This window comes from Mycolicibacterium sichuanense (genome assembly GCF_033741125.1).
Lineage (GTDB): Bacteria > Actinomycetota > Actinomycetes > Mycobacteriales > Mycobacteriaceae > Mycobacterium.
In genome coordinates this window covers 229263-456255 of record NZ_JAWQPU010000002.1, presented here as the reverse complement: position 1 = coordinate 456255, position 226993 = coordinate 229263, and the positions used below count along the sequence as shown (strand labels likewise).

223 protein-coding genes, 5 tRNA genes, 1 other RNA gene and 3 pseudogenes (2 of these 232 only partly in view) are annotated in these 226993 nt (G+C 68.5%); 121 read left to right on the top strand and 111 right to left on the bottom strand.

Annotated elements, in window-relative coordinates; genetic code table 11:
- The 5 genes from SBI80_RS09085 to SBI80_RS09065 form a co-directional block, all read left to right on the top strand.
- Window positions 1–351, top strand: partial view of an FMN-binding glutamate synthase family protein gene (locus SBI80_RS09085; RefSeq protein WP_318974129.1) — the end only. 999 nt of this gene lie to the left of the window's left edge; the window shows 351 of its 1350 coding nt (coding positions 1000–1350); its start codon lies beyond the left edge, outside the window; it ends in the stop codon at window positions 349–351.
- 88 nt (window positions 352–439) lie between these two features.
- Complete coding sequence (locus SBI80_RS09080) at window positions 440–1636, top strand: NAD(P)/FAD-dependent oxidoreductase (RefSeq protein ID WP_318974128.1); 1197 nt, start codon at window positions 440–442, stop codon at window positions 1634–1636.
- A gap of 29 nt (window positions 1637–1665) precedes the next feature.
- The gene (locus SBI80_RS09075) at window positions 1666–2313 is read left to right on the top strand and encodes a type II toxin-antitoxin system RelB family anti-toxin (protein WP_318974127.1); all 648 of its coding nucleotides are present in this window, start codon (window positions 1666–1668) and stop codon (window positions 2311–2313) included.
- A gap of 121 nt (window positions 2314–2434) precedes the next feature.
- Window positions 2435–4291 carry a 2-isopropylmalate synthase gene (gene leuA / locus SBI80_RS09070; protein WP_318974126.1) on the top strand — a complete coding sequence of 619 codons (1857 nt, stop codon included), beginning with the start codon at window positions 2435–2437 and terminating at the stop codon, window positions 4289–4291.
- Between the two features lie 53 nt (window positions 4292–4344).
- The gene (locus tag SBI80_RS09065) at window positions 4345–4728 is read left to right on the top strand and encodes an SHOCT domain-containing protein (protein ID WP_318974125.1); all 384 of its coding nucleotides are present in this window, start codon (window positions 4345–4347) and stop codon (window positions 4726–4728) included.
- On the opposite strand, the gene SBI80_RS09060 is transcribed toward SBI80_RS09065, so the two are convergent.
- Together SBI80_RS09060 and SBI80_RS09055 are read right to left on the bottom strand one after the other, a co-directional pair.
- Window positions 4725–5783 carry an isopenicillin N synthase family dioxygenase gene (locus SBI80_RS09060; RefSeq protein ID WP_318974124.1) on the bottom strand — a complete coding sequence of 353 codons (1059 nt, stop codon included), beginning with the start codon at window positions 5781–5783 and terminating at the stop codon, window positions 4725–4727. The two genes, SBI80_RS09065 and SBI80_RS09060, sit on opposite strands and share 4 nt — an antisense overlap.
- A gap of 69 nt (window positions 5784–5852) precedes the next feature.
- Window positions 5853–6842 (bottom strand): DEDDh family exonuclease, encoded by a 990-nt coding sequence (locus tag SBI80_RS09055; RefSeq protein ID WP_318974123.1) that lies wholly within the window; start codon window positions 6840–6842, stop codon window positions 5853–5855.
- Window positions 6843–6939: 97 nt separating this feature from the next.
- Here SBI80_RS09055 and SBI80_RS09050 point away from each other — a divergent pair, with 97 nt between their 5' ends.
- Together SBI80_RS09050 and SBI80_RS09045 are read left to right on the top strand one after the other, a co-directional pair.
- On the top strand, window positions 6940–8166 hold the full coding sequence (locus SBI80_RS09050; RefSeq protein WP_318974122.1) for a Mur ligase family protein: 1227 nt from the start codon (window positions 6940–6942) through the stop codon (window positions 8164–8166).
- Complete coding sequence (locus tag SBI80_RS09045; protein ID WP_318974121.1) at window positions 8159–8875, top strand: type 1 glutamine amidotransferase; 717 nt, start codon at window positions 8159–8161, stop codon at window positions 8873–8875. Before SBI80_RS09050 ends, SBI80_RS09045 begins: the two co-directional genes overlap by 8 nt.
- On the opposite strand, the gene SBI80_RS09040 is transcribed toward SBI80_RS09045, so the two are convergent.
- From SBI80_RS09040 to SBI80_RS09025, 4 genes are all read right to left on the bottom strand, one after another.
- Window positions 8872–9432, bottom strand: coding sequence for a putative endonuclease domain-containing protein (locus tag SBI80_RS09040; RefSeq protein ID WP_318974120.1), 561 nt, complete (start codon window positions 9430–9432; stop codon window positions 8872–8874). The genes SBI80_RS09045 and SBI80_RS09040 overlap by 4 nt on opposite strands.
- Window positions 9433–9533: 101 nt before the next feature.
- Window positions 9534–9932 (bottom strand): hypothetical protein, encoded by a 399-nt coding sequence (locus tag SBI80_RS09035; RefSeq protein ID WP_318974119.1) that lies wholly within the window; start codon window positions 9930–9932, stop codon window positions 9534–9536.
- Window positions 9933–9945: 13 nt separating this feature from the next.
- Window positions 9946–10557 carry a recombination mediator RecR gene (gene recR / locus SBI80_RS09030; RefSeq protein WP_318974118.1) on the bottom strand — a complete coding sequence of 204 codons (612 nt, stop codon included), beginning with the start codon at window positions 10555–10557 and terminating at the stop codon, window positions 9946–9948.
- A gap of 1 nt (window position 10558) precedes the next feature.
- Window positions 10559–10891, bottom strand: coding sequence for a YbaB/EbfC family nucleoid-associated protein (locus tag SBI80_RS09025; protein ID WP_318974117.1), 333 nt, complete (start codon window positions 10889–10891; stop codon window positions 10559–10561).
- A 110-nt stretch (window positions 10892–11001) separates the two neighbouring features.
- Here SBI80_RS09025 and SBI80_RS09020 point away from each other — a divergent pair, with 110 nt between their 5' ends.
- The gene (locus SBI80_RS09020) at window positions 11002–11766 is read left to right on the top strand and encodes an Rv3717 family N-acetylmuramoyl-L-alanine amidase (RefSeq protein WP_318974116.1); all 765 of its coding nucleotides are present in this window, start codon (window positions 11002–11004) and stop codon (window positions 11764–11766) included.
- Window positions 11767–11771: 5 nt separating this feature from the next.
- Here the strand turns inward: SBI80_RS09020 and SBI80_RS09015 are convergent, their stop codons facing one another.
- Window positions 11772–12212: an SRPBCC family protein gene (locus tag SBI80_RS09015; protein WP_318974115.1), complete on the bottom strand. Its 441-nt coding sequence runs from the start codon at window positions 12210–12212 to the stop codon at window positions 11772–11774.
- A gap of 89 nt (window positions 12213–12301) precedes the next feature.
- On the opposite strand from SBI80_RS09015, the gene SBI80_RS09010 reads away from it, so the two are divergent.
- Entirely contained in the window at window positions 12302–13681 is a 1380-nt protein-coding gene (locus tag SBI80_RS09010; protein WP_318974114.1) for an FAD-binding oxidoreductase, read from the top strand.
- A gap of 28 nt (window positions 13682–13709) precedes the next feature.
- A complete protein-coding gene (locus tag SBI80_RS09005) occupies window positions 13710–15023 on the top strand; it encodes a class I SAM-dependent methyltransferase (RefSeq protein ID WP_318974113.1) in 1314 nt (437 codons plus the stop codon).
- Here SBI80_RS09005 and SBI80_RS09000 read toward each other — a convergent pair.
- The 3 genes from SBI80_RS09000 to ffs form a co-directional block, all read right to left on the bottom strand.
- Entirely contained in the window at window positions 15020–16930 is a 1911-nt protein-coding gene (locus SBI80_RS09000) for a DNA polymerase III subunits gamma/tau (protein ID WP_318974112.1), read from the bottom strand. The genes SBI80_RS09005 and SBI80_RS09000 overlap by 4 nt on opposite strands.
- Window positions 16931–16968: 38 nt before the next feature.
- Window positions 16969–18246, bottom strand: a complete 1278-nt coding sequence (locus SBI80_RS08995; protein ID WP_318974111.1) for an aspartate aminotransferase type Ic — start codon at window positions 18244–18246, stop codon at window positions 16969–16971.
- Between the two features lie 40 nt (window positions 18247–18286).
- An RNA gene (gene ffs, locus SBI80_RS08990) (signal recognition particle sRNA small type) lies at window positions 18287–18381 on the bottom strand.
- 104 nt (window positions 18382–18485) lie between these two features.
- Between ffs and SBI80_RS08985 the strand changes: the two genes are divergently transcribed.
- From SBI80_RS08985 to SBI80_RS08965, 5 genes are all read left to right on the top strand, one after another.
- A tRNA-Ser gene (locus SBI80_RS08985) sits at window positions 18486–18571 on the top strand.
- A gap of 75 nt (window positions 18572–18646) precedes the next feature.
- Window positions 18647–19537, top strand: a complete 891-nt coding sequence (lucA, locus tag SBI80_RS08980; RefSeq protein WP_318974110.1) for a lipid uptake coordinator LucA — start codon at window positions 18647–18649, stop codon at window positions 19535–19537.
- Between the two features lie 86 nt (window positions 19538–19623).
- A complete protein-coding gene (locus SBI80_RS08975) occupies window positions 19624–20646 on the top strand; it encodes a S1C family serine protease (protein WP_318974109.1) in 1023 nt (340 codons plus the stop codon).
- Between the two features lie 317 nt (window positions 20647–20963).
- Window positions 20964–21248 carry a hypothetical protein gene (locus SBI80_RS08970; RefSeq protein WP_318974108.1) on the top strand — a complete coding sequence of 95 codons (285 nt, stop codon included), beginning with the start codon at window positions 20964–20966 and terminating at the stop codon, window positions 21246–21248.
- A gap of 67 nt (window positions 21249–21315) precedes the next feature.
- On the top strand, window positions 21316–21588 hold the full coding sequence (locus SBI80_RS08965; RefSeq protein ID WP_318974107.1) for a DUF3761 domain-containing protein: 273 nt from the start codon (window positions 21316–21318) through the stop codon (window positions 21586–21588).
- Window positions 21589–21598: 10 nt separating this feature from the next.
- On the opposite strand, the gene ligD is transcribed toward SBI80_RS08965, so the two are convergent.
- Together ligD and SBI80_RS08955 are read right to left on the bottom strand one after the other, a co-directional pair.
- Window positions 21599–22648, bottom strand: a complete 1050-nt coding sequence (ligD, locus tag SBI80_RS08960) for a non-homologous end-joining DNA ligase (protein WP_318974106.1) — start codon at window positions 22646–22648, stop codon at window positions 21599–21601.
- Window position 22649: 1 nt separating this feature from the next.
- Window positions 22650–23768: an ATP-dependent DNA ligase gene (locus SBI80_RS08955; protein WP_318974388.1), complete on the bottom strand. Its 1119-nt coding sequence runs from the start codon at window positions 23766–23768 to the stop codon at window positions 22650–22652.
- Between SBI80_RS08955 and SBI80_RS08950 the strand changes: the two genes are divergently transcribed.
- The 4 genes from SBI80_RS08950 (at window position 23656) to SBI80_RS08935 (ending at window position 29158) form a co-directional block, all read left to right on the top strand.
- A complete protein-coding gene (locus tag SBI80_RS08950) occupies window positions 23656–24819 on the top strand; it encodes a tyrosine-type recombinase/integrase (RefSeq protein WP_318974387.1) in 1164 nt (387 codons plus the stop codon). The two genes, SBI80_RS08955 and SBI80_RS08950, sit on opposite strands and share 113 nt — an antisense overlap.
- A gap of 308 nt (window positions 24820–25127) precedes the next feature.
- On the top strand, window positions 25128–27338 hold the full coding sequence (locus tag SBI80_RS08945; protein ID WP_318974105.1) for a tyrosine-type recombinase/integrase: 2211 nt from the start codon (window positions 25128–25130) through the stop codon (window positions 27336–27338).
- Window positions 27339–27342: 4 nt separating this feature from the next.
- Window positions 27343–28410 carry an ATP-dependent DNA ligase gene (locus SBI80_RS08940; protein ID WP_318974104.1) on the top strand — a complete coding sequence of 356 codons (1068 nt, stop codon included), beginning with the start codon at window positions 27343–27345 and terminating at the stop codon, window positions 28408–28410.
- A gap of 187 nt (window positions 28411–28597) precedes the next feature.
- A complete protein-coding gene (locus tag SBI80_RS08935; protein WP_318974103.1) occupies window positions 28598–29158 on the top strand; it encodes a rhodanese-like domain-containing protein in 561 nt (186 codons plus the stop codon).
- A gap of 276 nt (window positions 29159–29434) precedes the next feature.
- On the opposite strand, the gene SBI80_RS08930 is transcribed toward SBI80_RS08935, so the two are convergent.
- The 9 genes from SBI80_RS08930 to SBI80_RS08890 all read right to left on the bottom strand — a co-directional run bounded on the left by SBI80_RS08930 (window position 29435) and on the right by SBI80_RS08890 (window position 37812).
- Window positions 29435–29704: a metal-sensitive transcriptional regulator gene (locus SBI80_RS08930; RefSeq protein WP_318974102.1), complete on the bottom strand. Its 270-nt coding sequence runs from the start codon at window positions 29702–29704 to the stop codon at window positions 29435–29437.
- A gap of 99 nt (window positions 29705–29803) precedes the next feature.
- Window positions 29804–30670: a prolipoprotein diacylglyceryl transferase gene (lgt, locus tag SBI80_RS08925; protein ID WP_318974101.1), complete on the bottom strand. Its 867-nt coding sequence runs from the start codon at window positions 30668–30670 to the stop codon at window positions 29804–29806.
- A gap of 255 nt (window positions 30671–30925) precedes the next feature.
- Window positions 30926–32152, bottom strand: coding sequence for a chloride channel protein (locus tag SBI80_RS08920; RefSeq protein ID WP_318974100.1), 1227 nt, complete (start codon window positions 32150–32152; stop codon window positions 30926–30928).
- Window positions 32153–32234: 82 nt separating this feature from the next.
- Complete coding sequence (locus SBI80_RS08915; RefSeq protein ID WP_318974099.1) at window positions 32235–32717, bottom strand: hypothetical protein; 483 nt, start codon at window positions 32715–32717, stop codon at window positions 32235–32237.
- Window positions 32714–33076: a DsrE family protein gene (locus SBI80_RS08910; protein WP_318974098.1), complete on the bottom strand. Its 363-nt coding sequence runs from the start codon at window positions 33074–33076 to the stop codon at window positions 32714–32716. The genes SBI80_RS08915 and SBI80_RS08910 overlap by 4 nt, the downstream gene beginning before the upstream one ends.
- Before the next feature lie 75 nt (window positions 33077–33151).
- Window positions 33152–34420, bottom strand: coding sequence for a L,D-transpeptidase (locus SBI80_RS08905; protein WP_318974097.1), 1269 nt, complete (start codon window positions 34418–34420; stop codon window positions 33152–33154).
- On the bottom strand, window positions 34420–35187 hold the full coding sequence (locus SBI80_RS08900; RefSeq protein ID WP_318974096.1) for a class I SAM-dependent methyltransferase: 768 nt from the start codon (window positions 35185–35187) through the stop codon (window positions 34420–34422). Before SBI80_RS08900 ends, SBI80_RS08905 begins: the two co-directional genes overlap by 1 nt.
- Before the next feature lie 7 nt (window positions 35188–35194).
- Window positions 35195–36397 carry an NAD(P)/FAD-dependent oxidoreductase gene (locus SBI80_RS08895; protein WP_318974095.1) on the bottom strand — a complete coding sequence of 401 codons (1203 nt, stop codon included), beginning with the start codon at window positions 36395–36397 and terminating at the stop codon, window positions 35195–35197.
- 41 nt (window positions 36398–36438) lie between these two features.
- Window positions 36439–37812, bottom strand: a complete 1374-nt coding sequence (locus SBI80_RS08890) for an MBL fold metallo-hydrolase (protein WP_318974094.1) — start codon at window positions 37810–37812, stop codon at window positions 36439–36441.
- A gap of 130 nt (window positions 37813–37942) precedes the next feature.
- Between SBI80_RS08890 and SBI80_RS08885 the strand changes: the two genes are divergently transcribed.
- The 6 genes from SBI80_RS08885 to SBI80_RS08860 are packed head-to-tail and all read left to right on the top strand — an operon-like array spanning window position 37943 to window position 42866.
- On the top strand, window positions 37943–38728 hold the full coding sequence (locus SBI80_RS08885) for a GntR family transcriptional regulator (protein WP_318974093.1): 786 nt from the start codon (window positions 37943–37945) through the stop codon (window positions 38726–38728).
- Window positions 38729–38756: 28 nt separating this feature from the next.
- Window positions 38757–39095 carry a rhodanese-like domain-containing protein gene (locus SBI80_RS08880; protein ID WP_318974092.1) on the top strand — a complete coding sequence of 113 codons (339 nt, stop codon included), beginning with the start codon at window positions 38757–38759 and terminating at the stop codon, window positions 39093–39095.
- Between the two features lies 1 nt (window position 39096).
- A complete protein-coding gene (locus tag SBI80_RS08875) occupies window positions 39097–39945 on the top strand; it encodes a sulfite exporter TauE/SafE family protein (protein ID WP_318974091.1) in 849 nt (282 codons plus the stop codon).
- A gap of 50 nt (window positions 39946–39995) precedes the next feature.
- Entirely contained in the window at window positions 39996–41081 is a 1086-nt protein-coding gene (locus tag SBI80_RS08870; RefSeq protein ID WP_318974090.1) for a sulfite oxidase, read from the top strand.
- 28 nt (window positions 41082–41109) lie between these two features.
- Window positions 41110–41910 (top strand): DsbA family protein, encoded by an 801-nt coding sequence (locus SBI80_RS08865; protein WP_318974089.1) that lies wholly within the window; start codon window positions 41110–41112, stop codon window positions 41908–41910.
- Window positions 41907–42866 carry a cytochrome c biogenesis CcdA family protein gene (locus SBI80_RS08860; protein ID WP_318974088.1) on the top strand — a complete coding sequence of 320 codons (960 nt, stop codon included), beginning with the start codon at window positions 41907–41909 and terminating at the stop codon, window positions 42864–42866. The genes SBI80_RS08865 and SBI80_RS08860 overlap by 4 nt, the downstream gene beginning before the upstream one ends.
- A 468-nt stretch (window positions 42867–43334) precedes the next feature.
- On the opposite strand, the pseudogene SBI80_RS08855 reads toward SBI80_RS08860, so the two are convergent.
- Window positions 43335–43451 (bottom strand): annotated as a pseudogene (locus tag SBI80_RS08855) (ATP-dependent DNA ligase); the annotation flags it as partial.
- A 460-nt stretch (window positions 43452–43911) separates the two neighbouring features.
- On the opposite strand from SBI80_RS08855, the gene SBI80_RS08850 reads away from it, so the two are divergent.
- A complete protein-coding gene (locus SBI80_RS08850) occupies window positions 43912–45174 on the top strand; it encodes an APC family permease (RefSeq protein ID WP_318974087.1) in 1263 nt (420 codons plus the stop codon).
- A gap of 31 nt (window positions 45175–45205) precedes the next feature.
- On the opposite strand, the gene SBI80_RS08845 is transcribed toward SBI80_RS08850, so the two are convergent.
- On the bottom strand, window positions 45206–45505 hold the full coding sequence (locus SBI80_RS08845; protein ID WP_318974086.1) for an Rv3488 family transcriptional regulator: 300 nt from the start codon (window positions 45503–45505) through the stop codon (window positions 45206–45208).
- Between the two features lie 170 nt (window positions 45506–45675).
- Between SBI80_RS08845 and SBI80_RS08840 the strand changes: the two genes are divergently transcribed.
- Window positions 45676–46743: an ATP-dependent DNA ligase gene (locus SBI80_RS08840; protein WP_318974085.1), complete on the top strand. Its 1068-nt coding sequence runs from the start codon at window positions 45676–45678 to the stop codon at window positions 46741–46743.
- A 53-nt stretch (window positions 46744–46796) separates the two neighbouring features.
- Window positions 46797–47207 (top strand): MmpS family transport accessory protein, encoded by a 411-nt coding sequence (locus tag SBI80_RS08835; RefSeq protein ID WP_318974084.1) that lies wholly within the window; start codon window positions 46797–46799, stop codon window positions 47205–47207.
- Here SBI80_RS08835 and SBI80_RS08830 read toward each other — a convergent pair.
- The 4 genes from SBI80_RS08830 to SBI80_RS08815 all read right to left on the bottom strand — a co-directional run bounded on the left by SBI80_RS08830 (window position 47204) and on the right by SBI80_RS08815 (window position 53141).
- Complete coding sequence (locus tag SBI80_RS08830) at window positions 47204–48916, bottom strand: diol dehydratase reactivase ATPase-like domain-containing protein (protein WP_318974083.1); 1713 nt, start codon at window positions 48914–48916, stop codon at window positions 47204–47206. The two genes, SBI80_RS08835 and SBI80_RS08830, sit on opposite strands and share 4 nt — an antisense overlap.
- Window positions 48913–49248 (bottom strand): diol dehydratase small subunit, encoded by a 336-nt coding sequence (locus SBI80_RS08825; protein ID WP_318974082.1) that lies wholly within the window; start codon window positions 49246–49248, stop codon window positions 48913–48915. The genes SBI80_RS08830 and SBI80_RS08825 overlap by 4 nt, the downstream gene beginning before the upstream one ends.
- Entirely contained in the window at window positions 49245–51473 is a 2229-nt protein-coding gene (locus SBI80_RS08820) for a propanediol/glycerol family dehydratase large subunit (protein ID WP_318974386.1), read from the bottom strand. Before SBI80_RS08820 ends, SBI80_RS08825 begins: the two co-directional genes overlap by 4 nt.
- A 135-nt stretch (window positions 51474–51608) precedes the next feature.
- A complete protein-coding gene (locus SBI80_RS08815) occupies window positions 51609–53141 on the bottom strand; it encodes an APC family permease (protein ID WP_318974081.1) in 1533 nt (510 codons plus the stop codon).
- Window positions 53142–53345: 204 nt separating this feature from the next.
- On the opposite strand from SBI80_RS08815, the gene SBI80_RS08810 reads away from it, so the two are divergent.
- From SBI80_RS08810 to SBI80_RS08770, 9 genes and pseudogenes are all read left to right on the top strand, one after another.
- On the top strand, window positions 53346–54617 hold the full coding sequence (locus SBI80_RS08810; protein ID WP_318974080.1) for a class-III pyridoxal-phosphate-dependent aminotransferase: 1272 nt from the start codon (window positions 53346–53348) through the stop codon (window positions 54615–54617).
- Between the two features lie 5 nt (window positions 54618–54622).
- On the top strand, window positions 54623–55666 hold the full coding sequence (locus tag SBI80_RS08805; RefSeq protein WP_318974079.1) for a phosphotransferase enzyme family protein: 1044 nt from the start codon (window positions 54623–54625) through the stop codon (window positions 55664–55666).
- 24 nt (window positions 55667–55690) lie between these two features.
- Window positions 55691–56470, top strand: a complete 780-nt coding sequence (gene fabG / locus SBI80_RS08800; RefSeq protein WP_318974078.1) for a 3-oxoacyl-ACP reductase FabG — start codon at window positions 55691–55693, stop codon at window positions 56468–56470.
- Between the two features lie 44 nt (window positions 56471–56514).
- Entirely contained in the window at window positions 56515–57297 is a 783-nt protein-coding gene (locus SBI80_RS08795) for a GntR family transcriptional regulator (protein ID WP_318974077.1), read from the top strand.
- Between the two features lie 29 nt (window positions 57298–57326).
- Window positions 57327–58199, top strand: coding sequence for a tRNA glutamyl-Q(34) synthetase GluQRS (gene gluQRS, locus SBI80_RS08790; protein WP_318974076.1), 873 nt, complete (start codon window positions 57327–57329; stop codon window positions 58197–58199).
- Window positions 58200–58267: 68 nt separating this feature from the next.
- Window positions 58268–59002 (top strand): annotated as a pseudogene (locus SBI80_RS08785) (transporter substrate-binding domain-containing protein); the annotation flags it as partial.
- A 45-nt stretch (window positions 59003–59047) separates the two neighbouring features.
- The gene (locus SBI80_RS08780; protein WP_413232690.1) at window positions 59048–60454 is read left to right on the top strand and encodes an ABC transporter permease subunit; all 1407 of its coding nucleotides are present in this window, start codon (window positions 59048–59050) and stop codon (window positions 60452–60454) included.
- Window positions 60451–61242: an amino acid ABC transporter ATP-binding protein gene (locus SBI80_RS08775; protein WP_318974075.1), complete on the top strand. Its 792-nt coding sequence runs from the start codon at window positions 60451–60453 to the stop codon at window positions 61240–61242. Before SBI80_RS08780 ends, SBI80_RS08775 begins: the two co-directional genes overlap by 4 nt.
- 33 nt (window positions 61243–61275) lie before the next feature.
- Complete coding sequence (locus SBI80_RS08770) at window positions 61276–62646, top strand: flavin monoamine oxidase family protein (RefSeq protein WP_318974074.1); 1371 nt, start codon at window positions 61276–61278, stop codon at window positions 62644–62646.
- 10 nt (window positions 62647–62656) lie between these two features.
- Here the strand turns inward: SBI80_RS08770 and SBI80_RS08765 are convergent, their stop codons facing one another.
- Genes SBI80_RS08765 through SBI80_RS08750 form a run of 4 tightly spaced genes read right to left on the bottom strand, consistent with a single transcriptional unit; the run spans window position 62657 to window position 67004 of the window.
- Window positions 62657–64036: an NAD-dependent succinate-semialdehyde dehydrogenase gene (locus SBI80_RS08765; protein ID WP_318974073.1), complete on the bottom strand. Its 1380-nt coding sequence runs from the start codon at window positions 64034–64036 to the stop codon at window positions 62657–62659.
- Window positions 64037–64081: 45 nt separating this feature from the next.
- Window positions 64082–65467 (bottom strand): NAD(P)/FAD-dependent oxidoreductase, encoded by a 1386-nt coding sequence (locus SBI80_RS08760; protein WP_318974072.1) that lies wholly within the window; start codon window positions 65465–65467, stop codon window positions 64082–64084.
- Between the two features lie 17 nt (window positions 65468–65484).
- A complete protein-coding gene (locus SBI80_RS08755) occupies window positions 65485–66387 on the bottom strand; it encodes an SMP-30/gluconolactonase/LRE family protein (protein WP_318974071.1) in 903 nt (300 codons plus the stop codon).
- A 32-nt stretch (window positions 66388–66419) separates the two neighbouring features.
- Window positions 66420–67004: a helix-turn-helix domain-containing protein gene (locus SBI80_RS08750; RefSeq protein ID WP_318974070.1), complete on the bottom strand. Its 585-nt coding sequence runs from the start codon at window positions 67002–67004 to the stop codon at window positions 66420–66422.
- An 83-nt stretch (window positions 67005–67087) separates the two neighbouring features.
- Between SBI80_RS08750 and SBI80_RS08745 the strand changes: the two genes are divergently transcribed.
- Window positions 67088–68566, top strand: a complete 1479-nt coding sequence (locus tag SBI80_RS08745) for an APC family permease (protein ID WP_318974069.1) — start codon at window positions 67088–67090, stop codon at window positions 68564–68566.
- A 28-nt stretch (window positions 68567–68594) separates the two neighbouring features.
- On the opposite strand, the gene SBI80_RS08740 is transcribed toward SBI80_RS08745, so the two are convergent.
- The 3 genes and pseudogenes from SBI80_RS08740 to SBI80_RS08730 all read right to left on the bottom strand — a co-directional run.
- A complete protein-coding gene (locus tag SBI80_RS08740) occupies window positions 68595–69821 on the bottom strand; it encodes a cytochrome P450 (RefSeq protein ID WP_318974068.1) in 1227 nt (408 codons plus the stop codon).
- Between the two features lie 19 nt (window positions 69822–69840).
- On the bottom strand, window positions 69841–71088 hold the full coding sequence (gene tgt / locus SBI80_RS08735) for a tRNA guanosine(34) transglycosylase Tgt (RefSeq protein WP_318974067.1): 1248 nt from the start codon (window positions 71086–71088) through the stop codon (window positions 69841–69843).
- A gap of 66 nt (window positions 71089–71154) precedes the next feature.
- Window positions 71155–71292 (bottom strand): annotated as a pseudogene (locus SBI80_RS08730) (haloalkane dehalogenase); the annotation flags it as partial.
- Between the two features lie 139 nt (window positions 71293–71431).
- On the opposite strand from SBI80_RS08730, the gene SBI80_RS08725 reads away from it, so the two are divergent.
- From SBI80_RS08725 to SBI80_RS08705, 5 genes are all read left to right on the top strand, one after another.
- Complete coding sequence (locus SBI80_RS08725) at window positions 71432–71941, top strand: lipoprotein LpqH (protein WP_318974384.1); 510 nt, start codon at window positions 71432–71434, stop codon at window positions 71939–71941.
- A gap of 131 nt (window positions 71942–72072) precedes the next feature.
- A complete protein-coding gene (locus tag SBI80_RS08720) occupies window positions 72073–73503 on the top strand; it encodes a PE-PPE domain-containing protein (RefSeq protein ID WP_318974066.1) in 1431 nt (476 codons plus the stop codon).
- Window positions 73504–73513: 10 nt separating this feature from the next.
- Window positions 73514–73954 (top strand): GNAT family N-acetyltransferase, encoded by a 441-nt coding sequence (locus SBI80_RS08715; RefSeq protein ID WP_318974065.1) that lies wholly within the window; start codon window positions 73514–73516, stop codon window positions 73952–73954.
- Between the two features lie 79 nt (window positions 73955–74033).
- On the top strand, window positions 74034–74687 hold the full coding sequence (locus SBI80_RS08710) for a TetR/AcrR family transcriptional regulator (protein WP_318974064.1): 654 nt from the start codon (window positions 74034–74036) through the stop codon (window positions 74685–74687).
- Complete coding sequence (locus tag SBI80_RS08705; protein WP_318974063.1) at window positions 74672–75337, top strand: enoyl-CoA hydratase-related protein; 666 nt, start codon at window positions 74672–74674, stop codon at window positions 75335–75337. The genes SBI80_RS08710 and SBI80_RS08705 overlap by 16 nt, the downstream gene beginning before the upstream one ends.
- A 5-nt stretch (window positions 75338–75342) precedes the next feature.
- Here SBI80_RS08705 and SBI80_RS08700 read toward each other — a convergent pair whose 3' ends face one another.
- The 3 genes from SBI80_RS08700 to SBI80_RS08690 all read right to left on the bottom strand — a co-directional run bounded on the left by SBI80_RS08700 (window position 75343) and on the right by SBI80_RS08690 (window position 76648).
- Window positions 75343–75633, bottom strand: coding sequence for a hypothetical protein (locus SBI80_RS08700; protein ID WP_318974062.1), 291 nt, complete (start codon window positions 75631–75633; stop codon window positions 75343–75345).
- A gap of 126 nt (window positions 75634–75759) precedes the next feature.
- Complete coding sequence (locus SBI80_RS08695; protein ID WP_318974061.1) at window positions 75760–75975, bottom strand: DUF3072 domain-containing protein; 216 nt, start codon at window positions 75973–75975, stop codon at window positions 75760–75762.
- 49 nt (window positions 75976–76024) lie between these two features.
- Window positions 76025–76648: a PAS and ANTAR domain-containing protein gene (locus tag SBI80_RS08690; protein WP_318974383.1), complete on the bottom strand. Its 624-nt coding sequence runs from the start codon at window positions 76646–76648 to the stop codon at window positions 76025–76027.
- A 305-nt stretch (window positions 76649–76953) separates the two neighbouring features.
- On the opposite strand from SBI80_RS08690, the gene SBI80_RS08685 reads away from it, so the two are divergent.
- Window positions 76954–77169 (top strand): CDGSH iron-sulfur domain-containing protein, encoded by a 216-nt coding sequence (locus SBI80_RS08685; protein ID WP_318974382.1) that lies wholly within the window; start codon window positions 76954–76956, stop codon window positions 77167–77169.
- Here SBI80_RS08685 and SBI80_RS08680 read toward each other — a convergent pair.
- Window positions 77149–78057, bottom strand: coding sequence for an iron-containing redox enzyme family protein (locus SBI80_RS08680; protein WP_318974060.1), 909 nt, complete (start codon window positions 78055–78057; stop codon window positions 77149–77151). The genes SBI80_RS08685 and SBI80_RS08680 overlap by 21 nt on opposite strands.
- 168 nt (window positions 78058–78225) lie before the next feature.
- Here SBI80_RS08680 and SBI80_RS08675 point away from each other — a divergent pair, with 168 nt between their 5' ends.
- Both SBI80_RS08675 and SBI80_RS08670 read left to right on the top strand, forming a co-directional pair.
- Window positions 78226–79188: a ferritin-like domain-containing protein gene (locus tag SBI80_RS08675; RefSeq protein WP_318974059.1), complete on the top strand. Its 963-nt coding sequence runs from the start codon at window positions 78226–78228 to the stop codon at window positions 79186–79188.
- A gap of 145 nt (window positions 79189–79333) precedes the next feature.
- On the top strand, window positions 79334–79717 hold the full coding sequence (locus tag SBI80_RS08670) for a hypothetical protein (protein WP_318974058.1): 384 nt from the start codon (window positions 79334–79336) through the stop codon (window positions 79715–79717).
- Here SBI80_RS08670 and SBI80_RS08665 read toward each other — a convergent pair.
- The 7 genes from SBI80_RS08665 to SBI80_RS08635 all read right to left on the bottom strand — a co-directional run bounded on the left by SBI80_RS08665 (window position 79714) and on the right by SBI80_RS08635 (window position 84450).
- Window positions 79714–80382 carry a hypothetical protein gene (locus tag SBI80_RS08665; RefSeq protein ID WP_318974057.1) on the bottom strand — a complete coding sequence of 223 codons (669 nt, stop codon included), beginning with the start codon at window positions 80380–80382 and terminating at the stop codon, window positions 79714–79716. The two genes, SBI80_RS08670 and SBI80_RS08665, sit on opposite strands and share 4 nt — an antisense overlap.
- Before the next feature lie 29 nt (window positions 80383–80411).
- Window positions 80412–81122, bottom strand: coding sequence for an MspA family porin (locus SBI80_RS08660; protein ID WP_318974056.1), 711 nt, complete (start codon window positions 81120–81122; stop codon window positions 80412–80414).
- 32 nt (window positions 81123–81154) lie between these two features.
- Window positions 81155–81832 carry an MspA family porin gene (locus SBI80_RS08655; RefSeq protein ID WP_318974055.1) on the bottom strand — a complete coding sequence of 226 codons (678 nt, stop codon included), beginning with the start codon at window positions 81830–81832 and terminating at the stop codon, window positions 81155–81157.
- A 108-nt stretch (window positions 81833–81940) separates the two neighbouring features.
- The gene (locus SBI80_RS08650; protein WP_318974054.1) at window positions 81941–82033 is read right to left on the bottom strand and encodes an Ms4533A family Cys-rich leader peptide; all 93 of its coding nucleotides are present in this window, start codon (window positions 82031–82033) and stop codon (window positions 81941–81943) included.
- A 268-nt stretch (window positions 82034–82301) separates the two neighbouring features.
- Window positions 82302–82943 carry a hypothetical protein gene (locus SBI80_RS08645; RefSeq protein WP_318974381.1) on the bottom strand — a complete coding sequence of 214 codons (642 nt, stop codon included), beginning with the start codon at window positions 82941–82943 and terminating at the stop codon, window positions 82302–82304.
- Window positions 82944–83039: 96 nt separating this feature from the next.
- Window positions 83040–83732, bottom strand: coding sequence for an MspA family porin (locus SBI80_RS08640; RefSeq protein WP_318974053.1), 693 nt, complete (start codon window positions 83730–83732; stop codon window positions 83040–83042).
- 37 nt (window positions 83733–83769) lie between these two features.
- The gene (locus SBI80_RS08635) at window positions 83770–84450 is read right to left on the bottom strand and encodes an MspA family porin (RefSeq protein WP_318974052.1); all 681 of its coding nucleotides are present in this window, start codon (window positions 84448–84450) and stop codon (window positions 83770–83772) included.
- 396 nt (window positions 84451–84846) lie between these two features.
- Here SBI80_RS08635 and SBI80_RS08630 point away from each other — a divergent pair, with 396 nt between their 5' ends.
- The 4 genes from SBI80_RS08630 (at window position 84847) to SBI80_RS08615 (ending at window position 88323) form a co-directional block, all read left to right on the top strand.
- Window positions 84847–85377, top strand: a complete 531-nt coding sequence (locus SBI80_RS08630) for an Rv2240c family protein (RefSeq protein ID WP_318974051.1) — start codon at window positions 84847–84849, stop codon at window positions 85375–85377.
- Between the two features lie 3 nt (window positions 85378–85380).
- Window positions 85381–86061, top strand: coding sequence for a sensor domain-containing protein (locus SBI80_RS08625; protein WP_318974050.1), 681 nt, complete (start codon window positions 85381–85383; stop codon window positions 86059–86061).
- Window positions 86062–86222: 161 nt separating this feature from the next.
- Window positions 86223–87497 (top strand): 3-oxoacyl-ACP synthase KasB, encoded by a 1275-nt coding sequence (kasB, locus tag SBI80_RS08620; RefSeq protein WP_318974049.1) that lies wholly within the window; start codon window positions 86223–86225, stop codon window positions 87495–87497.
- 22 nt (window positions 87498–87519) lie between these two features.
- Window positions 87520–88323 carry an SDR family oxidoreductase gene (locus SBI80_RS08615; protein ID WP_318974048.1) on the top strand — a complete coding sequence of 268 codons (804 nt, stop codon included), beginning with the start codon at window positions 87520–87522 and terminating at the stop codon, window positions 88321–88323.
- On the opposite strand, the gene SBI80_RS08610 is transcribed toward SBI80_RS08615, so the two are convergent.
- Window positions 88320–88688, bottom strand: coding sequence for a DUF1622 domain-containing protein (locus tag SBI80_RS08610; protein ID WP_318974047.1), 369 nt, complete (start codon window positions 88686–88688; stop codon window positions 88320–88322). The genes SBI80_RS08615 and SBI80_RS08610 overlap by 4 nt on opposite strands.
- A gap of 61 nt (window positions 88689–88749) precedes the next feature.
- Here SBI80_RS08610 and SBI80_RS08605 point away from each other — a divergent pair, with 61 nt between their 5' ends.
- Window positions 88750–89712, top strand: coding sequence for a DNA polymerase domain-containing protein (locus SBI80_RS08605; RefSeq protein ID WP_318974380.1), 963 nt, complete (start codon window positions 88750–88752; stop codon window positions 89710–89712).
- Here the strand turns inward: SBI80_RS08605 and SBI80_RS08600 are convergent, their stop codons facing one another.
- Window positions 89713–91110, bottom strand: coding sequence for an NAD-dependent succinate-semialdehyde dehydrogenase (locus SBI80_RS08600; RefSeq protein WP_318974046.1), 1398 nt, complete (start codon window positions 91108–91110; stop codon window positions 89713–89715).
- 207 nt (window positions 91111–91317) lie between these two features.
- Between SBI80_RS08600 and SBI80_RS08595 the strand changes: the two genes are divergently transcribed.
- Entirely contained in the window at window positions 91318–91641 is a 324-nt protein-coding gene (locus SBI80_RS08595) for a hypothetical protein (RefSeq protein ID WP_318974045.1), read from the top strand.
- Between the two features lie 95 nt (window positions 91642–91736).
- Here the strand turns inward: SBI80_RS08595 and SBI80_RS08590 are convergent, their stop codons facing one another.
- Window positions 91737–92993, bottom strand: coding sequence for a multidrug effflux MFS transporter (locus tag SBI80_RS08590; protein WP_318974044.1), 1257 nt, complete (start codon window positions 92991–92993; stop codon window positions 91737–91739).
- 69 nt (window positions 92994–93062) lie between these two features.
- On the opposite strand from SBI80_RS08590, the gene SBI80_RS08585 reads away from it, so the two are divergent.
- Window positions 93063–93521, top strand: coding sequence for a MarR family winged helix-turn-helix transcriptional regulator (locus tag SBI80_RS08585; protein WP_318974043.1), 459 nt, complete (start codon window positions 93063–93065; stop codon window positions 93519–93521).
- A gap of 11 nt (window positions 93522–93532) precedes the next feature.
- Here SBI80_RS08585 and SBI80_RS08580 read toward each other — a convergent pair whose 3' ends face one another.
- The 3 genes from SBI80_RS08580 to SBI80_RS08570 are packed head-to-tail and all read right to left on the bottom strand — an operon-like array spanning window position 93533 to window position 97108.
- Window positions 93533–95665: a xanthine dehydrogenase family protein molybdopterin-binding subunit gene (locus SBI80_RS08580; RefSeq protein WP_318974042.1), complete on the bottom strand. Its 2133-nt coding sequence runs from the start codon at window positions 95663–95665 to the stop codon at window positions 93533–93535.
- A complete protein-coding gene (locus SBI80_RS08575) occupies window positions 95662–96153 on the bottom strand; it encodes a (2Fe-2S)-binding protein (protein WP_318974041.1) in 492 nt (163 codons plus the stop codon). Before SBI80_RS08575 ends, SBI80_RS08580 begins: the two co-directional genes overlap by 4 nt.
- A gap of 31 nt (window positions 96154–96184) precedes the next feature.
- Complete coding sequence (locus tag SBI80_RS08570) at window positions 96185–97108, bottom strand: LysR family transcriptional regulator (RefSeq protein WP_318974040.1); 924 nt, start codon at window positions 97106–97108, stop codon at window positions 96185–96187.
- 109 nt (window positions 97109–97217) lie between these two features.
- On the opposite strand from SBI80_RS08570, the gene SBI80_RS08565 reads away from it, so the two are divergent.
- Window positions 97218–98426 carry an MFS transporter gene (locus SBI80_RS08565; protein ID WP_318974039.1) on the top strand — a complete coding sequence of 403 codons (1209 nt, stop codon included), beginning with the start codon at window positions 97218–97220 and terminating at the stop codon, window positions 98424–98426.
- A 4-nt stretch (window positions 98427–98430) separates the two neighbouring features.
- Window positions 98431–99507 (top strand): threonine aldolase family protein, encoded by a 1077-nt coding sequence (locus SBI80_RS08560; protein ID WP_318974038.1) that lies wholly within the window; start codon window positions 98431–98433, stop codon window positions 99505–99507.
- Between the two features lie 26 nt (window positions 99508–99533).
- On the opposite strand, the gene SBI80_RS08555 is transcribed toward SBI80_RS08560, so the two are convergent.
- Together SBI80_RS08555 and SBI80_RS08550 are read right to left on the bottom strand one after the other, a co-directional pair.
- Window positions 99534–100688 (bottom strand): sensor histidine kinase, encoded by a 1155-nt coding sequence (locus SBI80_RS08555; RefSeq protein WP_318974037.1) that lies wholly within the window; start codon window positions 100686–100688, stop codon window positions 99534–99536.
- Window positions 100688–101413 (bottom strand): response regulator, encoded by a 726-nt coding sequence (locus tag SBI80_RS08550; RefSeq protein ID WP_318974036.1) that lies wholly within the window; start codon window positions 101411–101413, stop codon window positions 100688–100690. The genes SBI80_RS08555 and SBI80_RS08550 overlap by 1 nt, the downstream gene beginning before the upstream one ends.
- Before the next feature lie 139 nt (window positions 101414–101552).
- Here SBI80_RS08550 and SBI80_RS08545 point away from each other — a divergent pair, with 139 nt between their 5' ends.
- From SBI80_RS08545 to SBI80_RS08535, 3 genes are read left to right on the top strand one after another with little or no spacing between them, the layout of a single operon-like run.
- Window positions 101553–101762 (top strand): hypothetical protein, encoded by a 210-nt coding sequence (locus SBI80_RS08545; protein ID WP_318974035.1) that lies wholly within the window; start codon window positions 101553–101555, stop codon window positions 101760–101762.
- Window positions 101763–101788: 26 nt separating this feature from the next.
- Entirely contained in the window at window positions 101789–102862 is a 1074-nt protein-coding gene (locus SBI80_RS08540) for a catalase family peroxidase (RefSeq protein WP_318974034.1), read from the top strand.
- Complete coding sequence (locus SBI80_RS08535) at window positions 102852–103427, top strand: cytochrome b (protein WP_318974033.1); 576 nt, start codon at window positions 102852–102854, stop codon at window positions 103425–103427. The genes SBI80_RS08540 and SBI80_RS08535 overlap by 11 nt, the downstream gene beginning before the upstream one ends.
- Window positions 103428–103442: 15 nt before the next feature.
- Here the strand turns inward: SBI80_RS08535 and SBI80_RS08530 are convergent.
- The 3 genes from SBI80_RS08530 to SBI80_RS08520 all read right to left on the bottom strand — a co-directional run bounded on the left by SBI80_RS08530 (window position 103443) and on the right by SBI80_RS08520 (window position 104602).
- Window positions 103443–103533, bottom strand: a tRNA-Ser gene (locus SBI80_RS08530).
- 91 nt (window positions 103534–103624) lie between these two features.
- A complete protein-coding gene (locus SBI80_RS08525; RefSeq protein ID WP_318974032.1) occupies window positions 103625–104080 on the bottom strand; it encodes a nucleoside deaminase in 456 nt (151 codons plus the stop codon).
- A gap of 3 nt (window positions 104081–104083) precedes the next feature.
- Window positions 104084–104602 carry a tRNA adenosine deaminase-associated protein gene (locus SBI80_RS08520; RefSeq protein ID WP_318974031.1) on the bottom strand — a complete coding sequence of 173 codons (519 nt, stop codon included), beginning with the start codon at window positions 104600–104602 and terminating at the stop codon, window positions 104084–104086.
- A gap of 94 nt (window positions 104603–104696) precedes the next feature.
- On the opposite strand from SBI80_RS08520, the gene SBI80_RS08515 reads away from it, so the two are divergent.
- Entirely contained in the window at window positions 104697–105641 is a 945-nt protein-coding gene (locus tag SBI80_RS08515; protein WP_318974379.1) for a prephenate dehydrogenase, read from the top strand.
- On the opposite strand, the gene SBI80_RS08510 is transcribed toward SBI80_RS08515, so the two are convergent.
- Genes SBI80_RS08510 through SBI80_RS08490 form a run of 5 tightly spaced genes read right to left on the bottom strand, consistent with a single transcriptional unit; the run spans window position 105604 to window position 109727 of the window.
- Entirely contained in the window at window positions 105604–106209 is a 606-nt protein-coding gene (locus tag SBI80_RS08510; protein ID WP_318974030.1) for a putative glycolipid-binding domain-containing protein, read from the bottom strand. The two genes, SBI80_RS08515 and SBI80_RS08510, sit on opposite strands and share 38 nt — an antisense overlap.
- A complete protein-coding gene (locus tag SBI80_RS08505) occupies window positions 106206–107003 on the bottom strand; it encodes an ABC transporter permease (protein ID WP_318974029.1) in 798 nt (265 codons plus the stop codon). Before SBI80_RS08505 ends, SBI80_RS08510 begins: the two co-directional genes overlap by 4 nt.
- Window positions 107000–107659 (bottom strand): ABC transporter permease, encoded by a 660-nt coding sequence (locus tag SBI80_RS08500; RefSeq protein WP_318974028.1) that lies wholly within the window; start codon window positions 107657–107659, stop codon window positions 107000–107002. Before SBI80_RS08500 ends, SBI80_RS08505 begins: the two co-directional genes overlap by 4 nt.
- A gap of 3 nt (window positions 107660–107662) precedes the next feature.
- Complete coding sequence (locus SBI80_RS08495) at window positions 107663–108760, bottom strand: ABC transporter ATP-binding protein (RefSeq protein ID WP_318974027.1); 1098 nt, start codon at window positions 108758–108760, stop codon at window positions 107663–107665.
- 49 nt (window positions 108761–108809) lie between these two features.
- Entirely contained in the window at window positions 108810–109727 is a 918-nt protein-coding gene (locus SBI80_RS08490; protein ID WP_318974378.1) for an ABC transporter substrate-binding protein, read from the bottom strand.
- A 186-nt stretch (window positions 109728–109913) separates the two neighbouring features.
- Here SBI80_RS08490 and SBI80_RS08485 point away from each other — a divergent pair, with 186 nt between their 5' ends.
- Window positions 109914–110297 carry a LapA family protein gene (locus tag SBI80_RS08485; RefSeq protein ID WP_318974026.1) on the top strand — a complete coding sequence of 128 codons (384 nt, stop codon included), beginning with the start codon at window positions 109914–109916 and terminating at the stop codon, window positions 110295–110297.
- Between the two features lies 1 nt (window position 110298).
- Here SBI80_RS08485 and SBI80_RS08480 read toward each other — a convergent pair whose 3' ends face one another.
- The 4 genes from SBI80_RS08480 to SBI80_RS08465 form a co-directional block, all read right to left on the bottom strand.
- Window positions 110299–111336: a phosphotransferase family protein gene (locus SBI80_RS08480; protein WP_318974025.1), complete on the bottom strand. Its 1038-nt coding sequence runs from the start codon at window positions 111334–111336 to the stop codon at window positions 110299–110301.
- 46 nt (window positions 111337–111382) lie between these two features.
- Entirely contained in the window at window positions 111383–111982 is a 600-nt protein-coding gene (locus tag SBI80_RS08475) for a histidine phosphatase family protein (protein ID WP_318974024.1), read from the bottom strand.
- 31 nt (window positions 111983–112013) lie between these two features.
- A complete protein-coding gene (locus SBI80_RS08470) occupies window positions 112014–113891 on the bottom strand; it encodes an alkyl/aryl-sulfatase (RefSeq protein ID WP_318974023.1) in 1878 nt (625 codons plus the stop codon).
- 85 nt (window positions 113892–113976) lie between these two features.
- Entirely contained in the window at window positions 113977–114468 is a 492-nt protein-coding gene (locus tag SBI80_RS08465; protein ID WP_318974022.1) for a metallophosphoesterase family protein, read from the bottom strand.
- Between the two features lie 286 nt (window positions 114469–114754).
- Between SBI80_RS08465 and SBI80_RS08460 the strand changes: the two genes are divergently transcribed.
- Window positions 114755–116962 carry a putative bifunctional diguanylate cyclase/phosphodiesterase gene (locus tag SBI80_RS08460; protein ID WP_318974021.1) on the top strand — a complete coding sequence of 736 codons (2208 nt, stop codon included), beginning with the start codon at window positions 114755–114757 and terminating at the stop codon, window positions 116960–116962.
- Here the strand turns inward: SBI80_RS08460 and SBI80_RS08455 are convergent.
- The 4 genes from SBI80_RS08455 to SBI80_RS08440 form a co-directional block, all read right to left on the bottom strand.
- Window positions 116925–117314 carry a nuclear transport factor 2 family protein gene (locus tag SBI80_RS08455; protein WP_318974020.1) on the bottom strand — a complete coding sequence of 130 codons (390 nt, stop codon included), beginning with the start codon at window positions 117312–117314 and terminating at the stop codon, window positions 116925–116927. The genes SBI80_RS08460 and SBI80_RS08455 overlap by 38 nt on opposite strands.
- A gap of 47 nt (window positions 117315–117361) precedes the next feature.
- Window positions 117362–119305, bottom strand: coding sequence for an Ig-like domain-containing protein (locus tag SBI80_RS08450; protein ID WP_318974019.1), 1944 nt, complete (start codon window positions 119303–119305; stop codon window positions 117362–117364).
- A gap of 191 nt (window positions 119306–119496) precedes the next feature.
- Window positions 119497–119569, bottom strand: a tRNA-Arg gene (locus SBI80_RS08445).
- Window positions 119570–119603: 34 nt separating this feature from the next.
- A tRNA-Ser gene (locus tag SBI80_RS08440) sits at window positions 119604–119695 on the bottom strand.
- 118 nt (window positions 119696–119813) lie between these two features.
- Here SBI80_RS08440 and SBI80_RS08435 point away from each other — a divergent pair.
- From SBI80_RS08435 to SBI80_RS08420, 4 genes are read left to right on the top strand one after another with little or no spacing between them, the layout of a single operon-like run.
- A complete protein-coding gene (locus SBI80_RS08435; RefSeq protein ID WP_318974018.1) occupies window positions 119814–120890 on the top strand; it encodes a pyridoxal phosphate-dependent aminotransferase in 1077 nt (358 codons plus the stop codon).
- 1 nt (window position 120891) lies between these two features.
- The gene (locus tag SBI80_RS08430) at window positions 120892–121365 is read left to right on the top strand and encodes a DUF4334 domain-containing protein (RefSeq protein ID WP_318974017.1); all 474 of its coding nucleotides are present in this window, start codon (window positions 120892–120894) and stop codon (window positions 121363–121365) included.
- A gap of 17 nt (window positions 121366–121382) precedes the next feature.
- The gene (locus tag SBI80_RS08425; RefSeq protein WP_318974016.1) at window positions 121383–121787 is read left to right on the top strand and encodes a hypothetical protein; all 405 of its coding nucleotides are present in this window, start codon (window positions 121383–121385) and stop codon (window positions 121785–121787) included.
- A gap of 31 nt (window positions 121788–121818) precedes the next feature.
- Entirely contained in the window at window positions 121819–122643 is an 825-nt protein-coding gene (locus SBI80_RS08420) for a crotonase/enoyl-CoA hydratase family protein (protein WP_318974015.1), read from the top strand.
- A gap of 3 nt (window positions 122644–122646) precedes the next feature.
- On the opposite strand, the gene SBI80_RS08415 is transcribed toward SBI80_RS08420, so the two are convergent.
- Both SBI80_RS08415 and SBI80_RS08410 read right to left on the bottom strand, forming a co-directional pair.
- Window positions 122647–122736, bottom strand: a tRNA-Ser gene (locus SBI80_RS08415).
- 46 nt (window positions 122737–122782) lie between these two features.
- Window positions 122783–123268 (bottom strand): MarR family winged helix-turn-helix transcriptional regulator, encoded by a 486-nt coding sequence (locus SBI80_RS08410; protein ID WP_318974014.1) that lies wholly within the window; start codon window positions 123266–123268, stop codon window positions 122783–122785.
- Window positions 123269–123313: 45 nt separating this feature from the next.
- Between SBI80_RS08410 and SBI80_RS08405 the strand changes: the two genes are divergently transcribed.
- Window positions 123314–124297 (top strand): NAD(P)H-quinone oxidoreductase, encoded by a 984-nt coding sequence (locus tag SBI80_RS08405; protein ID WP_318974013.1) that lies wholly within the window; start codon window positions 123314–123316, stop codon window positions 124295–124297.
- Window positions 124298–124300: 3 nt separating this feature from the next.
- Here the strand turns inward: SBI80_RS08405 and SBI80_RS08400 are convergent, their stop codons facing one another.
- Window positions 124301–125497 (bottom strand): cysteine desulfurase-like protein, encoded by a 1197-nt coding sequence (locus tag SBI80_RS08400; protein ID WP_318974012.1) that lies wholly within the window; start codon window positions 125495–125497, stop codon window positions 124301–124303.
- 109 nt (window positions 125498–125606) lie between these two features.
- Here SBI80_RS08400 and SBI80_RS08395 point away from each other — a divergent pair, with 109 nt between their 5' ends.
- Genes SBI80_RS08395 through wzm form a run of 5 tightly spaced genes read left to right on the top strand, consistent with a single transcriptional unit; the run spans window position 125607 to window position 130644 of the window.
- Complete coding sequence (locus SBI80_RS08395) at window positions 125607–127553, top strand: DUF6541 family protein (RefSeq protein ID WP_318974011.1); 1947 nt, start codon at window positions 125607–125609, stop codon at window positions 127551–127553.
- A gap of 22 nt (window positions 127554–127575) precedes the next feature.
- Window positions 127576–128091 carry a bacterial proteasome activator family protein gene (locus SBI80_RS08390; RefSeq protein WP_318974010.1) on the top strand — a complete coding sequence of 172 codons (516 nt, stop codon included), beginning with the start codon at window positions 127576–127578 and terminating at the stop codon, window positions 128089–128091.
- A 2-nt stretch (window positions 128092–128093) separates the two neighbouring features.
- On the top strand, window positions 128094–128900 hold the full coding sequence (gene wzt, locus SBI80_RS08385) for a galactan export ABC transporter ATP-binding subunit Wzt/RfbE (protein WP_318974009.1): 807 nt from the start codon (window positions 128094–128096) through the stop codon (window positions 128898–128900).
- A complete protein-coding gene (glfT1, locus tag SBI80_RS08380; RefSeq protein WP_318974008.1) occupies window positions 128897–129817 on the top strand; it encodes a galactofuranosyltransferase GlfT1 in 921 nt (306 codons plus the stop codon). The genes wzt and glfT1 overlap by 4 nt, the downstream gene beginning before the upstream one ends.
- On the top strand, window positions 129814–130644 hold the full coding sequence (gene wzm / locus SBI80_RS08375) for a galactan export ABC transporter permease subunit Wzm/RfbD (RefSeq protein ID WP_318974007.1): 831 nt from the start codon (window positions 129814–129816) through the stop codon (window positions 130642–130644). Before glfT1 ends, wzm begins: the two co-directional genes overlap by 4 nt.
- 81 nt (window positions 130645–130725) lie before the next feature.
- On the opposite strand, the gene SBI80_RS08370 is transcribed toward wzm, so the two are convergent.
- Window positions 130726–133584: a hypothetical protein gene (locus SBI80_RS08370; protein ID WP_318974006.1), complete on the bottom strand. Its 2859-nt coding sequence runs from the start codon at window positions 133582–133584 to the stop codon at window positions 130726–130728.
- Between SBI80_RS08370 and SBI80_RS08365 the strand changes: the two genes are divergently transcribed.
- Window positions 133535–134497 (top strand): hypothetical protein, encoded by a 963-nt coding sequence (locus tag SBI80_RS08365; protein WP_318974005.1) that lies wholly within the window; start codon window positions 133535–133537, stop codon window positions 134495–134497. The two genes, SBI80_RS08370 and SBI80_RS08365, sit on opposite strands and share 50 nt — an antisense overlap.
- Before the next feature lie 449 nt (window positions 134498–134946).
- On the opposite strand, the gene SBI80_RS08360 is transcribed toward SBI80_RS08365, so the two are convergent.
- Entirely contained in the window at window positions 134947–135672 is a 726-nt protein-coding gene (locus SBI80_RS08360) for a class I SAM-dependent methyltransferase (RefSeq protein ID WP_318974377.1), read from the bottom strand.
- Between the two features lie 74 nt (window positions 135673–135746).
- Window positions 135747–136217, bottom strand: coding sequence for a carboxymuconolactone decarboxylase family protein (locus SBI80_RS08355; protein ID WP_318974004.1), 471 nt, complete (start codon window positions 136215–136217; stop codon window positions 135747–135749).
- A gap of 48 nt (window positions 136218–136265) precedes the next feature.
- Between SBI80_RS08355 and pdxR the strand changes: the two genes are divergently transcribed.
- The 8 genes from pdxR (at window position 136266) to SBI80_RS08315 (ending at window position 151976) form a co-directional block, all read left to right on the top strand.
- Window positions 136266–137708, top strand: a complete 1443-nt coding sequence (gene pdxR, locus SBI80_RS08350) for a MocR-like pyridoxine biosynthesis transcription factor PdxR (protein ID WP_318974003.1) — start codon at window positions 136266–136268, stop codon at window positions 137706–137708.
- A 48-nt stretch (window positions 137709–137756) separates the two neighbouring features.
- Window positions 137757–138152, top strand: coding sequence for a GtrA family protein (locus tag SBI80_RS08345; protein ID WP_318974376.1), 396 nt, complete (start codon window positions 137757–137759; stop codon window positions 138150–138152).
- A gap of 19 nt (window positions 138153–138171) precedes the next feature.
- Window positions 138172–139533: a decaprenylphosphoryl-beta-D-ribose oxidase gene (gene dprE1, locus SBI80_RS08340; protein WP_318974002.1), complete on the top strand. Its 1362-nt coding sequence runs from the start codon at window positions 138172–138174 to the stop codon at window positions 139531–139533.
- A complete protein-coding gene (gene dprE2 / locus SBI80_RS08335) occupies window positions 139534–140328 on the top strand; it encodes a decaprenylphospho-beta-D-erythro-pentofuranosid-2-ulose 2-reductase (protein WP_318974001.1) in 795 nt (264 codons plus the stop codon).
- Between the two features lie 5 nt (window positions 140329–140333).
- A complete protein-coding gene (locus SBI80_RS08330; protein ID WP_318974000.1) occupies window positions 140334–142187 on the top strand; it encodes a galactan 5-O-arabinofuranosyltransferase in 1854 nt (617 codons plus the stop codon).
- Window positions 142188–142193: 6 nt separating this feature from the next.
- The gene (locus tag SBI80_RS08325) at window positions 142194–145472 is read left to right on the top strand and encodes an arabinosyltransferase domain-containing protein (protein WP_413232676.1); all 3279 of its coding nucleotides are present in this window, start codon (window positions 142194–142196) and stop codon (window positions 145470–145472) included.
- A 70-nt stretch (window positions 145473–145542) separates the two neighbouring features.
- Window positions 145543–148821 carry an arabinosyltransferase domain-containing protein gene (locus tag SBI80_RS08320; protein ID WP_318973998.1) on the top strand — a complete coding sequence of 1093 codons (3279 nt, stop codon included), beginning with the start codon at window positions 145543–145545 and terminating at the stop codon, window positions 148819–148821.
- The gene (locus tag SBI80_RS08315; protein ID WP_318973997.1) at window positions 148818–151976 is read left to right on the top strand and encodes an arabinosyltransferase domain-containing protein; all 3159 of its coding nucleotides are present in this window, start codon (window positions 148818–148820) and stop codon (window positions 151974–151976) included. The genes SBI80_RS08320 and SBI80_RS08315 overlap by 4 nt, the downstream gene beginning before the upstream one ends.
- Here SBI80_RS08315 and SBI80_RS08310 read toward each other — a convergent pair.
- Window positions 151966–152517: a TetR/AcrR family transcriptional regulator gene (locus tag SBI80_RS08310; RefSeq protein WP_318973996.1), complete on the bottom strand. Its 552-nt coding sequence runs from the start codon at window positions 152515–152517 to the stop codon at window positions 151966–151968. The two genes, SBI80_RS08315 and SBI80_RS08310, sit on opposite strands and share 11 nt — an antisense overlap.
- A gap of 105 nt (window positions 152518–152622) precedes the next feature.
- On the opposite strand from SBI80_RS08310, the gene SBI80_RS08305 reads away from it, so the two are divergent.
- Window positions 152623–153498: an LLM class flavin-dependent oxidoreductase gene (locus tag SBI80_RS08305; RefSeq protein WP_318973995.1), complete on the top strand. Its 876-nt coding sequence runs from the start codon at window positions 152623–152625 to the stop codon at window positions 153496–153498.
- A gap of 14 nt (window positions 153499–153512) precedes the next feature.
- Here the strand turns inward: SBI80_RS08305 and SBI80_RS08300 are convergent, their stop codons facing one another.
- The 3 genes from SBI80_RS08300 to SBI80_RS08290 are packed head-to-tail and all read right to left on the bottom strand — an operon-like array spanning window position 153513 to window position 155400.
- Window positions 153513–154514 carry a DUF4331 family protein gene (locus SBI80_RS08300; protein ID WP_318973994.1) on the bottom strand — a complete coding sequence of 334 codons (1002 nt, stop codon included), beginning with the start codon at window positions 154512–154514 and terminating at the stop codon, window positions 153513–153515.
- A gap of 14 nt (window positions 154515–154528) precedes the next feature.
- Window positions 154529–154960 (bottom strand): RDD family protein, encoded by a 432-nt coding sequence (locus SBI80_RS08295; protein WP_318973993.1) that lies wholly within the window; start codon window positions 154958–154960, stop codon window positions 154529–154531.
- Window positions 154957–155400 carry a hypothetical protein gene (locus SBI80_RS08290; RefSeq protein ID WP_318973992.1) on the bottom strand — a complete coding sequence of 148 codons (444 nt, stop codon included), beginning with the start codon at window positions 155398–155400 and terminating at the stop codon, window positions 154957–154959. The genes SBI80_RS08295 and SBI80_RS08290 overlap by 4 nt, the downstream gene beginning before the upstream one ends.
- Here SBI80_RS08290 and SBI80_RS08285 point away from each other — a divergent pair.
- Window positions 155399–156274 (top strand): MBL fold metallo-hydrolase, encoded by an 876-nt coding sequence (locus SBI80_RS08285; RefSeq protein ID WP_318973991.1) that lies wholly within the window; start codon window positions 155399–155401, stop codon window positions 156272–156274. The two genes, SBI80_RS08290 and SBI80_RS08285, sit on opposite strands and share 2 nt — an antisense overlap.
- On the opposite strand, the gene SBI80_RS08280 is transcribed toward SBI80_RS08285, so the two are convergent.
- From SBI80_RS08280 to glf, 13 genes are all read right to left on the bottom strand, one after another.
- Window positions 156271–157845, bottom strand: a complete 1575-nt coding sequence (locus SBI80_RS08280; RefSeq protein WP_318973990.1) for an acyl-CoA carboxylase subunit beta — start codon at window positions 157843–157845, stop codon at window positions 156271–156273. The genes SBI80_RS08285 and SBI80_RS08280 overlap by 4 nt on opposite strands.
- A 5-nt stretch (window positions 157846–157850) precedes the next feature.
- On the bottom strand, window positions 157851–163268 hold the full coding sequence (gene pks13 / locus SBI80_RS08275) for a polyketide synthase Pks13 (protein ID WP_318973989.1): 5418 nt from the start codon (window positions 163266–163268) through the stop codon (window positions 157851–157853).
- A gap of 55 nt (window positions 163269–163323) precedes the next feature.
- Window positions 163324–165213, bottom strand: coding sequence for a long-chain-fatty-acid--AMP ligase FadD32 (gene fadD32 / locus SBI80_RS08270; protein ID WP_318973988.1), 1890 nt, complete (start codon window positions 165211–165213; stop codon window positions 163324–163326).
- A gap of 206 nt (window positions 165214–165419) precedes the next feature.
- Window positions 165420–166430, bottom strand: a complete 1011-nt coding sequence (culp6, locus tag SBI80_RS08265; protein ID WP_318973987.1) for a carboxylesterase Culp6 — start codon at window positions 166428–166430, stop codon at window positions 165420–165422.
- A 19-nt stretch (window positions 166431–166449) separates the two neighbouring features.
- Window positions 166450–166839 (bottom strand): DUF732 domain-containing protein, encoded by a 390-nt coding sequence (locus tag SBI80_RS08260; RefSeq protein WP_318973986.1) that lies wholly within the window; start codon window positions 166837–166839, stop codon window positions 166450–166452.
- A gap of 137 nt (window positions 166840–166976) precedes the next feature.
- On the bottom strand, window positions 166977–167867 hold the full coding sequence (locus tag SBI80_RS08255) for an esterase family protein (RefSeq protein ID WP_318973985.1): 891 nt from the start codon (window positions 167865–167867) through the stop codon (window positions 166977–166979).
- Window positions 167868–168033: 166 nt separating this feature from the next.
- Entirely contained in the window at window positions 168034–169011 is a 978-nt protein-coding gene (locus SBI80_RS08250) for an esterase family protein (protein ID WP_318973984.1), read from the bottom strand.
- Window positions 169012–169152: 141 nt separating this feature from the next.
- Window positions 169153–170172: an alpha/beta hydrolase gene (locus SBI80_RS08245; protein WP_318973983.1), complete on the bottom strand. Its 1020-nt coding sequence runs from the start codon at window positions 170170–170172 to the stop codon at window positions 169153–169155.
- 167 nt (window positions 170173–170339) lie between these two features.
- A complete protein-coding gene (gene aftB, locus SBI80_RS08240) occupies window positions 170340–172322 on the bottom strand; it encodes a terminal beta-(1->2)-arabinofuranosyltransferase (RefSeq protein ID WP_413232675.1) in 1983 nt (660 codons plus the stop codon).
- A 61-nt stretch (window positions 172323–172383) separates the two neighbouring features.
- Complete coding sequence (locus SBI80_RS08235; RefSeq protein ID WP_318973981.1) at window positions 172384–173298, bottom strand: decaprenyl-phosphate phosphoribosyltransferase; 915 nt, start codon at window positions 173296–173298, stop codon at window positions 172384–172386.
- Between the two features lie 6 nt (window positions 173299–173304).
- Window positions 173305–173826, bottom strand: a complete 522-nt coding sequence (locus SBI80_RS08230; protein WP_318973980.1) for a phosphatase PAP2 family protein — start codon at window positions 173824–173826, stop codon at window positions 173305–173307.
- Window positions 173823–175775, bottom strand: a complete 1953-nt coding sequence (locus tag SBI80_RS08225; RefSeq protein WP_318973979.1) for a glycosyltransferase — start codon at window positions 175773–175775, stop codon at window positions 173823–173825. Before SBI80_RS08225 ends, SBI80_RS08230 begins: the two co-directional genes overlap by 4 nt.
- Entirely contained in the window at window positions 175772–176977 is a 1206-nt protein-coding gene (gene glf / locus SBI80_RS08220) for a UDP-galactopyranose mutase (protein WP_318973978.1), read from the bottom strand. Before glf ends, SBI80_RS08225 begins: the two co-directional genes overlap by 4 nt.
- A 207-nt stretch (window positions 176978–177184) precedes the next feature.
- On the opposite strand from glf, the gene SBI80_RS08215 reads away from it, so the two are divergent.
- Window positions 177185–178096: a hypothetical protein gene (locus tag SBI80_RS08215; RefSeq protein WP_318973977.1), complete on the top strand. Its 912-nt coding sequence runs from the start codon at window positions 177185–177187 to the stop codon at window positions 178094–178096.
- Between the two features lie 135 nt (window positions 178097–178231).
- A complete protein-coding gene (locus SBI80_RS08210; RefSeq protein WP_318973976.1) occupies window positions 178232–179839 on the top strand; it encodes an N-acetylmuramoyl-L-alanine amidase in 1608 nt (535 codons plus the stop codon).
- Here SBI80_RS08210 and SBI80_RS08205 read toward each other — a convergent pair.
- Genes SBI80_RS08205 through SBI80_RS08195 form a run of 3 tightly spaced genes read right to left on the bottom strand, consistent with a single transcriptional unit; the run spans window position 179836 to window position 182265 of the window.
- Complete coding sequence (locus SBI80_RS08205; protein WP_318973975.1) at window positions 179836–180636, bottom strand: HAD family hydrolase; 801 nt, start codon at window positions 180634–180636, stop codon at window positions 179836–179838. The two genes, SBI80_RS08210 and SBI80_RS08205, sit on opposite strands and share 4 nt — an antisense overlap.
- An 11-nt stretch (window positions 180637–180647) precedes the next feature.
- Window positions 180648–181421, bottom strand: a complete 774-nt coding sequence (locus tag SBI80_RS08200) for a lysophospholipid acyltransferase family protein (protein WP_318973974.1) — start codon at window positions 181419–181421, stop codon at window positions 180648–180650.
- Window positions 181422–181425: 4 nt separating this feature from the next.
- Entirely contained in the window at window positions 181426–182265 is an 840-nt protein-coding gene (locus SBI80_RS08195) for a lysophospholipid acyltransferase family protein (protein ID WP_318973973.1), read from the bottom strand.
- A 138-nt stretch (window positions 182266–182403) separates the two neighbouring features.
- Between SBI80_RS08195 and SBI80_RS08190 the strand changes: the two genes are divergently transcribed.
- Both SBI80_RS08190 and SBI80_RS08185 read left to right on the top strand, forming a co-directional pair.
- The gene (locus SBI80_RS08190; RefSeq protein ID WP_318973972.1) at window positions 182404–183948 is read left to right on the top strand and encodes a Rieske 2Fe-2S domain-containing protein; all 1545 of its coding nucleotides are present in this window, start codon (window positions 182404–182406) and stop codon (window positions 183946–183948) included.
- Window positions 183949–183989: 41 nt separating this feature from the next.
- On the top strand, window positions 183990–184319 hold the full coding sequence (locus SBI80_RS08185) for a hypothetical protein (protein ID WP_318974375.1): 330 nt from the start codon (window positions 183990–183992) through the stop codon (window positions 184317–184319).
- 3 nt (window positions 184320–184322) lie between these two features.
- On the opposite strand, the gene SBI80_RS08180 is transcribed toward SBI80_RS08185, so the two are convergent.
- Genes SBI80_RS08180 through serS form a run of 3 tightly spaced genes read right to left on the bottom strand, consistent with a single transcriptional unit; the run spans window position 184323 to window position 187407 of the window.
- Window positions 184323–185315, bottom strand: coding sequence for an MOSC domain-containing protein (locus tag SBI80_RS08180; protein WP_318973971.1), 993 nt, complete (start codon window positions 185313–185315; stop codon window positions 184323–184325).
- 8 nt (window positions 185316–185323) lie between these two features.
- Window positions 185324–186130 (bottom strand): DUF5718 family protein, encoded by an 807-nt coding sequence (locus tag SBI80_RS08175; protein ID WP_318974374.1) that lies wholly within the window; start codon window positions 186128–186130, stop codon window positions 185324–185326.
- 23 nt (window positions 186131–186153) lie between these two features.
- On the bottom strand, window positions 186154–187407 hold the full coding sequence (gene serS, locus SBI80_RS08170) for a serine--tRNA ligase (protein ID WP_318973970.1): 1254 nt from the start codon (window positions 187405–187407) through the stop codon (window positions 186154–186156).
- A gap of 103 nt (window positions 187408–187510) precedes the next feature.
- On the opposite strand from serS, the gene SBI80_RS08165 reads away from it, so the two are divergent.
- From SBI80_RS08165 to SBI80_RS08155, 3 genes are all read left to right on the top strand, one after another.
- Window positions 187511–188953 (top strand): septum formation family protein, encoded by a 1443-nt coding sequence (locus tag SBI80_RS08165; protein WP_318973969.1) that lies wholly within the window; start codon window positions 187511–187513, stop codon window positions 188951–188953.
- Window positions 188954–188957: 4 nt separating this feature from the next.
- Window positions 188958–189308 carry a metallopeptidase family protein gene (locus tag SBI80_RS08160; protein ID WP_318973968.1) on the top strand — a complete coding sequence of 117 codons (351 nt, stop codon included), beginning with the start codon at window positions 188958–188960 and terminating at the stop codon, window positions 189306–189308.
- A gap of 69 nt (window positions 189309–189377) precedes the next feature.
- Window positions 189378–189569 carry a hypothetical protein gene (locus tag SBI80_RS08155; RefSeq protein ID WP_318973967.1) on the top strand — a complete coding sequence of 64 codons (192 nt, stop codon included), beginning with the start codon at window positions 189378–189380 and terminating at the stop codon, window positions 189567–189569.
- A 6-nt stretch (window positions 189570–189575) separates the two neighbouring features.
- Here SBI80_RS08155 and SBI80_RS08150 read toward each other — a convergent pair whose 3' ends face one another.
- Window positions 189576–190256 (bottom strand): histidine phosphatase family protein, encoded by a 681-nt coding sequence (locus SBI80_RS08150; protein WP_318973966.1) that lies wholly within the window; start codon window positions 190254–190256, stop codon window positions 189576–189578.
- A complete protein-coding gene (gene pheA / locus SBI80_RS08145; protein ID WP_318973965.1) occupies window positions 190253–191182 on the bottom strand; it encodes a prephenate dehydratase in 930 nt (309 codons plus the stop codon). The genes SBI80_RS08150 and pheA overlap by 4 nt, the downstream gene beginning before the upstream one ends.
- Before the next feature lie 116 nt (window positions 191183–191298).
- Here pheA and SBI80_RS08140 point away from each other — a divergent pair, with 116 nt between their 5' ends.
- The 4 genes from SBI80_RS08140 to SBI80_RS08125 all read left to right on the top strand — a co-directional run bounded on the left by SBI80_RS08140 (window position 191299) and on the right by SBI80_RS08125 (window position 194878).
- Entirely contained in the window at window positions 191299–192114 is an 816-nt protein-coding gene (locus SBI80_RS08140; RefSeq protein WP_318973964.1) for a DUF2470 domain-containing protein, read from the top strand.
- Window positions 192115–192132: 18 nt separating this feature from the next.
- On the top strand, window positions 192133–192903 hold the full coding sequence (locus tag SBI80_RS08135) for a CPBP family intramembrane glutamic endopeptidase (protein ID WP_318973963.1): 771 nt from the start codon (window positions 192133–192135) through the stop codon (window positions 192901–192903).
- Window positions 192904–192946: 43 nt separating this feature from the next.
- Window positions 192947–194194, top strand: a complete 1248-nt coding sequence (locus tag SBI80_RS08130) for an LCP family protein (RefSeq protein WP_318973962.1) — start codon at window positions 192947–192949, stop codon at window positions 194192–194194.
- A 138-nt stretch (window positions 194195–194332) separates the two neighbouring features.
- The gene (locus tag SBI80_RS08125; protein ID WP_318973961.1) at window positions 194333–194878 is read left to right on the top strand and encodes a ferritin; all 546 of its coding nucleotides are present in this window, start codon (window positions 194333–194335) and stop codon (window positions 194876–194878) included.
- On the opposite strand, the gene SBI80_RS08120 is transcribed toward SBI80_RS08125, so the two are convergent.
- Genes SBI80_RS08120 through SBI80_RS08110 form a run of 3 tightly spaced genes read right to left on the bottom strand, consistent with a single transcriptional unit; the run spans window position 194875 to window position 197090 of the window.
- Window positions 194875–195717 carry a glycerophosphodiester phosphodiesterase gene (locus SBI80_RS08120; RefSeq protein WP_318973960.1) on the bottom strand — a complete coding sequence of 281 codons (843 nt, stop codon included), beginning with the start codon at window positions 195715–195717 and terminating at the stop codon, window positions 194875–194877. The two genes, SBI80_RS08125 and SBI80_RS08120, sit on opposite strands and share 4 nt — an antisense overlap.
- Window positions 195718–195721: 4 nt before the next feature.
- Window positions 195722–196729, bottom strand: a complete 1008-nt coding sequence (locus tag SBI80_RS08115) for a DUF4328 domain-containing protein (RefSeq protein WP_318973959.1) — start codon at window positions 196727–196729, stop codon at window positions 195722–195724.
- Between the two features lie 19 nt (window positions 196730–196748).
- The gene (locus tag SBI80_RS08110; RefSeq protein WP_318973958.1) at window positions 196749–197090 is read right to left on the bottom strand and encodes a rhodanese-like domain-containing protein; all 342 of its coding nucleotides are present in this window, start codon (window positions 197088–197090) and stop codon (window positions 196749–196751) included.
- A gap of 365 nt (window positions 197091–197455) precedes the next feature.
- Between SBI80_RS08110 and SBI80_RS08105 the strand changes: the two genes are divergently transcribed.
- Entirely contained in the window at window positions 197456–197611 is a 156-nt protein-coding gene (locus SBI80_RS08105) for a hypothetical protein (RefSeq protein ID WP_318973957.1), read from the top strand.
- 85 nt (window positions 197612–197696) lie between these two features.
- Here the strand turns inward: SBI80_RS08105 and sodN are convergent, their stop codons facing one another.
- On the bottom strand, window positions 197697–198119 hold the full coding sequence (sodN, locus tag SBI80_RS08100) for a superoxide dismutase, Ni (RefSeq protein WP_318973956.1): 423 nt from the start codon (window positions 198117–198119) through the stop codon (window positions 197697–197699).
- Between the two features lie 85 nt (window positions 198120–198204).
- Here sodN and SBI80_RS08095 point away from each other — a divergent pair, with 85 nt between their 5' ends.
- The 3 genes from SBI80_RS08095 (at window position 198205) to SBI80_RS08085 (ending at window position 200056) form a co-directional block, all read left to right on the top strand.
- Complete coding sequence (locus SBI80_RS08095) at window positions 198205–198492, top strand: S24/S26 family peptidase (protein WP_318974373.1); 288 nt, start codon at window positions 198205–198207, stop codon at window positions 198490–198492.
- Between the two features lie 118 nt (window positions 198493–198610).
- Window positions 198611–199144, top strand: a complete 534-nt coding sequence (locus tag SBI80_RS08090) for a peptidase (protein ID WP_318973955.1) — start codon at window positions 198611–198613, stop codon at window positions 199142–199144.
- 513 nt (window positions 199145–199657) lie between these two features.
- Window positions 199658–200056 carry a helix-turn-helix domain-containing protein gene (locus SBI80_RS08085; protein WP_318973954.1) on the top strand — a complete coding sequence of 133 codons (399 nt, stop codon included), beginning with the start codon at window positions 199658–199660 and terminating at the stop codon, window positions 200054–200056.
- Between the two features lie 51 nt (window positions 200057–200107).
- On the opposite strand, the gene SBI80_RS08080 is transcribed toward SBI80_RS08085, so the two are convergent.
- The 3 genes from SBI80_RS08080 to SBI80_RS08070 form a co-directional block, all read right to left on the bottom strand.
- On the bottom strand, window positions 200108–201226 hold the full coding sequence (locus SBI80_RS08080; RefSeq protein ID WP_318973953.1) for a hypothetical protein: 1119 nt from the start codon (window positions 201224–201226) through the stop codon (window positions 200108–200110).
- On the bottom strand, window positions 201223–201714 hold the full coding sequence (locus SBI80_RS08075) for a DUF955 domain-containing protein (protein ID WP_318973952.1): 492 nt from the start codon (window positions 201712–201714) through the stop codon (window positions 201223–201225). Before SBI80_RS08075 ends, SBI80_RS08080 begins: the two co-directional genes overlap by 4 nt.
- A 61-nt stretch (window positions 201715–201775) precedes the next feature.
- Window positions 201776–202534: a hypothetical protein gene (locus SBI80_RS08070; protein WP_318973951.1), complete on the bottom strand. Its 759-nt coding sequence runs from the start codon at window positions 202532–202534 to the stop codon at window positions 201776–201778.
- On the opposite strand from SBI80_RS08070, the gene SBI80_RS08065 reads away from it, so the two are divergent.
- From SBI80_RS08065 to rraA, 8 genes are all read left to right on the top strand, one after another.
- The gene (locus SBI80_RS08065; protein WP_318973950.1) at window positions 202524–202868 is read left to right on the top strand and encodes a hypothetical protein; all 345 of its coding nucleotides are present in this window, start codon (window positions 202524–202526) and stop codon (window positions 202866–202868) included. The genes SBI80_RS08070 and SBI80_RS08065 overlap by 11 nt on opposite strands.
- A gap of 334 nt (window positions 202869–203202) precedes the next feature.
- Window positions 203203–203859, top strand: a complete 657-nt coding sequence (locus SBI80_RS08060; RefSeq protein WP_318973949.1) for a DUF6474 family protein — start codon at window positions 203203–203205, stop codon at window positions 203857–203859.
- A gap of 113 nt (window positions 203860–203972) precedes the next feature.
- The gene (locus SBI80_RS08055) at window positions 203973–204401 is read left to right on the top strand and encodes a hypothetical protein (RefSeq protein ID WP_318973948.1); all 429 of its coding nucleotides are present in this window, start codon (window positions 203973–203975) and stop codon (window positions 204399–204401) included.
- Between the two features lie 39 nt (window positions 204402–204440).
- On the top strand, window positions 204441–205136 hold the full coding sequence (locus SBI80_RS08050; protein ID WP_318973947.1) for a YcnI family copper-binding membrane protein: 696 nt from the start codon (window positions 204441–204443) through the stop codon (window positions 205134–205136).
- Window positions 205136–205639 (top strand): copper resistance CopC family protein, encoded by a 504-nt coding sequence (locus SBI80_RS08045; RefSeq protein WP_413232689.1) that lies wholly within the window; start codon window positions 205136–205138, stop codon window positions 205637–205639. Before SBI80_RS08050 ends, SBI80_RS08045 begins: the two co-directional genes overlap by 1 nt.
- Window positions 205636–206574, top strand: a complete 939-nt coding sequence (locus SBI80_RS08040) for a CopD family protein (protein ID WP_318973945.1) — start codon at window positions 205636–205638, stop codon at window positions 206572–206574. Before SBI80_RS08045 ends, SBI80_RS08040 begins: the two co-directional genes overlap by 4 nt.
- Window positions 206575–206631: 57 nt before the next feature.
- Complete coding sequence (locus SBI80_RS08035) at window positions 206632–207087, top strand: hypothetical protein (protein WP_318973944.1); 456 nt, start codon at window positions 206632–206634, stop codon at window positions 207085–207087.
- Window positions 207088–207115: 28 nt separating this feature from the next.
- Window positions 207116–207598, top strand: a complete 483-nt coding sequence (rraA, locus tag SBI80_RS08030) for a ribonuclease E activity regulator RraA (RefSeq protein ID WP_318973943.1) — start codon at window positions 207116–207118, stop codon at window positions 207596–207598.
- Here rraA and SBI80_RS08025 read toward each other — a convergent pair.
- Window positions 207595–209064 (bottom strand): flavin-containing monooxygenase, encoded by a 1470-nt coding sequence (locus tag SBI80_RS08025; RefSeq protein ID WP_318973942.1) that lies wholly within the window; start codon window positions 209062–209064, stop codon window positions 207595–207597. The genes rraA and SBI80_RS08025 overlap by 4 nt on opposite strands.
- Window positions 209065–209141: 77 nt before the next feature.
- Here SBI80_RS08025 and SBI80_RS08020 point away from each other — a divergent pair, with 77 nt between their 5' ends.
- Window positions 209142–209783 carry a TetR/AcrR family transcriptional regulator gene (locus tag SBI80_RS08020; RefSeq protein WP_318973941.1) on the top strand — a complete coding sequence of 214 codons (642 nt, stop codon included), beginning with the start codon at window positions 209142–209144 and terminating at the stop codon, window positions 209781–209783.
- Between the two features lie 96 nt (window positions 209784–209879).
- Window positions 209880–211124: a DNA polymerase IV gene (gene dinB, locus SBI80_RS08015; RefSeq protein WP_413232674.1), complete on the top strand. Its 1245-nt coding sequence runs from the start codon at window positions 209880–209882 to the stop codon at window positions 211122–211124.
- Here dinB and SBI80_RS08010 read toward each other — a convergent pair.
- A complete protein-coding gene (locus tag SBI80_RS08010) occupies window positions 211121–212125 on the bottom strand; it encodes a PHP domain-containing protein (protein WP_318973940.1) in 1005 nt (334 codons plus the stop codon). The genes dinB and SBI80_RS08010 overlap by 4 nt on opposite strands.
- A 98-nt stretch (window positions 212126–212223) precedes the next feature.
- On the opposite strand from SBI80_RS08010, the gene SBI80_RS08005 reads away from it, so the two are divergent.
- From SBI80_RS08005 to SBI80_RS28290, 4 genes are all read left to right on the top strand, one after another.
- The gene (locus SBI80_RS08005) at window positions 212224–213237 is read left to right on the top strand and encodes an EspA/EspE family type VII secretion system effector (protein ID WP_318973939.1); all 1014 of its coding nucleotides are present in this window, start codon (window positions 212224–212226) and stop codon (window positions 213235–213237) included.
- A gap of 17 nt (window positions 213238–213254) precedes the next feature.
- Window positions 213255–213578, top strand: a complete 324-nt coding sequence (locus tag SBI80_RS08000) for an ESX-1 secretion-associated protein (RefSeq protein WP_318973938.1) — start codon at window positions 213255–213257, stop codon at window positions 213576–213578.
- A 207-nt stretch (window positions 213579–213785) separates the two neighbouring features.
- Window positions 213786–214022 carry a hypothetical protein gene (locus SBI80_RS07995; protein WP_318973937.1) on the top strand — a complete coding sequence of 79 codons (237 nt, stop codon included), beginning with the start codon at window positions 213786–213788 and terminating at the stop codon, window positions 214020–214022.
- Window positions 214019–215443 (top strand): 9-bladed beta-propeller domain-containing protein, encoded by a 1425-nt coding sequence (locus tag SBI80_RS28290; RefSeq protein WP_489685600.1) that lies wholly within the window; start codon window positions 214019–214021, stop codon window positions 215441–215443. The genes SBI80_RS07995 and SBI80_RS28290 overlap by 4 nt, the downstream gene beginning before the upstream one ends.
- On the opposite strand, the gene SBI80_RS07985 is transcribed toward SBI80_RS28290, so the two are convergent.
- Window positions 215440–216012: a TIGR03086 family metal-binding protein gene (locus SBI80_RS07985; protein WP_318973935.1), complete on the bottom strand. Its 573-nt coding sequence runs from the start codon at window positions 216010–216012 to the stop codon at window positions 215440–215442. The two genes, SBI80_RS28290 and SBI80_RS07985, sit on opposite strands and share 4 nt — an antisense overlap.
- Window positions 216013–216082: 70 nt before the next feature.
- Between SBI80_RS07985 and SBI80_RS07980 the strand changes: the two genes are divergently transcribed.
- The gene (locus SBI80_RS07980; protein WP_318973934.1) at window positions 216083–216928 is read left to right on the top strand and encodes an LLM class F420-dependent oxidoreductase; all 846 of its coding nucleotides are present in this window, start codon (window positions 216083–216085) and stop codon (window positions 216926–216928) included.
- On the opposite strand, the gene SBI80_RS07975 is transcribed toward SBI80_RS07980, so the two are convergent.
- Window positions 216925–217716, bottom strand: a complete 792-nt coding sequence (locus tag SBI80_RS07975; protein WP_318973933.1) for a DeoR/GlpR family DNA-binding transcription regulator — start codon at window positions 217714–217716, stop codon at window positions 216925–216927. The genes SBI80_RS07980 and SBI80_RS07975 overlap by 4 nt on opposite strands.
- A 137-nt stretch (window positions 217717–217853) precedes the next feature.
- Between SBI80_RS07975 and SBI80_RS07970 the strand changes: the two genes are divergently transcribed.
- The 9 genes in view from SBI80_RS07970 to SBI80_RS07930 are tightly spaced (at most 25 nt apart) and all read left to right on the top strand, a layout consistent with a single transcriptional unit that may run on beyond the window.
- Complete coding sequence (locus SBI80_RS07970; protein ID WP_318973932.1) at window positions 217854–218732, top strand: class II fructose-bisphosphate aldolase; 879 nt, start codon at window positions 217854–217856, stop codon at window positions 218730–218732.
- Window positions 218729–220051, top strand: a complete 1323-nt coding sequence (locus SBI80_RS07965; RefSeq protein ID WP_318973931.1) for a D-tagatose-bisphosphate aldolase, class II, non-catalytic subunit — start codon at window positions 218729–218731, stop codon at window positions 220049–220051. The genes SBI80_RS07970 and SBI80_RS07965 overlap by 4 nt, the downstream gene beginning before the upstream one ends.
- Window positions 220044–221201 (top strand): SIS domain-containing protein, encoded by a 1158-nt coding sequence (locus tag SBI80_RS07960; RefSeq protein ID WP_318973930.1) that lies wholly within the window; start codon window positions 220044–220046, stop codon window positions 221199–221201. Before SBI80_RS07965 ends, SBI80_RS07960 begins: the two co-directional genes overlap by 8 nt.
- A complete protein-coding gene (locus SBI80_RS07955; protein WP_318973929.1) occupies window positions 221198–222220 on the top strand; it encodes an N-acetylglucosamine kinase in 1023 nt (340 codons plus the stop codon). Before SBI80_RS07960 ends, SBI80_RS07955 begins: the two co-directional genes overlap by 4 nt.
- The gene (locus SBI80_RS07950; protein ID WP_318973928.1) at window positions 222217–223179 is read left to right on the top strand and encodes a DMT family transporter; all 963 of its coding nucleotides are present in this window, start codon (window positions 222217–222219) and stop codon (window positions 223177–223179) included. Before SBI80_RS07955 ends, SBI80_RS07950 begins: the two co-directional genes overlap by 4 nt.
- The gene (locus SBI80_RS07945; RefSeq protein WP_318973927.1) at window positions 223176–224492 is read left to right on the top strand and encodes an alpha-glucosidase/alpha-galactosidase; all 1317 of its coding nucleotides are present in this window, start codon (window positions 223176–223178) and stop codon (window positions 224490–224492) included. Before SBI80_RS07950 ends, SBI80_RS07945 begins: the two co-directional genes overlap by 4 nt.
- Window positions 224493–224517: 25 nt before the next feature.
- Complete coding sequence (locus SBI80_RS07940; protein WP_318973926.1) at window positions 224518–225801, top strand: ABC transporter substrate-binding protein; 1284 nt, start codon at window positions 224518–224520, stop codon at window positions 225799–225801.
- 6 nt (window positions 225802–225807) lie between these two features.
- Window positions 225808–226689 (top strand): carbohydrate ABC transporter permease, encoded by an 882-nt coding sequence (locus tag SBI80_RS07935; protein WP_318973925.1) that lies wholly within the window; start codon window positions 225808–225810, stop codon window positions 226687–226689.
- Window positions 226686–226993, top strand: the start of a protein-coding gene (locus SBI80_RS07930) for a carbohydrate ABC transporter permease (protein ID WP_318973924.1). 601 nt of this gene lie beyond the right edge of the window; only the first 308 of its 909 coding nucleotides appear in the window; it begins with the start codon at window positions 226686–226688; its stop codon lies beyond the right edge, outside the window. The genes SBI80_RS07935 and SBI80_RS07930 overlap by 4 nt, the downstream gene beginning before the upstream one ends.

Sequence of the window (226993 nt, the reverse complement as noted above, 5' to 3'; positions counted from 1 at the left end):
GCGGCGCTGATCGCGCTGGGCGACAACCACCCTCGCTACGATGCCGAGTACGAGAAGCTGGGCAGCGCAGCCGGGTTCTTCGACGACTTCCAGGACGGCACCGACCCAGCGGGCATCAGCACCCAGGACCCCGAACTCGCCGCCCGCTTCGACCCGCTCGAGGGTGGTCGGCGGCTGGCCAACTACCTGCGGGTGCTGACCATGGAGGCGCAGACCATCGCCAGGGCGTGCGGCAAGGCCCACGTCCGGCACCTCGAGCCGGAGGACCTGGTCGCGATCAGCATCGAGGCCGCCGCGATGGCGCGGGTGCCGCTGGCGGGCACCGACTGGATCCCGGGAACGCCGCGATGAGCGCGCTGCGCACCGCGCGTGAATCCTGTGCGGAGATTTGGCCCAGATCCCGCAGAGGATTCACGACGGGCACAGCGGAGCCCCGACGATGAGCGAGACGGCCGACGTCGTCATCGTCGGCGGGGGCATCGAGGGCGCCGCCGCGGCATGGGCATTGGCCCGGCGCGGCATCACCGACGTGCTCGTCGTCGAACGGGGCACCGTCGGGTCCGGCATGACGGGCAAGTCCTCGGGCATCGTCCGGTGCCACTACGGCGTCAGCTCGCTGGCCGCCATGGCCACCACCTCGCTCGAGGTGTTCGAGAAACCCGAGCAGCACTTCGGCGAGGGCGTCACCGACATCGGCTTCAGGCAGACCGGCTACGTCGTCGGGGTGGGCGAGCCGAACGTGGCCGCGCTGCGCAAGAGCCTGGCAGCCCAGCGATCCGTCGGCGTGCAGACCGAGGAGATCGACGCCGCCGACGTCGCCCGCATGTGGCCGCACGCCGACCTGGAACCGTTCGCCGCGTTCGCCTTCGAGGCCCGCGGCGGGTTCGGCGACGCCTACCAGACGGCGCAGGCGTTCGCGGTGTCCGCACGGGCCGCCGGGGTGCGCATCCGGCAGGGCACCACGATGACCGACCTGCTGCTCGCTGGCGACCGGGTCACCGGCGTCCGACTCGCCGACGGTACCGAGGTCGCCGCGCCGACGGTCGTGGTCGCCACCGGGGTGTGGACGCGGGAGCTGTTGTCGCGCCACGGAATCGACGTACCGATCCGCGTGCTGCGCGAACAGCTGGTGATGATCGCACCCGGGGTCGAGCTCGGCGACGTGCCGGTGTTCTCCGATCTGGTTTCGCTGCAGTACATCCGGCCCGAGCCCGGCGGGGAGCTGCTGTTCGGCAACAGCGATCTGGCCCACGGTGAGGACGCCGATCCCGATCACTACCTCAACCGCGCCACCGAGGGCTTCGTCGACGTGACGGTGGAGCGGGTCGGCACCCGCTTCCCGTCCTTCACCGACGCCAGGATCACCGGCAGCTACGCGGGATGCTACGACGTCACCCCGGACTGGAACCCGGTGATCTCGCGCACCGGCATCGAGGGGCTGGTGGTCGCCGCCGGGTTCAGCGGGCACGGTTTCAAGATCGCGCCCGCGGTCGGCACGCTGGTCGCCGATCTGGTGGTCGACGGCCGCAGCGCCGATCCGCGCATCCCCGAGACCAACTTCCGGCTGTCCCGATTCGCCGAGGGCGACCTGCTCAAGTCCCCGTATCCCTACGTGGGGGCCGGCGAGATGCGGTAGCGCCGCGCTCGAGGAGGGAGACTGTATCCGTGACCGACGTTCCTCTGTTGCGCAACGAGTCCGGGACCGCGCGCGACCGCGACCCGGCCGAGCCCGTCGACGAGCTCGAATTCGAGGCGGCCATCGGGCGCAACGTGCGTCAGCTCCGCCTGCAGCAGGGGCTGACGGTCGCGGAGATGGCGGCGCGGGTCGGCATCTCCAAGGCGATGATGAGCAAGATCGAGAACGCGCAGACCTCCTGCAGCCTGTCCACCCTCGCGCTGCTGGCCAAGGGCTTCGACGTGCCCGTCACCACGCTGTTCCGCGGTGCCGACGTAGAACGGCCCGCGGCCTTCGTCAAGGCCGGCACCGGGGCCCGCATCGTCCGCAACGGCACCAGGGAGGGCCACGAATACCAGCTGCTCGGCTCGCTGCGCGGTGAGCACAAGCGGCTGGAGTGCCTCGAGGTGACGCTCACCGAGAAGAGCAAGACCTACCCGCTGTTCCAGCACCCCGGCACCGAGTTCATCTACATGCTCGAGGGCGTCATGGACTACAGCCACAGCCGCTCGGTCTACCGTCTGCATCCCGGCGACTCGCTGCAGCTAGACGGCGAAGGCGCCCACGGTCCGGTCGACCTGGTGGCCCTGCCGATCCGCTTCCTCTCCGTCGTCGCGTTCCCGGATTCGCAGGTCTGACCAGGCGTGGTTTTGGCCGCCGGGTGCCGCGGAGTACAGTGATCGCCGTGCAGCGCGTGCTCCTCCTCGGACGCCGCGACGGAGTCTGACTCAGACTGGCTCTCCGTCGCGGGTGTTCGCGATGCGCCGGTCTGAATTCCTCCCAGCCAGATCCGGAGCCAGAACCGTGACCAATCCCAACCCGCACTCCATCGACGCCTACACCTCGGCGCGCACCATCAACACCCCCTCGGGCCGGCCCAACCCCGGCCAGCCGTCGTGGAACACCCAGCGCGGCACGTCGATGCCCGTCAACCGCTACCGCCCGTTCGCCGAAGAGGTCGAGCCCGTCACCCTGGCCGACCGCACCTGGCCGGACGAGGTGGTCGAAACCGCGCCGATGTGGTGCGCGGTCGACCTGCGCGACGGCAACCAGGCCCTGATCGACCCGATGAGCCCCGAGCGCAAGCGGCGGATGTTCGACCTGCTGGTTCGCATGGGCTACAAGGAGATCGAGGTCGGCTTTCCGTCGGCCAGCCAGACCGACTTCGACTTCGTCCGCGAGATCATCGAGCAGGGCGCCATTCCCGACGACGTCACGATCCAGGTGCTGACGCAGTGCCGGCCCGAGCTGATCGAGCGGACGTTCGAGGCCTGCGCCGGTGCGCCGCGGGCGATCGTGCACTTCTACAACTCGACGTCGATCCTGCAGCGCCGCGTGGTGTTCCGCGCCGACCGCGAGGCCGTCAAGGCCATCGCCACCGACGGTGCCAGGATGTGCGTGGCCGAGGCCGCCAAACACGGGCAAACGCAATGGCGTTTCGAGTACTCCCCCGAGTCCTACACGGGCACCGAGCTGGAGTACGCCAAGGAGGTGTGCGACGCCGTCGCCGAGGTGATCCAGCCGACCCCCGAGTGGCCGCTGATCATCAACCTGCCCGCCACCGTCGAGATGGCCACCCCCAACGTGTACGCCGACTCGATCGAGTGGATGAGCCGCAACCTGGCGCGTCGCGACTCGATCATCCTGAGCCTGCACCCGCACAACGATCGCGGAACCGCCGTTGCCGCAGCCGAATTGGGCTACCAGGCCGGCGCCGACCGCATCGAGGGCTGCTTGTTCGGAAACGGTGAGCGCACCGGCAACGTATGCCTGGTGACGCTGGGCCTGAACCTGTTCAGCCGTGGCGTCGACCCGCAGATCGACTTCTCCAACATCGACGAGATCCGCCGCACCGTCGAGTACTGCAACCAGCTGCCCGTGCACGAAAGGCACCCCTATGGCGGCGATTTGGTCTACACCGCATTCTCGGGCAGCCACCAGGACGCCATCAACAAGGGCCTGGACGCGATGAAGGTCAGCGCCGACGACGCCGGCTCGGACGTCGACGACATCCTGTGGCAGGTGCCGTATCTGCCGATCGACCCGAAGGACGTCGGCCGCACCTACGAGGCCGTCATCCGGGTGAACTCCCAGTCCGGCAAGGGCGGGGTGGCCTACATCATGAAGGCCGACCACGGCCTGGCCCTGCCGCGGCGCCTGCAGATCGAATTCAGCCAGGCGATCCAGAAGATCACCGACGGCGAGGGTGGCGAGGTGTCCCCCAAGGAGATGTGGGACGTCTTCGCCGAGGAGTACCTGGCCCCGATCCGGCCACTGGAGCGCATCCGCCAGCGGGTGGAAGCCGCCGAGACCGACGGCGGAACCGACACCATCACCGCGACGGTGTTGGTCGATGGCGTCGAGCGCGAGATCGTCGGGGCCGGCAACGGGCCCCTGGCCGCGTTCGTCGACGCCATCGGCGCGGTCGGTTTCGACGTCTCGGTGCTGGACTACTCCGAGCACGCGATGTCCTCGGGCGAGGAGGCGCAAGCGGCCGCCTACGTCGAGGCATCGGTCGGCGGGAAGACGGTGTGGGGGGTCGGCATCGCGACGTCCATCACCACTGCCTCGCTGCGCGCGGTGGTTTCCGCGGTGAACCGCGCCGCCCGGGGCTAAACTGACGGCGACGTCAAGAAGTGGCGTCTTCGACAGTCGAGGGGTAGCGGCCCATGTGGGACACGTTCTGGCATTTCCTGTGGTCGACGATCGTCATCTTCGCGTTCATCGCGTACCTGATGATCCTGTTCAACATCCTCACCGACCTGTTCTGGCGTGATCACCAGACCTCGGGCTTCGCGAAGGCGATCTGGGTCGTCTTCCTGATCCTGTTCCCATACCTGACGGCGCTGGTCTACCTCATCGCCCGCGGGCAGGGGATGGCGGTGCGGGCGCGCGAGGCCGCACAGCAGGCGAAGAAGCAGACCGACGACTACATCCGGCAAGCTGCCGGGCGCTCCCCCGCCGAGGAGATCGCGCACGCCAAGGAATTGCTCGACTCGGGCACGATCACCCAGGGCGAGTACGAGTCGCTGAAGTCCAAGGCTCTGGCCTAGCCGGTCGGACCGGCCAGTCGGGCGGCCTCACGGTCGGCGGCGGCGTTGAGCACCCGGTTGCGCGAACCGGCCAGCTTGGCGTGCAGGTGCTCGCCGACCGTGACGGGCTCGTACAGCGCGGGCCGCTCGGCGCTGACGCAGGTCGGCAACGGTGCGATGACGGCGTCGACGTTGCCGTCGTGGAAGTAGGCCGCCGACCGTCGTGGCACCAGCACGCCGTCGACGCGCGGGGCCGCGACGCGATGCATGGTGGAGATCCACTGGTCGTTGGTCCACCGCGCCAGCGCGTCGCCGAGGTTGACCAATAGCGCACCCGGCGCCGGTTGCACCGGATACCAGGCGCCGTCCGCGCCGAGGATCTCCAACCCCGGCACGGCGTCGGCCCACAGCACGGTGACGATTCCGTAGTCGGTGTGCGCGCCCATCCCGACCTGATCGGGCTCGAGGATGACGTCCGCCGATGGCAGGCGGTAGTTGATCGTGCGCAGGACGTCGAGGGAGTGGTCGGTGTAGCCGCTCAGCCCGTCTTCGCCAATGCCCAACGCGCGACCGAAGATTCGCACCATGGTGCGGGCGACCCCGCCTGCGACGTCGAACCAGGCGTCCACCGCAGCACGGAAGTCGGCGGGTTCCGTCGGCCAGACGTTCTCCGGATAGTCCCGCGCCGGCAGGTCCAGGCCGGGGTAGTCGCTGGCCTGGCTGCCGACGTTGAATGCCTCGAACAGGTCGGCAGCGCTGGTCAGACCCAGGCTGTTGGCGAGTGCCTCGGACTTGGGCGGGGTGTATCCCCGATTGACCTCGGGCGGGCACCGGTAGACCGACTTCGCCGACGCGTCGAGAGCGAAGAAGGCCGACGTGGCGCCGACGAAGTCCGTCAGGGTCTCCTCGGGGATGCCGTGTCCGACGATCTGCATGAACCCGACGGTGCGGGCCGCGCGATCGACCTCGGCGGCGATCCGGTCACGTTGCGCGACGGGCGAATCGGCGTCGCGGAAGGGACTGATGTCGATGGTGGGGACCTCGAGACGCCCGTCGACGATGTGAGCTGATGACATGGTGCTCCGAACGTAGTCCCGCCTGCTGACGCCCGCCTGGTGAGCGGACGAGGCTCTGCCGTACCGCGGTCAGAACAGCGCGAACTGGTCGCCGCTGAGGGTGGCGTCGGCGAACTGCTCGACACCGGTACCGCCGACGACGCCGTCGAGCAGCACCATGAAGTCCTCGTCACGCACCAGCGGAACGCCCATCTCCGCGGCCTGATATCCCCGACCCTGATCCGGCTCGGGGTGGTTGCAGAGCACCAGCGACGTCTGCTGGTCGACGGTGTCGGCGTAGGCCAGCCCCGCGTGCAGCATGCGCTCGATGAGCTCCTCGTAGGTGCGCGAGACCTCGGCGGACAACGCCACCCGCATGCCCTGCACCAGCGGCCGGCCCGCGACGAACCGGCCGGGGTTCTGGAAGTCGCACGGCAACCGGGCGGCCATGGCCTTCAGCGGCACCAGTTCGTCGTGCGTGATCCGGCCATTGGGCCAGCGGCGGCGGCGCACGGGGCGAACCGGTAGCCACGCCTTGCGGTCGTGCGCCCCGGCCAGGGCCGGCTTGAGGATCTGCGCGAGCACCAGTGCGTCGTCGAGGGCGTCGTGCGGGCGCATCTGCGTGACGCCCCAGTGGGCGGCCAACGTCTCCAGGCGCAGGTTCTCGATGCCCAGGTTCAACCGGCGGGCCAGCTCGACGGTGCACATCACGGTGTCGGTGGGCAGCGCGGCGCCCGCTAGCTCGGCCTCGTTGGCCAGGAACGCGTAGTCGAAGCCGACGTTGTGCGCGACCAGCGTGCGGCCGGCGAGCACGGCGCTGAGATCGTCGACGACGTCGGCGAACGTGGGTTGGCCGGCCAGCATCTCGGTGGTGAGCCCGTGCACGTGGGTCGGTCCCGGATCGACACCCGGGTCGAGCAGGCTGGAGAAGCTGCCCTCGACGTTGCCGTCGTCACCAACCGCGAGTGCCGCGACGCTGACCACCCGAGCCTGCCGCGGGTGGAAGCCCGTCGTCTCGACGTCGACCACGGCCCAGCCCGAACCGGGCTCGGAGGCCGGTCGGCCGAACGTTTGGCTCACGTTTCGAGAATGGCACGGAGCTCGGACATTCTCGGCCAACGCCGGGCGAGGACGCCGCGTGTCGCCGACCCACTTTCGTCCTCCTAGACTGCCGGGGATGGTCACCGTTCGTGGACGAGTCGCGCTCGGCGCCGGGTCGGCGGCGCGCTGGGCCTCGCGTGTCAGCGGACGTGGCGCCGGGGCGATGATCGGCGGGTTGGTGTCGATGACGCTCGACAAGTCGATCCTGGGTCAGCTCGGGGCGGGGCGGCGCACCGTCGTCGTCACCGGTACCAACGGCAAGTCGACGACCACCAGGATGACCGCCGCGGCGCTGGCCACCATCGGACCCGTCGCGACCAACGCCGAGGGCGCCAACATGGACGCGGGCCTGATCGCGGCACTCGCCGCGGCGCGCACCGCGCCGCTGGCAGCTCTCGAGGTCGACGAGATGCACGTCCCGCACGTCGCCGACGCCGTCGATCCGGCCGTCGTGGTGCTGCTCAACCTCTCGCGCGACCAGCTCGACCGCGTCGGTGAGATCAACCACATCGAACGGACGCTGCGCGGCGGGCTGGCGCGCCACTCCCGCGCCATCGTCGTGGCCAACTGCGACGACGTCCTCATGACGTCCGCCGCCTACGACAGCCCGAACGTGGTGTGGGTTGCCGCCGGCGGCACGTGGGCCAACGATTCGGTCAGCTGCCCGCGCAGTGGCGAGGTCATCGTGCGCGACGAGGGGCACTGGTATTCGACGGGCACCGACTTCAAGCGGCCCACGCCGCAGTGGTGGTACGACGACGACTACGTCTACGGCCCCGACGGCCTCGCGCTGCCGATGACGCTGGCGCTTCCCGGCGCGGTCAACCGCGGCAATGCCACCCAGGCGATCGCGGCAGCCGTCGCGCTCGGCGCCGATCCGGTCGCCGCCGTCGCCGCGGTGTCGGGGGTCGACGAGGTGGCCGGCCGGTATCGGACCGTGCGCCTTGGCCAGCACACCGTCCGCGTCCTGCTGGCGAAGAACCCCGCCGGCTGGCAGGAGGCGCTGTCGATGGTCGACAAGCACGGCGCAGGCGTCGTGATCGCCGTCAACGGGCAGGTGCCCGACGGGGAGGACCTGTCGTGGCTGTGGGACGTGCGCTTCGAGCACTTCGACGACACGGCGGTGGTGGCGGCCGGTGAGCGTGGCACCGACCTGGCCGTGCGGCTCGGCTACGCGGGCGTCGACCACACCCTGGTGCACGACACCCTGGCGGCCATCGCGTCGTGCCCACCCGGGCACGTCGAGGTGATCGCCAACTACACCGCCTTCCTGCAGCTGAATCGGCGGTTGCCGCATGCGTGAGTCGACGGTTCGCATCGGTCTGGTGCTCCCGGACGTGATGGGCACCTACGGTGACGGCGGCAATGCGGTGGTGCTACGCCAGCGGTTGCGACTGCGGGGATTCGACGCCGAGATCGTCGAGATCACCCTGGCCGACGCGGTGCCCGAGTCGCTGGATCTGTACACCCTCGGCGGCGCCGAGGACTACGCCCAGCGGCTGGCCACCAAGCACCTGATCCAACACCCCGGGCTACAGCGCGCCGTCGAGCGCGGTGCCCCGGTGCTGGCGATCTGCGCGGCCATCCAGGTGCTCGGGCACTGGTATGAGACGTCGTCGGGCGAGCGGGTCGACGGCGTCGGCATCCTCGACGTGACGACGTCGCCGCAGCCGTCGCGAACCATCGGCGAGGTGGTCTCCCAGCCCCTGCTGCCCGGCCTCGACCAACGTCTCACGGGCTTCGAGAACCACCGCGGCGGAACGGTCTTGGGCACAGCCGCACGACCATTGGCGACGGTGCTCAGCGGTGCCGGCAACCGCGACGGCGATGGCTTCGACGGCGCGGTGCAGGGCAGCATCATCGCCACCTATCTGCACGGCCCGTGTCTGGCCCGCAACCCCCAGCTGGCCGACCACCTGCTGTCGCGCGTAGTCGGCGAGCTGGCACCACTGGAACTCGACGAAGTGGACCAGTTGCGGCGCGAACGCCTGGCCGCCCCGCGCCGGGTCTAGGGCCCCACCCCCGAGATCCGCTCTACGCAGCCGCCCCACCACCCCTCCCGCCGGCTGATGAGTGCCTGACGAATGCGGTTCACCACGTCGAGCGGATGGTCCTCGGCGACGACGCGCACGACGGCCCACCCCAGTCGCTCGAGCATCTGCAGGCGGCCGATGTCCTTGAGGTACTGCCTGCGATTCGTTGGATGCTGATCGCCGTCGTACTCCGCCGCCACCTGGTAGTCGCCCCACCCCAGGTCGAGGTACGCCAGCGGATGGGGGTCACCGTTGTGAACCATGAACTGCGCCTTCGGCTTTGGTAGGGCAGCATCCAGGACGAGCAGTCGCAACCAGGTCTCCTTCGGTGACGTGCCGCCGGCGTCCATCAGGGCGATCGCCTCTCTCGCACGCAGGATGCCGCGCACCCCGCGATCGCGCTCGAACAACGGCTCGAGGTCGACGGCCGAGACACCCGTCGCGTGGGCCAGCGCGTCCAGTCGGGCCACGGCATCCGCACGCTCGCGATGACGGCCGAGGTCCAGCGCCGTGCTGCCGGTGATGATGGACGTCATGCGGACACGCTGCCAGCGTCCACCGACAGTCAGGCATCAGCGGTGGCGGCCTCGGCCGGCGTGTCGCCGCCAAGGCTGATGCGTCGCGAGGCGCGCCCGGGCTAGAGGCCCAGGTCGCGCAGGAACTCCGGTTTGTATGCCTCGAGGATGACGTAGCTCGGATCGGGGACGGGAGCCTCGGGTGCATCGTCGGCGACCACGTCACCGTCGGCCGGATCCACCCACGCCTGCGCCTGGGCATCCCACCGGCTGATGGTGTACTCGGCGGTGATGTCCTCGGCCTGGACGAGTTCGCGGACCGCGCGCTCGGCCTCGCGGGCGTCCTGCAGGGTGCGGGTGTAGAGCTGAATCCAGTTGCCGTCGCGGGTGACCGTCACCCGGTCGCCCAGCCGCTGGCGGGCTTCGTCGTCCACGTCGAGCGAGCGCAACCGCTCCCAGAAGGACAGGTGGTGCGCCTCGTCGCCGAGCTCGACCTCGACCTTGAACTCCTCGTCGCCCATGAGCGACACCCTACTAAGCCATCGCCCGGCGACCGGTCAACGCCCTGCCGAGGGTGAGTTCGTCGGCGAACTCGAGGTCACCGCCCATCGGCAGCCCCGATGCGATGCGCGTGACCGTCAGACCTGGGATGTCGCGCAGCATGCGCACCAGATAGGTGGCGGTGGCCTCGCCCTCGGTGTTCGGGTCGGTCGCGATGATGACCTCCGCGACGTCCACCCCGTCGACGCGCTCCCCGATCCGGTTGAGCAACTCCCGGATCCGCAGCTGCTCGGGTCCCACGCCGGACAACGGATCAAGCGCCCCGCCGAGCACGTGGTACCGGCCGCGGAACTCCCGCGTGCGCTCGACGGCCTGGACGTCCTTGGGCTCCTCTACGACGCATACCAGCGAGGCGTCACGCCGGGAATCCGAGCAGATGCGGCAGCGCTCGTCATCGGAGACATTGCCGCACACCGCGCAGAACCTCACGCCGTCGCGGACCTTGCCGAGCACGGCCGTCAGCCGGTCGATGTCTGGCGGCTCGACCGACAGCAGATGAAAGGCGATGCGCTGCGCGCTCTTCGGCCCGATGCCGGGCAGCTTGCCCAGCTCGTCGATCAGATCCTGGACGGGACCCTCGAACAAGTCAGAGACCCGGCAGTTCGAGGCCGCCGAGCCCGCCGGCCAGCGGACCCAGCTTGCTCTGCGCCATCAGTGTGACCTGACGCGCGGCGTCCTTGACGGCGCCGACGACGAGGTCTTGCAAGGTCTCCACGTCATCGGGGTCGACGACCTTGGGGTCGATCGCGACGGCGGTCACCTCACCGCTGCCCTTCATGGTGACCTGGACCAGCCCGCCGCCGGCCTGGCCGTGCACCTCGGCGACGGCCATCGCCTCCTGCGCCTCCATGAGCTGCTGCTGTACCTGCTGTGCCTGCGCAAGCAGCGCCGACATGTCTGGCGGTTGGCCCGGTTGCATGACGTGTCCCCTTGCATGTTGGTAGCAGGTTGGTCTCGACTTGATTGCTGTCGCCTACTCGTGGCGATTTCGCTCTCGAGGGTAGTCGTCCCGCGAGCTACGTTGGCGCCGTGCACGTACCTGTCAGCCTTCGTGTCGGCGCCGCGCTCGCCGTCGGTCTCCTCGTCGCGGCGCTGCCCGCCCCGTCCGCCGTGGCCGCCCCCGCCAACATCGCCGGGATGATCGTCTTCCTCGATCCCGGGCATCAGGGCGCCAACGACCCGTCGTTCCTGAGCAAGCAGGTCCCGACGGGCCGAGGCGGAACGAAGGACTGCCAGACCAGCGGCACGTCCACCGACAGCGGGTATGCCGAGCACACGTTCAACTGGGAGACGGTGCTGCGCATCCGCGCGGAGCTGACGCAGCTGGGCGTGCGTACCGCGATGTCCCGCGGCGACGACACCGGGGTTGCCCCCTGCGTCGACGAACGTGCCGCGATGGCCAACGCGCTCAAGCCGAACGCGATCGTGTCCATCCACGCCGACGGCGGTCCCGCCACTGGACGCGGCTTCCACGTCAACTACTCGTCGCCACCGCTGAACGCCGCGCAATCCGGCCCGGCGGTGCAGCTCGCGCAGACGATGCGCAACCAGTTGCAGGCCGCGGGCCTGACCCCGGCCAATTACATCGGCCAGGGCGGGCTCTACCCGCGGTCGGATCTGGCTGGGCTGAACCTGGCGCAGTACCCCTCGGTGCTGGTCGAACTGGGCAACATGAAGAACCCCGCCGACGCGGCCCTGATCGAGAGCCCGGACGGGCGGCAAAAGTACGCCGACGCCGTCGTGCGCGGCATCGCGGCGTATCTGGCGACGCTGCCGCCGCGCTCCGCCGCATAGCACCCCTAGCTGCCCTCGACCTGCTTCTTCAGGTTCTCCAGCACCTCGGCCTGGATCTTGCGCAGGCCCAGCGGAGCGAAGGTCTTCTCGAAGAAGCCCTTGACGCCGCCAGCGCCCTGCCAGGACGTCTTCACGGTGACCGACGCGCCCGTACCCGCGGGGGCGACGGTGTAGTTGGTCACCATCGACGAGTTCGCGTCCTTCTCGATGACGGTGTGACCCGCGACGTCGACGTTGGCCTTGACGTCACGCACCCGCGACTCGGTCGCCTGGAGCTTCCACGAGGCGACGGTGCCGGCGCCCTGCCCGCCCTCCAGTACCTGGTAGTCGCGGTAATGCGAGGAGAGGATCCGCGGGCGAACCGTCTGGTAATCCGCGACGGCCGCGAAGACGGCATCCGGCTCGGCGTTGATCAAGACGGTGCTCGAGGCGCTGACCTGTCCCATCGGTGAAGACTCCTAGTTGAGAGGATGAACGGGAGCAATCCCGGGTCGGTGCGGTCGCATCGGGTGCAACCGGGGACTAGCGTATATGTGTGACTGTTGCATCGATCGAAGCGCAGTCGGCGCACGCAGCTGCCGTGCAGAGACTGCTGGCGAGCTATCGCGCCATCCCGGCGAGCGCCACCGTCCGACTGGCCAAACCCACTTCCAACCTCTTTCGCGCTCGCGAGAAGGCCACGGCCAAGGGCCTGGACGTCTCGGGGCTGACGGGGGTGATCTCGGTCGACCCCGACGCGCGCACCGCCGACGTCGCGGGCATGTGCACCTACGAGGACCTGGTGGCGGCGACGCTGCCGTACGGGTTGTCGCCCCTGGTGGTGCCGCAGCTGAAGACGATCACCCTCGGTGGCGCGGTGACCGGCCTCGGCATCGAGTCGGCGTCGTTCCGCAACGGGTTGCCGCACGAGTCGGTGCTCGAGATGGACATCCTCACCGGAGCGGGCGAGGTCATCACGGCGTCACCCGAGCAGCACGCCGACCTGTTCCGGGCCTTCCCGAATTCCTATGGGACGCTCGGCTATTCGGTCCGCTTGAAGATCGAGTTGGAGACCGTCAAACCCTTCGTGGCACTGCGGCACCTTCGGTTCACGTCGGTGGCCGATCTCGTCACGGCCATGGATCAGATCATCGAGACCCGCGGTTACGACGGTGTGCCCGTCGACTACCTCGACGGCGTGGTGTTCAGCGCCGACGAGTCCTACCTCACCCTGGGCGTCCAGACGTCGACGCCGGGGCCCGTCAGTGACTACACGGGCAGCCAGATCTACTACCGGTCCATCCAGCACGCGGCGGGCGAGAAGCACGACCGGCTGACCATCCACGACTACCTGTGGCGCTGGGACACCGACTGGTTCTGGTGCTCGCGGGCGTTCGGTGCGCAGAACCCGACCATCCGCCGGCTGTGGCCACGACGGTTACGGCGCAGCAGCTTCTACTGGAAGCTCATCGCCTACGACCGCCGCTTCGACATCGCCGACCGCCTGGAGAAGCGCCAGGGCCGGCCTCCGCTGGAGCGCGTGGTGCAGGACATCGAGGTGCCGATCGAGCGGACCGCCGAGTTCGTCGACTGGTTCCTCGACAACGTCCCGATCGAACCCATCTGGCTGTGTCCGCTGCGGCTGCGCGACGACGCGGGCTGGCCGCTGTACCCGATCGGGGGCCACCACACCTACGTCAACGTCGGCTTCTGGTCGTCGGTGCCCGCCGGTGCGATTGAGGGCCAGACCAACCGCCTGATCGAGAAGAAGGTCAGCGAACTGGACGGCCACAAGTCGCTCTACTCGGACGCCTACTACTCTCCCGAGGAGTTCGACGAGCTCTACGGTGGCGAGGTCTACGACACCGTCAAGAAGACGTACGACCCCGATTCTCGGCTGTTGGATCTATACGCGAAGGCGGTACAGAGGCGATGAACGCTTGCGCAACGAGCGGAGGACGGAAATGACCACGTACAAGGACGATTCCGCGCAGGCAGCGGGCAAGCTGACGCTGGCCGAGATCCTGGAGATCTTCACCGCGGGTGACGACCTGCCGCTGAAGTTCACTGCCTACGACGGCAGTTCGGCCGGCCCCGCGGATGCCCAGCTCGGGCTCGATCTGCTGACCCCGCGCGGGACGACGTACCTGGCCACCGCGCCGGGCGACCTCGGCTTGGCGCGCGCCTACGTCTCGGGTGACCTCGAACCGCACGGCGTGCACCCCGGCGACCCCTACGAGTTGCTGCGCGCATTGTCGGAGAAGCTCGACTTCAAGCGGCCCCCGGCTCGGGTGCTGGCCAACATCGTCCGGTCGATCGGCATCGAACACCTCAAGCCCATCGCGCCGCCGCCGCAGGAGGCGCTGCCCCGCTGGCGCCGCATCGCGGAAGGGCTGCGGCACAGCAAGACCCGCGACGCCGAGGCCATTCATCACCACTACGACGTGTCGAACACGTTCTACGAGTGGGTGCTCGGACCGTCGATGACCTACACCTGCGCGTGCTACCCCGAAGCGGACGCCAGCCTGGAACAGGCGCAGGACAACAAGTACCGCCTGGTGTTCGAGAAGCTGCGCCTGCAACCCGGTGACCGGTTGCTGGACGTGGGCTGCGGCTGGGGCAGCATGGTGCGCTACGCCGCTCGCCACGGCGTCAAGGCGGTCGGCGTCACGCTGTCCAAGGAGCAGGCGGCGTGGGCGCAGAAGGCCATCGCCGACGAGGGTCTGTCGGATCTGGCCGAGGTGCGGCACGGGGACTACCGCGACGTGCGCGAGTCCGGGTTCGACGCCGTGTCCTCGATCGGGTTGACCGAACACATCGGCGTGCACAACTACCCGTCCTACTTTCGCTTCCTGAAGTCCAAGATGCGCACGGGCGCACTGCTTCTGAACCACTGCATCACCCGCCCGGACAACCGGGCCGGAGCCACCGCGGGCGGCTTCATCGACCGCTACGTGTTCCCCGACGGGGAGCTCACCGGCTCGGGCCGCATCATCACCGAGGTGCAGGACGTCGGCCTCGAGGTCGTGCACGAGGAGAACCTGCGCCACCACTATGCGATGACGCTGCGCGACTGGTGCGCCAACCTCGTCGAGCACTGGGACGAGGCGGTCGCCGAGGTCGGCCTGCCCACCGCCAAGGTGTGGGGTCTGTACATGGCCGGATCCCGGCTGGGCTTCGAGACGAATGTCGTTCAGCTGCACCAGGTTCTGGCGGTAAAGCTGGACAACCACGGCGGTGACGGCGACCTGCCGCTGCGGCCGTGGTGGACGCCCTAGCCGTCGATCCGCCGGGCGCCGAGCTCGGTCTGCAGTAGCTCCAGCGCGACCTCCTCGGGGTCGCGTCGCGGACCGGTCTCCTCGTGGACGGCCTGGGCGAGCATGCTCTCCTCGTCGTCCTCCTCTGGCGGCGGCGGGGCGACGGGCTGCTGCGGGCGAACGGCGGGCGCCGGTGGCTCGGTCGGTGACCCCGCCTCGCACCGGATGTTCCAGTTCACGCCGAGGGCGTCCTTGAGCGAGTCCCTGATGATCTCGACGTTGCGCGGCTCGTTGAGCCGCTTCGCCAGCGGCGCCGATACGTGGCTCAGGACCAGGGTGTCCCCTTCGACCGCGAGCACGATCGCGCCGTCGAGCATGACGTCGGTGGGACGCCGTCGTTCGCGAACCTTGTCCCGGACGGTCGACCACATCGCTCGCACCGCAGCGGCATCCGGCTGTCCCGTTGCCGCCGCCGAGGCGGGCGCCGGCGCGGGAGGTGTGACCGGTGCCGGAGCGGGCGCGGGTTCCGGCGGCCGGACCGGCATCGAGGCCGTCGTGGGCGCGGGTCGGGGTGGGGCCGGGTCCGCGGGTGTGGACGGGTCCGGCGTCGGGGTCGGCGCGGCCGGGGCGGGGACTGGGGCGGGCGGGGCCTGCCGTTCCTCTGCGGCCGGCGCTGCGGGTGCGGGCGCGTCGGTGGTGCTCTTGCGGGTGAACTGCTTGATCGGCGCGGCCTGCACCGCCGCGGCGTGCGAGGCCTCACCCGCAGGGATGGACACGTTCATCCGCGTCTCGATGCGCTCGATGCGTTGCAGCAGAGCGGCTTCGGTGTCACTCGCCGACGGCAGCAGCAGACGCGCACACACCACCTCCAGCAGCAACCGCGGCGCCGTGGCGCCCCGCATCTCGCCGAGACCCGCGTGCACCACCTCGGCATAGCGCGTCAGCGTTGCCGTCCCCAGCCGGGCCGCCTGGTCGCGCATGCGTTCCAGGACGTCGTCGGGGGCATCGACGACGCCGCGGGTGGCGGCGTCGGGCACGGCTTGCAGCACGATCAGGTCGCGGAAGCGTTCGAGTAGGTCGGTGGCGAAGCGGCGCGGATCGTGGCCCGCGTCGACCAGTGACTCCACCGCCCCGAACAGGGCTGCGGCATCCCCCGCGGCGAGCGCGTCGACCGAGGCGTCGATCAGCGCCAGGTCGGTGGCGCCGAGCAGCGCCAGCGCGCGGTTGTAGGCGACGCGGTTGCCGTCCGAGCCTGCCAGCAGCTGGTCCAGCACCGAGAGCGTGTCGCGCGGTGAACCACCGCCCGCGCGGATCACCAGCGGGTACACCGCGTCGTCGACGACGACGTCCTCCTGTGCGCAGACGCGTTCGAGCAGCCCGCGCATGGTCTTCGGTGCCAGCAGCCGGAACGGGTAGTGGTGGGTCCGCGAGCGGATGGTGGCCAGCACCTTCTCGGGCTCGGTGGTGGCGAACACGAAGATCAGATGCTCCGGCGGTTCCTCGACGATCTTGAGCAGCGCGTTGAAGCCGGCCGTGGTGACCATGTGCGCCTCGTCGACGATGAAGATGCGGTATCGCGACTGCGCGGGGGCGTAGAACGCTCGGTCGCGCAGTTCCCTGGTGTCGTCCACACCACCGTGGCTGGCGGCGTCGAGTTCGACGACGTCGACGTTGCCGGGGCCGTTGGGCGCCAGGGCGACGCAGGAGTCGCATACCCCGCACGGCGTCGGCGTCGGACCTTGCTCGCAGTTCAGCGAGCGGGCCAGGATCCGCGCCGAGGAGGTCTTGCCGCAGCCGCGCGGGCCCGAGAACAGGTAGGCGTGGTTGATCCGGCCGGACTCCAGGGCGGTCGACAGCGGCTCGGTGACGTGCTCCTGGCCGACCACTTCGGCGAACGACGCGGGTCGGTACTTCCGGTAGAGAGCCACGGTGGTCAGGCTACCCAGGCCCGGTGACGCGCGGCGCCCTAGTCACCGGCGAGCAGCGACTCGGCCGCGGCCAGCAGCGCACACGTCGCGAGACCGTCGATCGCCTCGGTCAGGTCGGGCGTCGACGGGAACGACGGTGCGATCCGAATGTTCTTGTCCTCAGGGTCTTTTCGGTACGGGAACGCCGCGCCGGCCTCGGTCACGGCGATGCCCGCATCCTTGGCAAGGGAGATGGTGCGGCGCGCGGTGCCGGGCCACACGTCCAGGCTGACGAAGTAGCCGCCCTTGGGGTCGGTCCACGACGCGATCTTGGACTCGCCGAGGCGGTCCTCGAGGATCTCCCCGACCAGGGCGAACTTGGGCGCCAGCAGCCGCTGGTGCTTCTGCATCTGCAGCCGCACCCCGTCGGCGTCGCCGAAGAAGCGCAGGTGCCTCAGCTGGTTGACCTTGTCGGGTCCGATCGACTTCTTCCCGGCATGCTGCAGATACCACGCGATGTTGCCGAGCGAACCGCCGAAGAAGCTGACGCCGGCGCCCGCGAAGGTGATCTTCGAGGTCGACGCGAAGACGTACGGACGGTTCGGGTGGCCCGCCTTTGCGGCCAGGCCCAGCACGTCGACGTTCTTGACGAAGTCGTGGGTCAGCGTGTGCACGACGTAGGCGTTGTCCCAGAAGAGCCTGAAATCGCTTGCTGCCGTCTGCATTTGCACCAGCCTGCGGACGCATTCCCAGGAATAGGTGGCACCGGTCGGGTTGGAGAACACCGGCACGCACCACATGCCCTTGATCGCGGGGTCGGCCGCGACGAGCTCCTCGACGAGGTCGACGTCGGGGCCGTCCTCGAGCATGGGCACCGGAATCATCTCGATGCCGAAGGCCTCGGTGATCGCGAAGTGCCGGTCGTAGCCGGGCGACGGGCAGAGGAACTTGACCACGGGCTCCTGAAACCAGGGCCGGGTGGAGTCGACGCCGCCGTGCAGCAGCGAGAACACCACGATGTCGTGCATGATCTCGAGGCTGGCGTTGTTGCCCGCGATCAGGTTCGGCACGGGGATGCCCAGCAGCTCGGAGAAGATGGCCCGCAGCTCCGGCAGACCGTGCAGGCCGCCGTAGTTGCGGGTGTCGGTGCCGTCGCCGTCGCGGTACTCGGTGCCCGGCAGGGCCAGCAGCGCGTTGGACAGATCCAATTGCGCCGCCGACGGCTTGCCGCGGGTCAGGTCCAGGTTGAGCTTCTTGCTCTGCAGATCGGCGTAGTTGCGGCGCTGCAGCTCGTGCTGGGACTGCAGTTCGTCGCGGCCAAGGGACAGAAACGACACGACGTGCCTCTCAACGTTGCCGATGACCCGGAGATCACAGAAAAGGGGACCCCGCGCACCCGCCAGAGCCCATTGACCCTTGCTGCCTTCCGGCCCTGGGGGAGTTCACAGGATGGACGCCGCGCGGGGTCCGACTGCAGTGTAGTACCCCGCCGCGGACGCCAGGTGTGGAGCCGCCGCAGCGGGAGTGGGCACCAGCTCGTGAGGAATCGGTCGGCGGGTCGGCTACCATGGCCCGCGGAGGATTCGCCTAGTGGCCTATGGCGCTCGCCTGGAACGCGGGTTGGGTTAATAGCCCTCAGGGGTTCAAATCCCCTATCCTCCGCGCTGGTCCGGGTGCGGCCAGGCCTGCTGGCCTGGCCGTATGCCGGCCCCAAGCTTCACTGACTCGAGGAGGAGCATGCGGCGCTGGATCGCGGTCCTGTGGCACGCATCATTCTTCGTCCTCGCCGGCGCCCTCTACTTCTTCTTCGTATTGCCGCGCTGGTACGAGCTGACCGGCGCATGGCCCGTCGGGCTCGGCTTGGCGATGCGCATCGCCTGCGGCGCGCTCTTCGGCCTGGCGGCCCTGCCCGTCGTGTTCACGCTGCTGCGGACGCGCAAGCCCGAATTCGGCACGCCCAAGTTGGCCCTTTCGCTGCGGTTCTGGTCGATCGTCCTGCACGTGCTGGCCGGCGCCCTGATCGTCGGAGCGGCGATCAGCGAGATCTGGGTCAGCCTGGACGCCGGGGGACGAACCCTGTTCGCCATCTACGGTGCCGCCGCCGCCATCGCGATCCTTGGTGCGCTGAGCTTCTACCTGGCCTACGCCGCCGAGCTGCCCCCTCCCCCGCCGAAGCCGCTGCGCCCCAAGGGTCGGACGCGGCGGCGGGGCCGTGGTTCGAACGCCGACGAGGCCGACTCCGAGCCAGCCAACACCCAGGCCGACGAGACCCAGGACGACGAGACCCAGGCCGAGGAGACCGAGCCGGCCGACGCCGAGCCCGCGGGCGCGAATGTCGCGGTTCCGGCGCCGGTCACGGCCGAGGAGTCGGACACCGCCGAGGCCACCGCGGAGTCCTCCGAGGCCACTGAAGTCACCGAACTCGCCGAAGCCACTGAAGTTGCCGGGACCAGCGCCACCGAGGAGGCCAGCGCACATCCCGGCGACGAAGCCACTGACGCCGCTAGTAACGCCGAGGAATCCCCGACCGATGACTCCGGTAGCAAGTTGCGCAACCGGCGTCCAGAAGGCAAGTCGACGTCGCGGCTGTTCGGGCGGTCACGCCGCGGAGTGGCCCTCGACGACTGACGTCGTCGGCCGGCGCGTCGACAGCCCACGATGTCATCGTCAGAATTGTGGGTAGAACTCCAGCTACACACGGCGGAAGGTGGCCCATGCGCGGTTTCCACATCGGGTGGCGACTCGGCATTGCCGTCGTGGCGACCGTCGCGGCGACCTCCACGCTCGTCGCACCCGCGGTGGTCTCCGCCGCCCCGGTCGATCTCGCCGGGGTGGCCGCACAGGTCGAGCCCGCGGTGGCGCGCATCGACACCACGATCAACTACCAGCACGCCATCGGCGCGGGCACGGGCATCGTCCTGGACCCCAACGGCGTCGTGATGACGAACTTCCACGTCGTGCAGGGCGCAGACACCATCACCGCCACCGTGACGGGCCGCTCCTTCCCCGCCGACCTGGTGGGCTACGACCGCACTGCCGACGTCGCCGTGTTGCAGCTGCGCGGCGCCGCTGGCCTACCGGTGGCCGTGCTGGGTGATTCCTCCCAGCTCGCCCAGGGTGATCCCGTCGTGGCACTCGGCAATGCCAGCGGTTCGGCCAGCCCGCTGACCCAGGAAGCGGGCGCGGTGGTGGCGTTCGGCAGAACCATCAGCGCCAAGGACGAGCTCACCGGCAGCTCCAACCAGATGCGGGGCCTCATCGAGTTCGCCGCACCGGTACGGGCCGGTGACTCCGGTGGCCCGCTCGTCAACGGCTCCGGACAGGTGGTCGGCATGACGACGGCGGCGACGCTCAACTACCGCATGGGCCCCGGCGGTTCGGGCTTCGCGATCCCGATCAACGATGCGCTCGGGGTGGCGGGTCAGATCCGCTCGCGCACGCCGTCGGACTCGGTGCACATCGGCCCGCCCACCCTTCTCGGGGTCGGGGTCAACTCCCGTGAGCAGAGCCAGACCCTGCCCGGGGTCATCCTCTTCGAGGTGCTCCGCGGCGGTCCGGCGCAACAGGCGGGTCTGCACGACGGCGACGTCCTGCTCAGCATCAACGGCGAGCAGCTCAGCTCGGCAACGGCGTTGACCGACGTGCTGGATCGGCACTACCCGGGCGACGTCGTCGACCTGGTGTGGATCGACCGGGCCGGCCAGCAGCAGACCGGCAAGGCCACCCTGGCGTCCTGACGCGCTTGCCAAGATAGCGGCAGTGATGCCGGTTGCGTGAGCGGGCGGGGCGTCGACGAGAACCGTCGTCGCCATCGCTCGGCGTCACCTGGCACTCGTCGCACCACCCTCGATACTCGGGAACACCCGTCCGCGCTGCCAATCCGGCGCCGGGGAATCCTTGCCTCGCCTGCCGCTGCCGGCTAATCCGCGATGCGTAGCCAGGCCGCTCAGCTGCGAAGACGACGCGCCGAGCGAATATTCGCAAAGTTGGCAATCCGCTGTGATGGGCATTACATTTGCCAGCAGCAACGTTCGATGTCGAGGGGGAAGACGCCGTGGTTCTCACCTTCGCGCTGGTGTACTCGGCTGGCTGGGTGCTCACCACGATCGCGACCTACGTGGCCAGCCGGCAGCTGGCCGACAGTCCCACCACCCGCCTCAGTTCGTCGTGCCTGAGCCTCTGTGCGGGCATCGTGTGGCCACTGATGATCGTCGGAGTCGTCGAGCTCAGCTCCGTGGCGGTTTACACCACCGCGGTGTCTTGGCGCCGCGATCATGGCATTCCCGAGTCGTGGCTCGCCGCCGGCGCCTCCAGCGAGGTCGTACCGCTGCACCGCTGACGCTTTCCCGGCGCCGTCGCGGCCGTATTACGGTGGGTACGACGGCTGATTCGGGAAAGGGGTCCTCGTGCTTCGGTTCATCCTGGCGTGCGCGCTGACGACGGTCGCGATGGGGCTGAGCTCACCGACCGCCTCGGCCGACCCAGTCGACTGCCCGGTCGATGCCCCCGCCGACGCCGCACCCTGCGGACCCGACCCGGCACCAGCTCCCGCTCCGCCGCCCCCACCGGTGCGCGTGGCCCTCTGTCAGGACGGCTCCTACTCGTTCACCCAGCACACCAACTGGCAGGGCACCTGCGCCAAGCACAGCGGCGTCGCCCAGTGGATCACGGGCAACTGACGAGCCCCGGTCACTTGGCGACCGGATTGCCCTCGTCGTCCCAGTGCGCCGCGACCTTCTTGCTGGGTTGCACCCGCGGCGGTTCGCCCGGCATCTTCGGATAGCTCGGCGGATACGGCAGGTCCCCGAGCCCGCGTTCCTCGTCGGCGGCGACCAGGTCCAGCAGCGGCTCGAGGGAATGGGCCACCGAGTCGATCTCGGCCCACGGATCCGCGCGCGTGGCAACGAGTTTCGGCACGGTAGCAATCGTGTAGTCGTCGGGGTCGGCCGTGGTCAGCTCCTGCCAAGTGAGCGGAGTGGACACCGTGGCGATCGGCGTGCGTCGCGCCGAGTACGCCGAGGCGAAGGTCCGGTCTCGAGCGTTCTGGTTGTAGTCGATGAACAGCCGCTGACCACGCTCCTCCTTCCACCACGACGTGGTCACCCGGTCCGGGGCGCGACGCTCCACCTCACGCGCCAGCGCGATGCCCGCGCGGCGGACGGCGACGAAGTCCCAGTCCGGCCTGATACGGATGAAGACGTGCACGCCTCGGCCACCCGAGGTCTTCGGATAGCCGACGATGCCGAGGTCGTCGAGCACCGGCTTGAGCACCTCCACGGCGATGCTGCGAGCATCGGAGAAGTCGGTGCCCGGTTGCGGGTCCAGGTCGACGCGCAGCTCGTCGGGGTGTTCGGTGTCGGGGCAACGCACCTGCCACGGGTGCAGGGTGATGGTGCCCATCTGCGCGGCCCATGCGATCGCCGACGGATGGGTCACCTTCAGCGCATCCGCGGTTCGGCCCGACGGGAACGTCACCGTGCACGTCTGCAGGTAGTCGGGATGCTTTGCGGGAACCCGCTTCTGGTAGATCTCCTCACCGTCGATGCCATCCGGGAAGCGCTGCAGGTGCGTCGGGCGGTCACGCAGCACCGCCACCATCGGGTCGGCGACGGAGAGGTAGTAGTCGAACAGCACCCGCTTGGTTCCCTTCGAGCCAAGCGCCGGGAAGTACACCTTGTCCGGATTGGTCAACCGGACCGCCACTCCGTCGACGTCGACTTCTTCTGCGGGAGTGGGCATCTCAGGACTCCAATACGTCGAACAGATCGTAGTTCAGCGGGACGTCGAGCTGGGCGAAGGTACAGCTCGCCGGTTCGCGGTCCGGGCGCCAGCGAACGAACTTCACGGCGTGCCGGAAACGTCGACCGTGGACACCGTTTCCCTCCATCTGGTCGTACGCCACCTCGGCGACCCGCTCCGGCCGCACCGGGATCCACTGCTTGTCGGCGGCCGAATTCCACCGGCTTGGGTCACCGTCGCGGACCTCGCCTGCACGCAGCGGCTCGAGATCGGCGAGCATCTGCGATCTGGCCTTCACGCTGAACGACGCTGCGCCACCGACCATCTGGAGTTCGCCATCGTCGGTATACAGCCCGAGCAGGACGGACCCGACGCCCTGCCCGCTCTTGTGGATGCGGTATCCGATGACCACGCAGTCGGCGTCGCGGGCGTGTTTGACCTTGACCATGTCGCGCTTGCCGGGCAGGTAGAGTCCGTCGAGACGCTTGGCGATCACCCCGTCCAGGCCGGCGCCCTCGAAGGTCGTCAGCCACTGCGTGCCAACCCCGGGATCCTCGGTAGTGCGGGTGACGTGGCACCACGTCTTCTGGTCGACGAGCTCGAGCAGCGCCTGACGCCTGGTCCGAAACGTCTCCTTCACCAGGGACACGTGCCCCGTGGCGAGCGCATCGAATCCGATGAAGTGGGCCGGGGTCTGTTCGGCCAGCATCGACACCCGGCTCTGCGCAGGGTGGATGCGCTGACTCAGCGACTCCCAGTCCAGTCGAACGCGGCCGTCGATCTCCCGCGGCACGACGACCTCCCCGTCGAGCACGCAGCGCGGCGCCAGCTCGTCGCGCAGCGCGTCCAGTAGCTCGGGAAAGTATCTTCCCAGTTCCTTGCCGCTGCGCGACTGCAGCACGACGTCGTCACCGTCGCGGAAGGCCAGGGCGCGGCTAGTTGACTGAACTTCGGCGAGCCTCTCGAACCGAGTAGGCGTGCGGACGGAGGATCGCGCTGTGACCGAGTTGGGTCGGGTGGAGTCAGTGCCGAGCGGGCTGCCGTGGCGGGTGATCTTCCCCGATACCGAGCATCTCGGGGCGACGTCATACCTACGGGAACTGGCAGCGTCGGATTGCAGTCCACTCACAGTTCGAAGTTACGCGTTCGACCTGTTGCGGTGGTTCCGGTTCCTGCATAAGCGTCTGATCAATTGGGAGCGAGCCGAGCGCGTCGACGTCCGCGCGTTCGTCGAGTATCTGCGCGAGACGCCGAACCCTCAGCGCTTGCGCCGGGGCCCGGACAGACCTCCGCCCGGCTCGGTCAATGCGCTGACCGGGAAGTCCGAGCTGCCGGTGAACTACGCGGCGCGGACGATCAATCATCAGCTCTCGGTGTTGTTCGGGTTCTACGATCATGCCTGCGCGGCCAACCTGGGGCCGCTGGTCAACCCGGTGCCAGTGCAACGCACGCGTGGTGGTGGCCGTCCGCATGCGCACCATAATCCGATGCAGGACTTCGTCATTCACAAGCGTGCGAACTACCGGCAGAAGACGCCCCGCCCGGTCTGGCGAGGGATTCCGGACGAGGCCGCGACGACGTTGTTCGCGGCGTTGCGCAGCCACCGCGACCGCGCTCTGGTCAGTTTCTTTTTGTCGTCGGGCGTCCGGGCGTCGGAGTTGTTGGGGCTGTGTCACGGCGACCTCGATGCCGGCCGATACACGATCACGGTGACCAGTAAGGGCAGCCGGGCGCGGGAGGTGGTGCCGGCGTCGGTCGATTCGTTCGTGTGGTTGGCGCTCTACCTCGCCGAGCAGCAGCCGCCGTTGAGTCCGGGTGGTCCGGTGTGGTGGACGCGACGATCCGCGCCAGCACCGCTGAACTATCACGCGATGCGCGCAGTACTGCGCCGGGCGAATGACAGCTTGGGGACGAACTGGTCGCTGCACGACTTCCGCCATACCGCGGCGGCGCGGCTGCTCGCCGATCCGGCGTTCACGTTGGTCGACGTGCAGACGGTGCTGCGGCACGCCAGCGTCGCTACCACCCAGATCTATACCCAGCCACGGTTGGAGGACCTGGTCGGCAAGGTGCTCGAGCACTACGCCCGGCCACCGGCCCTTGGGCCGACGATCGAGCCGAGCTACGACGCTGCTGCGGTGCGGGAGCTCTTGGGGCTTCCGCTGACGTGATCATCGACGACGAGGACCCCCGGACTCAGGCACGTCGACAGGCGGCCGCCACCCGCGCGGCGGCCGCCCCGCAGATCGCGCTGTTGTCACGACCCGAATCTCCACACCTGGCCGCGATCCCGCCGGACGACCGGTTCGGCCGGACCGGCAAATTGCGACTCATGAAGGGCTACGACGCAAGTCAGCCGCCTCCCGATTCGCCTAACGACGCCACTGGACCAGCGATGCAGGGGTTGACCGTCGAGGAGCTCTGTAACGAAGTCGCCCGGCTCTGCCGCTCCTCGAAAACTCCATACCGACAGACCATCGTGCGCGGGACGCGAGCGCTGCTCACCCGACTGATGGGCTTTCCTGGTGGCACCTGGGAGCAACGGTGGCTGGCCAGTGGCTCGGATGCCGCGCCGAGGACCTGGATGTACCAGGATGACCTGCCGAATTACGACCGCATGTCGCCCACGCTGTTGGGAATGAACGCACTGCTGCAACTGCGGGTGTTGCGGCCGTCCTACAGCTGGATGCTCGACTCCGGGACCAAGGTCAACACCGCTCGATTCCTCGACGTCAACGGTGGCAATGCCATCACCGAGTTGCGGCGGCTCGCCGACTATCAGGCGTCGCTGCCTCGGCATCGGCGCAACGTCGAAGCGGGCCTGTCCCGGGTGATGATTCGCACCGGCAAGACCATCGAGCAGATCACCGGGGACGATCTGTTGTACTACGCCGACGTGGTGAAAACCTCGGGACGGCAACGACGAGAACATCTGTTGTGGGAACTGCTGGTGGCGCTGGGCGGACCGCTGGCCACTGAAGCCCCGACGTTGCGGGCGGCGTGGTCAGCGAAGGGAAACACACGACAGCACTCGGTCGTCACCCTGGTCGACCGCTACGGCATCCCCGCCTCGGGCGTGCGGGATCTGCTGGTGGACTACTTCGAAGAGATCCGGCCCGGCATGGACTACGGCTCATTGGAGGGCCTGGCCTACCGGCTGGTGCGGTTGTTCTGGTGGGAGCTCCTGCAGATCAACCCGCAGCAGACCGACCTGCGGCTGGCGCCAGAGGTGATCACGGCGTGGCGTGAGCGGCTGGCGCTGACGACGGACGGGCGCGAACGTCGGGAGGTCCACTCGATCTTGTTCGCGGTCCGCGGCCTCTATCGCGACCTGGCCGAATGGTCCCACGACGATCCGGTGCGTTGGGGTGTGTGGGTGGCGCCGTGCCCGGTTCCGCGGTCACTGAGCCGCGCGGCGGCCAAGAACAAGCGGCGCCAACGGAGCCAGATGCAGAGTCGCACCCGGGTGCTGACCCCGTTACTGCCCACGTTCCTGGCCGCGGTGAACGACCACAAAGAGCGCAGCTCGCTGTTTCTCGAGAAGGCTCGCGTCACCGCTCACGACGCCCAGTTCGAGGTCGACGGTTACGTCTTCGTGCGCGATGCGCCACCGGAGCGGCTGGCCATCGACGAGCGGGCCAAGGTGTGGGCCCGGCTCGCGCCGGGACAGCCGCGGCCATCCTGGATCCGCGGGGAAGCACAACGCGTCGACGTCACCGCGGTCGAGGACGACGGGTTCTGGTGTTGGGCGGTGGTCGAGACACTGCGCCACACCGGGATTCGGATCGAAGAGCTGATGGAGTTGACCCAGTTGTCGCTGCGCCACTACACGGCCTCGACGACGGGCACGTTGGTACCGCTGCTGCACATCGTGCCCAGTAAGACCGACTGCGAGCGTCTGGTGCCGATGACACCAGAATTGGTGCACGTGCTGCTGGCCGTGCTGCGGCGGGCCAAGGGCGGCCAGGAACACGTACCGCTCTCGGTCCGCTACGACGTCAACGAGAAGGTGCACGGCCAACCGTTCCCGCACCTGTTCGCCCGCAAGGTCGGCACCCGTCAGGAAGTTGTGTCTGGGCACTACCTTCGCGGCATTCTCAACCATCTGGCTGTAGTCGCCGGGCTCAGCGATGCCGGCCAGCCGATCAGGTTCACCCCGCACGACTTCCGCCGCCTGTTCGCCACCGACGCCGTCAACGGCGGTCTGCCGCTGCACATCGCCGCTGCCCTGCTGGGTCACCTGAACCTCGACACCACCCGTGGCTACACCGCGGTGTTTCCCGAGCACCTCATTGCTGCCCACCAGGCGTTCATCGAACGGCGACGGCAGCTGCGCCCGATCGGCGAGGACCGGGTCGCCGATGACGACGAATGGTCGGAGTTCGAGCAACACTTCCTGCTGCGCCGGGTGGCCCTCGGCGAGTGTCATCGCCCCTACGGCACACCGTGCGTGCACGAACACGCCTGCACCCGATGCCGGTTCTTGCGCGTCGACCCCGCCCAGCTGGGCCGCATCGACGAAATGACCGACAACGCCGAGCAGCGCCTCGTCGAGGCGAGGGAACGAGCGTGGCTCGGCGAGGTCGCCGCGCTGGAAGAAAGCATCAAGCACCTTCGCATCCGACAATCCGAGGCGCGGCAGCGACTTTCACACGGCACCAACCCGTTCGCCGACCAGAGACCACAATGAGACTATGAAGCTCCCCGTCATGCCGCCGGTCTCACCGATGTTGGCCAAGTCGGTCCCGACGATCCCGCCCGATGCGTCATATGAACCGAAGTGGGACGGGTTCCGTTCGATCTGCTTTCGCGACGGCGAAGAGGTCGAGCTGGGCAGCCGCAACGAACGCCCCCTGACCCGGTACTTCCCCGAACTGGTCGTCGCGATCACCGCCGAGCTACCCGAGCGCTGCGTCATCGACGGCGAGATCATCATCGCCACCGATCACGGCTTGGACTTCGAGGCACTCCAACAACGCATCCACCCCGCCGATTCGCGGGTGCGAACGCTCGCCCAGCAGACGCCTGCGTCCTATGTCGCGTTCGATCTCCTCGCCCTGGGCGACGAGGACTACACCCGGCGGCCGTTCGTCGAACGTCGCGCTGCACTCGAACAGGCCTTGGCCCACGCAGGGCCCTCGGTTCACCTCACCCCGGCCACTACCAATCTCGCGACCGCTCAACGATGGTTCGAGGACTTCGAGGGAGCGGGTCTGGACGGCGTGATCGCCAAGCCATTGACGATCTCCTATCAGCCCGACAAGCGGGTCATGTTCAAGGTCAAGCATCAGCGGACCGCCGACTGCGTCATCGCCGGTTATCGAGTGCACAAGTCCAGCGACGACGCGATCGGCTCCCTGCTGCTGGGCCTCTACACCGACGACGGCACCCTCGCCTCGGTCGGCGTGATCGGCGCTTTCCCGATGGCCAAGCGGCGACAGTTGTTCCTCGAAATGCAGTCGCTAGTAACCACTTTCGATGACCACCCGTGGAACTGGGCCGCCCACGACGCCGGTGACCGCACACCGCGCAAGAACGAAACGTCGCGCTGGAACGCCGGCAAGGATCTCTCGTTCGTCCCGCTGCGGCCCGAGCGAGTGGTCGAGGTGCGCTATGACCACATGGAAGGCGACCGGTTCCGCCACACCGCGCAGTTCAACCGATGGCGACCCGACCGCGATCCACGCTCGTGCACCTACGCCCAACTCGAACAACCCCTGACGTTCGCCTTGGGCGACATCGTCCCTGGGCTGGCCACCTAACCGTTGATTGCGACGAACAGCCGCGGTGAGCGGGAGTCGGCCACACGATCCAGCCCGCGCGCACTTGCCATACCCCACCCAGTATGCAAACCTTGAGCCGGAACATACCCCCAGGGGTGTTTCGTAGTGGCACGGTTATCCCGGTATCGGGGCATTGCATACCAAGAGGATCAAGATGAGCCCATCCATGACCGTCGCAGCGACCGACCTGAGGGGACTGCTGGAATCCGCGGCGCGCCTCCGTCTGCTCGACGTTCGAACGCCCGGCGAGTTCGAATCGTCGCACATCCCCGGCGCCCATAACGTGCCCCTGGATCTACTGCGGGAACACCGGGACGAGATTCGTCGCCATCTCGACGAGGACGTCGTGCTGGTATGCCGATCGGGTCAGCGGGCAGCTCAGGCGGAGGAATCACTGCGCGCAGCGGGACTATCGAACGTTCACGTCCTCGGCGGCGGCATGACTGCCTGGGAAGGCAACGGTTACGACGTCAATCGGGGGGCGCAGAAGTGGGAGTTGGAACGGCAGGTCCGCCTGGTCGCCGGTTCGATTGTCCTGGCTAGCGTGCTCGGGAGTCTCGCGGTGCCGCGGCTCAAGTGGCTGGCTGCGGGGATCGGTGGCGGGTTGACCTTCGCAGCAGTGTCCAATACGTGCGCGATGGGCATGATGTTGGCCAAGCTGCCCTACAACAGGGGCGCGGTATGCGATGTGCAATCGATCGTGGCCCAGCTGGTTGCTTCTCGATGACTCGGCACAATGCTCAGTGGTCGCAGAGCATCGCTGCGACAACGGGTGCCGCGGCGATGAGACTCTTCGCCGCAACGGGGTGCATCCGCCTGTACCAACGTTGGGCCTGGCCCACGGTGCGGGTGACGCAGTAGGCAGCCGACCGCTACTCTGCGATCGCAATGAGGTCGGGCGAATTACGGTGAAGTTCAACGAATCTGACAGCTGCGCCATGCGCGCGGGTGTTACTGCGCATCCGTGTGATCAGTCCGTGAATCCGTCGTGCGATGAGCGCCGTCAGGCCAGTGCGAGAAAGAGCTTCTCGAGTTCGGCTTCGGTCAACGGTTGCCCGCCGTCTGGTGTTTCCCCGATGAGGCAGTGGCGCATTCCTGTCGCGACGATCTTGAATCCTGCTTTATCCAGCGCTCGAGACACCGCCGCCAACTGTGTGACGACGTCCTTGCACTCGCGTCCCTGCTCGACCATCGAGATGACCCCAGCCAGTTGGCCGTGAGCGCGCCGTAGGCGGTTGAGGATGAGCGCCACGCTGTCATCATCATCGACCATGTCCGTAACCCCGATGTCGTCATGACGTCCGTCGATGCGGTCGTCCCGAAGTCCAGGATACCCAATGGGGTATACCCAACGCTTAGGGCCGTGGTCATGTCAGTTCGTCGTGTCGACCGCGGGTGGCCCGTTACGCATCACCTTGTCGACGGCATCGCGGTTCTCGGTGACGGCCTGGGTACGGCGCGGCCACGCGAGCACCGTCAGCGCTGCGAGGAAAACGACCACTGACGTCCAGTCATTCAGCCGCAACCCAAGGAAATGATTCGCGTGATCGACGCGCAACGCCTCGATCGCGCCGCGCCCCACGGTGTACGCGGCGACGTACAGCGCGAACAGTCTCCCCCGGGCCACGGAGAATCTCCGGTCCACCCACAACAGCAGCACCGCGACGGCGACGTTCCACACCGATTCGTAGAGGAACGTCGGGTGATACAGGCCGATCATCGGGGTGTCAGCAGGGCGGTGGGCGGGATCGATCTCCAGTGCCCACGGCAGGGTCGTGGGACGTCCAAAGAGTTCTTGGTTGAAGTAGTTTCCCCATCGGCCGATCGCCTGGGCCAATACCAAGCCCGGCGCCAAGGCGTCGCCGAAGTCCAGCAGGTCGATGCTGCGGCGTCGACAACCAATCCAGGCACCCACTGCGCCGAGGGCGACCGCCCCCCAGATCCCTAGGCCGCCGTCCCAGATGAAGAACGCCCGCAACGGGTCGCGCCCCGGTAGGAAGTACAGCTCGGGATCGGTGATGACGTGGTAGAGGCGTCCGCCGACGATGCCGAACGGGACGGCCCACAACGCGACGTCTACGACGTCCTCGGATTTACCCCCACGGGCCGTCCACCGCCGTTGGGTCAGCCAGATCGCGACGACGATCCCGGCGATGATGCACAACGCATACGCCCGGATCGGGATCGGCCCCAGATGCCAGACACCCTGAACCGGGCTGGGCAGATACGCCAGAGTCACGGTCGCTTCACCTTCCTCACGTCCCCACCACGATGCCCGGCTCGTCCAACCGCATCTCGACGCGACACCTGCGTCAACCTAGCGGATCGACCAAACCCCATGAAAATCCAGGTATTTGACATCGACATCCCAGGATCAGTTGCGGCAGGCGAGGCCACGGCCAAGGAACAGCGGTGTGCCTGGCTAGTGCGCAACGACCCGGAAGCGACGCCCAACGCGGGACTCGATGCCTTGGTCGCCGTCGACTGGTGCCGTTCATCGAGCGCACCGCCACAGCAGCTTGCCGACGACGTGCGCGCCGGCAGCGACCCCGACGAGCACCCCGTACATCTGAGTTGGTGGGTGGGTGAGTTCGGCGGTGAATACCGCGGCGAAGAGAGGCGCCTTCTGAGTGACTGCGAGCATCGCAGCACCTCCCGCCAGAGCCATGATGGGAACGCTGGCATGCCCCCCGAACTGATCGACGGTGAGGGCGATCAACGCGCCAGCGGCGGCGCCGGTCGACAGCGCGGGGGTGATCATTCCGCCCACCGCTCCCGCCCGTAGGAACAAAGCGGTGAGCACCGGCTTGAGCACGACGGCGAGGGTGAGTGCTACCAGTGGGCCTGCACCATTGAGGCTTTCGAGCACGATGCTCTTGCCGTTGCCCGGCAACTGCGGCAGCCACGTCGATGCCGCTCCCGTGGTCAGACCCGCCAGCCCCACGGTCCCGATCAGCGTCCAGGACGCCGGCGTGATCGGTGGTTTGGCGCGCTCGGTGAGCCAGATGAAGGCACCGCCGAGAACGGCAGCGACCGGGATCACGGACACGGCGAGCGATGCTGTGCCCGACGTGAAATCCGTTGCTGGCCAGTCGAACGTAGCGGCACCGTGAGTGAGAGGCCATACGGTCACCGTCGCGATGCTCGACGTGGCGGTGGCGACGAGGATGGCTTGCGGCCGCCAGGTGCGCAATACGATGCCGCAGGCGAAGAGGGCACCGGCGGCCGGCACGTTGTACACCGCCGCAAGCCCTGCCCCAGCAGCCCCGCCCAGGAGCATCCGTCGTTGCGCAGGAGGAATGGAGCCGGTGCGGATGAACAGTCCGGTACCGACCGCGGCGAGCATCCGGGGCGCTTGCTCTCGACCGAGCGAGGCGCCGGAGCCCACGGCGAGCACCTGCAGTAGCGCATCACCCACCAGGAGAAGCGCCGGGAACGGGCGACCCACGCGGATCGAATCATCCAGTGCTGGTACTGAAGTCGTGCGACGCAACAGCCACCACCCCAGTCCTGCCAGAGCGCACCCCAGGGTAGGGCCGAGGATCCTGCGTTCGCTGGACGCGGCGATGATGCCCGCCACCAGCGGCCCCTGGTCGTAGCCGTAGACGAGGTGTTGCACGGCACGGACCAGCCACGTCACCGATCCACCGATCAGTCCGCTGAACACGCCGGTGACCAGGATCGCGGCACCGAAGGCCAAAGGGCTTCTCAGATGTCTCATGTCGCTTCGGCGCTGAACGCCACGTTCCCACCTCCCTGCCGCGAGGACGCCCGGCGACACCCTGGAGCTGCCCCTGGCCCAATCACGACCGTGCGCGTTGCGGCATGCGGCACGCCTGTTCGGTGCGCAGCCGGGCACGCAACGCCCAGCCGAGCAGGAGCAGCCCCGCGACCGACAGCACGGGCTGCACGGGTTGGAACCATCGCAGCGCACCGCTGGTGCCCAACGCCAACAGAACCAGCTTGTTGCACACCGGGCAGCCGACGGCGAAGAAGCTGAGGAGCCCGCCGACACCCCCGGCACGCGACGCCGAGCGGTCGGACCCGGTGGCGGGCGGCGTGGCGACGTAGGTGGCGACCAGAAGTCCCGTCAACGTCGCGGTCAGCATGAGGACCGGCCAGGACCACCAGGTCGGCGGTACCTCGCGGGAGAACAGCGGGGTGTCGATGAGGTCGGTGGGCACGCCGACCAACACGATGGTCGCCAGCGCGGCGGCGCCGGCGGCGATCCACCGCCGGCGGGGCCAGGTAAGCAACGGCCGCAGGGGAATTGCTGAGACGGTCATGGGCGCAGATAGGCCCAACCGGCCCATTGGCGTTGCGCGAGGTGCACTACCGCGGCCGCGACGACGCGGGCGGCGGGGTGCAGCTCGGTGGACTCCACCCCTTGGGCGGCCATGGTGTTGGCGCAGGCACTGAATTCGACTGCCCCGAGCGCGTACAGCTCGCTGACCTGGCCGTGCAGAATCGAGTCGGCGAGGACCAGACTCAACGCGGGGCCGTTGACCACGACGTCGACCCGACGGCCGCCGCCGGCGGCGGCGGTGAAGTTGGCCGCATAGCGCAAGGCCGTGCGCCAATCGTCTTCCGCACCGCTGCTCAGGTGGATGACGAGCCCGGGCTGATCATCGTCGTCAGTGGCCATCGTCGTTCTCCTTGCTGGTCTGGGCGGTGCGGGAACCTCGAGTGCGTCGACCTGGCCAGCGTGGTGGTCGCCAGGTCATGGAGAGTTGGGCGTCTGACCGGCGCGGGAGACCACGCCTGCTGGCGGGACCGCCGACATCGCCCTCCAGTCGTCCCAATTCACTACCCAGTCCCAGATGTCGCCATCGGCGTAGGACAGCTCGACCGAAGTGCCGGTGACCTCGACGGGGTCTCCGTAGATGGCGGTGTCGAAGTACTGCTGGGCATTGTCGGTCGAGAGGTTGATGCAGCCATTGGTCACGTTGCTGCTGCCCTGCACTCCGGTGGTGCTGGGATTGGCGTGAATGAACTCACCGTTGTTGGAGATTCGGACTGCGAAGCGTTCGTGCGCGTCGAAGTACCCGGCGGCGGGGTTGGACATGTAGAAGTCCTCGTACTTTTCGCTGACGACGTGGATGCCGCTGCGGGTGATGTTGCGTGGCAGGTCGGCCTCCCCGTAGCTGGCGGGCAGGTCGAGGATGACGCCGGCGTCGGTGAGGACCTGGATCCGGTGCGAGGAGACGTCGGCCTTGACCACCTGTCGCCTGCCGATCTCGACGTCCAACGTCGAGTTGCGGGCGCCAAATGCGCCGTCGCCGAAATCGACGCCATAGGTGGTGGCCGCGACGTGCACCTTGGTCCCGGCGGGGTAATAGTCCCGGGTACGCCAGTGCACGCGGGAGCCGCCGACTTCATCGGGCAGCCAGGCCCAGCCGCCCTCCACCGTCGGGGTGGTGGTGACGGTCAGGGCGCGTTCGACGGCGGGTTTCGCGTCATCGCCGATGGCCGCGTCGAACTGCATGATGATCGGCGCTGCGACGCCGACCACTTGGCCGTCGGTGAGTTGGAACTGCCCGTTGACTCGAGTCTGCGGATCGACGGTGGTGAAGCTCCCGGCCAGTGGGACCGCCTTGCCGTCGCGGCCGACCGCTGAGCCTGCCCAGGTGTAGGACGTGGCGTAGTCCATTGCCGCGGTGACGGTGAACGTCGTGCGATCGCGGCTGATTACACCGTTTACGGGGGCTCCGTCACTGGTGCTCAAGGTGATGCGCTGCAACCAGCCGTTGCTGACTGCGACCCCGGCGGGCATCGTGGGGGCGATGTCGCGGGCGGCGTTGGGGGGCTGATAACTGACGGCCGCAGGCGGTGGCGGTGCGGGCGGGGCACCAGCTTGTTCAGTCGTCCGGCCTCCGCAGGCCGCAAGTGCCCCAGGCGCAACCACCCCGAAGGTCAACAACGTCAGCGCGTGACGTCGGGTGACGGGCGATCGTCTGTCGATCCGGTCTGCTTCAGCGTTGGTGTGCATTACTCGACCTCGTCGAATCCTTCCCATTCAGGTGTCTGAGCAACCGTGCGCACCGGTGCTGTGCCGTGGGCGACGACGTCGCCACCCGGGGGGTCGGTGACACCGGCGTTGGCGGTGGGAGCGGGCGAAGCGGCCCGGTCTGCCGTGCGCGGCGGTGCGTCGGAACCCGCCAAGGCCATGGGCAGTGCGGTGTCCTGGCTCCACCAGCTTCGGGCGTGCAGGAGGACGTCGACGGTGTTCGTGTCCAGGTGGGCGTGAACGACGTGGGCCATTTCGTCGATGCGCATGCCAGCACAGGCGCGGGCCAGGTCGGCGATGTCGGGAAACATCACGTGCACGCCGGTGCCGTCGACGGCGACGTGGTGGGCGTGTCCGAGGTAGAGCAGGTGCCCGCCGGGCGCGAGCCACGTCCTGGCCGCGGCCAGGAGTGCGTCGAGGTCATCGATCCGCAGGTGCAGGTAGCTGACCAGGATCAGGTCGACCGGCTCGGCTGGTCGCCACCGTGTGACGTCGCCGACGTGATAGCCAACCTTGGGTCCTTCTGCTGTGGAGGCGATTTCGATGGCGACGCGGGAGAAGTCCACGGCTTGGACCGACCAGCCCGATTCGGCGAGATGGCGGGCGTGCCGTCCGAGGCCGCAGCCCAAGTCGATCGCCCGCCCCGGCGCGAGCCGGTCGATCCGAGACGTCAGCGCCGTCGAGGTGGCCGTGCAGAAGGGGTGCTCGACCCCGGCGTAGTAGGCGTCCCACGCCGACGCGATCAACATGGCCGCCCTATGCCCTGCCGGTGAGGATGAGGTTCCAGTACATCGCAGGTAGTCCCCGGCGTTTGAGGTACCACATGTCGCGGCGCTCGTGGGTGGTGTCGATGAGTGGGATCGATGGTGCGGGTTGCATGGTGTAGTCGAACTCGGCGAGCAGCATCTTGTTGCGCGCGGTGGTCAGCGGGCATGACGCGTAGCCGCCGTAGCTGGCGGTCAGTGGCTTTCCTGCCAGGCTGGCTTGCAGGTTGGCCGCGACGACCGGGGCTTGTTTGCGGATCGCGGCGCCGGTCTTGGAGTTGGGTGAGGATCCGGCGTCGCCCAAGGCAAAGACGTTGTCGAACCTGATGTGGCGCATGGTGTTCTTGTCGATCTGCACGTAGCCCCCGGGATTGTCGGGGTCGGCGAGGGGGCTGGCCTTGATCCAGTCCGGTGCGGACTGACGGGGCACCACGTGCAGCATGTCGTAACCGACCTCCTGCGTGGTCTCGGCCGCGTTGTCGGTGATCGTCACGGTGCGGGTGTCGGGGTTGACGGTGGTGACTTCGCTGTTCTTGCGGACCTCGATGCCGTACTTGGCGACCACGCGTTCCAGTTCGTCGGCGAACACCTTCACCCCGAACATGCCGGGGGTGGGAATGACCAGGATGACGCGGATGGCGTCTAGAACGCCCTGTTGGCGCCAGTAGTCCGCGGCCAGGTAGACGATCTTCTGCGGCGCCCCGGCGCACTTGATCGGGCCGGCGGGCATGGTGAAGATCGCCGTACCCGAGCGCATCTTCCGGATCAGGTCCCACGTCTTGGGGGCGAGGTCGTAGCGGTAGTTGCTGGATACCGTTGGGGTGTCCAGTGATTCGGCCATGCCGGGGATGGCGGTCCAGTCCAGCTGGATGCCAGGGCAGACCACGAGGTGGTCGTAGTGCACGGTGGTGCCCGACGCGGTGGACACAGTTTGGGCGTCGGGGTCGATCTGCTCTGCGCGGTCCTTGATCCAGCCCACGCCTTGGGGCATGACCGAGGCCTCGGTGCGCTTGCTCTCGGCTGCTGGTGCGCAGCCACCGCCGACGAGAGTCCACAACGGTTGGTAGTAGTGCGATTCGGCGGGTTCGATGATGCCGATGTCGGTCAGGCCGGCGCGCCGCAGTCGGGCGGCCAGGGAGATGCCGGCGTTGCCGCCGCCGATGACGGCGACCTGGTGGCTGATGGTGCTGGTCATGTGGAAAGACCTCCTCAGGTCGAAGCTGGTGCGGGTATGCCTCAGGACTTCTTGGTCAGCCCCGCGTCGACGGCGCTGTCGAAGGAGTCGTCGATGAAGACGACGTCACGACCGGCGCGGTCGAGCAGGCTCGCCGCGATCGAGGCGCGGTAGCCGCTGGCGCAGTGCACCCACAGTTGTCCGGGCGGCAAGGTGTCGAGTCGGTCCAGCAGGTGGTGCATGGGGACGTGTGCGGCGCCGGGGATGTGGTCAGTGGCGTATTCGTCGTCGCGGCGCACGTCGAGCAGCACCGCGTCGGATGCGGTGGCGGAGCCGGCGTCGACGAGGGCACCGGGGAGTTCGGCGAAGGTGTGCCGCGGGTAGGACGACGGTGCCGTGCCGGCGCTCAACTCCTCCGCCGATCCGGTGGCGCTGCCCTGGAGTTCGTCGACGCCGATGCGGACCAGCATCCGTTGGGCGTCGGCGACTTGCTCTGCGGATTCGCCGATCAGTGTCAGGGGTGTGCCCCAGGGCATCAGCCAGCCGACGTAGGTCGAGAACTGTTGTCCGAGTGCGATGCCCACACTGCCATGGACGTGGGACGCGGCGTAGGCGGTGCGATCCCGGAGGTCGACCACCCATTCCCCGGCATCGATGCGGTGGCGCAGTTGCTCGGCCTCCAACACCGCCGGGGGCGACAGGTCCGGTGCGGTGGGTCCGCCACGGTTGAGGCCGCCCATGTGGGCGTAATACGCCGGATAGGCGCTGAGGTTGGCGATCAGGGTGTCGACGAATGCGTCCTCGTCCTCGGTCACCAGCGCGTCGTTGCGCGTCTTCTCCTCACCGATGGTGCCGCCGTCGCCGCCGGCGGCCGACCCCGAGGAGCAGAAGCTGCCGAAGCCGTGCGTCGGATAGACCGGAGTGGCGTCGGGCAGTTCGGCGGCCAGGCGACGGGCCGAATGATATTGCGCGCGAGTCAGTTCCTCGGTCCGGTCGACGTCGACGAGGTCGGTCCGCCCGACGCTGCCGTACAGCAGCGAGCCGCCGGTGAACACTGCCGGAGTCTCGCCGCCTTCGGAGATCACATAGGACAGGTGGGTGTCGGTGTGACCGGGGGTCGCCATGACGCGGATGGTCATCGCGCCGACGGTGAGTTCATCGCCGTCGCGCACCGCGAGGCGGGCGAAGGACACCTCGTCGGCGGCGTTGACCACGTACGGGCACCCGCTGCGCATGGCCAGGTCGTAGCCGCCGGTCACGTAGTCGTTGTGGATGTGGGTCTCCACGACCATCGCGCACTGGACCCCGAGGTCGGCGAGCACCTTCTCGACGCGGTCGACGTCGCGTTGTGGGTCGACGACCACCGCGGCGGTTCCGTCGTGGACCAGATAGCTGCGGTCACCGAGATCCTCGGTAGAGATCACTTCAACCTGCACGGCAATCACTCCTTGAACGGGCGTACGGATGTACGTACATTAGGTTAGAGTAGCGGGTGTTCGCCGCGAATGCACCCTCCCGGGAGCAATCAAGGGCGGCGAGCAGTGTTTCCCGAAGTGGAGGTTCGGCGTGGCCGATGATGATCTGAGCGGTCGCATGGATCGGTCCAGCGCACTGCCGTTGTGGGCCCAGCTGCGCGACGATCTCGTCGAGCGCATCGCCGCTGGGGAGTTCACCGACGGCTTTCCCGGCGAACACGCCTTGACCGCTGCTTACGGTGTGAGTCGTCACACCGTGCGTGAGGCGCTGCGTCACCTGCGGTCCGACGGCGTGCTGATCGCCGAACGCGGCCGCGCCACCCGGTTGGCCGACGTACCGGTCATCGAGCAGCCCCTCGGAGCCTTGTACAGCCTCTTCGCCGCGGTCGAAGCCACCGGCCTGACCCAGTACAGCGTGGTACGGGCGTTGGAGATCCGCACCGACGCGGCGGTGGCCGCGACCTTGGAGATGGGCCCCGAGGCCCCCCTGGTGTATCTGGAGCGCCTCCGCATGGCCGGTGACCTACCGCTGGCGCTGGATTCCGCTTGGCTGCCCGCCGAGCTCGCCGAACCCCTTCTCGAGGCGAGCTTCACCCACACTGCGCTCTACATCGAACTCGACACGCGCTGCGGCATCCGACTCACCGGGGGCCGCGAAGACGTCACCGCGGTGGTGCCCGAACCCGCCGACGCCACCCTGCTCGATCTGGACGAGCGGTCGGCTGCACTGGCGATCAGACGCCTGAGCTTCATGGACGAACGCCCGGTGGAGCTGCGCCACACCGTAATTCGCGGTGACCGCTTCACCGTGAGTGCCCGCTTCTCACCCAGTGAGGGGTACCGGTTCCTCACCGCCGAATCATTGTCACGGAGCTAAACGTCATCACCGAGTAAAGGAGAATCGCATGGCCGAACCAGTGCAGGACGTCGACCCCGCCACCGCCCAGCAGATGATCGACGCGGGCACGGCAAGTCTGATCGACGTCCGTGAGAACGACGAATGGGCCGCAGGTCACGCGCCGAATGCGGTGCACGTGCCCCTCGGCGACCTCGATCCCTCCGCGCACACCGACATGGGGCCGCTGGTCGTGGTCTGCCGCTCGGGAGGTCGGTCGAGCAAGGCCGCTACGAAACTGGCCACTGCCGGGTTGGCGGTGCACAACCTGTCCGGAGGAATGACGGCCTGGCAGAAGGCCGGACACCCCGTTCTCCGCGACGACGGCACCCCCGGCACGGTCATCTGAGATGTCCACCGTCGCCATCGCCATCGCCTGCGGAGTCCTGATCGGCCTCTGCCTGGGCGCCCTCGGGGGCGGCGGATCCATCCTCACCGTGCCCGTGCTCGTGTCCCTGCTTCACGTGGGCCCGCAGTCCGCGACAAGCGCCTCGCTGATCATCGTGGGCATCACCTCGGTGATCGCCGCGGTCGCCCACGCCCGCGGCGGACACGTCCGGTGGAAGGCCGCGGCGGTATTCGGGATCATCGGGTCGGTCACCGCGTTCGGCGGCTCGATCCTCAACCGCGCCGTGGACCCGCAGATCCTGCTGATCGCGTTCTCTTCGCTGATGGTGGTGGCCGCGGTCGCGATGCTGCGACGCACCAGGAAATGCACTGCGCCCGAATCCGACGACCGCTCGACGACTGACGCGAAACCGGTTGCCGATGTTTCACGTTCACCAGGGGCCGTGGCCACCGTCACGAAGCCGCGGGTCACCACCGCGCAAGCCAGCAAGCTCGTCGCCGCCGCGCTGGTCGTCGGATTCCTCACCGGCTTCCTGGGCGTTGGCGGCGGCTTCCTCATCGTCCCGGCCCTGGTGCTGGCGCTGGGGTATTCGATGCCCGTCGCCGTCGGCACGTCGCTGGTCATCATCGCCATCACCAGCGCCGGCGCCTTCGCCGAACGACTCGGCACCGCCAGCATCCCCTGGCAGATCGTCATCCCCTTCACCCTGGCCGCCGTCGCCGGGTCCTTCGCCGGCACCGCGGTCAGCGACCGGATCTCCGGCAACGCCCTCACCCGCAGCTTCGCGATCCTGCTGCTCGTCATCGCGATCTACGTCGTCACCACCGCCGGCATCGAACTCGCCCGCTGATCCGGTCGACCCAACCGCGGTGTCACCCCACCCCGAGAGAGGAGCCACCGATGTGGAGCAAGCGGCCCGACACCATCGTCCACGAAGAGACACCGTTCAACGCCGAACCCGCCCCGTCGGCGTTGTCCGGGCGCGACGTCACCCCGGTGGACACCTTCTACAGCCGCAACCACGGACCCATCCCCGAACTCGCCACGGTCGACTGGCAGCTCAGGATCGACGGCCTGGTGGCCGAACCCCTGGCCCTGTCCTTCGCCGAACTGACCGGCCGCTTTCGCACCCACGCGGTGATCGCGACCCTGCAATGCGCGGGAAACCGCCGAACCGGATACAACCAAGTTCGCGACATCCCGGGAGAGGACCCCTGGGGTCCGGGAGCCACCTCCACCGCCGAATGGCGCGGAGCGCGCCTGCGCGACGTTCTCCAGGCCGCCGGCGTGAAGATCGACGCGTCGCTTCACGTGGCGTTCGGCGCCCCCGACGTCTCCGAGCTGGCCACCCCGACGCAACCCTACGGCGGGTCGATTCCGTTGACCAAGGCCATGTCCGAGGAAGTCCTGCTGGCCTGGGGGATGAACTGTCAACCCCTGCCCCGGGTACACGGCGGACCGGTACGCGTCGTGGTTCCCGGATACATCGGCGCCCGCAGCATCAAGTGGATCACGTCGATCACCGTGCAACCCGAACCGTCGGACAACTTCTTCCAGGCCACCGCCTACCGCATCCTGCCCGCCGACGCCGACCCGGACACCGCAGAGCCGGGGGACGGCATCTCCCTGTCCTCGGTCGCGCTGAACTGCGACATCCTGGCACCCGAAGACGGTGCGACGGTGCCGGCAGGACCGGTGACCCTGCGCGGCTACGCCCTGGCCGGGGACGACCGCACCGTCGAGCGCGTCGACGTGTCCTGTGACGGCGGCACCTCGTGGGCTCAAGCGGACCTGGAACCCGCGTACAGCAAGTGGAGCTGGCGGCTGTGGTCCTTCGCGCTCTGCGCGGCACCCGGAGCGCTGCACGTCACCGTCCGCGCCTGGGACAGCACCGGCTCCACCCAACCCGAATCCGCTGCGACACTGTGGAATCCGAAGGGATATGCCAACAACTCATGGGCAACCGCCACCTTCGACGTGGCGTAAGTCCACACGCAGCACGAAACGGTCAGAGATGGCCCCCCGCCGTCAACGTCACCAAGAAGGGAACCGAGTGCCTGAACACCCACCGACCGAGACGTCACGACGTCGCGACCTTGCGCTGCTCGCCGTAGCGATAGTCATCGCACTGATCATCATCACCGTTCTGGTGGTGCGACAACACGCCAGCGATACGTCCGCATCGGCGGCGGGGACATCGACCGCGACCTCAGCCGCAGTCGGCGCACCTGCTGCCGCGCCGCTCGGTCCACTAGGCGATCTGGCGCGACGCCAACCCAATGACCCCATGGCACAAGGCTCGGTCACCGCGCCTGTGACGTTCATCGAGTTCGCCGACTTCCGCTGCCCGTTCTGCGCGCAGTTCACGCGAACCACCGAACCTCAACTAGTCGACAAGTACGTCAACAGCGGCGTGCTGCGCATCGAATGGCGCGACATGCCGATCTTCGGTGAGCAGTCCATGGCCGCCGCCCGCGCCGGGCGGGCCGCCGCCGCCCAGGGTAGGTTCTGGCCGTTCGTCAACGCCGTCTACCAGGCCGCACCCCCCAAAGGCCACCCTGACCTCACCCCGGCAGCACTTCGAGAGTTCGCCCAACAGGCCGGCGTTCCCGACCTGGCACGCTTCACCGCCGACGCCGCGAGCAACACCTACGACGCCGCGATCAACGCCGACCTGCAGGTCGCCAACCGTTTTGGCATATCCTCCACGCCAGCGTTCTCCGTTCACGGCACACCGGTACTCGGAGCGCAACCGCCCGAGGTGTTCTTCACTCTGATCGACAACCTCGCCGCAGGGCGGCCCGCCAGCTCATGACGCAGATCGGCGTCCTCGGCGCCTTCCTGGGTGGCCTCCTCGCGATTCTCAGCCCATGCTCGGCACTGCTCCTCCCGTCGTTCTTCGCCTACGCGTTCGACGGCCTCGGAACGCTGCTGGCACGCACCGGGATCTTCTTCCTGGGACTGGCCGCGGTGCTGGTTCCGCTTGGCGCCGGGGTGGGTGCCTTCGGATCGGCTATCACCACCTACCGATCCCAGACCACCTTCGTCAGCGCGTGGGTCATCATCGCGTTCGGAGTGATGATCCTGATGGGCAAGGGATTCAACGTCGGAATCGCACACCGCATCACCGGCGCAACAGCCATCACCAACCGTCTGTCGGTGTTCATCCTGGGCACCGTCTACGGACTGGCGGGCTTTTGCTCCGGGCCCCTCCTGGGCGCGGTCCTGACCGTTGCGGTGGCCGGCGGCGACGCCCCGTACGGTGCGCTCCTCATGGCCATCTACGCCGCCGGGATGACGCTGCCACTCGCCGTGCTCGCAGCACTGTGGGACAAGTTCGACCTCGGGCACCGAAAGTGGTTGCGGGGGCAAGCGGTACGCGTCGGCCCGATCCACACCCACACCACCTCGCTAATCTCCGGAACGCTCTTCATAGGCATCGGAGTCCTCTTCCTGCTCACCGCTGGCACGGCAAACCTGGGCGGCTTCCTGAGCGCCGACACCGAAGTCGCGCTCCAGGGTTGGCTCGCACGCGCAACCGGAAACATCAACAATCTCGTCGTCGCACTGGCGGTGGTCCTCGTTGTGATCGGCCTCCTCATCCGACGAATCCTCCGTCGATCGAACCGAGTCGCGAGCAACTCCGCCACGGATGTGCGCGGCAACGAACCAGAACCTGCGGTTCATGAGAGCTACGAGTGCGCAAGTCCCCCTCAGCTTGGTCCGTCCGTTCACCACCCAGGGGCGGAGCGACGCATTGAGCCCAACTAGTCAACGACCCAGTTGCGGTGACTTGTCTCCCCCTTTTCGGCCAGTAATGGTGACGCGGTCCGATCAGGCAGCGCGGTATGCAGTTCGTGGGTGATTCTCGCGTAGGCGGTTACCGGCGCCCGAAGTAGCGGTGTTGAGTGCTCGACGTTCCTGGTCGGTTTTCTTCCGGTTCTCGGGCTCGTTACTTGAGACTCGAATGGACCGGCGGGAACGGGCTGGAAGCTTCTATACGACTTCGGAATTCGTCGGCGAGGTCGGTGTACTTGTGGGTGAGCACCCAGCGTTTGACGTCGGCTTTGGCGGCCAACTGCAGATCCGGATTGGCGAACAGTTCTCGCGCTTCGCTTCGCGTGGTGAGAACGTGACCGGCGCATCGTCAGCACTCAGAAAGTAATCAGCCCTCTTGATTTGTCAGAGGGGTGCGATGGCGGAGCGACCACCACACCTGGGTTGACAAGTCCAGTGAAGAAAGCCGTCCCACTTCGGCTCGTAGGACCACACCCCCGGATCGTCGGGTACCTTGCCGGCCGCCTTGGCCAGCATCGGTTCGACGGGCGGCATCACGGGTAGGTGCACGGTTCCCATACTCACGTAGACCCGGGATCGGGATCAATGTCATACCTGCGGGAGCTGGCGGCGCCGGATTGCAGTCCACTCACGGTTCGAAGTTACGCGTTCGACCTACCCGATGCCGCTTCTTGCACGTCGACCCTGTTCAGTCGAGCCGCCTCAGTGAGAGGCCCGAGAACGCCAAGCAGGGCCTCGTCGAGGCGAAGGAGCGAGCCTGGCTCAGCGAGGTCGCCGCGCTGGAGGAAGGCATCCTGGATCTCCGGGTCCGAGAATCCGAAGCAAGGCAACGGCTTTCACGAGGCATCAACCCGTTGGCCGCACAGCGACCGCATCGAGCCGTCATATCGGTGAATTCCGGCCGCGCCAGAGACGTCGGCGCCGTTGACGACCTGAACAACCGGGGTCTCGCCCGGTAACGCCTACCGATATCGGATATCGTTACCGAAGAATCGACGGCATCACGGGGCGGAGGGCGATGACGACACGGCCACAGGACGATCAGCCGCAGTTACAGCGTCGGCTGGGTGTGTTCGACGCGGTGGTGATCGGTCTTGGATCGATGATCGGGGCGGGCATCTTCGTCGCGCTGGGGCCGGCTGCGGCGGCAGCCGGGACCGGGGCGTTGGTGGGCTTGGCGGTCGCCGCGGTGGTGGCGTACTGCAACGCGACATCGTCGGCCCGGTTGGCCGCCCGATATCCCAAGTCCGGCGGCACGTACGTGTACGGGCGGGAGCGGTTGGGCGATTTCTGGGGCTATCTGGCTGGGTGGTCGTTCGTGGTCGGCAAGACCGCGTCGTGTGCGGCGATGGCATTGACCGTCGGCGCCTACGTCTGGCCCGCGTACACCCATGCGGTTGCCGTCGCTGCCGTGGTGGCGCTGACCGCGGTGAATTACCGCGGTGTGCAGAAGTCGGCGCTGCTGACCCGGGTGATCGTGGCCGTCGTCCTAGCAGTACTGGCGCTGGTGGTCGTCGCCAGCCTGTCCTCCGGACATGCCGACGCCGGCCGTCTGGAGATCGGTGCCGACATGACGGTGGGTGGGGTGTTGCAGGCGGGCGGGCTGTTGTTCTTCGCCTTCGCCGGCTATGCCCGCATCGCCACGCTTGGTGAGGAGGTCCGCGACCCGGCTCGCACCATTCCTCGGGCGATCCCGCTGGCGCTGGGGATCACCTTGGTCGTCTACACGGTGGTCGCGGTCGCGGTGCTGGCGGTGCTGGGCGCTGACCGGATGGGCTCCTCGAGTGCCCCGCTGGCCGATGCAGTCCGAGTTTCGGGTGTGGACTGGCTGGTGCCGGTGGTGCAGGCCGGCGCGGCGATCGCGGCGTTGGGATCACTGCTGGCCCTGGTCTTGGGGGTGTCGCGCACCACCTTGGCGATGGCCCGCGATCACCACTTGCCGTACGTGCTGGCCGCGGTGCACCCGCGGTTCAAGGTCCCTCATCGCGCCGAGCTGGCCGTCGGGGCGGTCGTGATCGTGGTCGCGGCGACCGTCGACGTGCGTGGCGCGATTGGCTTCTCCTCATTCGGGGTGCTGATCTATTACGCGATCGCCAATGCCGCCGCCTGGACCTTGACCCCGGATGAGGGCCGTCCTGCCCGGGTCGTGCCAATCGTCGGCGTGGCGGGCTGTGTGGTCTTGGCGTTCGCGCTACCGCTGGCCTCGGTGCTCACCGGCGCCGCCGTCATCGCGCTGGGCGCCGTGATCTACGGTCTGCGCCGAACTCTGACGCGCCGCTGACTACGGCGTGAACTGGCTCGGTGCGGGGCCGTCAATGCTCGTCGAGAACCTCACGGGCCAACTCCGCCAGGGCTTTACGGTCCTCGGCGAGCGCCTTCTTGCCCGCTTTCGTCGCCCGGTAGACCCGCCGGGTGCGACCGTCTACGACCTGCTGTTGGGAGGTGAGGAGACCGTCGGCTTCCAGACGGTGCAATGTCGGGTACAGGGTGCCGGGGCTGATGTCGTAGCCATGGCGCGCTAGCTCCTCGGTCAACCAGGCACCGTGGACGTCCTCGACCGCGGCGTGATGCAGGATGTGCAGCCGCACTGCGCCGCGCTGAAACTCTCTCATCCATCCCTCCACGCCCAGTTAGTGACGAATCCGATATCGGCATCCGATCTTACCTGCGAGAGACGACGTGGCAGGCCTTCCACCACTGCGGGTCCCGTGAACGAGAGGGACGTCTTGGCGTCCTCAACCCTTGCCGGCGCCGTGCGCATCACCTCGACGACAATGAGGCGATGGACCTCCCCGTCATGCCGCCGGTGTCGCCGATGCTGGCCAAGTCGGTTCCCGACATCCCGTCGGGCGCCTCCTACGAACCGAAGTGGGACGGGTTCCGGACGATCTGCTTCCGCGACGCCGGTGAGGTCGAGCTCGGCAGCCGCAACGAGCGGCCGCTGACGCGGTACTTCCCCGACGTCGTCGCCGCGGTGACCGCGGAGCTGCCGCCCCGCTGCGTCGTCGACGGCGAGATCGTCGTCGCCACCGACCATGGTCTGGACTTCGACGCCCTGCAGCTGCGCCTGCACCCGGCCGCCTCGCGGGTGGCGATGCTGGCCGAGCGGACACCGGCGAGTCTCATCGTCTTCGACCTGCTCGCCCTCGGCGACGACGACTACACCGGGCGGCCATTCGGCGAACGGCGCGAAGCCCTGGCGGAGGCGCTGCGCGACTCGGGTCCGTCGGTGCACCTGACCCCGGTGACCACCGACCTCGACACCGCCCGGCGGTGGTTCGACGACTTCGAGGGCGCCGGCCTCGACGGCGTCGTCGCCAAACCACTGGCGGGCACCTACCAGCCGAACAAGCGGACGATGTTCAAGATCAAGCACCAGCGCACCGCGGACTGCGTGCTCGCCGGGTACCGGTTGCACAAGTCAGGGGACGACGCGATCGGGTCACTGCTGCTTGGGCTGTACACCGACACGGGCAGGCTGGCCTCGGTCGGGGTGATCGGCGCGTTCCCGATGGCGAGGCGCAAGCAGCTGTTCATCGAATTGCAGTCGCTGGTAACCACTTTCGACGACCATCCGTGGAACTGGGCCGCGCAGCAGGAGTCGTCGGGCACCGCCCGTCGCAACCAGGGCGGTTCGCGCTGGAACGCCGGCAAGGACCTGTCGTTCGTGCCGTTGCGTCCAGAACGGGTGGTCGAGGTGCGCTACGAGCACATGGAGGGTGAGAGGTTCCGCCACATGGCGCAGTTCAATCGCTGGCGTCTGGACCGTGATCCGCGGTCGTGTACCTACGCGCAACTGGAACACCCGGTGACCTTCAGCCTTGGCGACATCGTGCCGGGGTTGGGCTGAGCTGCACGAAATTGGTGCGACGGCGCCCCGCCGGACGGTGCGAGGATGGATCGATGGCATCCTCATCGTTCGCGCGTCGACTGGGCGCGGTGGCTGTGTCGGCGGTCCTCGGCGCGGGTCTCCTGCTGATGACCCCGGGAACGGCGGCGGCCGCGGTGCCGATCACGTTCGAGTTGACCGGCACCTTCGGCGACGGCGTACAGGTGTCCTACTTCGGTCCCAACGACGAACCCGAGGTGGTGGTCGCCGGACTGCCGTGGTCGACGTCCTACGACTACGGCGGCAGTGCCCGCTTTCTGACCTTCACGGGCATCCATCCCGGCGGTGACCCGGGCTCGGTCACGTGCCGGGTGTCCATCGGCGGCCGCACGATCGTCTCGCACACCAACAACGCACCGCAGGCGGCCGGTGTCGGCGCCTACTGCAACGTCGTCGACCTCGGTTCGGGGTACCGGGGCAACTAGACCCGTCCCGCGTACAGGTGCACCAGCCCGGACGCCACGGCGTAGCGCGGGCCGTGCACGCCATCGATGCTGGCGCGTCCGACCACGACCGACGTCGACCGCAGCGCCTCGGCCACCGAGCGCAGCAGCTCGTCGTCGAGTGCTCCGCCCCCGGCCAACACCAGGGCCGTCGGCGGGTCGGCGAACGCGCGCAGACAGCGGACGACGTTGGCCGCCACCGTCTCCTGCTTGATCGCCAGACGCAGGCTGCGCCATTCCTCGGCGGCCAGCTTGTTCGAGAACGGCACCAGACCGGCGCTGCCGCGGGTGCACAGCCGGCCGATGGCGTCGGCGGCGGCCGGGTTGTCGAGGAACAACCGGCGGCCGTCCTCCTCGTGCGCGACGTGCGGTCCCTCGACCCGTAGCGCGGGCGTGCGCTTGACCCGTTCTGCCAGCGCACGGGGAACGCCGAGCACCCGGGCCACCGCCGTGGTGATGGCCTCCCCCGCGCCGGCGGCGGTCACGGCGCCGTCCGACCCGATCAGGTCGATCGTGCCGCCGCCGATGTCGCAGACCACGGTGCCGGGCGGCAGGCCGGGGGTGGTGCGGGCCCCGACGGCCGCCGCGTCGGGCTCGGTGGCGATCGTGTGGGTCGGGCGACCAGTCAGGTCCTGCAGGGTGGCGGCCGCGTCTGCGACCAGATCCGCGGCCAGCAGGGCGACGACGGTGCCCCGCGTGTCGGCGATCCCCCGGCGCAGCCACGCGCCGTGGTCGAGCGACGACAGGTCGGTGAAGAATGCGTCGTCGACGGCGATGCCGTCCTGGGCGGTGCGGATCGATCGCAGTCGGACCTCGACCACGTTGCCCGGCGGCGCCTGGCGCAGCACGCTGTGCGCCTGCGCCGGTGAGTAGCGCACCACCCGGCCATCGGCGGTGCAGTCCACGTAGTCGTCGTCGACGGACGGTGGCTCCGGTGGGCCGGTACGCGGAGTCACCGCGATGGCCGGGGAATCGGCCAGCTCGCGGGTGAACTCGGCGACGTCGCGGATCCGATCGTGACCGAGATCCAGTGCGACGCACAGCGCGATCGGATCGGCCATCTTGCGGTACGCGCGGCCCTCCGCGACCACCTCGACCGCGACCAGCGCGCCCGTCGCCACCCCGTCGAGGGCGACCTCGTCGACCACGGGTACGTCGAGGGCGATCCGGTTGCGGATCAGGACGGCGTCGTCCTGCGCGGCGATCACGCCGGCGATGTGCCAGCCGCGGTCCACCGCGGCCGAGATCTCCCTGGCCGCCACCTCGAAGTCGGTCGACTCGTCGACCGAGACGATCACCAGGCCCGCGACGACGTCGCCCGCGAGATCTATCAGCGGGACGTGCCTGCCCACCCCGAATCCCGTTCCCGCCGGGGTACTGGCGTCGACCTTGCGCAGGCTGCGCACCGGGGAGCGCGGCGAGGACGGTGGTGGCAGCGGCGCGGTCGCGGTGTCCACTGGTCGCAGCGCGGCCAGCAGCAGCTCGTCGACGGTCACGCCCGCCTGCACCTGCAGCTTGTGCAGCAGCGCAGCCGCGCCCTCCAGCGACTCCCGCGAGCCCTTGCGTCCCCGTGTCGGCGCCTGGCCGTGGGCCACCTGCGCCACCGCGCCCCCGGCGACCCGCGCCAGGACGATCTCCGTGGTGTGGTTGCCGACGTCGATCCCGGCCACCACGACCGCCTCGGTGGTCACCGCAACAGACCGCGCCTGGCGTAGACGACGGCGGCCTGGCGCACCAGTTCGGCGCAGCGGGCGGCGCCCCGCGCGTCCAGGGAGGCCCGCAGCGCCTCGAGCTCCTCGGCGGTGGAGCGGTTGGGGCGCAGCGCCTCGTAGAGCCGCATCACCTCTTCGTCGTCGATGGTCGCGAGTTCGGCTGCGCGCAGGAAGTTCTCGGCCAGCTGCGGGTTGCCGCCCTCCTCGGCGACGACGGCCTGATGCGCCAGCGTCACCGGATCCATCCGCAGGTCGGCCAGACCGAGGTTGCCGTCGACGGCTGCCTCGACCGTGAACCTCTCCTCGCTCATCGCGTCACCTCGACGGTGACGGGCGGCTGGCCGGGTTCGCTTGCCTCGCGTTCGAGCGCGACGAGCGCGACGGCGCGCGCATGATAGCGGGCCGAGATGGACTCGTCGGTGCCGCCGGTGAAGATGGGCACCGGCGCCATCCCCTTGGCGTGCCGGGCGGCATTCTTGCCCAACTCGCGATACATCTTCGCGGTCAGCAGCGGGGCGACGCTGAACAGCTCCAGATTCGCCAATGGCGCCAGATCACGACGGTGGATCAGCGCGGTTCCCTTGCCTTGCAAGCCAATTCCTATTCCCGACCCGGACAGCCTTGCGGCGGTCAATCCGATCAGACCGACGTCGATGGTCGAGCGGACCCGCACCAGCCGCGGCACGCACCCCTCCTCCTCGAGTCCCGCGGAGATCTGCCGAAGCACCTCACCGATCTCCAGACCGCACAGCGAAAGCCACACCGTCCGGCCGAACGCGGGCGACAGACCGATGCAAACCTCACGGGGATCGCGGCCCTGGCGCGCGACGTCGACATCGGTCAGCCTGAGGTGGTCACGGTGCTCGGCCTGATCGGCGGTCAGCTCCGCGGCCGTCCGCGCCTGGCGAATGGCGTCGATCTCGTCGCGCCGCTCGGTCGTCGGGGCGTACCCGGTGCCCGGCCCGGCGTAGTCGTTCGGGTCGGTGATCTTCGACAGCACCCGGAATTCATCGTCGAAGATCGCCGAGGTCTGCAGCTGGTCACCACGCAGCCGCTCGCGCGTCAACCGCATGATGGCCTGCGCCTCGGCACCATAACCCGTGCGCTCGAGCGAGGCGATCACGTCGAATACGGTCAGCTGCTTGGCCTCGATCGCGGTGGCCGCCTCGGCGACGGCCTTGGGGTCCCCGACCGAGAGGTCACGAGATCCGTTGGCCACCACCACCGCATCGACGCGCTCGTCGTCGAAGTCGGCGAGCCCGAGGTCGCGGTACACCGCCTGCACGGCGGTTGCGGCGCGGCGGCGCACCCGGGCCAGGTGCTCCACCGGCACCGTGCGCAGGCCCCCGTCGACGCCCCAGTCACGCTGCAGCACCAGGAAGTCGTCCATGTCGTCGGAGTTGAAGTTCGACAGCGCAAAGGCGTTGTCGTAGCGCGGGATCGAGCCGAAGCCGGAGAAGATGAAATCCGCACCGGCGAGCAGCACGGGCAGCGTGTGCGCGCTGCGCCTGACGTCGGACTCGGAGATGAGATTGTCGTTGCCCGCGCAGGATTCGAGATCGCGCAGCATCACCATCAGGTTCTCGGCAAGCAGCTCCTTCATGCCGTCGGGCACCGAGGCCACCACGCCGACGCCGTCGATGCCGCCGTTCTGCACGCCCTGCGAGCCAAGCGCCCGCGCCAGCGACACGCATCGTGACTCCAGGTACAGGATCGAGCACTTCTCCGCGGCACCCATCAGCACCTCTGCGCCACCCCCGCTGGTGACGCGCATCTTGAGCCCGCGCGAGGCGTAGGCCGAGGTGAGAATGGCCTTGCTGAACGGGGTGTCGTCACCGTCGACGAACACCTGCTCGGTGCCGTAGATGGAGATCGTCTCGGCGTAGCTGGTGAGTCCGCGCAGGCCGAGCCGCAGCTCGAGGGCCTCCTCGATGGAGCACTGCGCCATGGCCCCCGGGATGCCCACCTGGCTGCCGATCAGCAGCGCGACGGCGTTGGACGGCGCATCACCGAGCACCGGCACCGTGGTCTCCACCTCGCGGAAGCCGTACGCGACCGCGCTGGCCGCATCGGCGGCGATCAGCAGCGGGTCGTCGAGCTGATTGGTCACGTGGGCCTGATTACTCGGGGTGCGCCTGACCCGCATCTTCGACATCGCGGCCTGCATTTCGACCGGCGAGAGCAGCGCCACGACGCGGGCCAGCTTGGCAGGTGTGATGCCACCGACCAGCCGGACCACCTCGGCGCGGGGCACGTTGAAGTCGCACGCCATCCGGGCCAGCGTCCGGTCCTGCAGGGCCATCGCCTCCTCGGCGACGTCGAGATCCAGCCCGTAGCGCGCGATGAACTCGTCGATGACGTCGAAGTCCTCGGCGGCCTTGCCGTCGAGTTCGACCACGACCCTGCCGGTCGGACCGTTGGCCAGTACCAGCGACGGTTCCGGGTCGAACGGGCTGTGCATGGCCACCAGGCCGAGCTCGGGGTTGGCGACGCTGAAGCCGTCGAGGTTGATCGGCTTGGCGTTCAGGATCCGCATCCGCCCCTGGTCGAGATCCCCGTCGGGGACGGGAGTGTCATCCACCGGGTCGATCCTCCTCTGCTGACGATGGCGGCGAACCGGTGGGCCCCGGTTCGCCGCCCATCATTGTCCCACCGGGCGGGGTGATGTGCCCTAGTCCCTGATGACGTTGTCCTCGTAGACGATTCGTCCGATCAGCTCGTAGCGCCGCGGGTCGCGCAGCTTGAAGTACAGCGCCATCGCCGCACCGAAGACGAACAACCCGACCACGATCCACGGCGTCAGCTGGAATAGCAGCGTGCCCGAGGCGGTACCGGCCGCGGCGTCCTTGTGCACCCACAGCAGGTACACCACGTACAGCATGCCCACGCCGCCGAGCAGCGGCGCAAGGAACGTCTTGAACCAGTGCGCACTGGACGGGTGGTTCTTGTGGAAGTGGAAGTAGGCGATGACCGCGAAGGCGCACAGCGACTGCACGATCAGGATGGCCATCGTGCCGAGAATGGCCAGCAGCGTGTACATGTGGATGTAGGGATCCATGCCCGCCGCCCAGAACGCCAGGATGAGCACCAGCGTGATCCCGGTCTGCACGAACGAGGCGATGTGCGGTGACCCGTGCGTGGGATGGGTGGCCCCCAGCGTGCCCTGCAGTCGCTTGGACAAGCCCTCGCGACCCAGGGCGTACAGGTAGCGCGACGCACAGTTGTGGAAGGCCATGCCGCAGGCGAACGAACCGGTCACCAGCAGGACGTTGAACAGCGTGATGGCCCATTCGCCGTAGTTGGTGCGGATGGTGCCGAAGAAGATCTCCGAGGCGGTGTCGGCGCTCTGCGCCAGGTCGACCGACTTCTGCGGTCCGGTGCCGGCGATCGCCATCCAGGACACGAAGACATAGAACAGGCCGACGCCGAGAACGCTGATCATGGTGGCGCGCGGGATGATTCGCTTGGGATCCTTGGACTCCTCGCCGTACATCGCCGTCGACTCGAAGCCGACCCACGACCAGAAGGCGAAGAACAGGCCGAGACCGGCGCTCGCCCCGGCGACGGCGGCGGGGGTGAATGCGCCGATGGGGTTGAGCGTCTGCGCGACGGCGAAGCCGTCGGGACCGCCGCCGTGGAAGAGCACGCCGAGCGCACCGAGGGACAGCATGACGATCTCGGTCACCAGGAACACGCCGAGTACCTTGGCGGTCAGGTTCACGTCGAAGTACGTGAGGATCGTGTTGAGCACCAGCATCAGCAGGGCCGGCACGATCCAGTGCACGGTGACGCCCAACTGAGACTTCAGCAGGTTCTGGAAGAAGAACGAGAAGATGCCGATCAGCGAGGCCTCGAACACGACGTAGGCCATCGTGATCAGCAGGCCGCTGGCCATGCCGACGACGCGGCCCAGGCCGTGCGAGATGTAGCCGTAGAAGGCGCCGGTCGCGGTGATGTGCTTGGCCATGGTGGCGTAGCCGATCGCGAAGAGTCCTAGCACCACCGTCGCCACGATGTACCCGGCCGGTGCGTGTGAACCATTTCCGAAGCCGACCGCGATCGGAACGTTGCCGACCATCGCGGTGATGGGGGCGGCCGTGGCGACGGCCATGAAGATGACGCCAACGGTGCCGACGGCGTTGCGTTTGAGCCGTTGTACCGAATCACCGGCGTCTTCGGTACGGGATACGACGTGATCTGTCATCTACTCGGGACACCTTCCGGGCGGGGAAATGAGGGACGATCCCGGGCCGTGTGGCCTGGCCCACAGGTCGAACGTTTCGTATATTGACACCGCCACCGGCAGTCCGCAACCGATTGGGCCATCCATTGACAGAAATGGTTGGACCTTTCTAGGGTGAGTGCCGCCTAGCCGGATCGACCGGCGAACATCAATCAGGGAGCCCCCTTGTACGACTACGGCACGTTCTCGTTCGAGTCCAAGGCACAGGTGCTCGAGCAGGCGAAGAAGTACTGGAACCCCGGCAAGACCCAGTTCTGGACCGACGCGGGCGTGGACCTCGTCATCGACCGCAGGGAGTACTACTTCCTCTGGGACATGAGCGGCCGACGGCTGATCGACATGCACCTCAACGGCGGCACCTACAACCTCGGCCATCGCAATCCGGAGATCATGGATGCTCTCATCGAGGGCATGCAGCACTTCGACGTCGGCAATCACCACTTCCCGTCGGTGGCCCGCACCGCGCTGGCGCAGCGACTCGTCGACTCGGCGCCGGCGTCGATCACCAAGGTGGCCTTCGGCTCTGGCGGCGGTGAGGCCATCGACATCGCCCTCAAGAGCGCCAGGCACGCCACCAAGCGACGCAAGATCGTCTCGATCGTCAAGGCGTACCACGGCCACACCGGCCTGGCCGTCGCGACCGGTGACGACCGGTTCTCCAAGATCTTCCTGTCCGACCGGCCCGACGAATTCGTCCAGGTTCCCTTCGGTGACCTCGACGCGATGGAGCAGGCCCTCTCGGGTGGCGACGTCGCCGCGGTGATCATGGAGACCATCCCGGCCACCTACGGATTCCCGCTTCCCCCAGCGGGGTACCTCGAAGGGGTCAAGGACCTCACCGAGCGCTTCGACGCGCTCTACATCGCCGACGAGGTCCAGACCGGCCTGATGCGCACCGGCGAGATGTGGGGCATCACCAAGCACGGCATCGAACCCGACATCATGGTCGCCGGCAAGGGGCTCTCCGGTGGGATGTACCCGATCACCGCCGCCATGCTGAGCGAACGCGCCGCCCAATGGCTCGACGAGGACGGCTTCGCCCACATCTCGACCTTCGGTGGTGCCGAGCTGGGATGCGTCGCGGCCATCAAGACCCTGGAGATCACCAGCCGGCCCGAGGTCAGGTCCAACGTGCACGCCATCACCGACGTGTTCGCGGCCGGGCTCGTCCGCATCCAGGCCGACCATCCGGACTGGTTCGTCGGCATCCGGCAGAACGGCGTGGTGATCGGCCTCGAGTTCGACCACCCCGAGGGCGCCAAGTTCGTCATGCGCGAGCTCTACGAGAACGGCGTCTGGGCCATCTTCTCGACGCTCGATCCCCGCGTGCTGCAGTTCAAGCCTGGCCTGCTGCTGAGTCGCGAACTCTGCGACGACGTGTTAGAACGCTTGGACGCCGCAGTGGGCAAGGCCGCCGCGGCCGCGATGGTGAGGTGACGTCGATGGGCTCCGACGACCCGGGTACCCCGATCGTCTCCGACGACTCACCGATCGTCTCCGACGATGTCGACGTCGCCGAGCGCGCCCTGACCCAGTACGACCTCTCCCCGGACTCCACCCTGCGCCTGCTCAACCTCTCGGAGAACGCCACCTACCTGGTCGACGACCCGGACAGCGGAACCCAGTCGATCCTGCGCGTGCACCGCAGGAACTATCACCAGCCCCACGAGATCGTCTCCGAACTCGACTGGCTCGAAGCGCTGCGGCGCGACTCCGACGTCACCGTTCCCACCGTGCTGCCGGATCGCGACGGCAATCGCGTCGTCACCGTCGACCAGGCCGGAACCGACCGCCACGTCGTGCACTTCGCGATGGTGACCGGCAGCGAACCTGACGAGAAGTCGTTGACCACCAACGACTTTCACACCCTCGGCCGCATCACCGCCACCCTGCACGACCACTCCAGGAACTGGGTGCGCCCCGCCGGTTTCGGCCGCTTCGCCTGGGACTGGCAGCACAGCCTTGGGGACCGACCCCGCTGGGGAAGGTGGCAGGACGCCGTCGGGGTCGGGCCCGCCGAGACCGCGGTCTTGGAACGGGCCAGCGACCTGCTGCAGCGGCGTCTCGCCGACTACGGCACCGGCCAGGACGTCTTCGGGCTGGTGCACGCCGATCTGCGCCTGGCCAACCTGCTCGTCGACGGCAGCGGCTCGGACGGCACGATCACCGTCATCGATTTCGACGACTGCGGATTCGGTTGGTACTTCTACGACTTCGGGACGGCCGTGTCCTTCTTCGAGGACGATCCCGCGGTGCCCGAATGGCAGGACGCCTGGGCGACGGGCTACCGGACGCGCCGGGACCTGCCGGTGCGTGACGAGGAGATGTTGCCGTCGTTCGTGCTTCTGCGCCGGTTGTTGCTCCTGGCGTGGATCGGTTCGCACACCCACTCCCGCGAATCACGAGCCATGTCCGTCACCTTCGCGAACGGCAGTCGAGCACTGGCCGAGCGCTATCTGAGCTCCAACGGCCGACTCCTCACCTGACTCCTCTACCGAAGGGCCATTCACGTGTTCAACTCATTGCAGGGCCGCTCGGCCATCGTGACCGGCGGCAGCAAGGGCATCGGCCGCGGCATCGCGGAGACCTTCGCCGCCGCGGGGATCGACGTCGTCGTCACCGGCCGCACCCAATCCGACGTCGACACCTGCGTCTCCGAGCTCGCCGGCCATCCGGGCGCGGTGACCGGCGTCGCCGCCGACGTGACGAGCCCAGAGGACTGCCGGCGCGTCGTCGCGACGGCGGTGCAGCGCCACGGCGGACTGGACATCGTCTGCGCGAACGCCGGCATCTTCCCGTCGGCCCGGCTCGAGGACATGACCCCCGAGGACATCGAGCAGGTCATGGGCGTCAACTTCAAGGGCACGGTGTACATCGTGCAGGCGGCGCTGTCGGCCCTGACCGACAGCGGGCACGGACGGGTGATCGTCACCTCGTCGATCACCGGGCCCATCACCGGCTTCCCCGGCTGGTCGCACTACGGCGCAAGCAAGGCTGCCCAGCTCGGCTTCATCCGCACCGCCGCAATGGAATTGGCGCCCAAGAAGATCACCATCAACGCGGTGCTGCCTGGCAACATCGTCACAGAGGGGCTGATCGCGATGGGCCAGGAATACATGGACGGCATGGCCGCGAGCGTCCCGGCCGGGCGCCTTGGCAGCGTGGCCGACATCGGCAACGCCGCGCTGTTCTTCGCCACCGACGAGGCCGGTTACATCACCGGACAGTCGCTGGTGGTCGACGGCGGCCAGATCCTGCCGGAGTCCCAAGAAGCCATCGCCGAACAGTAGTCAGCCTAGAATTGGGCCTACCAATTCGCGAGAGGGGTGACGCGTTGGCGAAGCCGACCGAGGAACTGCGGCGACGCATCGTCGCGGACATCAACGCGGGTGAACCCGGCACCAAGCTCGGTAGCGAGCGCGACCTCGCCGAGCGCTACTCCACCAGCCGCTCCAGCTTGCGTCAGATGCTGGCGGCCCTGGAGGAGGCGGGTCTGGTGCACCGCGCCATCGGCCGCGCCGGCGGAATCTTCATCAGCCACGCGCAGGTGCAGCGCAGCCTGTCCGACGTCGTCGGGGTGCCCGCCTTCCTCGCCAACCAGGGGTACGTCGCGGGCACCCGGGTGCTCTCCACCAAGATCACCGCCCCGGACCGCCTCACCCAGAAGTCCCTTCAGCTGGACGCCTCGGACTTCGTCGTGGAGATCCAGCGCGTGCGCCTGGCCGACGGCTCGCCGATCTCCTTGGAGCTGGCCCAGTTTCCCGCGGAGGCGTTTCCGGGCCTGCTCGAGAAGCAACTGGGCGGATCGCTCTACGAGATCCTCGAACACGACTACGGCCTTGTGACGTCCCACGCCGACGAGCGGATCGAAGCCGTCAACGCCACCCCCGACGAAGCCTCGCTGCTGGCCATCGAGCCCGGTTCGGCGCTGCTGTTGATCACCCGCATCGCCTATGACCAGAACGATGCCCCGTGCGAATACTCCCGCGACCTGTTCCGTGGGGACCGCACCCGGCTGGCCGTCACGGTGCAGGGTCGCGGTGTCGGCATCCAGTCGCCTGCCGCTGCGGCCACCGTGACCCTGCAGAGCCAGGACGTGCGGACCAAGGCGAGCTGAGCCCGCAGCGGGTGGTCTAGATTGCCGCCATGAGCCCCGCAGGCCGGTTCGCGCCAAGCCCGTCGGCCGACCTGCACATCGGCAACATTCGCACGGCCCTGCTGGCGTGGCTGTTCGCCCGCTCCACCGGGCGACGCTTCCTGATCCGCGTCGAGGACCTCGACGACCGCACGTCCGCCGACGTCGCCGGCCGTCAGCTGCGGGACCTCGCCGCGGCAGGCCTCGACTGGGACGAGACCCCGCAGTACCAGAGCGCCCACGAGGCGCGCTACGACGCCGTCATCGCCGATCTGATCGAGCGCGGTCTGACCTACGAATGTCACTGCAGCCGAAAGGACATTCAGCAGGCGCCGCGCGCTCCGCACGCACCGGAGGGTGCCTATCCCGGCACGTGCCGGGATCTGACCGACGCCGAGCGGGCCGCCCGACGCGCCTCCGGCCGGCCTCCCGCGCTGCGGTTGCGCTCGGAGACCGATCGATTCACCGTCACCGACCTGCTGTACGGCGAGTACACCGGAGTCGTCGACGATCTGGTGTTGCGGCGCGGAGACGGGGTGCCCGCATACAACCTGGCGGTGGTCATCGACGACGCGGCCCAAGGCGTCGACCAGGTGGTGCGCGGCGACGACCTACTGTCCTCGTCGCCGCGGCAGGCCTATCTCGGTGGGCTTCTCGGCTACGAGCGGCCGGTGTACGCGCACGTGCCCCTGGTGCTCAACGCCCACGGCAAGCGGTTGGCCAAGCGCGACGGCGCGGTCACCCTCGGAGAGATCGGCACGACGCGGGCGCTGGCAGAGATTGCGCGGTCGCTGGGCTTCCAGACCACCACCCCGCAGGGCATGCTGACCGAGTTCGACCCGGCCCGGCTGCCCCGAGAGGCGTGGGTTTACCGGCCCGGCTGAGTAAAACCCTGTGTGGCTTCGCATCGGGTTGGTACCGTCCGCGCGTGTTGGGATACTTCCGGCGGGCGATGCTCGCCGTCCTCGTCGTCGCTGCGGTGATTCTTGGTTCGGCCGCCTGCGGGTCGTCGAGCAAGACCGAGGACCCGATCAAGTCGGCGGGCGTGCTGCGCGTCGGTACCGAGGGCGTGTACTCGCCGTTCAGCTACCACGACCCGGCCACCGGTGAACTCGTCGGCTACGACGTCGACGTCGCCAAGGCCGTCGCCCAGAAACTCGGCGTGAAGGTCGAATTCGTCGAGACACCATGGGATTCGATGTTCGCCGCGTTGCAGGCCAACCGCTTCGACGTCGTCGCCAACCAGGTCACCATCAACCCCGAACGCCAGGCCAAGTACGACCTCTCGCAGCCGTACACCGTCGGTGAGGGCGTCATCGTCACCCGGGCCGGCGACGACTCCATCAAGTCGCTCGCCGACGTCAAGGGCAAGACCGCCGCGGAGAACGCCACCAGCAACTGGTCGGAGGTCGCACGCAAGGCCGGCGCGAACGTCGAGTCGGTGGAGGGCTTCACCCAGGCCATCACCCTGCTCAACCAGGGCCGGGTGGACGTCGTCATCAACGACAGCATCGCCGTGTACGCCTACCTCGCCGAGACCGGTGACAAGTCCGTCAAGATCGCGGGCACCGTCGGTGAGAAGAGCGAGCAGGGGTTCGCCGCGCGCAAGGACAGCGGCTACCTGCCCGAGCTCGACAAGGCGCTCGGCGAACTGCGCGCCGACGGCACCCTGACCGCGATCTCGCAGAAGTACCTCAAGGCCGACGCGACGGGTACACCGCCGTCGACGCCGATCAGGTCCTCGGGCGTGCTGCGCGTCGGCACCGAAGGCACGTACTCGCCGTTCAGCTACCACGATCCGGCGACCGGTCAGCTCACCGGCTACGACGTCGACGTCGCGAAGGCCATCGGCGAGAACCTGGGCGTGAAGGTCGAATTCGTCGAGACGCCATGGGATTCCATCTTCGCCGCGCTGGAGGCCAACCGGTTCGACGTCGTCGCCAACGAAGTCACGATCACCCCGGAACGCCAAGCCAAGTACGACCTGTCCGAGCCGTACTCGGTGGGCGAGGGAGTGATCGTCACCAAGGCGGACAACGACTCGATCAAGTCGCTGGCCGACCTCAAGGGCAAGACGACCGCCCAGTCCATCACCAGCAACTGGGCACAGGTGGCCCGCGACGCCGGCGCCAAGGTGGAATCGGTGGAGGGCTTCGCGCAGGCAATCACCCTGCTGAACCAGGGCCGCATCGATGCGACCGTCAACGACAGCATCGCGGTCTACGCCTACCTTGCCTCGACCGGCGACACGACGATCAAGATCGCGGCGAAGACCGACGAGAAGAGCGAGCAGGCGCTCGCTGCCCGCAAGGACAGCGGCTACCTGCCAGAACTCAACGGCGCCATCGACGCTCTCCGTTCGTCGGGCAAGCTCGCCCAGATCTCGCAGAAGTACCTCAAGGCGGACGCCACCGGAGCCGGGCAGAGCGGGCAGACCCCGCAGGCGAGCGGCGGCGGCCAGAATGCACCGCCCGTCCGATCGGCCTGGCAGCTGATCCTCGACAATCTGTGGCCGCTGGCCAAGGCCGCGCTCACCGCCACGATCCCACTGACCATCATCAGCTTCGTCATCGGCCTCGTCATCGCCCTGGCGGTGGCACTGGCCCGGCTCTCGCCGAACGTCATCCTGGCAGGCGTCGCCCGGTTCTACATCTCGGTCATTCGCGGCACTCCGCTGCTGGTGCAGTTGTTCATCGTGTTCTACGCCCTGCCGCAGCTCGGGGTGAAGATCGACCCCTTCCCCGCGGCGGTCATCGCCTTCAGTCTCAATGTCGGCGGTTACGCGGCGGAGATCATTCGCTCGGCGATCCAGAGCATCCCGAAGGGGCAGTGGGAGGCCGCCGAGACGATCGGCTTCAACTACGTTGGCGCACTGCGGCGGATCATCCTGCCGCAGGCGGCCCGGGTGGCGGTACCACCGCTGTCGAACACCTTGATATCGCTGGTCAAGGACACCTCCCTGGCGTCGACGATTCTGGTCACCGAGCTGTTGCGGCAGGCGCAGATCGTCGCGGCGCCGACGTTCGAGTTCTTCGCTCTATACGGCACGGCGGCGGCGTACTACTGGGTGATCTGCCTGGTGTTGTCGTTCGGCCAGGGCCGCCTGGAACGCCGACTTGAAAGGTACGTGGCGCGATGAGTGAAACGAGCAACGGAACGGCTGACGAAATCGCGGCTGAACATCGTGTGGTCGCCGAGGGTGTCGAGAAGGCGTTCGGCGACAACAAGGTGCTCAAGGGCGTCTCGTTCACCGTCGAGCAGGGCACGGCGACCGCCATCATCGGCCCCTCGGGGTCGGGCAAGACGACGCTGCTACGCACGCTCAACGCGCTCGACAGGGCCGACGCCGGCGTGATCCGGGTGGACGACGTCGAGATCGACTTCTCCACTCCGACGCCGAAGCCCGAGATCCGTAGGTTCCAGTCGCGCAGCGGCTTCGTGTTCCAGGGGCACAACCTCTTTCCGCACAAGACGGTGCTGCAGAACATCATCGAGGGACCGGTCGTCGTGCAGAAGCGGCCGAAGGACGAGGCGGTCGCCGATGCGGTGGCCCTGCTGGACCAGGTCGGGCTGGCCGCCAAGCAGGACCAGTACCCGTATCAATTGTCCGGCGGTCAGCAGCAGCGCGTCGGCATCGCCAGGGCGCTGGCGCTCAAGCCCAAGCTGGTGCTATTCGACGAGCCGACCTCGGCGCTGGACCCCGAACTCGTCGGTGAAGTGCTCTCGGTGATCAAGGATCTGGCGGTCGAGGGCTGGACGCTGGTCATCGTCACCCACGAAATCCAGTTCGCTCGCCAGGTTTCCAACCAGGTGCTGTTCACCGACCAGGGGGTCATTCTGGAGCAGGGCACGCCCGCCGAGGTCATCGGCAATCCGAAGGAGGAACGCACCCGGCAGTTCCTGGAGCGGATTCTCAATCCCCTCTAGCGGACGCCGCGGGCGACCGGACACACTGTGGGCATGTCGCAACCAGGTCGCCTCGAGGCGGACGTCGTCATCGTCGGGGCTGGGCTGTCGGGAATGATCGCCGCTCGCACCGTGCTCGCAGCGGGCCTGACTCCGCTGATCCTGGAGGCCGACGAACGCGTCGGGGGGCGCATCCTCACCGAGGTGGTCGACGGGATTCCGCTCGACATCGGTGCGCAGTGGATCGGCGACACGCACGAGCGGATGTTCCGGTTGGCCGCCGAGCTCGGGGTGGAGACGTTTGCGCAGTACGACACCGGCGAGACCTCCTACGACCTCGACGGTTCCGGGGTGTTGCGGGAGAACGCCTTTCACACGCGCTTCGCCGACGAGCTGGCCGAGCTCGAGGCCGTGCTGCGCCAGCTGGACGAATTGGCGGCCGACGTTCCGGTCGAGGCACCGTGGCTGGCGCCCCGCGCGGACGAGTGGGACGTCATCAGTGCGGGCACCTGGTTTGACGAGCAGGGACTCTCCCCCGTCGCCAGGACGCTGCTCGAGATCTGCACGGTCGGCATCCTGGCCGTGCCGACCGTCGAGGTGTCCTTCCTGCACCTGCTGTTCACGATTCAGACGTGCGGGGTGACCTCGGAGCTGTTCGCCGAGTCCGAGGGCGGTGCCCAGACGACGCGCTTCGTCGGCGGCACCGCGGAGATCCCGCGGCGCCTCGCCGCGCTGATCGCCGATCACCTCGTGCTGCGGGCACCCGTGCAGCTGATCGAGCACACCGCGGACGCGGTGACCGTGACCTGCCGCGGCGGCGTGGTCGCGCGGGCGCGCCGGGTCATCGTCGCGATCTCCCCCACCTTGGCCGGGCGCATCATGTACGACCCGCCCCTGTCCGGTGTCCGCGACCAGCTCACGCAGCGGCTGCCCAACGGCTCGGCGATGAAGGCGTTCTTCGGCTACGACGAACCATTCTGGCGCGCAGACGGATTCAACGGCCAGCTCATCTCCGACGTCGGCCCGGCGCGGATGTCCAACGACAGCTGCATCCCCGGTGACGACCATGGGGTGATCCTGATGTTCCTGGAGGGCGACCAGGCGCGCACCTTCGGCCGACTGCCCGAGGACGAGCGGCGGGCAGCACTGACCGCCGAGCTGGTGCGCCACTTCGGCCCCAAGGCGGCCAAGCCCGAGTTCTACGTCGACGGCGAATGGTCGGATCGGCAGTGGACCCGCGGCTGTTACAACGCCAACCACGGTCCGCACGTGTGGACCACCTATGGCGAGGCGCTATCCGCCCCGATCGGTGTGATCCACTGGGCGTCGACGGACACTGCGACCTACTGGAGCGCCTACATGGAGGGCGCAGTGGAGGCGGGTGAGCGCGCGGCGCGGGCGGTCATCGAGTCGCTCACTCCGTGACTCGGGCGCGTCAGCCGGTGACGACGCGGATGAGCTTCTTGTTGACGAACTCCTCGAGCCCGACGCGGCCAAGCTCACGCCCGATTCCCGACCGCTTCACGCCGCCGAACGGCAGCTCAGCTCCTTCGGCGAACACACCGTTCACGTAGACCATCCCGGCGTCGATCCGATCGGCCATCCGGATGGCCTGCTCGGGATCTGTCGTGAAGACGAAGGAACCCAGTCCGAACGGGGTGTCGTTGGCCACCTCGAGCGCCTCGGACTCCGAGCCGACTCGATAGACCGAGGCGACGGGACCGAAGAACTCCTCACGGTAGGCATCGGCGTCGGGGCGGATGCCGGCCAGGACGGTGGGCGTGAACGCGTTTCCGATGCGTTCGCCGGCCAGCACGACGTCCGCGCCCTGGTCCTTCGCGCGTCTCAACTGATCTTCGAGCCGGTCGGCGGCGGCAACCGACGACAGCGGTCCCAACGTCGTCGACGCGCTGGTGGGATCACCGGGAACGTACTGCTTCAGGGCTTCGACGAGGCGCTCGACGAACGCTTCGTAGAGGTCGTCAATGACGATGAAACGCTTTGCCGCATTGCATGATTGACCATTGTTGTCCATGCGCGCGCTGACGGCGCTCTCCACCACCTGGCCGAGGTCGTCGGTCGACATGACGATGAACGGATCCGATCCGCCCAGTTCGAGCAGCACCTTCTTGAGGTGCCGGCCGGCAACCTCGGCGACGGCGGCTCCTGCGCGCTCCGAACCGGTCAGCGAGACACCGTGCACCCGCGGGTCGGCGATCAGTTGGGCGATCTGCTCGTTGCTCGCGTAGAGGTTGCCGTAGACGCCGGCCGGCACGCCCGCGTCATGGAACAGCTCCGCGACGGCGGCCGCGGATTGCGGGCACTGCGGGGCGTGCTTGAGCAGCATCGGGTTTCCGATGACCAGGTTGGCTCCCGCGAACCGGGCGACCTGATAGTAGGGGAAGTTCCACGGCATGATGCCGAGGATCGTTCCCAGCGGGCTGCGGCGCAGAACCGCGCTACCGTTGCCGCCGCGCAATGTCAGGGGCTCGTCGGCCATGGCGTCGGCCGCGACGTCGGCGAAGTACTGATAGATGTCGACACAGAAGTCGACCTCGCCGCGAGCCTGTTCGATCGGCTTGCCCATCTCCTCGACGATGATGGCGGCCAACGCCTCCTTGCGTTCGGCATGCAATTCGGCGATCCGGCGCAGCAGATCGGCGCGCTGCTGGACCGGTGTGCTGGAGCCCCAGGCGCGGCCCTGGCTCGCGGCCGCACTCACCGCGGCCTCGATGGCGGCGTCGGTGTCGGTGGGATGACGCGAGATAACCTCTCCGGTCCAGGGATTGGTGACGGCGTAGATGGTGTCGGACACGAGGTGGTGTGCCTTTCAGTCGGAGTGATGTGAGGTGTGTGTTGGCTAGCGGCCGGCGATGACGTTGGCGGCGAGCGCCAGCCGTGACGTGCGTGCACTCGATGACCGTTCCTCGAGCGCGTCGGCCATCGTGTAGGCACGGTAGAGGCCGTTGGCTCCGATCCACCGCAGCGGTTCGGGTTCCCACCGCCGGGGCACGGGGCGGATCCACGACGCGGCGGGCGTTCCCGCTCGACGACCGGTGATGAGGTCGGCGACGGTGCGGCCGGCAAGGTGAGCCGCCGTGAGTCCCTGCCCGGCGTATCCGCCGAGGCGGATGACACCGGGTTCGGTTTGGACGTCGATGAACGGTGACCAGTCGCGGAGCACGCCGAGCACGCCGCACCAGGCGTGGGCGGCGCGTACGGCGGTGTCGGGGAACAGGTCTGACAGCATGGCGGTCAGAGCCCGCACGGTGCCGTCGTCGATGCGTCCGCGGTCGTCGAACCGAGAGCCGAAGCGGTACGGCTTGCCCCGGCCCCCCAGCGCGATCCGCCCGTCGGGGGTGCGCTGGCCATAGAAGTAGGTGTGGGCCGTCCCAGAGAGGCCGTCGGCGTGCTGCCAGCCGATCTCTGCCCACTGCGCCTCGCTCAGCGGCTCGGTCACCACCATGGAGCTGTTGAGCGGCAGCAGGTCTCGCCGATGATGCGGCTGGGCTGCGGTATACCCCTCGGTGGCCACGACGACGCGGCGACGGGCTCGCACGCCATGTCCCCGGACGCTCAGGGCGCCGGCGGCGATGGCGTCCACGGGAGCGTCGGTGTACACCGCGACGCCGGCGTCGACGACGCATCGGGCGAGCGCGAAGAGCATCTTCACCGGATCCACGCAGTAGTTGTCCGGGGTGTGCAGGGCACCGGTGAGGCCGGTGATCCGGATGCGTTCGCGGGCTTGCTCGCCGGTCAACGCCCGCAGCCGGTCCTCCTGCACGCCCCAGCTGCGGCTGTAGGCCAGATATGCGTCGAGGCGGCCCTGCTGACTTGGCGAGCGGGCGACCTGTAGCGCACCTCCGTGGCGCGCGTCGATGGCCTCGGCGCCAAGGATTCCGACCACGTCGTGCATCGACCGGCGCAGGGCGTCCTCGACTTCGATGACCGCCTCTCGCCCGGCCGTCCGTGCCAGGACTTGGCGCAAACCAACGGGTTTCGCGCTCAGCCAGCCGCAGTTGCGGCCGGAGGCCCCAAAACCGAGCTGGTGTGCGTCGAAGACCGCGACGGTCATGCTGGGATCGAGTTGGCTCAGGGCCCATGCCGTCCACAGTCCGGACAGACCCGCGCCGACGATGGCTACGTCGACGTCGAGGTCGTCCACGAGCGTCGCCGTCGGCGGTGGGTCGAGGTCGTCGCGAGCCATCCAGAAGGACAGCTGGCCGTTGCGCATGGAGGAATCCACGACGGGACGGGAGGGGGTCATCCGGCGTAGCGCAGCGTGGGCCGACCCGTAGCGCCGGGGCGGAGTACGAAGAGGTCGCCCGAATGTGGGTATGCGTCGAGTTCCTCTGGTTGCAGGTATCCCCTGGACGTCGTCACGTACAGGTCCGAGAGGTCGTCGCCACCGAAGGCCGGGCAGGTGACGTCCTTTGCCGGAAGGGTGATCTCGGTCAGCAACACGCCGTCGGGCCGGTACTGGCGCACGCAGTGTCCAGACCACAGGGCAAGCCACAGGTTCTCTGCTGCATCGACGACCAGTCCGTCCGGTACACCGTCGCGCTCGTCGATGCTGAACAGCGTTCGACCATTGGTCACCGTCCCGCCGGCGGGGTCGTAGTCGAAGACCAGGACGTCCTGGGTTCCACTGTCTACGTAGAACATCCTGCGGCCGTCGCCACTCCACGCAACGCCGTTGGATTCGGTGACCTCGGGCAATACGACCCGCACCGACCCGTCGGGCTCGAGTGCGTAGAGCGTGGATGCACCAGGGGTCCGCTCCGCGGTCGAGGTGCCCGCGACGAAACGGCCGGCCGGGTCGCACGCCCCGTCGTTGAAGAAGTGGGCCGACGTCATGCCCGGCGGGACGATCGGGTCCTGGCGGACGCCTCCCGTTGCGTCGGCGAGGACGAATCCGGCATCGGTGCCCAGCACCACGCCGCCGTTCTCCCGCAGCCCGACGCAGCCCACCGACGTGGCCACCGTGACCGTCGAAACCTCCTGCCCCGGCGAGAACCTGTGCAGCTCACCGCGGTCGATGTCGACGAATACGATCGTGCCCGTCCGCTCGTCCCACACCGGTCGCTCGCCGAGCATCGCTTGCGTCCGATGCGCGATGAGCCAGTCGCGCGGCTCTCCGGCGCCGTCCGACAACGCTGAATCCACCATCCGAGTCCCTTCGTCGTGCACCATCTCGTTCACAGGCTGGGCGGGCTGATGACCCACAGCACCCGGGCTTCCGTCTCGCCAACGTTGTCGACCCCGTGGGTCGAACTGCTGCGGTACTCGATCGAATCACCCTCTCCAAGTTCATATTCGATATCATCGAGGGTGAGCCTGACGAGGCCGGCCAAGACCAACAGCAGCTCCTGGGAGTCACCGTGGGAGTGGGTGCTGCTGCCAATGGAGCCCCCCGGTGCCATCACGCCCTCCAGCACCTCGAGATTCTGCAGCGGGCGTCGCGTCAGCATGAACTTCATTGCGCCCGAGGCAGTCTTGATCTGCGGACGCTCCCCCCTGCGGAGCACTCGGTGACTGCTCGCTGGATCGTCGGAGAACAGGTCGGCCACGGACAACCCCAGCGCCTTGGCGATCATGCTGAGAGTCGGGACACTCGCTCCGCAGACTCCGCGCTCCAGCTGACTCAGGAAGCTCACGCTGACCTCTGCGAATTCGGCTACTTGACGCTGAGTCAGCTTGCGCCCCAGGCGAAATTGCTTGATGCGCGCTCCGAGTTCGACACTTCCCGAGCCTTCTTCCATCACGTGTTCTGCGCTAGTCATGTCACTTCATTTCAGTTACAGTACATCAGCTGGTCGACCAACAGTGAGAATACTACTACCCATTAAGTGCCAGGAGACGGCGAATGAGTTCTGACGAAATCCGCGCGGATGCCACGCTCCCGCAAGGTGAGGAAGCGGAGATCCCGGCGACGCCACGGGGGAAGCTCGGCTGGTTCGACGGGTTCTCGATGGCGATGTCGATACCCAACGGCATCGTCACCAGTCTTGGGTTCTGCATCGCCGCCGTCGGCGCCCTGCCCGCGATGCTGTTCTGGTCGATCTCGAGCGCCCTGGGGTTTCTGCAGAACTTCCTCTACGCCGAGATGGCACTGATGTTCCCCACCGAATCCGGTGGCATCGCCGTCTACGCCAATCAGGCATGGCGCAGGCACAGTTCGTTCGTCGGACCCCTGGCCACCTTCGGCTACTGGGTCGGATGGTCGCTCACCCTTGGCGTCGTCGGCGAGACCCTCGGCGGGTTGATCCAATCCGAGTGGCTGCCCTCGGCGACGTGGTCGGCCCACTTCGGTCCACTGACGGTCGGCCTGCCGCAGGTGATCGCGGTGATCGCGATCCTGATCAGCTGGCTGGCCAACATCATGGGCATCCAGGTGGCAGCCGCGATCAACCGCGTGATCGCGGTGGCCTTCATCGTCTTCGTGGCGATGGTCATCCTCGCGCCCTTCGTCGCCGGCGGCTGGCACGCGTCCAACCTGGGCTCACACATCGGTGATCATCCCTTCATCACGACGATGGTCTGGCTGTATGCCGCCGCATGGACGGTCTACGGAACCGAGATCTCGGCCACCTTCGCACCCGAGTACCGCGACGTCCGGCGGGACAGCTTCCGCGCCATGAAGTACAGCGCGGCATTGGTGTTCGCGGTGTACCTCATCACGCCGATCGCCGCCGCTGGAGTCCTCGGCGAGGACACGATCGGCACCAACCCGATCACCTACACCGTGCTGCTCGTCGAACGAGCCTTCGGCGGCTGGTTGACCAACATCCTCATCGTGGTCGTGGTCGCGGCACTGCTGCTGTCGATGATCGCGGCAAGCGCCGACGGTGGTCGAGCGGTCTACGGCATCGCCAAGCAGGGGCTGACCCTGCGCCAATTCGAGAAGCTCAATCGCTTCGGCGAACCCGCCCGCGCCCTGACCGTCGACATGGCCGTCAACATCGCGGTCGTGCTGGTGGTGGCTAGCCCGGTGGCAATCCTGCTGGCCGCCAATCTCGGATACATGGTGTGCACGATCTTCGCGATATCGGGCTTCCTCCTGCTTCGCCGGGACCGTCCCGAGTGGCCGCGCCCGATCAAACTTCGCTCGGCATGGAAGTTGGTGGCCTGGTTCGTGTTGATCGTCGACGTGTTGATCACCGCGGTCGGCGCCACTCATCCCGAAGAGGCCGGTTACGGATCCGTGCGCAACACCGTCATCGCGCTGTGCGTGCTGGCGCTGTCGATGGTGTTCTACGTCGCGCGTCGGGTCGGGCAGGACAAGCTGCCGCTGCAATGGCGGACGAGGGAACTGGAGGACGAGTCGCCCAACGCCGTGGCCTAGCCGATCAACCGGTGATCGACCAGCACCCTCAGACGGCGACGGGCAGGCTCGACATTCCGCGCAGCGTGACGTTGGGGCGGTAGAGCGGTTCCGCGGCGAGCGCGGCGTTCGGGAATCTCGCCGCCACCGCGGACAGGGCGATCCTGGCCTCCAGCCGAGCTAGCGGCGCACCGAGGCAGAAGTGCACGCCGTGCCCGAAGGCCAAGTGACGGATGCCTTCTCGGCTCGGATCGAAGGCATCGGGACGGTCGAAGGCGGCCGGGTCACGCTGAGCGGCGGCCAGCAGCACCATCATCGTCTCGCCCTTGGGCACGGCGACCCCGCCGATCTCCATGTCCTCGGCCGCGAACCGACCTGCCAGCTGTACCGGCGGGTCCCAGCGCAGCGTCTCCTCGACGATCGCCGGGGCCCGGTCGGCATCGGTTGCCAGCGCGGCCCAGTGCTCGGGGTGACGCAGCATCGCCAGGATCGCGTTGGCGATCAGGTTCACCGTCGTCTCGTGGCCCGCGACCAGCAGCAGGTTGCACGTCGCGACGATCTCCTCGGTGGTCAGCTGGTCGCCGTCCTCCTCGGCGGCGATCAGGGCCGAAATCAGGTCCTCGCGGGGCACCGACCGCCGCTGCTCGATGAGATCGGCCAGGTAGCCGCGCAACCACTGCCCGGCCTGCAGCCGGTCCTCGAAGTCGTCGGGCACCGCCCCGGTGAAGGCGAAGAACGGGTCGAGCCCCTGGGCCAGCAGCGCCGACGCTCGGCTGAACTCCGGCTCGTCCTGCAGCGGGACGCCGAGCATCCGGCAGATCACCGCGACCGGCAGCGGATGAGCCAGCTCGGTGACGGCATCGAAACCGGCCGCGGGGTCGATCTCGTCGAGCAGCGCTTCGACCATCGCGGTGACGTCGGGTTCGAGCGCCCTGACCACCTTGGGCGCGAACGCCTGCTGGGCGAGCTTGCGCAACCTGGTGTGATCGGGCGGGTCGAGGAACAGGAACCCGGGTTGTCCGAACGGCCGGGCCGGAGCGCCCTTGGCGATCTCGCGCTGAGCGATCGCGGACTTGAGCCGGTCGCTGGCCGAGGACGGGTGGCGCAATACGTCACCGCAGTCCTGCAGCGAAGAGAACACCACCAGATTGGACTCCGGCAGCCGCAGCGGCCCGCGCTCGCGGATCTGCCGCAGGAGCGGGTACGGGTCGGGCCGATTCGCTGGGTCGAGCAGCTGCACGAGCAGCGCCTGTGACTGGGTGGCAGTCGACGTCATGCTCCTATTGTGCACGCGTTCAAGAGTGCGCTGGCTGGACCGAGTAGTAGCGCCCCACTACGTGCTCGCGCAGTTCGTCGAACTCGCCGGCGACGATGGCGGCCCGGATCTGGTCCACCAACCGGATCACGAACCGTTCGTTGTGGATCGTGCACAGCGTGGAGGACAACATCTCCTTGGCCTTGAACAGATGGTGGATGTAGGCCCGGGTGTAGTTGGCGCAGGTGTAGCAGTCGCATTCGGCGTCGATGGGCGTGAAGTCGCGCTTGTAACGGGCCCCGGTGATGTTGTAGCGGCCCGTCGACGAGTAGACCGCGGCATTGCGGGCCACCCGCGACGGCGACACGCAATCGAAGGTGTCCGCGCCCGCCGCGATCGCGGCGAACAAGTCGTCGGGTTCGCTGATGCCGAGCAGGTGCCGCGGCTTGTCGCGAGGCAATTCGTCGGTGACCCACCCGACGATGGTCGCCAGATTCTGCTTCTCCAGCGCCCCGCCGATGCCGTAGCCGTCGAATCCGCGACCCTCGTCGTCGACGATCTCGGTCAGCCCGCGTGCGGCCTGTCTGCGCAGGTCCTCGTACTGCGCACCCTGCACGACGCCGAACAGCGCCTGCGCCGGCTTGCCGGCCCGCGCCACCGACAACCGGCGGTGCTCGGCCAGGCAGCGCACCGCCCAGTCGTGCGTGCGGCGAACCGAACCCTCTTGGTAGCCACGGGTATTCATCAGCGTGGTCAGCTCGTCGAAGGCGAAGATGATGTCGGCCCCCAGTTGGTGCTGGATGCCGATCGACACCTCGGGCGTGAAGCGGTGCGTCGATCCGTCGACGTGCGAGCGGAACGTCACGCCGTCGTCGTCGACGTGCGCCAGCCGTTCCTTGCCTTCGGCGATCACATCGTCGGCCTGGACGCGCCCGGCGTCCATGGACAGCACCTTCTTGAACCCGACGCCGAGTGACAGCACCTGGAACCCTCCGCTGTCGGTGAAGGTGGGCCCCGGCCAGTTCATGAACGCGCCCAACCCCCCGGCCTCGTCGACGACATCCGGACCGGGCTGCAGGTAGAGATGGTAGGCATTGGCCAGAACCGCTTGGGCGCCAACGTCCCTCATCGTCTCCGGGAGGACGGCCTTGACCGTCGCGGCCGTGCCGACGGCGATGAAGGCAGGGGTCTGGATGTCACCGTGCGGGGTGTGGATGACACCGACGCGCCCGGATCGTCCCGGCAGTTCGGCCTGGACGTCGAAGAACTGCTGGGACGGGCTGCTCACCGGTGTAGGTTCTCACACCCACCGCGGTGCGCCGAGTCAGGCGGTCGAGGCCACGAACCGCACGATTGCCTCGGCCGGGCCGTCCTGCACCCACGCCACGCGAAGTCGTCCCCCGTCCTGATCGTCGATCTCGCAGTACCGCGGTGAGTACGGGAAGTCCGGCACGCCGGCGAACCGGTCTTCCGGGGTGCGCAGCTTCCCCACGGCGTGAACGTACCGCCGCGCCCGGGCATCCGAGCCCGGAATTTTCACCCAATCCCATGTCCGCAGGTGGGCGGCACTCCATACTGCGGTGGACGGTCGGTTGATCTTGACGGGCCGCACGACCAAGAGGAGAACAATGGTGAAGCAGAGTTTGCTGATTGCCGTCGGCGGCGCCGCGCTCGTCGTCGCCGGCGTGGCGGGTTGTTCGTCGGGCGACAAGTCGTCGTCGGGATCGTCGTCGTCCAGCTCCAGTTCGTCCTCGGCCTCGTCCTCGGCGAGCAGCTCGAGCGCGGCGTCGACGAGCGCCGAGGCCAACGCGGCCACCAGGGTCACCATCGACGGCCAGCCCAAGGACGTCGGCGGCACCGTCGTCTGCGCCAACGCGGGCGGCAACGTCAACGTGGCGATCGGTGAGGCGATGACCGGCATTGCCGCCGTCGTCAGTGAAGGCGACAACCCCACCGTCACCTCGGTGGCCCTCGGCAACGTCGGCGGCATCACGCTCGCGGTCGGTGCGGGTCAGGGTGACGCCACCGCCGTGAAGGACGGCAAGAGCTACAAGATCACCGGAAATGCCGTTGGCGTCGACATGGCCAACCCGCTGCAGCCGACGAAGAAGCCCTTCGAACTCGACTTCACCTGCCCCTAGTCCCAGCACGAGACGCAGTCGGCGGCGCTCCTCCACGGGAGTGCCGCCGTTGCCATTCGAAGTGCTAGCAAACCGTGAGGCGGGGCGGCATACTGGCGCCACGACGCGCCGAGCTGATGCGAGGAGACCTCATGGCAAGGCATCGGATGTCAGGGCACCGACTCCCCACGAAGCGTGGGGCTCGCAAGGCGCTGGTGGCGGGTGCCGCGGCGGCGGGACTGTCCGGGGCGCTGGTATTCGGGCACGCGACGAACACGACGGTCGACCTGGTGCGGCTGGCGAATTCCGCGATCGGCGTCGGCGGTCTCTACGACGCAGCCGGAGAACGGGTACCGAGCAAGCTGCGCTCGACGATCGTGCCCAGCGGGTACGACTACGTCGGGGTGGCGTACCCGGCGACGGTCAACCTCAGCGGCAGTCGCGACGCCGGTATCGCGCCCCTCGACGCCGCCATCGGGGCGGCGGCCGGACAACCGCGCGTGGTGGTCATCGGCTATTCGGAGGGTACGTTGGTCGCCGAGGCGCAGCGGCGCAACCTGCAAGCACGACAGTCGGATTCGGCACCATCTAGTGCGCAGCTGAGCTTCGTGCAGCTGGCGTCGCCGTTCGCCGGCAACGGCGGCATCTTCGCCCGCTTCCCCGGCATCGGCATCCCCGGTGTCATCGACTCGATGGGCCCCGGTGCACCCACGCGCTACGCCACCACCTACGTCGCCCTGGAGTACGACCCGTACGCCGACTTTCCCGCCTACTTCAACCCGGTGTCCCTGCTCAACTCCGCGCTCGCCGTCCTCTACGGGCACAACGACAGGGCCTACGACCCGGTGGATCCGAGCACCAACCCCGCCTACGTCACGCACGTCGGCAACGACACCTACGTCCTGCTCTACTCCCAGCACCTGCCGCTGCTGGCACCGCTGCGCGCGCTCTCCGCGGCCCTGCACCTGACCCCGTTGTCCGAGCCGGTACTCGGCGGCATCGAACCGGTGTTGCGCCTACTCGTCGACGCGGGTTACACCGACCGGACGAATGCGAATCCGGCAGCCTCGCTGCCGTTCTCACCGTTCACACCGCCCGCCAAGATCATTCAGGTCCTGGCCGGGCTGCCGGGCGCCGTGCAGCAGGGTGCCACCAACTTCCTCAACGGTGGGCAGACGGCGCCGCTGGAACTTCCCAACCCCGACGGCAACCTGCAGCAAGCCACCCGCCCGCCGACGCCGCAGCCGCTGAGCGCGTCGGCAACCTCACCCACCACCTCGCCCCCGCCTGCCAGGACGGCGCAGATCCTGCATCCGACGGTCACCTCCGATGGCAACGCCTTCAGGCCGGGGGACGTCGTCGACGACGCCGCAACCGGCGGCGCCGAACCGAACCTCATGGCCGCTACAACCACCACCGACCCAAGCCCGCCCGCCAGCACGACGGCCACTTCCACGACCACGGCCACATCCACGGCCCCTTCCACGGCCCCTTCCACGGCCACGACCACGCCGACGGGGTCGGACACCGCAGACTCCAATGCCGCCTCGGCAACCGGTGGCCAAGGCGAGGCGGCCGCCTAGCGTGTCGACCATGATGAGGCGCGCCGGCGACGACGACCTCGACGCCATCAATCGCGTGGTGGTCTCGGCCTTCACGATGTACGTCGACCGGATCGGACGAGCGCCGGCGCCGATGACGGCCGACTACGCCGAGCCGATCCGTGCGTCGCGGGTCTGGGTGCTCGAGGCGGGCGCCGAGGTGCTCGGCGTGCTGGTCACCGAACCGGCCGCCGACCATCTCTGGATCGAGGCCATCGCCGTCGCGCCCACCGCGCAGGGCGGTGGTCACGGGCACGCACTCCTCGCGCGGGCCGAGCAGGACGCTCGCGAACTGGGCCTCCCCGAACTGCGGCTGTGCACCAACGAGGCGATGACCGAAAACCTGGAGTTCTACCCGCGCAGGGGCTTTCACGAGACCGGGCGCGGCATCCAGGATGGCTTCCGTCGAGTGTTCTTCGCGAAGGCGCTGTAGCGCCACTTCTCGAGGGGTGACGTCGACGTGCAGGCAACCCCCATCGATAACAGAACGATTGCTCTGTTATCGTTCTCTAATGCCCCGGCCCCGCGTCTACGACCGCGACCTGGTACTCGACGCGGTCGAGGCGCTGGCCGTGCAGACGGGGCCAGCCGGGCTCACCACCCGCGCGGTGGCGGCCGCCGCAGGAGTCTCCAACGGCGCGATCTACCACAGCTTTCGCTCCAGGGGCGACCTGGTCGCACGCACCTGGCTGCGCGCCGGCCGCCGATTCCTGGACGTGCAGGCCGAATTGGTCGACGACGCGCTGGCCGCACCGTACCCCGACCCGGTCGAGGCGGTCGTCGCGGCAGCCGAAGCTCCCGCCGTCTTCTACCGGCGACATCCACACTCGTCCCGACTCCTGGTCGGGGTGGATCGCAAACAGCTTCTCGGACATGATGTTCCGGAGGACGTCAGCCGGCAGCTGGCCGGTCTCGACGAGGAGCTGATCGGGTTGATGGTCCGATTGTCGCGTCAGCTGTGGCGACGTGCGGACGCCGCTGCCGTCGACGCCATCACGCTGTGCATCGTCGACCTGCCCACCGCCTTCCTGTTGTCCCGCAATCGGATCGACGACGAGTGGGCGCGGGGTCGACTGAAGTCGGCCGTGCGGGCCACCCTCGCCGACGGCCCACCCACTCCTACCCATCGCAGCGCACGAGGAGCCAGCCCATGCCCATCACCGTGACCTACACCGACCAGATCGCCGTCCTCGACCTCGGGGATGACGAGAACCGCTTCTCCCTGGGGTTCCTCGACGAGATCGAGGGCAGACTCGACGAGATCACGGCGTCGACGGCGGGCGGTCTGGTCACCACCGGCACCGGAAAGTTCTACTCCAACGGGCTCGACCTGGATTGGCTTCTGGCCCACGGTGATCAGATGCAGTACTACGTCGGCCGGGTCCACGCCCTGTTCGCCCGGGTGCTGACCATGCCCCTGCCGACCGCGGCCGCGCTCAACGGGCACGCCTTCGGCGCCGGCGCGATGCTCGCGATGGCCCACGACTACCGCGTCATGCGGGTCGACCGTGGCTTCTTCTGCTTCCCCGAGGTCGACATCCGCATCCCGTTCACCCCGGGGATGGCGGCGTTGATCCAGGCCAAGCTCACCCCTGCCGCCGCCGTCGCGTCCATGACGACGGGACGGCGCTTCGGCGGTGCGGAGGCCCTGCGGCTCGGCCTGGTCGATGCCACTGCCGAGGAGTCGTCGGTCACCGCAGACGCCGTCGGGCTGCTCACGCCGCTCGGCGGCAAGGATCGCGGCACGATGGGGGCCATCAAGACGACGATGTACGGGCCTGCGATCGCCGCACTGGCCGGCGATGGCCCGAACTAGCCACCTCAGCTCGCGGGATAGTCCCGCCGCAACAGGTCGTAGAACGCGAAGGCGGGCACGCCCAGTGCGGCCGACAGCCCGGCGGCGTATTCGCGGGCGATGACCAAGCCGTCGGCCTTCTCGTCGAACGTACCCGTCAGGTCGACGGCGATCCGGCACCCGAAGGTGTCAGTGAGGGCTTCGCCGTACACGGTCGCCGCGACGACCCCATCGGGTAGGGGCAGCGCGTCGACGGCGGCTCTGACCTCGTCGACCCTGGCTCCCATATCGACGTAGACCGACACGAACGCATCCATTCGCTCCATGATCCCGGGTGTCGGTCGGACCCGACAACTCGTCAACCACACGGTTTCCTGGTGTTCATCCGTTGGACACGCGGTGGCGGCGGGGCGCACGCGGGCGGCCCTGGCCCCACCGCGCCGTCAGCCGTTGCCGCGGCCAGTCTGCTGCTGTAGCTGATCGATCAGATCCGAGGCCTCGGCCTTGGTCATCTCGTCGGGGATCTGCTGATTGGCCTCCTGGGCGAGCGTGTGCAGGTAGCTACGCTGCGGTCCGGTCATCGGCTCGTCACCGGTGACCCACTGCGACGTGTCCTTCTCAGCTGTCTCGTTGGGTGCGTGCTGGCTGTCTTCAGTCATGGTCATTACCTCCGCAGTGGGGGTAACCCTCGCACGTACGTTCGAAACGTCAGCCTTCGGACGAAACCCGTTCATGAGCGGTCAGCAGCAGCTGGTCGTAGGCCGACCTGTCAGGCAGCACGTCGGCGTAGGACAGTCCGAGGAAGTCCTCGACGAGTCGTTCGGCGATGGCGCGCAGTTTCACGTTGGACACCTGCGACCGCCACTTCAGCAGATCGAAAGCCGCGTTGGCGTCGATGCGGTACACCAGCATGAGCATGCCCTTGGCCTGCTCGATTCCGCTCCTGGACTCGGCGATCTCGGCGACCGCGTCGGTGACCTGCCGCTGGTGCGCCTGGTCGTCGGCCGGCGTCACGTCGACGTAGTAACCCCCGGTGCCGATCACTGCATCGTCGGCGTCACGCAGGAGGTCGCCCACCACGATGACGTCGTGCAGCTGCCCCTGCACGTCGATGATGCGGTGTCGCGCGCTGAACGGACGCTCGGTGCGGACGACTTCCCGGAGCGTCGCCGCGACGTGGCGGTGATCGTCGGGATGCTTGTGCGACAGCACCAATTCGGTCGTGGGAACGACGTCGTCGGGGTCGTAGCCGTGCATGCGCGCCACCTCGGGCGACCACTCCCAACGTTCGTCGCCGAAGAAGAACCGGAACCAGCCTGCCGGCCGGGCCAGGTCACTAGACGCTGACTCTCCGTCACTGCGTGGAGCGCGAGTATGCGGGTGCGTCGTCCACCTCCAAGGTCCAGGGAAGCGAGGTCCATGTCCGATGACAGCGAATTTATCCACTCCAACGCGCGAGCGGCAAGATGTCGACGCAGCCGGTGCACGCCCGCGGGATCGCCGGTTTCGAAGTGGGTGAGGCGGGGCAACCGCCCTCCGTGACGACCACCGTTCCCGAACCGCGTGGGGTCTGCGGCGAGCAATCCACCACGCCCGCCCGGGAGACTCGCGTCGTCCGCCCGACGGCGGGCGGACCGATGCTGGTTCAGGGTCCCGTGCGAATCGAGACACCCGATGGGCGCGTGGTGGAATCCGACCGCTTCATGGTGGCGATCTGTACCTGCCGGCGCAGCAAGACCTACCCGTTGTGCGACACCAGCCACCGCAGACGACGCCGCAGTGCCGAGAAGTCTGCCGGGCCCCCGGGAGATCGGGGCCCAGCAGACCTGGCGCTAGAAGATCGGACGCCGTAGCGAACTGTGCCCCGACACCCAGCTCTTCGTCAGATGGGCGGCCAGCCGCTCCTCGACCAGGCGTTGGGCGCGGATGCCGAACACGACGTCCCGATCGAGCCGCGGTTCCCGGGCCAGCAGCTGACCGACGAGATCGTGGCCGGTTCCCCTTCCGGCCGCCTCGTCGAAGAAGCGCACGCAGCGAAGGGGTGCCTGCAGCCGCTGCAGAGCCAGCACTAGGTGGTCTGCTTCCACCGTCGACGTCGCCTCGGTCGCGGCGACGCGTCCCGCGGCAGCCCCTCGGCGCACTCGGTGCAACCCAAGCAGTGATGCCAGATTCACCACCGTGAACGACTCCGCGGTCACGTGGTTCACGTACGCCAGGTAGCCGGGTTTCAGGCTGGCGGCGGACAGCAGGTCGGCGTAGCTCCGCTGGGGTGCGTCATCCGGCGAATCCGCCTGTCTGAGGTGCTGGATGGAGCGATGGACGAAGTACTCGCGCACCTGATCCCAGGTCCCCTCGTCGCGCAGGAAGGTCGACAACCCGGCACCGTCACCGGGTGCGACCGTCAGCGCCGCCAGCTCCGCCCTCGCGGTCGCGGAGGACTCCAGCTCACCGACGTCACGCAGCAGGGCGTCCTCGAAGCGCTCCTCGAGGGCCGCCCGCAGGTGCAGCAGCCCGGGATTCCACTCCCACCTCGGATCGACCCCGCGAAAACCTCGGTGGTGCAACTCGTAACAGACTCCCAGCGCGAGTTGGAGGTCGAGGCCATAGGGGTCGGCATCGCCCAACGGGGCGTCGATTCGGTTCAGTAGATGCCGCGGCGGGCGGCCCGACAAGACCTCGATGACCGCACCCGAGAGAGGGCCCGCGGCGTTGGGTAGATCAGGCTCCGGAGCGGTCGACACAGGCGGCACGGATGTCCCATACCCGGGCTCGGGCGGCGAAAACCCGTGGGTTGAGACTTCTCCCACACATATCCTGGACCAGGATTACAGCCCCTTCCGGCCCGGGTAGCCGAACTCTCAGGTGCACCCCGCGCCGAGCAGACATCAACGCCGAAGGGGCGAACCACGATGACCAACACCACCACGAATACCTTGATCGCGCAGTTGCGCGCCCTCCTCGACCTGACCAACACCGAAATCCAGGTCGCCGAGACTCGCGTCGCGCAAGCTCGTACCGAGGCCGTTCGGCACGAACTCTCCCAGAACGCCGCCAATGGACGGGCCCGCGCCGAGTCCATCGCAGCCGCAATCCGCAACCTCGGCGGCCATCCCGACGTGATCGGGCCCTTCCTTGGCCGCGCCGCCGCAGCGGTGAAGGCGCTCACCGAGCAGGCCCAGCCGTTCGACGAGGCCCTGCTGGGCGACCTGGCCCTCGAGCACCAATTGTTCGACCGGGCCCAGTACGTCAAGGCACTCGCCGTAGCGGCGAAGGCCAACGACGTCGAGGCTCTGGCCACCCGCCTGATGAACGCACACACCGCAACCATCCAGTGGTTGGCCACCGTGTTGGCCGAAGACGCCCTCGGAGGTCCCGCAGCCCTGCGTCGCACCCCGCTGCAGGCCGTTGCCGGCACTGCGATCCAGCTGGTGAACGTGCCCGTCAACTGGTCGGTCCGCAGCTTGGACAAGGCCGTCGAGACCGTCCGGGCCACCCCGATCGCCGTCAGCGAGCTGATCACCCGTGGCAAGCGCGCCGGTGACGTGGCGGCCAAGACGGTGAGCGCATCGCGTGACGCCGCGCTCGAGACCGCCGAGAACGTCATTCGCGACGGTGGCGCCGAGCAAGCCGCCGACCTGATCCACTCGGTCCGTACCGCGACCGGTGTGCTCGACTCGACCGAGCTCCCGATCGCCGACTACGACGAGCTGAACGTCTCCGAGGCCGTCGCCGCGATCAAGGGACTCGAAGATCCGGCCGACGTCCGGGCGATCCTTGCCTACGAAGAGGCGCACAAGGCCCGCCAGGGCGTGGTCTCCGCGGCCCAGACCCGCGTGGCCCACATCGCCCAGGAAGTGGTCGGCACCAACTGATCGACTTTCGACGACACCCAGTGCCCCCGGCGGATTACGCCGGGGGCACTGTTGGTCGTGACATCCCATGGCGCACGGCCGAATCTCGGGTGTCCGCCACGTGGGTGACATAGCGTCGACGGCGACCGATCAGGAGGACGACGCCATGACGAACGAACGTGCACGCCGGGCCGTCCAGACGCGGATCTCCATGCCACTGCTCGCGGTGACGGCAGCGTGGGTGCTGGCGCCACTTGCTCCGGCCAACGCGGCACCGGCCTTCGACGTCGAGGCCTACTCGACGTGTACCGCCACCACGCTGCCGGGCCCCGGCCAGGACTTCGACTCCATCGTGACCGAATGCTGCGTGCGCAATGCTGGTGTGCCAGCGCCGACGAACTACGGAATGGGTTGCGTGGCAACGCCGGACGCAGCCTCTGCCGACGAGCGGCCAACCATCGTGCTGCCAACCCGGCCGGTGCCACCCGAGAAGGGCGACGGCGACCTCGACGGCTTGATCGACCTGCCGATTCCCGATCCGGCGCCCTAGGGCGCCGGGGGTGCGTCAGCTGGTGGTGGCGGCAGGATGAGACCCGGTGGCGGCGTTGGCCCGTCGGCCGGATCGGGCAGGAACTGCACGGGGCCGGCAGGGATGACGGTGCCGGGAGGCGGCGCGGTACCCGGCAGCGGCTCACCGAGCTGCTGCTGAGGCACCTGACCCAGCAGGCCGCCCTTGAGATCACCCGCGCGGTACAGATCGATGTACCTTCCGAACCACTGCCGCTTGGTGATGTCGGCGTTCTCGTCACCGGGAGCCACCCCGAACTGCTGCCCCTGCCCCGGTGCCGCGGGTGTCAGGTTGATCGCCCCGGGCCCGTAGGCGTTGTTGAACACGTTCAGGTTCGGCGGAGTGCCCGGCCCAGCGCCCGGCGCCGACGGCACGGTGTTCTGGCCGAGGATGGTGTCACGGTCCAGCCCGACGACGGGCGGGGCGCCGAGCGCCCCCATCGCGGGTGCGGCGTTGCTCTGCGCCAGCACGTCGAGCCCGGCCGGACCCAGCTGACCCATCATCGGGACCGTCGGTCCCGGCGGGGGTGGCGGTGCCGGGGCTCCAGGCACCAGCGCCGGATCCACCGGCGGCTGATCGTCGGCGGCGGCGGTCGCCGGGAAGGCGAGCATCGCCGTGACGAGCACGCCAACTGCCGGGGTGGCCAAGCGTTTACGATCCGTCACGATCGAGGGCCTCAGACTGCCTTGGTGATGCCGTAGTACGCGACGACGTCGTCGGTGTCGGTGGTCGAGCTGGTCAGCGTCGCATAGGACCGCAGGAAGGACTGCCCGACGCAGCCGTCGACCTTGATGTGGGTGTCCTTGAGCGTGACGCGCACTGGAGCAGCCTTGAACGACTTCTTGTCCACGGTGACCGTCGAGACCGTGCCCGGCTTGGCATGGATCTCGATGGTGCCCGACAGCGGGAACGACAGGGCGGGGGCGAAGACCGGGCCGGTGGCGGGGAAGCTCAAACCACCGACGGACACTCCAGCGGAGCCGATGAGGCGGACCTGGCCGAGCTCGATGCCGCAGCCGATCTGATAGCCGGCCTCCAGCGTGCCGCCGGCGAGTGTGGTCTTGCCCTTGCCGGTCACCGTGCCGGTGAAGGTGCCACCGACGAGGTACTCACGCGAGGACACCGCCGTGGTCAACGGCGCGACGGGTAGCTGAGTTTCGTTGGTGGCGGCCACCGTCAGCGTCCAGCCGTCGGGGGTGGTCACCACGCCCGGTTCGGACGAGCCGACGATCCCGTTGTCCGGCGGCGGGCCGGCATCCGCGGCCGGAGCCACCGCGGGGTCGTCGGACGGCGGATCGGCCAGCGCCGCGGGCGCGATGGAGACAAGCGGGCCCAGCAGGCACGCTGCGGACATCACCGCGATGCGGCTGGAGATCTGTCGGGTCATCTCTGGTTCAACTCTCGTTCGAATCGACGGGGTCAGACGGACTTGGTGACGCCGAGATAGGTGATGACGTCGTCGGTGTTGTCGGTCGAGCTCGTCAGCGTCGCGTAGGACCGGATGAACGACTGCCCGGCGCACTGATCGGTCTTGACCCGCACCCCGGTCAGCGTGATCCGCGTCGTCTTGCCCTTGAAGGACTTCTTGTCCAGCGCCACCGTCGTGACCGTGCCGGGCTTCAGATACACCTTGCCCTGCAAGCTGATGCCGGCGCTCACGCTCGGCAGGCCGATCGAGCTGATCGCCGGGGTAATCGACGCACCCGGGTTGATCTCGGCCTCGTCGGAGATGATGCCGCAGCCGATCTGCTCGCCGGCCTCGAGCGTGCCGCCGGTCAGCTTGGTCTTGCCGCCACCGGTGATCGTGCCGGTGAACGTGCCGGAGATCAGGTACTCGCGCGAGGAGATCGCGGTGGTCAGCGGCGCAACCGGCAGCTGCGTCTCGTCGCTGCCAACGACCGAGAGGTGCCAACCGTCGGGGGTGTCCAGGATGCCCGGGGCTGCCGAGGGCACCGCGCCCGTGTCCGGCGGCGGACCAACCGGAGCCGCCACCGGCTCGATGGCCGGATCCGGCGGCGGCGGATCGGCGAGCGCCACCGGCGCCGTCCCGACGGGAAGTGCAAGGCAAACAGCTGCCAGCGTCGCAAAACGGTTCACGGCGAGGACCTTTCAATGAGGTGGGGAATGCGCACCGCTTGTCGACGGCGGGACGCGAGGGGCTGCCAGGCCATGGAGGAACCGAACACGGTTACTCGAGGGGGGAGGTCAGCGGCGACAGAGGACGTCCGCGACGGCACACGGGCCCACGGCGATGAGGGCCAGGACGTGGTCCGCGGTCGCACCGGGCGTCGAGAGCATGGCGGGACAGTACCAGTGAATTCCTGCAGTCGCGCCACAACCGGTGACCGCCGGCGCGGGAAGAGCGCGCGTCAGGTCGTCAACCGCAGGCGTTCAATGCCTTTGGATTCAGCGGTCGGTGTCATCCGTGACCACCGGACTGTGGGGCACCCACCGGCCATCCTGAACGAATGCTGTCCATTGCCTGGGCGCCAGCCACATTCGTCGCGACATCGACTCGTGGCGATCTTAATTCCGCGCAGGAAGGATCACTGCGCGGAGCGGGGACTCAGCCCGCCGGGGGTGCGTCGGCCGGTGGTGGCGGCAGGATGAGACCCGGTGGCGGCGTTGGCCCGTCGGCCGGATCGGGCAGGAACTGCACCAGTCCGGGCGGGATGACCGTGCCGGGAGGCGGCGCGGTACCCGGCAGCGGCTCACCCAGCTGCTGTTGAGGCGCCTGCCCGAGACCGCCGTACGTCCTGCCCGCCCGCTGCAGATCGATCCAGCGTCCGAACCAGATTCCCTTGCGGACGTCGGCATTCTCGTCGCCGGGAGCCACTCCGAACTGGGTGCCCTGCCCTGGCGCGGACGGCACGTCGTTCAGCTGCTGGGCCCCGTAGGCGTTGTTGAACACGTTCAGGTTCGGCGGAGTGCCCGGCCCGGCGCCCGGCGCCGACGGCACGGCGTTCTGGCCGAGGATGGTGTCACGGTCCAGCCCGACGACGGGCGGGGCGCCGAGCGCCCCCATCGCGGGGGCGGCGTTGCTCTGCGCCAGCACGTCGAGCCCGGCCGGACCCAGCTGACCCATCATCGGGACCGTCGGTCCCGGCGGGGGTGGTGGCGCCGGGGCTCCCGGCACCAGCGCCGGATCAGCCGGCGGTTGATCGTCGGCGGCGGCGGTCGCCGGGAAGGCGACCGCCGCTCCGACCACGAGCAAGCCACACGTCAGGGCGGCCAATCGATTTCGGTCAATCACTGCCAGATGCCCCTCGTTCGTGTGGTTGCCTGCTGAGCCAGCGAGCTGGCGTCAGACTGCCTTGGTGATGCCGTAGTACGCGACGACGTCGTCGGTGTCGGTGGTCGAGCTGGTCAGCGTCGCGTAGGACCGAAGGAAGGACTGCCCGACGCAGCCGTCGACCTTGATGTGGGTGTCCTTGAGCGTGACGCGGGCCGGCGCTGCCTTGAATGACTTCTTGTCGACCGTGACCGTCGAGACCGTGCCCGGCTTCGGGTGGATCTCGATGGTGCCCGACAGCGGGAACGACAGGGCGGGGGCGAAGACCGGGCCGGTCGCCGGGAAGCTCAAACCACCGAGACCGATGCCGGCCTGGCCGATGAGGCGGACCTGACCGAGTTCGATGCCGCAACCGATCTGGTAGCCAGCCTCCAGCGTGCCACCGGTCAGCTTGGTCTTACCGCTGCCGGTCACCGTGCCGGTGAAGGTGCCACCGACGAGGTACTCACGCGAGGACAGTGCGGTGGTCAACGGCGCCACCGGCAGTTCGGTCTCGTTGGCGGCGGCCACCGTCAGCGTCCAGCCGTCGGGCGTGGTGACCACGCCCGGTTCGGACGAGCCGACGATCCCGTTGTCGGGCGGCGGGCCGGCATCGGCGGCCGGAGCCACCGCGGGGTCCGGTGGCGGATCGGCCAGCGCCAGCGGTGCGGCGCCCATCGGGACGATGACGCAGGCCGTAGCCAGCAGGGCGAAACGATTGAACATTGCAAGGCCTTTCAAGGATGGAGTGGGCGGCTGGCTGCTAGACGGACTTGGTGACGCCGAGGTAGGTGATGACGTCGTCGGTGTTGTCGGTCGAGCTCGTCAGCGTCGCGTAGGACCGGATGAACGACTGCCCGGCGCATTGATCGGTCTTGACCCGCACTCCGGTCAGCGTGATGCGCGTCGACGTTCCCTTGAAGGACTTCTTGTCCAGCGCGACCGTCGTGACGGTGCCGGGCTTCAGATACACCTTGCCCTGCAGGCTGATGCCGCCGCTCAAGCTCGGCAGGCCGACGGCACTGATCGCCGGGGTGAGCGAGGCACCCGGGTTGATCTCGGTCTCGTCGGAGATGATGCCGCAACCGATCTGCTCGCCGGCCTCGAGCGTGCCACCAGCCAGCTTGGTCTTGCCGCCACCGGTGATCGTGCCGGTGAACGTGCCGGAGATCAGGTACTCGCGCGAGGAGATCGCGGTGGTCAGCGGCGCGACCGGCAGCTGGGTCTCGTTGCTGCCAACGACCGAGAGGTGCCAGCCGTCGGGGGTGTCCAGGATCCCCGGGGCGGCCGACGGAACGGCGCCCGTGTCCGGCGGCGGACCAACCGGAGCCGCCGCCGGCTCGACGGCCGGGTCCGGCGGCGGCGGATCGGCGAGCGCCACCGGCGCCGTCCCGACGGGAAGTGCAAGGCAAACAGCTGCCAGCGTCGCAAAACGGTTCAACATGAGTGTGTCGGCGCCTCTCGTGATCAAAGTCCAGCGGATCCAGCGGGATCTGTCGCGACGGAGCATCCAATGGCAGGGTTGCCGCGAGGTGAACGCACGGCCAACGAATGCCGCCTCATTACCGTCCAATGAGCGTGGTCTAAGAATCCCGTGAGTACGCGCCTCTCCATTGCTCGCGTGCCGTCCGCCGGCTCGACAGGTCACCGCACCCGATGGATGGCGGGCCGATGCCGTCCGTTCGCCGGCAGTTCACCAGTCGGTTGCCTGATTGGCCGACGGTGGGCCTGCACGGTGTCCAGAAGGCGCACAGCGCGAAGGTTGCGGCGTCGGTCGTAGTTCGGGCTGGCCCAGAGGTAGCCTCCTGTGGATGCACGACCGAACGACGTGGAGGAAATCGTGAACGAGACCCGCGCTGGCAAGCGAGCCCTGATCGCATCCTTCGTCGCAGTCGGAATCGGATTGTGTTGCGCACCAATGGCGTCAGCCGATGAGGGAGATGCCGACGGCCCGCAGAATCCCGCCGTGCAGGTCAATGCGGTGCCGATGTCCGACAACGCCGGCGCGCCCGCGGTCACCGCATGTGGAAACTTCGGTCAGGCCCTCGATGGCGCCTCTCAGTACTACGGAGACTTCGCCGACTCACTCGAAGGTTCCGACTACTCCGATCCAGCGGTCCAGGGCAGCAACGAGGTTGGCCGGACCGCGCTGCGGCAGGCTGCCGGCGTGGCGATGGACGCGGCCAACACCCCGGGCCTCGACCCCAGCATCTCCGACCCGATGCGGTCCTGGTCGGTCGACGCCACGAAGCTGCTGCTGAAGATGGCCGTGCACATCCCCGGTGACAGCCTCAACACCACGGCGACGGAGATGAACAACGACGCCACCGCCGCCCAGCAGGCGTGCGCCGCGGCGGGCACGCATGCCTGACGCGTGGTGAAGGGCTTCGCCATCGGCGCACTCTCGCTCGGCCTCGCGCTGACCGGTTGCTCCGGTCAGGACCAGAAGCCGGCGGCGCCGCCCGAGTTGGTGCCCGCCAACGCACTCGACCGCCTCCTGCTCAGTCCCGACGAGGTGGACGGGATCATGGGCGTCACCGGGATGACCGCTCATCCCCGCGTCGACGTCATGGGTGATCACCGCAACCTGCTGCCGAACCTCAATTGCCTTGGCATCTGGCAGGTCAACGAGTCGGGCGTGTACGGCAAGGACGGGTGGATCGCACTGCGTCAGGAGCTCCTCCGCACGCCCGACACCGACGACTGGCACGTGCTCGTCGTGCAGTCCGTGGTGAACTACCCGTCGACCGACGCGGCGCGGGAGTTCTTCGACCAATCGGCCGATCGGTGGGCCAAGTGCACCAACCACACCGTCAACATCACTCTCAATGACAAGCCGTTGCCGAAGTGGCACAGCGGCGACCTCACCAAGACGGACACGCAGCTGGCGATACCGTTCACCCGCGGCAACGCCAACGGCGTCGATTCTTGCCAGCGGGTGCTGGCCGTCGACGACAACGTGATCATCGACGCCCAGGCCTGCACGCGTGATGCGGCGATCGTGACGCAGGCCGCCAAGGTGGCCGAGGCGATCGAGGCGAAGCTGCCCCATTAGGGCCCGCGACGCGGGCAGCTGCCGCCGAGTCGACCGGTGTATAAGATTCCTAAGAAGCCGCTGTGTGCGCTCTGGAATCGTCGCCGAGCCTGCGCCGCGGACGTTTGGGCAGGTCCAGCACAGGGCCGCACACCCCGTGACGTGAGTAAGAAGGCATCATCGTGCACGCACCCGACACATCCCGCGTTTCCGGCCTCAGCACCGGCAACGGGCTCCCCAACGTCGTCGTCACCGGCATCGCAATGACCACGTCGTTGGCAACCAGCGCAGAGGACACGTGGAAGGCGTTGCTCGACGGGCAGAGCGGCATCCGCCGGCTCGAGGACCCGTTCGTCGAGCAGTTCGACCTTCCGGTTCGCATCGGCGGTCACCTGCTCGAGGAGTTCGACGGCGAGCTCACCCGCGTCGAGCAACGCCGCCTGGGCTACGTGCAGCGGATGTCGACCGTGCTTGGCCGACGGGTCTGGGAGAACGCGGGCAACCCCGAGGTCGACACCAACCGGCTAGCGGTGTCGATCGGCACCGGTCTCGGGGCGGCCGAAGCCCTGGTCTTCGCCTACGACGGCATGCGGGAACGGGGCATCACCGCCGTCTCGCCCCTCGCCGTGCAGATGTACATGCCGAACGGGCCCGCAGCCGCAGTGGGGTTGGAGCGGCACGCCAAGGCCGGCGTCATCACCCCCGTATCGGCGTGTGCGTCGGGCTCCGAGGGCATCGCCCAGGCGTGGCGGCAGATCATCCTCGGCGAGGCGGACATCGCGATCTGCGGTGGCGTCGAGAACAGGATCGAGGCAGTGCCGATCGCTGCGTTCGCGCAGATGCGCATCGTGATGTCCACGACGAATGACGACCCGGCGGGAGCCTGTCGGCCGTTCGACCGCGACCGCAACGGCTTCGTGTTCGGAGAGGGCGGGGCCCTGATGGTCATCGAGACCGAGGAGCACGCCAAGGCCCGCGGTGCCAACATCCTCGCGCGCCTGATGGGCGCCAGCATCACCTCCGACGGCTACCACATCGTCGCGCCCGACCCCAACGGTGAGCGCGCCGCGCATGCCATGACCCGGGCGATCGAGCTGGCCGGCTTGACGCCGGGCGACATCGACCACGTCAACGCCCACGCCACCGCCACCAAGGTCGGCGACGTGGCCGAGGCACATGCCATCAACCGCGCCGTCGGCAACTCCGCGGCGGTCTACGCGCCGAAGTCCGCGTTGGGACACTCGGTCGGGGCGTCGGGTGCGGTCGAGTCGATCATCACCATGCTCACGCTGCGTGACGGGGTCATCCCGCCGACGCTCAACCTGAAGAATCTCGACCCCGAGGTCGACCTGGACGTCGTCGCCGGCGAACCGCGCACCGGCAACTTCGAGTACGCGCTGAACAACTCATTCGGGTTCGGTGGGCACAACGTCGCGATAGCCTTCGGGAAGTACTGAGCCACAACGGATTCGGAGAGCCATGACCGACGGTCGATTCGCCACCCACGCCCAGCTCTTCGATCTGACCGGAAAACGGGCCCTGGTCACCGGCGGTACCAGGGGCATCGGCTCGATGATGGCCCGCGGCTTGCTGCAGGCCGGCGCCAGCGTGGTGATCAGCTCGCGCAAACCCGCTGCCTGCGCCGCCGCCCAGGAGCAGCTCTCGGAGTTCGGCGAGGTTCGGGCCATCCCCGCCGACCTGTCCAGTCACGACGAATGCCGGCGGCTCGCCGACCTCGTCACGACCGACGGCGACGGGCTGCACATCCTGGTCAACAACGCTGGTGCGACGTGGGGTGAGCCGCTGGAGTCGTTCCCGGACTCCGCCTGGGACAAGGTCATCGACCTCAACCTGAAGGCACCGTTCTGGATGGTCCAGGCGCTGCTGCCGGCGCTGCGCCGGGCCGGCACCGCGGAGGATCCCGCGCGCATCATCAACGTCGGAAGCATCGACGGCATCCACGTCAGCAGGTTGCCGACGTACTCGTATGCCAGCAGCAAGGCGGCCCTGCACCAGCTGACCCGCGTGCTGGCCAAGGAATTGGGCCCGCAGCACGTCACCGTCAACGCCGTGGCTCCCGGACCGTTCCCGTCGAAGATGATGGCGGCCACCCTCGATGCCTTCGGCGAGGCGATCGCCGCGTCGGCCCCGCTGCGGCGCATCGGCCGCGACGACGACATGGCCGGCATCGCGGTGTTCCTCGCCAGTCGAGCGGGGGCCTACCTGACTGGCGCCGTCATCCCGGTCGACGGCGGAATCGCCACCACCGCGTCCGGCGGTTAGGCCCGCGCCGCCGCCTCGTCGGCGTCGCGCGGCTTCTTCTGCCAGGGCCAGCGCCCGGTAATCTCGAGCTCCAGAGAGAAGCTCAGGAAGGTCCTGATCGCGACGATGCCCGCAAGCACGGCGACGCTTTGTGCGTTGGGTGTGACGGCGACCGTGCGGATGATGTCGGCAGCGACCAGGAATTCCAGCCCGAGCAAGATGGTTCGACCCAGCTGCTCGCGGAAGGACCGATAGGTGTCAGGCGATTTGCGCAACAGCCGCCCGACGGCGATTCCCCCCGCGACGACGGCACCGATCGCGATGATCGCCACCCCGACTCCGTCGATGACCTTGCCGACGAGCTCGACGCTCTCGATGAAGCTCACGACAGGAGGCTAACCGCCAAGCTGCTGGGCAGGGACCGATAACGGTGACAGCATGGCAGGCGTGTCCACCGACGAGCAGCGGGACGGTGTCGATCTCACCAATCTCGACGAAGTGCTCACCCCCGAGGCCGGGGCCACCAAACGCGAACTCGTCGACTACCTCGATGCCGTCGCCGATCGCCTGCTGCCGGCGCTCATCGGGCGGCCGCTGACGGTGTTGCGGGTGCTGCGGGGACGACCACCGTTCATGCAGAAGAACGTGCCGAAGTACGCGCCGGACTGGGTGCGGACCGCGGCCATCTGGGCGGAGGCCTCCCGGCGCGAGGTGCGCTACCCGCTGTGCGACGATCGCCGCACGCTGCTCTGGCTGGCCAACCAGCGGGCCGTCGAATACCACCCCACGCTGGGCCTGATCGACGACGTGTACCGCCCCACGCACCTGATCCTCGACCTCGATCCTCCTGGCGACGACGACTTCGCCGCGGTGGTCGCGGTCGCCGCGCTGGTACGTCGCGCGCTGACCGACAGCGGACTGGCCGGTGCGGTGAAGACCAGCGGCGCCAAGGGAATTCACGTGTTCGTCCCGATCGACGGCGCCGCACCCGTGGCGGACGTCGCGGCCGCCACCCGGGCGCTGGCGGCCCGCGCCGAGGCACTCGATCCCGACGCGGCGACGACGGCGTTCATCGTCGAGGACCGCGGCGGCAAGGTGTTCGTGGATTCCACGCGGGCCGGCGGTGCGACCATCGCGGCGGTCTACAGTCCGCGGCTGCGCGCCGGCATGCCGGTGTCCTTTCCCCTCGACTGGTCCGATCTGGACCGGGTCGAACCCGGGGACTTCACCATCCACACGGCGCTGGCCGTCCTCGGCAGCCGGGACCCGTGGGCGGAGGCGATGCCGGCGCCGCAGCGGCTACCGGACGACCTCATCGAACAGGGCCGGGCCATCCCGGTCGCCCGGGTCGCGGCGATGCACGAGGGCAAGCGCCGGGCCCGGGCGCGGCGTGAGCACGGGGCCAGCTGATCACTCGGCCACGTAGTACATCCGCTTGTTGACGAATTCGTCCATGCCCAGGGGTCCGAGCTCGCGGCCGAACCCGCTGCGCTTGACCCCGCCGAACGGGACTTCCTGGCCCTCGTTGGCCGGGGTGTTGACATTCGACATACCCGTCTCGAGCCGCTGCGCGATGCGCTCCGCGCGCTCGGTGTCGGTGCTGAACACCGCGCCGCCGAGGCCGTAGTCCGTGTCGTTGGCCAGCTTCAGCGCCTCGTCGTCGCTGCTGACCGAGTAGACGACCGCAACTGGGCCGAACAGCTCTTCGCGGTAGGCGCGCATCTCCGGGGTGATACCCGTCAGCACCGCGGGCGAATAGTACGCGGCCGGGCCCTCGCCCAGCACACCACCGGCATGCAGCGTCGCACCCTTCTCGACGGCATCGCGCACCTGCGCGTCGAGTGCCTCGGCGGCCTTGCGCGACGACAGCGGCGCGTAGGTGCCCTCTGCCGCCTCGGCGGGATCGCCCGCCTTCAGCTCCTTGGCCCGCTCGACGAGCCGTTCCACGAAACCGTCGAAGATGTCGCTGCTGACGATCATCCGCTTGTTGGAGTTACACGCCTGGCCGGTGTTGCCAATCCGGGTGTCCCAGGCCAAGTCTGCCGACGCCTTGACGTCGTCGGAGTCCAGCACCACGTAGGGGTCGGAGCCGCCGAGCTCGAGGACGCACTTCTTGAGGTTGCGGCCGGCGATCGACGCCACCACCGAACCGGCACGCTCCGAACCGGTCAGCGAGACGCCGACGACGCGGCGGTCACCGATGATCTTCTCGACCTGCTCGTAGGACACGAAGACGTTCTGGTAGACGCCCGCGGGCAGCCCTGCCTCGTTCATCAGTTCCTGCACCGCAAGCGCCGATTGCGGCACCGACTCGGCGTGCTTGAGGATGATCGTGTTGCCCAACACCAGGTTTGGCGCGGCGAACCGGGCGATCTGATAGAAGGGATAGTTCCACGGCATGATGCCCAGCAACGGCCCAATCGGCAGTTTCTGCACGAAGGCCCTGCCCTTGGCGAACGTCTTGATCTCCTGGTCGGCGGCCAGCCCCGGCCCCTCGGTGGCGAAGTAATCGAAGATGTCACCGCAGAAGTCGGCCTCGTCCACCGCTTCCGGCAACGGCTTGCCCATCTCCTCGGTGGCGATGGCGCCCAGCCGGGCGGTGTTCTCCTTGAACAGCTCCCCGACCCGGGCGACGATCCGGGCCCGCTCGGTGATCGGCACGTCGCGCCAGGCCCGGTACGCCTGGTCGGATGCGGCGAGGACGGCCTCGACGTCGGCGTCGGAGGCGAAGTCGAAGGACTTTCCGAGCTCGCCGGTGGCGGGATTGACTACCTGGTATCGGGGTTGCGTCGAAACGGTCGCGGTCATGATGGAATCTCCTTGGACGTGAAGTTCCCCTTCAATCTAGTCATGTCGACCGGACCGCGACTCGGGTTCGGGTCTGCCCGGTGTCGCCATTCTCGCGTAGATCACCCCTGCGACCAGGGGTGCGCTCTACGCTGTTCCGGCAGACCACTGCTACTGATCGACCTCCGCGACGGCAGCGCGGAAGTCCCTGAACGGGAGACGATCCAGATGAGAACACCGGTTGGGTCCTGGACGACGACGACGCTGGCGGCGATGGCCGTCGCGGCGACCCTGGGCAGCCTCGTCACCATCTCAGGTCCCGCCACCGCCTCGGCCGACGTCTGCGCCTCCGCAGGTCGACGGGTATCGGTCAGCGGTTGCGCCAACCTCTCCGACGTACTGGCACCCTACGTTCCGCCGCCCGCCTACTACGCGCCCATGCCCGAGGACTACCCACCGCCCCCGCCGCCCCCGCCGCCCCCGCCCGGTTCCAACGTGAGCGGATGCATCGGCGTCAGCGGTCGGCACGTCAGCGTGAGCGGTTGCAACTAGCGATGGCCGATAGCCCTGAGCTGCAACGAGATTCGCTACGTTCGGTGACCACCGCGGTTCCTGGCCAGGCCTAGGGCCCGCCGGGGAGCCGACGGTCAGCGCCGTGCGCGCGGTGCCGACCAGACGAAGGCTAGACAGGCCAAGGTGATGGCCGCGAACATCACGATCGCCAGCGGCACGGCGGTGTGCTCGCCTCCCATGCCCACGAGCGGTGACACCAGCGCCCCTAGGGCGAACTGCAGGGCGCCCAGCACCGCCGACGCCGAGCCCGCAGCGCGCGTGGCCCCGCTCAGCGCCAGGGCCGTGGTGTTGCCGAAGACCAGGCCGAGGCTGGCGACCGCTACCCACAGCGGCACGACCATCCACCAGGCGGGCGCTCCGGTCGCCACGATGCCGCCGATCCCCACCGTCGCCGTCAGGCTGAGCGCCAGTCCGGTGCCCGCGGTCGCCCGTACGGGCCTGGTCGTCGCCAGCCTGGCGGACAGCGCACCCATTGCCGCCAGGCCGAGAGCGTTGACTCCGAAGGCGATTCCGTACTGAACCTGGGTGAAGCCCATCATCACCTGGTAGACGAACGGGGATGCGGAGATGTAGGCCATCATCGTGGCGAAGGCGAAGGCGAAGGCCAACGCGTTGCCAATGTAACCGCGCGACACCAGCGCGCGCAGCGCCGCTGGGGATTCATCGGAATCGGCCAGAGCCTTGGCTCGACGTTCGCTGGTGTGCGTTTCGCGCACCACCGCGACGACACCGACGAACATCGCGGTGACCAGGCCGAAGACCACCCACAGCACGCCCCGCCAGCCGAGCGGAGTGACCAGCAGGCTGCCGAGCACCGGCGCGACGACGGGGGCCAACCCGCCGACGAGCATCATCAGGCTGAAGGCGCGCGCCGCGGCGGCTCCGACGGCGAGATCGGAGATGATCGCCCGGCCGATCACCATGCCGGCCGCGCCGGTGAGACCTTGGGCGAACCGGGCCGCGATCAGGAACTCCACGGACGGGGCCAGCGCGGCGGCGGCGCTGGCGGCCAGGCACAGCAGCGACCCCACTAGCAGTGGCGCCAGCCGACCGAACCGGTCCGAAAGCGGCCCGAAGATCAACTGCCCCAGGGCAATTCCGATGAGGAAGGCGGTCAGGGTCAGCTGGACCGCGGTCGCCGTGGTCCCCAGATCGGTGGTCATCAGCGGGAACGCGGAGAGGTAGAGGTCGGTGGCGAACGGCGCGACCGCCGACAGCAGCGCCAGGACCAGCAGAAGGGGTCCACTCACTCCCGTGCGGTTAGGTCCGTCCCCCAGCGGGCGTTCCGTGCGCTCGGCGCCACCATCGACGATCTTGCTCTCAGTGTTCACGACGTCCACCCTCAAGTAGCTATGTTGAAGTAACTATATATCCATAACCATTTGAGGTAAACTCGAGGGATGCCCCGTATCGTGCCGACCACCGCCACCGCGACGTCCCTGGCCGACCTCGCGGACGCCGTCATGCACGCGTCACGCGTGATCCGGTCCTGCGATCAGGAGGCCGAGACGGTGGTACCGCTCTCCCTGATCGAGGCGGCGGTGCTGGAGTACGTCGACCGGCATCCGGGTTGCCGACCCAGCGACGTGGCCCACGAATTGCGGATGCACAGAAGCAATTTCAGCGCGGCGCTGCGCACACTGGAGAAGCAGGACTTCGTCGAGCGCCGCGGCGATCCCACCGACGGACGCACCGCGAATCTCTTCGTCACGGCGCTGGCCGCACGCAACATCGCCATCGTGCGCGCCCGCCGCGCGGAGCTGCTGGGCGCCGCCTTCGGCGACGACCTCGCGGGCGTCGAGGCGGCGACCGAGCTGCTGGACCGACTGCGAGGGGAGCCGACCGATCCCGTCACCTGATCGGTCGCCACTCAATCCGTCATCGCGGCGACGATCTGCGCGCTGGTGAACGGCATGTCGCGCACCCGGACGCCGATCGCGTCGTAGATGGCGTTGGCGATCGCCGCCGCCGTCGGTCCCTGGGCCGTCTCGCCGACCCCCAACGAGGGATTTCCGTTGCCGGGCAACACCTCCACCTCGACGACGGGCACCTCGGAGAACGTCAGGATGGGATAGGTCTCCCAGGTGTCGCTGGTGACGGTCGAATCGTCGAAGCGGACGCGTTCCCTCAGCGCCCAGCTCGTCGCCTGGATGGCACCCCCCTCGACCTGGTTGACCACGCCGTCGGGGTTGACCACCAGACCCGCGTCCACGGCCACCGTCAACCGGCGCACCCGGATCTCGCTGGTGGCCTCGACCTCCGCGACCACCGCACAGTAGGCACTGGTGTTCTTGTACCGCGCGTAACCGAGACCGTGCCCGCACGACTCCCCCGGCGTCCAGTCCGTCCATCCGGATCGGAGCACCGCCGCCTCGATCACGGCCCGCCCCCGGGAATCACTCAGATGAGCCAGCCGGTACTCGACGGGATCGCGGCCCGCGGCCACTGCGAGCTCGTCCATGAACGACTCGATCGCGAAGACGTTGACGAACGCGCCGAGGGAACGCAACGCCGAGGTCCGCAACGGCATCACCGTCAATCGGTGGTTCACCACCCGAGCGGCCGGAAAGTCATATCCCGGCACCGCATTGCGGGTCGCCCCGCCGCCGCGCTCCAGCGGCGGTTCGCCCGCCGCGGCGATCGGTTCACCGCCGGCGCGGTGGGTCGCCGCCAGCAGCCCGACCGTCGCTACGAAGCCGGGCCGCGTGACGTGACCGTTGCCCCAGACGTCGTGGCGCCACGTCGTCACCGATCCCTCGGCGTCGACGTCGGCCGCGATCCGCACCACGGCGGCGGGCCCGAACGGTGCCCAGCCGAGTTCGTCGGGCCGCGACCACACCACCTGAACGGGGCGGCCCGGCACCGCGGCGGCCAACAGCGCCGCATCCAGCGCCACGTCGTCGGCACCGTTGTGGCCGTAGCAACCTGCGCCCTCGACGTGCTGGACCACGACGTCCCGCTCGTGCAGCCGCAACGCCCGCGCCAGCTCGCGGCGCAGCAGGTACACCCCCTGGCTGTGGGTCCACACCCGCAGCCGGATCCCGTCGCCGTCGTTCACCAGCGCCGTCGCGGCGGACGGGCCCATCGAGGCATGTGCCAGGTAGGGCCGGTGGTAGACGGCGTGGTGGCCGGCCGGGTCCGGCGCCCCGTCCTGCAGCGAATCACTGATCACGACGGTCTCGGCGGGGGCGGAGGTGAGGAAGGCGGGCAGCTGCGCCTCGTCGGGCAGCGTCGCATCCTCCCGCCACCGGGCGTCGGCGCGCAGCCTCTCGACCGCGGTGAGCGCCACCTCCTCGCGTTCGGCCACCACGCCGAGGAAGTCGCCGTCGCGGACCACGGCCACCACCCCGGCGATGGCCCGGGTCGGCGCCTCGTCGATGGAGAGCAGCGCGGCGCCGCGGGACGGGGGCCGCACGATTCGGCCGTAGAGCAGTCCCGGCAGCACGACGTCGTGGATGAAGCGTGGACGTGGAGCGAGCTTGTCGGGCAGGTCGATTCGCGGCACGGCGGTGCCGACGATCCGATGGGACCCGATCGGCTTGATCGGTGCGAGCCCGGTGACCGGCTGGTCGAGCAGCCCATCGCCGGTCAGGTCCCAGTACGTGGCCCGGCGGCCGTCGGGGGCCCCGACGGTGCCATCGGCGACGGTGAGCAGCGTGGCGGGCACGCCCCACCGCCGAGCCGCGACTTCGAGGTGGATGGCGCGCGCCTCGGCGGCGGCCAGCCGCACGGCCTCACCCGAGTGCTGGATCGACAGGCTGCCCGCGGTGTACCCCTCATCCGGGCTGACCTCCGTGGACGCGGCGAGCATCGACACCCGGCCAATCTCGACGTCGAGCTCCTCGGCGGCGATCTGCGCCAGAGCCGTCAATACCCCCTGGCCCAATTCGACCTTGCCCGAACGAATTTCGATCTTCTGGTCGGGCAACATCCGCACCCAGTCCGCGACCATGGGGTTGGCCAGGATAGACGGCGGTAGGTCCGCGGCGATCTCTACGGTCATCGGTCGGCACTCCGTGCGCGCACGGTCGCGGCGGCCGAGAGCACGGCCCGCACGATCCGGTTGTGGGCGCCGCATCGGCACAGGTTGGCGTCGAGTGCCTCGCGCACCTCGGCGTCGGTCGGGTGCGGATTGCGTTCGAGCAGTGCGGCGGCGGCGACCACGATTCCGGAGATGCAGTAGCCACACTGGGCGGCCTGCTCCTGCACGATCGCCCGGGCGACGGGGTGGGGCCGGCCTGGTGGACTCAGCCCCTCCACGGTGACGACGTCACGGCCCTCGACACTGCTCACGGGGACGTCGCAGGAGTAGGCCGGGCGGCCGTCGATCAGCACCAGGCAGGACCCGCACAGGGCCAGGCCGCAACCGAACCGCGTTCCCTTGAGGCCGAGGTGATTGCGCAGCACGTACAACAGCACGGTCTGCGGTTCGGTGGCGACCATCTCGCGGTGGCCGTTGACCGACACCGCGATCTCGGGCGGTTCGGTCACGGGTAGCTGCACCCGACCCATGGTCCTCGCCTCAGCCGTCCTCGGCCACCGCGCGGGCCGCGACGAAGTCCCGGAAGGCCGCGGCCGACGGGGTCAGCGGCCGCTCGGCCGCCCAGACCAGGCCGATGCGTCGCCGGGCCGCCGGCCGCAGCGGGATCTCCACCACGTCGGGTGACGGGGCGGCATCGGCGGGTGGAACCACCGCCACGCCAAGGCTGGCGGCCACCAGTCCGCGCACCGTGTCGACCTCCTCGCCCTCGAACGCCAGCACCGGGACGAAGCCGGCCCTGGCGGCGAGTTCGTCGACGATCGTGCGCAGGCCATAGCCGGGCTTCATGCCGATGAACTGTTCGCCGGCCAGCTCGGCCATCCGGACGTACACCCGACCGGCCAGTCGGTGCTCGGCGGGCACCAGCAACACCAGGTCCTGGGTCTCCAAGGCGACTTCGTCGAACTCTCCCTGGCCCGGCAGCGGTGCGGTGAAGACCAGGTCGGCCCGGCCGTGGCGGACGTCGTCGAGCAGTTCCTCGTGGGCACCCTGCAGCAGCGTGAACCGGACCCGCGGATGCTCGCGGCGGAAGGCGCGCAGGTGATCGGGCACCCGGCGCTCGCCCATGGTGTGCAGGAAGGCCAACACGACGTGCCCGCGTTCGGGATCGGCTTCGTCGAGGGCCTGCCGGACGCCGGTCGACAGCTCGGCCAGCGCCCGGGCTGCGGCTTCGGCGAGGCACGCCCCTGGGCGGGTGAGCCGCACCCCCCGGCCGTCCGGCACGGTCACCGGGCTGCCCAGGTCACGGGACAGCGCGGCCAACCATCGGCTCGCGGTGGGCTGTGGCACCCCGGCCTCGGCGGCCGCACGGGTCAGATTCCCCTTGGTGGCCAACGCCGCCAGCAGCGCCACCTTCGGCATCATCGACGACGGCATCGCGTCGTAGACGTCCGTCACGTCGGACATGGAGTCTCCTCGAGCTCGAGCAGGTGGGCGGCCATCGATTCACCTATGAATGCATACTGCCCCGAGATCACATTGGACGCATTGATCGAAGCGGTCCTAGCGTCGCGACGTGACCTCGATCGCGACCTACCCCGAGACCGCCCACCGGCGTGGTTCACCCGCCTTCCGGCGCATCACCATCGCGCTGTTCTGTGCGGGCTTGTCGACGTTCACCGCGCTGTACGCGGTGCAGGCCGTGCTGCCGTCGCTGAGTGCCTCCTTCCACCTGTCCCCGACCCAGGCCAGCCTCGCGGTGTCGGTGGCGACCGGCGCGCTCGCGCTCGGCGTCCTGCCACTCACGGCAGTGTCCGAGGTGGTCGGCCGCACCTCGGTGATGACCGTCGCCCTGTTCAGTTCGGCGGCGCTGTCGGTGCTGATCGCACTGAGCCCCAACTTCACCGTGATGCTCGTGTTGCGCGCCGCCGAGGGGCTGGCGCTGGCCGGCATCCAGGCCGTGGCGATGTCCTACCTCGCCGAGGAGTTGCACCGAGACTCCCTCGGCTCGGCCATGGGTCTGTACGTCGCGGGCACCGGACTCGGCGGGATGGCCGGTCGCCTGGTGGGCGCGCTGGTCGACGACGTCGCCGGCTGGCGCTGGGCGCTCGGCGCCACCGCCGGGGTGACGCTGCTGTGCGCCATCGCCTTTCGCGCGATGATCGTGCCATCTGGGAACTTTCAGCCGCGCGCGCCACGCCTTCGCGAGCTGGCCGCCTCGATCGGCCGCGCCATGGCCGACGCAGGTCTGGTCGCGCTCTTCGCCGCCGGCTTCCTGCTGATGAGCTGCTTCGTGACGGTGTACAACTTCCTCGGATTTCGGCTCCTGGGACCGGGTTTCGCGCTCTCGGGCACCGTGGTCGGGTTGATCTTCGGCGTCTACCTGGCCGGCGTGGTGTCCTCGGCGTTCATCGGCAGGGCAGTCGACCACTTCGGCCGTCCGGCGCTGCTGATCATGACCACGGCCGCCACGCTGGCCGGCGTGCTGCTGCTCGCGATCGGAGACCTGGTCGCGGTGATCGTCGGTCTCATCGTCACGACCGGCGGCTTCTTCGCCGCCCATTCGGTGGCCAGCAGTTGGGTCAGCGCGCGCTCGGCGACCCGCGGCGTCCAGGGGTCGGCGGTCTACGTGCTGTTCTACTACCTCGGCTCCAGCATCGGCGGCACCGTCGGTGGGCTGGTCTTCTCGGCCGGCGGGTGGGTGGGCGTGACGTACTACACCGCCGCGTTGGTGTCGGCGGTACTGGTGGTGGCCGTCGTGCTGCGCGGATGGCTGCGACACTGACGGCATGGTCGAGACCCTCCACGACACCACCTACCGCGGCTTCGCGAGCGACAACTACGCCGGCGTCCATCCCGAGGTACTGCAGGCGCTGGCCGCCGCCAACGGTGGCCACCAGGTCGCCTACGGCGGCGACGCCTACACCGACCGGCTGAACCAGCTGGTGCGACGCGAGTTCGGCACGGCGGCCGAGGCGTTCCCGGTGTTCAACGGCACGGGCGCCAACGTGGTGGCGCTGACGGCTGCGCTGCCCCGCTGGGGTGCCGTCGTCGCGACCGGAACCGCCCACATCCAGACCGACGAGGGCGGCGCACCCGAGCGGGTCAGCGGACTGAAGATCCTGACGGTGCCCAGCCCCGACGGCAAGCTCACCCCCGAGCTCATCGCCACCGAGGCCTGGGGCTGGGGTGACGAACACCGCGCGCAGCCGCTGGCGGTCAGCATCACCCAGACCACCGAGCTCGGCACGCTATACACACCTGCCGAGGTGCGCGCCATCGCCGACTTCGCGCACGGGAATGGCATGGCACTGCACATGGACGGTGCCCGCATCTGGAACGCGGCCGCCGCGCTCGGGGTGCCGCTCGGGGAATTCACCACGGCCGCGGGGGTGGACGTGCTCAGCTTCGGCGGAACCAAGAACGGCCTGCTCGGCGCGGAGGCCATCGTCGTCATCGACCCGCAACGCGTGACGGGCCTGCGCTACCTGCGCAAGCTGAGCATGCAGCTGGCCAGCAAGATGCGCTTCACCAGCGCCCAGCTGCTCGCGCTCTTCGACGACGAGCTCGGCCTGCGCTCGGCCGGCACCGCCAACGCGATGGCGGCCCGGTTGCGCGGCGCGCTGGAGGCGGGCATCGCCGACGGCACCCTGCGCGGCTTGTCGTTCAGCCAGCCCACCGAGGCCAACGCGGTGTTCGCGGTGCTGCCCAACGACACCGCCGATCGCATTCGCGAACGCGTGCGCTTCTACGACTGGAACCGGGCCGCCGGTGAGGTGCGGTGGATGTGCTCCTGGGACACCACGGAGGCCGACGTCGACGGCTTCGTCACCGCGATCAGGGAGGAACTGGCCCGCGACCCGTAGCAGTCGCCCATGGCGCGGAACGCGCGTCAGCGCCGGTTCGACGCCTCGGCCAGCATCTGCGCGGGCCGCGGCAGCGACACCGTGAAGGTGCTTCCGGCTCCCGGTCCGGCGCTCTCGGCGGCGATCGTGCCGCCATGGCCCTCGACGAGCGCCTTGGCGATCGCGAGCCCGATGCCGGCACCCCCGTGCTCGCGATCGCGCGCGGCGTCGACGCGGTAGAACCGGTCGAACAACTGCCCGAGGTGCTCGGCGGGGATGCCGTCGCCGGTGTCGGAGACCGCGAGGACGACCTCGTCCTCGGTGGCCCTGGCGCCGACCACGACGGCGCCGCCCTCGGGGGTGTGCCGCAGCGCGTTGTCCAGTAGGTTGCTCAGCACCTGCCCCAACCGGACCGAATCCGCCTGCAGCATCGGCAGATCCGCCGGCACCGCCACGGTGAGTCGCACGTCCTTGGCGCGGTAGCGCGGTTCGGCGGCGCTCACTGCCGTGCCGACCAGCTCGGGCAGCGACAGCCAGCTCGCATCGATGGTGCCGGGGTGGTGTTCGGCGTCGGACAACCGAGCCACGTCGATGCTGAACCGAGTCAACCGGCGGGACTGATCGCGCAGCACGCCGATCGCGTCGGCGTCCAACGCCTTCACCCCGTCCTCCAGAGCCTCCAGGTACGCCTCCAGAATCGCGACGGGCGTGCGGATTTCGTGAGCCAGGTCGGCGAGCATCTGGCGTCGGCTGTGCTCGACGCGGCCGAGCCGCTGCGCCATCGTGTTGAACGCGGTGGCGATCTCGTCGAACTCCCGGCCCAGCCCGGCCGAGCTCACCCGCACGTCGTAGTGCCCGTCGGCGAGTGAGGTTGCCGCGTCGGCGAGTTCGGTCGTCGACCGGTACATTCGTCGGCTGAGGTACCAGCTCAGGGCCAACGCGGCCACCGCCGAGACCGCCAGCGCGATGCCGACCGACACCGCGGTGGCCTTCTCGAAGGCCCGCTGGTAGGGGTGATCGCCGCGGCTGCCGGGCTGCACCGCCGCGTTCATCAGCCGCTGGAACATCGGCGGCCCGACGAGCGCGGCGACCAGCGACACCGTCGCGATGCTCGCCAGCACGACGACCGCGTTGGCCACCAGCAGACGCGTCCGGATGCCGAACCGAGACATCCTGTCCCCCAACTCCCTTCGTGATGCCATCAGCCCCTGCCCATCCGGTAACCGACGCCGCGGACCGTGGTGACGTAACGCGGCTGGGTCAGGTCGTCCCCGAGCTTGCGGCGCAGATGCCCGACGTGCACGTCGACGATGTTGTCGTTGCCGACCCAGTTCTGCCCCCAGACGATGTCGATCAGCTGTCGCCGTCCGAGCACCTTGCCCGGCCGGGCAGACAACGCGTCGAGAAGATCGAATTCGGTTCGGGTGAGCATGATCTCGGCGTCACCGAGGTGCACTTCGCGACCGTCGACGTCGATGCTGAGCTCCCCGATCCGTCGCGGATCGGCGCCGGCCTCGCCGGGCTCGCCCGCATGCTGCGGCACCCGGCGCGGGCGTCGCAGCATCGCCTGGATCCTGGCGACCAGCTCGCGCGGGCTGAACGGCTTGGTGACGTAGTCGTCGGCCCCGACGGACAGCCCCACCACCGTGTCGACCTCGGTGTCGCGCGCCGTCAGCATGACGACGTAGGCGTCGGAGAAGAGGCGCAGTTGGCGGCAGACCTCGAAACCGTCGATGCCGGGCAGTCCCACGTCGAGCACCACCACGTCGGGATCGACTTCTCTCATCTGCGAGAGTGCCTGCGCCCCATCGCGAGCCACGTGCACCTCGAAGCCTTCGCGCGCGAGATAGCTTCCGACGACCTCGGCCAGGGCGGTCTCGTCGTCGACCACCAGGGCACGACGACGTGGCACCCCGGATTCGGTCATGGCTCCATGATGCACCGCGTCGACCGTCACGCCGGGAACCGTTAACGAATCTTCAGAAAGCCACCGGGTGATGGTCGTGTCGGACCACCACCGTGGAGTCATCCCGGCAGGACCGGGCGTTTCCACCAGGAGGACCACCATGAAGAACACTCCCACCAAGGGCATCCTCTCCGGACTGGCGATGGCCATCACGGGTGCGGCGATCGCACTCGCCCCGATGGCAGGCGCCGACACCAACCCGCTGGTGCCGTTCGGCACCAACCCCCAGGTCAAGATTCCGGTCGGCCTGCAGACTTCGAATCACGACGAGGTCGACACGACGGGCGGCCAGGTGGACCTGCCATTCTGATCACACGACGGAACGGAGCCCAGCCCATGCCGAATTCCCGAATCAACCGACGCGACGCCCTCGTCGGGCTGGCCGCCGCCACTGCAGTGGTGGCGGTCGGCGTTGCCGGCGTGGCCGAGGCATCGGGCTGGGTGAGCTCGCAGAGGTTGACCTCCTCTCGGATCACCGACCGGTTCGAGCGGCTATTCGGCCGCCATGCCGGATTTCGCCGCAACCACGCCAAGGGGTTAGCCGCGACCGGCACCTTCACCAGTACCGGCGCGGGGCTTGCGGTGTCGAAGGCCTCGGTCTTCCGGCAGGGCTCGGTTCCCGTCGTCGCCCGGTTCTCACTCGGTGGCAGCGTGCCCGACGTCGCCGACCAGGCGGCCACCGTCCGCGGCCTCGGCGTGCAGTTCCAGTTGCCCGACGGCGAGCAGTGGCGCACCGCCATGATCAACCTGCCCGTCTTTCCCGTCAGCACGCCGCAGGGGTTCTACGACCAGTTGCTGGCAACTCATCCCGACCCCGCAACGGGCCAACCCGATCCGGCGGCGATGGCAGCGTTCCAGGCCGCTCACCCCGAGACGGTAGCGGCAACGAAGATCATCAAGGCATCACCGCCGAGCTCCGGATTCGCCGACAGCACGTTCCACGGCCTGAACGCCTTCATCGCGACCGACGGCGACGGAGCGTCGGTCCCGGTGCGCTGGGCGGCCGTTCCGGTGGATCCGGTTGTGCCCGGCCCGGCGGGGGCCAAGGGGCACGACTACCTGTTCGACGCGCTCATCGAGCGCGTGCGGCGCGGTCCGGTCAGCTGGCGATTGGTGCTGACCGTCGCCGAGCCGGGGGATCCCACCCACGACGCCACGCTGCCGTGGCCACCGGGACGGCGCACGATCCAGGCGGGCGTCATCACCCTCGACACCGTGCTCACCGAGGCGCCGGGCAACGCCCGCGACGTCAACTTCGACCCCATGGTGCTGCCCGTCGGGCTCGGCCCGTCCGACGATCCGCTGCCGCCCGCCCGCTCGGCGGTCTACGCCAGGTCGTTCGAGCGACGGGCCCGAGAACCCAAGTCCCCCAGCCAAGTCGACGTCGAGCAGGTGAACCGTGAGCACTGAGGCCCCCGCCGTCGCCCCGGCGAAGTTCACCCTGGTGTCCCGGCTGTTGCACTGGTCGATGGCGATCATGGTGATCGGGCAGTTCTTCCTCGGCGTCACCATGGTGGCCGCCCTGGCCTACTACCCGCTGCTGCTGGCCATCCACCGCGTGCTCGGCACCGCGATCCTGGTGTTCGCGATCGTGCGGCTGATCAACCGGCTCAGGCACCACCCGCCCGCGTTCCTAGCGACGATGGGACCGCTGGAGCGCAAGGCGGCGACGTGGTCCGAACGCCTGATGTACGCGCTGCTGGTGGTGCAGCCGCTGATCGGCTGGGCGATGATCTCGGCGTCGGACTCACCGGTCACGCTGGTGGGACCGGTACACCTGCCAGGGATCGCCCCGCACGCCATCACGCTGTACGCCGTCCTGCGCACCGCGCACACCGTGCTGGCGTACCTGTTGTTCGTGACGTTCACCGCGCACATCTGCGCAGTGCTGTTCCACACCGTGGGCCTGCGCGACGGGCTGCTGCGCCGGATGACGTTCGGGCGCACCCGCGAAAACCGCCCCGACCTGCGCTAGCAGGGGGGCGGTTCGTGGCGGTGGCGGAGGGATTTGAACCCTCGGACGGGGGTTACCCGTCACACGCTTTCGAGGCGTGCTCCTTAGGCCGCTCGGACACGCCACCGTCGGGCAGCTTACCGGCTCCCCGCCGCAGCCCCTAATCACCGTCGGTCGTGAAACCCGTGCGAGAATCGACCCCGAAAGTCGCAGGGGATTCACGACCGGCGGCGGTCGGCGAAGAACGCCTCCAGCGGCGCCGCGCACTCCTGCGCGAGGACGCCGCCGCGCACCTCCGGGCGGTGGGTGAGGCGCCGATCCCTGACCACGTCCCACAGCGAGCCCACCGCACCGGTCTTGGGCTCCCATGCCCCGAACACCACCCGCGCCACGCGGGCCATCACCAGCGCCCCGGCGCACATCGTGCACGGCTCGAGGGTGACCGCAAGCGTCGCGCCCTCCAGCCGCCACCCGTCGCCGAGCACCCGCGCCGCCGCCCGCAGCGCCAGGATCTCGGCATGCGCGGTCGGGTCGCCCAGCTCCTCGCGGGCGTTGGCCGCACGGGCGAGTTCGGTACCGTCGGCACCGATCACCACCGCGCCGACCGGCAGGTCCTCGGGCCCCGCGGCCGCGGCGGCCTCCAGCGCCAGGCGGATCAGGTCGGCGTCGGTCAATGCTTAGCGGTCGAGTTTGTCGAGGAACGCCGCCAACTCGTCGCCGAAGCCCATCTCCTGCGCGATCCGGGAGAGCTGCTCGTCGGCGTAGTCGTCGTCGGCCAGGATGATGCTGAGCACGGGCTCGGACAGCCCCACGTCGGAGAGCACGCCGAGGTCGCCCTCCTCGAACGGGTCCTCGTCCTCGAGGTCGTCGGGATCGACGTCGGCATCCAGCTTCTCGAGCACTTCCCTGGCGATGTCGTAGTCGACGGCGGCCGTCGCATCCGACAGGAACAACCGGGTGCCTGCCGGCGCCGGCCGCACGATCACGAAGAACTCGTCGTCGACGTCGAGAAGGCCGAACACCGCGCCGGCGCTGCGCAATTCCCGCAGCTCCGTCTCAGCGGCGGCCAGGCTGCCCAGCGCGCTTCGGCGCAGCGCCGAGCATCGCCACTTGCCGTCCTCGCGCACCACCGCGACACCGAATCCGTCCGGGAGGTCTGCGGCCTGGTTACGTGCCTGCGCTCGCTGTGCTCCCATGAAAGTCACGCTAGTCCCAGATCACACGCTTTGACCAGCGGTCACGAGCACGCGCCAATCGGCTGTGTGTCAACCTTGAACCGTGTCGACACCGCTGTGCGTATTGGGTCTCGGCTTGATCGGTGGATCCCTGATGCGCGCTGCCACGGCCGCCGGTCACGAGGTCTTCGGCTACAACCGATCCGTCGACAGCACCCAAGCTGCCCGTTTCGACGGTTTCGACGCCAGCACCCAGCTGACCGAGGTGCTCGAACGAGCCGCCGCGACGGACGCGCTGATCGTCCTGGCAGTCCCGATGCCCGCGCTTCCCGGCCTGCTCGGCCGGGTGCGCGCGACGGCACCGAACTGCCCGCTCACCGACGTGACGAGCGTGAAGGGGGCGGTCCTGCAGGCGGTGCGGGATCACGGCCTGCTCGATCGGTTCGTCGGCGGGCACCCGATGACCGGCACCGCCCACTCCGGCTGGACCGCCGGTGATGCCAAGCTGTTCGCCGGTGCCCCGTGGGTCATCAGCGTCGACGACCACGTCGATCCCGAGGTGTGGAGCCAGGTCATGCATCTGGCGTTGGACTGCGGCAGCTTCGTCGTACCCGCCCGCTCCGACGAACACGACGCGGCGGCCGCGGCCATCTCCCACCTGCCGCACCTGGTCGCCGAGACCCTGGCCGTCACCGCCGCCGACGTCCCCCTGGCGTTCTCGCTGGCCGCGGGATCCTTTCGGGACGGCACCCGGGTCGCCGCCACGGCGCCGGACCTGGTGCGCGCGATGTGCGAAGCCAACGCCGGGCCGCTGGGCTCCATGCTGGACGAGGCGATCGCCCTGCTGACCCACGCCCGCGACGGCTTGGCCACGACGGGATCGGTCGCCGAACTCGTCGAGTCCGGCCACGCGGCCCGGGTACGCTACGATGCGTTCGACCGGCCGCAGATCCTGACGGTGACGATCGGCGACGAGAACTGGCGCCACGACCTCGCCGCGGCGGGGCGAGCCGGCGGGGTCCTCAGATCCGCTCTGCCAACCCGGGGTAGTCGAGGATGAATCCGTCGTCGTCGACGGTGATGGTGGTGTCGGCGACCGGCGAGTGCAGCTTGATGGCCTTGGGCCTGGACCGGTCGGCCTCGTAGTCGATGGTCACGGTCTCGACCGTGAGCTCCGGCAGCCGCACGTAGACCACGGGCAGCGAGATCGACTCCGCGTGCAGATGCAGCCCGGTGCGACGGATCGGCAGCGCGTTGAAGAACGGGCTGTAGATGACGTCGACGTCGAGCGCGCCACCGTGCGGCGCCCGGGTGGCCTGGTTCTGCTTGTCCTGCACCAGCCACATGTTCTCTTCGTCGCGGGCGATGTTGAGTTGCCGCTCGCGCTCGGCCAACGTGACGGTCAGCGACAGCCGCTTGGTGGCGCCGGTGTCGTCGGTGACCAGGTCGTAGGACGCGCTGAAGGCCGGATGTACCTCGGTCGCCGCGGCCACGATCCGGCCGTAGGCCTTGATGCGGTTGCCCGACAGCTGTACCCGGACCGACTCCATCCGCGAAACGTCGTGCGCACGCCATGTCAACACGGCAGGCCAGTGGTCCTGAGGCTCAGAGCGGTCTACTTCACTCATGCCCCTACCGTAGGCGACGGCCCCTTGGCTTCGTAGCCGCCTTGGGAAAGCCCACCAGATCGTGATGTGGAACCCGACTCCAGCGCAACCTCGTCGCCAAGGAACGGCTGCGGCATCTTGCCGAAACCACCCCGGAACCGGTCGGCGCCCGGCTCCGACAGCCACACCGCGAAGGCAAGCACCGCGTCCAGGAGCAGCGCCAGCACCGTGACCACCAGGGCACCCACCAGCGCGAGGTAGAACTGGCGCACCTTGATGCCGTCGATGAGGTACCGGCCGAGGCCACCGAGGCTGGCGTACGCGGCGACGGTGGCCGTGGCCACCACCTGCAGCGTCGCGGTGCGTAGGCCGCCGAGGATCAGGGGCAGCGCGTTGGGCACCTCCACGCGCAGCAGCACCCGCGACTCCGTCATGCCCATCGACCTGGCGGCATCGACCACCGCGCGGTCCACGTTGGCGATGCCCGAATACGTCCCCGCCAGCAGCGGCGGGATGCCCAGCAGCATCAACGCGATCGTCGGGGGCACCAGACCGAGACCCCACAGCAGCACGCCGAGCAGCAGCACGCCCAGCGTCGGCAGGGCCCGCAGCGCGTTCACGCCACCGACGACCAGGAACGTGCCTCGGCCGGTGTGCCCGATGAGCATGCCGATCGGAATGGCGATGAGTGCGGAGAACACCACGGCGACGGCGGTGTACTGCAGGTGCTCGAGGATGCGGGTGGCCAACCCCGCGGGGCCCCACCAGTTGGCCGCGGTGAAGATGTAGGACAGCGCCTGGTGCAGGAAGTTCATCGCGCACCCGCCTTCACCCGGCGGCCGGCTCTCACCCACGGGGTCGCGAACTTGCCGAGGAACATGATCAGCGTGTCGACGACGATCGCCAGCACGAAGATCGCGATGATGCCCGCGATGATCTGGTCGCTCTTGTCGGCCTGGTACCCCTCGGTGAACCACGTGCCGAGGCCGCCGATGCCGATCACCGAGCCGACCGACACCATCGAGATGTTGGTGACCGCGACCACCCGCAGGCTGGCGATCAGCACTGGAATCGCCAGGGGCAGCTCGACTTTGATGATCCGCGTGAGCGGCTTGTAGCCGACGGCGGTGGCGGCGTCGAGCACGGTGGCAGGTACGGCGTCCAGCGCCTCCGGTACGGCCCGCACCAGCAGGGCCACCGTGTACAGCGTCAGGGCGACGATGACGTTGGCCTGGTCCAGGATTCGGGTGGGAATGATCAACGGAAGCACGACGAACAGCGCCAGCGACGGGATGGTGAACACGATGCTCGCCACCACGGTGGTGAACCGCCGCAGCACCGAGGTGCGTTGCACCAGCGCCCCGAGCGGGACCGCGATCAGCAGGCCGAGCACCAGCGGCACCAAGGACAGCCACAGGTGGATCAGCGTCAGATCCCAGGCGTCGCCGAGGTGGGTGAAGAGGTAGCGCACGGCTCAGGCCCTCCGCTGCGCCTCGAGCGCGGCCAGCACGTCGTCGGCCTTGATGCCACCGATCACCTGCTTGTCGGCGTCGACGGCGACGCCGAGTCCCGCCGGCGACGACAGCGCCGCATCGAGGGCCAACCGCAGCGTGCCGCCGGGCAAGTACAGCGAGCCACCCGCAGTCGTGCTGTCGTACAACGACTTTCCCTGCCGGTGCAGCTCGACGCCGTCGGCGTCGATCCAGGAGTAGGGCGAACCATCGGGTTTGGTCACCAGCACCCAGTCCCCCGGTGCGAGCTGCAGCGCGTCGATGCCCTCCTCCCCGACGTGTCGAATGTCGTGCAGGGGCAACCCCGTTCCCGAGGAGAACTGCAGTCCGCGGTAGCCGCGGTCGGCGCCGATGAACCCGGCCACGAAGTCGTTGGCGGGGTTGGACAACAACCTCCGCGGGGCGTCGTACTGCTGAAGGACCCCGCCGCGGCCGAACACCGCAACCTTCTCACCGAGCTTGAGCGCCTCGTCGATGTCGTGCGTGACGAAGACGATGGTCTTGCGCAATTCGCTTTGCAGACGCAGGATCTCGACCTGCAGCTCCTCACGAACCACCGGGTCGACGGCGCTGAACGGCTCGTCCATCAGCAGGATCGGCGGGTCGGCGGCCAAGGCTCGAGCCACTCCGACACGCTGTTGCTGGCCACCGGAGAGCTGCGCGGGATACCGGTCGGCCAGCTTGGGATCCAGGCCGACGCGCTCCATCACCCCCAGCGCTGCCTTGCGCGCGGCGCGGCGCGATTCCCCCTTGAGTACGGGCACCGTTGCGACGTTGTCGACGACGCGAAGGTGCGGCATCAAACCAGCGCTCTGGATGACGTAGCCGATGCCGAGGCGCAGTTTGACCGGGTCGACCTTGGTGACGTCCTTGCCGTCCACGGTGAGCACGCCCGAGGTGGGCTCGATCATCCGGTTGATCATCCGCATGGAGGTGGTCTTGCCGCAGCCCGACGGACCGACGAAGACGGCCAGCGTGCCGTCGGGCACCTCGAGGTCGAGATCGTCGACGGCGACCGTTCCGTCGGGGTACTTCTTGGTGACGGATTCGAAGTTGATCATGTCTCTCCCGTGCCGTCCTAGCCGTGAGCCCTGGTCTTCGCGCAAGCGCTCATCCGGACACCGGCTTGTCGAACCCGTTGTCCTGTACCCACTTGCGCGCTGCTTGGTCGGGGTCGACGCCGCCGTTGCCCGAGGTGGCGGTGTTCATCTCGATCAGGGCCTGGGTGGTGAGCTTGGCCGAGACCGCGTCGAGCACGGTCTTGAGCTGATCCGACATCTTCTGCGACGACACCAACGGCACGACGTTGGCGGCCAGGAAGTTGTTCTTCGGATCCTCCAGAACCACCAGGTCGTTCTGCGGGATGGCCTGGGAGGTACTGAAGATGTCGGCCGCGGTGACCGTGCCGTCGACCAGAGCGCGCACCGTCGCGGGGCCGCCGCCGTCGCTGATCGAGACGAAGTTGGCCGGTGCGACGTCCAGGCCGTACTTGGCCTTGAGCCCAGGCAGTCCCTCGGCACGGGTCTGGAACTCCGAGGGCCCACCGAATTTCACCTCCGCGGAGTGCGCGGCCAGATCGCCGATGGTCTTGAGGTTCCACTTCTCCGCGGTGGCCCTGGTCACCGCGACGGTGTCCTGGTCGTTGGCCGGCGAGGGCGTCAGGATCGAAAGGTCGCCCGGCAGAGCGCGGTACAGCGCCAACTCGACCGCCTGCGGATCGGTGGCCTTGGTGTTCTTGTCGAAGTATTGCAGCAGGTTGCCCGTGTATTCGGGAATCAGGTCGATGGAGTGATCCTTGACCGCCGGAATGTAGGTCTCGCGGCTGCCGATGCCGAACTGGCGGCGGATGTCGAAGCCGTTGGCCTGCAACGCTTGCGCGTAGATCTCGGCGATGATCTTGGACTCGGTGAAGTCCGCGGAGCCGACCGCGATCGACTTCAGGTCACCGGAGACCTCCCCGCCTCCCAACGGGTTCGAGCTACCGCAGGCGGCGGTCACCAGCGCGAGAACCGCCGCCAGGACGGCCAGGGTGACTCTGCGATTGGATCGTCGTGCGGGGTTCACTTCGGAGTCCTTTCGGCGACGCCTGCCTGTGCGACAGTAACGAGCTTGCTGAGATGTCGCTCGACTTTGGCTCGCGCTGAACCGACGACGGACTGGTGTTTACCCGGTACCGCTGGTTTGATTCATTCAACGAGAGGGCAAGGAGGAGCCATGACGACCGACCCACAGTTCTCCCCCGCCGAACCGGGCGCGCGCGGCCCGTTGGAGCCGACTCCCGGCGAGGCACCTGCGGTCGACACCGGCACCGTCAAGGCGCCCCCGCCCGAGAACGCCGTCCACTTCACCAGGGCGGCCGCGCTGTGGTCCGCGCTGATCGTCGGCTTCCTGGTGCTGATCGTGCTGCTCATCTTCATCGCCCAGAACACCGATCCGGGCACGTTCCACTTCCTGGGTTGGTCGTGGAGCCTTCCGCTGGGCGTGGCTCTGCTGGCCGCCGCGGTCCTCGGCGGGCTCGTCACGACGCTGGCGGGCATCGTCCGCATCGTGCAACTGCGCCGCGCTGCCAAGAAGAACTACAAGGCCGCGCTGCGCTGAGTCAGGCCCGGCCCAGCTCCGTCAGCCCAGCGGCCACCAGCGGCGCAACGGCCTGACCCACCTTGTCGCCGTATTCGGTGGCACCGCCCATCCGGTCGCGGAACTGAATGCCCGCCGCGATGATGGCCAACTTGAAGTACGCCAGCGCCATGTAGAACTCCCAGTGGTCCAGCGACTGACCGGCCGCGACCGAATACCGTTGCGCCAGTTCCTCAGCCGACGGAATCTGGGGTGACGCCCACGCTGCGTCGGCGTGCACCATGTCGAACATCGGATGCCGGTAGACACACATCAGTGCGGCATCGCTGAGCGGGTCACCCAGCGTCGACATCTCCCAGTCGAGCACCGCGCGCACCTTGGTCGCGTCCACCGCGTCGAGCATGGTGTTGTCGATCCGATAGTCCCCGTGCACGATCGAGGTCCGGCTCTGCGGCGGCAGCGCCTCCCCGAGTGCGGCGTGCAACCGGCGGACGTCGGCATCGCGCGGGTCGTCCTCGGTGCGCACCAGATCCCACTGCCCGCCCCAGCGCCGGACCTGGCGCTCGAGGTAACCCGTCGGCTTGCCGAAGTCGCCGAGCCCGACGGCCTCGGGATCCAGCGCGTGCAGGTCGGCCAGCACCTTGATCAAGGCATCGACGCAGGCGTGAATGGTGCGCTGGTCGCCGAGTGCGGTCAGTTCCGCGGTGTACCGCACCACCCGGCCCGGCACGAAGTCGACCATCTGGAACGGCGCCCCGAGCACGGAGTCGTCGTTGCGCATCGTCACCGGATGCGCAACGGGCACCTCGGTGTCCTCCAGCGCCGCCACCACCTTGTACTCGCGCGCCATGTCATGGGCCGACGGAGTCAGACCGTGCAGCGGCGGGCGGCGCAGCACCCACTTGGAGGCGTCGTCGAACACCAGGAACGTCAGGTTCGAGCGGCCACCGGAGATCAGTTCGCCACGCAGGTCACCGCTGCGAGGAACCCCGATCGAGCGCAGGTGGGCGTCCAGCGCGGCGAGGTCGAGTCCGGCCAGTGGGGAAGCGTCCGTGGTCACCGGACTTGTCTACCATCCGGTCGGGTGGGCGCCGTCAGGCGAGCACTCAATAGCGCTGATTCCGGGGCAGCAGATCCCACACGTGCTCGGTGCCGTTGATCGACGCCACGCCAAGGCCGCCGGTGCGGGACTTCAGCAGGCGCGTCACGCCGGCGTAGTCGACCTGCACGCACAGCAGCCGTTTGGTGTCCATGATCTGGTGCACCATCGCATTGATGACGCCGCCATGGCTGAACACCGCGACGGTCTCGTCGTGCCCGGCGGCCGCGACCACGTCGTCGATGCCCGCCCGCACCCGCGCGATGAACGCGGTCTCGTCCACGTCCCCGGGCAGGTGCCCGCTCATCAGACGCTTCAGGTCCTCCTCGGAGGCCTCCTCGATGGGCGTGTAGTGCGAGAGGCCGAAGTCGTATTCGGCCAGTCGCTCGTCGACGTCGATGGTCATCCCCAACGCGTCGGCCACCGGTTGAGCCGTCTGCAACGCACGTCGCTGCGGGCTGCTGACCAACCGTGTGACCGGAAACCGCTTCAGCGCGTCGGGAAGTCGCTTCGCCTGGGCGATGCCCTCCTCGGACAGATTGGGGTCGGAACCCTCGCCCGGCTCGCTACGCAGGGGAAGCGCATGCCTGATCAACAGGAGCTGCATGCCTCCCACCCTAGATGGCGCGGGTCCGGCCCTAGGGGGTGACGATGGCGAAGTCGGGGTTCGGCTTGTCGAGCACGCCGAGCAGCGCAGTCAGCGCGCCGGCGTCGCCAGTGACGTCGAGCCCGGGGGAGGTGGTGTCTCCTCCCGCAAAGGCCAACAGCCGCAACTTGTTCGCCAACGTGACCGTCGCCGTGGCGGTCGCGGCGTCGGCCGGCACCCGGCGGTACACCAGCACGCCGTTGCGTAGCGCCAGCCGGTAGTTGGTGGCGACGTCGGCGAACGTCACGTCGATGGCGAGGTCGAGATCCCACGCCCTCGGCCCGTCGATGCTGATCGCGAAGCTGTCGAACATCTGCTCGGGGGTCAGCTGCGAGAGCATCGACATCGACGTCGCCTGGGTGGGCGTACCGAAGTTGCCGACCCGCAGTTCGGTGGCACCGGCGAGGAAGAAGTTGCGCCACGTCGCGTTCTCGGCACCGTAGGCCAGTTGCTCCAGCGTGTCCGCGTACAGCGAGCGCGCACCCGGATGGTCCTCGTCGGTGAAGATTGCGTGATCCAACAATGTTGCCGCCCAACGGAAATCGCCTTGGTCGAAGGCCTTCTGGGCGACCTCGACGACGCGGTCGATACCGCCGATGGCCTCGACGTAGCGCGGTGCGATCGCCTCCGGCGGATGCTGCCACAACCGGCCCGGGTTGCCGTCGAACCACCCCATGTAGCGCTGGTAGACCGCCTTGACGTTGTGGCTGACGGATCCGTAGTAACCGTGGGTGTGCCAGGCCGCGTGCAGCGCCGGTGGCATCTGGAAGTTCTCGGCGATCTCGATGCCGGTATGTCCCTGATTGAGCAGCCGCAGCGTCTGGTCGTGCAGATAGGCGTACAGATCCCGTTGCAGCGACAGGTATTCGACGATGCGGTCCCGACCCCAGGTCGGCCAGTGGTGGGACGCGAACACCACGTCGGTACGGTCGGCGAACTTCTCGATCGCCTCGGTGAGGTAGCCCGACCATCCGTGCGGGTCGCGCACCAGCGCGCCCCGCAACGTCAACAGGTTGTGCAGGTTGTGCGTCGCGTTCTCGGCCATGCACAGCGCCCGGAACCGCGGGAAGTAGAAGTGCATCTCGGCGGGCGCCTCGGTGCCGGGGGCCATCTGGAACTCGATCTCGACACCGTCGACGACGTGCGTCTCGCCCGTGGTGGTGACGTCGAGGGTAGGCACGATGACGGCGACCTCACCGGTCGACGGCGTCTGCCCGAGCCCGCACCCGACCTGCCCCTGGGGGCCGCGAGCCAGCACCGTGCCGTACATGTACGACGCGCGCCGTGCCATCGCGGTGCCCGCATAGACGTTCTCCTGCACCGCATGGTCGATGAAGCCCTCCGGGGCGATCACCACCACCTTGCCGGCGTCGACGTCGGCCTGGCTGGTCACGCCGAGCACGCCACCGAAGTGGTCGACGTGACTGTGGGTGTAGATCACCGCGACGACGGGACGGTCCCCGCGCTCGGACCGATAAAGAGCCAGGGCAGCGGCAGCGGTCTCGGTGCACACCAGCGGGTCGATGACGATGACGCCGGTGTCGCCCTCGATGAAGCTGACGTTGGAAAGGTCCAGCCCGCGGACCTGGTAGATGCCCTCGACCACCTCGTAGAGCCCCTGCTTGGCGGCCAGCGTCGACTGCCGCCACAGGCTGGGATGCACGGACGCGGGCGCGTCCCCGGCGAGGAAACCGTAGACGTCGTTGTCCCACACCACGCGACCGTCGGACGCGGTCACGACGCAGGGGTGCATCGCCGCGACGAAGCCGCGGTCGGCGTCCTCGAAGTCGCGGGTGTCGGCGAACGGAAATCCCTCGAGGTGCCCGGTGTTGGCCGACGCGATGACGGCGGTGGGCGGCTTCTGCTCCATGCCAGCGACCTTGCCACTCGCACGCCGGCTCCGGTGCCGGTTCGACGTGATATTCACCCCAGCGTCAGTGACATCACGGGACGCCTCAGATCCGGTGCAACCGGACGTCCGACAGGACCCCGCCGGCCACGCTCGCGGTCATGTACGTGCAGTGCGGTTGTCTCCGCCGATCGGTAGGGGAACCGGGGTTCAGCAGGCGCAGACCCGTCTCGGCGGTGGTGTCCCACGGAATGTGACTGTGACCGAAGACCAGCACGTCGGTGTCGGGGTGGGCGGCGGCCATCCGCGCGTCGCGCCCGGAGGAGGCGCCGGTCTCGTGCACCACGGTGAATCGGACTCCCTCTAGCTCCACGTCGGCGCGTTCGGGCAGCCGCCGGCGCAAATCCGCACCGTCGTTGTTGCCCCAGCAACCCACCAGGCGGTGCGCCCTGCCCTCCAACTCGTCCAGCAACGTCGCACTCACCCAGTCTCCGGCGTGGATCACCACGTCGACACGGGCCACCTGCTCCCACACCGCGGACGGCAGGTCGCGAGCCCGTTTCGGCAGATGGGTGTCGGAAATCAGGAGCAACTCCATTCCCCTACGCTAGTGGCCGGGCCACCGAAAAACCGTGGTCGTTGCTGATATTTACGCTCGAGCCAACGAATGATCTTGATCACCAGGCTTGACGCGCGGTCGTCGAGCTGGTGATATCTACCTCAACCTGGGGAGATTGATGACGACAAGATCACTAAGTTTGACGATCGCAATGGTCACCATCATCCTCGTCATATTTGCCAGTTGGCTTCACCTCGGGTGGGGCGGCCCGTGGCTGACGATGGTGATCAGGCACGCAGGCGAAACCGCAGCCAGTGTCTTCGCGATGACGTGCGCGCTCGTGGCGGCGTTCAGCTCCGGGGGCCGCAAGCGCGCCGCATGGCTGTGCATGACCGCCGGTACCGCCGGCTGGGTCCTAGCGAACCTCTACTGGGCCTACTTCGAGATCATCGGCCACCACGAACCCCACACCGGCACGATCGCCGACGTCGGGTTCCTGGCGCTTCCGATCGGGGCCTGGCTGGCAGCCACACTGGGGCCACCGAGTGACTACGGCCGGTTCAGCTTCCGCGCGGCGATGGACGGATTGATCGCGGCGAGTTCGCTGTTCATCGTCGCGTGGGCCCTGGTCCTTCGCGACCTGGTCAACACTGGGCGGCCGCAGGGCGTCGCCGTCGAACTCGCCGTCGCCTATCCGGTCGTGGACATCGCGGTGATCACCATGTGCGTACTGCATCTGTTCCGGTCGCGCGGCCGACAGCGCCTCGTGTTCGCGCTGGGCGCCCTGGGGCTCGGCTTCATCGCCGTCTCCGACATGGCCTTGATCTACGTCGCCGTCGACGGCGTACGGCCCGCGGGCGTCGCGATCCTGGGCTGGTCGGTCGGGGCGTGTCTGCTGGGATTCTCCGCCCTGTTCGCCGTCGGCGTGAAGCAGTCGCGGGCGCAGACCCCGCGGGTGCCGACCGCGCGGTCGCTGTGGCTGCCCTACCTACCGGTCCCGTTCGCGCTGATCATCGGTACCGCCTCGATGTGGCGCCATCCCGACGATCTCGCGATGTTCGTCGCCGGGCTCGCGCTCATCCTCACCGCGTTCCTCCGCCAATTCGTCCTGCTGACCGACAACCGCCGCCTGCTGCTGACCGTCGCCGACATGGCCCTGCGCGACCCCCTGACCGGGTTGGCCAACCGCGCACTGTTCGGCGACCGTCTGACCCACGCCCTGCAGCTGCGCGACCGCACCGGCGCTCCGGTGGCCGTGCTACTGGCCGATCTGGACGACTTCAAGCTGGTGAACGACAGCATGGGCCACCCCGTCGGCGACGAGTTGTTGCGCAGCGTCGGCGAGCGCATCCAGGCCGCGGTGCGGCCCGGGGACACGGTCGCCAGGCTCGGCGGCGACGAGTTCGCGATCCTCGTCGAGGACGCGCCGATGGTCGCTCGGCAGCTCGTCGAACGCGTGGTCCGGTCCTTCGACGAACCCTTCTCGGTGGCCGGTCACACCGTGTACACCCGGGTCAGCCTCGGGCTGGCCACCGCCGTCGGGGACGCGACGATCTCGGCCGATGAGCTGTTCAATTGGGCCGACCTGGCGATGTACTCGGCCAAGCGCGCGCACGCCGGAGCCCGCAGCTTCACCCCCGACATGCGCCGGGACGCCACCGAGATGTATCTGCCCAGCCAGCAACGCAAGACGGGGCGCCGAGCCGGCGTCTCGCGCATCCAGTTCCTCGGCGAGCTGCGGCAGGCGATCGCCGACCGGCAGCTGGACCTGGTCTACCAACCGAAGCTCGACCTGAGCACGGGTGACACCGTCGGCGTCGAGGCACTGATTCGCTGGCCCCACCCCGAACTCGGGCTGCTCGAACCCGCCGACTTCCTGCCGCTGGTTAGGGAGAACGGCCTGATGGAGGACGTCACCGACTTCGTGCTCGAACGCGCCGTCGAGGACGCGGCCGGTTGGCAGCGCGCCGGTCACCAGCTGTCCGTCGCCATCAACCTGTCGGCGCCTTCACTGAACGACGACGAGCTGCCCGCTCGCGTGCTGTCCGTGCTGGCACGCCACGGGCTGTCCCCGGCGCTGCTGACCGTAGAGATCACCGAAGACTTGTTGCTGGCCAGCCTCGTTCGGGCCCGCACCATCCTGGATCGGCTGCGGGAGTCCGGTGTCCGGGTGGCCATCGACGACTTTGGCAGCGGCTATGCGGGGATGACCTACCTGCACGAGCTGCCCATCGACGAGCTGAAGCTCGACCGCGGATTCATCGCACCGGTCCTGTCCGACGAGCGCGCCGCGACCATCGTCCGCAGCGTGGTCGAGCTGGCCGCCAAGTTCGGCCTGACCAGCGTTGCCGAGGGCGTCGAGAACGCCGCCACGGCCGAATTGTTGACCGGCTACGGTTGCGACCTGGCACAGGGCAACCACTTCAGCCCGCCGGTCTCGGCCCAGGTGATCCAGGACAGCCTGCACGTCACCACGCCGCGGTCCGTCGCCGGCGTCACGTCGACTGCAGCAGTTCGGCCATCTTGGGCATGATCACCTGCAGTCCCTTGAAGGGACGAATCATGACCTTGAACGACGTGATCCGTTCGTCGGCGTTCCAGTGGATCATGTCGATGCCGTTGACGTAGATCCCGTCGATCGTCGCGGCGAACTCGAGGATCGCCGAACCATCGCCGTACCACTCCTGGACGTAGTGAAAGTCGGTGCCGCCGAACAACTTCGCCGCCGCGCTCAGGTAAGCCGTGGACTTCGCCCGGCCCTCCTGCGCTCTGAAGACCGCAGGCGAATGAAAGACACAGTCGTCGGCGAGCAGCGCGTCGAGTTCTCGAGCGTCGTGACCGCCCTCGATGAAGTGGTGCCACCGCTGGATCACTGGAGGTGTCATGGCGTCATCCTCGCAGGCGCGGGTTCCCCGTCAGTTCCGATGTGGGCCTAGACGACCACGCTGGGAACCACGACGGTGTACCCGAGGTCCTGCATGATGCCCCGCTCCACCGGGCTGAGGACCCGCACCCCAAGGCCAAGATTGCTAATGGCGTTCATCAACTTCTCGTTCGACCCGGTGAAGGTGGCGTCGTCCAGGTGAGTCGCCGAACTTCCCTCCTGCCACGGGTTCGGCGTGAAGAGCGGCACGGGCCCGCCATAGGCGGCCGCTGCGTTGGTGCCGTCGAAGTACAGGCCACCGCCGGCTCCCGTCAGGTTCGGGTCGTACGCGGTGTTCCAGAAGCCGCTCGAGTTGATCACCCGCGTGCCGGTGGAAGTCGTGACGTAGCTGGCGAAAAGTGTCCACGCCAGGTTGGTGTTCGACCCCGGCGGGCCTACGTAGGACAGGAAACCGAAGGAATGCATCAGTTCGTGCATCGCCGTCGAGACGAAGTCGTACTGGTTGCCCGCCACTGCATCGCCGTAACTCCACGGTTCGCCGAAGTTCCAGTCGATCGTGCCGTCGGCCGCGGCCCCGTTGGAGTCGACACCACTGAGGAGCTTGTTCTGCGCCACCGTCCGCCAGAAGCCAGGAGCGCCACTGATCAGATCGCTGCCTGCCGTGGCGAGCGTGTTGAGCGCCGGATCGTTCTGCGCCGTGACGTCGTAGTCCAGGGTGACCGGCTTGGTGACCAGGAAGTATGCGGCCAACTGCAGCGCGGACGATTCGAGAGCGCTCTTGGCGTCGGCCGACCAGTAGTTGGCACCGGTGGTGTAGTTGAACGCGAACTTGATCGCACCCTCGTTGAACAGCGCCCCGGCGGAGGTGCCCGAACTGCGGAACGGGTCGAGCAGGTTGACGTGCAGGCCCAGGTCTTGAGCCGCCACCACGAACGAGTCGACGCCGTCGAATCCCTGCCCAGGGGTGTAGGTGAAGGAGCCGTCGGCGTTGAGCGTCAGGTTGCCCGCCGTGGGTCCCTGCACCAGCCGGTAGGAGATGGGGTCGCCCTCGGCGTCGACGGCGTTGACCTGCCCGCTCACCGGGACGTCGGACGATCCGGTGAGCGTCAGCGGGGCCACCGTCGGGGCCTGGTTGAGCAGGGTGCGGCGTGCCGTGATGGCGGTGCCGACGAGCATGTCCTTGAGCGGATCGGCCAGCGGCAACTGTGCGATCAGCGCCTGTAGCGCGATGAAGGCGCCGCCAAGGTGGTAGGACAGCGCCTGTTCGTAGGGGTTGGTCGAGGCCACCATCTGCAGGGACCACGGGGTCGCGGGCGTCGCGGTGGATGTCACGGCGGGCGTCGCGGCGGGTGTCGCGGCGGGTGTCGAAACTGCCGCCGCGGCAACGGGTTCGGCCGTCGAGATGGCCGGGGATGCAGTCGTGGTGCTGCTGGCAGCGGCCTTGGACTCCGACGTCGAGCGCAACGACTCCGCCGTCGACGTCGCCGCCGAAGTCGACGTCGAAGGAGCCGAAGCGGTGGAGGCCGCCGCCTCGGTGGCCGACGACTCCGCCGACGCGTGCCCACTCGAACCGGTGTTGGTCTGGGCCGAGACGGTCGTCTTCTCGTCGGTGGCCTCACTCTTGGTGGTCGATGACGACGAAGAAGACGACGGGGAGGACGACGGCGCACTCGCCGACGTGGTGGAACTCGTCGACGACGAGACCGGGGCCGTCTCGCTGGCGGCTTCGCTCCTGGCCGTGGCCGGCGAAGACGATGCAGCGGCAGACGATTCGCCCGAGGCCGGACTCGTCGAGCCCGCGGAACCGGCCGCGGACGAGCCGGAATCGTCGGCGAGGGCGATGCCCACGAGCGGGGCCGCCAGCGACGCCCCGAACAGCGCGGCGCTCATCCCCGCCGAGGCCGCACCGAGCTGCAACCACCGCCGGACGCCGAAGTCCTCGGAACGACGAGCGCGATGTACACCCCGGCCGGCTGCCCTGCCACTCGCCATGCCTGACCCCTTCGTCAATTGTTGCGAGCTAAGTTATACAGCTCACGTACGACGGCCGCAGCGATTCCTCCGAGCCGAGTCCGCAGGGGCTGCAATGACGGCGTCGTGCCAGCCGAGGAAGGGGCAAGAGCGAAGTGGTCGAGCCGGTTGCCGCGTCGAGCGACGGGCATGCCGGCGAAGCGAAACTAGAGTGCGCCCGAAGGGATTCGAACCCCTAACCTTCTGATCCGTAGTCAGATGCTCTATCCGTTGAGCTACGGGCGCCTGTCATTCAGTTGTACGGCTGGCGAACCAGCCGTGGCGGAGGCGAGAGGATTTGAACCTCCGGTCCGCTTTAAGGCGGACAACTCATTAGCAGTGAGTCCCATTCGGCCGCTCTGGCACGCCTCCTGACCGCTCCAAAGGGTACCGGACTCGCGTTGGATCCCCAGAACCGCCGAGGAGGAAGCGTACACAGCGAGCCCGGCGGAAGGCAAAGCGGCATCTCGGGCACCCCTAGACTGGTCCCGTGACAGCCCGCCTGCGCCCCGAGTTGGCCGACCTTCCGGCGTACACGCCGGGCAAGACGGTTCCCGGCGCCATCAAGATCGCCAGCAACGAGACCGTCGACGGTCCGCTACCCAGCGTGCGCGCGGCGATCGCCAAGGCCGCCGAAGGCATCAACCGCTATCCCGACAACGGCTACGTCGAGCTCAAGGAGCGCCTGGCCAAGCATCTCGACGACGGCGCGTTCGCCCCCGAGCACATCTCGGTGGGCAGCGGTTCGGTGAGCCTGTGCCAGCAGCTCATCCAGATCACCGCCTCCGTCGGCGACGAGGTGATGTTCGGCTGGCGCAGCTTCGAGATCTATCCCCTGCAGGTCCGCACGGCCGGCGCGACGTCCGTGCAGGTGGCGCTGAAGGACTATGCGTTCGACCTCGACGCGATGCTGGCCGCCATCACCGATCGCACCCGGCTGATCTTCATCTGCAATCCGAACAACCCGACGTCGACCGTCGTGGACCCGGACGCGTTGGCGCGCTTCGTGGCCGCGGTGCCCAGCGACATCCTGATCGTGCTCGACGAGGCCTACGTCGAGTACATCCGCGACGGGATGCTGCCGGACAGCTTCGGGCTGGTCCGCGCGCACCGCAACGTCGTCGTGCTGCGGACGTTCTCCAAGGCGTACGGCCTGGCCGGGCTGCGCATCGGCTACGCGGTCGGCGATCCGGACGTCATCACCGCGCTCGGCAAGGTCTACGTGCCGTTCACCGCGACGAGCATCTCCCAAGCCGCCGCCATCGCCTCCATCGACGCCTCCGACGAGTTGTTGGCTCGCACCGACGCCGTGGTGGCCGAGCGCGCCCGGGTGACCGCGACGCTGCGCGAGGCCGGCTTCACGGTGCCGCCGTCGCAGGCGAACTTCGTCTGGCTGCCGCTGGGTGAACGCAACCACGAGTTCGTCAACGCGGCCGCCGACGCCCGGCTGCTGGTGCGGCCCTATGGTCGGGATGGCGTCCGCGTCACCGTTGCCGCACCCCACGAGAACGATGCGTTCCTGGAGTTCGCCACCCGCTGGATCAGCACCGGCACCGAACAGGAGTGAAGTGAATACGGCCCGAAAGACGTTCAGTGCCTTCACCGAACGCACCGGGGAGATCCCCGACGACGAACTCGACGCGTTCTGGGACACCCTGCAACCCGCCACCATCGACTTCATGATCGGCGAGTGGAAGGGCGGCGAGTTCCATACCGGCCACCAGGCGAACGGGTTCATGGAACGGCTCAATTGGTTCGGCAAGACCTTCAACTCGGCCTCCGACGCCAAGCCGCTGGTCTGCCTGGACGCCGACGGCAACAAGTTCTCCAACACCGAGGCGATGAAGGGCGAGGCCAGCCTCTGGCTCGAGGAGTTCCGCGGCGAGGTGACGGCGTCGATGGTCTATGACGGCAGGCCCGTGCACGACCACTTCAAGCGGGTCGACGACAACACCGTCATGGGCATCATGAACGGCAAGGGCGCGCTGGACACCCGCTCGGGCTCTCCGCGGCACCTGTACTTCTACCTGGAACGCGTCTAGGCCCTATCGTCGACCAGATGAGGACGCGCGTCGCGGTCGCCGCACTGACCGTCGTCGTCGCCGGCATCCTCGCCGGCTGCGACCGCACCACCGCGGGCACCGTCGCGATGACGACCGAGGCCGGACCGTCCACCCGCATCTCGACCTCGCCCCGGCCGACGACGTCCGCCCCGCGCACCTCGTCCCCGCAGCCGTCGTCGGACGTCCCACCCCCTGGTGACGCGCTCGCCGTGACGTGCAAGCAGTACGGCGGCCTCGACCAGGCCAGCCGGACCGCGGTGATCCAGGAGATCCTCTCCAACGAGGCCTCGACCTTCAGCCCTGAGGACACCGAGATCGCGACGACCCTCGCCGACGCGATGTGCACGTTCCTGCCCGAGAGCACCGTCGCGGAGATACTTCTCGGCGGACCACCCCGCTGACCCCCGTGTTCTGACCCGTAGCCTTCCTGACATGGGCGATGCATACGAATCCCTCACCATCGACGTCGACGCGCACGTCGCCACGGTCACGCTGACGGGCCCCGGCAAGGGCAACGCGATGGGTCCGGCCTTCTGGGCCGAACTGCCCGTGGCCTTCGCCGCGCTCGACGCCGATCCCGACGTGCGCGCGATCGTGCTCACCGGGTCGGGGCGCAACTTCAGCTACGGCCTGGATCTGGTGTCGATGGGTGGCACGCTGGAACCGGTTCTATCCGAGGGCGCATTGGCCAAGGCCCGCACCGACTTTCACACCACCGTCAAGGCGATGCAGGGCTCCATTACTTCCGTCGCAGACTGCCGGAAGCCGGTGATCGCGTCGGTGCACGGTTGGTGCATCGGCGGCGGGGTCGACCTGATCTCGGCCGTCGACATCCGCTACGCCAGCGCCGACGCCAAGTTCTCGGTCCGCGAGGTCAAGCTTGCGATGGTGGCCGACGTGGGCAGTCTGGCCAGGTTGCCGCTCATCCTGTCCGAGGGACACCTGCGCGAACTCGCGTTGACGGGCAAGGACATCGACGCCGCCCGGGCCGAGAAGATCGGCTTGGTCAACGACGTCTTCCCCGACGCCGAGGCGTCACTGGCCGCGGCACACGCCACGGCCAAGGAGATCGCCGCCAATCCTCCACTGGTGGTGCAGGGCATCAAGGACGTCCTCGACGAGCGGCGCGTCGCCCAGGTCTCCTCCAGCCTGCGCTACGTCGCGGCCTGGAACTCGGCGTTCCTACCCTCGAAGGATCTGACCGAGGGCATCACCGCGATGTTCGCCAAGCGGCCCCCGGAGTTCAAGGGCGAGTAGGGCTGGCGGTGGCGGAGGGATTTGAACCCCCGGACGGTGTTAGCCGTCTCTCGCTTTCAAGGCGAGTGCATTAGGCCGCTCTGCCACGCCACCGCGGACCAGCCTAAGCGCTCCCGCACCGACCCATTCACGAGGGCGGCTACTTGGCGCTCAGCGCGGCGACGATCCGCCGGCAGTTCTCCCCCATCGCCGTCGTCTGCGGGCGCGACAGCTGAGCCAGGAAGTGCGTGCGCACGCCGTTGCCGTACGTCGCCATCGCCGCGCGCAGGACAGTCTTGCCGTCGTCGGTGATCGTCGCCAGCACGCCCCTGCCGTCCTGCGGCGTTGCTCTGCGCCGCACCAGGTGGTGCACCTCCAGACGGTGAATCTGTCGAGTCACCTTGCTGGGCAACGACATCAGCTCCTCGGCCAGATCGCCCATCCGCACTGACCCGCCCGCCGAGTCGGCCAGCACGTCGAGCAGCCGGACGTCGTCGAGCGAGAGCCCGTGTACCTCGACGAGCTCACGGTTCAGGGTCGTGGTCAGCAGCAACCCCGCATCCAGGAAGTGTTGCCACGCGCGTTGTTCGGCGATGTCCAGTCCGGGCATCGAACTGGCGGTCCGCCCCCCGATGATCCCCGCCATTTTGTCATGCTAAGACAGTTCTTCGCCGGTAGTAGCGTAATGGACATGCACGCGATCATCGCCGAATCCGCCACCGAACTCGCCTGGCGCGAGGTGCCAGACGTCACCGCGAGCGACGGTGAAGTCGTCGTCGACGTGGCCGCAGCCGGGATCAACCGGGCGGACGTCCTGCAGGCCGCAGGCCACTACCCGCCACCCCCCGGTGCCAGCACCATCATCGGTCTGGAGGTCTCCGGGCGGGTGTCGGCCGTCGGCTCCGGCGTGACGGCCTGGTCCGTCGGCGACGAGGTGTGTGCGCTGCTGTCCGGCGGCGGTTACGCCGAACGCGTGGCGGTTCCGGCCGGCCAGGTCATGCCGGTTCCCGACGGCGTCGGCCTGCACGAGGCCGCCGCACTGCCGGAGGTGGCCTGCACGGTGTGGTCGAACCTCGGCATGACGGCGCACCTCGCCGCCGGTCAGACGGTGCTCTTCCACGGCGGCGCCAGCGGTATCGGCACCCACGGCATCCAGGTGGCCAAGGCGCTGGGGTGCCGGGTCGCCGTCACCGCCGGATCGGCCGAGAAGCTCGACGTGTGCCGCACGCTCGGGGCCGACATCACCATCAACTATCGCAGCGAGGACTTCGTCGAGGCGCTGAAGGCGCAGACCGACGGCCACGGCGCCGACGTGATCCTGGACCTGCTGGGGGCGTCCTACCTGGACCGCAACATCGACGTGCTGGCGCCCGACGGTCGCCTCGTCGTGATCGGCTTCCAGGGCGGCCTGAAGGCCGAACTGGACTTCGGCAAGCTGATGGCCAAGCGCGGCGCAGTCATCTCGACGGCGCTGCGCTCGCGACCGGTGGACGGGCCGTCGGGCAAGAGCGCCATCGTCGAGTCGGTGGTGGCCAACGTGTGGCCGATGGTCGCCGACGGCCGGGTGCGTCCGATCATCGGCGCCGAGCTGCCCATCGAGGAGGCCGCCAAGGCGCACCAGCTGCTCTCCGCCGGAGACGTATACGGGAAAGTGCTTCTGCGCGTAGCGAATTGACGCCTAGCCGAGCGAGGCGAGCGCCCGGACCAGCTGGTCCACCTCGGCCAGCGTCGTGTAGTGCGCCAGGCCGACGGTGACCGCTCCGCCGATGTCGTTGACCCCGATGACGTCGAGCACCCGCGACGTGGTGTTCAGCGATGCCAGCACGCCGTTGTCGGCCAGCCGCTGCACCACCCGCTCGGCGGGCACGCCGTCCAGCGCGAAGCTCAGCACCGGGATGCGAACCTCGGGCTGGCCGATCACCATCACTCGCGGCAGCGAGCGCAGCGACGTCAGCAGGTAGTCGAACAACCGGTCCATGTAGAGCGCGGCCGATCGCATTGACACGGAGAGTCTTTCGCGACGCGTGCCCGACGCCGACTCGTCGAGGTTCGCCAGGTACTCGACACTGGCCACCACGCCGGCGAGCATGCCGAACTGATGCGTGCCCATCTCGAGGCGTTCCACACCGGTTGCCAGCGGATCCAGCGACACCGCACTGAACGTGTCGATCATGGCCGGATCCCGGAAGACCAGGGCACCGATCGGCGGGCCACCCCAGGCAACGGTGTTCAGGGCCAGGATGTCGGCTTCGATCTCGTTGACGTCGACCAGCCGGTACGGAGCAGCCGCCGAATGGTCGAGGACGACCGTGCCACCGTTCTCGTGCAGCAGCTTGGTGACAGGACGCAGATCGGTGACGGCACCGATGGCCGACGACGCCGAGGTGATGGCGACCAGCTTGGTCGGCTTGTCGATCAGCGTCTCCCACTGCCACGGCGGCAGCTCACCGGTCTCGATGTCGACCTCGGCCCACTTGACCTTGGCGCCATACCGATTGGCGGCCCGCAGCCAGGGCGCGATGTTGGCCTCGTCGTCGAGGCGGGTCACGACGAGCTCGTGGCCGAGCCCGACGCGGGTGGATGCGGAGTCGGCCAGGGAGGTCAGCAGGATGGCGCGGTCGGCGCCCAGCACGACGCCGCGCGGGTCGGCGCCGACGAGGTCGGCGACCGCCTGACGGGCGGCGTGCAGCACCGCTGCGCTACGGGTAGCGGCCGGGTGCGGACCCCGCCCGGTGGTCATCGAACCGCGGAAGGCGGTGGACACCGTCGTCGCCACCGAGTCCGGCAGCAGCATGCCGTTCTGTGCGTCGAAGTGCACCCAGCCGTCGCCCAGAGACGGGTGCAAACCACGCACCCGGGCGACGTCATATGCCATGCCAGCCACCTTCGAGCCCTGTGAGTACCGCGATCCGTACCGATGTCGGTGGTGCCCGCCGCGCCCACGCGCGTGCGGACCAACTCACCTAGCCGGTCATACTAGTGCAGTGAGCTTGGCGTCCGGAGTGCTAGTCGCGTGGGCGTTGCTAATCATTCCAGGAGCAATCATCGGGCGGACAGCCCAGCTAACGTGGCCGGTCGCGGTCGCGGTGGGGCCGGCACTGACCTACGGCACCGTTGCGCTGGCAATTCTGCCGTTCGGCGCGCTCGGAATCCCGTGGAATCTCGGGACCGCCCTGATCACCCTGGTGGTCGTGACGCTTCTCGTTGCAGGTTTGCAGGCAGTGTTCTCCCGGCGCCGGGATCACGTCCGTCCGGGGCAACCGGTGGCGGCCGGTCCGGCGTGGTTGATCGCATCGGGCGTCCTCCTCGGTGCGGTGTTGATCACATTCGCAGCAATCCGCGGCATGCCCCATTGGCAATCGATTCCCAGCACCTGGGACTCGGTTTGGCACGCCAACACCATCCGATTCATCGTCGACACCGGCCAGGCCTCGCCGACTCACATGGGCGAGCTGCGCAACGTCGAAACGCACGCCGGGCTGTACTACCCGTCGGCGTTTCACGCCCTGGCCGCCATTCAATGCCAGTTGACCGGCGCCGCCGCCACGACCGCCTACACGCTGAACTCGCTGGCGGTCGCGGTGTGGCTGTTCCCGGCCAGCGCGGCGGCCCTGACGTGGCACCTGCTGCGCAGTCGCGACCTCGGTCAGTGGCCGTCGGCCGGGGCCGCTGCGGCCGCCGCCGCCCTGTCGGCCTCGTTCACCGCCATCCCGTACGTCGAGTTCGACACCGCGTCCATGCCCAACATGGCGGCCTACGGCCTCGCGGTGCCCACGATGGCGCTGATCGTCTCGGCCGTCGGCAACCGCGACCGGATCCCGATCGCCATCCTCGCCCTACTCGGCGTCTTCTCGGTGCACATCACCGGCGGCGTGGTCACCGTGCTCTTCGTCGCGGCGTGGTGGCTGTGCGAGGGATTGTGGCGACCGGTCCGAGGCAGGCTGGCCGACTTCGCCAGCCTGGCCGCGATCGCCGCCCCCGCGGTACTGCTGCTGCTGCCGCAGTTCCTCGGCGTGCTTGCGCAGGCCGAGATCATCGCCGGCCACGAGTTCGACACCCATCAGGGCAAGAAGAAGGCCCTGTTCGACGCCGTCGTGCAGCACACGCGTCACCTCAACGACTATCCGATTCAGAACGCGCTCATCCTGCTCGCGGCCATCGGCTTCGTGATCCTGCTCATCCGCCGGATCTGGTGGCCAGCTGCGGTGTGGCTGCTGCTGGTCTACGCGATCGTGCACTCCTCGGCACCGTTCCACGGTGTCATCGGCACGCTCAGCGCCCTGTTCACCGACCTCTTCTACAGCGATCCACGCCGGCTCTCGGCGGTGGTGACGATGCTGTTGGCGCCGATGGCGGGTGTCGCACTGTTCACCCTGGCCTCGGCCGCGTCGACGGGGGTGCGCCGGGTGGCGCCGCGGGCCGGTCCACGGGCGGCCCACATCGTCACCGGCATCGTCGTCGTCGCGGTGTGCATCGGCATGGCGTGGCACTACTTCCCCCGGCACCGGCATCTGATCGGGGAGAAGTACGACCAGGTCATCATCGACGACAAGGACCTCGAGGCCTTCGCCTACCTCGCGACCCTGCCCGGCGCCAAGGACACCCTGATCGGCAACGCGAACGTCGACGGCACGGCGTGGATGTACGCCGTCTCCGGGCTGCACCCGCTGTGGACGCACTACGACTATCCCCAGCAGCAGGGGCCGGGGTACCACCGCTTCGTGTTCTGGGCCTATGCCGACGACGCCGACACCGACCCCCGCGTCGCCGAGGCGGTCCGCGCGCTGAACATCCGCTACGTCATCACCAGCACGCCGGTCGTCCGCGGTTTCGTCATGCCCGACGGACTAGTCTCCCTAGACGAGTCGAAGTCGTGGAAGAAGATCTACGACAACGGCGAGGACCACATCTACGAGTGGCAAGGCAAGTAGACCCCAGGAGTGTCACCAGACCATGACGAGTAACGCCGACGATCAGAGCGTCGAGGACATCGAGATCCTCGGCGACGGCCCCGCGACGGGCGAGGACGCCGATGGCAAGTCGCTGACCGACCTCGTCGAACAGCCGGCGAAGGTGATGCGCATCGGCACCATGATCAAGCAGCTGCTCGAGGAGGTCCGGGCGGCACCGCTCGACGACGCCAGCCGCGGTCGGCTGCGTGAGATCCACGCCCGCAGCGTCCGCGAGCTCGAGGAGGGACTGGCCCCCGAGCTGCGCGAGGAACTCGAGCGCCTCGCGCTGCCGTTCGGCGAGGACACCCTGCCCTCGGATGCCGAACTGCGGATCGCCCAGGCGCAGCTCGTCGGCTGGCTCGAGGGCCTGTTCCACGGCATCCAGACCGCATTGTTCGCCCAGCAGATGGCCGCCCGCGCGCAGCTCGAGCAGATGCGCCAGGGTGCGCTGCCGCCCGGCGTCGGCGGGGTGCCGGGCCGCGGTCCCGCCGGCCCCGGCACCGGGCAGTACCTGTAACTGTGGGCGAACCACACATCTCGACCCAGAACGCCTGGGTGGAGTTTCCGATCTTCGACGCCAAGTCGCGGTCGTTGAAGAAGGCGTTCCTCGGCAAGGCCGGCGGCACCATCGGCCGCAACGACTCCAACGTCGTCGTGATCGAGGCACTCCGCGACATCACCATGTCGCTGCAGATGGGTGACCGCGTTGGCCTGGTCGGGCACAACGGCGCCGGCAAGTCGACCCTGCTGCGTCTGCTGTCGGGCATCTACGAGCCGACGCGCGGCTCGGCCACCGTCCGGGGGCGGGTGGCGCCCGTGTTCGACCTCGGCGTCGGCATGGATCCGGAGATCTCGGGTTTCGAGAACATCGTCATCCGCGGCATGTTCCTGGGGCAGACGCGCAAGCAGATGGCGGCCAAGGTCGACGAGATCGCCGAGTTCACCGAACTCGGCGACTACCTGTCGATGCCGCTGCGCACGTATTCGACCGGCATGCGCGTGCGCCTGGCGATGGGGGTGGTCACCAGCATCGACCCCGAGATACTCCTGCTCGACGAGGGGATCGGCGCCGTGGACGCCGAGTTCCTCAAGAAGGCCCGCACCCGACTGCAGGACCTGGTGGCGCGCTCCGGAATCCTGGTATTCGCAAGCCATTCCAACGAATTCCTGGCGCGGCTGTGCAAGACCGCCATGTGGATCGACCACGGCACCATCAGGATGACCGGTGGCATCGAGGAGGTCGTGCGCGCCTACGAGGGTGACGACGCCGCCCATCACGTGCGCGAAGTGCTCGAGGAGAATGAGCGCGAGAACAGCGGGCCATGAGTGAATTCGTGTGTGCCGTGGTGGTCACCCACCGGCGCGTCGCGCAGCTGTCGCAGTCCCTGCACGCGGTCGCGACCCAGACCCGGGCCCCCGACCATCTGATCGTGGTCGACAACGACGCCGACGATCAGGTACGGGAACTGGTTGCCGCTCAACCGATTCCGACGACGTACCTCGGGTCGCGGCGCAACCTGGGCGGGGCCGGCGGATTCGCACTCGGCATCCTGCAGGCGCTCGCCCTCGGGGCGGACTGGGTCTGGCTGGCCGACGACGACGGAAGGCCCGCCGACGCCGAGGTGCTCGGCACGCTGTTGCGATGCGCCGAGCTACATGGGCTGGCCGAGGTCTCCCCCATGGTGTGCGACCTCGACGAGCCCGACCGGCTGGCGTTCCCGCTGCGCCGCGGGCTGGTGTGGCGGCGGCTGGTTTCCGAGCTGCGGGTGGACGCGTCGGCGAGCCGGCAATCCGATCCTGCGGGCGACCTGCTGCCCGGCATCGCGTCGCTGTTCAACGGGGCACTGTTCCGGGCCTCGACGGTGGAAGCCGTTGGCGTACCGGATCTTCGGTTGTTCATCCGTGGTGACGAGGTCGACGTGCATCGGCGCCTGGTGCTGTCGGGGCTGCCGTTCGGCACCTGCCTGGAGGCGGTCTACCTGCATCCGCAGGGTTCCGACGAGTTCAAGCCCATCCTCGGGGGCCGCATGCACACCCAGTACCCGCCGGACGACACCAAGCGGTACTTCACCTATCGCAACCGTGGCTACCTGCAGGCGCAGCGTGGCCAGCGCAAGCTGGTGCCCCAGGAGTGGTTGCGCTTCGGCTGGTACTTCCTGATCACCCGTCGCGACCCCGCCGGATTCGCGACGTGGATTCGGTTGCGCCGCTTGGGTAGACGAGAGAGGTTCCTCAGACCATGACCTTCACCGACGCCGCCGCGCAGTCGAAGACCTTCACCCGCGCCTGGGCCGACCTGGCGACCGGCTTCGGCAGACGTGAACTGTGGCTGCACCTGGGCTGGCAGGACATCAAGCAGCGCTACCGCCGCTCGGTGCTCGGACCCATCTGGATCACCATCGCGACGGGCACCATGGCCGTGGCACTTGGCGCGCTGTACTCGACGCTGTTCCACCTACCGCTGGCCGAGCATCTGCCCTACGTCACGCTCGGACTGATCATCTGGAACCTGATCAACGCCTCGATCCTGGAGGGCGCCGACGTGTTCGTCGCCAACGAGGGTCTGATCAAACAACTCCCGACGCCGCTCTCAGTGCACGTCTATCGCCTGGTGTGGCGTCAGATCCTGCTGTTCGCGCACAACATCGTCATCTTCGTCATCATCGCGATCATCTTCCCGCAGCCCTGGAAGTGGACCGATCTGGCGTTCATCCCGGCGCTGGCGCTGATCGCCGTGAACTGCGTGTGGGTGGCGTTGTGCTTCGGCATCCTGGCCACCCGCTACCGCGACATCAGCCCGCTGCTGTTCAGCCTGGTGCAGCTGCTGTTCTACGTCACGCCCATCATCTGGAACGACGCCACGCTGCGCGCTCAGGGCGCCGGGACGTGGGCCAAGGTCATCGAGTTCAACCCGCTGCTGCACTACGTCGACATCGTCCGGGCGCCGCTGCTGGGGGCCGATCAGGAACTGCGGCACTGGGTGGTGGTGATCGTCCTGACGATCGTCGGGTGGACCGTGACGGCGTTTGCGATGCGGCAGTACCGCGCCCGCGTGCCCTACTGGGTGTAGTCCGCGGCGCGACTCTGCGGTGAGCGCGCAGAAGTGCGAGAGGGACGCGCGCTCAGCGCAGAGTCGAGCTGGACTTCACGTCTAGACGTTCGTGCTCGCGGGTTGCTTCTGGGTGAAGGTGACGAGCGCGTAATTGCTGGCTTGCCAGCCGTTGAGGAATGCGCCGATGGGTAGCCCCAGCGCCCTGCCGACACGGTCGGAGGTGTCGGGGTCCGACGCCGAGCTGTCGTTGACGTACACGCGTCCGTTGGCCAGATCCACCTGGGTGACGACGGCCGCGTGGTTGGTCTTGGTGTAGTCGGCATCGGATCCCGGGACGTAGCCGAAGGTGCTCCAGATCACCGAGACGGGGTAGCCAACCATCACGGCGTCACCTCGGGCCAAGGCGGCTTGGAGATCGGCGAGTGCCTGTTGGCCGTCGGCCTGGGTCGCGGTGGCCTTCACCCCGGGGTTCTGCACGTTGCCGCCGCCATAGGTGGCGAGGGTCGCGGTGACATCGAAGTACTTGTTGGCCAGCGCGATCGCGTCGGCGAGGTAGACACCGGTCTGGGAGTAATCACCCAAGTACATCTTGGCGCCAGGAATGAACACGCTGTCGGTGGTCGCCGCCAGCGTCGACATGTCGTCTTCGGTCGGGGAGGTGCTGTGGGTGGCCTGCCCGATCGCCATGGCCGTCGCGATGAGCTGGCAGTTGTAGAAGCTCTGCTTGACCCAGTACTGGGCGTTGTCCACCGCATTGCCGTACTGACCGTCTCCGGTGACCTTGACGTTGACCGTCGCCTCGGCGGTGCCGGGTTTGGCCACTCCGATAGTCAGTGACCAGTCGTGGAGCAGTGCGGACAGTGCGCCGATGAACCCGGTTCCCTGGGCTGCCGTCTCGTTGCTGGCCTCCACGGTGAACGTATCCCGGACGCCAGGCTGGACGAGGGTGGGATCGGGCGTGTAGGTGTAGGCGCCGGTGTATTGGTTCAGGTCCAGCGTGCCGTACTTCGGTTGGGTGGTCACGACATAGGTGACCGGGTAGCCGTTCTTGTTGAGGCCGACGACCCAGCCGCTGACCTGCTTGCCGTCGCCCACGGGCAGACTCGTCGTGCTGTACGTGGTCAGCGGTCGATTGAAGAAGACGTAGGCCAGTTGACGACCGAGATCGGTCACGGCCCCCGTCGTCGGGGTAGGCGGCGTGGTGCCCGTGCCGGGCGACCCGTTGGTGCCGCCTTCTCCGGCCGCACCTGCCGCGGCGACGGTCTGTCCGTCTTCGCTGGCACCGCCGTATCCACCCCCGCCGGACCAGCCGCCGTATCCGGCCAGACCACCGCCGGTGCCGCCGTTGCCACCGTTGCCGCCGTCACCACCGGCACCGCCGGCAGCTGGGCTGTTTCCGTTGCCACCACTTCCACCAGCACCGCCGGTACCACCGGTGCCGCCCTGGCCAGCCGACCCGGTGCTGGAGGCGGAGCCGCCGTTGCCGGCGTTGCCCCCGGCCCCACCGGTGCCTCCACTGCCGGCCTGGCTGACCGTTCCTCCGTTGGCGCCCGGTCCGCCGGTTCCGCCGGGCCCGCCGGAACCGCCGGTGAGACCGGGACCGCTATCTGCCCCGTTGCCGCCGGCCCCGCCGTTGCCCCCGGCGCCACCCTGGGCACCGGCTTGGTTGGTCCAGCCGCCCCTGCCACCGTTGCCACCGGCGCCGCCGGTACCGCCGTAACCGCTGTAACCGGCGACGCCGTCGGAGGCGATGACACCGAAGAAGCGTCCGGTTCCGGCAGCCCCGCCCGTGCCACCGCTGCCGGCGTCACCGCCCCTGCCGCCGTTACCGCCGGACGGTCCGGTCACGAAGCTGCCGTTCAGGGCGTCGACGCCGTTGCCACCCAGGCCGCCGTCACCACCCCTACCGCCGCTGCCTCCGTCGCCGCCGAGACCGAGGACCAGGCTGCCGTTGCCACCGCGGCCGCCCGTACCGCCGGGACCGCCGAAGGCACCGTCACCGCCATCTGCACCTGCCGTGGCGCCATTGGGGCCGCGAACCCCGGCCTGCCCCTGTCCACCGTCACCGCCCCGGCCGCCCTTGCCGAACACCGAGAGCATCCCGACGTTGCCGCCGGCACCGCCGTCGCCGCCGCCCTGACCGCCCTTCCCGCCGTCGCCCCCATTGCCCATCCACAAACCACCGGTACCGCCCGCACCAGCGTCACCACCGTGATCGCTGACGCCAGCCCACGGCGACGCGCCACCGGCCCCGCCTGCGCCGCCGAGGGCGAACACCGACAACATTCCGCCGTTGCCGCCGGCGCCGCCTCGGCCGCCGAAGCTGCCGGCACCGCCGGCACCGCCGTCGCCGGCGATTCCCCACAACGACACCAGTCCGGTGTCACCGCCGGCACCACCGGCGCCGCCGGTCTGCCCGTTGAAGATCGCGGCCCCGCCGGCTCCGCCGAAACCGCCTACGCCCCACAGCCATCCACCCGCACCGCCGGCTCCGCCAGCGCCGCCCCGGTAGTCACCGATGGAGATTCCACCGACACCGCCGTAGCCCCCGCGGCCGACCAGTCCGGCGGAGCCGCCACGGCCGCCACGGGACCCGGTGACGGTTTGGGCCCCTGCCCCACCTGCTCCGGCGTTGCCGTACAGCAATCCGCCATTGCCGCCGTTGCCACCGTTGCCACCGTTGACTCCGGCAATCCCGGCGCCACCGTCGCCACCTTCACCCCACCAGCCGGCCGAGCCGCCATTGCCACCGTTGAAGCCATCGCCACCGGCTCCGAACAGGCCGCCGTTGCCGCCGGTGCAGGCACCTATCCCGGTGCAGGTGTCCGCACTCCAGGAGTAGCCGTTGCCGAAGAAGATCCCCGCGTTGGGGTGGGACGCGGTGCCATCGCCGAAGAAGAACGCCAGAATGTCCTGCGGCGTCGGCAAGTACAGCTGCGGCGCGGGGATCGTCGTCACCGTGGGTGGCGCCGCCACCGCAGCCGATGACACCGGCGCGGTCAGGGCGAGGGCGACCGTACGCGCCGCCGACGGCGACGGTTCGTCGACGATTGCTTCCTTGGCTTGCCCGGCGTTCGACGCGGCGGGCGGCGTGCTGGTGGCCGCGGCCGCGGTCTCGTGGGGAGTCGCTGTCGCAGTGGGAGCTGTCTCCGACGAGGAATCCGCGACCGCCGGAACGGCGTCCGAGGGTTGCGCGCCCGTGGGCGCCGTGGTCGAGCTCTGCGCCGGGCTCGACTCCGTCTGCGTGTCACGCGGGGTGCTGGTAGTCGCCGCGGAGGACGTCGCACCGGTCGTCTGGGCCGAGCTGCCGCCGTCGACGTCCGCCGCGGACGACGACGCCTCACTGCTGACCGAGCTCTTCGTCGGCGCGGAGGAGGACTGTGAGTCCGTGCTCGCCGAAGCCGAGTGCGATGCCGAATTCGATGCCGAATTCGATTCGCTACCAGCGGCCTTCGTCGTCGAGGACGTGGCCGAGCTACTGGCCGACGATGCGGTAGAAGTCGAACTCGCCGACGGCTTGGTATCGCTGCCCCCAGGCGACGAATGGGATGCTGCCGAATTCGAGGAACTAGACGAGCTAGAGGAGTTGGAAGACCCCGAACTCGACGAACCCGACGATGATCCGGCGTCGTCGGCGGCTGCGGTGCCGATCTGCGGACCCACCAGGGAGTACCCGGCAAGCGCCGCCCCGACGCCGACCGATGCGGCGCCCAGCATCAACCAGCGGCGCACCGCGAAGTCGTCGCAGCGTCGATTGGTACCCCGGCGTGGCGAGCCAGTGGGTGGTGCTGCGTCCTCGATCGCCGACGTCCGGTCCTTGCCACGCGACATCCTCGAAACCCCCCAAGAGGACGCCCCACGCCCTTATTGACACTGTCGAAAGTAAAGCGGGATGAGAGTAACTCACGCCCAGCTACTTAGCCACCGTTATTTCTCGTTCACCCGCCACTTGCCATTCGGGCTCGCCGTGGACGTCCGGCTGAACGTCTCCGCCCAGCTGTCGCTGCCAAGTCTCGGCCGATGCGTCACGACGGGGATCCTGGACGGGTCCGGATCGCGCCCATGGCCGGTACATCGCAGGCCAGACCACGCTTTTGGCCGCCGGTGCGAACGCAGTGGCGCCGAGCGGAGGTGCGACAGCGGCCGCGACGAAAGCCATCATTCGCTGGGAAGTGCACGTCGTGCGCGAAAGTAGTCGTCACCGGCGGCGAAGTCACTCCAGATCGATTGCCAAATCGAACTCGATTTGTTTACGTTGATGTCAAATAAATTGAGTGTGCCGGAAGTGGATGCAGGGTGCGTTGGTCAGCGCCCGGTGGGTCAGCGGGGCGTCGCGTGGATCGCCAGCGCGTCGCCGACCACCGTCACCCCGTCGCCGATGCGTTCGGCGAGCTCGGCCCGCAGCGTTGCGGCCTGGTCCGCGTTCAGCGTCAGATAATTGGAGTGGGTGAAGGCGAAGTCGATCCACCCTTGACGGGTGTAGTGCCGGGTCTGCGGATAGCTGCGCGCCTCGACGTCATAACCGCCCGCGGTGAGCGTCCTGATCAGGTCGGTGAGATGACCATGGGGATCGACGGTGCCGACGTCCCAGTAGCCGGCGTAGATCCCCTTGAGATCCTCCGACGTCGTTCCGCTGGGGGCCAACCGATTCCATAGCAGCGCAAGGTGGCCGCCGCCGCGCAGCAGGCCGCGAATCTTGGGCAGCGCCACCGCGGGATCGACCCAGTGGAACGACGCGGCGAACACCACCGCATCGAACACTCGGCCGTTCGGGGCCCACTGCTCGAAGGTGTCGACCTCGACGTCGACGCCCGCGCGCTGGGCCACGGCGGCCATCCTGGCGTCGGGCTCTACCGCGAGAACCGTCGCACCACGTTCGACGAACTGCCGAGACGCGATCCCCGTCCCCGCACCGACGTCGAGGATCGACCGCGCGCCCCCAGCCAGGAGATCGTCGATCATCGCGTCGGGATAGCGGGGCCGGTGGGCGTCGTAGGACTCGGCTTGGCTGCCAAATGAGCTGGCGCGCAGCCGATTTTGATGCATGCCCAACCTGGGTGCCATGAATTCGACGATAGCGCGGCCGGATGTGAGGACGCTGCGCGTCGGCTGACCGGTCGTCAGCGACGAGGGGCCTTCATCCTGGTCGCGACGTTGAACCGGTTCCAGGCGTTGATGGTGACGGCCATCGCGATGACCTGCGCGAGCTCCTTCTCGGTGAAGACCTCGGCAGCCCTGGCGTACACCTCGTCGGAGACGTGGCCGTGGTGCAGTTCGGTGATCGCCTCGGTCAGTTCGAGGGCTGCGCGTTCCCGGTCGGTGAACAGCGAGCCGGCTTCCTCCCAGGCGGCGATCAGCGCCAACCGCTGCTCGGTCTCGCCGAGCTTGCGGGCGTCGGCCACGTGCATGTCGAGGCAGAAGGCGCAGTGGTTGATCTGCGAGGCGCGGATCTTGATCAGCTCGCCGAGGATGGGGTCGACGTCCTTGGCCGACGCCGTGCTGAGCTTCATCATTGCGTCGTACAGCTCGGGCGATACCTTGTAGATCTTGAGCCGGTCGATGGCGGTGGGGTGTTCCAGGGTTTGCGTCATGACCTCACGCTAACGCCGAAAGAACCATCTAGATGGTTCAATTCATCCGTGACTTCGTGGGCCAATTCGGGTGCGCGCGACCTGCACCTGGACCTGCGCGGCGTGATCACCCCAGGTGCGCGGGGGGCGCGGGAGCTGCTGGTCGGGGGCCTGCGCGACGCCGTGCGCTCGGGCCGGCTCGCGCCCGGAGCGCTGCTGCCGCCGTCGCGCACGCTGGCGTCGGACCTCGGATTGGCCCGCAACACGGTGGCCGAGGCCTATGCCGACCTGGTGGCCGAGGGTTGGCTGGCCGCCAAGCAGGGTGCCGGGACGTGGGTGCTCAATGCCGCACCGCGGCCGGTACCAACCCGGCCGCGGGGAGCACCCGGCGTACCCACCCACGACCTGATGCCGGGGTCGCCCGACGTCTCCGCATTCCCGCGCAGCGCGTGGCTGGCGTCCACCCGCCGGGCGTTGTCGACTGCGCCCACCGAGGCCCTGCGGATGGGTGACCCGCGGGGGCGCGTCGAGCTGCGCGAGGCGCTGTCCGAATACCTCGGGCGAGTGCGCGGGGTGCGGACGTCCGCGGAGTCGATCGTCATCTGCGCCGGCACCCGGCATGCCATCGAGATTCTCGCCAGGACCTTCGGCACCGCCAGGCCGATCGCCGTCGAGGCCTACGGGCTGTTCATCTTTCGCGACGCCCTCGCCGCGTCGAGCGTTCGGTCGACGCCCATCCGGGTCGACGCGCACGGCGCCGTCGTCGAGGACCTGGACCGCTGCGACGTCTCCGCAGCCCTGCTGACCCCCGCCCATCACTTCCCGCACGGCGTGCCCCTGCACGCCACCCGGCGCACCGCCGCCGTCGACTGGGCCCACCGGACCGACGGTTACCTTCTCGAGGACGACTACGACGGCGAGTTCCGCTACGACCGCCAACCCGTCGGGGCGGTCCAGGGTCTGGACCCCGACCGCGTCGTCTACCTGGGCTCGGCCAGCAAGAGTCTGCTTCCGGCCCTGCGGCTGGGCTGGATGGTGGTCCCCGACCACCTGATGGACCGGGTGCTGGCCGCCGGGGGTGGTCAACAGTTCTACGTCGACGGCATCGCGCAGCTGACGATGGCCGACTTCATCTCGAAGGGCAGCTACGACAAGCACATTCGCCGGATGCGGTCGAAGTATCGGCAACGCCGCGACCGGCTGATCGAGGCACTCGCTCCGTTCGACATCGGCATCGCGGGGCTCTCGGCGGGGCTGCACCTGCAGCTGACGCTGCCCGAGGGCGCCGAGGCCGAGGTGATGCGGCGCGCCGGTGAGGCGGGGATCGCGCTGGCCGGGCTCGGGCTGCTGCGACACCCGGACGCGGGACCCGACGTCCCCGCCACCGACGGCATCGTCGTCAGCTTCGGCACCCCCGCCGACCACGCGTTCACCTCGGCGCTGCAGGCTCTGTGCGGGGTGCTGGCCGCTGCCGTGGCTGCCCGTGGGGCGCCACCGGCGTCGCGGTGGTGAGCACCCGCAGCCGTGCTGGCTAAGCTGCCCCTCGTGGCCGAGCCCCCGATGTCGCCCAACCTGAGCCTGACCACCCAGGCGTGGCGCTTCATCGTCACCGGCGGGCTCTCGGCGATCGTCGACTTCGGGCTCTACGTGCTGTTCCTGCACCTTGGCCTGAACGTCAACGTGGCCAAGACGCTCAGCTTCATCGCCGGCACCACGACGGCCTACCTGATCAACCGGCGGTGGACGTTCCAGGCGCCACCCAGCCGGGCCAGGTTCATCGCGGTGGTGGCGCTCTACGCCGTCACCTACGCCGTGCAGGTCGGCATCAACTACGTCTTCTACACGCTGTGGGACGACAAGCCGTGGCGGGTGCCGGTGGCGTTCGTCATCGCCCAGGGCACCGCGACCGTGATCAACTTCGTGGTCCAGCGCGCGGTGATCTTCAAGCTGAGGTGAGGGCGGTACCCTCGTCACGATGTTCACCACCACCACCAAGCGGCTGACCGGCTGGGGCCGCACCGCGCCCACCGTCGCGCAGGTGCTGTCGCCCCCCGACGCCGAGACCATCGTGGCGGCGGTCGCCAGCGCCGACGGCCGCGGTGTGATCGCCCGTGGACTGGGCCGGTCCTACGGTGACAACGCCCAGAACGGTGGCGGCCTCGTCATCGACATGACGTCGCTGCACCAGATCCACTCGATGAATCGCGACACTCACCTCGTGGACGTCGACGGCGGCGTCAACCTCGACCAGCTGATGCGCGCGGCGCTGCCGTTGGGTCTATGGGTGCCCGTTCTGCCCGGCACCCGGCAGGTCACCGTCGGCGGTGCGATCGCCTGCGACATCCACGGCAAGAACCACCACAGCGCCGGGAGCTTCGGCAACCACGTCCGCTCGATGGAACTGCTCACCGCCGACGGCGAGGTGCACCACCTGACCCCGGACGGCCCCGAGGCCGACCTGTTCTGGGCCACCGTGGGAGGCAACGGCCTGACCGGCATCATCCTGCGCGCGACCATCGCGATGACGCCGACGGAGACCGCGTACTTCATCGCCGACGGTGACGTCACCCCGACCCTGGACGACACCATCGCACTGCACAGCAACGGCAGCGAGAACGACTACACCTACTCCAGTGCCTGGTTCGACGCCATCAGCGCGCCGCCGAAGCTCGGGCGCGCCGCCATCTCGCGCGGTTCCCTGGCGACACTGGACCAGCTGCCCGCCAAGCTGCAGAAGAATCCGCTCAAATTCGATGCGCCGCAGCTACTTACGTTCCCGGACGTGTTCCCCAACGGCCTGGCCAACAAGTACACCTTCGGGCCGATCGGCGAGCTCTGGTACCGCAAGTCGGGTACCTACCGCGGCAAGGTGCAGAATCTTACGCAGTTCTACCACCCCCTGGACATGTTCGGAGAGTGGAACCGGGGATACGGCCCAGCCGGTTTCCTGCAGTATCAGTTCGTGGTGCCCACCGAGGCGGTCGACGAGTTCAAGCGCATCATCGTCGACATCCAGCGCTCTGGGCACTACTCCTTCCTGAACGTCTTCAAGTTGTTCGGACCGGGAAACCAAGCGCCACTGAGCTTTCCGATCCCCGGCTGGAACATCTGCGTCGACTTCCCGATCAAGGCGGGGCTCGGTGAGTTCGTCACCGAACTCGACGAGAGGGTGCTGGAATTCGGCGGCCGCCTCTACACCGCCAAGGATTCCCGCACCACCGCCGAAACCTTCCATGCCATGTACCCGCGGATCGACGAGTGGATCGCGTTGCGCCGCAAGGTCGATCCCGCCGGGGTCTTCGTCTCGGACATGGCCCGACGTTTGGAGCTCGTGTAAATGGTCTTTGACGCCGTGGGCAATCCCCAGGCCATCCTCCTGCTGGGCGGCACCTCGGAGATCGGGCTGGCGATCGTCGCGCGCTATCTGCGCGATGCCCCGGCCCGGGTGATCCTTGCCGACCTGCCCGACCATCCCCGCAAGGACGCCGCCATCGCCGAGATGACGGCGGCCGGTGCCAAGTCGGTCGAGTGGGTCGACTTCGACGGCGTCAAGACCGACACCCACCCCGAGGTGATCGAGGAGGCTTGGGGGCGCGGTTCCGCCCAGAAGGACGTAGACGTCGCGATCGTCGCGTTCGGCCTGCTCGGTGACGCCGAGGAGCTGTGGCAGAACCAGCGCAAGGCCGTGCAGATCGCCGAGATCAACTACACCGCAGCAGTTTCGGTCGGTGTACTGGTCGGCGAGAAGATGCGCGCTCAGGGTTCCGGCCGCATCATCGCGATGAGCTCCGCCGCGGGCGAGCGCGTGCGTCGTTCCAACTTCGTCTACGGCTCGACCAAGGCCGGTCTCGACGGCTTCTACCTCGGGCTCGGAGAAGCGCTGCGCGAGTTCGGTGTTCGCGTCCTGGTGATCCGGCCCGGTCAGGTGCGCACGTCCACCACGATCGCGCACTGGAAGGCGACCGGCGCCAAGGAGGCTCCGTTCACCGTCGACAAGGAGTACGTCGCCGAGCTCGCCGTCACTGCGTCGGCCAAGGGCAAGGACCTGGTGTGGGCGCCGGGAGCGTTCCGGTACGTGATGATGGTGCTGCGCCACGTGCCGAGGCCGATCTTCCGCAAGCTGCCGATCTGAATCCCATGCCACAGGCGCTGACCACGTCGCTGAAGACGGCGGGATTCATGGCCGCCGCCGTGGTCATCGCGGTCGCGGTGGCCGCGGTCTCCCTGGTCGCGATCGCACGGGTCCAGTGGCCCGCGTTCAACTCGTCGAACCAGCTGCACGCCCTCACCACCGTGGGCCAGTTCGTCTGTCTGGCCGGCCTGTTGGCCGGCGGCTGGCTCTGGAGCCGGCGGCAGCTCCCCGCCTGGCTCCTGTCCACCGTGTCGCTTTCGGCGCTGTCGGTCGTCACCCTCGCAATGCCGCTGGGGGCCACCAAGCTGTATCTGTTCGGTGTCTCGGTGGACCAGCAGTTCCGCACCGAATACCTGACGCGGCTGACCGACACCGCGGCACCGCACGACATGACCTACCTCGGTCTGCCGCCCTACTACCCGCCGGGCTGGTTCTGGCTCGGCGGCAGGCTCGCCGCCCTGACCGGAACCCCGGCGTGGGAGATGTTCAAACCCTGGTCGATCATCTCGATCACCGCCGCGATCGTCGTCGCCTTCGTGTTGTGGGCCAGGCTGATTCGGTTCGAACTCGCACTGGTGGTGGCGACGGCGACCGCCGCCGCCACGCTCGCCTACGCCTCCGCCGAGCCGTACTCCGCCATCATCACCGTTCTCCTGCCGCCGGTCTTCGTCCTGGCCTGGTCGGGGCTGCGCGCCACACGGGGTGGCTGGGCGGCGATCGTCGGCGTCGGGCTGTGCCTCGGGCTGGCGGCGCTGTTCTACACGCTGCTGCTGGGCTACGCCGCGTTCACGATCGTGTTGATGGCGCTGCTGGCGACGGTCACTCACCGCAGCTGGGCTCCCCTGCTGCGACTGATCGTCATCGCCGTGATCTCGGGCGCGCTGGCGCTGATCGGCTGGGCGCCGTACCTACTGGCCGCAGCCAAGGGCGCGCCCGCCGACAGCGGAACGGCGCAGCACTACCTGCCGTCGGACGGCGCGCAGCTGACCTTCCCGATGCTCGACCTCACCCTGCTGGGCGGACTATGCATGGTCGGCACGCTGTGGCTGGTGGTCCGCGCCCGCACGTCCACCCGCGCGGGTGCCCTGGCCGTGGCGGTGGTGGCCGTCTATGCGTGGTCGCTGATGTCGATGCTCACCACGCTGGCCGGCACCACGCTGTTGTCCTTCCGGCTGCAGCCCATCCTCACGGTGCTGCTCGTCGCGGCTGGCGCCCTCGGCTTCGTCGAGACGACGACGGCGATCGCCGCGCGGTATGCCCCGGCTACTGGCCGGCGGGTCATCGCCGCGGGTGCGGTCCTCGGCGCGATCGGTGCGATGACGTTCACCCAGGACATTCCCGACGTGCTGCGCCCGGACATCGTCGTCGCCTACACCGACACCGATGGCACCGGCCAGCGCGCCGACCGCCGCCCGCCGGGCGCCGAACAGTACTACCGCGAGGTCGATGCCCGGATCACCGAGGTCACCGGACGGCCGCGCAACCAGACGGTGGTGATGACCGCCGACTACGGCTTCCTCGCCTACTACCCCTACTACGGCTTCCAGGGGTTGACCTCGCACTACGCCAACCCACTCGCCCAGTTCAAGGAGCGGTCCACGGCGATCGAGGGCTGGGCCACCATGACCAAACCCGACGAGTTGATCGCCGCACTCGACCGGCTTCCGTGGGCTCCCCCGACCGTGTTCCTGATGCGCCACGGCGCCAACGACACCTACACGCTGCGGCTGGCCAGCGACGTCTACCCGAACCAGCCCAACGTCCGGCGCTACCAAGTGGCCCTGGATGCCGCGCTGTTCGACGATCCGCGGTGGAACGTCTCCGACATCGGTCCCTTCGTCCTGGCGATCAGGAAGTAGTCGACCGTGACCGATGAGGGCCCGTCAGGCGGAGCACTAACATCTAGCCCCGTGAGTCGCGCGGAGGTGGTAGCGGGTACCAACCACGTGACCGCCCGACGCATCGCCATCGTCGCCGGACTGCTCGGCGCCCTGCTGGCCATCGCCACGCCCTTCCTGCCGGTCACCCAGACCACCGCGCAGCTGAACTGGCCGCAGAACGGCGTGCTGCAGAGCGTCGACGCGCCGCTGATCGGATACGTGCCGACCGACCTCGAGGTGTCGATCCCCTGCCGTGCCGCCGCCGGCCTCGTCGGGCCGGAGAACGCCAACCGGACCGTGCTGCTGTCCACCGTCCCCAAGCAGGCGCCCAAGGCCGTCGACCGCGGCCTGCTGATCGAGCGGGTCGGCGGTGACCTGCTGGTCATCGTGCGCAACACCCCCGTCGTCACGGCTCCGCTAAACGAGGTGCTCAGCCCGGCCTGCCAGAAGCTGACGTTCACCGCCCACGCCGAACGGGTCACCGGGGAGTTCGTCGGCTTGGTGGAGGGACCGGACGCCGAGGGGTCCGCCAAGCCGGGCGATCCGCTGAGGGGCGAGCGCAGCGGCTACGACTTCCGCCCGCAGATCGTCGGCGTCTTCACCGACCTCTCCGGACCGGCCCCGCCCGGCCTGACCTTCTCGGCGAACGTCGACTCTCGCTTCAGCACCTCGCCAACCCCACTCAAGATGATCGCGATGATCGTCGGGATCGTGTTGACAGTCCTGGCGCTCGGCGCCCTGCACGTGCTCGACACCGCAGACGGCGTCCGGCACCGGAGGTTCCTGCCCCGGCGCTGGTGGTCGCTGGGTCCGCTGGACGGGCTCGTAGCGGCGGTGCTGGTGTGGTGGCACTTCGTCGGCGCCAACACCTCCGACGACGGCTACATCCTGACCATGGCCAGGGTGTCCGAGCACGCCGGTTACATGGCCAACTACTACCGGTGGTTCGGCACGCCGGAGACCCCGTTCGGTTGGTACTACGACCTGCTCGCGCTCTGGGCGCACGTCAGCACCGCGAGCGTCTGGATGCGGCTGCCGACGCTGTTGATGGCGCTGGCGTGCTGGTGGGTGATCAGCCGCGAGGTCATCCCCCGCCTCGGGCACGCGGTCAAGACCAGCCGCGCGGCGGCCTGGACCGCGGCAGGGATGTTCCTTGCGTTCTGGCTGCCGCTGAACAACGGGCTGCGGCCCGAGCCGATCATCGCGCTCGGCATCCTGCTCACCTGGTGCTCGGTGGAGCGGGGCGTGGCGACCAGCCGGCTGCTACCGGTCGCGATCGCGATCATCATCGGCGCGCTCACCCTGTTCTCCGGGCCCACCGGCATCGCCGCCGCCGGCGCGCTGCTCGTCGCGATCGGACCGCTGAAGACCATCGTGGCGGCGCACACCTCGCGCTTCGGCTACCTCGCGCTGCTCGCGCCGATCCTGGCCGCGTGCACCGCCACCATCTTCCTGATCTTCCGCGACCAGACACTGGCCGCCGAGGTCCAGGCCAATGAGTTGAAGTCGGCCGTCGGACCGAGCCTGGCCTGGTTCGACGAGCACATCCGCTATGAGCGGCTGTTCATGGCCAGCCCCGACGGCTCGGTGGCCCGGCGCTTCGCGGTCCTCGCGCTGCTGCTCGCGCTGGCCGTGTCGGTGGCGATGTCCTTGCGCAAGGGCCGTATTCCCGGCACCGCCGCGGGGCCGAGCCGACGCATCATCGGCATCACGATCATCTCGTTCCTCGCGATGATGTTCACGCCAACCAAGTGGACGCACCATTTCGGCGTCTTCGCGGGCCTGGCCGGCTCGCTGGGCGCCCTGGCGGCCGTCGCGGTGGCCGCCACGGCGATGAAGTCCCGCCGCAACCGCACCATCTTCGCCGCCGTCGTGCTGTTCATGACGGCGTTCTCGTTCGCCAGCGTCAACGGCTGGTGGTACGTCTCCAACTTCGGTGTGCCATGGTCGAACCAGTTCCCGCAGTGGAAGTTCGGCTTCACCACCTTCCTGCTTGGGCTGTCGGTGGTGGCGCTGCTGGTGGCGGCGTGGTTCCACTTCGGCGGAGGGCGGGAACTCGACGACCGCAGGCCTCGCCGCTGGTCGCGAATCGCCCAGGCACCGTTGACGATCGCAGTGTGGGCGCTGGTCGTCTTCGAGGTGGCCTCCCTGACGATCGCGATGGTGAGCCAATACCCCGCGTGGTCGGTCGGCCGGGCCAATCTGGAAGCCGTGACCGGCAAGACCTGCGGCCTGGCCACCGACGTGATGGTCGAACAGGATCCCAACGCCGGGATGCTGACGCCGGTGAGCGTGCCGGTGAGCGCCGCGCTCGGCGCCACCACCGCACAGGGCTTCGGGCCCAACGGGATTCCCGCCGACGTCTCGGCCGACCCCGTGATGGAGCCGCAGGGCAGCGGAAACTTCGCCGACACCGACGGCTCGGTGGTCACCGGCAGCGAGCCGGGCACCGAGGGTGGCACCACCGCCGCGGCCGGCGTCAACGGATCGCGGGCGCGTCTGCCGTACAACCTCGACCCCGCCAAGACCCCGGTGATGGGCAGCTGGCGCCCCGGTGCGCAGCAGCCCGCACAGCTGAGGTCGGCCTGGTACCGACTGCCCTCGCGCGATCAAGCCGGGCCGCTGCTGGTGGTCGCGGCCGCCGGGCGCTTCGACGTCGGCGAGGTCGTCGTCCAGTGGGCGACCGACGCGCAGGCGGCCAACGGCCAGCCCGGCGGCAGCACGAGCCTCGGCGACGTCGGCGCGGTGCCGGCGTGGCGCAACCTGCGGGTCCCGCTGAGCGCCATCCCGCGCGACGCCACCCAGGTGCGGCTGGTGGCGACCGACGACGACCTCGCCCCCCAGCACTGGATCGCCGTCACCCCGCCTCGGATCCCGAAGCTGGAGACGCTGCAGGACGTCGTCGGCTCAACCGACCCCGTCCTGCTGGACTGGCTCGTCGGCCTGGCGTTTCCCTGCCAGCGTCCCTTCGGGCACCAGAACGGCGTCACCGAGGTGCCCAAGTGGCGCATCCTGCCCGACCGTTTCGGTGCCGAGGCCAACTCGCCCGTCATGGACTACCTGGGCGGTGGCCCGCTGGGCATCACCGAGCTGCTGGTGCGCGCCGAACCCGTGCCGACCTACCTCGAGAACGACTGGTTCCGCGACTGGGGCGCTCTGCAGAAGCTGACGCCGTGGTACCCGTCCGCCCAGCCGGCCCGCCTGGATCTCGGCACCGCCACCCGCAGCGGTTGGTGGACGCCGGGCCCCCTGCGCCTGAGCTGACCCGGCGAAACGAGCCGGCCGCCGCATGGCGCCGTCACGCACACGAGTCCGTCGCATAGCATCGAGCCTCGTGCCCGCCAGGACCCTTCGACTCGTCGCCATCATTGCGGGCCTCGTTGGGCTGTTGCTCTGCGCGCTCACCCCGCTGCTCCCCGTGAAGCAGACGACGGCGGCGATCCTCTGGCCGCAGGGCACCGGACCCGATGGATCGATCACCGACGTGACCGCTCCGCTGGTGTCCGGGGCGCCGCTGGCCCTGGACGTCTCGATCCCCTGCAAGGCGGTCTCCACCCTGCCTGCCGCCGGCGGCATCGTGCTGTCCACGATCCCCGACGGTGGCATCGACGCGGGCCGCAACGGTCTGTTCGTCCGGGCCACCGCCGACAGCGTCATCGTCGCGTTCCGTGACTCCGTGGCCGCCGTGGCTCCGCGCCAGGCCGTCGACACCGGCGCCTGCAGCGTACTGCACGTCTGGGCCAACGTCGGCGGGGTCGGCGCGGACTTCACAGGCATCCCCGGCGCAGCGGGCACCCTTCCCGTCGAGAAGAAGCCGCAGGTCGCGGGCGTGTTCACGGATCTCAAGGTGGCGCCGCAGCCAGGTCTTTCGGCCCGCGTCGACGTCGACACCCGCTTCATCGCCAGCCCGACCGCACTGAAGACCGCCCTGATGACCCTCGGCGTACTGGCCACCATCGCCTCGATCGTCGCGCTGGCCGTCCTCGACCGCCGGCACGGCCGGCGGGTGCCCGGCGGGTGGCGCCGGTTCGCCCGCGCCGGCGTCGCGACCTGGCTGGCCGACGTCGCCGTCGTCGGGGTCCTGCTGCTGTGGCACGTCGTCGGGGCGATCTCCTCGGACGACGGTTACAACCTCACCATCGCCAGGGTGTCCGGCGACGCGGGGTACGTCGCCAACTACTACCGCTACTTCGGGGCCACCGAGGCGCCGTTCGACTGGTACCAGTCGCTGCTCGGTCACCTCGCCGCGATCAGCACGGCCGGGGTGTGGATGCGCCTGCCCGCCCTGCTCGCCGGCCTGGCGACCTGGGTGCTGCTGAGCCGCTGGGTGATCCCCCGACTCGGCCGGCGATTGGCGGCCAACCGGGTCGCGGTGTGGACCGGCGCCGCCGTGTTCGCGGCCGCCTGGCTTCCCTTCGACAACGGCCTGCGCCCCGAGCCGCTGATCGCCTTCGGCGCGCTGCTGACCTGGGTGCTGGTGGAGTACTCGGTCGGGGCCCGCAAGCTGTGGCCCGCGGCCGTGGCCATCATCGTCGCGGCCTTCAGCGTCACACTGGCGCCGCAGGGCCTGATCGCCGTCGCGCCCCTGCTGGTCGGGGCCCGCGCCATCGCCCGCGTGGCCGGTGACCGGCGCACCGGCGAGGACCGCGTTGGGCTGCTGGCGCCCGTCGCGACCTTCGCGGCGTCGCTGTCGCTGATCTTCGTCATCGTCTTCCGTGACCAGACCCTGGCCACCGTCGCCGAATCCGCGCGCATCAAGTACACCGTCGGCCCGACCATCTCCTGGTACCAGGAGTTCCTGCGCTACTACTTCCTCACCGTCGAGGACAGCGTCGACGGTTCCCTGACCCGCCGCTTCTCGGTGCTGATCCTGCTGCTGTGCATGTTCGGACTGCTGGCGGTGCTGCTGCGGCGCGGCAACCTGCCCGGCATGGTGACGGGCCCGGTGTGGCGGCTGCTCGGGACCACCGCCGTCGGGTTGCTGCTACTGACCTTCACCCCGACGAAGTGGGCCGTGCAGTTCGGCGCGTTCGCCGGGCTGGCCGGCGCGCTCGGTGCCGTCACCGCCTTCACGTTCTCCCGCGTCGGGCTGCACAGCCGACGCAACCTCGCGCTCTACGTGACCGCGCTGCTGTTCGTCCTGGCATGGGCCACCTCGGGCATCAACGGCTGGTTCTACGTCGGCAACTACGGCGTGCCCTGGTTCGACAAGCAACCCGTGCTCGCGGGCCAGCCGGTGACGTCGATGTTCCTGGCGCTGGCGATCCTTGGCGGTGTTCTCACCGGCTGGCTGCACTTCCGCATGGACTACGCCGGGCACACCGAAGTCGCCAACACCCGGCGCAACCGCGTCCTGGCGTCGACCCCGCTGCTGGTGGTCGCGACGCTGATGGTGCTGCTCGAGGTCGGATCGATGGTGAAGGGCGCCGCGGCCCGCTACCCCGCCTACACCACCGCCAAGGCCGACGTCGACGCCATCGCCTCCGGTCTGGGTTCGTCCAGCTGCGCCATGGCCGACGCCGTCCTCGTCGAACCCGATCCAAATGCCGGCCTGCTGGCACCGGCTCCTGGTCAGCGGTACGGCGCGGACGGACCGCTCGGGGGCACCGACCCGGTCGGTTTCACCCCCAACGGGGTCAGCGACACCCTGCTGCCGCCCGAACCCGTCACCGCCAACCCCGGCACGGTGAACTCCCCGGGCTCCCCCGACAAGCCCAACTCGGGCATCGGCTTCTCCGCGGGTACCGGCGGCGGGTACGGGCCGGTCGGCGTCAACGGGTCTCGGGTGTTCCTGCCCTTCGGGCTGGACCCGGCGCGCACCCCGGTGATGGGCAGCTACGGCGAGAACGGCGCCGCGGCCAAGGCGACGTCCGCCTGGTACGCCCTGCCACCGCGGACCCCGGACCGTCCCCTGGTCACCGTGACGGCAGCGGGGGCCATCTGGTCGACCGACGAAGAGGGCAACTTCAACTACGGTCAGTCGCTCAAGCTCGAGTGGGGTGTCACCAACCCCGACGGCACGTTCCGCGGAGTGGGGCTGGCGCAGCCGATCGACCCACTGGTCCCGCAGCGCGCTTGGCGCAACCTGCGCTTCCCGCTCGCGGCGGCCCCGCCGGAGGCCAACGTCGCGCGCATCGTCGCCGACGACCCGAACTTGTCGACCGACCAGTGGTTCGCGTTCACTCCGCCGCGGGTCCCGGTGCTGCAGACCGCACAGCAGTTCCTCGGGTCCTCGACCCCGGTGCTGATGGACATCGCCACGGCCGCGAACTTCCCGTGCCAGCATCCGGCGACCCAGCACCTCGGCGTCGCCGAGCTTCCGGAGTACCGGATCCTGCCCAACGCCAAGCAGGTCGTGGTGTCGTCGAATCAGTGGCAGTCCGCTGACGACGGTGGCCCCTTCCTCTACATCCAGGCACTGCTGCGTACCTCGACCGTGCCGAGCTACCTCAGCGGGGACTGGTACCGCGACTGGGGTTCGATCGAGCGCTACGACCGGATCGTGCCCGCCTCGGTCGCCCCCACCGTCGCCGTCGACCAGGGCACCGAAACGGTGTTCGGGTGGACCCGACGCGGCCCGATCCGCGCCCTCCCGCTGGAAACGGACTCATGAGAACCACACGCTGGGTGGCGATGATCGCCGGACTGATCGGCTTCGTGCTGTCGGTCCTCACTCCCCTACTCCCGGTCGTCCAGACCACTGCGATGGTGAACTGGCCGCAGGCCGGGCAGCTCACCAACGTCACCGCGCCACTGATCTCGCTGACGCCGGTGACGATGACGGCCACGGTGCCGTGCGACGTGATCGCCGCCATGCCACCGGCCGGCGGCATGGTGCTCGGCACCGCACCCGCCAACGGCAAGGACGCCGCGCTCAACGCGCTGTTCGTCAACGTCACCGCCTCGCGCGTCGACGTCACCGACCGCAACGTGGTGGTGGCCAGCGTGCCGCGCACCAAGGCCGCCGGATGTTCGCGAATCGACATCGTCTCCGACGAGAAGGGCACGTTCGCGACGTTCGTGGGCCTGACCGGACCCGATGGCAAGGAACTGCGCAGCGGATTCCCCGACCCGAACCTGCGGCCGAATTTCGTCGGCGTCTTCACCGACCTGAAGGGCGCTGCCCCGCAAGGGCTCTCGCTGTCGGCAACGGTCGACACCAGATTCACCACCAAGCCGACGGTCCTCAAGCTCACCGCGATGCTGCTGGCCATCGTCGCCACCGTCATCGCGATCATCGCCCTGTGGCGGCTGGATCAGACCGACGGCAGGCGCATGCAGCGCTTGATCCCGTCGCGGTGGCGCACGTTCTCGGCCACCGACGTCGTCGTGGTCGGCGGGTTCCTGCTGTGGCACGTCATCGGCGCCAACTCCTCCGACGACGGCTACATCCTGCAGATGGCCCGGGTGGCCGAACGCGCCGGCTACATGTCGAACTACTTCCGCTGGTTCGGCAGCCCCGAGGATCCCTTCGGCTGGTTCTACAACGTGCTGGCCCTGATGACCCACGTCAGCGACGCCAGCATCTGGATGCGCCTGCCGGACCTGATCTGTGCGCTGGTGTGCTGGCTGCTGCTGTCCCGCGAGGTGCTCCCGCGCCTCGGCCCGTCGGTGGCCTCCAGCCGCGGCGCGATGTGGTCCGCCGGCCTGGTGCTGATGGCGGCCTGGATGCCGTTCAACAACGGGCTGCGCCCCGAGGGTCAGATCGCCACCGGCGCCCTCATCACCTACGTGCTGATCGAACGGGCGATCATCTCGGGCCGGCTCACCCCCGCCGCGCTGGCCATCGTCGCCGCCGCCTTCACCCTCGGCATCCAGCCGACGGGCCTGATCGCCGTGGCCGCGCTGCTGGCCGGTGGTCGTCCGCTGCTGCGCATCCTGGTGCGGCGTCGCCGGGACCTCGGCACGTGGCCGCTGGTGCTACCACTGCTGGCGGCGGGAACGATCATCCTCACCGTGGTGTTCGCCGACCAGACGTTGGCAACGGTGTTGGAGGCCACCAGGATTCGCACTGCGATCGGTCCGAGTCAGGCCTGGTACACCGAGAACCTGCGCTACTACTACCTGATCCTGCCGACCGTCGACGGCTCGCTGTCGCGGCGCTTCGGCTTCCTGATCACCGCGCTGAGCCTGTTCACCGTGCTGTTCATCATGTTGCGGCGCAAGCGGGTTCCCGGTGTCGCCCGCGGTCCCGTGTGGCGACTCGCCGGAATCATCTTCGGCACCATGTTCTTCCTGATGTTCGCGCCCACGAAGTGGGTGCACCACTTCGGTCTGTTCGCCGCCGTGGGCGCCGCGATGGCGGCGGTCGCGACGGTACTGGTATCGCCATTGGTGCTGCGCTCGGCACGCAACCGGATGGCCTTCGTCGCCGCCCTGCTCTTCGTCGTCGCACTGACCTTCTCCAGCACCAACGGCTGGTGGTACGTCTCGAGTTTCGGCGTCCCGTTCAACAATGCGATGCCGAAGATCGGCGGCATCACCGTCAGCTCGATCTTCTTCGCGCTGTTCGGCATCGCCGCGGTGTGGGCATTCTGGCTGCACCTCGCGGGAACTCGCGCCGAGAACCGGCTGGTCAAGGTGGTCACCGCCGCCCCGATCCCCGTCACCGCGGGCTTCATGGTCCTGGTGTTCGTCGCCTCGATGCTGGCCGGCGTGGTGCGCCAGTACCCGACGTACTCCAACGGCGCCTCCAATCTCGAGGCGTTCGCCGGCGGCTGCGGGCTGGCCGACGACGTGCTCGTCGAACCGGACAGCAATGCCGGTTTCCTGACTGCGCTTCCGGGTGACTACGGCCCCCTCGGCCCGCTCGGCGGCGTCGGACCCGTCGGCTTCACCCCCAACGGCGTACCCGATCACATCGTGGCCGAGGCCATTCGAAATGACCTTCCGACGCCGGGCACCGACTACGACTGGGCGCGACCGGTAAGGCTGTCGAGCCCCGGGGTGAACGGGTCGACCGTGCCGCTGCCGTACGGCCTCGATCCCAGCCGCGTTCCACTGGCCGGTACCTATCAGCCCGGCCCGACCCAGCAGCAGAGCCGGCTGACGTCGGCCTGGTATCAGCTACCGGGTGCCGATGCCGCCCATCCGCTGGTCGTCGTCACCGCCGCGGGAAGCATCAGCGGCAACAGCGTCTTCAACGGCCACACCGAGGGCCAGACCGTCGAACTTGAGTTCGCCAAGCCAGGTCCCGGCGGCGCTCCGGTACCGGCCGGGCGCGTCGAGCCGTATGATCTGGGCCCGATCCCGTCGTGGCGCAACCTTCGCTTCGACCGCTCTCAGATCCCGGCCGACGCGACGGCCGTGCGGATCGTTGCCGAGGACCTGTCGCTGACCCCCGGCGACTGGGTCGCCGTCACGCCGCCGCGGGTGCCGGAGCTCGAGACGGTGCAGCGGTACCTCGGCTCCGAACAACCGGTGCTGATGGACTGGGCGGTCGGGCTGGCCTTCCCGTGCCAGCAGCCGATGTTGCACTCCAACGGTGTCACCGAGGTGCCCAAGTTCCGCATCACACCGGACTACAACGCCAAGCGCAAGGACACCGACACCTGGCAGGACGGCCTCAACGGGGGCCTGCTCGGCGTCACCGACCTGCTGCTGCGACAGAACGTGATGTCGACGTATCTGTCGCATGACTGGGGCCGCGACTGGGGTTCGCTGCGCAGGTTCGACACCATCGTCGACGCGCAGCCCGCCCAGCTCGACCTCGGCACGGCGACGCACTTCGGGTGGTACTCGCCGGGCAAGATCCGAATCAAGCCCTAAGCCCTGCGACGAGGACTCGCACCATGCGGCGGGCGTCGTAGCCCTGGTCACCGCCGGCGCCGATGCAGAGGTTTCCGACGCCGCGCATCAGCCACAGGGCGTCGACGTCGGAGATCATCTCGTCGGCAGCCGCGACGAGTAGCTGGTCGCACACCGGGACGAGACGATCGAGGAAGTGGGCGTGCAGGCTCTCGTAGCCTGCGGAGTCCGACTGCCAGGCGTGGGCCAGACCGTGCTTGGTGACCAGGAAGTCGACGAACAGATCGATCCACTTCGCCAATGCGTCGTAGGCGGAGTCGTTGGTGGCCAACAGCATTGGGCCGGCGTCTGCGCACGCCTGCACCTGGTGGCGGTAGACCGCGACGATGAGGTCGGCGCGCGTGGGGAAGTGCCGGTAGATGGTGCCGACTCCGACGCCGGCCGCGGCGGCGATGTCGCGCACGGGAACGTCGACGCCGGATTGGACGAACGCCGCGGCCGCCGCGGCGAGCAGCGCCTCCTCGTTGCGCCGGGCATCCGAGCGCTTGCGCGGCGGTTTCATCGGCCATCCCTCCCCGCCTAGTCAAACGGAACAATGTTCCGTATGGTGCATCACCGGGAACGACGTTCCGTTTCCGACTCTATCGCTTCTCGAGGAGACGTTCGCATGACAGGTCGGCATCCCGTGCGGTTCGGCATCATGACCGCTCCGCAACAGGTCTCCTACGTCGACGTGCTCCGCGTGTGGCAGGAGGCTGACGCGCTGCCCGAACTCGAACACGCCTGGCTGTTCGACCACCTGATGCCGATCGGTGGCGACCTCGACGGCCCGATCCTGGAGGGATGGACACTGCTGGCGGCGCTCGTCGGCCAGACGCGCCGAATCAGGGCGGGAATATTGGTCACCAGCAATCGCTTTCGCCCCCCGGCCATGCTGGCCAAGATCGCCACCACGGTGGACGTCGTCTCCCAGGGCCGCCTGGACTTCGGCATCGGCGCCGGGTCGCGGCCGAGCAATCCCCTCGCGCGGCGCGAATACGACGCCAACGGCCTGCACTACGACGACTTCGCCGACTCCGTCGCCAGCCTCGCCGAAGCCCTCGCGGTCATCAAGAAGGCATGGACCGAGACCCGGCCGTTCGACTTCACCGGCAACCACGTCACGGTCACCGGAGCGTTCGGCAATCCCAAACCCGTTCAGAAGCCGCATCCTCCGATCGTCATCGGTGGGCGATCCACCAAGCTGCTGCGCGTGGTGGCCGAGCACGCCGACGTCTGGAACATTCCCGGCGGCGACCTCGTCGACGCCGTCGAGCGCAGCGCCCGGCTGGACCGGTTCTGCCACGACGTTGGGCGCGATCCGGCCTCGATCGTCCGGTCGACGTACCTGCCCGTCTCCTACGAGCGGCCCGACGTCACCCGCGACGCGATCGGCCGCGCGGTCGAGGCCGGCTTCAGCCACGTCGTCCTCGGACTCTCCGACCCCTATCCAGCCGGCGTCGCGCAGTGGGTAGTCGACGAGATCATCAGGCCGTCGACCTAATCACGGGCCGACACTCAATGCGGCGTACCGAGATACGGGAACGTGGCGAGGGTGTCGGTGTGCGGGCTCAGCCCGGTCGGCGGGATGTCGCCCTTCGACAAGAAGGCCAGGCGGTAGTCGATGACGTCGTCGGTGAGCACCCGGCCGTTGGGGTACTTGGCCGGCTTCGACGGGTCGAAGGTCAGCATGTCCGGCAGCGTGCCCTCCTCGTCGATCGCGGCGATCGCCTCTTCCTCGGAGTAGCCCCCGGTGTGGCCCATCAGGTGGACGAACTGCCCGATCCAGCGTTGCCTGTCGTGCACCGGCAGGCTGGCGTTGTACTCCTCCTTGGTGTCGTCGGTGTTGAAGAAGCTGCTGACCGACGGATGCCCCGCCCGGTCGACGTGCACCAGCTCGCCGTCGCGGCGCAGGCTGCACCGTCCCCAGATCCGCAGCGCCCCAGTGGCGCCCAGTCTCGCGGTGGGCAGTTCCAGCGCGATGGAGAACACGTTGGCCGTCGCGTTCGAGTCGACCCCCGTCCAGGGTGGGGTGCCCGGGGCCTGAAGCGCGGTGAAGTTGCGGCCGCCCGAGATGTCGAAGAGGTTCTTGATCCCGTCGAAGTCGAAGAAGAACGCATCGCTGCGCGCCCCGGCGAAGAACGTCACCCCGTCGGCGGTGACGACGTTCGGCGTCGGGCCGAACGACACCTCGACGCCGGCGAAGATCTTCTCGCCCAACGGTTCCGGTTGTCGCGCCTGGGCACCGGTGGCCATGAACACGTCCACGGTCTGGCGGCCGTCCACCGGTTCGGAGAAGACGTAGCTGAACGCGACGTCGTCGAGCAGGTCACCGTCGCCGTCGACGGCGAGGCGGTAGATGGCATCCGGATGCAGCGCGTCGGCATTCGGGTTGGCGTTGAGGATCAGCACCGTTCGGGTGGAATCCGCCGGGGACTGGAAGGCGTACAGGTCACAGAGATCCAACCGCTGATCGCCAAGCGGCGGTCCGAGGCTCAGGCCGGTGAAGTGGTTCGACATATCATGATCAAACCCTAAATCGGCGCGACGTACACCACCCGCGTGCCGAACAGCAGATCCTGTACCGATCTGCGCCGGGCATCGACGGCGACGAGCGCCAGACCGATCGGGAACACCACGCACGCCAGTGCCCGCAACACGGCGACGGCCGGCCTCAAGCGTCCGGCATCCCGGCCCACCACGCGCAGGCCCATGACCACCGCCCCCGCCGTGCATCCCGAGACGATCCAGCAGCCGGCCAGATACAGCACCGCGACGCCGAAGACCACCGTCGTCGAGAAGAAGGCATCGAGCGCCGGAAACCGAAAGGCCGTGGGCTGCACCACCAGTCGGGTCAGCGCCATCCCCAGATAGAGCATTCCGACGATTACCCCGACCACCACCAGATCGATGATGGCGGCCACCCCGCGGCTGACGATCCCCGCGGCAGTGAGATTCGCGCTCACCGTGGCTCCTGGGTGCGCCCCAGCATCCTGCCGACGAAGCCGGACACCGCGTCGTCGGCGCGCTGCCCCTGGGTGCGGACGTCGGTCATCACCTCGGCGGTCACCGAGTTGGTCGACTCGCGGATGATCCTCGGAAGGTCGACCCCGTCGATGACTAGATTGGCCAGACCGATGAGGTCGATGCGCGCGATGATCGCGTCGATGTCGATCTCCGCGGCGATGGCGTCCACGTCGACCCGCTCCCGAATCAGGGCGTCGAGGTCGATCTCGTCGAGAACCAGCCCGACCACCTGGGCTCCCACCACCGACACCGCCGCGCGCAGCTGCCGGGCCAGCGCCAACCTGCCACGGCGCACTCCATCTCCGACGATGGGCAGCGCGTCACCCAGCTTGAGCACGTCGGCGAGGTCGGCCACCACCGCATCGTAGTGTCGTGCCATGACCGACCGCATCATGCTGGGCAACGCCACCGTGACCCGGGTCCTGGAGACCGAGGTGGAGATGCGGACGTCGCTGTTCGACGTCCCCGCGGCGGAGTGGGCCGCCAATGCCGAGCTGCTCGAGCCCGACTTCTGGAACCGCGCCGAGGACCGGTGGCGCATCGCGATGCAGATCTGGGTGCTGCAGGTCGACGGGCTGACCGTCGTGGTGGACACCGGTGTCGGCAACGACCGGGATCGCCCGCACATGCCGCCGCTGGACCACCTGTCCACGGACTTCCTGACCGACTTCACCAGGGCGGGTTTCGATCCCGCCGACGTCGACGTGGTGGTCAACACCCACCTGCACACCGATCACGTCGGGTGGAACACTCACCTGGTCGACGGGCAGTGGCGCCCGACGTTCCCCAACGCCCGTTACGTGATGCCAGAGGCGGACTACCGCCACTTCGCCCCAGATGGCCCCGGGTACACCGAGGCGATGGGAATCGTGTTCTCCGACAGCGTGTTTCCCGTCGAGTCACAGATCATGACGTGGGCCGACGACTTCCAGCTCAGCGAGTCGCTGCGGTTGCGGCCGGCGGCCGGGCACACCCCGGGTTCGTCGGTGCTGTGGCTCGATGCGGGCCAGCCCGCGGTGTTCGTCGGCGACTTGACGCACTGCCCCATCCAGATCGTGCGGCCCGCCGATCCGTGTGCCTTCGACGTCGACGGCGCCGCGGCGGCGGCCACCCGCCACCGCATCTTCACCGAGGCAGCGCGGGCCCGCGCGGCGGTCATCCCCGCCCACTACCCCGGGCACGGCGGCGCAACGCTGGTGGCGCGCGGCGACCGCTTCGAGGTCGACGACTGGCTGGAGCTGCCGAAGCTCTAGATCGGCGTCAGGCCGTGCTTGCGCAGCGTCTTGGGGAAGTTCTGCTTGTCGCGCAGCAGACGCAGCGACTTGCGCAGCAGCAGTCGCGTCTCGTGCGGTTCGATGACCCCGTCGATGTAGCCGCGCTCGGCGGCGATGTACGGGATCGCCAGGTTGAGGTTGTAGCCCTCGATGAAGTCCTTGCGGATCTTCTGCACCTCGGGTGCGGTGGGATCGGGGAAGCGCTTCACCAGCAACTGGGCCGCGCCCTCGGCACCGATGACCGCGATGCGCGCCGTCGGCCACGCGTAGTTCAGATCCGCCGAGAGCTGCTTGGACCCCATCACCGCGTAGCCGCCGCCGTAGGCCTTGCGCACGACGATGGTCACCTTCGGCACGTCGGCCTCGACGATGGCGTTGAAGAACCGGCCGCCGCGCTTGATGATGCCGTCCTTCTCCTGCTCCACACCCGGCATGGCGCCGGGGGTGTCGACGACGAAGACCAGCGGCAGGTTGAACGAGTCGCAGAACCGGATGAAGCTGGCGGCCTTGTCGGAGGCATTGGTGTCGACCACGCCGGACAGGTAAATCGGCTGGTTGGCGATCACGCCGACCGGCCGGCCGTCCACCCGGGCGAACGCCGTGATCATCGCCGGGCCGCGTTGCTGGCCAATCTCGAAGACGTCGCCGTCGTCGAAGATCCGCAGCAGGATCTCGTTCATGTCGTAGCCCATGTTGTCGGCGTCCGGCACGATCGTGTCGAGCTCGAGGTCGGTCGGGGTGATCTCCGGCTCGAGACCGGGGTTGACGATCGGAGCGTCGTCGAAGTGGTTGGACGGCAGGAACGAGAGATAGTCGCGGACGTACTGGTAGGCCGCGGCCTCGGACTCGACCACCTGATGGATGTTGCCGCGCTGGGCCTGCACGTCGGCGCCGCCGAGCTCGTCGAACGTGACGTCCTCACCGGTGACGTCCTTGATCACGTCGGGACCGGTGATGAACATGTAGCCCTGGTCGCGGACCGCGACCACCAGATCGGTCTGGATCGGCGAATACACCGCACCACCGGCGCACTTGCCGAAGATCAGCGAGATCTCGGGAACCAGGCCGCGCAGCATCTCGTGGCGACGACCCAGCTCGGCGTACCACGCGAGGGAGGTCACCGCGTCCTGGATGCGGGCGCCTGCGGAGTCGTTGATCCCGATGATCGGGCAGCCCACCATGGCCACCCACTCCATCAACCGCGCGACCTTGCGGCCGAACATCTCCCCGACCGAACCCTGGAAGACGGTCTGATCGTGGCTGAACACGCCCACCGGGCGGCCGTCGATGGTGCCGTGGCCGGTGACGACGCCGTCGCCGTACAGGGCGCCCGGGTCACCCGGGGTCTTGGCCAGCGCGCCGATCTCCAGGAAGCTCCCCGGGTCGAGCAGCGCATGAATGCGCGAGCGTGCGCTCGGAATGCCCTTCTTGTCCCGGCGCGCCTTGGCCTTCTCGTCACCGGGGTCCTGGGCCAGCTCCAACTTCTCGCGAAGCTCGGCCAGCTTCTCGGCGGTCGTGTGGGCACGCGTCGGGGGGAGTGTCTCGGTCACGTCGCCTACTTCTCCTTCTTCGCCGCGCCGGCCTCGACGCGGCTGATCGCCTCGCTCATGTGCGCGCCAACCTTCGCAATGTACGGCTCGTCGATGGCCTGGATGTGCTCGCCCCCGATCGGGATCACCTCGAGATCGGCGACGAACTCACCCCAGCCGCCGTCGGGCTGGCGGATGCCGTAGCGCGGCTCGAAGAAGATGGCGTCGTCGTGGTACCGGTCGGCCATGTAGAGCGTGACGTGCCCGTCGTATGGCTGGATTTCCGCCGTCTCGAGGAGCCGGTTGTCCAGGTAGGACGTCCGCTGGTGCTCGATGATGCCGCCGGGAATGTCGACGCCGGCATCCTTGACCGCATCCAGGACGAACTTCACCTGGCCCTCGTCGTCGAGGTCCTCGAGTTGCTCGTACGGGATCTCGGGGATCTCGACGTTGAAGGTCCGCGACGCGAACAGCGCGTAACGATCCCACCGCGCCCGCGTCTCCTCCTTGGTCTGAGGAACTTCTTCGCCCGGGCGGACCATGTCGATCAGGCCGACGAATTCGACCTTCGCGCCAAGGCGCTTCAGTCCGATCGCGCAGGCGTAGGCCAGCGCGCCACCGAGCGACCAGCCGACCAGGATGTAGGGGCCGTCGCCCTGAATCTCCCGAAGCTTCGGCAGATACAGCGCCGCGCGTTCCTCGACCGAACCCTCGACCCGCTCGAAGCCGTACATCGGGGTGTCCGGGGGCAGCCGCTTGAGCAGCGGCTCGTAGACGACCGTGGACCCGCCGGCGGGATGGAACACGAACACCGGGGTCCGGGTCGAACCCTCGGGCCTGGCGCGGATGGTGCGGACGAACCCGTCGAGTTCGCCGGCATCCATCAGATCGCGAACGACGGTCGCCAGGTCCTGGATGGTGCGGGCCGACGTCACCTGCTCGGCGGTGACGACCCCGTCGGCTCGCTCGGAGAGCCGCTCGGCCAGCTTCTCCGCGACATCGGCGGAGATCGACGGCAATTCGTTGAAGATGCCGCCGGGTGACTTGCCGGTGACGATCGCCCACGTCGCGAAGGTGACCCGCTCGGCCGCATCCCGTGGCGGGACGTCGGCGCCCAGTGCCTCGGTGACCGCCTCCTGCGTCAGCACCTTGGCCGCCAGGCCGGCAGCCGACGTCTTGGTCTCGGCCGGGCCCGCCGGGTTCGTCGGAGGTGCCGGCGTTCCCGGACCGGCCGGATTGGTCGGCGGCGGTGGCGGGACGATTCCCGCGGTGTCGATGGGCGCCGCGGCGGCTGCCTCGGCCTCGGCCTGCTTCTGGGTCAGCAGCTCCTCGAGCTCGGCGACCGTGGTCGCGCCACCCATCAGCTCGGCCTGCGCCGCCGCGATCTCCTCGTCGGTCTGCGTCTTCTGCACCTCGGCCAGTTGATCGACCTCGTCGCGGTGCTCGATCGCGTAGGTGATGAGCTTCTCCACGGCGTAGAGGTTGGCGTCACGCACCGCGGTCAGCTGGATCGGCGGCAGGTCGAAGTCGTATTCGACGCGGTTCTTGATCCGCACGGCCATCAGCGAGTCCAGGCCCAGCTCGATGAGCGGCACCTCCCACGGCAGATCCTCGGGCTCGTAGCCCATGGCGCCGCCGACGATCGCACCGAGACGCTGGGCGATGGTCTCGCCGCTGTCGGGCGACCACTTGGCGAAACCCGCCGCCAGACCCGCACCCGCGGTGAGGTTGTCCTGCAGGATCGCCGGCTCGTCGGCGGGCTCGGGCTCCTCGAGCACAGCGGGCCCGCTAGGGGTCACGACTGCGTCCGTCGCTACCGCGGTGGCCACCGGCGCTGCCATCGGCAGCGCGCTTGCCTGCCCGCCGCGCGTCACGATCGCGTCGTACACCAGCGTGAAGGACTCCTGGATGCGGGCGTGCACCTGCACCGTCGCCCCACCCGGGTGGCGGGTCAGCGTGGTGACCAACCGGGCGTCGTCGGAGGGGACCGCGCGCTGTTCGAAGGCGGTCAGCTTGGCGTCTGGAAGTACTTGCACCGCAGCCGCTCTCACCAGCGCACCGAGGTCAGTGGCACCGCGCTGGGAGTACTCCCAGACATGGCGGCCATCGGGCATCGCGACGTGCGTGCCGGGCAGCATGTTGGACCCGTCGCCGGTGAAGCGCACGTCGAGCCAGTGTGACTTGCGCTTGAAGCGCGTCGGCGGGATGGGTGCGTAGTCCTCCTCGGAGGTGGCCCGCGAGAACAGCGTCCAGATGTCCAGGTCGTGACCGTGGACGTAGAGCTGCGCCATGGCCGTGGTCATCGAGTCGACCTCGTCCTGCTTGCGCGCCAGCGTCGCGATCAGCTGCCCGTCGTGCAGGCCCGCCGACGCCGTCGTCAGCCCAACCTGCATGAGCGCCACCGGGTTTGGCGCCAGCTCCAAGAAGGTGGTGTAACCGTTGTCGACCGCGTTGCGGATGCCGTGGGTGAAGTAGACGCTGTGGCGCAGCCCCTTCTTCCAGTAGTCGACGTCGTGGATGGGCTCGGCGCCGGCCCGGATCAGCTGGCCCTCGTGGACGGTCGAGAAGTAGGCCGTCTGCAGCGAATGCGGTTCGATGCCCTGGATCTCCGCGGAGAGCTCACCGAGCAGCGGGTCCATCTGCTGGGTGTGGCTGGCGCCCTTGGTCTGCAGCTTGCGGGCGAACTTGCCCTCGGATTCGGCGCGCGCGATGATCGCGTCGATCTGCTCGGGTGGCCCACCGATGACGGTCTGCGTCGGCGCCGCGTAGACGCACACCTCGAGACCCGGGTAGTCGGCGAAGACGGACTTGATCTCGTCGGCCGAGTACTCGACGAGCGCCATCAGCCGGATGTACTCCCCGAACAACATCGCCTCGCCCTCGCCCATGAGATGAGCTCGCGAACAGATGGTGCGGGTGGCGTCGGCCAGGCTCAGGCCGCCGGCGAAGTAGGCCGCCGCGGCCTCACCGAGTGACTGTCCCACCACCGCACCGGGGCTGGCGCCGTGGGCCTTGAGCAGCTCGCCGAGGGCGATCTGCAGGGCGAAGATCACCGTCTGGACCACTTCGATGGGGTAGTCGCAGGTCTCGTTGGTGTAGTCGATCGAGTCGTCGAGGATCAGCTCGACGACGGAGTAACCGCGTTCGTCCTGGATCAGGGCGTCGACCTTGTCGATCCACTCGGCGAAGATCGGGTCGCGCAGGTACAGGCTCTTGCCCATCTTGCGGTGTTGCGCACCGAATCCGGCCAGCACCCAGACCGGGGCGTTGGTGACCGGACCGTCGGCGGCCAGCACCAGCGGGCTCTGCTTGCCCTCGGCCAGCGCGCGCAAGCCCTTGACGGCCTCGTCGTGATCGTGGGCCAGCACCACGGCGCGGGAGCGCCCGTGGTTGCGCCTGCTCAGCGACCGACCGATGGCCTCCAGGGAGGACGCCCGGCCCTGCGGCCCGTCGATCCAGTCGGCGAGTTCGGCGGCGGTGGCACGCTTGCGTGAGGTCAAGAAACCCGAAACGGCAAGGGGGACGAGCTTCTTCGTCGGGTTCTCGGCCTCGGCGGCTTCGAGTTCCTCGCGGGCGAGCTCGAGTAGGCGCAAGGCCTCGTCGGTCAGGCCGGGCAATTCGGGCTCGGCCTCAGCCGAGGCGGCCGGCACGTCGAGCGCGTCGTCATCGTCGTCGATGAACTCGCCGTACTCGTCCACCCGCACCCCGCCCACGTACACTGCGTCGGCTTCCGACTTCTCTTGGGGGGCAACGGTTTCCGAGACTGGCTCGGGCTCGGTCAGATCGGACGGCAGCACCTCGCGCAGCACCAGGTGGGCGTTGGCGCCACCGAAACCGAAGCCCGAGACGCCGGCGATGGCGTGACCGCCATACCGCGGCCAGTCGGTGACCTGGTCGTTGACCTTGATCCGGATCTTCTCGAAGTCGATGTACGGGTTGGGCCCGGTGTAGTTGATCGACGGCGGCACCTTGTCGTGCTTGAGCGACAGCGCAACCTTGGCCAGGCTGGCCGCACCCGCGGCCGACTCCAGGTGTCCCAGATTGGATTTCACCGCCCCCAGAAGGGCCGGCTTGTCGGCAGCGCGACCCTTGCCGACCACCCGGCCCAGCGCGTCCGCCTCGATGGGGTCACCGAGGATGGTGCCCGTCCCGTGGGCCTCGACGTAGTCGACGGTGCGCGGGTCGATGCCCGCGTCCTTGTAGGCCTTGCGCAGCACGTCGGCCTGGGCGTCCGGGTTGGGCGCCAACAGTCCGTTGGACCGTCCGTCGTGGTTGACCGCGCTGCCTGCGATCACGGCGATGATGTCGTCGCCGTCGCGGCGGGCATCGGCGACCCGCTTGAGCACCAGCATGCCGCCGCCCTCGGAGCGGGCGTAACCGTTGGCGTCGTGCGAGAAGGACTTGCAGCGACCGTCGGGCGCCAGCACGCCGCCCACCTCGTCGAAGCCGAGGGTCACCATCGGGGTGATCATGGCGTTGACGCCACCGGCGACGACGACGTCGACGTCGCCGGCGCGCAGCGCCTTGACGCCCTCGTGCACGGCGACCAGCGACGACGAGCACGCGGTGTCGATCGACATGGACGGGCCGCGGAAGTCGTAGAAGTAGGACACCCGGTTGGCGATGATCGAGCTCGCGGTGCCGGTGATGGCGTACGGGTGCGCGGCATTCGGGTCGGCGATGCTCAGGAACGTATAGTCGTTGTTCGAGCTGCCGACGTAGACCCCGACGCTCTCACCACGCAGGCTCGACGCCGGAATCCTGGCATGCTCCAACGCTTCCCAGGTCAGCTCGAGCGCCATCCGCTGCTGCGGATCGATGTTGTCGGCCTCCATCTTCGACAGCGCGAAGAACTCCGAGTCGAAACCCTTGATGTCGGAGAGGTAGCCACCGCGGGTGTGCGCCTTGGCCACTCGCTCGGCGATGCGCGGTTCGGCCAGGAACTCCTCCCAGCGGCCCTCGGGAAGCTCGGAGCTGGAGTCCTTGCCCTCGAGCAGCGCGCGCCACATCTCGTCGGGAGTGTTCAAGTCGCCGGGGAACCGCGTGCCGATGCCGACGATCGCGATGTCCGCGAGATCCGGCTCGCGCGACCAATCCTCGTCCTCGTCGGCGGCCGCGTCGTCCTCCGGCTCGCCCTCGACGATCACCGTCGCCAGCGATTCGATCGTGGGATGACGGAACGCGACGGTGGCCGTCAGCGTGACACCGGTCAGGTCCTCGATGTCGCTGGCCATGGCAACCGCGTCGCGCGAGGACAACCCCAGCTCGACCATCGGGGCGGACTCGTCGATGGAGTCGGGAGCCTGCCCGGTGGCGTTGGCGATCCAGTTGCGCAGGAACTCCCGAATCTCACCGACCGTCTTGTCGGTGCGGGCGGGCCGGATCTCCGGCGAGGAGCCCTCGTCGGAGGCCGGAGACGGCGAAACGTTCTCTGCGTCAGTCATGTTCACTGTTCACTTTCGCCGCGTGCGGCCTGGGTCGATGGGACCGACCGATGCGTCAGTCCGTCTGGTCGGGGAAGTCGTTCGCTATCTTTCCGTTGCGCAAGCTGCCGTCCAGGTAGCCGGCGCGGCAGGCGCGACGGCCGATCTTTCCGCTCGAGGTGCGGGGGATGGCACCAGCCGGGGTGAGCAGGACGTCGCGCACGGTGACGCCGTGCCGCACGGCGATGGCCGCGCGGATCTCGTCGGCGACGGGCTCGAGCTCCATCTTGTGGGCACCCGGCGCCCGCTCGGCGACGATCACCAACTGCTCGGAGGTGTCGTCCGGGTCGCGCTTGAGCCCGGCGTGGGCGTTCTCGAACACCTCGGCGGGCAGCTGGTTGGCCGGCACCGAGAAAGCTGCGACGAACCCGGTCCGCAACGCCTTGCTGGCCTCCTGCGCCGAGTACTCGAGATCCTGCGGGTAGTGGTTGCGGCCGTCGATGATGACGAGGTCCTTGACGCGGCCGGTGATGTAGAGGTCGCCGTCGTAGAAGGCTCCGTAGTCACCGGTGCTGACCCAGGTCGCGTCATCGGTGGCGCCCTCGGCGTGCGACGGCTCGGTCCGCGACTTGAGGATGTTCTGGAAGGTGGCGACGGTCTGCTCCGGCTTGCCCCAGTAGCCCGTGCCCATGTTCTGCCCGCTGATCCAGATCTCACCGATCTGACCGTCGGGAAGCTCGGTGGCGGTCTCGGCGTCCACGATGACGGCCCACTCGGCGACGCCGACCTTGCCCGCCGAGGCCTGCGCGACGGCCGACGGCGCGTCCGCCGGCACCTCGACGAAGCGCTGCTGGTTGAGCTGCTCGCGGTCGACGTGGACGATCTTCGGCGGCTCGTCGGTGGGCGTGGTGGACACGAACAGCGTGGCCTCGGCCAGACCGTAGGACGGCTTGAGCGCCTTGGGGTTGAAGCCGAAGGGACCGAACGCGTCGTTGAACCTGCGCACGGTGGCCGCCGAGATCGGCTCGCTGCCGTTGAGGACCGCGCGGATGTTGGAGAGGTCCAGTGGCGGTTCGCCGTCCTTGGGCACTCCGCGCGCTGCGGCGTGGTCGAACGCGAAGTTCGGCGCCACCGAGATCACCATGCCGGTGTCGTCGTCCTTGCGGGCCATCTCGCGGATCCACCGTCCCGGCCGGCGGACGAACGCCGCCGGCGTCATGAACGTGATGTAGTGGCCGACCACCGGCGAGATCATCGCGGTGATGAGCCCCATGTCGTGGAAGAACGGCAGCCACGTGACGCCGCGGTCACCCTCGTCACCGCCGATGCCCTCGATCACCTGGACGATGTTGGTGGCCAGGTTCAGGTGGGTGATCTGCACACCGGTCGGGATGCGTGTCGAGCCCGAGGTGTACTGCAGGTAGGCGATGGTGTCCTGGGTGATGTCCTCGGGCACCCAGGTGGCGCCGACCTCGTCCGGGACGGCGTCAACGGCGATGACGCGGGGACGCTCCTTGGCGGGACGGGTGCGGAAGAACTTGCGCACGCCCTCGGCGGAATCGGTGGTGGTCAGGATGGCCGTGGGCTTGCAGTCGTCGAGCACGGCGTGCAGGCGGCCGACGTGACCCGGCTCGGACGGGTCGAACAGGGGCACCGCGATGCGGCCGCCGTAGAGGGCGCCGAAGAACCCGACGAGGTAGTCCAGGTTCTGCGGGCACAGGATCGCCACGCGGTCACCGGGCTGGGTCACCTGCTGCAGGCGCGCACCGACGGCCTTGTTGCGGGCGCTGAAGTCGGCCCAGTTGAGGTTGCGGGCGACGCCGTCACGCTCGGTCGAGAAGTCGATGAACTGGTAGGCGAGCTTGTCGCCCCGGACCTTGGCCCACTTCTCGACGTGACGGACGAGGTTGCCGTTGTCGGGAAACCTGATTAGGCCGTTCTTCAAGAACGGGTTGTGGAATCCCATTTCACTCTCCTGTCGAAGCTGCTCCCGCCGCGAAATCGGGCGAGGCCAAACCTCAAGATCGTACCGGGGCGCGGCGGCTCGGTTCCGGACCAACCGCATGACACCCCGCCGTGTTTCTCGGGCGAGCGCTCTTACGTTTCTCTTAATGTTAGGCGACCTGCCAGCGCAGGCCAAATCCGCGCCGCGCAGTGCATGGGCCGCCCGGCTCACCCGTGTTTCGGGTGCGGAGCATTGTCGATCAGCCCCTGCGCCCACGACGTCGTCCACTGCGTCGCGGTCTGGCCGTTCAACGACCAGAACTCCGGGGTGTTGTACATGGCGTGGACCGGCTGACCGGCACCACCGCTGAGCGTCTCGAGCGTCTTGGGCAGGTTGACGATCGAGAACGCACCCTCCGGCGCCGAGCAGATCAGGTCGCCAGGACCACAGATCTGGTTCACCCGGTCGTTGAGCGAGCCGAACCCGCCGGGGCGCGGGCCCGTCATCGTCAGCCCCAGCGCGGACAGCGTGGGAACCTCCTGCAGCGTGATCTCGGCACCCTGCCCGGCGGGGTTCGGGCCGACGTCGTTGCCGACGCCCTCCTGCCTGCGGCCGTCGGCGATCAACGTCACGCCGAGCACCAGGTCGGCATCGATGGGTCCCCGGCCGTTGCCGATGTCGCTGGCGAGGTCACCGGCGATCACCGCGCCCTGCGAGAACCCGACGATGACGTAGCTGGTCAGCGGGCAGCGATTGTTCATGTCGGTCAGCGCCGAGATGGCGGCCTTGGTGCCCTCGGCGCGACTGTCGTTGTAGGACATCTGCTTGTCCGCGGCGAACGGATTGTGGAACTGCGCGGTGTAGGGAACCGTGTACTCCGCGACCCGGTCGGTGCCGTAGGCCTGCCGCAACGGGTTGGTGACGTTGAGCAGCAACGCAATCGGGAATTGCGTCGGGTTGACGGGGTCGAGCTGGGGCGAGGACTCCCAGGTGCCCGGGATGGACAGCACCATCACGTCGGCGCAACTCGCGTCCTGAGAGTCCGGCCGCGGCTTGGTTCCCGGCGTCGTCGTACTGGTCGGCGGAAGCGCCGTGGGCGGGGTCGCGCTGGGCGGCCGCTCGGGCGCGCGCAACAGGATCCAGAGTCCGACCACGACGAGTCCGACGAGCACCGCCACCGCACCCGCGGCGGTCAGGGCGAGGACACGGTGACGTTTGCGTCGGCGAGTGTTGGCCATGAAGTGAGAAGGTCTCCTGCTAGCAAAGGGTGTCGGTGGCGATGCGAATGTAGTCGGCGGTGGCGGAGTCGACCTGCCCGGCGGGTGGTGTCTCCGATTCGGGGTAGGCGTCCTTGACGTCACCGCGGACCATCGGCAACACGAAGTCCCAGACCGCTTGATCGCTCTGCTTGGCCGCCCGAGCCTGGCACACATAGGAGCCGATGCTCAATGCGGACAGCTCGCTGGAGGGCTTGATGCCCGCCTCGCCGAGGGCGTCGAGGAACGCATGCTGGGCCGGGGTGACCACCATCTCCGGATCCTGACCGGGTATCGCGGCAGGGGGCTCGGCGAAGGTCTGCGCGCTGGGACCCGCCGCCGTGGTCTCCGACGGCGGCATCCCGATGGTTGCCATGACGTCGTCACCCATGCCGCAACCACTGACCATCAAGGCTGCGCACGCCATGGCGGCGCTTGCCGTTCGAGGTCCGCCGAGTTGCACGTCTCCAACGTACCGGCTGGGCTAGGCAAGACCGCAGAACGGTTTGCTGGAGGACGAGCCTCGCGCTACCTGATGGCGGCGGCCAGATCGCCGGACATGGCGCTCAGCTGCGGCGCCCAGCTGCCCCAGTCGTGCTGCCCGGACGTGGGGAAGTCGAAGTGGCCGTTGTGCCCGCCCACCCCGCGGTAGTGCTGGTAGAACGTGCGGTTGCTGCCCGCGGCCTGGTCGCAGTAGCCGATCATCGCCGCCGGGTCGCTGCACTCCAGCGCGGCGGGGCTGTAGACCCACAACCGGGTGTTGTTGGCGTTGAGCAGGTCGACGTGCACGTCGGGGTCGTGCCACTTCCACCGGCCCAACTGCGCAGCGCCCCACATGGCCTGGGTGTTGACGCCGCCAAAGCTGGCCATTCCCGCGGTGATCGCACCGTTGAGCGCGGTCTGCGACGGGGTGAGGAAGCCCGACAGCGAACCCGCGTAGCGGAACCGGTCGGGGTGGAACGCCGCCAGCGCCATCGCGGCGTAGCCGCCCTGGGCGGCGCCGACGACGCCGTGTCCGGTTGGCGCCAGCCCCTTGTTGGCGGCCAGCCAGTCCGGCAGCTCCTGGGACAGGAAGGTGTCCCACTGCTTGCTGCCGTCGGCCTCCCAGTTGGTGTACATGCTGAACGCACCGCCGGCGGGCGCGGCCACCGAGATGCCCTTGCCGGCCAGGGCGCTCATGGCGTTGCCCGCGGTGACCCAATTGCTGACGTCCGGCGCGGCGTTGAAGGCGTCCAGCAGGATGACCGCGTGCGGGCCCCCAGCCTGGAACGCCACCGGGATGTCGCGGCCCATCGCCGCCGACGGCACCATCAGGTACTCGACACCCTCGGCCCTGGCGACGTGAGGGCTGGCCAGCCACAGGGTGGCGGCCAGCATCAGGGCGCACGTCGTCCGGAACAGCGTCGAGAGCAACCTCATACGCACCTCACCACATCTCTTGGTCGACTGGATCCCCGCCCGCGCGGATGGCCACGGACGCGACGAGCAATGGTTGGTAGTGAATCACATCACGACGACGGGGCACGCCGGAAACGAACGACGGCGGCGACCCCAAAGGGATCGCCGCCGCCTGTTCAGTGCTTTGCTATGCGGTCGGAACCGCGCCGAGCACCCGCTGCACGTCGGGCTTCATCTGCTGAAGCTGCGCGCCCCAGTAGGGCCAGTCGTGCGTGCCGGCATCCGGGAAGTTGAACACACCGTTCTTGCCGCCGGCGGCGATGTAGTTCTCCTGGAACGTCCGGTTGGTACGGATGGTCAGGCCCTCGAGGAACTTGGCCGGCAGGTTGTTGCCGCCGAGCTCACTGGGCGTGCCGTTGCCGCAGTAGACCCAGATGCGCGTGCCGTTGGCAACGATCGTCGGGATCTGGACCATGGCGTCGTTGTACTTCCACGCCGGATCGGTCTCGGCAGGTCCCCACATGTCGTTGGCCTTGTAGCCACCCGCGTCACCCATGGAGACGTTGATCAGGCCGGGCCACCAGCCCTCGGACGGGTTGAGGAAGCCGGACATCGAGCTGGCGTAGATGAACTGGTCGGGGTGGTGTGCCGACAGGACCAGGGCAGAACCGCCGGCCATCGAGAGACCGACCGCCGCGCCGCCCGTTGGCTTGACGCTCTTCTGCGCCGACAAGTAGCTGGGCAGTTCCGAGGTCAGGAACGTCTCCCAGTTGTAGGTCAGGCAGCCGGACTTGCCGCACGCGGGCTTGTACCAGTTGGAGTAGAAGCTCGACTGGCCACCGACGGGCATGACGACCGAGATGCCCGAGTTGTCGTACCACTCGAACGCCTGGGTGTTGATGTCCCAGCCGTTGAAGTCGTCCTGAGCGCGCAGACCATCGAGCAGGTACAGCGCCGGTGAGTTGGCGCCACCGCTCTGGAACTGCACCTTGATGTCGCGTCCCATCGAAGCGGACGGAACCATCAGGTACTCGACCGGCAGTCCCGGCTTCGAGAATGCCCCTGCCGTCGCCGAGCCCCCGACGACGCCTACCAGTCCTGCCAGCGTTCCCGCTGCCAGGGCCGCGACCGCTGCGCGGCGCGCCATCTTTCCCAAGAAACTCATGCTTGTATAGATCCCATCTGTTCGTATGCCGCACGACAGACCTGCTGCGTGCAGTTGTAGTCAACCACACGAGGAAGCATTACCACGCTCCCGCGAGTGTCCTGCCTGGTGGAGCTCCTTTGCTCCTCACGTCCGCCGGCGTCAGCCATCGAGCGTGGCAATCAAGTCGGGCTTGAGGGCCTGCAGCTGCTGACCCCAGTAAGCCCACGAATGGTTTCCCTCGGCCGGGAAGACGAACGTGGCATTGGCGCCACCGGCCTTGGCGTAGCGATCTTGGAAGCGCTTGTTGCCGTTGATGGCCAGCGACTCCAGGCTGCTGGCGTTGAACGACTGACCCGGATCGACGTTCTCGTCGACCGGGCCGCCACCGGGCGCGCAGTAGATCCACAGGCGTGTTCCGTTGGCGGCGATCCGGTCGGCCTGCACGACGGGATCGTTGCGCTTCCAGGCGGAATCCCATGGCGGGCCCCACATGTCGTCGACGTTGTAACCGCCCGCGTCGAGCATCGCGACCCTGATGGCCTGCTTCATGAACAGCGTCGAGGGGTTGAGGAAGCCCGACAGCGACGCCGCGTAGGTGAACTGCGCGGGGTGGTAGGCCGACAGGATCAGTCCGGCACCACCCGCCATCGACAGTCCGACGACGCCGTTGCCGGTGGGCGACACCTGCTTGGCCGACGCGAGGTAGTCGGGGAGCTCCCTGGTCAGGAACGTCTCCCACTTGTAGGTATAGGTCTGGCTGTTGAAGCTCGACGGCGCATACCAGTCGGTGTAGAAGCTGGATTCGCCACCGACGGGCATGACCACGGCCACCCCGGACTGGTGGAACCACTCGAATGCCGCGGTGTTGACGTCCCAGCCGTTGAAGTCGTCCTGGGCGCGAAGACCGTCGAGCAGGTAGACCGCCTTGCTCGGCGCCGGCGCGCCTCCGGCCTGAAACTGCACCCGCACGTTGCGCCCCATCGCGGCCGAGTAGACGTCGAGGTATTCCACGGGCAGACCCTCGCGCGAGAACGCGGCCGCGGTCGGCGTCGCACCGGCGAGATCACCGACGGCCGTCAGCGCCGGCAACGCCAACACCGCAGCTAGCGCCGCTGCTGCGCGGCGCCATCGGCAGCCAGCTCCACGGGCCAGGCCGCGGCGCGCATTCGTCGTCCACATCGGTCGGTCCAACCATCCAATTTCGTCCATCCGGCGGCCGGTGACCGGCCGTTTCCGGGGCACAGCTCATGGCGAGCGTCGAGGCACTCGTCCGTGTATCGCCTCGACGTGGCCTGATCGTTACCAAATCAGACGGACCGGCCGGCGAACAAATCCCGTGAGCGCGATCACGGCCCGGTGGCCGGCATGCCCGTGTACGGCGGATTCTTCGGCGCCGGTGGCTCGAGACCGCATCGGGCCAGTTCGTAGCGGGGCACCCGATCGATCCGGTACTTGGTGAATTCCCACGCGTGCAGGACGTTCGAGGCGAATCGGCGCAGACCCAGCGGGGCCCGGATCGAGGTGAGCATCGCGTCGGTCTGCGGGCACGTCAGAGCCACCTTGGCCTGCGCCACCCAGTCCTCGTCGAGATACGGCGGGAGATACGGGCGCATCGGCAAGAACGGGCCCTCGGCCACCGCCCAGTCCGGGAACAAATTCTTGTCGTGCCCGATGCGGGCATCCTCCAGCCGTGCCGTGTGCGCGGCCAGCGGGTTGGCCAGGCCGATCTGGTCGATGACGCGCACGTCGAGCCCCACGTTCATGCCGAGCATGCCGAGGTTGGTGAAGAAGACGGTGTGGGGTCCGTGTCCGACGGATTCGATGACGGGCGCGGTGCCCGGCAGGGGCGGCGGCAGCGGCGGCGGTATCGCCGGCACGACGTCCCACTGGTCGTAGTTGCCCGACGGAAGCAGCAGCGCACCGTCCGGGGTGTTGTCGATGGCCGCGACGACGGCACGCATGCGCGGATAGTCCAGGTAATCCGCGGCGGTCAGCGGGTGGGCGTGCCCGGTGGCCTGAGCGTAGAAGCGCCGCTCGTCGACGATGCCGGAGTAGGTCACCCTGGTGGCGTCGTAACCAAGACCCGGTGAATTCGCTGCCCACAGCGACCAGCCCACGACGGCCAACCAGAACACGGCCGTCGCGCCGGCCAGCAGATATCCGGGACCGCGCACCGCGCGCATCCCGGCAGGCAGCACGATGGGGATCACCGAGATCGGGGCGAGCAGGCAGAACAGCGGCGTCAGCAGGACGCGGCCGTGCATGAAGTCGCCGCCCTGGCGGATCCAGTACACCGCCTGCACCACGCCGCTGACGAGCATGAACACCACGACCGCGGTGGGGCTCTGGACGATGCCGGCCCAGCGACCGCGTATGCGGGCGGCCGGACCGCGCTTGCGCCACAACAGGCTTCGCACGCCGAGTAACAGCAGGCCGAGTCCCGCCAGCAGCACCAGCGGCACCCACAGCAGATAGGGATGGTTGAAGTTGGTGAGGTAGACGAAACCCTGCGCCCACTTCGATCCGGACGCATCCTTGGCGATCGCGGTGCCGGGGACCAGCAGCCCGTAGTACCCCATCCGGAAGATCTCGTAGAGCACCGGCAGCAGACCACCGGCGACGACGATCAGCAGCCGGCGCCGCCAGCCGCGGGCGGCGACGAGCATCATCACGAGGGCGACACCGCCGATCAGGGCGAGTTCCGGCCGGATCAGCACCGACAACCCCGCGAGGAACGCCAGTGCCGCGTCGAAGCTGCGGGTGGTTACGTTGAGCGCGGGTTCCCTGGCGGCGCGCAAATTGATCCGTGGCCCCTGCGACCAGCACACCATCATCCACCACAGCAGGCCCAGATAGGCCATCACCAAACCGTTTTCGAGCCCGGAGGTGGCGAAGTCCCGCGCCGGTGGGATGGCGATGTAGACGAGCGCGCCGGCGGGCAGCAGCAAGGCTTGTCGGCCGCGCAGGCCGGGCGCGTACAGCCGACCGGTGCCCAGCATCACGAACACGATGCCGGCCACGCTGAGCGTCAAGGCCAGGGCCAGGGCGACGTATTCCAACCGCAGCGGGCCGCCGATCCAGGCCACCAGGGTGACCAGGTAGGTCCACACCGTCGAGGTGTTGGCCTCCACGCGCTCACCGGCGTTGAAGACCGGACCGTTGCCCGCCAACAGGTTTCGCACGGTTCGCAGCACGATCAGCCCGTCGTCGGCGATCCATCTGCGCTGCCAGGCACCCCAGGCGAACAAGGCACCGATCACCACCACGCTCAGCCAGAGGCTGATGCGCACGGTGGGGTGAAAGCGAAATGCCGGTGACCGCGTCAACAAGAGTCCCCGGGTGGCGGCGCTCCCACTCGCTGGCGGGCGCGCGACCTCGACGTTCAGCCCGTCAGCTGAAGTAGGCCGCTGCACAGACGCTTCCGATCCACGCCACCGCGAGAAGCTGCAGTACCCGGTCGCGCAACGCGATCTCCTCGGGCTCCCCCGCCAGACCACCGTCGACGTCCACGGCGTACCGCAGGATCGCGATCGTGAACGGGACCATCGACACGGCGTACAACGAGCCGCCGGCGTTGCGGTCACGCTCGAAGGCCCACAGCCCGTAGCAGAGCACGACTGCGGTGGCCGACAGCGTCCAGACGAAGCGGAGGTAGGTGCTGGTGTAGCTCTCCAGCGACTTGCGGATCTTGGCGCCGGTGCGCTCGGCGAGCTGCAGTTCGGCATACCGCTTGCCCGCGGCCATGAACAGCGAACCGAAGGCCATGACCAGCAGGAACCACTGCGACAGTGGAATGTTGGCGGCGACACCGCCGGCGATCGCCCGGATCAGGAAGCCCGAGGACACGATGCAGATGTCGAGCACCGCCTGGTGCTTGAGACCGAAGCAGTACGCGAGCTGCACGCCGATGTAGATGCCCATCACCAGCGCCAGGTTCGGCGAGACGTACCAAGCGAGACCCAGCGAGATGGCACCGAGCGCGATCGCGAGGCCGAAGGCCAGCGACACGGGTACCACGCCAGCGGCGATCGGGCGGTTGCGCTTGGTGGGGTGGGCGCGGTCGGCTTCGACGTCACGTGCGTCGTTGACCAGATAGATGCACGAAGCGGCGAGGCTGAACGTCACGAAGGCGATGAGGACGTTGACGATGTCGTGTCCGTCGAACCGGACGTCGCGACCGAGCGCGGCGACCGGCGCGGCAAGGACGAGCAGGTTCTTCACCCACTGACGCGGTCGGATCGCCTTGACGACGCCGGTGACCACGTTGCGGGGCGGCCCGGCCACGGGTGGGGCTTCCTCACTCATGCGGGCTCACCTGTCTCCTTCTGGTCCGATCGCGGCGCCAACCGCATTGGCCACGACGGCACCGACTGCCACTCCGGCGAGCACGTCGGTGGGATAGTGCACGCCAAGCACCAAGCGCGACAACGCCATCGGCGGCACCAACAGCCACGGCAGCGGCAACCCCGTTGCGCGTCCCAGCAGGATCGATGCCGCCGTGGTCGACGTCGCGTGGGCAGACGGAAAGCTCAACCGGCTCGGCGTCGCGACGTTGACCGCGATCGAGGGGTGGTGCGGACGCTCCCGCTTCACCACCCGCTTGATCACGACGGCGGCCGCGTGGGCGGCGAAGGCACCGAACCCCGCGGTCAACCACACCCTGCGGCGCTGCGGCTGCACCAGCGCGCCGAGCGCCGCCACCGCGACCCAGCCGGCGCTGTGCTCACCGAAGTGGGACAGCGCCCGCGCGCCCGGCAGCACGCCGGGACGTCCGGCGAGGGTGGATTGCACGGCGACCAGCGCCGCGTCCTCGCCCCGCAGGGTGTCGGTCACCGGGACACTTCTGCTGGAGCACTCGGCGTCGTCGGCAGCACCGTCTCCCACTTCTGTGGGCTGGACAGCACTGGGAGGGCCTCGCGGTACACCTTGCGCATCCGGTTGAACTTACGGGCCAACAGGGCCTGACGCTTCAGCGATTCGCGCAGCAGCTCGAACATCTTGTCGCGGTCGCGCTGACGGAACACCACGCCCCGTCCGTCGGCCGTCGTGACGGTGACGCCGTCGACCCGCGACAGCGAGAACCAGCGCGCATCCTGCGTCGCGACGTTGATCTGCGGGCGGACGTGGTGCGCGGGATCGTGCGGCTTGAGCTGGTGCACGACGCCGCGGGCCAGACGCACCGAGATCGCCAGCGGGCTCACTGGAATCTTGATCTTCTTGCGCCACCGCTTGTCCGACGGGGTCGGCAACGACGTGGCGCTGGGCAGCACCACCGCGTCGGGGAACTGGGCGCGCATCGCCCGCACCTCGGGCAGCGCCGACTCCAGGATGGAGAAGATGTGCTCTGGGCCCGCAAGGAAGTCGTCCATCGCCTTGTTCTGAATGGCCACCGTCGAATATTCAAGGCAGAGAAGATGTTTGATCGTTGCCTTGAGGTGGCTGCCGATCAGCCCGGCGATGCCGCCGTCCCAGTGCATGGCGGCGACGACCAACCGGTTGCGCAGGTGGAAGTACGCCTGCCAGTCGATGGCGTCGTCCTTGTCGCTCCAGGCCATGTGCCAGATCGCGGCACCGGGAAGCGTGACCGTCGGGTAGCCGTGTTCGCCTGCGCGCAGCCCGTACTCGCAGTCGTCCCACTTGATGAAGAGCGGCAGCGGCTGGCCGAGCTCCTCGGCGACGCTGCGCGGGATCATGCACATCCACCAGCCGTTGAAGTCGGCGTCGATGCGGCGGTGCAGCAGCCGGCTGCGGTATTCCTCTTCGTCGTTGAGCGGGTACTTGGCGAAGTTGTGGTCGTACTCGGTGTTGATGGCGTTGGTCCACATGAAGTTCGCCTGGTCGACCATCTCGCCCATCACGTGCAGGTGCGACGGTTCCTGCAGGTTGAGCATCTGGCCGCCGACCAGCGTCGGGGTCTTGGCGAAGCGGTTGAACGCCAGCGCCCGCAGGATCGAGTCCGGCTCGATGCGAATGTCGTCGTCCATGAACAGGATCTGTTCGCAGTCGGTGTTCTTCAGCGCCTCGTACATCACGCGGCTGTAACCGCCGGAACCACCGAGATTGGGCTGGTCGTGAATCGTCAGCCGGTCGCCGAGTCCGGCGGCGGCCGCGGCGAAGTCGGGATGGTCCTTGGCCTTCTTGGCGCCCTGGTCGGAGACGATGACCGCCGAGATCACCTCGTCGACCAGCGGATCCGACGTCAGGGTGGCCAGCGCGTTGACGCAGTCGGCCGGCCGGTTGAAGGTCGGGATGCCGACGGCGACGTTGGCGCGGCTCGGGGCGGGAATCGGCGCGTACCAACCCGCGCTGTGCACGGTGACGTTGGTGTCGGTGGTGACGTCGAACCAGATCCAGCCGCCGTCCTCGAACGGGTCGAGTTCGACCTCGAATTCGGCGACGGCGGTGCCGTCTCGATCGGCGCTCGACACCGCGCTGCCGCCGACGGTGATGCGGGCGCCGGTGGCCTTGGAGCGATAGACGTCGACGCGTGCGCTGCCGGTCAGCTCGACGCGCAGCACCACGGACTCGAGGATCGACCAGCGGCGCCAGTAGCTCGCCGGGAACGCGTTGAAGTACGTCGCGAACGACACCTCGGACTCCGCGCCGATCTCCAGCGCGGTGCGGGTGGGGGCGTGCGCACGCCGGGCGTTGGTGCTCGACTCCTCGATGTAGAGCTTGCGGACGTCCAGCGGTTCACCGGGGCGGGGCAGGATGATGCGGGACAGCAGGCTCGCAGCCTTGGACTGCCCGGCTTCGAGTGCGCCCGAAGGGATGTCACTCATCTTCGATTGCTTTCTGGGTCGTTTGCGGTCAGCGGTGCACCATCGCGCAGGTGCGGAGCCAGCGTGTTGTCGTACATGTTCAACGCGCTGGCGATCGCCATGTGCATGTCGAGGTACTGATAGGTGCCGAGGCGCCCACCGAACAGCACGTGCTGCGACGCGGTCTCGGCCTTGGCCAACTCACGGTAGGCCGTGACCATGGCGCGGTCTTCTGGGGTGTTGATCGGGTAGTAGGGCTCGTCCTCGTCCTTGGCGAATCGCCCGTATTCGCGCATGATGACGGTCTTGTCGGTCGGGTAGGACCGCTCGGGATGGAAGTGCCTGAACTCGTGGATGCGGGTGTATGGCACCTCGGCGTCGTTGTAGTTCATGACGGGCGTGCCCTGGAAGTCGCCGGTGTCGAGGACCTCGGTCTCGAAGTCCAGGGTGCGCCAGCCCAGTCGGCCGGCCGAGTAGTCGAAGTACCGGTCCAGCGGACCGGTGTACACGACGGGCGCACCGGGATTGGCGGCCTTGAGCTCGTCTCCCACCTCGAACCAGTCGGTGTTCAGCCGGACCTCGATGCGGTCGTCGGCTGCCATGTTCTCCAGCCACGCGGTGTAACCGTCGACGGGCAAGCCCTCGTAGGTGTCGTTGAAGTAGCGGTTGTCGAAGGTGTAGCGCACCGGCAGGCGGGTGATGTTGCCGGCCGGCAGGTTCCTCGGATCGGTCTCCCACTGCTTGGCCGTGTAGTGCTTCACGAACGCTTCGTAGAGCGGGCGGCCGATCAGGCTGATCGCCTTCTCCTCGAAGTTCTGCGCCTGCGTGGAGTCGAACTCCGCGGCCTGCTCGGCGATCAACGCTCGCGCCTCGTCGGGCGTGAAGTACCTGCCGAAGAACTGCGAGACCAGACCGAGGCCCATGGGGAACTGGTACGCCTGGCCGGCGTGCATCGCGAAGACGCGGTGCTGATAGCCCGTGAACTCGGTGAACTGCCGCACGTAGTCCCACACCCGCTCGTTGGACGTGTGGAACAGGTGGGCGCCGTACTTGTGGATCTCGATACCGGTCTGCGGCTCGGGCTCCGAGTAGGCGTTGCCGCCGATGTGGGGCCGGCGGTCGAGCACGAGAACGCGCTTGTCCAGCTGCGTGGCCACGCGTTCGGCGATCGTCAGGCCGAAGAATCCGGAACCGACGACGATAAGGTCAAAGCGGGCTGTCATCGGCAGCAAGGGTATCCGACACGGGCCACTGGTCGGCCCACCGCTGGGGCGGGGCGGCCCGATTCCCCGCTCGGGTGAGGCCGCCAGGACGGCAGGTCGCGATTCGCTCACGATTGCGCATCGGCACTCTAGTCACACCAGTCTCAGCCGTACCATCGAACTCGTTGTATCCACACACACGGTCCAAGAAATACCGAGGAGACTTCCGTGCCTAACCGTCGTCGACGCAAGCTCTCGACAGCCATGAGCGCAGTCGCCGCCCTGGCCGTCGCAAGTCCAGTCGCAGTTGCCGCGCTTTCCGACCTGACCCCTGCCAACCAGGCTGCCCCCCAGCATCGGGAGTTCGTGCAGGCCGCCCTGGTCACCGATCTGCCCAATGAGCTGCTCGGGGCGCTGTCCCAGGGTCTCTCGCAGTTCGGGGTCAACCTGCCCCCACTGCCGACCGGCCTGCTGACCGGATCAGGCGCGCCTGCCGCGTCCACCTTGACCAGCCCGCTGACCAGCCCCGGTCTGACCTCGCCCGGTCTGACCTCGCCCGGCCTGACCACGCCCGGCCTGACCACGCCCGGCCTGACCTCCCCCGGTCTGACGTCGCCCGGCCTGACCTCCCCCGGTCTGACCTCCCCCGGCCTGACCACGCCCGGCCTGACCACGCCGGGCCTGACCACGCCGGCGGCGACCACTCCGGGTCTCACGGTGCCCGGCGCCACCACGCCCGGTCTGACCACCCCCGGTCTCACCACGCCAGGTCTGACCGATGCAGGTCTGACCAATCCGGCGCTGACCAGCCCGACGGGTGGTCTTGGCGGGTTGACCACGCCGGCCGCCAACACCGGCCTCGGCCTGCCGGGTACTGGTGCGACCGGCCTTGGCGTCGACCCGTCCGCGGGCACCTACCCGATCCTGGGTGGCGATCCGTCCCTTGGGCTTGGCGCACCCGCGGCAAGTAGCGGCAGTGGCGGACTGCTCGGCGATCTGGGCAGTGCCGCTCAGACGCTGGGCGCCGGCCAGGCCATCGACCTGCTCAAGGGCATGGTGATGCCGATGATCACCGGTGCCATCAAGCAGGGCGCGGCCGCACCGGCGGCAGCCGCGGCAGCCGCCGCTCCCGCCGCCTAGAACTTGCGACGAAACGGCACCGCAGACGCACCGCAGATCTTCTGACGGGCTCTGCGGTGCCGTTGCGCCCGAATCCACCCACTTCGAACCGTGTCGAAACTCTGGTAACACCCGACACATACGTAACATCAGCCCGTGCCGTGTCGCCGTCAACTGCCGTCGCTGCTGTTCTCCGCCGTCGCGGCGACCGCAGTGATCATGCCGCTGGCGAGCTACGGCCTGCCCGGCGAACCGGTCCGCATGCCCGTGGCGACCGACCCGCTGATCACCGAGCGCCCGCTCGACGGCATCGGTGACGGTGAGACCGTCCGCGAACTGCATCAGGACACCCCATTCGCCATGGTCGCGCTAACGGCCGACGACCTGACCGGAACCTCGGCGCGCGTCCGCGCCAAACAGGCGAACGGCTCGTGGGGCCCCTGGTACGAGGCGGAGTCCCTCGAAGGCCTCGGCCCCGACGGCGCGGGCGTCCGCGGCACCGAACCCGTCTTCGTCGGGCACACCACCGACGTCCAGATCGCCGTGGATCGAACGCCGGCCGCACCGGCACGACCAACCGGCGCACCGAAGTCGGCGCTGGGCTATCTGCCCGCCAGCGTCGAACGACCCCTCGGCCAAGACGTCAGGGCGGTGCTCATCAGCCCCCCGCAGGCGCCGGTCGACATCTCCTCGATTCCCCCGGAGGCCGCCACCCCGCCGGGCGTGCCGCCCGCGATCATCGGACGAGCCCAGTGGGGCGCCAACGAGTCCGAGGTGTGCGGAAAACCGGTGTACGACAGCGGGGTTCGTGCCGGCGTCGTACACCACACCGCGGGCAGCAACGATTACGGCCCGCAGGACTCCGCGGGCATCGTCCGCTCGATCTTCGAATACCACACCCGCACCCTCGGCTGGTGCGACATCGCCTACAACGCCTTGGTCGACAAGTACGGCCAGGTGTTCGAGGGCCGCGCCGGCGGCATCGACCGGCCCGTCGAGGGCGCCCACACCGGCGGCTTCAACCTCGACACGTGGGGCGTGGCGATGCTCGGCAACTTCGACGACGTCCCGCCGACGCCGATCCAACTGCGCACCACCGGCCGGCTGCTGGGCTGGCGCCTCGGCATCGACCACGTCGACCCGCTCGGCAACGTCGTCCTGACCTCGGCTGGCGGCTCGTTCACCAAGTTCCCGCAGGGCGCGGCGATCACGCTGCCGACGATCTTCACCCACCGCGACGTCGGCAACACCGACTGCCCGGGCAATGCGGCCTACGCGGCGATGCCGCTGCTGCGGGACACCGCAGCACACTTCAACACCCCAATCGGGCCGCGGAGTCTGGCCGACACCCTGCGCGGCGGCGCCATCTACGCCAAGTGGGCGGCGATGGGCGGCGAGGCCAGCCCCCTCGGAGCGCCAAGCACTCCGGAGACACCCGGCGACGGCGCATCGCGCTACGTCACATTCGACAAGGGTGCGATGTACTGGTCCCCCGTCACCGGGGCCGAACCGCTCACCGGGTCGATCTACGAGGCCTGGGGCAAGCTGGGCTTCGAACGCGGCGCACTGGGCCTACCGACCAGCGGTGAGATCCAGGAACCGCAGTGGATCGTGCAGAACTTTCAGCACGGCACACTGAACCTCGACCGCCTCGACGGCTCCGTCACCCGGGTGATCGACGGCGTCGCCCTCGACATCCCGCTGGACAAGGATCACTCGCCCGTTCAGCTGGAACGCTTCACGCCCATCGGCAACCGCAGCTAGAGCCACCAACGCTCGAGCACTCGCGCCAGGCCGTCGTCGGAGTTCGGCGTGGTGATCTCGTCGGCCGCCGCCTTCGCCTCGGGATGCGCGTTGCCCATCGCCACGCCGAGACCGGCCCACAGCAGCATCGGGATGTCGTTGGGCATGTCGCCGAACGCCACGATGTCCTCGGCGGCGATGCCGAGCGGCCTGGCGACCTCGTCGATGCCCGTGGCCTTGCTGACGCCGAGCGGGACCACCTCGATCAACCCGTTGTTGGTCGAATAGGTCAGATCCCCCTCGATGCCGACGTGCGGCGCCAGGGCCGCAGCCATGTCGGCGCTGCTGGCACCGGCCTTGCGGATCAGCAGTTTCACCGCGGGTGCCCCCAGTACGTCCTCCAGCGACACCTCGGTGTTGTCGGGGTTCAGCCAAGCGTGCTCGTATCCCGGGGAGCTCAAGAACTGCGGCGTGGCAGCATCGTGCGCGCTGCGTCCCACCCGTTCGACGGCCAGCCCGGCACCGGGGATGACCCGCATCGCCACCTCGGCTAGTTCGGCGAGCACGTCGGCGGACAACGTCTTGGCCGACAGGATGCGGTCGCTGGCCGGGTCGTAGAGCACGGCGCCGTTGGCGCACACCGCCATCGGCGCGAAGCCCAGCGCGTCGACCACCGGGGAGATCCAGCGCGGCGGCCGGCCCGTCGCGAGCACGAACCTCGTGCCCGCGGCGACCGCGGCCAGCACGGCCGCCTTGGTGCGGGGCGTGACGAGTTCGTCCTCGTCGAGGAGGGTGCCGTCGACGTCGGTGGCGATCATGGTGGGTAGCACTAGCGGTTCTCCGAGTCCTCGTCTACGGCGCGGTCGTTGGCCCGGCCCTTGGCGCGCGCCGCGAGCTCGGCTTCCTCACGCACGCGTGCCTCTTCCATGGTCGGGGCGCTCCCGCCAAGTCGGTGCGGCACCCAGTGGGCTCCCCCGGGGTGGTCATAGGACTCCTGCACCTCGTGCAGCAGGGCCGTCATCTCCTCGCGGAGCCTGCCCATCAACTCCTCGGGCGCGCCGGCAGGAGGCAGGGCCGGACCCGCCGCGACGGTGACCGGGATCCTCTTGCGGCCCAGATTCCTGGGGTGGTCCTTGGTCCACAGCCGGTGGGCGCCCCAGACGACGAGCGGCACGATCGGCACCCGCGCCTCCAACGCCATCCGGGCGGCACCGGTCTTGAACTCCTTGAGCTCGAAGCTGCGGCTGATGGTGGCCTCGGGGTAGACGCCGACGAGCTCGCCCTCGCGCAGGCGCTGCACCGCCACCGCGTAGGCGCCGGCGCCTGCCTGGCGGTCGACCGGGATGGTCTTGGAATGCTTGATCAGGAAGTTCACCACCTTCACGTCCTGCATCTCGGCCTTGATCATGAAGCGCAGGCGACGGCCCCGCTCCTTGACGGCCAGGGCTGCGGGCAGGAAGTCGACGTAGCCGGTGTGGTTGATGGCGATCACCGCGCCACCCGTGGCGGGGATGTTCTGGAGATCTCGATGGCCGATCTGCGTTGCGGTGGCCCGCACCGCGACACCGGCCGCGATCTCCAGCGCCCGGAAGACCGGTTCCATGGCACTACCCCGGAGACTCGTCCCGCGAGCGCTCGGCGCTTCCCGATGGCTTCTCGCGCAAGCGCTCGGCGCTTCCCGATGGCTTCTCGCGCAAGCGCTCGGCGCGGCGAGCGGCCTTCTCCGCGGCCTCCTCGGCGTCCATCCGGTCGGCCTCGGCCAGCGTCGGCGCACCGCCCCCCAGGCGATGGGGCACCCAGTACTCACCGGCGGGATGCTCCCCGTATGCCACCTGCACCTGCTCGAGGAGGTGCTGCATGCGCGAGTGCAGCAGCGCCGTCAGCTCGGCGGCGGGCAGCGTGGGCGCGATGGGCTCGCCCACCGCCACCGAGATGGGGACCTTGGGTCGCCACATGTTCTTGGGATGGCCCTTGGTCCAGATCCGCTGGGCACCCCAGACGATGTGCGGGATGATCGGCACGTCGGCGGCGATCGCCATGCGCGCGGCGCCCGACTTGAACTCCTTGATCTCGAAGCTCCGGCTGATGGTCGCCTCGGGATAGACCCCGACGAGCTCGCCCTCCTTGAGCCGCTGACACGCCTCGGCGAACGACGCGGCGCCGCTGTCGCGGTCGACCGGGATGTGCCGCAGGCTGCGCATGATGGGTCCGCTGACCTTCGAGTCGAAGACCTCCCGCTTGGCCATGAAGCGCACCTTGCGGCCGCGGCCCTGCTTGAAGGCGGGCAACCCGGCGAAGGTGAAGTCGAAGTAGCTGGTGTGGTTGATCGCGATCACCGCGCCCCCGGTGGCCGGCAGGTTCTCCACGCCGGTGACGGTGAACCTGAGGCCCTGCAGCCGCCAGACGCAGCGAGCGAGGTTGATCACAGTCCCGTATACCGGCTCCACGAGGTCAGCCTAGTGCTGCCGCCGCCTGCGCTGGCACGAAAGGTCCCGTACACCCGGGCCTGGTCGGGCGATCGCGGCGGCAGCCCCGCCTGCCCCGGTAGCATCGGGGAGCAACATTTCATACGGGGAAGGCGATCAGTGCAGGTCACGAGTGTCGGACACGCAGGCTTCCGGATCGACACCAACGCCGGGAGCATTCTCTGCGATCCGTGGGTCAACCCCGCCTACTTCGCATCGTGGTTCCCGTTCCCGGACAACAGCCAGCTCGACTGGGACGCCCTAGGCCACTGCGACTACCTCTACGTCAGTCACCTGCACAAGGATCACTTCGATCCCGCGCACCTGGCCGCGCACGTCAACAAGGACGCCGTCGTCCTGCTGCCGGACTACCCGGTGCCCGACCTGCGCCGCGAGCTCGAAGCCCTCGGCTTTCACCGGTTCTTCGAGACCACCGACTCGGTCAAGCACCGCGTCAGCGGACCCAAGGGCGATCTCGACGTCATGATCATCGCCCTGCGGGCACCGGCCGACGGGCCCATCGGCGACTCGGGGCTGGTGGTCTCCGACGGAGAGACGGTGGCGTTCAACATGAACGACGCGCGCCCCGTCGATTTAGAGGTCCTGGATTCCAACTTCGGGCACGTCGACGTGCACATGCTGCAGTACTCGGGCGCCATCTGGTACCCGATGGTCTACGACATGCCGGCCCGCGCCAAGGAGGCGTTCGGCATCCAGAAGCGCCAGCGCCAGATGGACCGCTGCCGGCAGTACATCGCTCAGGTGGGAGCCACCTGGGTGGTGCCGTCCGCGGGCCCGCCCTGCTTCCTCGACGCCGACCTTCGCGATCTCAACGACGACCACGGTGATCCGGCGAACATCTTCCCGGACCAAATCGTCTTCCTCGATCAGCTGCGCACCAACGGTCACGACGGCGGGCTGCTGATGATTCCCGGGTCCACCGCGGACTTCACTGGGCCACGGTTGAATTCGCTCACCCACCCGGTCGAGCACCCCGAGACGATCTTCACGACGGACAAGGCCGCCTACATCGAGGACTTCGCGCAGCGGATGGCCCCGGTGCTGGCGGCCGAGAAGGCCAGCTGGGCGCCCGCGGACGGGCCGTCGCTACTGGAGCCGCTGCGCGCCAAGTTCGAGCCGATCATGCTGCAGAGCGACCAGATCTGCGACGGCATCGGTTACCCCGTCGAGCTGCGGCTGGGCAACGAGACGGTGGTGCTGGACTTCCCGAAGCGGTCGGTCCGCGAACCGATTCCCGACGAGAAGTTCCGCTACGGTTTCGAGATCGCTCCGGAGTTGGTGCGGACCGTGCTGCGCGACGACGAACCGGACTGGGTCAACACCATCTTCCTGTCCACCCGGTTCAGGGCGTGGCGAGTCGGCGGTTACAACGAGTACCTCTACACGTTCTTCAAGTGCCTGACCGACGAGCGCATCGCCTACGCCGACGGCTGGTTCGCCGAAGCCCGTGACGACTCCTCGTCGATCACGTTGGGCGGCTGGGAGATCCAACGCCGCTGCCCGCACCTGAAGGCCGATCTGTCGAAGTTCGGCGTGGTCGACGGCAAGACCTTGACGTGCAATCTGCACGGCTGGTCGTGGGACCTGACCAACGGCCGGTGCCTGACCTCCAAGGGCCACCCGCTGAGGAGCTCCAAGGCGTGAGCCGGGCCGCCGGAGCCGAGCGCGAGGAGGGGGCGGTGAACATGCCTGACGGCACGTACGACGACGGTCTGATTCAGCTGGACCGCCAGGCCATCACGCTGCGGCGGTACCACTTTCCGTCGGGTACCTCCAAGGTGATCCCACTACGGTCGGTCCGCGGTTACCGCAGTGAGCCACTTGGCTTGGCGCTCAACCGATTTCGCATCTGGGGCAGCTCCGATCTGCGACGCTGGCTGCCACTGGACGTATGGCGTCCGATCAAGTCGACACTGGTGACCCTCGATGTCCCGGGCACCCGGCCCAGCCCAGCCTTCACCCCGATGCGGCCCAAGGAGTTCCTGAAGGTGCTCGACGAACTGCTGGCACACTAGCCATCAATCCTTCTCCCGCAGAACGGTCTTCTCGAGCAGTCGTTGCATCTGCCGCGTCGCGGACTTGTTCACCGCCGACAGCGCCCGCCGCGCCGGTCCCGGCGGCGTTGGCATGACGACCTCCACCGCGTCGCCGACCCGCAACGAGCCCGGCTCGGACACGTCGGCGTAGACGCCGAGGAAGCGGTCGGTGCGGTCGACGAGCCGACGGGCCAGCCCGCGGTCCAGGTCCAGGCCCGGTTGCGGTCGCGTCGGCACGACGCACCGGATGGTCGGGATGGTGACCCGCATCGTGGCCGTGCCGATCCGGAGCCGACCGCCCACCCAGTCGGACTCGGGAAACTCCGAGCCGGGCTGCGCGACGTCCAGCAGCACGTTGGGCCGGAACCGCCGGACGTCGTACGGTTCCGAGCCGTCGGACAGCGAGGCCAGGCTGGTCGAACTCATCAGGTGGACCGGGCCGAGATCGACGAACGTTCCTGGCGGCGTGGCGAACCGGGCCAGCGTCACGATCTGCTTGGTGGTGAACACCGACGTGTCCGGCAGCGGATCGGACTCCGCGAGCCCGAAGTCGCTGCGAACCGCGGCGGCCGAGAAGTTGGCCTTGGACTGCTGCACCGACAGCCGGTGCTGACTGGTGTCCTTCATTGGCGGCAGCGCGGTCAGCCGCACGTCACGCCCGACGAGCTCGGACAACCGCAGGTGCACCTCGGGATCCGAGCTCGAGTACTCGGCACCGTCGGGAAGGGTGATCGTCACCTCGGGCACGTTGCCCGGACCGGCGTCGGCAGCCGGCTCCGAGACGTAGGCGGCGCTACACCCCAGCAGTTTGGGCAGGCGCCGGGCAGAGGCGGTGACGTCGTTGGCGAGATCGCGGACGGCCCATAGTCGGTCGGCGTGCACGCCGCGCTGGTCGACCCGCACCGCGTCGACCTGTTGCCCGCCCATCGACTTCACCGGGAACCGCCACAGCTGTGCTATCGCGACGCCAGCCATCGGACCTCCTAGCGAGATGAAACCCTTTGCCGCAGTTCGGAATGAGCGCTCGAGATGGTGTCGTAGACGCGCACGATCGCCTCGTCGCCGGGCTGCAGGAACGTCGATTCGCCCAGCTCGGTGTACCGGGTCGCCCCGATGCCGATCAAGACGCGCGACGGGTGGCCCGCGGCGACCATCAGGGCACCGACGTCCTCCAGTGGCGTCTCCGGCGAGCCCTTCTGGTTGGCCAGCCGCTCGGTGATCCAGTCGAGGAGCACCTCACCGAAGTAGGAGTAGCCGAGCAGCGGGCTGTCGACACCGTAGGCGTGCTCCGCACCGTCGGAGGTGCGCAGGTTGCACACCAGCCGCAGCGTTGCGGTGGGGCCGTCCGGGGTGAGGTCGCCGATGTCGAAGAACTGCGTCGCAACGCCCTTGGAGCAGGGGCCCCAGTTCTTCTTGTGGCTGATCTTGGGGGCACCGGGCCGGCGGATCGAGCAGTCGTTGAACGCGCCGAGGGCAAACGGTTGCAGCGAGACCACCGTGTCGCCCTGCCAGCGGACCTCGCACGCCAGCCCGACCTCCGGCTCGATCTGCAGGTTCAGCGGGGTCTCGCTCTGAGGCAGCAGGATGGCATCGTGGGACAGCGGGTACTCGCCGAGGAATCCGTCGACTCCCGGTGCGTACCAGGGGAAGATGCCCTTCGGGGCCGATCCCTCGCTGGAGACGTTGACGAAGTCGGCGGCCTCGCCGGCCTGCTCGAGGTGGCCGGCGAAGTTGCCCGCGACGCCGAATCCGAACCAGGTCCGCAGTTCGTCGTCGTCGAACTCGATCATTCGGGTCTCACTCGCCAGCTCGCTCACGGGGTCAACACCGACCTTCCGACGTAGGGCACCAGCGCGTCGGGAACTCGGACGCTGCCGTCGGGCTGCTGGTGGTTCTCAAGGATGGCGACCAGCCAGCGCGTGGTGGCCAGCGTACCGTTCAGCGTCGCGGCGATCTGCGGCTTTCCGTTCTCGTCTCGGTACCGGGTCCAGAGCCGGCGCGCCTGGAACGTGGTGCAGTTCGACGTCGACGTCAGCTCGCGGTAGGTGCCCTGCGTCGGCACCCAGGCCTCGCAGTCGAACTTGCGCGCCGCCGACGACCCGAGATCGCCTGCGGCAGTGTCGATCACGCGATACGGCACCTCGATCTGAGCCAGCATCTGACGCTGCCAGCCGAGCAGTCGCTGATGCTCGGCCTCGGCCTCCTCCGGCTTGCAGTAGACGAAGGCCTCGACCTTGTCGAACTGGTGCACCCGCATGATGCCGCGGGTGTCCTTGCCGTAGCTGCCGGCCTCCCTGCGAAAGCACGACGACCATCCGGCGTAGCGGCGCGGGCCGTCGGACAGGTCGATGATCTCGTCGGCGTGGTACCCGGCCAGCGGGACCTCCGAGGTGCCGACGAGGTACATGTCGTCGGCCTCCAACCGGTAGATCTCGTCGGCGTGGGCGCCGAGGAAACCGGTCCCCGACATCACTTCCGGACGCACCAGCACCGGCGGGATGACCAGGGTGGCACCGTTCTCGGTCGCGAGCTTCACGGCCAACTGCATGATGCCGAGCTGCAGCAGCGCGCCGAACCCGGTCAGGAAGTAGAAGCGCGAACCCGAGACCTTGGCACCGCGTTCCATGTCGAGGATGCCCAGCGCCTCGCCGAGCTCGAGATGGTCCTTGGGGTTCTCCAGCACCGGCGGCTCGCCGACGGTGTCGAGCACGACGAAGTCGGCCTCGCCACCGGCTGGCACCCCGTCGGCGATGACGTTGGAGATCGCCAGGTACGCCGCGGTGAACGCGGCCTCGGCAGCCGCCTGCTCGGCTTCGGCGGCCTTGACGCTCTCGGCGAGCTCCTTGGCGCGCGCCAGCAGCGCGGGCCGTTCCTCGGGCGACGCGGCGCCGACGGCCTTGCTCGCGGCCTTCTGTTCGGCCCGCAGGTTGTCGGCCAACGAGATGGCCGATCGCCTGGCCGCATCGGCGTCGAGCAGCGCGTCGACGAGGTTGGGGTCCTCACCCCGCGCTCGTTGCGACGCGCGGACCCGGTCGGGATCTTCACGTAGCAGCTTGAGGTCGATCACGATCCAAACCCTACGTTCGGCTTCGCAGATCACGTGCGCCGGGGCACAACCACATAACGTTACAACTGCATCTCTTGTCACAAAGCTTGGCGCGCCTGTCACAATGGACCGGATGTCGGATCCAGCCACCACCGCAGAACTGGGCACCACCCAGTCCGCGGCCGAAGCTGCCGAACCGAGGAGCGGGCCGACCTGGTGGCGCAGTCTGCAGGCCGCCTCGACCCGCCGCGCCCTGTTGCTCACCGCACTCGGAGGCCTGCTGATCGCCGGTCTGATCACCGCGATTCCCGGCACCGGCCCCGGCCTCAGCCCGATCGGTCTGAACTCCGGTTCGGCCTTGCTCGGCAGCGGTGCGCGCGGCAACGCCACCTTCGACCACGCCCAGAGCGGGACCTGCCTGAACTGGCCCGAACAGGTACCGGACGCCGCCCAGATCGTCGACTGCAAGGACGAACACCGCTTCGAGGTCGCAGAGGCCATCGACATGCGAACGTTTCCCGGCACCGAGTACGGCCCCGATGCCGCGCCGCCGTCGGAAGCCCGGATCAAACAGATCAGCCAGGAGCAGTGCCAGGCGGCGGCCCGCCAGTACCTCGGCGCTAAGTACGACCCCAACGGCCGGTTCAGCGTGAGCTTGGTGTGGTCGGGCGACAAGGCGTGGCGCCAGGGCGGTGAGCGTCGGATGCTGTGCGGCCTTCAGCTCGCGGGCCCGGACAACCGCCAGCTCGCGTTCGCCGGCAAGGTCGCCGACATCGACCAGTCCAAGGTGTGGCCGGCGGGCACTTGCCTGGGCATCGACCCAGCCACCAATCAACCGACCGACATCCCGGTCGATTGCGCCAAGCCGCACGCCATGGAGGTCACCGGTTCGGTGAACCTCGCCGAGAAGTTTCCCGGCCCGGTGCCGCCCGACGGTGACCAGGACCAGTTCGTCAAGGACGCCTGCACCAAGATGACCGACGACTATCTGGCGCCGGTCGCACTGCGCAAGACCACCTTGACGCTGATCTACAGCACCATCTCGCTGCCGAGCTGGACGGCGGGCAGCAAGCAGGTCTCCTGCAGCATCGGTGCCACGCTGGGCAACGGTGGCTGGTCCACCCTGCTCAACAGCGCGAAGGGCCAGTTGCTGATCAATGGGCAGCCGCCCGTCGCGGTCCCCGACATCCCGGAGGAGCGGTTGGACATGCCGCCGATCCCGTTGCCGCCGGTCGATACGTCCTCGCAGGTCAACACTCAGATCGACCTGAGCGATCAGAGCAGCGGTCAGAGCACGCAGGGCAACAACCACCTGCCCGGCCAGCAGCAGGCCGGGCCCACCCAGACCCAGACCTCCTCGGCGCCCACCAGTTCGGGCGCGGTCCCGCCGCCGCAGGGCAACACGTTCCTGAATGGACCGCCGCCAGCACCAGGACCGGTCGGTGACGGTCAGCAGGCACCCCAGGACGGACCTGCCGTCGGCGACCCCGCCGCGTCACCTCCGCCCGGGGACGTCGTCGTCCCGCCTGCGGCTCCGGTCCTGCCCGGCCCAGCACCGGGTCAGTGACCCCGTGACCGTGCGGATGAGCCCGCAACGGTTCGAGGAGCTGGTGTCCGACGCGCTGGACGAAATCCCGCCCGCGCTGGCCAAGGCGATCGACAACGTCGTCGTACTCGTCGCGGACCGCCACCCCGAGGAGCCCGATCTGCTTGGCCTCTACGAGGGCATCGCCCTGACCGAACGCGACTCGACGTACTTCGGCTCCCTGCCGGACACCATCACGATCTACCGCGACGCGTTGCTGGACATCTGCGAGACCGAGGGCGACGTCGTCGAGGAGGTCACCGTGACGGTGATCCACGAGATCGCCCACCACTTCGGTATCGACGACGATCGTCTGCACGAGCTCGGCTGGGCGTGACGGCTCCCAACCCCGATCCGCCCCGCGCGGCAACCACCGTTCGTCGGTCCACGGTGCTACAACGGGGCTATGACCAGTCCGTGTCGCGAGTGCCGCGAAGGCCTCGACCACTGCCACGGCACCGTCGTGCACCACGTTCGCCACCGCGTCGAATGCACCGAGGACTGCGCAATGCCGGACGGGCTGCACTCCTTCAGCATCGACTGCGAGGCCGTCGGCTGCGCCTGCGCGGAGACCCTCGAGGTCACCCGGGTCTCCTGAGCCGGGTCAGCCCATCGGGTCGGCGCCATACACCGACTCGTCGACCGGATGCTCGACGGTGGGGAATGGCGGCGTGAACGCCCCCCACCGCAAGCAACTCCAGCGGCCATCGGTGATGGGGCTGAGCACGACGCTCTCGGTGTTGGCGAGGTGGTGTTCGATCGCGAACCCCGGGTCGACGCCCGCCAGCACCGCGCCGACCAGCCGGATCGCCGCGCCGTGGCTGACCACCACGACGTCGCCCGTCCACGCGTGGTCGTCCAGGTAGCGCATGCGCAGCTGGGTCACCACCGGCACGTAGCGGGCCAGCACCTGCTCGGCGCTCTCGCCACCAGGCTGGTGAACGGCGTGCTCACCCTCCTGCCACAGCTGGTAGATCGCGTTGAACTCTTCATGCGCGGCATCGTCGGTCCGGCCCTCCAGATCACCGACCTGAACTTCGTGGATGCCGTCCAGCTCGATGGTGCTCAACCCGCGCTGAGCGGCGATCTCCTCGGCCGTCTGGATCGCGCGCAGCGCCGTGGAGTGCGCCACCAGGCCGACGGGGTGCTCCCAGTCGCGGCCGAACGTCCGCGCCTGCTCGAGTCCGAGGTCGGTCAGCGCGGCGCCGGGCGGCCGGGTGTCGAGCTGGCGTGCGACGTTGCCGTGCGACTGCCCGTGCCGGACGAGGACCAGCCGGCCGGTCATCGGCCCCGCCCCTCTCGGAGCGCGGCCAGCCATGCAACGGACTCGTCGGTGACGGGCGGCGTCGCACCCGCGGGGCAACCGGTTGGCCATGAACCCAGATATCTCACCTCTGCACAACGTCGGTGCAGCGCCCGAAGTGCCTCGGCGACGGGATCGTCGTCGATGTGACCGACACAGTCCAGGAAGAACACATAGGTGCCCAATTCCGTTCGGGTCGGCCGCGATTCGATGCGGGTGAGGTCGATGTCACGCATCGCGAACTCCGTCATGGCCGACACCAGCGCTCCCGGCACGTTGGCCAGTCGCAGCACCACCGACGTGCGGTCCGCGCCGGTGCGGGCCGGCGGTGGCCCCGGTGGCCCGACCAGGACGAACCGCGTCCTGGCATTCGGTTCGTCGACGACGCCGTCGGCCAGCGTGGCCAGGCCCAACCGCCGGGCGGCAAGCGCCGTGCTCACGCCCGCGTCCGCCCGGCCATCCGCGACGTCGTGGGCGGCCGCCGCATTGGAGGTGGCGGCCACGGTGTGGGCATTCGGCAGGTGTTCGCTCATCCAGCGCTTGACCTGGGCGGCCGCGACGGGGAAGGCGGCGACGGTGTGGACGTCGGCCGGCTCGGTGCCCGCGCGGACGGCGATGCTGAACGCGACGTCGAGGGTGTGTTCGCCGATGATCTGCAGTGGCGTGCCGGTGGCCAGGCTGTCCATCGTGGGCACGACCGAGCCCTCGATGGAGTTCTCGATCGGCGCGCAGGCGTAGTCGGCCGCGCCGGCACGGACGGCGGCCAGGGCCCCATCGGCACTGTCGCACGCGACCGGGACGACGTCCTCGCCAGGTGGGGTGCCGGGGATGACGCCACCCGCCGCCATCTGCAACAACGCCGCCTCGCTGAAGGTCCCCTCGGGACCGAGGTAGGCGACGCGTGGCACGGGTCAACCCTATCGGCCCGCACCCACTGCCGTGGCGAACGTCGCCCCTACGGCTTGCGCGAGCAAGTGAGGCTTGCCTAAGTTAGGGTTACCTCACTCGATGGAAGGCAGGCGCGATGATCGGCGACGCGGCGGCAGGAACGTCCCTGGCAGCACCCAGCACGGCCGAACGGATCCGCAGCGCGTGCGCGCGCGGCGGTGGCGCCATGCTGGCCGTCGAGGGAAGCGAGCCAACGCCGACACCCGTGCATCAGCTGCTCGACGACGGCTCGTTCGCCGTCACCGTGCCCTCCCGTGGGGCGCTCGCCGAAGCCATCGTGACGTCGGGAGCGGCCGGTGTGCAGGCCGTGCTGGAGATGACCGACTTCGCACCGCTGCCGTTGCGCGAGCCGGTGCGCGCCCTCGTGTGGATCAGCGGCCGGGTGTTCCACGTCCCGCCGTCGGACGTGTCGTCCATCCTCGACCTGGTCGCCACGAAGAACCCGAATCCCGGTCTGCTGCAGGTCAACACCGACGACCGTGAAGCCACCGACGGTGACGCCCCGCATTCACTGGCGCGCTTGGAGGTCGACTCGATCGTCGTGGCCGATTCGACGGGCGCCGAGTCCGTCGGCGTCGGCACGCTGCTGGACGCCGAACCCGATCCGTTCTGCACGCTGGAGTCGGGTTGGCTGCAGCATCTGGAATCGGCGCACCGCGACGTCGTTGACCGGCTGGCCAACCGGCTGCCCTCGCCGCTGCGGCGCGGCCGGGTCCGCCCCCTCGGGCTGGACCGCTACGGCGTCCAGCTCCGCGTCGAGGCCGAGGACGGCGACCACGACGTGCGGCTGCCGTTCGCCAAACCCGTCGACGACGTCACCGGGCTGAACCAGGCCATCCGCATCCTGATGGGCTGCCCGTTCCTCAACGGGTTGCGCGCCCGCCGCGTCTGATCCCCTAGCGTTGCTCGGGTGACCGGGCCGACCGACGAACTGCTGACCGACCCCCGCAGGCGGACCATCCGGCTCGAGATCGCCGTCGTCCTCGCGGTGACGTTCGGGCTGTCCGCCTACACCGCGCTGGTCAGCCTGATCGAGGCCGTCCTGCTTGGCCTCGCCGGCCAGAAGGTGACGCTGAACCGCAGGCTCTCACCGATCGACCTCATCAACCTGGCCCTGAACCTCGCCTCGGTGTTCCAGCTCGTCGCATGGGGGTTGCTCGGGCTGTACCTGTTGTGGCGCAGCGGTTTCGGCCCCAGCCGCATCGGGCTTGGCCGCTTCCGCTGGCGACCCGATCTACTCGGCGGGCTCGGTCTGGCCGCCTTGATCGGCATCCCCGGCCTCGGCCTCTACGTCGCAGGACGCGCGCTCGGCATCGGGGTCGCCGTCGTGCCATCCGAGCTCGGCGACACGTGGTGGCGGATCCCCGTCCTGCTCGCGGTGGCCTTCGCCAACGGCTGGGCCGAAGAGGTCATCGTGGTGGCGTTCCTCATGACGCGGCTGCGCCAGCTCGGCATGTCACCCACGGCCGTGCTGGCGGCGTCGGCGCTCCTGCGCGGCGCCTACCACCTGTATCAGGGCTTCGGCGCCGGCCTCGGCAACCTCGCGATGGGAGTGGTCTTCGGCTACGCGTGGCGACGGACCGGGCGCCTGTGGCCGCTGATCGTGGCGCACGGCCTGATCGACGCCGTCGCCTACGTCGGCTACGCCCTGCTGGCCAACCACCTCGGTTGGCTCGGTTGATCATCGCCCCTCACCGGCGATTCCTCGACGTACATTCATTCCCGTGACCGACGACCGGCCGCCCCACTTCGGGCCCGACCCGCGACGTATCCGGCCGTCGCAAGAGCCCTCGCAGGTGATCCGCCGCGACCCCAACTACCGGCCACCCGTCGCCCCTGCGCCCGCAGCGCCTCCGCCACGGCGACCCGCACCCCCACCGGTCCCCCCGCAGCACCGCCCGCCACCGCCGCCGGTCACCCGGCCGGCCCCACCTCGCCGCCCCCCGCCGCCCGTACCGCCACCACCCCCGGTGGCCAAGAGCGCGCCGCCGCCCCGCGTCCGGCGACCGCGTCGCCGACGCCGGTTGGGCCGCCTGATACTGGCGTTGCTGCTCGTCGCCGTACTCGCCCTGGTAGGCACCGCCGTATGGGTCGACAGGACGCTGCACCGCATCCCGGCCCTGACCGCGCTGCCCGACCGGCCACCCGCCGGAAGCGGGACCACCTGGCTGCTCGTCGGATCGGACAGCCGACAGAACCTCACCCCCGAGCAGCAGGCCGAGCTCTCGACCGGCGGGGACCTCGGCAACGGCCGCACCGACACCATCCTTCTGGTGCACGTGCCCGGTCTCGGCGCGAACGTTCCCGCCACGATGGTCTCGATCCCGCGCGACTCATACCTGGCGATCCCCGGTCACGGCCAGGACAAGGTCAACGCCGCCTACGCGCTTGGCGGAGCGCCGCTGCTGGCGCAGACGGTGGAGCAGGCGACGGGTCTGCGCCTGGACCACTACGCCGAGATCGGCTTCGACGGGTTCGCCGCGATGGTCGACGCCGTCGGCGGTGTCACGATGTGCCCCACCGAGCCCATCAGCGACCCGCTCGCCGGGATCGACCTGCCCGCGGGGTGCCAGGAACTGGACGGCCGCACCGCCCTGGGTTACGTGCGTTCGCGGGCGACCCCGCGCGCCGACCTCGACCGGATGACCAACCAGCGGCAGTTCATGTCGGCGCTGGTGCGCCGCGCGTCCAGCCCCGCGGTGTGGGCGAACCCGCTGCGCTGGTACCCGATGGCCCATGCCGCCGCGGGGGCGCTGACCGTCGACACCGGGGCGCACGTCTGGGATCTGGCGCGCCTGGCCTGGGCGCTGCACGGCGGCATCACCACGACCACGGTGCCGATCGGCGACTTCGCCAGCGGCGACGCTGGTTCGGTGGTCGAGTGGGACACCGACGCGGCGACGCGGTTGTTCCACGCGCTGGCGACCGACACTGCCATTCCCCAGGACGTCCTCGATGCAGGCAATATTTAGTCGATCCTTGGTTTGCCAGAATCGTCAGCAAACATCGTGCGCCGGCTGTCGGCCAGGTCACACCGATTAGGCGACGCTTTCCTTATTTAGTCTGACCTTTGCTGACAAATGGTCCTGACCTGCAGTAGCGTCCTTGGCATGACTGGCGAATTCACCCCTGACACCAAGTTCCACCACCTGCTGCAGGAGCAGATCCGCAGCGAATTCACCGCCTCGCAGCAATACATCGCGATGGCCGTGCACTTCGACGGCGCCGACCTGCCGCAGCTCGCAAAGCACTTCTACGCCCAGGCCGTCGAGGAACGCAATCACGCGATGATGCTGGTGCAGTACCTGCTCGACCGCGACGTGGAGGTGGAGATCTCCGGCATCGACGCCGTGCGCAACCACTTCGAGTCGCCGCGGGTCGCGCTGCAGTTCGCGCTCGACCAGGAACGCACCGTCACCGAGCAGATCAGCAGACTCGCCAGCGTCGCCCGCGACGAAGGCGACTACCTCGGCGAACAGTTCATGCAGTGGTTCCTCAAGGAGCAGGTGGAGGAAGTCGCGACCGTCACCACCCTGGTCCGAATCGCCGACCGCGCGGGGGCCAACCTGTTCCACCTGGAGGACTTCGTGGCGCGTGAGTTGTCCGTGGCAGCGGCCGACGCGACAGCGCCCAAGGCCGCGGGCGGAGCTCTCTAGCCCGCGCCGTCCGGTTGGTCGAGGCCGGCCTGGGTCAGCCCGTTCTGCAACCACTCCTTGGTGCGGCCGGGGTGGTTGGTGGCGACCCAGGCCACCCCGACGTCACGGCAGTACTGGACGTCCTCGTAGTGGTCGACCGTCCAGCAGTACAGCGCCCTGCCGTTGGCGGCCGCCCGGTCGACGAGTTCGGGATGCTCACGCAGCGTGGCGATCGACGGTCCCACGGCGGTGGCCCCGACCGTCGTCGCCGCGCTGCCGCCCAAGTAGCGGGACGTCTCCCCGAGCAGGACGGTCGGCAGCATGGGCGCGGAACGACGGATCCGCCACACGGCCGCTGCCGAGAACGAGATGACCACGGCACGGGCCAGGTCGGCCGATGCCGGGGAGGCGATGCCGTAGCGATGCAGGAGCGCGAGCACCTTGCTCTCCACCAGTGCGCCGTAGCGCACCGGGTGCTTGGTCTCGATGAAGATCTTGACGGGCCGGTTCCAGTCCAGGACCAGCGTCAGCAGATCGTCGAGGGTCAGCAGGCCGGTCTCGCCCTGGCCGCCATCCGATCTCCAGCTGGAATGCCAAGAGCCATAATCGAATTCACGCAATTCCGCCAGCGTCATCTCGCTGACCAACCCGGTGCCCGTCGACGTGCGGTCGATGCGCCGGTCGTGCACGCACACCAGGTGGCCGTCGCGAGTGAGCCGCACGTCGCACTCCACCCCGTCGGCGCCCTCGCGCAACGCCAACTCGTAGGCCGCGATGGTGTGTTCCGGACGCTGTGCCGATGCTCCGCGGTGGGCCACCACGAACGGGTGGCCGGCGAGTGCTCCGTCGGCCGAAGTCATGGGCCTATGCTGCCGGTTCGTCCCGCTCGGACTCAACCCGGGGCGCGGAATCAGCCGGTTCCTCGGCGACGACGACCCACCGCTTGACCGGTCGATCGACCGCCTGGTGTTCGAACGCGCGGTACATCTTCACGGTCAACAGCAGCGCCGCGAGCGCAGTCAGATACGCGATCGTGGTGGCCACCGTGTTGTTCGCGATGCCCTGCGCATCCCGCGTGAAACTCGTCGCGAAGGCGAACACCGACACCGCGAAGCTGACCCACCACGCACCCCACCAGACCACGATGGGCGCACGCAGCCAGGTGAGCCGGCCCTCCACCCTGGCGAGCTCGATGACGAACACCGGCGCCCAGAACAGGTTGACGAGCGGCACCAGGCAACCCAGCCATAGCTGCCACGCCGGCCGGGGGTCCGACTCGTCGTGGCGGGCGTAGGCGACGGCGCGGCGGGAGATGAGCCAGTTGGTCAGGACCACCGCCGCGGCGATCATCGCGAAGAACGCAACGACGCTGACCGCCACACCGGCCCAGGTCGCCACCCCGGCCACGAGCGGGTGCAGCAGCCGTGAGCGGTTGTACAGCAGCAGCGCGTAGTTGGCGATGTGCACCAGCGCGGCCACGCTGAGCGCGATCAGCATCACCATCAGCGTGATCCGGACCATGCGTGCCGACGCCCGTGGCGCCTCGACCGCCTGCGGCGGTTCCACGGGAGCGATTCGATCCTGCAGACCCCACCGGGGGATGACCGCGTACCGGGGCGTCGGCCCCAGCGGTGGACGCACGCGCCGGGCTGGTGGAGGCGCGCCCGGCCGTACCGCAATCCAGCGATATCCGGCGGGCAACCGGGGCCGGGCACCCGTGGCCGCCTGCTGGCCACCGCTCGCCCGGTCCGCCCACTGCGGCTCCGGTTCGGTGGACGGCGCCAGCAGCGATCCCTGACAACGGGGGCACCAGACGCGCTGACGGTCGCGCACGTTCCATCGCGTGCCGCACCGTGAACAGACCTGGATCACGGGACCAGCCTACGGTCCGTCAAACGGTGCCGGCAGAGCCGTCGTCGGTGACGACGGGTCGCCCCGCTGCGACCCACTCGAGCATGCCGCCCGCCACGTTGATCGGTTCGTAGCCGTTGCGGGCCAGATACTGGGCCACCCGCATCGACCGGCCGCCGGCATGACACACCACGTAGAGCGTGGCATCCGGGTCGATCTCGGCCATCCGCGCCGGAACGTCGCCCATGGGGATGTGCTGCGAACCCGCGGCGTGCCCCCGCTGCCATTCGTCGTCCTCCCGGACGTCGAGCAGCACCACCGAATCGTCGAACTTCTCGGGAACCTCGGCGATCCGAGCCTGCGACACCTGGTCGTCACTCACTGCTTCGCCACCTCCTTCGTCATCGATCAATGCTGGCACGGCAGTCTTGGCAACCGGTCGCCTATCCACAGTTTCCACAGGTTCATGCACAGGCTCGGATCAGCGCGAAACCCGCTGAACCGGCGAATCTGGCATTCACCTGGAACCAGCTGGGGATAACGCTGTACTCCGAACGGCCAGTGATCAACAGGTTCCGCGACGGTGAGCGAAAAGCGTCGTCAGGCTAACGACTTACGGCGTCGTGACCGCACGCGTGCATCGATTTTTCTGTCACCGTCGAAGAGGTTATGATCGCGATCACAACCGCGGGTTGTGACAGATCTCACCGGGGGGACACGATTGATAGCGCAGGTCAGGAGCTGTTGATGGCATCGCATCCGCTGGGCCGGGGAGCCGTTCCGCCGTCCGAATGGCAGACGTCGGGAAGTGTCTATACGCACAGTCAACTGATTGCGTGCGTGCGGGCCGGTGTGATCGCACTCGTCCTGCTCGGCGTGCTCGCCCTGATCATCCTGACCTGAGCTTCCATACGACCCTCAGCTCCACACGACGAAGGCCGACACAGCGCTCGCGCGCTGGTCGGCCTACGTCGTTACTGGGGGTAGATCAAGCAGGCGGGTAGACGCCCATGTCCTTGGCCTTCTCGGTCTGCCAGAAGATGTCGGCGATCTCGTCGATGGTCTTCAGCAGCTTCTCGGCGACGGCGACGTCGAGGGACTTCTTGACGTCACCCGCGCCGTGCACGCCCTCCCAGAACAGCTGGTGCAGGTTCGGGAACTGCTCGAAGTGATCCTTGGTGAAGAAGTCGGCCCACAGCACCATCAGGTGGTGCTTGACCTCTTCGGCGCGCTGCTCCTTGATGATGATGGCGCGCGTCTTGAAGTGCTCGTCGTCGGAGTCGTGGTACTTCTTCAGCGTCTTCAGGCACGACAACGCCTCGATCTTGGCCTGGGCGGGGTCGTACACGCCGCAGTACAGATCGCAGTGGGCGTGGGCGGGAGTGGCATTGGAGAAGAGTCGTTGCAGCATGGCCTTAACTTACCCTTTGGGGGTGGGCGACAACCATCCCTCTGGCCGCATCCCGCTACGGCTGTTCAGGGTGGTCGAAGACTCTATGCGGCCGGCGCTGCAACCCGGTGACGGACTCGTCGCCTGGCGCGGTGGCCAGCTCCGGCAGGGCCAGTTGCGACTGTTTCGCGATCCGCGCTCGTCGGCCCGGTGGCTCGTCAAGCGCGTGGGTGAGGTCTACGAATCCCCCAGCGGGACGATCTTCGAGGCGCGCTCGGACGATCCCCGGGCGCCCGGGGCGGCCGACTCCCACGAGTTCGGCTGGGTATCCGCGGCGGGCACCTACCGGGTGGTGTGGACGGTGAGGGGCTCGCGCGGCGGGCCAGCCACGTAACCGTCGTATTTCTGGCACTCGTGTCCTCTTGCGTGCTAGTGCCCGCCTATCGCATCCTTTCGGGATCGACCCACAGCCGTGTCGGGCGGCAATCAGTGCGCACCGATCGGAGGCGAGGATGGACACCGGATCTCATGGAGCCATCGAAGTCGCACCCTTCCACTCAGGTGGCTCGCTCAAGGGCTTCGTCGTGTCGGGCCGGTGGCCGGACTCGACCAAGGAGTGGGCCCAGCTGCTGATGGTGGCGGTTCGAGTGGCCTCGCTGCCTGGCCTGCTGTCGACCACCACGATCTTTGGCGTGCGGGAGGAACTTCCCGACGAGCCGGCTCCCGGCACGGTCGGGCTGGTGATGGCCGAGGGCACCGTGGTCGGCGACGCCGCCATTCCGCCCGGATACTTCGCCCGCAAGCAACCGCCCGCGCTGCTGATGCTTCATCCCCCGTCGGAGACCATGCCATCACTCCCCGAGTGCGCGGGCGCCGCGTCAGGGTGTGTCCTGCTACCCGGGCTGCCGCACCTCGGCCTCGACCATCGAGCGGCCTGGGTGGAGGCCGAATCCGACGGCACCATCACCTCGATGGTCAGTCAGGTCGGCGTGGACCCCATCACGCATCCGGATACCGCGGTGCTCGCCATGCTGCTCGCCGCCTGATCCCCCACGCGCCACGCCGAATCGACCCCGTCCGTGCCGCGCCGTGCGCGATTCGTGGACTAATTCCCAGTAAATAGCCACTGGCTACTGTCAGTCGAACGGCCGACAGCCCGATCATCTCCCCCCTTATCCGAGATTGACGTGCGCGAAAGCAGTCGCGGACCGGGCTACCTGCAGGATCGTTCACCAACTGAGCAAATAACTGATGCCGTCGACTGCGGATCGAACGCAGATTGCCGGAGCGGAAATCGAGACACATCGGGCTGCTGTCGCTAGCCTTCCAGCGCAGGGCAAAACAACTCGAGCGTTAGTATTTGCTTGCCGGCGCTGCACTTCGGCGACGTCGACGCCAGTGAAAATCGCTGCTAGACGTCACGGAGTTCGGTCCGAACATGTCGCGAGACGGACTTTTCGGTGGTTTGCACTTGGTTGTCGGAGGAACTCTCGCTACGATGATCAGCAAATACGCCGCAAAGCAGGACCGCTCGCAACGGCTAAGTGGAGGACACATCGATGAGCATGACTTTTTCCGCCAGGTTGAACCGCTTGTTCGACACCGTTTACCCGCCTGGACGCGGGCCGCACACGTCGGCTGAAGTCATCGCCGCGTTGAAGGCCGAGGGCATCACGATGTCGGCTCCGTACCTGTCGCAGCTGCGATCGGGCAACCGAACCAACCCGTCGGTCGCCACCATGGCGGCACTTGCCAACTTCTTCCGCATCAAGCCGGCGTACTTCACCGACGACGAGTACTACGAGAAGCTCGACAAGGAGCTGACCTGGCTCGCCAGCATGCGCGACGAGGGCATCCGCCGCATTGCCGCGCGCACCGTCGGATTGTCGCCGGAGGCTCAGCAGGACCTCGTGCAGAAGGTCGACGAGCTGCGCCGTCAAGAGCACCTCGACGATTAGCCCTCTCGACCCGTAGCTCTCAGCGGTGCGGCATTCCGCGAACGGGTGTCGTCAGGACGCCGCAACGCTGACGTGCTGCTCGAGCGTGCGGTACTGATCGGCGATCGCCAAGATCCATTCCCGATCCGAGTACGACGGCGGTTGGCGTAGCCAGTGCGGACCGGGAAATGCGGCGTGCACCGAGTCGCGATCGCTGCCTCGACCAGCGTAGATCCACTCCGCTATGCGAAGCGCCTGCTCCTCCGGTTCGACCGGAGGACTCTCCTGGGCGTCGGCTGACGCCCCGGCGTCGTCACCGCCGAGCGCCCTGGTGGCCTCTAGATACAGTGCGTCGGAGATCAGCGACATCTGCTCGGCCACCCGGAACAGCAGCGGCCCGCGCGGCCGCACCCCGATCCCGACGTTCGGGTGCCGGCGACTCAGCTCGTCGAGCAGCGGCTGAATGACGCGCAGTTCTCGCCGCGCCCCGAACCAGTCCTCCACGCTCGGCAGCAGGGAGCCGCTGGCCACCACGAGCATCGCGCAGCCGAGCAGCGTCGCGGCGGTGCCGACCCCGATGAATCCCGTCGTCCCGACGGCCCGCAGCAGGAAGAACGCGCTGGCAAGCACGATGAGGACCACCCCGGTGGTGAATACGAACAGTGCGCGACCACGGCGTGTGCGGTTCGAGTGCCGAACGCCGGCCCACACCACCAGCGTCAGCGCCAGCATCACGTAGAGCAGCGGCAGCAGCCAGGACACGTTCGTCGCGCCGGATCCGAGATTGCGCCGCAGGTACTCCTCCGGTGCCATCTCTGGCTGCTGTGGAGAGGTGAAGAACGCGATCAGCGTGACCGCAGCGATGAGCGCGGCCACACCGTACTGGATCATCGCGATGCGGCGGATCGTCGCCGGCTTACGCTCGGACGCCGCCGAGGTGATCATCACGCAGCTGCCGGCGGCACAGGAGATCAACGCCACCTGGCTCAGCACGGTGGACACGTTGGGCCACCGCACCAGGGTGTCGATCAGCAGTGTCAGCGGTTGCCAGTTGAGCGCAGCCACCAACCCGAGACTGCCCAGCGCCAGGATCATGGCCGCGCTGACGAGCGACTGCTTGTTGACGAGTGCCCAGCCAATGCGCAGGCCGGTCGCCAGTCCGAGGAGACCGGCAATCACCCAGATGATCAACCAAACGCCTCTCCGAGCCGCACCTGCACGATGGATGCGCGGTCGGACGGCAGGCGACCCAGACGGTAGATGAGCAGCGCGGCGAAGTCCTCGGCCTCCTGCTCGAGGTCCTCCCCACTGGGCCCCATGCAACCGGTTCGCTGGTTGAGCATGTACCCGATGAGGTCCGAACTGGCGAATTCGGTCTGGCCCCTAGCCGCCTCGACGACGGAGATGCCCTCGTGACCGAGGACGAGGTGGCCGAGTTCGTGGGCGAGCGTCCGGTCACCGGCGGGCAAACCTCGCTGGATGAGGAAGACGTCCCGATCGGCGTACTGACGCCACTGGCCGCAGACTCCCGCGGGCAGGTCGGCCATCTTCAACTGGATCTGACGACCGCGGCTCTCGGCGACGGCGTCCACGAGACGCGCGAGTGACACTTCGCCACGCCGAGGGGCAAGGTCGAGGACCTCACTGACGGCGCGGGTGACGCGACGGCTGGCTGGCATTAGAACCCCCTCTCATGAGTCCACTATCCCCGTTCTCGGACGCTGTAGCCCACTAAACCCCTCAACCCATGAAGCGCGCCGTGCCATTGGCGCGCAGGGTGTGTCCCGCGCGGGCCTGCCGGTAGCCGACGAGCCCACCCGCTCCGGTGAGCACGAGGATGCCCGTCACCCCTGGAACGGCGACCGCGGCCATCTGTCCGACGCCCGCCGCGCGAAGATACTCCCCATATCCTGCCCGGTACGACGCCGGCATGGCGCCGTTGCTCGGACCGAAGGCGGACGGGTTCGGCCGGCCCGGGTTGGACGGCTCGACCCTGTTCTCCGAGCTGCCTCCCGGCGTCCGCGGCGCCGACGGCGTCCCTGGCCTGGGACCGGCGCCCCGGCCGGCGGCTCCCCCGCCAGCACCGCCACCACCGCCTGCCCCGGTGCCCGGCACGATGGCGGGAAGCGTCAGGGGTCCGAAGGGCAGCTCCGCCGCGACCGTGGCCAACCCACCGATCACGTCAGCGACCGGGTCGACGGGCAGGACGGGCAGCGGGGGCGGGACGACCGCGGGCAGTTGCATCAGCGGTGGCGCCTGCGGCACGCCGACGCCGACGGGCGGCTTGCCGATGCTCGTGCCAGCGCCGTTGCCGCTGCTGCCTCCGACGGACGGCTGTCCTGGCGGCAAGCCCCAGCACCACGGCCAGTGCCAGCCGACTCCGGAACCGTCCGGCGGCGCCGGGGGGCCCGTCGTGGTGGTGGTGGTGGTGGTGGTCGTCGTGGTGCTGGTCTGGGTAGTGGTCGGGATCGACGTGGTGGTCTCGGCCGTGGTCGACACAGCGGTGGTGTCAGCGGTGGTGGCTTCGGCGGCCGCGGTCTCGCGCGCCGCGGCCGCGGATTCGCCAGCGGTCGGCGAAGCCGTCTCGGACGAGGCACTTCCCGACGCCTCGGAGAGTTTGCTGGAAGATGAGACGCCCGTGCTGGCGGTGGATCCGCCTGCGGCCAATCCATTGCGCCCGTCGCCCAGCTGCATGGTCGGCATCGGCGCCGTCACGGTCTGGGTGGCCGCACCCGTCGCACCTGCACCGGACGCCGGCGTCGACGGCTCCGAGGGCGTGGCCGTGCCGGCACCCGTCGACGGCGCGGACGAGCCCGCAGACTCCCCCGCCTGACCAGCGTCCGGATCGGCAAACGCCATCGCGGCACCAGCACCAGCCACGAGCAGCCCGGACGTCACCACACAGGCCGCCGCGGCGATTCGCAATCGCGTAGCCACGTGCCCCCACACCTCTCACCACGCCAAATGGGTGCCCTTGCAGCACCCATGACGGCGCGCCCACTGTGCGACGATTCTCGCACAATCGGGCGATCTTGTTTGCTGGAGCCCGAAAACCGTGACCTTGGGGCGGGGTGCGAAGGGTCGGCGGCGCACCCGGCATTAGTGTTGGCGGCACTAGCACAGCCACGATCGCCAGATCACGACGAGATGACCGGGAGGCAGCCGGGATGGGCTTGTTCATACGGCGCAAGAGCCGGGCAACTCGGCGTGCGGAGGCCAAGGCCATCAAGGCCAAGGCCAAGCTGGAGGCGAGGCTGTCGGCCAAGAACGAAGCCCGACGCATCAAGGCCGACGCAAAACGCCAAACCAAGGCCATCAAGGCCGGGCTCAAGGCGCAACGAGACAGTGACCGCGCTGCCCTGAAGGTTGCTGAGAACCAGCTCAAGGCGGCGCGCGAGGGTCAGCTGCTCTCACCGGCGCGCATTCGCCGTAGCTTGACGATTGCGCGCATGCTGGCGCCCGTCTTGGTTCCGGTCGCCTACCGTGCGGTCGTCGCAGCCAGGGGTTACGTCGACGAGCGCCGTGCGGACCGGCTGGGCGTTCCGCTCAGCCAGCTCGGCCAGTTCTCCGGTGCGGGCGGTGCCCTCTCCGCGAGGATCGCCGGCGCGGAGCAGACGTTGTCGAAGGTGGCCGCGAAGAGTCCGAAGGACGCCGAGACCAAGCAGTTCGTCTCCGCCGTCACCGATCGGCTGCGCGACCTCTCCGCAGCGGTCACCGCCGCCGAGAACATGCCGACCCCGCGGCGCCGGGCGGCGCACGCCGCGATCGCCGATCAGCTCGACGGTGTCGACGCCGACCTGATGGCTCGTCTCGGAGTGGTCTGATCGCACTCGCACGCATCGGCTCGACCGCTCCGGCTGCGATTCTGCGCGGAGCGGCGACCGGTGCGCTGACCGCCGTCCTCGCGGTCGCGGCGCACGCCTCGGCGGGTGGAGGGTTGCCCACCAGCCCGACGACGGCGCTGCTCGCCGTGCTTTCCCTCACGCTGGGCGCCGGCGTCGCCACCTCGCGACGGACCGAGCAATTCACCGTGCTGGTCTGCGTGCTGGCGGCCGGCCAGCTGCTCGGTCACCTACTCCTCGGCATCGATGGGCACACCCACCACCCCGCCGCGACCGCGCCGTGGTCGACGATGCTGGCAGCCCATGTCACGGCGGTCGCCGTCGGCGCCGCGCTGATCACGATCGGCGGCCGGCTCTGCGCGGCGATCTCGCGCGTGCTGCTCGCCGTCGCGCCGCGCCTGCGTCTTCCCGTCGCCGCGCCGGCTGCGGTCGTCCTCCGCAGCGCGGACCAGCCACTGCAGTCCGCTCGCCTGCTTCGTACGTCGTTGTCTCATCGCGGTCCGCCGGTGGTCTTCGCCCCCTGACCCCGAAGACCATCAGACGACAGAAGGCAACAACCCAATATGAGAACCATTCATCGGGCGTACTCACGCGCCCTCATCACGACTGCGGCGACGGGCGCGGTCATGTCGATCGCGCTGCTGTCGGGCACCGCGCCGGCGTGGGCGCACGTCCACGTCGACGCGGACGACGCAGCTCCCGGCAGCACCGCGGTGCTCACCTTCCGCGTGCCGGGCGAATCCGAGAAGGGCGCGCTGACAACTGAATTCAGCGTGGACCTGCCCAACGTGGCCTCGGCCCGGACCGAAGTCATGCCGGGCTGGACGGCGCGGCTGGACCGCGACGTCAAGGCAGGGACCGTCCGGTCGGTCACCTGGACGGCCGCACCGTCGGTCGGCATCTCACCCGATCAGTTCGCCCGGTTCGACGTGTCGGTGACGCTGCCCAACGAGCCGTCGGTGACCTTTCCGGCCACCCAGACGTACTCGGACGGCACCGTCGTCAAATGGGACGAGCCACCGCTGCCCAATGGCGCCGAGCCCGAGCACCCCGCCCCGGTGCTCGACCTGACCGGGCCCCCCGGCGGGCACGACGCACCGCCGGCGGCACCCACCGCCTCGGCGGCACCAGCCGTCGAGCCCGCCGCCGTGCAAACGGTGCCGGCCCCCGACGACACCGCACGGTGGCTGGCGGGTGGCGCTCTGCTGCTCGCCGCGGTGGCCGCCGTGCTGGCATTCACGGGACGTCGCCGGACATGATCGGGCGGGTGGCAGCCGCGACGCTGGTCTGGGTCCTGTTGGCGAGCTCCGCCCTCGCGGGGGCGGGGGTCGCGTCGGCCCACGCCGTGCGGATCTCGACCGACCCCGCCGCCGACGCCTCGGTGACAGCGGGGCCCGCACGGGTCAGCGCCACGTTCAACGAGCAGTTGCAGACTGACTTCGCGGCCATGACGGTCGTGGGCCCCGACGGCAACCTGTGGTCGACGGGGAGCGTGCAGGTCACCGGGGCGGTTGCCAGCGTCGCGCTGCTACCCCTCGGCCCGACCGGCACGTACACCGTCAACTACCGCGTCACGTCGGCAGACGGCCACGTCGTCTCCGGTTCGTGGTCGTTCACCTTGACGGTCGCGGGAACCGGGTCACCAGGGCCGAAGATCGCCCAGCCCGCTGGCGGCGGCGACGGTCTTCCGGTGTGGCCGTTCATCGTGCTGGCTGCGGTGATCGTGGCGGGCGGCGCGTGGGTCGCGTTGCGCCGCAAGTGAATCGACTGCCCGCGGCGATCCTCGGCGCGCTGTGCGTCGGGGTCGCCGCGGGAGTCGCCTGGGGGTTGGCGTATCCGCAGAATGCCCTGGCGCCCAGCCTGGTTCGGGCGCTGAGTGACGGTGCGGCCGTGGCGGCGTTTGGCCTCGCCATCGTTCCCGCCTACGACGTCGAGCGCTACCGCGGGGAGCTCGGCCGTCGCGCCTCGCGCCCGCTGATCGTGGCGGCGGCGGTGTGGGTGGTGGCCGAACTCGTCCGGCTGCTGGTGGGCGCGGCCGAGGCCGCGGGCGCCTCCACCGGGCGCGTCGACGTGCGCACGGCCGTCGTGTTCGCCACCGATACCGCCGTTGGGCACGCGGGTGTGGTGTGTCTAGGGGCGGCGGCGGTGGTGTGCGCGCTGGCGGTGGCCGGGGCGCGAGAAGGAGTGCGTCCCGCCTCGACGCTGGGAGTGGTCGTCGTGGGCGCGTCGGCGATCGGGGTGGGGGGCCGCAGCCTCGTCGGGCACCTGTCCGAGAGTCCATGGGGCGGGATCGCAGTGGCGGTCCACACGCTGGCGGCGGCGATCTGGTGCGGCTCGCTCGCGGCGCTGGTGGCGACGGTGACTCACCGCGGGCAGTGGGCCAGGGTGCTTCCCCGGTTCTCCCAGGTCTCGCTGGGGTGCGTCGTCGTGCTGCTGGTGTTCGGAGTGGCCGGGGCGGCGGTGACCCTCGGCTCACCGGCCGACCTGTATGCCACCGGCTACGGGCGGGTGCTGATGGCGAAGATCCTCGTCACGGTGGTGCTGGTGGTGCTGGCCGCGCGCAACCGCGCGGCGTGGCTGCCCGCCGCGCGTTCGCACCGTGCCACCGCTACCGTGTCTCGCGTCAGGTCCCGGGTCGAGTTGGCCATCATGGCGATGGCCCTGACCCTGGCGGCCGCGCTGGCGGTCACGGGTTAGCCGATGTGGACCAACTGGCATGATGGGCACACTGCCGATTGCAAAGGAGCAGCCACCATGGCCGACGAGCAGGATCGACCGGGCGAATCGCCCAACGATCAGTCTCCGAGTGCGGGTGCCGACCCGGCACCGCAGCCGTCGAAGCCTCCGGCCAAGGCCGCGAAGAAGGCGCCTGCCAAGAAGGCACCGGTCAAGGCCGTGAAGAGCACACCGGCCAAGAAGGCCCCCGCCAAGAAGGCCGAGCCGGCGAAGAAGGCACCCGCGAAGAAGGCGACGCCGCCGCCCGCCCCCGCCACCCCGGGCCCCGGCCCGGCCACCAATGGCGATGCCGCGCAGACGTCGCCCGCCAAAGAGGCGGCTGCTCAGGCGAAGTCGACCATCGCACAGGCACCCACGCCCATTCCCCTGCCCGGACCCGAGCCGTCGCGACTGCCGATCGTCGCCGCGGTCGCAGCGGGCGTGTTGGCCGTCTTGGTAGTGCTGCTGGTGCGCCGCAGTTCCGACGACGACTGACCCGGGAAGGGGTCGCTAGCATCGAGCCGTGACCATCGAACCGCGCGCCACGGCCGACCTCGTCGACGACATCCATCCCGACGTCCGCAGCTGCGATCTGCAGCTGGGGAACTACGGCGGCAGGACCATGTTCGCGGGGCCCATCACCACCGTGCGCTGCTTCCAGGACAACGCCCTGCTGAAGTCCATCCTCTCCGAGCACGGCGACGGCGGCGTGCTGGTGATCGACGGCGAGGGCTCGCTGCACACCGCGCTGGTCGGCGACATCATCGCCGGCCTTGGCGTCGAGAACGGGTGGGCCGGGCTGATCGTGCACGGTGCCGTCCGCGACGCCGCGGCACTGCGCACCATGGACATCGGCATCAAGGCGCTGGGCACCAATCCGCGCAAGGGCACCAAGACCGGCGAAGGCCACCGCGACGTGGCGGTGACCTTCGGCGGTGTGACGTTCGTGCCCGGCGAGATCGCGTACTGCGACGACGACGGAATAGTGGTCGTCTCGGGGGACTAAACCCCTACGGGCGCATGGTGCTTGGTGAAGTGCAGCGCTTCGTCGTCGACCTTGCCCTGGCGGATCATCCGGACGTCGAGGAAGTAGTTCTGCTTGAGCTTCCATGGCGTCTTCGAACCTGCCTTGGGCAGGCTGTCGAGCGCCCGCAACACGTACCCCGGGGTGAAGTCCATCAGCGGACGCTCGTCGACGGAGTCGCCGGGATGCTCTGGCACGACGGTGTCGAAACCGTTGGCGTCCATGTAGTTCAGCACGCGGCAGACGAATTCGGAGACCAGGTCTGCCTTCAGCGTCCACGAGGCGTTGGTGTAGCCGATGGTGAAGGCCATGTTCGGCACGCCCGAGAGCATCATGCCCTTGTAGGACATGGTCTCGGTCAGGTCGATGGGCTCTCCGTTGCGGCGCACCTCGGCGCCACCGAACAGCCGGAGGTTCAGACCCGTTGCGGTGACGATGATGTCGGCGTCCAGGACGTCACCGGAGTTCAGCTTGATGCCCTCGGGGACGAACGTGTCGATGGTGTCGGTGACCACGTCGGCGTTGCCCTTGCGGATGGTCTTGAACAGATCTCCGTTGGGCGCCAAGCAGAGTCGCTCGTCCCACGGGTTGTACCGCGGACCGAAGTGCTTCTCGACGTCGTAGCCCTCGGGCAGCCGGCGCTGCGCCATGGTCAGCAGCGTCTTGCGCATGTAGTTGGGGAACTTGCGCGCCAGCTGGTACTGCGCGGTGCTGAAGAGGATGGCCTTCCAGCGGTTCACCACGTGGGCGGCCTTCTCGGGCAACAGCTTGTTGACGCGCTCGGCGATCGGGTCGACGTCGGGCAGCGAGCCGACGTAGGTCGGTGAGCGCTGCAGCATGGTGACGTGCCCTGCGCCGCTGTTGATCAGCGCCGGTATCAGCGTGATGGCGGTGGCGCCACTTCCGATCACGACGATCTTCTTGCCGGCGTAGTCGAGATCCTCCGGCCAGTGCTGCGGGTGCACGATGGTGCCGGAGAAGTCCTCGGCACCAGGGAAGGTCGGCGAGTAACCCTCGTCGTAGTTGTAGTAGCCGGTCGTTGCGAACAGGAACGAGCAGGTGATCGTCTTCTGCCCGCCGTCGGTGTCGACGGTGACCGTCCAGCGGTTGTCGGCATCGGACCAGTCCGCGGCGATGACCTGGTGGTTGTAGCGGATCTTCTCGTCGATGCCGTTCTCGGCGGCGGCTTCCTTGATGTAGGCCAGGATCGATGGACCGTCGGCGATCGCCTTGGCCGACGTCCACGGCTTGAACCGGAAGCCGAGGGTGAACATGTCCGAGTCCGAGCGAATGCCGGGGTACTTGAACAGGTCCCACGTGCCGCCCATGTTCGCGCGGCGCTCGAGGATGGCGTAGCTCTTCGAAGGGGAGCGGTCTTGCAGGTGCCAGGCCGCGCTGATGCCGGAGATGCCGGCGCCGACGATCAGGACGTCGAGGTGTTCTGTCATGGCGACACGTTATCAACACCGTGTCGAATAGGTCAACAGTGTGTTGAATATTTCGACATGCAGTAAAGTCGACACCCGTGACCACCGCCAGCACCGCACGATCCGGCCGCGGACGCCGCTCGACGCGTCCGTCCGGTGACGATCGTGAGGCCGCGATCCTCGCGACTGCCGAGCGCCTGCTGGAGGAGAAGAAGTTCGCCGACATCTCCGTGGACGACCTCGCCAAGGGGGCGGGATTGTCGCGGCCGACGTTCTACTTCTACTTCCCGTCCAAGGACGCGGTGCTGCTGTCACTGATCGACCCGCTGATCCGGCGGGCCGACACGGGCTTCGACGGGGCGATGCAAACCCTGCCCAGCGATCCTCGCCGCGCGTTCCGGGAGGGCATTCGCACCTTCTTCACCGCGTTCGGCTCGCACAGCGTCGTCGCGCGCGCCGGCACCGAGGCGCTGGCGACCAGCTCCGAACTGCGAACCGTGTGGTCGGCATTCATGCAGAAGTGGATCGACCAGACGGCCGCGCTCATCGAGGCCGAGCGGGCCCGCGGCGCGGCCCCGGTGACGTTGCCGGCACACGACCTCGCCACGTCGCTGAACCTCATGAACGAACGCACCATGACGGCCACGCTGGTCGCCGAGAGCGGCGCGGTGGCCGAGGATCGGATCGTGGACACCCTGGCGCACATCTGGCTGACCAGCATCTACGGCGAAGGCCAGTAGCCGCACCGTCGCGAGGGTGAATCTGGCGACGCCCATCCTGGGATTTCCGTCGCCAGATTCACGCTCGGCGTCGGTCCTGCATGCGAACATGTGTTCGTGTCGATCAGGCAGTCGGGCGAGGCGACGCGGTCCTCTGGTCCGCCTCGGGACTCGGCGTCCATCCTGCACGCCGACCTCGACTCCTTCTACTCCTCGGTCGAGCAGCGTGACGATCCGTCGCTACGGGGCCGGCCCGTCATCGTCGGCGGCGGGGTGGTGCTCGCGGCGAGCTACGAGGCCAAGGCGTACGGCGTGCGCACCGCGATGGGTGGCCGGCAGGCCCTGCAGCTGTGCCCGCACGCGATCGTGGTGCCGCCGCGGATGGCGGCCTACTCCGAGGCCAGCGCTGCGGTGTTCGAGGTGTTCCGCGACACCAGTCCCTTGGTCGAGCCACTATCGGTGGACGAGGCGTTTCTCGACGTCAGCGGCTTGGCCCGCGTCTCGGGCACACCGGTACAGATCGGGGCCGAGCTGCGGGAGCGGGTCCGCGACCGGGTCGGGCTGCCCATCACCGTCGGCATCGCCCGCACCAAGTTCCTCGCCAAGGTTGCCAGCCAGGAGGCCAAGCCAGACGGGTTGCTCCTGGTGCCGCCGGACCGCGAGCTGGCGTTCCTGCATCCGCTGCCGGTGCGGCGGCTCTGGGGCGTCGGGGCCAAGACGGCCGACAAGTTGCACGCCCACGGCATCCGCACCGTGGCCGACGTCGCCGAACTCAGCGAGTCCATGCTCGGCTCGATCGTCGGTGGCGGCATGGGCCGCCAACTGTTCGCCCTGTCCCACAACATCGACCGCCGACGGGTCGTCACCGGGGTGCGGCGCCACTCGGTGGGTGCGCAACGCGCGCTTGGGCGCGCCGGGAACACCATGTCCGACGGGGAGATCGACGCCGTCGTCGTCAACCTCGTCGATCGCATCACCCGCCGGATGCGTCGGTCCGACCGCACCGGACGCACCGTCGTCCTGCGCCTGCGGTTCGACGACTTCACCCGTGCCACCCGCTCGCACACCCTGCCGCGCGCGACCGCCTCGACTGACGTCATCCTCGCCACCGCAAGGGCTTTGGTGGCCGCGGCAGCCCCGGTGATCGCCGAACGCGGCTTGACGCTGGTGGGCTTCGCGGTGTCCAACATCGACCGCGAGGGTGCACAGCAGCTGGAGTTGCCGTTCACCGCAGAGCACGACCGGGTGGCGCTGGACGCCGCGGTCGACGAGGTGCGCCAGCGCTTCGGCAACGCCTCCGTGATGCGCGGAGTGCTCCTGGGCCGCGACCCTGGGCTGGAGATGCCTACGCTGCCGGACTAGGCGCGGGTCCACTCCAGGAGTCGGTCCACCGGCCAGGTGTTGACGATCCGGTCGACGGGCACGCCGTTGTCGAGTGCACGTTGCGCGCCGTAGCCCAGGAAGTCCAGCTGTCCGGGGGCGTGGGCGTCGGTGTCGATGGAGAACACGCAGCCGATCTCCAGGGCCATCGTCAACAGCCGTGTCGGCGGGTCGCGACGCTCGGGCCGGGAGTTGATCTCGACGGCGGTGCCGTGATCGCGGCAGGCGGTGAAGACCTTCTCCGCGTCGAAGGCCGACTCCGCCCGGATGCCGCGGGAGCCCTCGACGAGCCTGCCCGTGCAGTGACCGAGGACGTCGGCCTTGCCGTCGGAGACCGCCCGGACCATGCGCCGCGTCATGGCCGCGGCGTCCATCTTGAGCTTGGAGTGCACGCTGGCGACCACGACGTCGAGCCGCTCGAGCAGGTCGTCGTCTTGATCGAGGCTACCGTCGTCGAGGATGTCGACCTCGATGCCGGTCAGGATTCGCATGGGCGCGAACGTCTCTCGCAGTTCGTCGATGACGTCGAGCTGCTCGCGCAGGCGGTCGGCGGACAGCCCGTTGGCCACGGTCAACCGCGGCGAGTGGTCGGTCAGCGCGCAGTACTCGTGGCCCAGCATCGCCGCAGTGGCCATCATCTCCGAGATGGGCGCCGAGCCGTCCGACCAGTTGGAGTGCAGATGTAGATCGCCCCGTAGTGCCGCGCGGATCTCGCCACCACCGAGATCGGTTGCCGCCGAGCGCAGTTCGACGAGGGTGTCGGGTTCGCGCCCCGCCCACGCCTGGGCGATCACCTTCGCGGTCTTGGGCCCGACACCGGGCAGCGTCTGCCAGCTGTTGGCCCTGCCGTGATGCTCGCGCTGGGCGTCGTCGAGCCGCTCCACGACGTCGGCCGCATTGCGGTAGGCCATGACACGTCGCGAATCCTCGCGGGCGCGGTCCTTGTAGAAGGCGATTTGGCGCAGCGCCGTGACCGGGTCCATGGGTCCAGTGTGCCCGCGTCGATGCAGTTCGAAAATGCCGCGAATGCACCCCGAAATCGGCTGTTAGGGTTTCATCGACACGAAGAGGGGGTTGCTCCGTGGGCCTGCTGGATGACCTGGGGAAGATGCTCGACGCCGTCGAGACACCGACTCCCCTAGACCTGGTCAACGGGGTTCGCGGCGCGTGGACCGATGTGCCCAATCTCGCCAAAGACCTGGTCGAGGGCGATTTTCACTCGGCATTGAACGACGGACGAAGTGTCATCGGCGACGCCAACGACGTCGTGCAGGGGCTCGCCAGTCTCGGCCTCAACATGGGTGGCGCCACCGGTGCGTTCGCCAACAGCAAGGTAACCAAGCTCGCTGAATCCAAGGTTCTCTCCGCCGCACAGCTGGCGATCGACGGCCTGAAGAAGTCGACCGGGTCCGGAGAGCCGTACACCGGTGACGAATTCCGAAGATCTAGCCAACGCTTGGCCGAGGTCACCGAGACGTTGATCGCCGCTGAGCCCCATACGGATCGCTGGGACGGTACGGCTTCCCAGGTCTACGACGCGGTGAACGCGTCACACCGACGATGCGCGTCCGACGTGAGTGCCGCCGATGAAGCCGTGGCCCAGGTCCTCGACATCGAAGCCGGCCAGGTCTCTCGAACGCGTGAGACGCTAGATGAGACGTCGCAGAACCTCACCGACTACGACCTGGCGACGTGCTGGATGAATGCCACCCCACCGACGGCTGCCATCAAGTTCACCATGGATGTCGCGGCGGCCGGAGCCGCCATGGCGACCGTCAACACGACGCTGGCCATCTTGGTGAAGAACAGCACGGAGAATGCTCTACGGATTCTCGAGCTTCTGAGCGCCTACGAGAGTGCCGGCGCCGACACATCGGGCAATCCCATGGGTGGGTGTGAGATCTTCTCGGTTCCCGATGCAGGCCATCCGCTGGCGCGTCCCGATGATGCGACGCCGCTGCCCGATCCCGCGGACGGTACTCAAAGACCGTCCCGCTCCCAACCGAACACGCCCTACACCGTGCCGAGCCCCGAGGTGCCCCCCGCGCCGACACCGGCCACCCCATACGGAGCGCCGGCGTCGCCGCCGCGCTGATTGCGATTGGAGTATCGATGTCGACGGATTCAGAGCAGAACCTGAAGGTGTTGGCCGATCATGTCCGGCATCTCACCGCGGTTCAGGACACGGCCATCGGCCAGATCGCCGGGGCCAACAGGTCCATCGTGGATCCCGCCAACGCCATGTGGGACACCCACGGAGTCGTTTGTTCGGCAACGAATATCGCCGTTTCTCGAGTCGCGACCGCGCGTCGGACCGCAGGCGGTGCGTTGTCCCGCGTGTCGACCGAGCTGTCGGAGAAGCTCACGGCAGCCGCCAGCGCCTACGAGAACACCGACGCCGCCGCCGGCGGAGACATCGACGCCTGCGGGGTCTAAGTGAATGACACCCCTCAAGGGCCACGGGACGACGACCACGGCCACTGGGATTCGCCGCTCGCCGAGCCGCATACCGACGTCGGACCAGATGGGGCAGAACCGAACACGATGTTCTTCAGTGTCACGAATCCGCCAGGAACCGTCTCGGTGACCGCGCTTGCCGACGGTAGACCCGTCCACGTGGAACTAGGACCAGAGGTGGCCAACATGACCGAGAGCCAACTGGGCGAGGAGATTTCGGTGATTGCCAGGCTCGCCAGTCAGAATGCTCGGGCTGCCCAGCACCTGCTTGCCTCCACCATGCTCCAACGGCTGGGCCATGACCGCGTCAGCACTCGTTCCTATGTGGAACACGAACTAGGTTTGCCATCGCCAGAGGCTGCACTCGCCGACAAGGCCTACGTCTTCGCGACCCGTTATGCAGACCACGATTGGACGACGTGAACGATCCTCGCCATCGCGGTGTACCCGATCCATCGATCGACCTCGCGGGTAGGGCCGGCCATGCTCCGGCGCCACCGAGTCGCCGCCGTCGCTGGCCGATCATCGTCGCGGCCCTGCTCGCTACCGTCGCAGTCGTGGCCGCAGGGACGGTCGGATGGTGGTTCCTTGGCGGAGGTTCCGAACGCTGGGCACGTTGGCATTGGCAGCCGCCCGCTCAGGTTCTGCTCCCCTCCATGGCCGCCAAGCCGGTACCCGGATGGAGCTCCAGCGTCTCGCAACTGGGGTTGCCAGCGGATGCCAGGATCACCACCGACGGCACCGACGTCCCCGGGCCCGTCATCAAGACCTCGGGGCCCCGCACCTATCTACTCGCCAGCAGTTCGAGTCCGGCCGCAACGCAATGGTGGCTGGCCGGGGTGAATGTGAAGGACGGGCATCCGCTGTTCCCACCGGTCGCACTCAATGCGACGCCCCGCCCGCCGAGTTGCTTCGTCAACGGCGGCTCGGCAGTGTGCCTCGCCGACGACGGGGCCGCCACGACGGCCTGGGTCGTCGATGGCTCCAGCGGTCGATTGTCGTACAGCGGGTCTTCCGAACTGAGGCTACAGGGCACGAAGCTGAAGGCCAGACAGATCGGCGACTACCTCGTCGCGCAGACGGAGCACGAAGGCGTTCATGGTGTCGGCACTACTGCCGACCTGACGTGGTTCGTATCCGGAGTCGGAATGATCGCGGCGCATGACGACGCTCTCGCCTTTCAGAGTCAAGGTGAGGGCTCGGGCAGTGTGCTGTTCGGGCTCGGTGACGGCTCAGTCGTTCACCTCGAACTGGCGCAGGATGCACGCGTGCAGACACCCAAGTTCTTCGACGGTGGCTTCGCCGCGTCGGTCATCGCGAAGGATGAGCCCCCGGCTGTCCAATTCTTCGATGACCACGGCAAGCTCATCAGCACTACGCGAGTCGCCGGATTGCAGGTCACGAACACGTCGGCAAATCTGACGGCAATTCTGCAGGACCGCACCCGCTGGGGGATCTACACACCCGAAGGCAACATGCTGCTCAGTTTGCCCGCCGACCGGGCCGGCACCATCCAGCTCATGGGGTCGACACTCTGGGTCGGCGCCGACACCGGTGGCTCGCCTCGCGCGCAGCCCTATGATCTCCGCAGTGGTAACGCCGGCACCCCATGCAATTTCGACCTCAATGGCTACCTGGGAACCGACGGTTCGGTGGCACTCCGAGCGCCCACCAACGCCAAGTCCGACGATCTCGCGCAAGCCTTCGATCTCGCGACGTGCGGCTTGGCCTGGGCGATCCCGCGGCCGGCCGGATCACTGGCACGACTGATTGCGGTGGGCGACACCCTCGTCCAATTGTCAGACGACGGAACGGAATTGATGTCCCTGGTCGCCCCCAGCTAGGGCCGCCAAGCCGGGTCACGTCCGCTCAGCGCCAGCACTCGATCGAATGGCGTTGCGCCTGAATCGATCTCGACAGCAGGCCCGAACAGCCCCTCGACCGGGCCGCCGGCGGTGAAGGCCGTCATGTGCCCCAGCAGCGCCTCGGCCACCTCGTCCTCGACCCCGAACGCCTGCCCCGTCGCCACGGCCACGTCCCACCCGTGTATCACCACCTCGGCCAACCCGACCAGCCCGCAGACCTCCCCGGGCAGGTCGACGCCCCCGACGCGCGTCATGCCCTGCCACCCGGCCGGCTCGCGCCACGCCTGCGCAAGAGCCGCCAGGTTGGCCGGGTACCGGGTGCGCCAGCCGGCATCCAGCCGGTAGCCGTCCTCACCCGGTGGCGTGCTGGTGAGCTCACCGACGTCCTTGCGGGCGGCCGCGGCGAACGCCACCCCGAGCCCGCCCACGTGGGCGATCACCTCCGCCACCGTGAAGTCCTCGCACGGGCTCGTCCCGCCGAGCTGGTGATCCTCGACGGCAGTGAGCACCGCCGACGTTCGCGTACACGCCGATGTCATGTCGATCATGTGCGTACCGACCCGCGTCGGCCCAGAAACTCATCGACGCCCGACCGGTTGCGGGTCTAGGGTTGATTGAGTGCGATTCGCCTTCAAGACTTCCCCGCAGAACACCACCTGGGACGAGATGCTGCCAATCTGGCAGACCGCCGATGACATCGACGTCTTCGAGTCCGGCTGGACGTTCGACCACTTCTATCCGATCTTCTCCGACTCCACCGGCCCCTGCCTGGAGGGCTGGATCACCCTGACGGCGCTGGCACAGGCCACCAAGCGGCTGCGCGTCGGCGTGCTGGTCACCGGCATCCACTACCGCCACCCCGCGGTGCTGGCAAACATGGCCGCGGCCCTCGACGTCATCTCCCACGGCCGCCTCGAGCTCGGCATCGGCGCCGGTTGGAACGAGGAGGAGTCCGGCGCCTACGGCATCGAACTCGGCTCCATCAAGGAGCGCTTCGATCGCTTCGAGGAGGCGTGCGAGGTGCTGACCAGCCTGCTGACCAACGAGACCACCACCTTCGACGGCAAGTACTACCAGCTCAAGGATGCCCGCAACGAGCCGAAGGGCCCGCAGCAGCCGCATCCTCCGATCTGCATCGGCGGCAGCGGCGAGAAGCGCACCCTGCCGCTGACCGCGAAGTATGCCGACCACTGGAACTTCGTCGGCGGCACTCCGGCGGAGTTCGCGCAGAAGCGCGACGTTCTCGCGGCCCGCTGCAAGGACATCGGGCGCGATCCCAAGGAGATCACCCTGTCGGCGCACGTCCGGCTCGGCGAGGATCGCAACTACCGCCGCGTGATCGAGGACTGCATCGCGCTGGGCGCCGAGGGCCTCGATCTCGCCATCATCTACCTGCCCCCGCCGTATGACCCCGCGGTGCTCGAACCGCTGGCCGAGGCGATCCGGGACTCCGGTCTGCTCTAGGCGCCGTCGCCGTCCACCTCGACGACGTGGACGCGCACCCCGGCCGCCGTAATACGTTCCAGCTGACCGGGATTGGCCGTCGAATCGGTGACCAGGTGGTGAATCTGGCTCAACGCCACCATCTTCGCCAGCGTCACCTTGCCGATCTTGGATCCATCGACGGCCACGACGACGCGCTGCGCGTTGGCGGCCATCGCGATCGCGGTGCGGGCCTCGGCCTCGTCGTAGGTGGTGGCCCCGACCTCGGCCGACATGCCGTCGGCACCTAGCACCGCGGTGCCGACGGTGATCACCTGAAAGGCGTGCTCGGACATGGGTCCGACGGCCTCGAGGGTGTTGCCGCGCACCAGCCCTCCGGTCGCGATCACCTTCATGTGCGCATCCACCGCACAGTCCGCGGCGATGGTCAGCGAGTTCGTCACGACCGTCATGTTGGGCCGGCCCCTCAGCGCCCTAGCGACCTCGCCGGTGGTGATGCCTCCGGTGAGGGCGATGGCCTGCGGACCCGCCGGCACCAGCGCCGCCGCCCGCTGTGCGATGCGCCGCTTGATGGCCACCATCCGGTGATCGCGCAACCGCACCGGGATCTCACTGCCACTCGGATCGAGCGCTCTGGCGCCACCGTGCGTGCGCACCAACAAGCCCTGCTCGGCGAGCTCGTCGAGATCGCGGCGCAGGGTCGCGGCGGACACGCGTAGCTCCTTGCACAAGACCTGCGAGCCCACTTCGCCCCGGTCGCGCAGTAGCGACAGCACCTCACGCAGGCGATCGGTCCGCTTGGTCGACATCGCTCGGGCTCCTTGGGACGACGGAGGCGACGATCAGTTTTCTTGATCGTTTCGCCGCTTTGCATTGCGCGCTTTGAGCGAGCCTCTCATGCTCGGTGAATGTTCCGCACGTCACACTCCGATCCGCGAGTCACCCCGTGACCTTGGCCGCCACCGCAGACCTGGTCACCTCGGCGGCCACCGAGCGCTCCGCAGTCCTGGCGTTCAACGTCGTGACCATCGAGCACGCCGAGGGCATCGCCGCGGGTGCCGAACGCGCCGGCGTCGCCGCGCTGCTGCAGATCAGCGAGAACACGGCGCGCTTCCATGACGGTGACGTCGCCCCGCTGGCCGCGGCCTGCGCCCGGATCGCCGAGCACTCCTCGGCACCGCTGGCCGTGCACCTCGATCACTTCCAGGACGCCGCCCTCATCGCGGTGGCCATCGACCGGGCCGCCGACCTCGGCATCACCTCGATCATGATCGACGCGGCGCACCTGCCCTACCGTGACAACGTCGCGCTGACTCGCTCACTGGCCCGGCGAGCCAGTGCCGCCGGATTGTGGGTGGAGGCCGAGCTCGGTGAGATTGGCGGCAAGAACGGCGCGCATCAGTCCGGCGCCCGCACCGACCCGCGCGAGGCCGCCGACTTCGCCGCCGAGACCGGTGTCGACGGCTTGGCCGTCGCCGTCGGTAGTTCCCACGCGATGACCACACGCGACGCGCGTCTCGACGTCGCGCTCGTCGAGGAACTCGCCGCAGCCGTACCGCTACCCCTGGTGCTGCACGGTTCCTCCGGGGTGCCCGACGACCAACTTCGGCTCGCGGTCGGGGCGGGTATTCGCAAGGTGAACGTCGGCACCGCACTCAACGTCGCCTACACCGGTGCGATCCGTCGCGCGCTCGCCGAGGACCCAGACGCCACCGATCCCCGACGCCATCTGAAGTCGGCCCGGAGCGCCATCGCCGGCGTCGTCGCCGAGCTGTCCGGCGCGGTCACGGCCCCAATCACCCTGGCCGCCGGGGAGATTCGATGAGTGCCACCGTGCCGACCCTGCGACGCGCCAACTGGCTGGCCGACACCATCGCCAGGCACCGCAGCGGGGACCCGATCGGCGTCTACTCGGTGTGCTCGGCGCATCCGACCGTCGTGCAGGCCGCGATGGCACAGGCCGCGGCCGACGACGGCCACGTGCTGATCGAGGCGACGTCGAACCAGGTCGACCAGTTCGGTGGATACACTGGGCTGCGGCCGGCGCAGTTCCGCGACCTGGTCTTCGATCTTGCCGACCAGCAGGGCTTCGCCCGCGACCGCATCGTCCTCGGCGGCGATCACCTCGGCCCCAACCGCTGGCAGCACGAAAACTCCACGGCGGCAATGGAGAAGGCCGAGGTACTGATCGCCGCATACGTCGAGGCGGGGTACGCCAAGATCCACCTGGACTGCAGCATGTCCTGCGCCGACGACCCGGCGGTACTGACCGACGAGATCGTCGCGAGCCGCTCGGCTCGGTTGATGCGAGTGGCCGAGGACAGTGCCCGCCGGACGAATCGGGACGGCCCGGTCTACGTCATCGGCACCGAGGTGCCCGTACCCGGTGGCGCTCACGAGACCATCGAACACCTCACCCCGACGCCCGCAGACCGGGCGAAGCAGACCATCGCCGCGCACCGCGCTGCATTCGCCGACGCTGGCTTGCAGGACGCCTGGCCCAGGGTCGTCGCGCTGGTGGTGCAACCCGGTGTCGAGTTCGACCATCTCGACGTCGTCGACTACGACCACCGGGCGACGACCGAACTCCGCCACGTCCTCGACGCGGAGCAGAACCTGGTCTTCGAGGCCCACTCCACCGATTACCAACGCCCGCAACAGCTTCGTGAGTTGGTTCGCGATCACTGGGCCATCCTCAAAGTGGGCCCCGCCCTGACGTTCGCCATGCGCGAGGCGCTCTTCGCGCTGGCCATGATCGAGACCGAGATCGTGCCGCGGACCTCGCGGTCCAATCTCGTCGACGTGCTCGAACGCCGAATGCTTGCCGAACCGGGCTACTGGCAGGGCTACTACGACGGCGACCCGCTCACGCAGCGCACCGCGCGCCGCTACAGCTACAGCGACCGGCTGCGTTACTACTGGGCCGACGACGAAGTCGAAGCTGCCCGCACCCACTTGCTGGCCAACCTGGAGCGCGTCGGCATCCCGATGCCGCTGATCAGCCAGTTCCTGCCCGCGCAGTACGACCGGATTCGCGCCGGCTCCCTCGAACCCGTCCCGCAGGCCCTGGTGATCGACCGGGTCCGCGATGCCCTACGTCCGTACGCTCGCGCGTGCAACCCCACTGGAGAGGTCCATGAGTAAGTCTTCTACGTCCAACATTCCGTCCCAAGAGGACGGCGGTGCAACGATTCTCGAGATCGGCCAGCAGCCTGACGCCTGGCGGGAGGTGGCGGCGAGCGTCGATCGAGCTGCCGCTGCGTTCCTGCGCGACGTCGTCGCCCGCCCCGACGTGCGAGTCGTGTTGACCGGCGCTGGAAGTTCGGCGTTCGCGGGAACCATCGCCGCGCCCGCCCTGCGGCGCCACCTCGGCCGCCGCGTCGATGCCGTCGCCACCACCGACATCGTCGCCACCCCGCTGGACTGCCTGGAACGTGAGGTGCCCACGCTGCTGGTGTCGTTCGGCCGGTCGGGCAACAGCCCCGAGAGTCTGGCGACGACACAGCTGGCCGACGAAATCCTGGACGAGGTATGGCATCTCATCCTCACGTGCGATCGCGACGGTGAACTGGGCCGCGCGCACCAGGACCGGCCCAACTCGCTCGTGGTCTACATGCCCGAGCGCACCAACGACGTCGGCTTCGCCATGACGTCGAGCCTGACCTCGATGCTGCTGTCCTGCCTGCTGCTTCTGGGTCCCGCCAAGCCCGACGACGTGGAGGTGCTGGCCCGCGCCGCCCAGCACGTGGCGGACATGCAGGCCGACATTCGCGCCCTGGCCCAGACCAAGAAGCAACGGTTCGTCTACCTCGGCAGCGGACCCCTCGAGGGCTTGGCCAGGGAGTCCGCACTGAAGTTGTTGGAACTCACCGCTGGTGAGGTGGTGACGTACTTCGACTCCCCGCTGGGCTTCCGTCACGGACCGAAGTCGGTGCTCGACGCGGACACCCTGGTCGTGGTGTACCTCTCCACCGACCCCTATACGCGGCGGTATGACCTCGACATCGTCGCCGAGCTCCGCGCGCAGCTCGGTCAGGACGCCGTCACCGTACTCGGAACCGAGCCGATCGCCGCCGAATTGGGCCCGGCCATCGTGCTGCCCGGCCTGACCGGGTTGGACGACGCACTGGTGGCTTTGCCCTACTTGGTGTTCGCGCAGTACGTCGCGCTGTTCACGTCACTGGAATACCGGAAGACGCCCGACAATCCGTTCCCCTCGGGGGAAGTCAGCCGGGTAGTCAAGGGCGTCACCATCCATCCACTGCCCACCGGGCGTGCGACGGACCGGCCATGAGCGCGCCACGGTACCTCGGCGTCGACGGCGGCGGATCGAAGACCGCCTTCGCCCTGATCGACGCCGACGGGAGCGTGCTGGCCCGCGCGACCGCACCGACGTCCTACTACTTCAATGCCTCCCCGCAGGATGCCGCGGGCGGGTTCGAGGTCGTGGAACGCGTTCTGGCCCAGGGAATCGACGAGGTCTGCGCCAGCGTCGGCATCGATCGTGCCGAGATCGATGCGGCCTTCTTCGGCCTCCCCGGTTACGGCGAGGCCAGCGCCGACGTCGCCGCCCTCGACGCCCTGCCCGCCCGCGTCCTCGGCCACGACCGCTACGGCTGCGACAACGACATGGTGTGCGGCTGGGCCGGGTCGCTGGCCGGTACGGACGGCATCAACGTCATCAGCGGCACGGGATCGATGACCTACGGCGAGCGTCACGGCACCGGTCACCGCGTCGGCGGTTGGGGTGAGCTGTTCGGTGACGAGGGCTCGGCGTATTGGATTGCGACGCAGGGACTCAACGCGTTCAGCCGGATGAGCGACGGCCGGATGCCGCGCACCTCCCTCTATGAACACCTCAGGGACCGGTTGCAACTCGCCGGCGATCTCGACGTCGTCAGCCTGGTCATCGACACGTGGAGCGGCAACCGCGGCTCGATCGCCGCGCTGGCCACCACGATCTGTCACGCGGCTCGCGACGACGATCCCGTGGCCACCGGCATCCTGACCGCCGCCGCCGACGAACTCGTCACGCTGATCGATACCACCAGGACGCTCGTCGGCTTCCTCGACGCGGAGACCGTCCCGGTGTCCTACTCGGGCGGCATGTTCAGCGATCCCGGCTTCCTTGCGCTGTTCCTGAACGCACTGAAGGCCCAACCAGCCACCTACGACGTACGACGGCCGGTGCTCGATCCCGCCGTCGGCGCCGCCCTCTACGCGGCCAAGCTGCGCGGACACCCGCTGAGCCCCGATGCCGTGCACCGCCTCGCCACCGCGCCAACCACTCTCGACGACACGAGGACAGCATGAACATGACGTCAGCCGCCACCAATACCCGCAGCTGGATCTTCTACGCCACGCTGCTGATCCTGTTCTGGGGAGTCTGGGGGGCGTTCTCCGCGCTGCCCGCGACGAAGTACGGCTATCCGGACGAGATGATCTACAGCATCTGGGCGCTCACGATGATCATCCCCGCGGTGTTCGCGCTGCGCGGCCAGCGCTTCGACCGGCGGCCCATCGCCGCGATGTACGGACTCCTCATCGGGCTCACCGGCGCCGGTGGTCAGCTGCTGCTGTTCCAGGCGCTGACCATGGGCCCGGCCTACCTGATCTTCCCCATCGTCTCCATCTCCCCGGCCATCACCGTGGTGATGGCGATCGTGCTTCTGCGCGAACGGGTCTCGGGCCTGGCGGTCATCGGGTTGATCGCCGCACTCGCCGCGATCGTGCTGTTCAGCATCACCAGCGGCGACTCGGACGGCTCGACGGGCCCGTGGTTGCCACTGGCGATCCTGGTCTGCGTGGCGTGGGGAGTGCAGGCCTACTTCATGCGCAAGACCGCGACTATCGGCGTCAACGACGCGACGACCTTCGGATGGATGGCGATCAGCGGCCTGGCACTCATCCCCGTCGCGCTGATCTCCCTTGGTGGCATCCCCACCGACTTTCCCTGGCAGGCACCGGCATTGGCGGCGGGAACGCAGCTGCTCAACGCCGTCGGCGCCCTGTTCCTCGTCATGGCCCTCAGCCGCGGCAAGGCCTCCATCGTCGCTCCAACCACCAACGCCCTGGCTCCCGCCCTGACGATCGTGGTCAGCCTCATCGCCTACCAGACCCTGCCGACCCCATACGGCGCAGCCGGAATCGTGCTGGCACTGGTCGGTTCGACGCTGATGGTCTACAGCGACGAGAAGCGCGGCGAGGCGCTCACCGACGCCGTGCTGGACCCCGCGGTCGGCACGCCCACCGACACCAGGAGCAAGGCGTGAAGCCGACCATCGTCATCGTCGGCGCTGGCAGCGTCGTCTTCACTCGCGAGCTGCTCGGCGACATCCTGTCCTTCCCGGAACTCGACTCGGTGCGAATCGTGTTGCACGACATCGACGCCGAACGTCTCGCGACCGCCGAGGCCATCGCGCGCGCCACTGCCCGCGAGGCGGGCGCCGACCCCGAGGTGGTCGCGACGGCGGACCGTCGTCGCGCCTTCGACGGCGCCGACTACGTGATCAACGTCATCCAGGTCGGCATGCACGACGCCACCCTGCGGGACTTCGAGATTCCCGAGCACTACGGTCTGCACCAGACCATCGGCGACACCATCGGCATCGGCGGCATCTTCCGCGGCCTGCGGACGTTCCCGGTGCTCGCCGGGATCGCCAGGGACATGCTGGAGATCTGCCCCGACGCCTGGCTGCTGAATTACACCAACCCGATGGCCATGAACGTCACCTACCTTCGACACGTCGCACCGGGGCTGAAGGTCCTTGGCCTCTGCCATTCGGTGTACTGGACCATGGTCGGGTTGTGCGAGCTCGTCGACGTTCCGTTCGACGAGGTGTCCTACTGGTCGGCGGGTGTGAATCACCAGGCGTGGGTGCTGCGCTGGGAGCGCGACGGCCAGGACCTCTACCCGCTGCTGGACGCCCGCATCGCCGCCGACCCCGAGCTGCGCAGGCGGGTGCGGGTCGACATGTACCGGCGCCTGGGCTACTACCCCACCGAGACCAGCGAGCACTCCAGCGAGTACGTCCCCTGGTACCTTCGCCATCCGGCCGAGGTCGACCGGTTGCGGCTTCGGATCGGCGAGTACGTCTCGATCAGCGAGGCCAACCTTGCCGAATATGCCGGTGTGCGAGCACGGTTGGCGTCCGGAGAACCGCTGCCCATCGACGCCGAGGCCACCGAGTACGCCCCGCAGGTGATCCACTCGCTCGAGACGGGGACGGTCCGGGTGATCGCCGCCAACGTCGTCAACGACGGGTTGATCACCAACCTGCCGCCCGGCGTGGCGGTCGAGGTGCCGACGGTGATCGATGCCCTCGGCGCGCACCCGACGAGGGTCGGTGAGCTGCCGCCGCAGTGCGCCGCCCTCAATCGCAACTTCCTCGGACCGGTCGACCTGACGGTGCGCGCCGCCATCGACGCTGACCCGCGCCTGGTGCGGGTCGCAGCGATGGTGGATCCCAACACCGCCGCCACGCTGACCGTCGACCAGATCTGGGCTCTCTGTGACGACCTGACCGTCGCGCACGGCGACCTGCTGCCAGCACCCTTGCGCACGAAGCTCACCCAATCCGCCTAGACGTCACCGAAGAAGGAGTCCGCCCATGTTTCGCTCGTGGTTCTGCATCGCCCTGGTGGCGACGCTCGCGTTCGTGCTCGCCGCATGCGGCGGTGGTGGTGGTTCGTCGTCGTCGGGTCCGGTCGAGATCGCGGTCTGGCACGGATACCAGGACACCGAGGGTGATGCGTTCAAGGGTCTGATCGACCAGTACGACAAGTCCCATCCCGACGTCAGGGTCAGCGAGCTGTACTCCTCCAACGACTTGGTGCTGCAGAAGGTCCTGACCGCCGTACGGGGCGGCAGCGCGCCCGACGTCGCGTACATGTTCGGCTCCTGGTCGCCGAACATCGCCAAGATCTCCCAGGTCGTCGACATGGCTCCCGAAGTGCAGCAGGCGGATTGGAACTGGGACGACTTCTACCCTGGCGAGCGCGAGGCGGCGACCGTCGGCGAAAAGGTGGTCGGCGTGCCCGCGCTGGTGGACAACCTCGCCATCGTCTACAACCAGAAGCTGTTCGCCGACGCCGGGGTGGCGCCGCCGACGAAGGACTGGACGTGGGACGACTTCCGCGCCGCCGCGGCCAAGCTGACCGACCCGTCGAAGGGACAGTACGGCTGGCTGATCCCCGCCGACGGTAGCGAGGACACCGTCTGGCACTACCTGCCCATGCTCTGGGAAGCCGGCGGCAGCATCCTGACACCCGACGATGAGCACGCCGCGTTCGATTCCCCGGCGGGCGTGCGTGCACTCACCGTGCTGCAGCAGATGGCCGTCGAAGACAAGTCGCTGTATCTGGACACCACCAATGAGAACGGCCCGAAGCTGATGAACAGCGGCAAGGTCGCCATGCTCGTGACCGGGCCGTGGGATCTGAGCCAGCTGTCCGACATCAAGTACGGCGTGCAGGTGCTGCCCACCTTCGCCGGTTCGGGCGGCAGCCACCAGACCATCTCGGGACCCGACAACTGGGTCGTGTTCGACAACGGCGACCAGAAGAAGCGCGCCGCCATCGACTTCGTGAAGTGGTTGACCGCGCCCGAGCAGGTGCGGACGTTCTCGGCGGCCACCGGCGACCTGCCCACGCGCATCTCCGTCGGCCAGGACCAGGCGTTCGTCGACAAGCTCGACCAAACGCTGCCCGGCACCGCGACGTTCGTGCAGAATCTGGCCAACGTCAAGACGGTCCGGCCGACCGTCGAACAGTATCCGTCGGTCTCGGAGGCGTTGGGCCAGGCGATCGTGTCGGTCATGCTCGGCAAGGACCAGCCCGAGGCGGCGCTGAAGACCGCTGCGGAGGCCGCGGATACGGCGTTGGCGGGAAAGTAGGCGATGGTGCTTGGACGGGTCCTCAAGTCCGACGGGGTTGCCGGCTGGGCGCTGACGAGCCCCGCGGTCGTCCTGATCGGCATCTTCGGGTTGCTGCCGGTGCTGATGTCGCTGCAGCTGTCGTTTCAGAAGTCCGATCTGCTGAGCAAGAAGACCCCGTGGGTGGGGCTGTCCAACTACCGCAAGCTGGCCGAGGATCCCGTCTTCCTCGAGGCCGTCAAGCACACGATCGTCTACACCGCGCTGTTCGTTCCCGGCACCATGCTGGTCGGCCTGCTGGTGGCCGCCGCCATGAACCGGTCGCTGCGCTTCATGTCGGTCTACCGCACCGCTGCCTACGTGACGATGGCGGTGTCCACGATTTCTCAGGGCATCATCTTCCTGTGGCTGACCGACCGCGACTACGGCCTGGTGAACGCCACGCTGAACGCGGTCGGCATTCCGTCGCAGCCCTTCCTCGCCTCGCCGTCGCAGGCCCTGTTCGTGATCGTGGCGATGACGATCTGGGGGTGGACGGGCTTCGCCGTGATCGTGTATCTAGCTGCACTGCAGGGTGTTCCGCCCGAGTTGCACGAGGCAGCAGCGATCGACGGGGCCGGCGCGTTCACCCGTTTCCGCACCATCACCGTTCCGATGCTCGGCCCGGCCAACCTATTCCTGGTGGTGTGGCTGACGATCAACGCGCTGCAGCTCTTCGACGAGGTCTATGCCACCACCCGCGGCGGTCCGCTGCGCGCCACCACGGTCATCGTCTACTACCTGTGGGACCGGGCCTTCGTGCACTTCGACGCGGGGTACGCCGCCGCGATGGCCTACGCCCTGTTCGTCGTGATCCTGGTGATCACCGCCGTGCAGTTCCGGCTCGCCAAGAGGCACGTGCCCTCGTGACGGCCACCCGAACATCCCCCGTCGAGACACCACCGCGCGAACCGGTTGCGCGGCAGCGCGCGCGCCGGCTGCGGTTGCCGTTCAGCCCCTGGCATCTGGTGCTGGTGCCGATGACCTTCCTGCTGCTGGTACCGCTGCTATGGATGCTGGTCACCTCGCTGGAGACCGAGGGTGAGGCCAATCGCTTTCCGCCGGTGCTGTTTCCGGAGAGCCCGCGATTCGCGAACTACGCCGAAGCATGGAACTCCGCACCGTTCGGCCACTTCTTCGCCAACAGCGCGATGGTCACGCTCGTCGTGCTGAT

Excerpts from the sequence above, each read along its gene's own strand:
- SBI80_RS09080 (WP_318974128.1), top strand. The coding sequence starts at position 440 with ATGAGCGAGACGGCCGACGTCGTCATCGTCGGCGGGGGCATCGAGGGC.
- leuA (WP_318974126.1), top strand. The coding sequence starts at position 2,435 with ATGCGCCGGTCTGAATTCCTCCCAGCCAGATCCGGAGCCAGAACCGTG.
- SBI80_RS09065 (WP_318974125.1), top strand. The coding sequence starts at position 4,345 with ATGTGGGACACGTTCTGGCATTTCCTGTGGTCGACGATCGTCATCTTC.
- SBI80_RS09060 (WP_318974124.1), bottom strand. The coding sequence starts at position 5,783 with ATGTCATCAGCTCACATCGTCGACGGGCGTCTCGAGGTCCCCACCATC.
- SBI80_RS09050 (WP_318974122.1), top strand. The coding sequence starts at position 6,940 with ATGGTCACCGTTCGTGGACGAGTCGCGCTCGGCGCCGGGTCGGCGGCG.
- SBI80_RS09045 (WP_318974121.1), top strand. The coding sequence starts at position 8,159 with ATGCGTGAGTCGACGGTTCGCATCGGTCTGGTGCTCCCGGACGTGATG.
- SBI80_RS09040 (WP_318974120.1), bottom strand. The coding sequence starts at position 9,432 with ATGACGTCCATCATCACCGGCAGCACGGCGCTGGACCTCGGCCGTCAT.
- SBI80_RS09035 (WP_318974119.1), bottom strand. The coding sequence starts at position 9,932 with ATGGGCGACGAGGAGTTCAAGGTCGAGGTCGAGCTCGGCGACGAGGCG.
- SBI80_RS09025 (WP_318974117.1), bottom strand. The coding sequence starts at position 10,891 with ATGCAACCGGGCCAACCGCCAGACATGTCGGCGCTGCTTGCGCAGGCA.
- SBI80_RS09015 (WP_318974115.1), bottom strand. The coding sequence starts at position 12,212 with ATGGGACAGGTCAGCGCCTCGAGCACCGTCTTGATCAACGCCGAGCCG.
- SBI80_RS09005 (WP_318974113.1), top strand. The coding sequence starts at position 13,710 with ATGACCACGTACAAGGACGATTCCGCGCAGGCAGCGGGCAAGCTGACG.
- lucA (WP_318974110.1), top strand. The coding sequence starts at position 18,647 with ATGCGGCGCTGGATCGCGGTCCTGTGGCACGCATCATTCTTCGTCCTC.
- SBI80_RS08975 (WP_318974109.1), top strand. The coding sequence starts at position 19,624 with ATGCGCGGTTTCCACATCGGGTGGCGACTCGGCATTGCCGTCGTGGCG.
- ligD (WP_318974106.1), bottom strand. The coding sequence starts at position 22,648 with ATGCCCACTCCCGCAGAAGAAGTCGACGTCGACGGAGTGGCGGTCCGG.
- SBI80_RS08940 (WP_318974104.1), top strand. The coding sequence starts at position 27,343 with ATGAAGCTCCCCGTCATGCCGCCGGTCTCACCGATGTTGGCCAAGTCG.
- SBI80_RS08935 (WP_318974103.1), top strand. The coding sequence starts at position 28,598 with ATGACCGTCGCAGCGACCGACCTGAGGGGACTGCTGGAATCCGCGGCG.
- SBI80_RS08930 (WP_318974102.1), bottom strand. The coding sequence starts at position 29,704 with ATGGTCGATGATGATGACAGCGTGGCGCTCATCCTCAACCGCCTACGG.
- SBI80_RS08920 (WP_318974100.1), bottom strand. The coding sequence starts at position 32,152 with ATGAGACATCTGAGAAGCCCTTTGGCCTTCGGTGCCGCGATCCTGGTC.
- SBI80_RS08915 (WP_318974099.1), bottom strand. The coding sequence starts at position 32,717 with ATGACCGTCTCAGCAATTCCCCTGCGGCCGTTGCTTACCTGGCCCCGC.
- SBI80_RS08910 (WP_318974098.1), bottom strand. The coding sequence starts at position 33,076 with ATGGCCACTGACGACGATGATCAGCCCGGGCTCGTCATCCACCTGAGC.
- SBI80_RS08905 (WP_318974097.1), bottom strand. The coding sequence starts at position 34,420 with ATGCACACCAACGCTGAAGCAGACCGGATCGACAGACGATCGCCCGTC.
- SBI80_RS08900 (WP_318974096.1), bottom strand. The coding sequence starts at position 35,187 with ATGTTGATCGCGTCGGCGTGGGACGCCTACTACGCCGGGGTCGAGCAC.
- SBI80_RS08895 (WP_318974095.1), bottom strand. The coding sequence starts at position 36,397 with ATGACCAGCACCATCAGCCACCAGGTCGCCGTCATCGGCGGCGGCAAC.
- SBI80_RS08880 (WP_318974092.1), top strand. The coding sequence starts at position 38,757 with ATGGCCGAACCAGTGCAGGACGTCGACCCCGCCACCGCCCAGCAGATG.
- SBI80_RS08875 (WP_318974091.1), top strand. The coding sequence starts at position 39,097 with ATGTCCACCGTCGCCATCGCCATCGCCTGCGGAGTCCTGATCGGCCTC.
- SBI80_RS08870 (WP_318974090.1), top strand. The coding sequence starts at position 39,996 with ATGTGGAGCAAGCGGCCCGACACCATCGTCCACGAAGAGACACCGTTC.
- SBI80_RS08865 (WP_318974089.1), top strand. The coding sequence starts at position 41,110 with ATGGCCCCCCGCCGTCAACGTCACCAAGAAGGGAACCGAGTGCCTGAA.
- SBI80_RS08860 (WP_318974088.1), top strand. The coding sequence starts at position 41,907 with ATGACGCAGATCGGCGTCCTCGGCGCCTTCCTGGGTGGCCTCCTCGCG.
- SBI80_RS08850 (WP_318974087.1), top strand. The coding sequence starts at position 43,912 with ATGACGACACGGCCACAGGACGATCAGCCGCAGTTACAGCGTCGGCTG.
- SBI80_RS08845 (WP_318974086.1), bottom strand. The coding sequence starts at position 45,505 with ATGAGAGAGTTTCAGCGCGGCGCAGTGCGGCTGCACATCCTGCATCAC.
- SBI80_RS08840 (WP_318974085.1), top strand. The coding sequence starts at position 45,676 with ATGGACCTCCCCGTCATGCCGCCGGTGTCGCCGATGCTGGCCAAGTCG.
- SBI80_RS08835 (WP_318974084.1), top strand. The coding sequence starts at position 46,797 with ATGGCATCCTCATCGTTCGCGCGTCGACTGGGCGCGGTGGCTGTGTCG.
- SBI80_RS08825 (WP_318974082.1), bottom strand. The coding sequence starts at position 49,248 with ATGAGCGAGGAGAGGTTCACGGTCGAGGCAGCCGTCGACGGCAACCTC.
- SBI80_RS08820 (WP_318974386.1), bottom strand. The coding sequence starts at position 51,473 with ATGCGGATCCTGAACGCCAAGCCGATCAACCTCGACGGCTTCAGCGTC.
- SBI80_RS08815 (WP_318974081.1), bottom strand. The coding sequence starts at position 53,141 with ATGACAGATCACGTCGTATCCCGTACCGAAGACGCCGGTGATTCGGTA.
- SBI80_RS08805 (WP_318974079.1), top strand. The coding sequence starts at position 54,623 with ATGGGCTCCGACGACCCGGGTACCCCGATCGTCTCCGACGACTCACCG.
- gluQRS (WP_318974076.1), top strand. The coding sequence starts at position 57,327 with ATGAGCCCCGCAGGCCGGTTCGCGCCAAGCCCGTCGGCCGACCTGCAC.
- SBI80_RS08775 (WP_318974075.1), top strand. The coding sequence starts at position 60,451 with ATGAGTGAAACGAGCAACGGAACGGCTGACGAAATCGCGGCTGAACAT.
- SBI80_RS08770 (WP_318974074.1), top strand. The coding sequence starts at position 61,276 with ATGTCGCAACCAGGTCGCCTCGAGGCGGACGTCGTCATCGTCGGGGCT.
- SBI80_RS08750 (WP_318974070.1), bottom strand. The coding sequence starts at position 67,004 with ATGACTAGCGCAGAACACGTGATGGAAGAAGGCTCGGGAAGTGTCGAA.
- SBI80_RS08745 (WP_318974069.1), top strand. The coding sequence starts at position 67,088 with ATGAGTTCTGACGAAATCCGCGCGGATGCCACGCTCCCGCAAGGTGAG.
- SBI80_RS08740 (WP_318974068.1), bottom strand. The coding sequence starts at position 69,821 with ATGACGTCGACTGCCACCCAGTCACAGGCGCTGCTCGTGCAGCTGCTC.
- SBI80_RS08720 (WP_318974066.1), top strand. The coding sequence starts at position 72,073 with ATGGCAAGGCATCGGATGTCAGGGCACCGACTCCCCACGAAGCGTGGG.
- SBI80_RS08715 (WP_318974065.1), top strand. The coding sequence starts at position 73,514 with ATGATGAGGCGCGCCGGCGACGACGACCTCGACGCCATCAATCGCGTG.
- SBI80_RS08710 (WP_318974064.1), top strand. The coding sequence starts at position 74,034 with ATGCCCCGGCCCCGCGTCTACGACCGCGACCTGGTACTCGACGCGGTC.
- SBI80_RS08705 (WP_318974063.1), top strand. The coding sequence starts at position 74,672 with ATGCCCATCACCGTGACCTACACCGACCAGATCGCCGTCCTCGACCTC.
- SBI80_RS08700 (WP_318974062.1), bottom strand. The coding sequence starts at position 75,633 with ATGGATGCGTTCGTGTCGGTCTACGTCGATATGGGAGCCAGGGTCGAC.
- SBI80_RS08695 (WP_318974061.1), bottom strand. The coding sequence starts at position 75,975 with ATGACTGAAGACAGCCAGCACGCACCCAACGAGACAGCTGAGAAGGAC.
- SBI80_RS08685 (WP_318974382.1), top strand. The coding sequence starts at position 76,954 with ATGCTGGTTCAGGGTCCCGTGCGAATCGAGACACCCGATGGGCGCGTG.
- SBI80_RS08675 (WP_318974059.1), top strand. The coding sequence starts at position 78,226 with ATGACCAACACCACCACGAATACCTTGATCGCGCAGTTGCGCGCCCTC.
- SBI80_RS08670 (WP_318974058.1), top strand. The coding sequence starts at position 79,334 with ATGACGAACGAACGTGCACGCCGGGCCGTCCAGACGCGGATCTCCATG.
- SBI80_RS08660 (WP_318974056.1), bottom strand. The coding sequence starts at position 81,122 with ATGACCCGACAGATCTCCAGCCGCATCGCGGTGATGTCCGCAGCGTGC.
- SBI80_RS08650 (WP_318974054.1), bottom strand. The coding sequence starts at position 82,033 with ATGCTCTCGACGCCCGGTGCGACCGCGGACCACGTCCTGGCCCTCATC.
- SBI80_RS08640 (WP_318974053.1), bottom strand. The coding sequence starts at position 83,732 with ATGTTCAATCGTTTCGCCCTGCTGGCTACGGCCTGCGTCATCGTCCCG.
- SBI80_RS08635 (WP_318974052.1), bottom strand. The coding sequence starts at position 84,450 with ATGTTGAACCGTTTTGCGACGCTGGCAGCTGTTTGCCTTGCACTTCCC.
- SBI80_RS08615 (WP_318974048.1), top strand. The coding sequence starts at position 87,520 with ATGACCGACGGTCGATTCGCCACCCACGCCCAGCTCTTCGATCTGACC.
- SBI80_RS08600 (WP_318974046.1), bottom strand. The coding sequence starts at position 91,110 with ATGACCGCGACCGTTTCGACGCAACCCCGATACCAGGTAGTCAATCCC.
- SBI80_RS08595 (WP_318974045.1), top strand. The coding sequence starts at position 91,318 with ATGAGAACACCGGTTGGGTCCTGGACGACGACGACGCTGGCGGCGATG.
- SBI80_RS08585 (WP_318974043.1), top strand. The coding sequence starts at position 93,063 with ATGCCCCGTATCGTGCCGACCACCGCCACCGCGACGTCCCTGGCCGAC.
- SBI80_RS08580 (WP_318974042.1), bottom strand. The coding sequence starts at position 95,665 with ATGACCGTAGAGATCGCCGCGGACCTACCGCCGTCTATCCTGGCCAAC.
- SBI80_RS08570 (WP_318974040.1), bottom strand. The coding sequence starts at position 97,108 with ATGTCCGACGTGACGGACGTCTACGACGCGATGCCGTCGTCGATGATG.
- SBI80_RS08560 (WP_318974038.1), top strand. The coding sequence starts at position 98,431 with ATGGTCGAGACCCTCCACGACACCACCTACCGCGGCTTCGCGAGCGAC.
- SBI80_RS08555 (WP_318974037.1), bottom strand. The coding sequence starts at position 100,688 with ATGGCATCACGAAGGGAGTTGGGGGACAGGATGTCTCGGTTCGGCATC.
- SBI80_RS08550 (WP_318974036.1), bottom strand. The coding sequence starts at position 101,413 with ATGACCGAATCCGGGGTGCCACGTCGTCGTGCCCTGGTGGTCGACGAC.
- SBI80_RS08545 (WP_318974035.1), top strand. The coding sequence starts at position 101,553 with ATGAAGAACACTCCCACCAAGGGCATCCTCTCCGGACTGGCGATGGCC.
- SBI80_RS08540 (WP_318974034.1), top strand. The coding sequence starts at position 101,789 with ATGCCGAATTCCCGAATCAACCGACGCGACGCCCTCGTCGGGCTGGCC.
- SBI80_RS08520 (WP_318974031.1), bottom strand. The coding sequence starts at position 104,602 with ATGGGAGCACAGCGAGCGCAGGCACGTAACCAGGCCGCAGACCTCCCG.
- SBI80_RS08510 (WP_318974030.1), bottom strand. The coding sequence starts at position 106,209 with ATGAGTGAAGTAGACCGCTCTGAGCCTCAGGACCACTGGCCTGCCGTG.
- SBI80_RS08505 (WP_318974029.1), bottom strand. The coding sequence starts at position 107,003 with ATGAACTTCCTGCACCAGGCGCTGTCCTACATCTTCACCGCGGCCAAC.
- SBI80_RS08495 (WP_318974027.1), bottom strand. The coding sequence starts at position 108,760 with ATGATCAACTTCGAATCCGTCACCAAGAAGTACCCCGACGGAACGGTC.
- SBI80_RS08485 (WP_318974026.1), top strand. The coding sequence starts at position 109,914 with ATGACGACCGACCCACAGTTCTCCCCCGCCGAACCGGGCGCGCGCGGC.
- SBI80_RS08475 (WP_318974024.1), bottom strand. The coding sequence starts at position 111,982 with ATGCAGCTCCTGTTGATCAGGCATGCGCTTCCCCTGCGTAGCGAGCCG.
- SBI80_RS08470 (WP_318974023.1), bottom strand. The coding sequence starts at position 113,891 with ATGGAGCAGAAGCCGCCCACCGCCGTCATCGCGTCGGCCAACACCGGG.
- SBI80_RS08465 (WP_318974022.1), bottom strand. The coding sequence starts at position 114,468 with ATGGAGTTGCTCCTGATTTCCGACACCCATCTGCCGAAACGGGCTCGC.
- SBI80_RS08460 (WP_318974021.1), top strand. The coding sequence starts at position 114,755 with ATGACGTGCGCGCTCGTGGCGGCGTTCAGCTCCGGGGGCCGCAAGCGC.
- SBI80_RS08455 (WP_318974020.1), bottom strand. The coding sequence starts at position 117,314 with ATGACACCTCCAGTGATCCAGCGGTGGCACCACTTCATCGAGGGCGGT.
- SBI80_RS08450 (WP_318974019.1), bottom strand. The coding sequence starts at position 119,305 with ATGGCGAGTGGCAGGGCAGCCGGCCGGGGTGTACATCGCGCTCGTCGT.
- SBI80_RS08425 (WP_318974016.1), top strand. The coding sequence starts at position 121,383 with ATGAGGACGCGCGTCGCGGTCGCCGCACTGACCGTCGTCGTCGCCGGC.
- SBI80_RS08420 (WP_318974015.1), top strand. The coding sequence starts at position 121,819 with ATGGGCGATGCATACGAATCCCTCACCATCGACGTCGACGCGCACGTC.
- SBI80_RS08410 (WP_318974014.1), bottom strand. The coding sequence starts at position 123,268 with ATGGCGGGGATCATCGGGGGGCGGACCGCCAGTTCGATGCCCGGACTG.
- SBI80_RS08405 (WP_318974013.1), top strand. The coding sequence starts at position 123,314 with ATGCACGCGATCATCGCCGAATCCGCCACCGAACTCGCCTGGCGCGAG.
- SBI80_RS08400 (WP_318974012.1), bottom strand. The coding sequence starts at position 125,497 with ATGGCATATGACGTCGCCCGGGTGCGTGGTTTGCACCCGTCTCTGGGC.
- SBI80_RS08390 (WP_318974010.1), top strand. The coding sequence starts at position 127,576 with ATGACGAGTAACGCCGACGATCAGAGCGTCGAGGACATCGAGATCCTC.
- glfT1 (WP_318974008.1), top strand. The coding sequence starts at position 128,897 with ATGAGTGAATTCGTGTGTGCCGTGGTGGTCACCCACCGGCGCGTCGCG.
- wzm (WP_318974007.1), top strand. The coding sequence starts at position 129,814 with ATGACCTTCACCGACGCCGCCGCGCAGTCGAAGACCTTCACCCGCGCC.
- SBI80_RS08365 (WP_318974005.1), top strand. The coding sequence starts at position 133,535 with ATGTCCTGCGGCGTCGGCAAGTACAGCTGCGGCGCGGGGATCGTCGTC.
- SBI80_RS08360 (WP_318974377.1), bottom strand. The coding sequence starts at position 135,672 with ATGCATCAAAATCGGCTGCGCGCCAGCTCATTTGGCAGCCAAGCCGAG.
- SBI80_RS08355 (WP_318974004.1), bottom strand. The coding sequence starts at position 136,217 with ATGACGCAAACCCTGGAACACCCCACCGCCATCGACCGGCTCAAGATC.
- SBI80_RS08345 (WP_318974376.1), top strand. The coding sequence starts at position 137,757 with ATGTCGCCCAACCTGAGCCTGACCACCCAGGCGTGGCGCTTCATCGTC.
- dprE1 (WP_318974002.1), top strand. The coding sequence starts at position 138,172 with ATGTTCACCACCACCACCAAGCGGCTGACCGGCTGGGGCCGCACCGCG.
- dprE2 (WP_318974001.1), top strand. The coding sequence starts at position 139,534 with ATGGTCTTTGACGCCGTGGGCAATCCCCAGGCCATCCTCCTGCTGGGC.
- SBI80_RS08330 (WP_318974000.1), top strand. The coding sequence starts at position 140,334 with ATGCCACAGGCGCTGACCACGTCGCTGAAGACGGCGGGATTCATGGCC.
- SBI80_RS08315 (WP_318973997.1), top strand. The coding sequence starts at position 148,818 with ATGAGAACCACACGCTGGGTGGCGATGATCGCCGGACTGATCGGCTTC.
- SBI80_RS08310 (WP_318973996.1), bottom strand. The coding sequence starts at position 152,517 with ATGAAACCGCCGCGCAAGCGCTCGGATGCCCGGCGCAACGAGGAGGCG.
- SBI80_RS08305 (WP_318973995.1), top strand. The coding sequence starts at position 152,623 with ATGACAGGTCGGCATCCCGTGCGGTTCGGCATCATGACCGCTCCGCAA.
- SBI80_RS08300 (WP_318973994.1), bottom strand. The coding sequence starts at position 154,514 with ATGTCGAACCACTTCACCGGCCTGAGCCTCGGACCGCCGCTTGGCGAT.
- SBI80_RS08285 (WP_318973991.1), top strand. The coding sequence starts at position 155,399 with ATGACCGACCGCATCATGCTGGGCAACGCCACCGTGACCCGGGTCCTG.
- SBI80_RS08290 (WP_318973992.1), bottom strand. The coding sequence starts at position 155,400 with ATGGCACGACACTACGATGCGGTGGTGGCCGACCTCGCCGACGTGCTC.
- pks13 (WP_318973989.1), bottom strand. The coding sequence starts at position 163,268 with ATGACTGACGCAGAGAACGTTTCGCCGTCTCCGGCCTCCGACGAGGGC.
- fadD32 (WP_318973988.1), bottom strand. The coding sequence starts at position 165,213 with ATGGGATTCCACAACCCGTTCTTGAAGAACGGCCTAATCAGGTTTCCC.
- culp6 (WP_318973987.1), bottom strand. The coding sequence starts at position 166,430 with ATGGCCAACACTCGCCGACGCAAACGTCACCGTGTCCTCGCCCTGACC.
- SBI80_RS08260 (WP_318973986.1), bottom strand. The coding sequence starts at position 166,839 with ATGGGTGACGACGTCATGGCAACCATCGGGATGCCGCCGTCGGAGACC.
- SBI80_RS08255 (WP_318973985.1), bottom strand. The coding sequence starts at position 167,867 with ATGAGGTTGCTCTCGACGCTGTTCCGGACGACGTGCGCCCTGATGCTG.
- SBI80_RS08250 (WP_318973984.1), bottom strand. The coding sequence starts at position 169,011 with ATGAGTTTCTTGGGAAAGATGGCGCGCCGCGCAGCGGTCGCGGCCCTG.
- SBI80_RS08245 (WP_318973983.1), bottom strand. The coding sequence starts at position 170,172 with ATGTGGACGACGAATGCGCGCCGCGGCCTGGCCCGTGGAGCTGGCTGC.
- SBI80_RS08235 (WP_318973981.1), bottom strand. The coding sequence starts at position 173,298 with ATGAGTGAGGAAGCCCCACCCGTGGCCGGGCCGCCCCGCAACGTGGTC.
- SBI80_RS08225 (WP_318973979.1), bottom strand. The coding sequence starts at position 175,775 with ATGAGTGACATCCCTTCGGGCGCACTCGAAGCCGGGCAGTCCAAGGCT.
- glf (WP_318973978.1), bottom strand. The coding sequence starts at position 176,977 with ATGACAGCCCGCTTTGACCTTATCGTCGTCGGTTCCGGATTCTTCGGC.
- SBI80_RS08205 (WP_318973975.1), bottom strand. The coding sequence starts at position 180,636 with ATGATCGCCACCGACGTCGACGGCACCCTCCTCGACGAGGACGAACTC.
- SBI80_RS08200 (WP_318973974.1), bottom strand. The coding sequence starts at position 181,421 with ATGGAACCGGTCTTCCGGGCGCTGGAGATCGCGGCCGGTGTCGCGGTG.
- SBI80_RS08185 (WP_318974375.1), top strand. The coding sequence starts at position 183,990 with ATGCCTGACGGCACGTACGACGACGGTCTGATTCAGCTGGACCGCCAG.
- SBI80_RS08180 (WP_318973971.1), bottom strand. The coding sequence starts at position 185,315 with ATGGCTGGCGTCGCGATAGCACAGCTGTGGCGGTTCCCGGTGAAGTCG.
- SBI80_RS08175 (WP_318974374.1), bottom strand. The coding sequence starts at position 186,130 with ATGATCGAGTTCGACGACGACGAACTGCGGACCTGGTTCGGATTCGGC.
- SBI80_RS08165 (WP_318973969.1), top strand. The coding sequence starts at position 187,511 with ATGGACCGGATGTCGGATCCAGCCACCACCGCAGAACTGGGCACCACC.
- SBI80_RS08155 (WP_318973967.1), top strand. The coding sequence starts at position 189,378 with ATGACCAGTCCGTGTCGCGAGTGCCGCGAAGGCCTCGACCACTGCCAC.
- SBI80_RS08150 (WP_318973966.1), bottom strand. The coding sequence starts at position 190,256 with ATGACCGGCCGGCTGGTCCTCGTCCGGCACGGGCAGTCGCACGGCAAC.
- SBI80_RS08140 (WP_318973964.1), top strand. The coding sequence starts at position 191,299 with ATGATCGGCGACGCGGCGGCAGGAACGTCCCTGGCAGCACCCAGCACG.
- SBI80_RS08125 (WP_318973961.1), top strand. The coding sequence starts at position 194,333 with ATGACTGGCGAATTCACCCCTGACACCAAGTTCCACCACCTGCTGCAG.
- SBI80_RS08120 (WP_318973960.1), bottom strand. The coding sequence starts at position 195,717 with ATGACTTCGGCCGACGGAGCACTCGCCGGCCACCCGTTCGTGGTGGCC.
- SBI80_RS08105 (WP_318973957.1), top strand. The coding sequence starts at position 197,456 with ATGGCATCGCATCCGCTGGGCCGGGGAGCCGTTCCGCCGTCCGAATGG.
- sodN (WP_318973956.1), bottom strand. The coding sequence starts at position 198,119 with ATGCTGCAACGACTCTTCTCCAATGCCACTCCCGCCCACGCCCACTGC.
- SBI80_RS08095 (WP_318974373.1), top strand. The coding sequence starts at position 198,205 with ATGCGGCCGGCGCTGCAACCCGGTGACGGACTCGTCGCCTGGCGCGGT.
- SBI80_RS08090 (WP_318973955.1), top strand. The coding sequence starts at position 198,611 with ATGGACACCGGATCTCATGGAGCCATCGAAGTCGCACCCTTCCACTCA.
- SBI80_RS08085 (WP_318973954.1), top strand. The coding sequence starts at position 199,658 with ATGAGCATGACTTTTTCCGCCAGGTTGAACCGCTTGTTCGACACCGTT.
- SBI80_RS08075 (WP_318973952.1), bottom strand. The coding sequence starts at position 201,714 with ATGCCAGCCAGCCGTCGCGTCACCCGCGCCGTCAGTGAGGTCCTCGAC.
- SBI80_RS08060 (WP_318973949.1), top strand. The coding sequence starts at position 203,203 with ATGGGCTTGTTCATACGGCGCAAGAGCCGGGCAACTCGGCGTGCGGAG.
- SBI80_RS08050 (WP_318973947.1), top strand. The coding sequence starts at position 204,441 with ATGAGAACCATTCATCGGGCGTACTCACGCGCCCTCATCACGACTGCG.
- SBI80_RS08035 (WP_318973944.1), top strand. The coding sequence starts at position 206,632 with ATGGCCGACGAGCAGGATCGACCGGGCGAATCGCCCAACGATCAGTCT.
- SBI80_RS08025 (WP_318973942.1), bottom strand. The coding sequence starts at position 209,064 with ATGACAGAACACCTCGACGTCCTGATCGTCGGCGCCGGCATCTCCGGC.
- SBI80_RS08010 (WP_318973940.1), bottom strand. The coding sequence starts at position 212,125 with ATGGACCCGGTCACGGCGCTGCGCCAAATCGCCTTCTACAAGGACCGC.
- SBI80_RS08000 (WP_318973938.1), top strand. The coding sequence starts at position 213,255 with ATGTCGACGGATTCAGAGCAGAACCTGAAGGTGTTGGCCGATCATGTC.
- SBI80_RS07995 (WP_318973937.1), top strand. The coding sequence starts at position 213,786 with ATGACCGAGAGCCAACTGGGCGAGGAGATTTCGGTGATTGCCAGGCTC.
- SBI80_RS07985 (WP_318973935.1), bottom strand. The coding sequence starts at position 216,012 with ATGATCGACATGACATCGGCGTGTACGCGAACGTCGGCGGTGCTCACT.
- SBI80_RS07975 (WP_318973933.1), bottom strand. The coding sequence starts at position 217,716 with ATGTCGACCAAGCGGACCGATCGCCTGCGTGAGGTGCTGTCGCTACTG.
- SBI80_RS07965 (WP_318973931.1), top strand. The coding sequence starts at position 218,729 with ATGAGTGCCACCGTGCCGACCCTGCGACGCGCCAACTGGCTGGCCGAC.
- SBI80_RS07960 (WP_318973930.1), top strand. The coding sequence starts at position 220,044 with ATGAGTAAGTCTTCTACGTCCAACATTCCGTCCCAAGAGGACGGCGGT.
- SBI80_RS07955 (WP_318973929.1), top strand. The coding sequence starts at position 221,198 with ATGAGCGCGCCACGGTACCTCGGCGTCGACGGCGGCGGATCGAAGACC.
- SBI80_RS07950 (WP_318973928.1), top strand. The coding sequence starts at position 222,217 with ATGAACATGACGTCAGCCGCCACCAATACCCGCAGCTGGATCTTCTAC.
- SBI80_RS07940 (WP_318973926.1), top strand. The coding sequence starts at position 224,518 with ATGTTTCGCTCGTGGTTCTGCATCGCCCTGGTGGCGACGCTCGCGTTC.